The sequence below is a fragment of the Microbacterium sp. NPDC089698 genome, assembly GCF_044749045.1.
Classification (GTDB): Bacteria; Actinomycetota; Actinomycetes; order Actinomycetales; family Microbacteriaceae; genus Microbacterium.
Genome location: NZ_JBIVHE010000001.1, coordinates 517,529 through 745,304 on the forward strand (window position 1 = coordinate 517,529; position 227,776 = coordinate 745,304).

General features: G+C 70.6%; 207 protein-coding genes, 1 tRNA gene and 2 pseudogenes. 71 read left to right on the forward strand and 139 right to left on the reverse strand.

The features are described from left to right. Nucleotides 1–185: 185 nt before the first annotated feature. From ACIPY5_RS02510 to ACIPY5_RS02540, 7 genes are all read right to left on the reverse strand, one after another. On the reverse strand, nt 186–1,664 hold the full coding sequence (locus ACIPY5_RS02510) for an aldehyde dehydrogenase family protein (RefSeq protein WP_309357417.1): 1,479 nt from the start codon (nt 1,662–1,664) through the stop codon (nt 186–188). Nucleotides 1,665–1,673: 9 nt separating this feature from the next. After that, on the reverse strand, nt 1,674–2,675 hold the full coding sequence (locus ACIPY5_RS02515) for a proline racemase family protein (RefSeq protein ID WP_400966276.1): 1,002 nt from the start codon (nt 2,673–2,675) through the stop codon (nt 1,674–1,676). A 55-nt stretch (nt 2,676–2,730) separates the two neighbouring features. Next, nucleotides 2,731–3,663 carry a dihydrodipicolinate synthase family protein gene (locus ACIPY5_RS02520; RefSeq protein ID WP_400966279.1) on the reverse strand — a complete coding sequence of 311 codons (933 nt, stop codon included), beginning with the start codon at nt 3,661–3,663 and terminating at the stop codon, nt 2,731–2,733. Between the two features lie 164 nt (nt 3,664–3,827). After that, the gene (locus ACIPY5_RS02525; protein ID WP_400966281.1) at nt 3,828–5,186 is read right to left on the reverse strand and encodes an FAD-dependent oxidoreductase; all 1,359 of its coding nucleotides are present in this window, start codon (nt 5,184–5,186) and stop codon (nt 3,828–3,830) included. Beyond that, nucleotides 5,183–5,428, reverse strand: a complete 246-nt coding sequence (locus tag ACIPY5_RS02530; RefSeq protein WP_400966284.1) for a (2Fe-2S)-binding protein — start codon at nt 5,426–5,428, stop codon at nt 5,183–5,185. Before ACIPY5_RS02530 ends, ACIPY5_RS02525 begins: the two co-directional genes overlap by 4 nt. Continuing rightward, nucleotides 5,425–6,627, reverse strand: a complete 1,203-nt coding sequence (locus ACIPY5_RS02535; RefSeq protein WP_400966287.1) for an NAD(P)/FAD-dependent oxidoreductase — start codon at nt 6,625–6,627, stop codon at nt 5,425–5,427. Before ACIPY5_RS02535 ends, ACIPY5_RS02530 begins: the two co-directional genes overlap by 4 nt. Before the next feature lie 117 nt (nt 6,628–6,744). Next, nucleotides 6,745–7,407 carry a GntR family transcriptional regulator gene (locus tag ACIPY5_RS02540; RefSeq protein WP_400966290.1) on the reverse strand — a complete coding sequence of 221 codons (663 nt, stop codon included), beginning with the start codon at nt 7,405–7,407 and terminating at the stop codon, nt 6,745–6,747. A 92-nt stretch (nt 7,408–7,499) separates the two neighbouring features. On the opposite strand from ACIPY5_RS02540, the gene ACIPY5_RS02545 reads away from it, so the two are divergent. Then, nucleotides 7,500–8,639 carry a glutamate--cysteine ligase gene (locus ACIPY5_RS02545; protein WP_309357410.1) on the forward strand — a complete coding sequence of 380 codons (1,140 nt, stop codon included), beginning with the start codon at nt 7,500–7,502 and terminating at the stop codon, nt 8,637–8,639. Nucleotides 8,640–8,693: 54 nt separating this feature from the next. Here the strand turns inward: ACIPY5_RS02545 and ACIPY5_RS02550 are convergent, their stop codons facing one another. Then, nucleotides 8,694–9,656 carry a sugar-binding transcriptional regulator gene (locus tag ACIPY5_RS02550; RefSeq protein WP_400966294.1) on the reverse strand — a complete coding sequence of 321 codons (963 nt, stop codon included), beginning with the start codon at nt 9,654–9,656 and terminating at the stop codon, nt 8,694–8,696. A gap of 108 nt (nt 9,657–9,764) precedes the next feature. On the opposite strand from ACIPY5_RS02550, the gene ACIPY5_RS02555 reads away from it, so the two are divergent. The 3 genes from ACIPY5_RS02555 (at nt 9,765) to glpK (ending at nt 13,879) form a co-directional block, all read left to right on the forward strand. Then, on the forward strand, nt 9,765–11,474 hold the full coding sequence (locus tag ACIPY5_RS02555) for an FAD-dependent oxidoreductase (RefSeq protein ID WP_400966297.1): 1,710 nt from the start codon (nt 9,765–9,767) through the stop codon (nt 11,472–11,474). A gap of 86 nt (nt 11,475–11,560) precedes the next feature. Beyond that, on the forward strand, nt 11,561–12,334 hold the full coding sequence (locus tag ACIPY5_RS02560) for an MIP/aquaporin family protein (RefSeq protein ID WP_400966300.1): 774 nt from the start codon (nt 11,561–11,563) through the stop codon (nt 12,332–12,334). A gap of 30 nt (nt 12,335–12,364) precedes the next feature. After that, nucleotides 12,365–13,879 carry a glycerol kinase GlpK gene (glpK, locus tag ACIPY5_RS02565; RefSeq protein WP_400966303.1) on the forward strand — a complete coding sequence of 505 codons (1,515 nt, stop codon included), beginning with the start codon at nt 12,365–12,367 and terminating at the stop codon, nt 13,877–13,879. Nucleotides 13,880–14,029: 150 nt separating this feature from the next. Here the strand turns inward: glpK and ffh are convergent, their stop codons facing one another. Then, complete coding sequence (ffh, locus tag ACIPY5_RS02570; protein ID WP_400966306.1) at nt 14,030–15,580, reverse strand: signal recognition particle protein; 1,551 nt, start codon at nt 15,578–15,580, stop codon at nt 14,030–14,032. Nucleotides 15,581–15,623: 43 nt separating this feature from the next. Next, entirely contained in the window at nt 15,624–16,211 is a 588-nt protein-coding gene (locus ACIPY5_RS02575) for a TetR/AcrR family transcriptional regulator (protein WP_400966309.1), read from the reverse strand. Between the two features lie 84 nt (nt 16,212–16,295). On the opposite strand from ACIPY5_RS02575, the gene lipB reads away from it, so the two are divergent. Both lipB and lipA read left to right on the forward strand, forming a co-directional pair. Then, nucleotides 16,296–16,937 carry a lipoyl(octanoyl) transferase LipB gene (gene lipB / locus ACIPY5_RS02580; protein WP_400966312.1) on the forward strand — a complete coding sequence of 214 codons (642 nt, stop codon included), beginning with the start codon at nt 16,296–16,298 and terminating at the stop codon, nt 16,935–16,937. Beyond that, complete coding sequence (gene lipA / locus ACIPY5_RS02585) at nt 16,934–17,923, forward strand: lipoyl synthase (RefSeq protein WP_400966315.1); 990 nt, start codon at nt 16,934–16,936, stop codon at nt 17,921–17,923. Before lipB ends, lipA begins: the two co-directional genes overlap by 4 nt. A gap of 96 nt (nt 17,924–18,019) precedes the next feature. Here lipA and ACIPY5_RS02590 read toward each other — a convergent pair whose 3' ends face one another. The 3 genes from ACIPY5_RS02590 to smc form a co-directional block, all read right to left on the reverse strand. Beyond that, nucleotides 18,020–18,520, reverse strand: a complete 501-nt coding sequence (locus tag ACIPY5_RS02590) for a DUF2004 domain-containing protein (RefSeq protein WP_045273252.1) — start codon at nt 18,518–18,520, stop codon at nt 18,020–18,022. Between the two features lie 80 nt (nt 18,521–18,600). Continuing rightward, nucleotides 18,601–19,476, reverse strand: coding sequence for a signal recognition particle-docking protein FtsY (gene ftsY / locus ACIPY5_RS02595; RefSeq protein WP_309340348.1), 876 nt, complete (start codon nt 19,474–19,476; stop codon nt 18,601–18,603). Nucleotides 19,477–19,554: 78 nt separating this feature from the next. After that, entirely contained in the window at nt 19,555–23,133 is a 3,579-nt protein-coding gene (gene smc, locus ACIPY5_RS02600; RefSeq protein WP_400966320.1) for a chromosome segregation protein SMC, read from the reverse strand. A 542-nt stretch (nt 23,134–23,675) separates the two neighbouring features. Here smc and ACIPY5_RS02605 point away from each other — a divergent pair. From ACIPY5_RS02605 to ACIPY5_RS02620, 4 genes are all read left to right on the forward strand, one after another. After that, the gene (locus ACIPY5_RS02605) at nt 23,676–23,942 is read left to right on the forward strand and encodes a hypothetical protein (protein WP_309340345.1); all 267 of its coding nucleotides are present in this window, start codon (nt 23,676–23,678) and stop codon (nt 23,940–23,942) included. Continuing rightward, nucleotides 23,942–25,048 carry a GNAT family N-acetyltransferase gene (locus tag ACIPY5_RS02610; RefSeq protein WP_400966324.1) on the forward strand — a complete coding sequence of 369 codons (1,107 nt, stop codon included), beginning with the start codon at nt 23,942–23,944 and terminating at the stop codon, nt 25,046–25,048. The genes ACIPY5_RS02605 and ACIPY5_RS02610 overlap by 1 nt, the downstream gene beginning before the upstream one ends. Before the next feature lie 96 nt (nt 25,049–25,144). Then, entirely contained in the window at nt 25,145–25,840 is a 696-nt protein-coding gene (locus ACIPY5_RS02615) for an ABC transporter ATP-binding protein (protein WP_400966327.1), read from the forward strand. Next, the gene (locus ACIPY5_RS02620; protein WP_400966330.1) at nt 25,837–27,153 is read left to right on the forward strand and encodes a permease; all 1,317 of its coding nucleotides are present in this window, start codon (nt 25,837–25,839) and stop codon (nt 27,151–27,153) included. Before ACIPY5_RS02615 ends, ACIPY5_RS02620 begins: the two co-directional genes overlap by 4 nt. Nucleotides 27,154–27,170: 17 nt before the next feature. On the opposite strand, the gene ACIPY5_RS02625 is transcribed toward ACIPY5_RS02620, so the two are convergent. Then, nucleotides 27,171–27,809 (reverse strand): HAD-IA family hydrolase, encoded by a 639-nt coding sequence (locus ACIPY5_RS02625; protein ID WP_400966333.1) that lies wholly within the window; start codon nt 27,807–27,809, stop codon nt 27,171–27,173. Between the two features lie 130 nt (nt 27,810–27,939). Here ACIPY5_RS02625 and ACIPY5_RS02630 point away from each other — a divergent pair, with 130 nt between their 5' ends. Beyond that, nucleotides 27,940–28,401, forward strand: coding sequence for a phage tail protein (locus ACIPY5_RS02630; protein ID WP_309337019.1), 462 nt, complete (start codon nt 27,940–27,942; stop codon nt 28,399–28,401). A 21-nt stretch (nt 28,402–28,422) separates the two neighbouring features. On the opposite strand, the gene ACIPY5_RS02635 is transcribed toward ACIPY5_RS02630, so the two are convergent. From ACIPY5_RS02635 to ACIPY5_RS02675, 9 genes are all read right to left on the reverse strand, one after another. Continuing rightward, the gene (locus ACIPY5_RS02635; RefSeq protein WP_400966338.1) at nt 28,423–29,073 is read right to left on the reverse strand and encodes an HD domain-containing protein; all 651 of its coding nucleotides are present in this window, start codon (nt 29,071–29,073) and stop codon (nt 28,423–28,425) included. Continuing rightward, nucleotides 29,070–29,459: a hypothetical protein gene (locus ACIPY5_RS02640; RefSeq protein WP_400966341.1), complete on the reverse strand. Its 390-nt coding sequence runs from the start codon at nt 29,457–29,459 to the stop codon at nt 29,070–29,072. Before ACIPY5_RS02640 ends, ACIPY5_RS02635 begins: the two co-directional genes overlap by 4 nt. Then, nucleotides 29,460–30,374, reverse strand: a complete 915-nt coding sequence (gene mutM, locus ACIPY5_RS02645) for a bifunctional DNA-formamidopyrimidine glycosylase/DNA-(apurinic or apyrimidinic site) lyase (protein ID WP_400966344.1) — start codon at nt 30,372–30,374, stop codon at nt 29,460–29,462. It abuts the gene before it with no gap. Further along, nucleotides 30,367–31,059, reverse strand: coding sequence for a ribonuclease III (gene rnc, locus ACIPY5_RS02650; RefSeq protein WP_400966347.1), 693 nt, complete (start codon nt 31,057–31,059; stop codon nt 30,367–30,369). Before rnc ends, mutM begins: the two co-directional genes overlap by 8 nt. 14 nt (nt 31,060–31,073) lie before the next feature. After that, on the reverse strand, nt 31,074–31,283 hold the full coding sequence (gene rpmF / locus ACIPY5_RS02655; protein WP_013586329.1) for a 50S ribosomal protein L32: 210 nt from the start codon (nt 31,281–31,283) through the stop codon (nt 31,074–31,076). Between the two features lie 32 nt (nt 31,284–31,315). Beyond that, on the reverse strand, nt 31,316–31,783 hold the full coding sequence (locus ACIPY5_RS02660) for a DUF177 domain-containing protein (RefSeq protein WP_309337980.1): 468 nt from the start codon (nt 31,781–31,783) through the stop codon (nt 31,316–31,318). Between the two features lie 106 nt (nt 31,784–31,889). Next, nucleotides 31,890–32,387 (reverse strand): pantetheine-phosphate adenylyltransferase, encoded by a 498-nt coding sequence (gene coaD, locus ACIPY5_RS02665; protein ID WP_309337969.1) that lies wholly within the window; start codon nt 32,385–32,387, stop codon nt 31,890–31,892. Nucleotides 32,388–32,477: 90 nt separating this feature from the next. Next, nucleotides 32,478–34,655, reverse strand: coding sequence for an ATP-dependent DNA helicase RecG (locus ACIPY5_RS02670; protein ID WP_400966351.1), 2,178 nt, complete (start codon nt 34,653–34,655; stop codon nt 32,478–32,480). A gap of 76 nt (nt 34,656–34,731) precedes the next feature. Then, nucleotides 34,732–35,532 (reverse strand): alpha/beta fold hydrolase, encoded by an 801-nt coding sequence (locus ACIPY5_RS02675; protein WP_400966354.1) that lies wholly within the window; start codon nt 35,530–35,532, stop codon nt 34,732–34,734. 115 nt (nt 35,533–35,647) lie between these two features. Here ACIPY5_RS02675 and rsmD point away from each other — a divergent pair, with 115 nt between their 5' ends. Further along, nucleotides 35,648–36,223 carry a 16S rRNA (guanine(966)-N(2))-methyltransferase RsmD gene (rsmD, locus tag ACIPY5_RS02680; protein ID WP_400966357.1) on the forward strand — a complete coding sequence of 192 codons (576 nt, stop codon included), beginning with the start codon at nt 35,648–35,650 and terminating at the stop codon, nt 36,221–36,223. Nucleotides 36,224–36,226: 3 nt separating this feature from the next. Here rsmD and thiL read toward each other — a convergent pair whose 3' ends face one another. Then, nucleotides 36,227–37,261 carry a thiamine-phosphate kinase gene (gene thiL / locus ACIPY5_RS02685; protein WP_400966360.1) on the reverse strand — a complete coding sequence of 345 codons (1,035 nt, stop codon included), beginning with the start codon at nt 37,259–37,261 and terminating at the stop codon, nt 36,227–36,229. Between the two features lie 23 nt (nt 37,262–37,284). On the opposite strand from thiL, the gene ACIPY5_RS02690 reads away from it, so the two are divergent. Continuing rightward, complete coding sequence (locus ACIPY5_RS02690; RefSeq protein ID WP_400966363.1) at nt 37,285–37,800, forward strand: DUF3515 domain-containing protein; 516 nt, start codon at nt 37,285–37,287, stop codon at nt 37,798–37,800. On the opposite strand, the gene ACIPY5_RS02695 is transcribed toward ACIPY5_RS02690, so the two are convergent. From ACIPY5_RS02695 to ACIPY5_RS02725, 7 genes are all read right to left on the reverse strand, one after another. Next, complete coding sequence (locus ACIPY5_RS02695; protein ID WP_400966365.1) at nt 37,797–38,879, reverse strand: D-alanine--D-alanine ligase family protein; 1,083 nt, start codon at nt 38,877–38,879, stop codon at nt 37,797–37,799. The two genes, ACIPY5_RS02690 and ACIPY5_RS02695, sit on opposite strands and share 4 nt — an antisense overlap. Continuing rightward, nucleotides 38,785–39,933, reverse strand: a complete 1,149-nt coding sequence (locus ACIPY5_RS02700) for an NAD(P)H-dependent glycerol-3-phosphate dehydrogenase (RefSeq protein ID WP_400966367.1) — start codon at nt 39,931–39,933, stop codon at nt 38,785–38,787. The genes ACIPY5_RS02695 and ACIPY5_RS02700 overlap by 95 nt, the downstream gene beginning before the upstream one ends. After that, entirely contained in the window at nt 39,923–40,675 is a 753-nt protein-coding gene (locus ACIPY5_RS02705) for a lysophospholipid acyltransferase family protein (RefSeq protein ID WP_309339831.1), read from the reverse strand. The genes ACIPY5_RS02700 and ACIPY5_RS02705 overlap by 11 nt, the downstream gene beginning before the upstream one ends. 1 nt (nt 40,676) lies before the next feature. Next, entirely contained in the window at nt 40,677–42,035 is a 1,359-nt protein-coding gene (gene murA / locus ACIPY5_RS02710) for a UDP-N-acetylglucosamine 1-carboxyvinyltransferase (RefSeq protein WP_309339829.1), read from the reverse strand. A gap of 76 nt (nt 42,036–42,111) precedes the next feature. Next, on the reverse strand, nt 42,112–42,744 hold the full coding sequence (gene leuD, locus ACIPY5_RS02715) for a 3-isopropylmalate dehydratase small subunit (RefSeq protein WP_400966372.1): 633 nt from the start codon (nt 42,742–42,744) through the stop codon (nt 42,112–42,114). A 2-nt stretch (nt 42,745–42,746) separates the two neighbouring features. Continuing rightward, nucleotides 42,747–44,186 carry a 3-isopropylmalate dehydratase large subunit gene (gene leuC / locus ACIPY5_RS02720; protein WP_400966375.1) on the reverse strand — a complete coding sequence of 480 codons (1,440 nt, stop codon included), beginning with the start codon at nt 44,184–44,186 and terminating at the stop codon, nt 42,747–42,749. Nucleotides 44,187–44,367: 181 nt separating this feature from the next. Next, the gene (locus ACIPY5_RS02725; RefSeq protein WP_400966378.1) at nt 44,368–45,369 is read right to left on the reverse strand and encodes a TerC/Alx family metal homeostasis membrane protein; all 1,002 of its coding nucleotides are present in this window, start codon (nt 45,367–45,369) and stop codon (nt 44,368–44,370) included. A gap of 311 nt (nt 45,370–45,680) precedes the next feature. Here ACIPY5_RS02725 and ACIPY5_RS02730 point away from each other — a divergent pair, with 311 nt between their 5' ends. Then, nucleotides 45,681–47,156, forward strand: coding sequence for a DUF222 domain-containing protein (locus tag ACIPY5_RS02730; protein WP_400966381.1), 1,476 nt, complete (start codon nt 45,681–45,683; stop codon nt 47,154–47,156). A 141-nt stretch (nt 47,157–47,297) separates the two neighbouring features. On the opposite strand, the gene ACIPY5_RS02735 is transcribed toward ACIPY5_RS02730, so the two are convergent. Both ACIPY5_RS02735 and recO read right to left on the reverse strand, forming a co-directional pair. Then, a complete protein-coding gene (locus ACIPY5_RS02735; protein WP_400966384.1) occupies nt 47,298–48,107 on the reverse strand; it encodes an isoprenyl transferase in 810 nt (269 codons plus the stop codon). Further along, nucleotides 48,104–48,832, reverse strand: coding sequence for a DNA repair protein RecO (gene recO, locus ACIPY5_RS02740; protein WP_400966387.1), 729 nt, complete (start codon nt 48,830–48,832; stop codon nt 48,104–48,106). Before recO ends, ACIPY5_RS02735 begins: the two co-directional genes overlap by 4 nt. A gap of 35 nt (nt 48,833–48,867) precedes the next feature. Here recO and ACIPY5_RS02745 point away from each other — a divergent pair, with 35 nt between their 5' ends. After that, nucleotides 48,868–49,554, forward strand: a complete 687-nt coding sequence (locus tag ACIPY5_RS02745; protein WP_309340241.1) for a TRIC cation channel family protein — start codon at nt 48,868–48,870, stop codon at nt 49,552–49,554. A 127-nt stretch (nt 49,555–49,681) separates the two neighbouring features. On the opposite strand, the gene leuA is transcribed toward ACIPY5_RS02745, so the two are convergent. Next, on the reverse strand, nt 49,682–51,445 hold the full coding sequence (gene leuA / locus ACIPY5_RS02750; RefSeq protein WP_400966391.1) for a 2-isopropylmalate synthase: 1,764 nt from the start codon (nt 51,443–51,445) through the stop codon (nt 49,682–49,684). A 245-nt stretch (nt 51,446–51,690) separates the two neighbouring features. On the opposite strand from leuA, the gene thrC reads away from it, so the two are divergent. Beyond that, the gene (gene thrC / locus ACIPY5_RS02755) at nt 51,691–53,112 is read left to right on the forward strand and encodes a threonine synthase (RefSeq protein WP_400966394.1); all 1,422 of its coding nucleotides are present in this window, start codon (nt 51,691–51,693) and stop codon (nt 53,110–53,112) included. Between the two features lie 88 nt (nt 53,113–53,200). Then, a complete protein-coding gene (locus tag ACIPY5_RS02760) occupies nt 53,201–54,991 on the forward strand; it encodes a DUF2207 family protein (RefSeq protein WP_400966396.1) in 1,791 nt (596 codons plus the stop codon). Nucleotides 54,992–55,019: 28 nt separating this feature from the next. On the opposite strand, the gene ACIPY5_RS02765 is transcribed toward ACIPY5_RS02760, so the two are convergent. Genes ACIPY5_RS02765 through hrcA form a run of 9 tightly spaced genes read right to left on the reverse strand, consistent with a single transcriptional unit; the run spans nt 55,020 to nt 63,018 of the window. Continuing rightward, the gene (locus ACIPY5_RS02765) at nt 55,020–55,961 is read right to left on the reverse strand and encodes an NADP-dependent oxidoreductase (RefSeq protein ID WP_400966398.1); all 942 of its coding nucleotides are present in this window, start codon (nt 55,959–55,961) and stop codon (nt 55,020–55,022) included. A gap of 1 nt (nt 55,962) precedes the next feature. Further along, nucleotides 55,963–56,883, reverse strand: coding sequence for a GTPase Era (gene era, locus ACIPY5_RS02770; RefSeq protein ID WP_309338968.1), 921 nt, complete (start codon nt 56,881–56,883; stop codon nt 55,963–55,965). Then, a complete protein-coding gene (locus ACIPY5_RS02775) occupies nt 56,873–58,171 on the reverse strand; it encodes a hemolysin family protein (RefSeq protein ID WP_400966400.1) in 1,299 nt (432 codons plus the stop codon). The genes era and ACIPY5_RS02775 overlap by 11 nt, the downstream gene beginning before the upstream one ends. Next, a complete protein-coding gene (gene ybeY, locus ACIPY5_RS02780; RefSeq protein WP_309338974.1) occupies nt 58,168–58,632 on the reverse strand; it encodes an rRNA maturation RNase YbeY in 465 nt (154 codons plus the stop codon). Before ybeY ends, ACIPY5_RS02775 begins: the two co-directional genes overlap by 4 nt. Further along, nucleotides 58,629–59,690 carry a PhoH family protein gene (locus ACIPY5_RS02785; RefSeq protein ID WP_309338977.1) on the reverse strand — a complete coding sequence of 354 codons (1,062 nt, stop codon included), beginning with the start codon at nt 59,688–59,690 and terminating at the stop codon, nt 58,629–58,631. Before ACIPY5_RS02785 ends, ybeY begins: the two co-directional genes overlap by 4 nt. A 16-nt stretch (nt 59,691–59,706) precedes the next feature. Then, nucleotides 59,707–60,054 carry an HIT domain-containing protein gene (locus ACIPY5_RS02790; RefSeq protein ID WP_309338979.1) on the reverse strand — a complete coding sequence of 116 codons (348 nt, stop codon included), beginning with the start codon at nt 60,052–60,054 and terminating at the stop codon, nt 59,707–59,709. A 38-nt stretch (nt 60,055–60,092) separates the two neighbouring features. Further along, nucleotides 60,093–60,821: a 16S rRNA (uracil(1498)-N(3))-methyltransferase gene (locus tag ACIPY5_RS02795; protein WP_400966405.1), complete on the reverse strand. Its 729-nt coding sequence runs from the start codon at nt 60,819–60,821 to the stop codon at nt 60,093–60,095. A gap of 6 nt (nt 60,822–60,827) precedes the next feature. Then, entirely contained in the window at nt 60,828–61,934 is a 1,107-nt protein-coding gene (gene dnaJ, locus ACIPY5_RS02800) for a molecular chaperone DnaJ (RefSeq protein ID WP_400968451.1), read from the reverse strand. A gap of 49 nt (nt 61,935–61,983) precedes the next feature. Continuing rightward, nucleotides 61,984–63,018: a heat-inducible transcriptional repressor HrcA gene (gene hrcA, locus ACIPY5_RS02805; RefSeq protein WP_400966407.1), complete on the reverse strand. Its 1,035-nt coding sequence runs from the start codon at nt 63,016–63,018 to the stop codon at nt 61,984–61,986. Nucleotides 63,019–63,167: 149 nt separating this feature from the next. Between hrcA and ACIPY5_RS02810 the strand changes: the two genes are divergently transcribed. Further along, nucleotides 63,168–64,607, forward strand: a complete 1,440-nt coding sequence (locus ACIPY5_RS02810; RefSeq protein WP_400966410.1) for a carboxylesterase/lipase family protein — start codon at nt 63,168–63,170, stop codon at nt 64,605–64,607. 16 nt (nt 64,608–64,623) lie between these two features. Here the strand turns inward: ACIPY5_RS02810 and hemW are convergent, their stop codons facing one another. Genes hemW through ACIPY5_RS02825 form a run of 3 tightly spaced genes read right to left on the reverse strand, consistent with a single transcriptional unit; the run spans nt 64,624 to nt 67,505 of the window. After that, nucleotides 64,624–65,859 (reverse strand): radical SAM family heme chaperone HemW, encoded by a 1,236-nt coding sequence (hemW, locus tag ACIPY5_RS02815; RefSeq protein ID WP_400966414.1) that lies wholly within the window; start codon nt 65,857–65,859, stop codon nt 64,624–64,626. Between the two features lie 13 nt (nt 65,860–65,872). Beyond that, complete coding sequence (locus tag ACIPY5_RS02820) at nt 65,873–66,523, reverse strand: DUF1990 family protein (RefSeq protein WP_309338992.1); 651 nt, start codon at nt 66,521–66,523, stop codon at nt 65,873–65,875. A gap of 46 nt (nt 66,524–66,569) precedes the next feature. Next, nucleotides 66,570–67,505, reverse strand: a complete 936-nt coding sequence (locus ACIPY5_RS02825) for a DMT family transporter (RefSeq protein ID WP_400966418.1) — start codon at nt 67,503–67,505, stop codon at nt 66,570–66,572. Between the two features lie 97 nt (nt 67,506–67,602). On the opposite strand from ACIPY5_RS02825, the gene ACIPY5_RS02830 reads away from it, so the two are divergent. After that, nucleotides 67,603–68,424: a LysR family transcriptional regulator gene (locus tag ACIPY5_RS02830; protein WP_400966421.1), complete on the forward strand. Its 822-nt coding sequence runs from the start codon at nt 67,603–67,605 to the stop codon at nt 68,422–68,424. Nucleotides 68,425–68,434: 10 nt separating this feature from the next. Here the strand turns inward: ACIPY5_RS02830 and lepA are convergent, their stop codons facing one another. Beyond that, nucleotides 68,435–70,288, reverse strand: coding sequence for a translation elongation factor 4 (gene lepA / locus ACIPY5_RS02835; RefSeq protein WP_309338999.1), 1,854 nt, complete (start codon nt 70,286–70,288; stop codon nt 68,435–68,437). Nucleotides 70,289–70,633: 345 nt separating this feature from the next. Between lepA and ACIPY5_RS02840 the strand changes: the two genes are divergently transcribed. The 5 genes from ACIPY5_RS02840 to ACIPY5_RS02860 all read left to right on the forward strand — a co-directional run bounded on the left by ACIPY5_RS02840 (nt 70,634) and on the right by ACIPY5_RS02860 (nt 77,224). After that, nucleotides 70,634–71,617, forward strand: coding sequence for an ABC transporter permease (locus ACIPY5_RS02840; protein WP_309339001.1), 984 nt, complete (start codon nt 70,634–70,636; stop codon nt 71,615–71,617). Between the two features lies 1 nt (nt 71,618). Continuing rightward, nucleotides 71,619–72,539, forward strand: a complete 921-nt coding sequence (locus ACIPY5_RS02845) for an ABC transporter permease (RefSeq protein WP_400966426.1) — start codon at nt 71,619–71,621, stop codon at nt 72,537–72,539. Next, nucleotides 72,536–74,590, forward strand: a complete 2,055-nt coding sequence (locus tag ACIPY5_RS02850) for a dipeptide ABC transporter ATP-binding protein (RefSeq protein WP_400966429.1) — start codon at nt 72,536–72,538, stop codon at nt 74,588–74,590. Before ACIPY5_RS02845 ends, ACIPY5_RS02850 begins: the two co-directional genes overlap by 4 nt. A 101-nt stretch (nt 74,591–74,691) precedes the next feature. Continuing rightward, complete coding sequence (locus tag ACIPY5_RS02855; RefSeq protein ID WP_309339007.1) at nt 74,692–76,398, forward strand: ABC transporter family substrate-binding protein; 1,707 nt, start codon at nt 74,692–74,694, stop codon at nt 76,396–76,398. Nucleotides 76,399–76,486: 88 nt separating this feature from the next. After that, a complete protein-coding gene (locus tag ACIPY5_RS02860) occupies nt 76,487–77,224 on the forward strand; it encodes an alpha/beta fold hydrolase (protein ID WP_400966432.1) in 738 nt (245 codons plus the stop codon). Here ACIPY5_RS02860 and ACIPY5_RS02865 read toward each other — a convergent pair. Both ACIPY5_RS02865 and ACIPY5_RS02870 read right to left on the reverse strand, forming a co-directional pair. Next, on the reverse strand, nt 77,175–78,467 hold the full coding sequence (locus ACIPY5_RS02865; RefSeq protein ID WP_400966435.1) for an MFS transporter: 1,293 nt from the start codon (nt 78,465–78,467) through the stop codon (nt 77,175–77,177). The two genes, ACIPY5_RS02860 and ACIPY5_RS02865, sit on opposite strands and share 50 nt — an antisense overlap. Next, nucleotides 78,464–79,819, reverse strand: a complete 1,356-nt coding sequence (locus ACIPY5_RS02870) for a GH1 family beta-glucosidase (protein WP_400966437.1) — start codon at nt 79,817–79,819, stop codon at nt 78,464–78,466. Before ACIPY5_RS02870 ends, ACIPY5_RS02865 begins: the two co-directional genes overlap by 4 nt. A gap of 268 nt (nt 79,820–80,087) precedes the next feature. Between ACIPY5_RS02870 and rpsT the strand changes: the two genes are divergently transcribed. Next, a complete protein-coding gene (gene rpsT, locus ACIPY5_RS02875; RefSeq protein ID WP_309339018.1) occupies nt 80,088–80,348 on the forward strand; it encodes a 30S ribosomal protein S20 in 261 nt (86 codons plus the stop codon). A gap of 376 nt (nt 80,349–80,724) precedes the next feature. Here rpsT and holA read toward each other — a convergent pair whose 3' ends face one another. Beyond that, a complete protein-coding gene (gene holA, locus ACIPY5_RS02880; protein ID WP_400966441.1) occupies nt 80,725–81,777 on the reverse strand; it encodes a DNA polymerase III subunit delta in 1,053 nt (350 codons plus the stop codon). Between the two features lie 182 nt (nt 81,778–81,959). Between holA and ACIPY5_RS02885 the strand changes: the two genes are divergently transcribed. From ACIPY5_RS02885 to ACIPY5_RS02925, 9 genes are read left to right on the forward strand one after another with little or no spacing between them, the layout of a single operon-like run. After that, a complete protein-coding gene (locus tag ACIPY5_RS02885) occupies nt 81,960–82,421 on the forward strand; it encodes a MaoC family dehydratase (protein WP_309339023.1) in 462 nt (153 codons plus the stop codon). Continuing rightward, nucleotides 82,418–83,323, forward strand: coding sequence for an SDR family NAD(P)-dependent oxidoreductase (locus ACIPY5_RS02890; RefSeq protein ID WP_400966444.1), 906 nt, complete (start codon nt 82,418–82,420; stop codon nt 83,321–83,323). Before ACIPY5_RS02885 ends, ACIPY5_RS02890 begins: the two co-directional genes overlap by 4 nt. A gap of 3 nt (nt 83,324–83,326) precedes the next feature. Further along, nucleotides 83,327–84,925: an AMP-binding protein gene (locus ACIPY5_RS02895; RefSeq protein WP_400966447.1), complete on the forward strand. Its 1,599-nt coding sequence runs from the start codon at nt 83,327–83,329 to the stop codon at nt 84,923–84,925. Further along, the gene (locus tag ACIPY5_RS02900; protein ID WP_400966450.1) at nt 84,922–85,800 is read left to right on the forward strand and encodes an amidohydrolase family protein; all 879 of its coding nucleotides are present in this window, start codon (nt 84,922–84,924) and stop codon (nt 85,798–85,800) included. The genes ACIPY5_RS02895 and ACIPY5_RS02900 overlap by 4 nt, the downstream gene beginning before the upstream one ends. Beyond that, nucleotides 85,800–86,567, forward strand: coding sequence for an ABC transporter ATP-binding protein (locus tag ACIPY5_RS02905; RefSeq protein WP_400966453.1), 768 nt, complete (start codon nt 85,800–85,802; stop codon nt 86,565–86,567). Before ACIPY5_RS02900 ends, ACIPY5_RS02905 begins: the two co-directional genes overlap by 1 nt. Next, on the forward strand, nt 86,564–87,424 hold the full coding sequence (locus tag ACIPY5_RS02910; protein WP_400966455.1) for an ABC transporter ATP-binding protein: 861 nt from the start codon (nt 86,564–86,566) through the stop codon (nt 87,422–87,424). Before ACIPY5_RS02905 ends, ACIPY5_RS02910 begins: the two co-directional genes overlap by 4 nt. Beyond that, a complete protein-coding gene (locus tag ACIPY5_RS02915; protein ID WP_400966458.1) occupies nt 87,421–88,305 on the forward strand; it encodes a branched-chain amino acid ABC transporter permease in 885 nt (294 codons plus the stop codon). Before ACIPY5_RS02910 ends, ACIPY5_RS02915 begins: the two co-directional genes overlap by 4 nt. Continuing rightward, nucleotides 88,302–89,477 (forward strand): branched-chain amino acid ABC transporter permease, encoded by a 1,176-nt coding sequence (locus ACIPY5_RS02920; RefSeq protein ID WP_400966461.1) that lies wholly within the window; start codon nt 88,302–88,304, stop codon nt 89,475–89,477. Before ACIPY5_RS02915 ends, ACIPY5_RS02920 begins: the two co-directional genes overlap by 4 nt. Next, nucleotides 89,474–90,739, forward strand: coding sequence for an ABC transporter substrate-binding protein (locus tag ACIPY5_RS02925; protein WP_400966464.1), 1,266 nt, complete (start codon nt 89,474–89,476; stop codon nt 90,737–90,739). Before ACIPY5_RS02920 ends, ACIPY5_RS02925 begins: the two co-directional genes overlap by 4 nt. Nucleotides 90,740–90,844: 105 nt before the next feature. Here the strand turns inward: ACIPY5_RS02925 and ACIPY5_RS02930 are convergent, their stop codons facing one another. From ACIPY5_RS02930 to pcaH, 10 genes are all read right to left on the reverse strand, one after another. Continuing rightward, nucleotides 90,845–91,492 carry a GntR family transcriptional regulator gene (locus ACIPY5_RS02930; protein ID WP_309339184.1) on the reverse strand — a complete coding sequence of 216 codons (648 nt, stop codon included), beginning with the start codon at nt 91,490–91,492 and terminating at the stop codon, nt 90,845–90,847. A 92-nt stretch (nt 91,493–91,584) separates the two neighbouring features. After that, nucleotides 91,585–93,354, reverse strand: a complete 1,770-nt coding sequence (locus ACIPY5_RS02935; protein ID WP_400966468.1) for a bifunctional metallophosphatase/5'-nucleotidase — start codon at nt 93,352–93,354, stop codon at nt 91,585–91,587. A 120-nt stretch (nt 93,355–93,474) separates the two neighbouring features. Then, complete coding sequence (locus ACIPY5_RS02940; protein ID WP_400966471.1) at nt 93,475–94,644, reverse strand: thiolase family protein; 1,170 nt, start codon at nt 94,642–94,644, stop codon at nt 93,475–93,477. Then, nucleotides 94,641–95,270, reverse strand: a complete 630-nt coding sequence (locus ACIPY5_RS02945) for a 3-oxoacid CoA-transferase subunit B (protein ID WP_400966474.1) — start codon at nt 95,268–95,270, stop codon at nt 94,641–94,643. Before ACIPY5_RS02945 ends, ACIPY5_RS02940 begins: the two co-directional genes overlap by 4 nt. Beyond that, on the reverse strand, nt 95,267–95,995 hold the full coding sequence (locus ACIPY5_RS02950; RefSeq protein ID WP_400966476.1) for a 3-oxoacid CoA-transferase subunit A: 729 nt from the start codon (nt 95,993–95,995) through the stop codon (nt 95,267–95,269). The genes ACIPY5_RS02945 and ACIPY5_RS02950 overlap by 4 nt, the downstream gene beginning before the upstream one ends. Further along, a complete protein-coding gene (pcaC, locus tag ACIPY5_RS02955; protein ID WP_400966479.1) occupies nt 95,992–96,384 on the reverse strand; it encodes a 4-carboxymuconolactone decarboxylase in 393 nt (130 codons plus the stop codon). The genes ACIPY5_RS02950 and pcaC overlap by 4 nt, the downstream gene beginning before the upstream one ends. Further along, nucleotides 96,381–97,163, reverse strand: coding sequence for an alpha/beta fold hydrolase (locus ACIPY5_RS02960; RefSeq protein WP_400966482.1), 783 nt, complete (start codon nt 97,161–97,163; stop codon nt 96,381–96,383). The genes pcaC and ACIPY5_RS02960 overlap by 4 nt, the downstream gene beginning before the upstream one ends. Continuing rightward, on the reverse strand, nt 97,160–98,539 hold the full coding sequence (locus tag ACIPY5_RS02965) for a lyase family protein (protein ID WP_400966485.1): 1,380 nt from the start codon (nt 98,537–98,539) through the stop codon (nt 97,160–97,162). The genes ACIPY5_RS02960 and ACIPY5_RS02965 overlap by 4 nt, the downstream gene beginning before the upstream one ends. Further along, a complete protein-coding gene (gene pcaG / locus ACIPY5_RS02970; RefSeq protein WP_400966488.1) occupies nt 98,529–99,074 on the reverse strand; it encodes a protocatechuate 3,4-dioxygenase subunit alpha in 546 nt (181 codons plus the stop codon). Before pcaG ends, ACIPY5_RS02965 begins: the two co-directional genes overlap by 11 nt. After that, nucleotides 99,071–99,880: a protocatechuate 3,4-dioxygenase subunit beta gene (gene pcaH / locus ACIPY5_RS02975; protein WP_400966491.1), complete on the reverse strand. Its 810-nt coding sequence runs from the start codon at nt 99,878–99,880 to the stop codon at nt 99,071–99,073. The genes pcaG and pcaH overlap by 4 nt, the downstream gene beginning before the upstream one ends. Before the next feature lie 114 nt (nt 99,881–99,994). Here pcaH and ACIPY5_RS02980 point away from each other — a divergent pair, with 114 nt between their 5' ends. The 3 genes from ACIPY5_RS02980 to ACIPY5_RS02990 all read left to right on the forward strand — a co-directional run bounded on the left by ACIPY5_RS02980 (nt 99,995) and on the right by ACIPY5_RS02990 (nt 104,209). Then, complete coding sequence (locus ACIPY5_RS02980) at nt 99,995–100,747, forward strand: IclR family transcriptional regulator (RefSeq protein ID WP_309339211.1); 753 nt, start codon at nt 99,995–99,997, stop codon at nt 100,745–100,747. A 78-nt stretch (nt 100,748–100,825) separates the two neighbouring features. Next, entirely contained in the window at nt 100,826–102,007 is a 1,182-nt protein-coding gene (locus ACIPY5_RS02985; protein WP_400966494.1) for a 4-hydroxybenzoate 3-monooxygenase, read from the forward strand. Nucleotides 102,008–102,322: 315 nt separating this feature from the next. Beyond that, a complete protein-coding gene (locus ACIPY5_RS02990) occupies nt 102,323–104,209 on the forward strand; it encodes a bifunctional metallophosphatase/5'-nucleotidase (protein WP_400966497.1) in 1,887 nt (628 codons plus the stop codon). 53 nt (nt 104,210–104,262) lie between these two features. On the opposite strand, the gene ACIPY5_RS02995 is transcribed toward ACIPY5_RS02990, so the two are convergent. The 3 genes from ACIPY5_RS02995 to ACIPY5_RS03005 form a co-directional block, all read right to left on the reverse strand. After that, nucleotides 104,263–105,087: a glutamate ABC transporter substrate-binding protein gene (locus ACIPY5_RS02995; RefSeq protein WP_309357566.1), complete on the reverse strand. Its 825-nt coding sequence runs from the start codon at nt 105,085–105,087 to the stop codon at nt 104,263–104,265. A 1-nt stretch (nt 105,088) separates the two neighbouring features. Continuing rightward, nucleotides 105,089–106,804 (reverse strand): amino acid permease, encoded by a 1,716-nt coding sequence (locus tag ACIPY5_RS03000; RefSeq protein WP_400966500.1) that lies wholly within the window; start codon nt 106,802–106,804, stop codon nt 105,089–105,091. 143 nt (nt 106,805–106,947) lie between these two features. Then, nucleotides 106,948–107,379, reverse strand: a complete 432-nt coding sequence (locus tag ACIPY5_RS03005; RefSeq protein WP_309357568.1) for an SRPBCC domain-containing protein — start codon at nt 107,377–107,379, stop codon at nt 106,948–106,950. A 169-nt stretch (nt 107,380–107,548) separates the two neighbouring features. Here ACIPY5_RS03005 and ACIPY5_RS03010 point away from each other — a divergent pair, with 169 nt between their 5' ends. Then, complete coding sequence (locus ACIPY5_RS03010; protein WP_400966504.1) at nt 107,549–107,923, forward strand: MmcQ/YjbR family DNA-binding protein; 375 nt, start codon at nt 107,549–107,551, stop codon at nt 107,921–107,923. Between the two features lie 7 nt (nt 107,924–107,930). On the opposite strand, the gene ACIPY5_RS03015 is transcribed toward ACIPY5_RS03010, so the two are convergent. The 3 genes from ACIPY5_RS03015 to ACIPY5_RS03025 are packed head-to-tail and all read right to left on the reverse strand — an operon-like array spanning nt 107,931 to nt 109,562. Continuing rightward, nucleotides 107,931–108,905, reverse strand: a complete 975-nt coding sequence (locus ACIPY5_RS03015) for an NAD(P)-dependent alcohol dehydrogenase (protein WP_400966507.1) — start codon at nt 108,903–108,905, stop codon at nt 107,931–107,933. Nucleotides 108,906–108,915: 10 nt separating this feature from the next. Next, nucleotides 108,916–109,131: a helix-turn-helix transcriptional regulator gene (locus ACIPY5_RS03020; protein ID WP_309356936.1), complete on the reverse strand. Its 216-nt coding sequence runs from the start codon at nt 109,129–109,131 to the stop codon at nt 108,916–108,918. Then, a complete protein-coding gene (locus ACIPY5_RS03025) occupies nt 109,131–109,562 on the reverse strand; it encodes a hypothetical protein (protein WP_309356943.1) in 432 nt (143 codons plus the stop codon). Before ACIPY5_RS03025 ends, ACIPY5_RS03020 begins: the two co-directional genes overlap by 1 nt. Nucleotides 109,563–109,741: 179 nt before the next feature. Between ACIPY5_RS03025 and ACIPY5_RS03030 the strand changes: the two genes are divergently transcribed. From ACIPY5_RS03030 to ACIPY5_RS03040, 3 genes are all read left to right on the forward strand, one after another. Then, entirely contained in the window at nt 109,742–112,060 is a 2,319-nt protein-coding gene (locus tag ACIPY5_RS03030; RefSeq protein WP_400966510.1) for a SpaA isopeptide-forming pilin-related protein, read from the forward strand. An 83-nt stretch (nt 112,061–112,143) separates the two neighbouring features. Continuing rightward, the gene (locus ACIPY5_RS03035) at nt 112,144–113,730 is read left to right on the forward strand and encodes a SpaH/EbpB family LPXTG-anchored major pilin (protein WP_400966512.1); all 1,587 of its coding nucleotides are present in this window, start codon (nt 112,144–112,146) and stop codon (nt 113,728–113,730) included. Nucleotides 113,731–113,912: 182 nt separating this feature from the next. Then, nucleotides 113,913–114,857 (forward strand): class C sortase, encoded by a 945-nt coding sequence (locus tag ACIPY5_RS03040; RefSeq protein WP_400966515.1) that lies wholly within the window; start codon nt 113,913–113,915, stop codon nt 114,855–114,857. A gap of 52 nt (nt 114,858–114,909) precedes the next feature. Here ACIPY5_RS03040 and ACIPY5_RS03045 read toward each other — a convergent pair whose 3' ends face one another. After that, nucleotides 114,910–116,958 (reverse strand): sigma-70 family RNA polymerase sigma factor, encoded by a 2,049-nt coding sequence (locus tag ACIPY5_RS03045; protein ID WP_400966517.1) that lies wholly within the window; start codon nt 116,956–116,958, stop codon nt 114,910–114,912. A gap of 289 nt (nt 116,959–117,247) precedes the next feature. Here ACIPY5_RS03045 and ACIPY5_RS03050 point away from each other — a divergent pair, with 289 nt between their 5' ends. Together ACIPY5_RS03050 and ACIPY5_RS03055 are read left to right on the forward strand one after the other, a co-directional pair. Further along, the gene (locus tag ACIPY5_RS03050) at nt 117,248–118,033 is read left to right on the forward strand and encodes a VOC family protein (RefSeq protein ID WP_400966520.1); all 786 of its coding nucleotides are present in this window, start codon (nt 117,248–117,250) and stop codon (nt 118,031–118,033) included. A gap of 144 nt (nt 118,034–118,177) precedes the next feature. Continuing rightward, entirely contained in the window at nt 118,178–119,227 is a 1,050-nt protein-coding gene (locus tag ACIPY5_RS03055; RefSeq protein WP_400966523.1) for a CobW family GTP-binding protein, read from the forward strand. Between the two features lie 313 nt (nt 119,228–119,540). On the opposite strand, the gene ACIPY5_RS03060 is transcribed toward ACIPY5_RS03055, so the two are convergent. From ACIPY5_RS03060 to ykgO, 4 genes are read right to left on the reverse strand one after another with little or no spacing between them, the layout of a single operon-like run. After that, entirely contained in the window at nt 119,541–120,614 is a 1,074-nt protein-coding gene (locus ACIPY5_RS03060) for an arsenic resistance protein (RefSeq protein ID WP_400966526.1), read from the reverse strand. Continuing rightward, the gene (locus tag ACIPY5_RS03065; RefSeq protein WP_400966529.1) at nt 120,608–121,741 is read right to left on the reverse strand and encodes an NAD(P)/FAD-dependent oxidoreductase; all 1,134 of its coding nucleotides are present in this window, start codon (nt 121,739–121,741) and stop codon (nt 120,608–120,610) included. The genes ACIPY5_RS03060 and ACIPY5_RS03065 overlap by 7 nt, the downstream gene beginning before the upstream one ends. Next, nucleotides 121,738–122,646, reverse strand: coding sequence for a fructose bisphosphate aldolase (locus tag ACIPY5_RS03070; RefSeq protein WP_400966531.1), 909 nt, complete (start codon nt 122,644–122,646; stop codon nt 121,738–121,740). Before ACIPY5_RS03070 ends, ACIPY5_RS03065 begins: the two co-directional genes overlap by 4 nt. Before the next feature lie 46 nt (nt 122,647–122,692). Further along, nucleotides 122,693–122,815 (reverse strand): type B 50S ribosomal protein L36, encoded by a 123-nt coding sequence (ykgO, locus tag ACIPY5_RS03075; protein ID WP_166322676.1) that lies wholly within the window; start codon nt 122,813–122,815, stop codon nt 122,693–122,695. A gap of 67 nt (nt 122,816–122,882) precedes the next feature. On the opposite strand from ykgO, the gene ACIPY5_RS03080 reads away from it, so the two are divergent. After that, on the forward strand, nt 122,883–123,914 hold the full coding sequence (locus tag ACIPY5_RS03080; protein WP_400966535.1) for a GTP-binding protein: 1,032 nt from the start codon (nt 122,883–122,885) through the stop codon (nt 123,912–123,914). A gap of 68 nt (nt 123,915–123,982) precedes the next feature. Here ACIPY5_RS03080 and aztD read toward each other — a convergent pair whose 3' ends face one another. From aztD to aztB, 4 genes are read right to left on the reverse strand one after another with little or no spacing between them, the layout of a single operon-like run. After that, on the reverse strand, nt 123,983–125,173 hold the full coding sequence (gene aztD / locus ACIPY5_RS03085) for a zinc metallochaperone AztD (RefSeq protein WP_400966537.1): 1,191 nt from the start codon (nt 125,171–125,173) through the stop codon (nt 123,983–123,985). 26 nt (nt 125,174–125,199) lie between these two features. Further along, entirely contained in the window at nt 125,200–126,120 is a 921-nt protein-coding gene (gene aztC, locus ACIPY5_RS03090; RefSeq protein WP_400966540.1) for a zinc ABC transporter substrate-binding protein AztC, read from the reverse strand. Further along, complete coding sequence (locus tag ACIPY5_RS03095) at nt 126,117–127,325, reverse strand: ABC transporter (RefSeq protein ID WP_400966543.1); 1,209 nt, start codon at nt 127,323–127,325, stop codon at nt 126,117–126,119. Before ACIPY5_RS03095 ends, aztC begins: the two co-directional genes overlap by 4 nt. A gap of 33 nt (nt 127,326–127,358) precedes the next feature. After that, on the reverse strand, nt 127,359–128,288 hold the full coding sequence (gene aztB, locus ACIPY5_RS03100) for a zinc ABC transporter permease AztB (protein WP_400966546.1): 930 nt from the start codon (nt 128,286–128,288) through the stop codon (nt 127,359–127,361). Nucleotides 128,289–128,343: 55 nt separating this feature from the next. Here aztB and aztA point away from each other — a divergent pair, with 55 nt between their 5' ends. Continuing rightward, nucleotides 128,344–128,985, forward strand: a complete 642-nt coding sequence (aztA, locus tag ACIPY5_RS03105; RefSeq protein ID WP_400966549.1) for a zinc ABC transporter ATP-binding protein AztA — start codon at nt 128,344–128,346, stop codon at nt 128,983–128,985. Nucleotides 128,986–129,012: 27 nt separating this feature from the next. On the opposite strand, the gene ACIPY5_RS03110 is transcribed toward aztA, so the two are convergent. After that, on the reverse strand, nt 129,013–129,651 hold the full coding sequence (locus ACIPY5_RS03110) for a TetR/AcrR family transcriptional regulator (protein WP_400966552.1): 639 nt from the start codon (nt 129,649–129,651) through the stop codon (nt 129,013–129,015). Between the two features lie 105 nt (nt 129,652–129,756). On the opposite strand from ACIPY5_RS03110, the gene ACIPY5_RS03115 reads away from it, so the two are divergent. From ACIPY5_RS03115 to ACIPY5_RS03135, 5 genes are all read left to right on the forward strand, one after another. Beyond that, nucleotides 129,757–132,126, forward strand: a complete 2,370-nt coding sequence (locus ACIPY5_RS03115) for a glycoside hydrolase family 3 C-terminal domain-containing protein (protein ID WP_400966555.1) — start codon at nt 129,757–129,759, stop codon at nt 132,124–132,126. Nucleotides 132,127–132,152: 26 nt separating this feature from the next. After that, nucleotides 132,153–133,427, forward strand: coding sequence for an MFS transporter (locus ACIPY5_RS03120; protein WP_400966558.1), 1,275 nt, complete (start codon nt 132,153–132,155; stop codon nt 133,425–133,427). A 1-nt stretch (nt 133,428) separates the two neighbouring features. Next, on the forward strand, nt 133,429–134,937 hold the full coding sequence (locus tag ACIPY5_RS03125) for a carboxylesterase/lipase family protein (RefSeq protein ID WP_400966561.1): 1,509 nt from the start codon (nt 133,429–133,431) through the stop codon (nt 134,935–134,937). A 262-nt stretch (nt 134,938–135,199) separates the two neighbouring features. Next, nucleotides 135,200–136,093 (forward strand): helix-turn-helix domain-containing protein, encoded by an 894-nt coding sequence (locus tag ACIPY5_RS03130; protein WP_400966564.1) that lies wholly within the window; start codon nt 135,200–135,202, stop codon nt 136,091–136,093. A 406-nt stretch (nt 136,094–136,499) separates the two neighbouring features. Beyond that, a complete protein-coding gene (locus ACIPY5_RS03135) occupies nt 136,500–137,597 on the forward strand; it encodes a hypothetical protein (RefSeq protein ID WP_400966567.1) in 1,098 nt (365 codons plus the stop codon). A 480-nt stretch (nt 137,598–138,077) separates the two neighbouring features. On the opposite strand, the gene ACIPY5_RS03140 is transcribed toward ACIPY5_RS03135, so the two are convergent. The 11 genes from ACIPY5_RS03140 to ACIPY5_RS03190 are packed head-to-tail and all read right to left on the reverse strand — an operon-like array spanning nt 138,078 to nt 147,483. Beyond that, nucleotides 138,078–138,881, reverse strand: coding sequence for a hypothetical protein (locus ACIPY5_RS03140; protein WP_400966570.1), 804 nt, complete (start codon nt 138,879–138,881; stop codon nt 138,078–138,080). Nucleotides 138,882–138,888: 7 nt separating this feature from the next. Continuing rightward, nucleotides 138,889–139,416 (reverse strand): gluconokinase, encoded by a 528-nt coding sequence (locus ACIPY5_RS03145; RefSeq protein WP_400966573.1) that lies wholly within the window; start codon nt 139,414–139,416, stop codon nt 138,889–138,891. After that, nucleotides 139,413–140,459 (reverse strand): L-idonate 5-dehydrogenase, encoded by a 1,047-nt coding sequence (locus ACIPY5_RS03150; protein WP_400966575.1) that lies wholly within the window; start codon nt 140,457–140,459, stop codon nt 139,413–139,415. The genes ACIPY5_RS03145 and ACIPY5_RS03150 overlap by 4 nt, the downstream gene beginning before the upstream one ends. Next, nucleotides 140,459–141,244, reverse strand: a complete 786-nt coding sequence (locus tag ACIPY5_RS03155) for an SDR family oxidoreductase (protein WP_400966578.1) — start codon at nt 141,242–141,244, stop codon at nt 140,459–140,461. The genes ACIPY5_RS03150 and ACIPY5_RS03155 overlap by 1 nt, the downstream gene beginning before the upstream one ends. Nucleotides 141,245–141,265: 21 nt before the next feature. After that, nucleotides 141,266–142,315, reverse strand: a complete 1,050-nt coding sequence (locus ACIPY5_RS03160; protein WP_400966581.1) for a D-2-hydroxyacid dehydrogenase — start codon at nt 142,313–142,315, stop codon at nt 141,266–141,268. Then, the gene (locus tag ACIPY5_RS03165) at nt 142,312–143,535 is read right to left on the reverse strand and encodes an aspartate transaminase (protein WP_400966584.1); all 1,224 of its coding nucleotides are present in this window, start codon (nt 143,533–143,535) and stop codon (nt 142,312–142,314) included. The genes ACIPY5_RS03160 and ACIPY5_RS03165 overlap by 4 nt, the downstream gene beginning before the upstream one ends. Then, on the reverse strand, nt 143,532–144,218 hold the full coding sequence (locus ACIPY5_RS03170) for a 4-carboxy-4-hydroxy-2-oxoadipate aldolase/oxaloacetate decarboxylase (RefSeq protein ID WP_400966585.1): 687 nt from the start codon (nt 144,216–144,218) through the stop codon (nt 143,532–143,534). Before ACIPY5_RS03170 ends, ACIPY5_RS03165 begins: the two co-directional genes overlap by 4 nt. 10 nt (nt 144,219–144,228) lie before the next feature. Further along, a complete protein-coding gene (locus ACIPY5_RS03175) occupies nt 144,229–145,005 on the reverse strand; it encodes an SDR family oxidoreductase (protein ID WP_309339814.1) in 777 nt (258 codons plus the stop codon). Then, nucleotides 145,002–146,000 carry a biotin-dependent carboxyltransferase family protein gene (locus ACIPY5_RS03180; protein ID WP_400966589.1) on the reverse strand — a complete coding sequence of 333 codons (999 nt, stop codon included), beginning with the start codon at nt 145,998–146,000 and terminating at the stop codon, nt 145,002–145,004. Before ACIPY5_RS03180 ends, ACIPY5_RS03175 begins: the two co-directional genes overlap by 4 nt. After that, complete coding sequence (locus ACIPY5_RS03185) at nt 145,997–146,707, reverse strand: allophanate hydrolase subunit 1 (protein WP_400966592.1); 711 nt, start codon at nt 146,705–146,707, stop codon at nt 145,997–145,999. Before ACIPY5_RS03185 ends, ACIPY5_RS03180 begins: the two co-directional genes overlap by 4 nt. Before the next feature lie 5 nt (nt 146,708–146,712). Then, nucleotides 146,713–147,483 carry a LamB/YcsF family protein gene (locus ACIPY5_RS03190; RefSeq protein WP_400966594.1) on the reverse strand — a complete coding sequence of 257 codons (771 nt, stop codon included), beginning with the start codon at nt 147,481–147,483 and terminating at the stop codon, nt 146,713–146,715. Between the two features lie 275 nt (nt 147,484–147,758). Between ACIPY5_RS03190 and ACIPY5_RS03195 the strand changes: the two genes are divergently transcribed. Then, entirely contained in the window at nt 147,759–148,772 is a 1,014-nt protein-coding gene (locus ACIPY5_RS03195; protein ID WP_400966597.1) for a LacI family DNA-binding transcriptional regulator, read from the forward strand. 43 nt (nt 148,773–148,815) lie between these two features. Here the strand turns inward: ACIPY5_RS03195 and ACIPY5_RS03200 are convergent, their stop codons facing one another. Both ACIPY5_RS03200 and ACIPY5_RS03205 read right to left on the reverse strand, forming a co-directional pair. Continuing rightward, nucleotides 148,816–150,177: an MFS transporter gene (locus ACIPY5_RS03200; RefSeq protein WP_400966600.1), complete on the reverse strand. Its 1,362-nt coding sequence runs from the start codon at nt 150,175–150,177 to the stop codon at nt 148,816–148,818. Nucleotides 150,178–150,479: 302 nt separating this feature from the next. Then, nucleotides 150,480–151,364, reverse strand: coding sequence for a helix-turn-helix transcriptional regulator (locus tag ACIPY5_RS03205; protein WP_400966603.1), 885 nt, complete (start codon nt 151,362–151,364; stop codon nt 150,480–150,482). Between the two features lie 118 nt (nt 151,365–151,482). Here ACIPY5_RS03205 and ACIPY5_RS03210 point away from each other — a divergent pair, with 118 nt between their 5' ends. Then, a complete protein-coding gene (locus ACIPY5_RS03210) occupies nt 151,483–152,970 on the forward strand; it encodes an MFS transporter (RefSeq protein ID WP_400966606.1) in 1,488 nt (495 codons plus the stop codon). Here ACIPY5_RS03210 and ACIPY5_RS03215 read toward each other — a convergent pair. Further along, nucleotides 152,924–154,360 carry an amino acid permease gene (locus ACIPY5_RS03215; protein WP_400966609.1) on the reverse strand — a complete coding sequence of 479 codons (1,437 nt, stop codon included), beginning with the start codon at nt 154,358–154,360 and terminating at the stop codon, nt 152,924–152,926. The two genes, ACIPY5_RS03210 and ACIPY5_RS03215, sit on opposite strands and share 47 nt — an antisense overlap. A 67-nt stretch (nt 154,361–154,427) precedes the next feature. After that, on the reverse strand, nt 154,428–155,348 hold the full coding sequence (gene ctlX, locus ACIPY5_RS03220) for a citrulline utilization hydrolase CtlX (RefSeq protein ID WP_400966612.1): 921 nt from the start codon (nt 155,346–155,348) through the stop codon (nt 154,428–154,430). Between the two features lie 216 nt (nt 155,349–155,564). Here ctlX and ACIPY5_RS03225 point away from each other — a divergent pair, with 216 nt between their 5' ends. After that, nucleotides 155,565–155,996: an Lrp/AsnC family transcriptional regulator gene (locus ACIPY5_RS03225; protein WP_309357021.1), complete on the forward strand. Its 432-nt coding sequence runs from the start codon at nt 155,565–155,567 to the stop codon at nt 155,994–155,996. A gap of 38 nt (nt 155,997–156,034) precedes the next feature. Here the strand turns inward: ACIPY5_RS03225 and ACIPY5_RS03230 are convergent, their stop codons facing one another. The 12 genes from ACIPY5_RS03230 to pstC form a co-directional block, all read right to left on the reverse strand. Continuing rightward, nucleotides 156,035–156,793 carry a lytic transglycosylase domain-containing protein gene (locus tag ACIPY5_RS03230; protein WP_400966616.1) on the reverse strand — a complete coding sequence of 253 codons (759 nt, stop codon included), beginning with the start codon at nt 156,791–156,793 and terminating at the stop codon, nt 156,035–156,037. After that, a complete protein-coding gene (locus tag ACIPY5_RS03235) occupies nt 156,790–158,517 on the reverse strand; it encodes a PASTA domain-containing protein (RefSeq protein WP_400966619.1) in 1,728 nt (575 codons plus the stop codon). The genes ACIPY5_RS03230 and ACIPY5_RS03235 overlap by 4 nt, the downstream gene beginning before the upstream one ends. Nucleotides 158,518–158,520: 3 nt before the next feature. Then, the gene (gene pstB, locus ACIPY5_RS03240; RefSeq protein WP_309342025.1) at nt 158,521–159,285 is read right to left on the reverse strand and encodes a phosphate ABC transporter ATP-binding protein PstB; all 765 of its coding nucleotides are present in this window, start codon (nt 159,283–159,285) and stop codon (nt 158,521–158,523) included. A gap of 343 nt (nt 159,286–159,628) precedes the next feature. Next, entirely contained in the window at nt 159,629–160,603 is a 975-nt protein-coding gene (locus ACIPY5_RS03245; protein ID WP_400966622.1) for a sortase domain-bontaining protein, read from the reverse strand. Then, a complete protein-coding gene (locus ACIPY5_RS03250; protein WP_400966625.1) occupies nt 160,600–161,361 on the reverse strand; it encodes a hypothetical protein in 762 nt (253 codons plus the stop codon). The genes ACIPY5_RS03245 and ACIPY5_RS03250 overlap by 4 nt, the downstream gene beginning before the upstream one ends. Beyond that, complete coding sequence (locus tag ACIPY5_RS03255) at nt 161,358–162,581, reverse strand: hypothetical protein (protein ID WP_400966627.1); 1,224 nt, start codon at nt 162,579–162,581, stop codon at nt 161,358–161,360. Before ACIPY5_RS03255 ends, ACIPY5_RS03250 begins: the two co-directional genes overlap by 4 nt. A 67-nt stretch (nt 162,582–162,648) precedes the next feature. Continuing rightward, nucleotides 162,649–164,028, reverse strand: coding sequence for an Ig-like domain-containing protein (locus ACIPY5_RS03260; protein ID WP_400966630.1), 1,380 nt, complete (start codon nt 164,026–164,028; stop codon nt 162,649–162,651). Nucleotides 164,029–164,130: 102 nt separating this feature from the next. Then, on the reverse strand, nt 164,131–165,285 hold the full coding sequence (locus ACIPY5_RS03265) for a hypothetical protein (RefSeq protein WP_309339888.1): 1,155 nt from the start codon (nt 165,283–165,285) through the stop codon (nt 164,131–164,133). 161 nt (nt 165,286–165,446) lie between these two features. Then, nucleotides 165,447–168,185, reverse strand: coding sequence for a hypothetical protein (locus tag ACIPY5_RS03270; protein ID WP_400966634.1), 2,739 nt, complete (start codon nt 168,183–168,185; stop codon nt 165,447–165,449). After that, the gene (locus ACIPY5_RS03275) at nt 168,185–169,849 is read right to left on the reverse strand and encodes a phosphate ABC transporter substrate-binding protein PstS (protein ID WP_400966637.1); all 1,665 of its coding nucleotides are present in this window, start codon (nt 169,847–169,849) and stop codon (nt 168,185–168,187) included. The genes ACIPY5_RS03270 and ACIPY5_RS03275 overlap by 1 nt, the downstream gene beginning before the upstream one ends. After that, nucleotides 169,846–171,141, reverse strand: a complete 1,296-nt coding sequence (pstA, locus tag ACIPY5_RS03280; RefSeq protein ID WP_400966640.1) for a phosphate ABC transporter permease PstA — start codon at nt 171,139–171,141, stop codon at nt 169,846–169,848. Before pstA ends, ACIPY5_RS03275 begins: the two co-directional genes overlap by 4 nt. Before the next feature lie 11 nt (nt 171,142–171,152). Next, the gene (gene pstC / locus ACIPY5_RS03285; protein ID WP_309339564.1) at nt 171,153–172,250 is read right to left on the reverse strand and encodes a phosphate ABC transporter permease subunit PstC; all 1,098 of its coding nucleotides are present in this window, start codon (nt 172,248–172,250) and stop codon (nt 171,153–171,155) included. 263 nt (nt 172,251–172,513) lie between these two features. Here pstC and ACIPY5_RS03290 point away from each other — a divergent pair, with 263 nt between their 5' ends. The 3 genes from ACIPY5_RS03290 to ACIPY5_RS03300 all read left to right on the forward strand — a co-directional run bounded on the left by ACIPY5_RS03290 (nt 172,514) and on the right by ACIPY5_RS03300 (nt 175,226). Then, entirely contained in the window at nt 172,514–173,881 is a 1,368-nt protein-coding gene (locus tag ACIPY5_RS03290) for a sensor histidine kinase (protein WP_400966643.1), read from the forward strand. Further along, nucleotides 173,878–174,558 (forward strand): response regulator transcription factor, encoded by a 681-nt coding sequence (locus tag ACIPY5_RS03295; RefSeq protein WP_309339560.1) that lies wholly within the window; start codon nt 173,878–173,880, stop codon nt 174,556–174,558. Before ACIPY5_RS03290 ends, ACIPY5_RS03295 begins: the two co-directional genes overlap by 4 nt. A gap of 194 nt (nt 174,559–174,752) precedes the next feature. Continuing rightward, entirely contained in the window at nt 174,753–175,226 is a 474-nt protein-coding gene (locus ACIPY5_RS03300; RefSeq protein ID WP_400966647.1) for a hypothetical protein, read from the forward strand. A 93-nt stretch (nt 175,227–175,319) separates the two neighbouring features. Here ACIPY5_RS03300 and ACIPY5_RS03305 read toward each other — a convergent pair. From ACIPY5_RS03305 to ACIPY5_RS03325, 5 genes are all read right to left on the reverse strand, one after another. Next, a tRNA-Gln gene (locus ACIPY5_RS03305) sits at nt 175,320–175,391 on the reverse strand. A gap of 227 nt (nt 175,392–175,618) precedes the next feature. Then, nucleotides 175,619–177,124, reverse strand: coding sequence for a glutamate--tRNA ligase (gene gltX / locus ACIPY5_RS03310; protein WP_400966650.1), 1,506 nt, complete (start codon nt 177,122–177,124; stop codon nt 175,619–175,621). Between the two features lie 89 nt (nt 177,125–177,213). Beyond that, nucleotides 177,214–178,764 carry a S8 family serine peptidase gene (locus tag ACIPY5_RS03315; protein ID WP_400966653.1) on the reverse strand — a complete coding sequence of 517 codons (1,551 nt, stop codon included), beginning with the start codon at nt 178,762–178,764 and terminating at the stop codon, nt 177,214–177,216. 155 nt (nt 178,765–178,919) lie between these two features. Next, complete coding sequence (locus ACIPY5_RS03320) at nt 178,920–180,185, reverse strand: MFS transporter (protein ID WP_400966655.1); 1,266 nt, start codon at nt 180,183–180,185, stop codon at nt 178,920–178,922. Next, complete coding sequence (locus tag ACIPY5_RS03325; RefSeq protein ID WP_400966658.1) at nt 180,182–180,961, reverse strand: fumarylacetoacetate hydrolase family protein; 780 nt, start codon at nt 180,959–180,961, stop codon at nt 180,182–180,184. Before ACIPY5_RS03325 ends, ACIPY5_RS03320 begins: the two co-directional genes overlap by 4 nt. Before the next feature lie 727 nt (nt 180,962–181,688). On the opposite strand from ACIPY5_RS03325, the pseudogene ACIPY5_RS03330 reads away from it, so the two are divergent. Next, nucleotides 181,689–181,838: pseudogene (locus ACIPY5_RS03330) on the forward strand (IS110 family transposase); the annotation flags it as partial. A gap of 93 nt (nt 181,839–181,931) precedes the next feature. On the opposite strand, the gene ACIPY5_RS03335 reads toward ACIPY5_RS03330, so the two are convergent. The 5 genes from ACIPY5_RS03335 to ACIPY5_RS03355 all read right to left on the reverse strand — a co-directional run bounded on the left by ACIPY5_RS03335 (nt 181,932) and on the right by ACIPY5_RS03355 (nt 187,783). Further along, entirely contained in the window at nt 181,932–182,363 is a 432-nt protein-coding gene (locus ACIPY5_RS03335) for a MepB family protein (protein ID WP_309339552.1), read from the reverse strand. A 383-nt stretch (nt 182,364–182,746) separates the two neighbouring features. Next, a complete protein-coding gene (gene gnd, locus ACIPY5_RS03340; protein WP_400966662.1) occupies nt 182,747–183,802 on the reverse strand; it encodes a phosphogluconate dehydrogenase (NAD(+)-dependent, decarboxylating) in 1,056 nt (351 codons plus the stop codon). A gap of 75 nt (nt 183,803–183,877) precedes the next feature. Continuing rightward, a complete protein-coding gene (locus ACIPY5_RS03345; RefSeq protein WP_309339550.1) occupies nt 183,878–184,990 on the reverse strand; it encodes a branched-chain amino acid aminotransferase in 1,113 nt (370 codons plus the stop codon). Between the two features lie 50 nt (nt 184,991–185,040). Further along, nucleotides 185,041–186,102: a 3-isopropylmalate dehydrogenase gene (locus tag ACIPY5_RS03350; RefSeq protein WP_400966665.1), complete on the reverse strand. Its 1,062-nt coding sequence runs from the start codon at nt 186,100–186,102 to the stop codon at nt 185,041–185,043. 142 nt (nt 186,103–186,244) lie between these two features. Next, nucleotides 186,245–187,783: an MFS transporter gene (locus ACIPY5_RS03355; RefSeq protein ID WP_400966668.1), complete on the reverse strand. Its 1,539-nt coding sequence runs from the start codon at nt 187,781–187,783 to the stop codon at nt 186,245–186,247. Between the two features lie 68 nt (nt 187,784–187,851). On the opposite strand from ACIPY5_RS03355, the gene ACIPY5_RS03360 reads away from it, so the two are divergent. Further along, a complete protein-coding gene (locus ACIPY5_RS03360) occupies nt 187,852–188,409 on the forward strand; it encodes a helix-turn-helix domain-containing protein (RefSeq protein ID WP_309339546.1) in 558 nt (185 codons plus the stop codon). Between the two features lie 135 nt (nt 188,410–188,544). On the opposite strand, the gene serA is transcribed toward ACIPY5_RS03360, so the two are convergent. The 3 genes from serA to ACIPY5_RS03375 form a co-directional block, all read right to left on the reverse strand. Beyond that, nucleotides 188,545–190,176: a phosphoglycerate dehydrogenase gene (gene serA / locus ACIPY5_RS03365; protein ID WP_400966672.1), complete on the reverse strand. Its 1,632-nt coding sequence runs from the start codon at nt 190,174–190,176 to the stop codon at nt 188,545–188,547. A gap of 124 nt (nt 190,177–190,300) precedes the next feature. After that, nucleotides 190,301–190,639 (reverse strand): hypothetical protein, encoded by a 339-nt coding sequence (locus tag ACIPY5_RS03370; protein ID WP_309339544.1) that lies wholly within the window; start codon nt 190,637–190,639, stop codon nt 190,301–190,303. Further along, a complete protein-coding gene (locus ACIPY5_RS03375; protein ID WP_400966675.1) occupies nt 190,636–191,151 on the reverse strand; it encodes a hypothetical protein in 516 nt (171 codons plus the stop codon). The genes ACIPY5_RS03370 and ACIPY5_RS03375 overlap by 4 nt, the downstream gene beginning before the upstream one ends. 84 nt (nt 191,152–191,235) lie before the next feature. Here ACIPY5_RS03375 and ACIPY5_RS03380 point away from each other — a divergent pair, with 84 nt between their 5' ends. Further along, entirely contained in the window at nt 191,236–192,237 is a 1,002-nt protein-coding gene (locus ACIPY5_RS03380) for a hypothetical protein (RefSeq protein WP_400966678.1), read from the forward strand. A 79-nt stretch (nt 192,238–192,316) separates the two neighbouring features. Here ACIPY5_RS03380 and ACIPY5_RS03385 read toward each other — a convergent pair whose 3' ends face one another. The 7 genes from ACIPY5_RS03385 to ACIPY5_RS03415 all read right to left on the reverse strand — a co-directional run bounded on the left by ACIPY5_RS03385 (nt 192,317) and on the right by ACIPY5_RS03415 (nt 200,170). Beyond that, nucleotides 192,317–193,048, reverse strand: a complete 732-nt coding sequence (locus ACIPY5_RS03385; RefSeq protein WP_400966681.1) for a copper homeostasis protein CutC — start codon at nt 193,046–193,048, stop codon at nt 192,317–192,319. After that, complete coding sequence (locus ACIPY5_RS03390; RefSeq protein WP_400966684.1) at nt 193,045–194,394, reverse strand: alpha-L-fucosidase; 1,350 nt, start codon at nt 194,392–194,394, stop codon at nt 193,045–193,047. The genes ACIPY5_RS03385 and ACIPY5_RS03390 overlap by 4 nt, the downstream gene beginning before the upstream one ends. After that, entirely contained in the window at nt 194,391–195,941 is a 1,551-nt protein-coding gene (locus ACIPY5_RS03395; protein ID WP_400968455.1) for a M81 family metallopeptidase, read from the reverse strand. The genes ACIPY5_RS03390 and ACIPY5_RS03395 overlap by 4 nt, the downstream gene beginning before the upstream one ends. An 85-nt stretch (nt 195,942–196,026) precedes the next feature. Then, a complete protein-coding gene (locus ACIPY5_RS03400; RefSeq protein ID WP_400966687.1) occupies nt 196,027–197,001 on the reverse strand; it encodes an ROK family protein in 975 nt (324 codons plus the stop codon). Beyond that, nucleotides 196,998–197,915: a carbohydrate ABC transporter permease gene (locus tag ACIPY5_RS03405; RefSeq protein ID WP_400966690.1), complete on the reverse strand. Its 918-nt coding sequence runs from the start codon at nt 197,913–197,915 to the stop codon at nt 196,998–197,000. The genes ACIPY5_RS03400 and ACIPY5_RS03405 overlap by 4 nt, the downstream gene beginning before the upstream one ends. Continuing rightward, nucleotides 197,905–198,846 (reverse strand): sugar ABC transporter permease, encoded by a 942-nt coding sequence (locus ACIPY5_RS03410; protein WP_309339534.1) that lies wholly within the window; start codon nt 198,844–198,846, stop codon nt 197,905–197,907. The genes ACIPY5_RS03405 and ACIPY5_RS03410 overlap by 11 nt, the downstream gene beginning before the upstream one ends. A gap of 64 nt (nt 198,847–198,910) precedes the next feature. After that, nucleotides 198,911–200,170 carry an ABC transporter substrate-binding protein gene (locus ACIPY5_RS03415; RefSeq protein ID WP_400966694.1) on the reverse strand — a complete coding sequence of 420 codons (1,260 nt, stop codon included), beginning with the start codon at nt 200,168–200,170 and terminating at the stop codon, nt 198,911–198,913. 211 nt (nt 200,171–200,381) lie between these two features. Between ACIPY5_RS03415 and ACIPY5_RS03420 the strand changes: the two genes are divergently transcribed. Beyond that, nucleotides 200,382–201,545: an ROK family protein gene (locus tag ACIPY5_RS03420; protein WP_400966697.1), complete on the forward strand. Its 1,164-nt coding sequence runs from the start codon at nt 200,382–200,384 to the stop codon at nt 201,543–201,545. A 22-nt stretch (nt 201,546–201,567) separates the two neighbouring features. Here the strand turns inward: ACIPY5_RS03420 and ACIPY5_RS03425 are convergent. The 4 genes and pseudogenes from ACIPY5_RS03425 to ACIPY5_RS03440 all read right to left on the reverse strand — a co-directional run. Then, nucleotides 201,568–202,863, reverse strand: a pseudogene (locus tag ACIPY5_RS03425) (alpha-L-fucosidase); the annotation flags it as partial. Between the two features lie 7 nt (nt 202,864–202,870). After that, a complete protein-coding gene (locus ACIPY5_RS03430) occupies nt 202,871–203,290 on the reverse strand; it encodes an RbsD/FucU family protein (RefSeq protein WP_400966700.1) in 420 nt (139 codons plus the stop codon). A 75-nt stretch (nt 203,291–203,365) separates the two neighbouring features. Beyond that, nucleotides 203,366–204,346, reverse strand: a complete 981-nt coding sequence (locus tag ACIPY5_RS03435; RefSeq protein ID WP_400966703.1) for an aldo/keto reductase — start codon at nt 204,344–204,346, stop codon at nt 203,366–203,368. Then, nucleotides 204,339–205,646, reverse strand: a complete 1,308-nt coding sequence (locus ACIPY5_RS03440) for an L-fuconate dehydratase (RefSeq protein ID WP_400966706.1) — start codon at nt 205,644–205,646, stop codon at nt 204,339–204,341. Before ACIPY5_RS03440 ends, ACIPY5_RS03435 begins: the two co-directional genes overlap by 8 nt. Nucleotides 205,647–205,813: 167 nt before the next feature. Between ACIPY5_RS03440 and ACIPY5_RS03445 the strand changes: the two genes are divergently transcribed. Together ACIPY5_RS03445 and ACIPY5_RS03450 are read left to right on the forward strand one after the other, a co-directional pair. After that, the gene (locus ACIPY5_RS03445) at nt 205,814–206,674 is read left to right on the forward strand and encodes a fumarylacetoacetate hydrolase family protein (RefSeq protein ID WP_400966709.1); all 861 of its coding nucleotides are present in this window, start codon (nt 205,814–205,816) and stop codon (nt 206,672–206,674) included. Then, nucleotides 206,671–207,423, forward strand: coding sequence for an SDR family NAD(P)-dependent oxidoreductase (locus ACIPY5_RS03450; protein ID WP_400966712.1), 753 nt, complete (start codon nt 206,671–206,673; stop codon nt 207,421–207,423). The genes ACIPY5_RS03445 and ACIPY5_RS03450 overlap by 4 nt, the downstream gene beginning before the upstream one ends. A 145-nt stretch (nt 207,424–207,568) precedes the next feature. Here ACIPY5_RS03450 and ACIPY5_RS03455 read toward each other — a convergent pair whose 3' ends face one another. Beyond that, nucleotides 207,569–208,246, reverse strand: a complete 678-nt coding sequence (locus ACIPY5_RS03455; protein WP_400966715.1) for a FadR/GntR family transcriptional regulator — start codon at nt 208,244–208,246, stop codon at nt 207,569–207,571. Between the two features lie 75 nt (nt 208,247–208,321). Here ACIPY5_RS03455 and ACIPY5_RS03460 point away from each other — a divergent pair, with 75 nt between their 5' ends. From ACIPY5_RS03460 to ACIPY5_RS03475, 4 genes are all read left to right on the forward strand, one after another. Continuing rightward, nucleotides 208,322–209,200, forward strand: a complete 879-nt coding sequence (locus ACIPY5_RS03460) for an amidohydrolase family protein (protein ID WP_400966718.1) — start codon at nt 208,322–208,324, stop codon at nt 209,198–209,200. Nucleotides 209,201–209,330: 130 nt separating this feature from the next. After that, nucleotides 209,331–210,377 carry an iron ABC transporter substrate-binding protein gene (locus tag ACIPY5_RS03465; protein ID WP_400966721.1) on the forward strand — a complete coding sequence of 349 codons (1,047 nt, stop codon included), beginning with the start codon at nt 209,331–209,333 and terminating at the stop codon, nt 210,375–210,377. Between the two features lie 96 nt (nt 210,378–210,473). Beyond that, nucleotides 210,474–212,033, forward strand: a complete 1,560-nt coding sequence (locus tag ACIPY5_RS03470; protein ID WP_400966724.1) for an ABC transporter permease — start codon at nt 210,474–210,476, stop codon at nt 212,031–212,033. After that, nucleotides 212,030–213,154: an ABC transporter ATP-binding protein gene (locus tag ACIPY5_RS03475; RefSeq protein WP_400966727.1), complete on the forward strand. Its 1,125-nt coding sequence runs from the start codon at nt 212,030–212,032 to the stop codon at nt 213,152–213,154. Before ACIPY5_RS03470 ends, ACIPY5_RS03475 begins: the two co-directional genes overlap by 4 nt. A 68-nt stretch (nt 213,155–213,222) precedes the next feature. Here ACIPY5_RS03475 and ilvC read toward each other — a convergent pair whose 3' ends face one another. The 6 genes from ilvC to ACIPY5_RS03505 form a co-directional block, all read right to left on the reverse strand. Continuing rightward, a complete protein-coding gene (gene ilvC / locus ACIPY5_RS03480) occupies nt 213,223–214,344 on the reverse strand; it encodes a ketol-acid reductoisomerase (RefSeq protein WP_309338747.1) in 1,122 nt (373 codons plus the stop codon). Beyond that, nucleotides 214,341–214,850, reverse strand: a complete 510-nt coding sequence (ilvN, locus tag ACIPY5_RS03485; RefSeq protein WP_292722118.1) for an acetolactate synthase small subunit — start codon at nt 214,848–214,850, stop codon at nt 214,341–214,343. Before ilvN ends, ilvC begins: the two co-directional genes overlap by 4 nt. 3 nt (nt 214,851–214,853) lie before the next feature. Continuing rightward, nucleotides 214,854–216,656 carry an acetolactate synthase large subunit gene (locus ACIPY5_RS03490; protein WP_400966730.1) on the reverse strand — a complete coding sequence of 601 codons (1,803 nt, stop codon included), beginning with the start codon at nt 216,654–216,656 and terminating at the stop codon, nt 214,854–214,856. A 424-nt stretch (nt 216,657–217,080) separates the two neighbouring features. Continuing rightward, nucleotides 217,081–217,872, reverse strand: a complete 792-nt coding sequence (gene otsB, locus ACIPY5_RS03495) for a trehalose-phosphatase (protein WP_400966733.1) — start codon at nt 217,870–217,872, stop codon at nt 217,081–217,083. Further along, nucleotides 217,869–219,287, reverse strand: coding sequence for a trehalose-6-phosphate synthase (locus ACIPY5_RS03500; protein WP_400966736.1), 1,419 nt, complete (start codon nt 219,285–219,287; stop codon nt 217,869–217,871). The genes otsB and ACIPY5_RS03500 overlap by 4 nt, the downstream gene beginning before the upstream one ends. A gap of 73 nt (nt 219,288–219,360) precedes the next feature. Continuing rightward, entirely contained in the window at nt 219,361–220,605 is a 1,245-nt protein-coding gene (locus tag ACIPY5_RS03505) for an MFS transporter (protein WP_400966739.1), read from the reverse strand. A gap of 176 nt (nt 220,606–220,781) precedes the next feature. On the opposite strand from ACIPY5_RS03505, the gene ACIPY5_RS03510 reads away from it, so the two are divergent. Beyond that, a complete protein-coding gene (locus tag ACIPY5_RS03510) occupies nt 220,782–221,066 on the forward strand; it encodes a hypothetical protein (RefSeq protein ID WP_400966741.1) in 285 nt (94 codons plus the stop codon). Between the two features lie 91 nt (nt 221,067–221,157). On the opposite strand, the gene ACIPY5_RS03515 is transcribed toward ACIPY5_RS03510, so the two are convergent. Genes ACIPY5_RS03515 through ACIPY5_RS03530 form a run of 4 tightly spaced genes read right to left on the reverse strand, consistent with a single transcriptional unit; the run spans nt 221,158 to nt 224,300 of the window. Next, nucleotides 221,158–221,604, reverse strand: a complete 447-nt coding sequence (locus ACIPY5_RS03515) for a GNAT family N-acetyltransferase (RefSeq protein WP_400966744.1) — start codon at nt 221,602–221,604, stop codon at nt 221,158–221,160. 53 nt (nt 221,605–221,657) lie between these two features. After that, on the reverse strand, nt 221,658–222,842 hold the full coding sequence (locus ACIPY5_RS03520; protein WP_400966747.1) for an acetyl-CoA C-acetyltransferase: 1,185 nt from the start codon (nt 222,840–222,842) through the stop codon (nt 221,658–221,660). Between the two features lie 2 nt (nt 222,843–222,844). Further along, entirely contained in the window at nt 222,845–223,489 is a 645-nt protein-coding gene (locus tag ACIPY5_RS03525; protein ID WP_400966749.1) for a 3-oxoacid CoA-transferase subunit B, read from the reverse strand. Between the two features lies 1 nt (nt 223,490). Beyond that, nucleotides 223,491–224,300, reverse strand: coding sequence for a CoA transferase subunit A (locus ACIPY5_RS03530; protein ID WP_309338725.1), 810 nt, complete (start codon nt 224,298–224,300; stop codon nt 223,491–223,493). A 104-nt stretch (nt 224,301–224,404) separates the two neighbouring features. On the opposite strand from ACIPY5_RS03530, the gene ACIPY5_RS03535 reads away from it, so the two are divergent. The 4 genes from ACIPY5_RS03535 to ACIPY5_RS03550 all read left to right on the forward strand — a co-directional run bounded on the left by ACIPY5_RS03535 (nt 224,405) and on the right by ACIPY5_RS03550 (nt 227,281). After that, entirely contained in the window at nt 224,405–225,202 is a 798-nt protein-coding gene (locus tag ACIPY5_RS03535; protein ID WP_400966753.1) for an IclR family transcriptional regulator, read from the forward strand. 44 nt (nt 225,203–225,246) lie between these two features. Further along, on the forward strand, nt 225,247–225,678 hold the full coding sequence (locus tag ACIPY5_RS03540; RefSeq protein WP_045273748.1) for a MarR family winged helix-turn-helix transcriptional regulator: 432 nt from the start codon (nt 225,247–225,249) through the stop codon (nt 225,676–225,678). After that, nucleotides 225,675–226,904 (forward strand): MFS transporter, encoded by a 1,230-nt coding sequence (locus tag ACIPY5_RS03545; protein ID WP_400966756.1) that lies wholly within the window; start codon nt 225,675–225,677, stop codon nt 226,902–226,904. Before ACIPY5_RS03540 ends, ACIPY5_RS03545 begins: the two co-directional genes overlap by 4 nt. A gap of 101 nt (nt 226,905–227,005) precedes the next feature. Next, entirely contained in the window at nt 227,006–227,281 is a 276-nt protein-coding gene (locus tag ACIPY5_RS03550; RefSeq protein WP_309338739.1) for a hypothetical protein, read from the forward strand. A gap of 16 nt (nt 227,282–227,297) precedes the next feature. Here the strand turns inward: ACIPY5_RS03550 and ACIPY5_RS03555 are convergent, their stop codons facing one another. Next, nucleotides 227,298–227,693, reverse strand: coding sequence for a DUF6855 family protein (locus ACIPY5_RS03555; protein ID WP_400966760.1), 396 nt, complete (start codon nt 227,691–227,693; stop codon nt 227,298–227,300). Between the last annotated feature and the right edge of the window lie 83 nt (nt 227,694–227,776).

Here is a 227,776-nt window from a genome sequence, read left to right on the forward strand (position 1 = left end):
CGCCCCCCCCCCCGCCCCACCCCCCCCCCCCCCCCACCCCCCCCCCCCCACCCCCCCCCCCCCCCCCCCCCCCCCACCCCCCCCCCCCCACCCCCCCCCACCCCCCCCCCCCCCCCCCCCCCCCCCCCCCCCCCCCGCCCGCCCCCCCCCCCCCCCCCCCCCCCCGCCTCTCTCATGCCGGCGGGTCAACGGGCGAAGGCGCCCCACTCGGTCGAGCGTCCGGCCTCGCTGCGCTTCTGCGGGACGCCCCAGGGGTTGTCATCGCGCAGGGGCGCAGGCAGAAGCTCCTGCGGCGCGTTCTGATACGCCACGCCGCGCAGGAACCGGGTGATGCCCGCGGTGCCCACGCTCGTCGCATCGGTCGTGGTCGCCGGGTACGGGCCGCCGTGCTGCATCGCCGGCGTGACCGCGACGCCGGTCGGCCAGCCGCCGAACAGCACGCGACCGCTCGTCGCGGCCAGGGTGTCGACCAGTGCGTCCAGGGAGCCGTCGGCGAGCTCCGCCGGGCGAGCGTGCACGGTCGAGGTGAGGTTGCCGGGGAACAGCTCCTCATGAGCTGCGGGAAGCTCCTCCGGAACCGCGTATCGCACGATGACGGACAACGGCCCGAACGACTCCTCGAGCAGCTCCTCCCGGTGCGCGCGGAGCGTCTCGAGCCCCACCGCGACGACCGTCGGCGTGGCATGTCGCTGACCGCCCTCGTCTTCGCGGATCTCCCCTTCGGCGAGAACGGTCACGCCCTCGGCGCCGAGCACCGCGGACCTGCGCTCCTCGAACGCCCGCCCGATCCCCGGGTTCAGCAGGCGGTGCTCCGCGACACCCGCGGCCGCCGAGCCGACCGCGGACAGATCGGCGTCCGCAGGGACGAACAGGAAGCCCGGCTTCGTGCACAACTGGCCCGCCGAGCCGGATACGGAGGAAACGAAGCCCTGGAGCAGCTCGGCATCGGCGTAGGTCGCGTACACGGGATTGACGCTGCCGAGCTCGCCGTAGAACGGGATCGGGCGCGGCCGGGACGCCGCGATGTCCGCGAGCAGGCGTCCGACATGCGTCGACCCTGTGAAGGCGCCGGCACGGATCCGCTCGTCCTGCAGCAGCGCGACGCCGTTCTGCTGACCTTCGATGAGCTGGAACACGTCGGCCGGCATTCCGGCGCCCACGAGCGCCTCCGCGACGATCGCGGCCGTGCGTCGGGACAGCTCGGGATGCCCGGAATGCGCCTTGACCACGACCGGGCAGCCCGCTGCCAGGGCCGCGGCGGAATCGCCGCCGGCGACCGAGAACGCGAACGGGAAGTTCGATGCCGCGAAGTTCAGCACCGGACCGACCGGTTCCAGCACGCGCCGCACGTCCGGGCGCGGACCGATCACGTACTCGGGATCCGCCGCGTCGATCCGGGCGTCGAGGTAGGCGCCGTCGACGATCGTGTCCGCGAACAGCCGCAGCTGCCAGGACGTGCGCTTCACCTCGCCCGTGAGCCGCGCCTCGGTGAGACCCGTCTCCCGCATCGCGATCGCGATGAGCTCCGCCGCATGGGCGTCGAGGGCGTCCGCGACTGCGACCAGGGCGGCGCCGCGGTCGGCCGGCGAAGTGGCGGCGAAGGGGCGGGCGGCCGCCGCGGCCCGCGCGGCGACATCGGACACGACGGTGGTGCTGTCAGTCATGCATCTCTCCTAGAAGACGAAGCCCTCGGGGAACGGGTCGTCCCCGTCGAGGATGTACTGGCCGAGCCCGGTCACCCAGGCGCGGCCGGTGATCGTGGGGATCACCGCGGGCCGGTCGCCCACGGTGGTCTCGCCGACGAGCCGCCCGGTGAACTCGGTTCCGATGAACGACTCGTTCACGAAGGGCGTCTCCAGCGCCAGCTCGCCGCGGGCGTGCAGCTCGGCCATGCGGGCGCTCGTCCCGGTTCCGCAGGGCGATCGGTCGAACCAGCCGGGATGGATGGCCATGGCATGCCGTGAGCGGACGGCGTCGGATCCGGGGGCGATGAACTCCACATGGTGCACGTGGTTCGCGCCCTCCAGAACGGGGTGCACGGGCGGCGCCTGCGTGTTGATCGCGTCCATGATCAGAAGGCCGGCGCGGACGATGTCGTCCTGGCGCGCGCGGTCGAACGGGAGTCCGACCTCGTCGAGGTCGACGAGCGCGTAGTAGTTGCCGCCGAACGCGACCGAGTACGTGATCTCGCCGATCCCGGGCACCTCGATCCGCTCGTCGAGGCGATCCACGAAACTGGGGACGTTCTCGATCGTGACGCCGACCGCACGCCCGTCCTGGACGGCGACCCTGGCGATCACGAGTCCCGCCGGGACATCCAGCCGGATCTCGGTCACCGGCTCCGTCAGCTCGACCATGCCGGTCTCGACCAGGACGGTGGCGACTCCGATCGTGCCGTGCCCGCACATCGGCAGGAACCCGGACGCCTCGATGAACACGACGCCCCAGTCCGCGTCGTCGCGCGCGGGCGGCTGCAGCAGCGCGCCCGACATCGACGCGTGCCCGCGCGGCTCGTTCATGAGGAATCCGCGCAGCCCGTCGAGATGCTCCATCGCGTACAGCCGCCGGTCGTTCATGGTCGCGCCGGGGATCCGGCCCACACCGCCCGTGACGACGCGGGTCGGCATCCCCTCGGTGTGCGAGTCGACCGCCTGGATCACCCGGCGCGCGCGCATCAGCGTGCTCCTGCCGGGCCGCCGCGCCAGTGTCCGACCTCGCACGCGCCTCGCATCAGGCGACCACCGCGGAGCGTGCGGCGAGGGCGGCGAGGGCGCGCTCGGTGTCGGCGGCGACCTGGGCGCGCTGCTCCGCGCTCAGCGGGCCGCGCGGCGGACGGGTGGGGCCGCCGTAGGAGTTGCCGCAGATGTCCATGGAGAGCTTGATCGCCTGCACGAACTCGGTCCGCGAGTCCCACCGGAACACCGCGACGAGCTGCTCGTACAGGGCCTTCGCCTCGTGCCACTTGCCCTCGGCGCAGAGGGTGTAGAGCTCGACGGCCTCGCGCGGGAAGGCGTTCGGGTAGCCGGCGAACCAGCCGACCGCGCCGTTCACCATGAGCTCGAAGAGCACATCGTCGGCACCGGCGATGATGTCGATGTCGCAGAGCTCCTTGATCTCGTAGACGCGGCGCACATCGCCGGAGAACTCCTTGATCGCCACGACCTCGGGGATCTGGGCGAGCTTCGCGACGAGCGACGGCACCAGGTCGACCTTGGTGTCGAAGGGGTTGTTGTAGGCCATGATCGGCAGGCCCGCCTTCGCGACCTCCTCGTAGTGCGCGACGACCTCGCCCTCGTTGGCGCGGTAGATCGTCGGCGGCAGCAGCAGCACGCCGTCCGCCCCGTCCTCGCGGGCGAGCTCCGCCCACTTCCGCGCCTGGTGGCTGCCCACGCCGTGCACGCCGGCGATCACGATGCCGCGACCGTCGACGGCGTCGACGGCGACCTGGATGACCTTGCGGCGCTCGTCGTCCGTGAGCGAGGAGTACTCCCCGAGCGAGCCGTTCGGACCGACGCCGCGGCAGCCGTTGGACATGAGGAAGTCCACGTGCTCGCCGAACTTGTCGTAGTCGACGGCGAGCCCGGCCGGCGCCGCGGAGTCCTCGGTGAACGCCAGCGTGGTCGCGACGACGACGCCGCCGAGGTCTATGGTCTGCTCAGTCATTGCGATGTCCATTCTCTCCGTTCCCGCGCCGCCATGGCCGGGTTCTCGTCTACGAGCCGCGTCCTGTCGCGACCCGCTCCGGGAAGTGATGCGCGACCTTCTCGTCGCCAGTAATACGTAACATATCACCCACTACTCTGGCCGGACAAGGTCTCGTTCGTGACTCAGCCCGCGGGATCGCGGCAGGTCGCCGCGAGCTCGCCGATCCGCACCGACGACAGCACGGGCCGGCGGTCGTAACCCACCGGGGAGCCGAGGATGTCCTCGACGCTGCGCCCGCACGAGCGCGCCTGGCACGCCCCCAGGCCCGCTCGCGTGGCGAGGCGCATCCCACGGGAGGATGCCGCGGCGTACTCGTCGAGCGCATCGCGCCGCACCGACTCGCAGCGGCAGACGATCGTCCGAGCGTCGAGCCATCCGGTCCAGCCGGATCCAATCCGGTGCGTCTCGAGTCGCGTGGCGAAAGCGCGCATGCGCCGGCGCGCGGCCAGCGGAGCGCGATAACGGATGTCGGCGGGAGCGACGCCCGCCGCGGCGAGACCGGCCACGGCACCCTCCGCGAGGGCCGCGTCGGCACCGCCGATCCCGGTGATCTCCCCCGCCGCATACACGTCCGGCACGCTCGTGTCCTGCGATGAGCCGACCCGCACGAACCGGTCGGGCCCGATCTCGCAGCCGGCCTGGATCGCAGCCTCGAGCCGGGGGGTGAAGCCGTGGCCGAGCGCGACCGCGTCGCATTCGACCGTGCGCTCGGAGCCGGGGATCGGGCGCCAATCGGCGTCGACGCGCTGCACGGTCACGGCCTCGACGGCCGAGTCGCCGTGGATGCGGGTGACCGCGGAGCCGAAGCGGTACGGCGTGCGGTCCGCGACGAGCGATCCGAGGTAGGAGGCGAGCTCTCCCGCCTTGCTCGTCGCGGCCGCGAGCTCCCATGGGCGCCGCCCCCAGCCGCGCGCGATGGACGCGACGCTCGCCGCCTCCGCGATCTCGGCGACCTCCCCGCCGACGCGGCCGATGCTCTGTGCGACGGGGAGGAGGAAGGGCCCTGCCCCGCCGACCACCGTGCGCGCTCCGAGCCGCACGCCGTCGCGCTTCGCGAGGGCTTGCGCCGCTCCGGCCGAGGTCACGCCGGGCAGCGTCCATCCCGGAACGGGGAGCACCCGGTCGTGCGCCCCCGTGGCGATCACGAGGGCGTCTGCCAGGACGGTCTCGCCCCGGCGTTGCGCAGCATCCGCCGGCCCGATCAGGGCGTGCACGCGCACGGGCGATCCCGGCTCGATCCGCCACACGGAGGCCGAGGACAGGACGCGCGCGTCCGCCAGAGCCTCCTGCAGTCGCCGGAAGCGCGCGGTCTGGTGCTGCAGGCGGGGATCGGTGAGCTCGGGATGGTGCCGCCAGAACTGCCCGCCGACGCGTTCGCCCTCGTCCAGGACCGTGACGTCCGCCCCCGCCTCGACCGCCGCCGCCGCGGCGGCGAGTCCCGCGGGACCCGCGCCGATCACCACGACGCGTCGTGCGCTCATGCCCGAACCTCCCGTTCCACGACGTCGCCGTCGCACGCCTCGCGCTGACAGGCGCGCACGCCCTCGACGCCGTTGACCGTGAGCACGCAGTCCTGGCAGATGCCCATCCCGCAGAAGATGCCGCGCTCGAAACCTGCCGCGGTGCGCCACGTGCGCCGGCCCGAGGACAGCAGGACGCCGGCGATCGTCTGCCCATCGCGTCCGGAGACGGCGACGCCGTCGACGGTGATCTGCACACTCATGCCGCACTCTCCCGTCCCGCCGTCGCGGCGTCCGCTCCTCGTCCGCCCGCTCCCTGCAGGCTCGCTCGCGAGGGCAGGAACGGCGTCGGATCCAGGGGAGCCGGCGTGCCCAGCACCGCATGCGCGATGAGCGCGCCCGTGGTCGGCGCGAGTCCGATGCCCGCGCCCTCGTGGCCGGCCGCATGGAAGAGTCCGGCGACGGTGGCATCCGCGCCGATCGCGGGGAGATGGTCGGGCGCGTAGGGACGGAAGCCGAAGTAGGTGCGCAGCAGCATCGTGTCGCGCAGGAAGGGGAACAGTCGCGACGCCTTCGCGGCGATCTCCGAGAGGGGCGCGAGCAGTCCCTCGCCCGAGAAGCCGACGCGCTCGCGGCTGGAGCCGATCAGGACCGTGCCGGACGGCGTGGACTCGACCACGGTCGAAGTCTGCAGCGCGGCATCGGCCGACCCCACCGCGCCCACGTAGTCGGCGTCGTACACCTTGTGGAACACGCGCTGCGGCATCGCCGCCGTCACGAGGATCGTGCCGCGGCGCGGCCGGATGTCCAGCGCGCTGCCGAACAGGGCCGCCGCCTCCCCCGCCCAGGGCCCCGCGCAGTTGACCACGGCATCGGCCTCCACGAGACCCCGCACGGTGCGCACCGCCGTCACCCGGCCCTGGGCGACGACGCCGGCCACGACCTCGTCGACGACCAGACGCGCGCCCTCGTGCACGGCGCGGGCCAGCATGGCCTGCGTCGCGAGGCTCGGCTGCACCTGCGCATCGTCCGGGTAGTGCACACCGAGCGCGATCTCCGGGCTCAGATGCGGTTCGGCGGCACGCAGCGCCCGTTCGCCGAGCGGTTCGGACCGGATGCCGATGCCGCCCTGCAAGGTGGCGAAGGTCCGCAGTGCATCCGCACCGCCGGGGAAGGCGACGACGATGCCGCCCTTCGCCTCGAACTCGGTCGCGGGCTGGCCGGGCACGCGCTCTGCGTCGAGCCTCTCCGCGAGCGCCCGCCACGCGCGGTTCGCCTCGATGGCGAGTTCCGCCTCGGCTCCCGGTTCCTTATCGGACACGAGGATGTTCCCCTCGCAACGGCTCGAGGTCTCCCCCGCGACCCCCGCACGGTCGATCACGATCACCTCGGCTCCCGCCTCGGCGAGTGCGAGCGCACAGGCCGCACCGACCGCTCCCGCGCCGATCACGACGACCCTCATCCACGCCTCCTGACGCGCGCATCCGCTCTTCGACGCACCGGTATCGGGCCCGCGGTCACGCTAATAACATGTGACATATTACTGAATCACGACGTCCACCGGAAGGGCGCCTTCGGCTCAGTGCTCCTCGCGCCCGCTCCACACGCCGCCGACGTGGCCCAGGTGCCGGCGCATCAGCGCCTCCGCGCCTTCGCCGTCACCGGCGGCCAGCAGATCGACGAGCTCCGCGTGCTCCAGTGCCGTGGGCACCAGCGCGTCGGCGTCCGCAAGGCGCACGAGCCCGACCAGGCGGGTCTGCTGCCGCAGCTCGCGCACCGTGTCGACCAGCTTCTGGTTCCCGGTCACGGCGAGCACGCGCAGGTGGAAGGCCGTGTCGGCTTCGAGGTACTCCTCGAAGCGACGGCTCCTCGCCGCCGCCACGATCCGGTCGGCGAGCTCGCGCAGCTCAGTCTCGAGCGCCGCCTCGATCGCCCCGGCGACCCGGCGCATGGGCGGGGCCTCGAGCAGCAGGCGAACCTCCGTGAGCTGCTGCAGCTCATCGGCCGAGACCTCGGTGACCTGGAATCCCCGATTGCGGATCGGGCGCAGGAACCCGCGGCGGGCGAGGTTGAGCATCGCCTCGCGCACGGGCGTGGCGCTCACGCCGAAGTCGCCGGCCAGAGTCGGTACCGTGAGCACATCCCCCGGAGGAGTCTCACCCGACACGATCCGCGCCGCGATCATGCGCTCGACCTGTTCCCTGAGACTCTCCGCAGGCACGAGGATGGATCCGGTGCTCATGCGCGGCACCCGTCGCAAAACGTCATACGGCACATGCTAGCGCCGCGCGTGCGATCATTGGCCGACGACCTCCCGCACCGAATCGAGGCCCTATGCCGATCGAGTTCGCCTCCTCGCCGCGTTCCACGGTCGGGCTGGAGTGGGAGCTCATGCTCGCCGATCCGGCCACCGGTGATCTCGTCGGCCGCGCCCCCGAGCTCCTGCATGACCTCGAAGGCGCCAGCGCCGAGGAAAGGCACACCGTCACGGGCGAGCTGCTGACGAACACGATCGAGGTCACGAGCGGCATCGGCTCCACGGTCTCCGCGGCGGTCGAGGACATCGCGGCCGCGATCGCGGCCGTCCGCGCCGCGACGGATCCGGCCGGCATCGAGCTGCTCTCCGCCGGCAGCCACCCGTTCGCGCAGTGGTTCGACCAGCAGGTCACCGACAAGACGCGCTATCACTCGCTCATCGAGAAGACCCAGTGGTGGGGTCGCAACATGATGATCTGGGGCATCCACGTGCACATCGGGGTCGAGGACCGCGACAAGGTGCTGCCGATCGTCGGTGCACTCACCTCGTACCTCCCGCACCTGCAGGCTCTCGCTGCGTCCAGCCCGTTCTGGGCCGGGGAGCGCACCGGCTACGCCTCCAACCGGGCGCTCGTGTTCCAGCAGCTGCCGACCGCGGGCCTGCCCTGGCCGCTGCCGGACTGGGCCTCCTACGAGGGCTACCTCGAGGACATGGTGCGCACGGGCGTGATGGCCGATGCCACCGAGGTGCGCTGGGACATCCGGCCCGCTCCACGCTGGGGGACGATCGAGGTGCGTGCCTGCGACGGCATGTCGACCCTGCGCGAGCTCGCCGCCGTGGCGGCCCTCACCCAGGTGCTGGTGGAGTCCTTCTCGCGCGACCTCGACGAGGGACGACCGCTCGCCGTGCTCGCGCCGTGGTTCCACCGCGAGAACAAGTGGCGCGCGGCGCGGTACGGACTCGACGCCGAGGTCATCGTCTCGGCCGACGGCACCCAGCGCTCGGTGCGGGAGCACCTCGCCGAGGAGCTCGAGCGGCTCTCCCCCATCGCCGCCGACCTGCAGTGCTCCGCGCAGTTCGGCGGAGTCGCCGACATCCTGCGGGACGGTGCCAGCTACGAGCGCCAGGTCGCGGTGGCCGATGCGACGGGGGGCGACCTGCACGAAGTGGTCGATCACCTGATCCGCGAATTCCGCTCCGGCCCCGAGACGCTCTGACACCTCCGCGGCCCGCCCCGCGCCTCGGAGGACGACCCAGGTCCGCCCGGAGGCTCAGCCTTCGACGAGCTGACGCGCGAGCCCCTCGTCCAGCACGACATCGGTGACGAGCTTCGCCCCGATCGCCGCCCGGAGCGAAGGCAGTTTCTGTGCGCCCGCGACCACGCAGAACCGCCGTGCGACGCGACGCAGCCGGTCCAGCCCCGGACCGGTCGCGCGCGCATTCAGAGCGATGTCCTTCCAGGTGCCGTCGGCGCGGAAGAACACGGTCGCCACGTCGCCGATCGCCCGGTCCTCGCGGAGGCTCCGGTAGTCGTCGCGGCCGAGGTAGCCGCCCACGTACACCCGGCTGGGGACCTCCGCGCTCGGGGAGCCGACGCTGAACACGGCGAGGTCCATCTTGGCCTGCAGGTCCAGCACGCGCAGGGTGCTGCGCTCGCGCCACATGGCCTCCCTCGTGCGGGGGTCGTCGAAGAACGCGGGCACCGGGAACTGCTGCACCTGCGCGCCGAAGGCGGATCCGAACCGCTGCAGGATCTCGCTCGAGTACTCCACGCCGCTGGTCAGGGTGTTGCCGGCGCCGTTCAACTGAACGATCGTGGTGCCGCGGGTCTCCTTCTGTCCGAGATCCCGGCTGACCGCGCTGATCGTCGATCCCCAGGCGAGGCCGACCACCATGTTCGAGTCGATGATCTGGGTGAGCAGGCGTCCGGCGGTGAGCGCGACGCGCTCCAGACGCTCGACCTCCGTGACGCTCTCCGGCATCGGCACGACGTGCGCGGTCACGTGCAGGCGGTCGTGCAGCTGCTGCTCGAGCTCCCCCGCGTGCTCGAGGGGCGAGTTGATCCTGATGTCGACCAGACCGACCTCGCGCGCATAGCTCAGCAGACGCGACACCGAGGAGCGGGACGTCTCCAGCTCTTCCGCGATGACGTCCATCGTCTTGTCCTGCAGGTAGTACAGCCGCGCCGCCGTGAGCGCGGCGACGGCCTTCGACTGGCGCTTCCGTTCATCCATTCCAGGCCCTCCGAGGATCGATCCGACCGATTCTTGCACATTCGTGCAGCCTGCTTGACCATACGGGCGGCTGGGGGAATGCTGTGAGAAATCCGGAAGGAGACGAAGATGACCGACCACGTCCACAACGCCGCAGAACGCCCCGAGGTGACCGAAGTCCGCGAGGCGGGCCGTACCACCGTGCTGGTGATCGGCGGCGGGATCAACGGGATCTCCACCTTCCGCGACCTCGCCCTGCAGGGAGTCGACGTGGTCCTCGTCGAGCGCGGCGACTTCGCCTCCGGCGCATCCTCCGCCTCGAGCCACATGATCCACGGCGGGATCCGCTACCTCGAGAACGGCGAGTTCCGCCTCGTCAAGGAGTCGGTCACCGAGCGCAACGGGCTGCTCAAGATTGCTCCGCACTACGTCAAGCCGCTCGAGACGACCATCCCGATCTACTCGACGTTCTCGGGCATCCTTTCGGCGCCGCTGCGCTTCCTCACGCACAAGTCGGGCAAGCCCCAGGAGCGCGGCGCGTTCCTCATCAAGATGGGCCTGACCATCTACGACACGTTCTCCCGCGATGGCGGGATGGTGCCGCGGCACAAGTTCCTCGGCCGCAAGAAGTCCCTCGCGGAGCTTCCCGCCATGGATCCACGGATCAAGTACACGGCGACCTACTACGACGCCTCCATGCACGACCCGGAGCGCCTGGCTCTCGACGTGCTGCAGGACGGTCGCGCCGCGCACCCCGGCGCCCGCGCGCTGAACTACGTCGAGGCGATCGGCCACGACGGCGACGCCGTGCTCGTGCGCGACCGCGAGAGCGGCACCGAGTTCGCGATCGCCGCCGACGTCGTCGTGAACACGTCCGGTCCCTGGACCGACCTCACGAACGAGGCCATGGGCGAGCTGACCCGCTTCATGGGCGGCACCAAGGGCTCGCACATCGTGCTGGACAACCCCGAGCTGCTCGCCGCCACCCGCGGGCGCGAGATCTTCTTCGAGCACTCCGACGGCCGCATCGTGCTGATCTACCCGCTCAAGGGCAAGGTCATGGTGGGCACCACCGACATCGACGCCGACCCGCGCGAGGTGCCGCTGTGCACCGAGGAGGAGATCGACTACTTCTTCGATCTCGTGCACCACGTCTTCCCCGACATCGCGGTGAACCGCGACCAGATCGTGTACCGCTTCAGCGGGATCCGCCCTCTCCCCCGACATGAGGACACGGCGCCGGGGTTCGTGTCGCGCGACTACCGCGTCGAGGTCGACAACAGCCGGGCCGTCCCGCACCTCAGCCTCGTCGGCGGCAAGTGGACCACGTTCCGCGCGCTCGGGGAGACGCTGTCCGACCGGATCCTGGAGCTGCTGGGCCGCACCCGCGTCGTCTCGACCCTCGGCCGCGCGATCGGCGGCGGCAAGGACTACCCGCAGAGCGACGCCGCGCGCGCCGCCTGGATCTCCGAGAACCTGCCCGGCGCCGGGGAGCGGGCCGAGCCTCTACTCAAGCGCTACGGCACCCGCGCCGCCGAGGTGTGGCAGTACGTCGAGCAGGGCCCCGATGCGCCTCTCGCCGGCGGCCAGCTCTCGACGCGCGAGCTCGAGTGGATGGTGCGGAACGAGCTCATCGTGCGCCTCGAAGACGTGATCCTGCGCCGCACGAGCCTCGCCTTCGCCGGCGATGTCACCGAGGAGATCCTCGAAGAGGTCGCCGAGGCGCTCGCGCCGCTCAAGGGCTGGGACCGCGCGCGCACCGCGCGTGAGATCGAGCTCACCCGCGAGCTGCTGAACACCCGGCACGGACTTTCCCTCGTCGCCCGCACCCGCGGGTAGCGAGATCCCACCGCCGCCCTTCTCGGCGTCTACTCGAACACCGCACCGGCAGAGGGGCCGGTGCTCTGCGAAAGGTCAATGGCGACATGCCTGATGTGAATATGGGCCTCTACTTCCTGTCCGAGCTGGTCGGCACGGCGATGCTGCTCCTGCTCGGCTGCGGCGTCGTGGCGAACGTCGCCCTCGTGAAGAACAAGGGCTTCAACGGCGGCTTCCTGATGGTCAACTGGGGATGGGGCCTGGCGGTCTTCGCCGGTGTTCTCGTCTCCGCCTACTCCGGCGCGATCCTGAACCCCGCGGTCGGCATCGGGCTGTTCGTGCAGCACCTGCTCGACCCGGCCAAGGGAATCGACTTCTCCCACTACGCGGTCGCCACGGCCGCCGAGCTGCTGGGTGCGATCCTCGGCGCCGTGCTCTGCTGGCTCGCCTACAAGCAGCACTTCGACGAGGAGCCGGAGCCCGCCAACAAGCTCGGCGTCTTCTCGACCGGTCCGGCGATCCGCTCCTACGGCTGGAACCTGGTCACCGAGATCATCGGCACCTTCGTCCTGGTGTTCGTGATCTTCGCGTTCGCGGACTACGGCGACGTCAAGATCGGCACCCCCGGCGGCCTCGGGGCGCTGTCGGCCCTTCCCGTCGCGCTGCTCGTGGTCGCGATCGGCGCCTCCCTCGGCGGACCGACCGGCTACGCGATCAACCCTGCCCGTGACCTCGGCCCGCGCATCGCGCACGCGATCCTCCCGATCAAGGGCAAGGGCTCGAGCGACTGGGCGTACTCCTGGGTGCCGGTCGTGGGTCCGCTCCTCGGCGGCACCATCGCCGCGCTGCTCTCGCCGGTGCTGCTGCACCTGGCCAAGTAACCCGAACCGCTATTCAAAGGAGAACTGCACATGGCTGAATACGTCATCGCCATCGACCAGGGCACGACCTCGAGCCGCGCCATCATCTTCGACCGCAAGGGCAGCATCATCGCCACCGGTCAGAAGGAGCACGAGCAGATCCTGCCGCAGGCCGGCTGGGTCGAGCACGACGCCTCCGAGATCTGGGCGAACGTCCAGGAGGTCATCGGCATCGCCCTGGCGCGTGCCAACGTGACGCGCCACGACATCGCCGCGGTCGGCATCACCAACCAGCGCGAGACCGCGGTGGTCTGGGACAAGACCACCGGCAAGCCGATCTACAACGCGATCGTCTGGCAGGACACCCGCACCCAGCCGATCGTCGACCGGCTCGCGGCCGACGGCGGCGTCGAGCGGTTCAAGCCGATCGTCGGCCTGCCGCTCGCGACCTACTTCTCCGGCACCAAGATCGCCTGGATCCTGGAGAACGTCGAGGGCGCGCGCGAGAAGGCCGAGGCCGGAGACCTGCTCTTCGGCACCACGGACTGCTGGGTGCTGTGGAACCTCACCGGCGGAGTGAACGGCGGCGTGCACGCGACCGACGTCACCAACGCCTCGCGGACCATGTTCATGGACCTCGAGACGCTGCAGTGGCGCGACGACATCCTCGAGGCGTTCGGCGTGCCGAAGTCGATGATGCCGTCGATCCGCTCCTCCTCCGAGGTGTACGGCGCGGCGGAGAGCTCCTCGCTGCTGCGGGAGACTCCGATCGCCGGCATCCTGGGCGACCAGCAGGCGGCGACCTTCGGCCAGGCCGCGTTCAACAGCGGCGAGAGCAAGAACACCTACGGCACGGGCTGCTTCCTGATCTTCAACACGGGCGAGGAGATCGTCCACTCGAAGAACGGTCTGCTCACCACCGTCGGCTACAAGCTCGGCGACGGACCGACGCACTACGCGCTCGAGGGCTCGATCGCGGTCACCGGATCCCTCATCCAGTGGCTGCGCGACCAGCTCGGCATCATCTCCTCGGCCCCCGAGGTGGAGGAGCTGGCCCGCAAGGTCGACGACAACGGCGGCGTGTACATCGTGCCCGCGTTCTCCGGCCTGTTCGCCCCGTACTGGCGTCCGGACGCCCGCGGCGCGATCGTGGGTCTGACCCGCTACGCGAACAAGAACCACATCGCGCGCGCCGCGCTCGAGGCGGTCGCGTTCCAGACCCGCGACGTGCTCGACGCGGTCAACGCCGACGCGGGCGTTGACCTCACCGAGCTCAAGGTCGACGGCGGCATGGTCGCGAACGACGCGCTCATGCAGTTCCAGGCCGACGTGCTCGGCGTGCCGGTGGTCCGTCCCGTCGTCGCCGAGACGACCGCACTGGGCGCGGCCTACGCGGCCGGTCTCGCGGTCGGGTTCTGGAGCGGATTGGACGACCTCGCCGCCAACTGGCAGGAGGACCGCCGCTGGGAGCCGACCATGGACGCCGCAGAGCGCGACCGCCAGCTGCGGCTGTGGCGCAAGGCCATCACGAAGTCGATGGACTGGGTCGACGACGACGTGAAGTGACCTGACACGAGAGAAGGCGGGCCCGGAGGTGATCCTCCGGGCCCGCCTTCTCGTGTGTCACGCGCGAGACATCGCGATCCGCACGATACTCACGTGCAGGCGGGGCGTCTCACGCGGATCGTGGTTTCTCGTGGCTGGGCGCCGACCACGTCAGTTCTTGCCGAAGAGCTTCTGGATCTCGGCCATGTCGGCCTCGCTCGGCGCCGGCTGTGCGCCCAGGCCGAAGCCGGATCCGTTCGCCGCCTGGCTGGTGGCGAGACCCGCGTTCTCGGCGGCGCGCTTGGCCGGGTTGCCCGAGCGGGAGCCGGAGCCCTTGGCCTTCTTGCCGCGCTTCGAGGAGGCGCCGGGACGCCCCATGCCGGGCATCGCGCCCATGCCGGGGATGTTCGGGGTGCCGCCGCGGGCGACGGTCTTCATCATCTTCGCGGCCTGCTCGAACCGCTGCACGAGCTGGTTCACATCGGTCACGGTCATGCCGGAGCCGCGCGCGATGCGCAGCCGCCGCGAGCCGTTGAGGACCTTGGGGTTGCGGCGCTCACCCGGGGTCATCGAACGGATGATCGCCTCAGTGCGGTCGATCTCGCGCTCGTCGAAGTCCTCGAGCTGCTGCTTCATCTGCCCCATGCCCGGGAGCATCCCGAGCATCTTCTTCATCGAGCCCATCTTCTTGAGCTGCTGCATCTGCTCGAGGAAGTCCTCCAGCGTGAAGGTCTCGGTCGCGAGCTTCTCGGCGACCTTGAGCGCTTCGGCCTCGTCGAACGCGCTCTGCGCCTGCTCGATGAGGGTGAGGATGTCACCGAGGTCGAGGATCCGGCTCGCCATGCGGTCGGGGTGGAACGGTTCGAGGTCCTCGAGGCCCTCGCCCGTGGACGCGAACATGATCGGGCGGCCCGTGACCGAGGCGACGGAGAGCGCGGCACCACCGCGGGCATCGCCGTCGAGCTTGGAGAGCACCACGCCGGTGAAGTCCACGCCGTCCTGGAACGCCTTGGCCGTGTTGACCGCGTCCTGACCGATCATCGCGTCGATCACGAACAGGACCTCGTCCGGATCCACCGCGGCGCGGATGTCGGCGGCCTGCTTCATGAGCTCGGCGTCGACGCCGAGTCGTCCTGCGGTGTCGATGATGACGATGTCGTGCTGCTGGCGACGGGCGTGCTCGACGCCGTCGCGAGACACCCGCACGGGGTCGCCGACGCCGTTGCCCGGCTCCGGCGCGTAGATGGTCGCGCCCGCCTGCTCGGCGACGACGGTGAGCTGGGTCACCGCGTTCGGACGCTGCAGGTCGGCGGCGACGAGCAGGGGCGTGTGCCCTTCGCCCTGCAGCTGCTTGGCGAGCTTGCCCGCGAAGGTCGTCTTTCCGGATCCCTGGAGGCCGGCGAGCATGATGACCGTCGGCGGGTTCTTGGCGAACTCGAGGCGGCGCTGCTCGCCGCCGAGGATCGCGATGAGCTCCTCGTTGACGATCTGCACGACCTGCTGCGCGGGGTTCAGCGCCTTGTTGACCTCGTCGCCGAGGGCGCGCTCGCGCACCTTCGCGGTGAAGTCCTTGACGACGGGCAGCGCGACGTCGGCGTCGAGCAGAGCGCGTCGGATCTCGCGGACGGTGCCGTCGACGTCGGCGGCCGACAGCTTGCCCTTCGTGCGCAGATTGCGGAAGGTCTCGGTGAGCCGATCGGAAAGCGTGCCAAATGTAGCCATGGTGGTGCAATTCTACGCGAGCGGATCCCCGATCCGCGGCGCGTCAGCCCCAGTGCAGATCTGCGATGCGCGGCAGCGCATGCTGCAGCTGCGCGAGCGGCGACCCGTGGCCCGCGCCGCCCTCCGCCCAGACGCGCAGCGACGACAGCACCACGACCGCGTAGGCGGCACCGAGCACGTCGGCCCTGATGCGCTCCACGCCCGCGCCGCGCGCGGCGTCCGACAGCGCGGTGGCGAGCCTGCCCTGGCGCAGCGCGGACTCGCGCTGCAGCTCCTCCTCCAGGCCCATCGCCTGCGCGTTGCCGAAGGCGAGGGCCAGCGGATCCGGCTCCATGCCCTCCAGGATCGCGGCGAGCACCTCCTCGACCCCGGTCGCGTCGATCCCTGCGCCCGGTTCCGCGAGCGCCGCGACGGCACGGTCGAGGCGCTCATCGAACCCCGACCAGAGCACGTCGCTCTTGGACGAGAAGTAGTTGAAGAAGCTCGACCTGCTCACCCCCGCGCGCTGCGCGATGCCGGCGATCGACGTGCCCTCGTACCCGGATTCCAGGAACAGCTCGCAGGCCGCCTCGGCGATCGTTTCGCGCGAGGAGACGCGGGGGCGGCCGACGCCGCGGGCAGGGGTGGTCACCACGCCACCGTATCGCGACGCGCGAGCCCTCCGATTCACCCCTATTATTGAACCGCATACAACAACTCGACCAGAAGGATCGGCATGCTCGACATCCAGACGGTGGGCCTCGCCCCCGAGTTCGTCCCCTACCTCGACGGGTGGGATCTGCAGCGGCGGGTCCACGCCGAGATCGTGGCGGGCACCCGTCCCGACACGCTGCTGCTCCTCGAGCACGAAGCGGTGTACACGGCCGGCAAACGCACCGAACCTCAGGAGCGCCCCCAGGACGGAACGCCCGTGGTCGACGTCGACCGCGGCGGCAAGATCACCTGGCACGGACCGGGACAGCTCGTGGGCTATCCGATCGTGCGCCTGCCCGAACCCATGGACGTGGTCGCCCATGTCCGCCGGCTGGAGCGGCTGCTGATCGACGTGCTGCGCCCCCTGGGGGTGGACGGATACCAGGTCGAGGGCCGCAGCGGCGTGTGGGTGCGCCGGCCGCTCAGCGAGGACAAGGTCGCGGCGATCGGCGTGCGCGTGCAGCAGGGCGTGACCATGCACGGCTTCGCGATCAACTGCGACAACACCCTGGCCGGATTCCGCGGCATCATCCCCTGCGGCATCACCGATGCCGGGGTCACGACCGTGAGCGAGGTGATCGGCCGCGAGGTCTCCCCCACCGACATCGTCGACGCGGTCGCTGCGGCGTTCACCGCCGAGTACGCGGCCGAGGTGGCCGCATGAGCGCCGCTCCTGAGGGACGCAAGCTCCTGCGCCTGGAGGTCCGCAACGCCGAGACGCCGATCGAGCGCAAGCCCGAGTGGATCAAGACCAAGGCGAGGATGGGGCCGGAGTACAAGGCCCTGCACTCGCTCGTGAAGGATGAGGGCCTGCACACGGTCTGTCAGGAGGCCGGCTGCCCCAACATCTTCGAGTGCTGGGAGGACAAGGAGGCGACGTTCCTCATCGGCGGGTCCCAGTGCACGCGCCGCTGCGACTTCTGCCAGATCGACACCGGCAAGCCCGCCGACTACGACACCGATGAGCCGCGCCGCGTGGCCGAGAGCGTGCAGCAGATGGGTCTGCGCTACGCCACGGTCACGAGCGTCGCCCGCGACGACCTCCCCGACACCGGAGCCTGGCTGAACGCCGAGACCGTGCGCAAGATCCACGAGCTCAACCCGAACACCGGGGTCGAGCTGCTCGCGAACGAGCACAACGCGGATCCGGCGTTCCTGGGGCAGATCTTCGACGCGCGCCCCGAGGTCTTCGCGCACAACGTGGAGACGGTGCCGCGCATCTTCAAGCGGATCCGGCCGGCATTCAAATACGAGCGTTCTCTGAACGTGATCACACAGGGCCACGAGGCGGGGCTCATCACGAAGTCGAACCTGATCCTCGGCATGGGCGAGGAGCCGGAGGAGGTCGTGCAGGCGCTCCAGGACCTGCACGACGCGGGCTGCGACATCATCACGATCACCCAGTACCTCCGCCCCACGCCCCGTCACCTGCCGGTCTCGCGCTGGGTGAAGCCCGACGAGTTCGTCGCTTTCAAGGAGGAGGCGGAGCGGATCGGATTCCTCGGCGTGCTCGCCGGTCCGCTTGTGCGCTCCTCGTACCGTGCCGGCCGGCTGTGGGCGCAGTCCATGGTGTCCAAGGGCCGCGACATCCCGCCGCACCTCGCGCACATCGCCGCCAGCGCAGACCTCGGCTTCGCCCAAGCCGTCTGAGACGCGGATCGCCGGACGGGGAGCAGGGGGGCATCCTCGTCCGGCGGTTCGTTCATCCGGAGATGGCGGGTCGTCGTCCGTGCGGGACGGCGGTGTTCAGTCGGCGCTCATGACCGACAGCACAGAGCCGTCGGATCCGAAGTTCACCAGCAGCACGTCGTCCGCACCGTCGGCATCGAGCGCGTACTCGAGCACCGCGAACGGTTCGCTGCCGCCGTGCTCGTCGACCAGCAGCGTCATGCTCATCAGCTGCAGCGAACGGATGATGTCCACGGCGGCGTCGCCGCTCACGTCGACGAGGTAGTCGTTGAGCTCATCGCCGTACTCCTCCTGCTGCTGCAGGATGTACTCGGTCACCTCGCTCGTGCGATCATCGACCTCGGAGAGCATGCCCCGGCGCGCCTTGTCGTCGATGGCTTCCAGGCCGGAGACGAACGCGGCGGCGATGTCGAGCGACTCCCGGGACACGTCCTCCTGGTCGGGCGCGGTCAGATCCACGGTGAGCGCATGGTCGCCGAACTCCACCGTCTCGGACCAGAAGATCGATCCGTCCGGTCCCGAGGACAGCAGTCCGAAGAAGTCGTGTTCGATCGCCATACGGCTATAAAACCAGCCTTGCGCGCGAGGCGGTAGTCCGTGCCGCGCGTGCCGCGGAGCGGTGCGTCATCGTCACGGAATCAGGAGCCGACGAGCGCCTGCACGAACACGTGCGGCGTGAAGCCGGTGAGGTCGTCGATGCCCTCGCCCTGTCCGAGGAGCTTCACCGGGATGCCCGTGCGCTCCTGCACGGCGAGCACGAAACCGCCCTTGGCGGAGCCGTCGAGCTTGGTGAGCACGAGACCGGTGACGCCCGCGTGCTCGAGGAACGCCTCGGCCTGCATGACGCCGTTCTGCCCGGTGGTCGCATCGAGCACGAGCAGCACCTCGCTGATCGGAGCCTGCTTCTCCACGACGCGGCGGATCTTGGACAGCTCGTCCATCAGCCCGCCCTTGGTGTGCAGGCGGCCCGCGGTGTCGATGATCACGATCTCCGTGCCCTCGCGCTTGGCGTAGTCCACGGTCTGGAACGCGACGGACGCCGGATCCTGCCCGTGCTGCTGCGGGCGCACGATCGCGGCTCCCGCACGCTGCGCCCAGGTGGCGAGCTGCTCGACGGCGGCAGCGCGGAATGTATCCGCGGCGCCCACGACGACCGAGCGCTGATAGCCGCGCAGGAACTTCGTGAACTTGCCGATCGTGGTGGTCTTGCCGACGCCGTTCACGCCGACGACGAGCACCACGGCGGGACGCTCCGTGAGCTTCAGCGTGGTGTCGAACTTCGCGAAGTGCTCCTCGAGCGTCTCCCGGAGCATCCGCTGCAGATCCTTCGGATCCGTCGTGCGGTACTTCTCGACCTTCGCGCGCAGCTCGTCGACCAGCCGCTCGGTGATGTCCGGGCCGAAGTCCGCCGTGAGCAGCGCCGTCTCGAGGTCGTCCCAGGTGTCCTCATCGATCGTGGGCTTGACGAACATGCCGCGCAGCGCGCGACCGAGGGACCAGGACTTCTCCGCCATGCCTCCAGCCTACGGGGAGCGGCCCGGCGGATCCGGCGTGTTCGCCGACGGCGCGCGGCCGGCCTTCGACGCGCAGGCTCAGACCGCGGCGGCCGCGCGATCCCCGACGCGCTGACCGACGACCGCGGACACGCCGTCCTGCCGCATCGAGACGCCATAGAGCGCATCGGCGATCTCCATGGTGCGCTTCTGGTGCGTGATGACGAGCAGCTGCGAGCTGGCACGGAGCTGCTCGAACACGGTCAGCAGGCGGCCGAGGTTGGCGTCGTCGAGCGCCGCCTCGACCTCGTCCAGGATGTAGAACGGGCTGGGGCGGGCCTTGAAGATGGCGACCAGCAGGGCGACGGCCGCGAGCGAGCGCTCCCCGCCGGACAGCAGCGAGAGCCGCTCGATCTTCTTGCCGACCGGGCGCACCGCGACCTCGATGCCGGTGTTCAGCAGGTCGTCGGGCTTGGTGAGCGAGATGCTGCCGGCACCACCGGGGAAGAGCAGCGGGAACACCTCGCCGAACGCCTGGCGCGTGTCCTCGAACGCGGCGGCGAAGATCGTCTGCATCCGCTCGTCGAGCTCGGTGATGATCGTGAGCAGATCCTGCCGGGTCTTGGTGAGGTCCGCGAGCTGTTCGGTGAGGAACGCGTGCCGCTGCTCGAGCGCCGCGAACTCCTCGAGGGCGAGTGGGTTCACGCGTCCCAGCTGGGCGAGCTTGCGCTCGGCCTCCTGCAGGCGGCGCTGCTGGATGCGGCGGTCGAACGGGATGCCGGAGGGCTCCCGATCCGCCGGCGCGTCCTCGTCGTCCTGATCCTCGACGACCTCGTCCCGATCCGCGTCGACGACCACGACGTCGCGGGGAACCAGCTGATCCGGACCGTACTCCGCGACCAGGATGTCCTCGTCGAGGGCGAGCTCCGACTGCACGCGCTCCAGCAGGCTGGACAGATGCAGCTTCTTCTCATGGATCTGCAGCTCGAGCCCGTGCACGCTCTCGGTGAGGCCTGCGAGGCGCTCGCGGATCGACGAGTCCTGCCGCCGCAGCTCCCCGAGCTCCTCGTTCTGCGCCGAGCGCGCCGCCTCTGCGGCGGCCAGGGCCAGACGCGCCTCGGCCACGGAGCGGTCGATCGAGTCCAGAATCCGCGGGAGCTCCGCAGCGACTCCGGAGGCGGTCTCCCGCTGGGCGCGCCGGATCACCGCACGACGGGCGGCCTCCGCCGCAGCTTCGCGCTCCCGCTCGCGCTGACGTTCGAGCGTGGCGACCCGCGTCTGGGCCGCGCGCACGCGCTCGCGCATGGTCTCGACGCCGAGGCGCGCCTTGATCTCTGCCTCGCGTGCGGCTTCGAGCGCCTCCAGCAGTCCGTCCCTCGCGGAGACGTCCAGGACGGGGCGCGGCGCGGATTCGGCCTCGGCCAGCGCGCCCTTCGCGGTATCCGCATGCGCCTCCGCATCCGCGACGGCGGACTGGGCCTGGGCGAGACCCGCCTCGAGGCGCTCGCATTCGGCGATCGCCGACTCGTGCTGGACGGTCACGCGGTTGACCTGCTCGGTGTGCGTGGCCAGCGCGGCGTCGTGCTCGCGCAGCGTGCGCAGCGCGTCGCGGGACACGCGCCGCGCGGTCTCGAGCGCCTCGGTCGCGTCCTCCCGCGCCTCGCGCAGCGAGTCGACGACGACGCGCACCTCGTCGAGCCGGTCGACCGCCGCATCCCGCTCCGCGACCAGCTCGAGCCGGGAGCGCTCCCCGCCGGATCCGGTGTGCAGGGTGTGCGCGGTGAGCACCTCGCCCGAGCGGGTGACGATCGTGAGCGGCACCCCGGCGGCGGCGACGGCCGCCGCGTGCGCGGACCGCGCCGCGCCCAGGTCGTCCACGATCGCGACGTGCGAGAGGATTCCGAGCACCCCGGCCGGCGCGGTCACGACCTGCGTCGCGGGAGTCGCGCCGGGGATCCCCGCATCGGAGACCACGGCCGACGCGCCCTGGGCGATGACGATGTCGTAGGAGCCCGCGGTCTCGTCATCGCCGGCGAGGGCGAAAGCCGCAGCCGCGTCGTCCACGAGCACGCCCTCGGCGAGCGGGCCGAGCACGGCGGCGATCGCCGCCTCGTACCCCGGCTTGACCTGGACCGCGTCGCCGACGAGCCCGCGCACACCGGCATGACCGGCCGCGACGATCTCCGCCGCGCCGCCCGTGACGGCGATCGCGCTGCCGAGGGCCGCCGCCTTCGCGGTGAGCGCCTCGGACTCGCGCTCTGCGGCGTGCAGCCGCTCACGCAGCTCGCCGAGTGCGGTCTCGGCGGAGACGGCCCTGGCCTGCGCCCGCTCGTACGCCTCGGCGTGCTCTGCGGCGGTGCCCTCCGGCGCCTCGCCCTCCTCGATCCGCTCGCGTGCTTCGGCGGCCTCGCGACGACGTCCGTGCGCCGCCTCGAGCGCGTTCTCCTGACGCAGCACGGCGCCGCGGACCGCGGCCAGAGCGGATGCGGCGGCCTCCGCCTGTCCGCGCAGGGTCGTCAGACGCATGTCGTGCGCGGAGACCAGGGCGCTCTGCTCGGCGATGTCGACATCGAGCGCGTCGAGCTCCGCGCGTGCACTCGCGACCTCACGGGTCGACTCGTGCGCCGCGTCCTGCGCGCGACCGATCCCCGACGAGATCTCCTCGACCTCGTCCTTCGCCTCGTCGATCGTGGCCTGCGTCACGGTCACGGCCGTGACGGCGGCATCGTCCTCGTCGGACCCGAGCAGCGCGAGCCGCTGATTGGCGAGCGTGAAGAGCCCCCGCACGCGCTCCTGCACCTGCTCCAGCCCGAAAGCGACCCGGCGCGCCTCGTCGACGGCCGCGGAGTTCTGCAGCGCCTCCAGCCGGATGATCTCGGCGCGCACCGCGTCGGCCTGCTCGCTCAGCACCACGCGCTCGGCGTGCCGCTCGTGCTCGTTCCGGGTGTGGTCGGCGAGCGCCGTGCGCAGCATCACCACGTCGTCGGCGAAGATCCGCGCCTTGGCGTCGCGGACGACGGCCGCGATCGTCTGCGCCTCGCGCGCGATCTCCGCCTGTCGCCCGAGCGGCTTCAGCTGGCGGCGGATCTCCCCGGCCAGGTCGCTGAGCCGCGTCAGGTTCGTCTCCATCGCGTCGAGCTTTCGGAGCGTCTTCTCCTTGCGGCGGCGGTGCTTGAGGATCCCCGCAGCCTCCTCGATGAACCCGCGGCGGTCCTCCGGGGAGGCCTGCAGCACGGTGTCGAGACGCCCCTGGCCGACGATGACGTGCATCTCCCGGCCCAGACCGGAGTCGCTGAGGAGCTCCTGCACATCGAGCAGCCGGCAGCCCTCGCCGTTGATCGCGTACTCGCTGGAACCGTTGCGGAACAGTGTGCGGCTGATCGTCACCTCGGCGTACTCGATCGGCAGCGCTCCGTCGCTGTTGTCGATCGTGAGCTGCACCTCCGCGCGCCCGAGCGGACCGCGCGTCGACGTGCCGGCGAAGATGACGTCCTCCATCTTGCCGCCGCGCAGGGTCTTCGCCCCCTGCTCCCCCATCACCCAGGCGAGCGCGTCGACGACGTTCGACTTGCCGGATCCGTTCGGTCCGACGATGCAGGTCACACCCGGCTCGAAGGCGAACGTCGTCGGCTGCGCGAAGGACTTGAACCCTTTGAGGGTCAGGCTCTTCAGGTGCATGGGCACGCTCGGCGATCGGCGGAGTTCACGGCGTCTACGCTATCGCGGCGACCCCTGCGGCCGTGCGGGAAACGCCCGAGGTCCAGGGATTTCTGAGTGTCGGCTTGACGTCTTCTATGAAGCTCCGCTAGCGTGACAACCCGAGCCGAGAAAGGAGGTTGCCGGACATGATGAACAACCGCATCGCATTCACCCCATCCCGTGGGATCGACGCGTCTTCGGCGACTTCCGCCGGCGTCTGCGCGCGCTTCGACGCGTAGAACAGACGCGCTCCCTCGTCCCGGCCTGAGGCCGGCCTGACGCCTTCGGGCGTCCGCGATCCGATCCGCGGTCCTCCGTGTCGATCACAGGATCGTCCCGATCACCGGATCATCCCGATCATCAGATCGTGCGGATCCATCGATCGCCCGCACGATCCGACCCGTGCGTCGGATCCGCCCCTCACCCGTGACACGTCGCGGCGTCCCACCGGACGACCCTGCCGTGGAGCGAAACCGCCTTTCCGGCACGACCAACGAAAGCGAATCACCGTGAATACCGCATTGCACGCTTCGCCTCCCACCGAGTCGAAGCAGAGCGCTCACTCCGAGCGCGACCTGTCCATCCAGCTCCCCCGCGAGGAGGAGCTCCGCAACCTGTCGCTCGCACAGCGTGTGGCCCTGCGCATCGCCCTGCACCTCATCGTGCGGTCGCGGCCTGCGACGCAGGACCAGGCGCGCTCGGCGCTCGCCGAGGCCCGTCGCCTCCGCCTGCTCCAGCAGTACGAGGCGAGCCGTCTGGCTCAGAGCCCGACACGGCAGGTGCTCTGATGACCGACGCTCGAAACGACGACCCGTTCATCGCCCTCCCGGCCGATGCGTCCCTGCATCCGCTCGCGCTCCCCGCACGGGCGGATGCGGGGGCGCCCGGCCCCTTCCGCGACTACGCGGACGTGCGCAATCGAACCCTCGAGGCGGCGTCCGGCCGCGATGACGACAGCTTCACCCCGGACGAGCTGCTCCCGCTGCTCACCCCGGACGCCTATACCTGGCGACGCCAGTGGCGGATCGTCATCGGGGAGCGCACCATCGGCATCGCGCTCCTGAACATCTCCCGCGACGGCAGCGGCGACACCGCCACGATGGCGATCAACGTGCTCCCCGAGGAGCAGGGCCGAGGCATCGCCACCGCCGTCGCCGCCCATCTGGAGCGGCTCGCCCGCGCCGACGGCGTGCGCACCCTGCACGTGTGGACGGAGCACCTTCCGTCGGCGGACCCTGTGCTGGACCCGCCGACCGGTTTCGGCAGCGTCCCGCGCGACCACACCGCACGCTTCCTGCTCGCGCAGGGCTGGACCCTGGAGCAGGTCGATCGCGTCAGCGAGTACCGCTGGGGCGAGGACGAGCACCTTCCCGCGCTGCGGACCGCCGCCGAGGAGGCCGCATCCGGATACCGCGTCGTGCAATGGCTGTTGCCGACCCCGGACGAACGGCTCGACGGCTACGCGCGGATGAAGTCCCGCATGTCGACGGATGCCCCGGATGCCGACATGGACTCGCCGGAGGAGATCTGGGACGCGGACCGCGTCCGCGAGCAGGACGCGCGCTGGCTGAACATGGGCCACACCGTGCAGGTGACCGCCGCGGAGCACATCGCGACCGGCGAGCTCTGCGCGTACAACGAGCTCTCGCTCAAGGGCGCCGACGACAGCGTCACCCAGCAGAACGACACCCTCGTGCTGGCCGCACACCGCGGCCATCGGCTGGGCCTGCTCGTGAAGACCGCGGGACTGCTGGCCTGGCACGACCGCTTCCCTCGCTCGGCCCGCATCGTCACCTACAACGCGGAGGAGAATCGCCCGATGCTCTCCATCAACGAGCAGCTCGGCTTCGTCCCGATCGCCTACGGCGGGGCCTGGAAGAAGGTGCTCGACTGATCCCTCCCCCAGGATCATCCCGGAGGATGACGTCCGGTCCGGATCCTCACTCCGGCGGCCGATGATCCGCCCGGCGGTGGCGACGAGGCTGGAGGCATGAGCACAGCAGTCATCGAAGCCCACGGTCTGATCAAGTCGTTCGGCCCCACCCGCGCCCTCGCCGGCGTCGACCTCGGCATCTCCGCCGGGGAGTCCGTCGCGATCATGGGAGCTTCCGGAACCGGCAAGACGACCCTGCTCCATGTGCTCGCCGGCATCACCAGGCCCGATGCGGGTCGCGTGCAGTTCACGCCCCCGGCCGGCGGGCCGATCGAGGTGAGCGCGCTGGGCGAATCGGCGCGATCGCGACTGCGCCGCGAGTCGTTCGGGTTCGTGTTCCAGCAGGGGCTCCTGATGCCGGAGCTCACCGCGGTGGAGAACGTCGCGCTCGCCGCGATGATCACCGGGATCCCGCGTGCGGAGGCGACGCAGCGCGCGGCGGGCTGGCTCGCGGCGCTGGGCCTGCAGGGTATGGAGGATCGCCGGATCGGCGAGCTCTCCGGCGGTCAGGCGCAGCGCGTCGCGATCGCCCGCGCGCAGGTCACCGGCGCGAGCATCGTGTTCGCGGACGAGCCGACCGGCGCGCTGGATTCCGCGACCTCCTCCGAGGTCATGGATGCGCTGCTCTGGTCGACCACGGGTCAGGGCCGCACGCTCGTCGTCGTGACGCACGACCCGCAGGTCGCCGCGCGCTGCTCGCGGACGATCGCCGTCCGCGACGGTCGCGTGCTCGGCGCGGCGGTCGCCGCGTGAACGCCGCGACGCTGCGGCTGCTGCTGCGTCCCGCACCGGGATCCGCCGGAATCGTGGTGATCCCCATGGTCGCCTTCGCGGTGGTCTCGGCCCTCGTGCTGACGGTGGTCGGCGGAGCCCAGGCGTTCTGGCAGTGGACCGACGAGTACGCCCTGATGTACCAGATCCTGGCGGCGGTCGCCCTCGTGCTGCTGGTGCTTCCGCTCGCCGCGCTGGGCGGCGCTGCAGCGCGGCTGTCCGCCCGGCGCCGGGACGAGCGGCTGTCGACGCTGCGCCTGCTCGGCGTCACCGGGTTCGGCGTCGGCGTGATCGCCGTGGTCGAGTCGACACTGATCGCGGCCGCCGGGGTCGTCGGCGGAGTGGTGCTGGCGCTGGGTCTCGCCCCGCTCGTGGGACTCATCCCGTTCCGGGGCGCGCCCCTGGGCGCCGCCGTGCTGCTGCCGCCCTGGCTCATGGCCGCCATCGCGGTCGGAACCGTGCTGCTCGCGACCCTGAGCGCGGTGATCGGACTGCGCCGCGTCGTGATCTCGCCGCTCGGCGTGCGCACGCGGACCACACCGCCGACGCCGCACTGGGTGCGCGCGATCATCGCCGTCGTCCTGGTCGCCGCCGGATTCACCGCCGGATTCGTGGTGCCGGGCATCGGCGGCGCGATCGCGATGATCACCGCCCTGGTCGCGATCTTCGGGGTCGGCCTGCTGGTCCTGAACCTCATCGGTCCCTGGGTGCTGAAGATCGGCGCGCGGATGCAGCTGCGCCGGGCGAAGACCCCGCAGCGGCTGCTCGCCGCGCGCATCGTGCTCGACGATGCGAAGGGCGCCTGGCGCCAGGTGAGCGGCGTGGCGATGGCGAGCTTCATGGCCGTGTTCGCGGGGACGGGTGTCGCCCTCATGGACGTGCTGAGCGCGGGCGATCCCACGGCACAGGATCTGGCGCTGCTCACCGACATGCGGACCGGACTCATCATCACGCTGGTCGCGTCGTTCCTCATGGTCGGCTGCTCCGTCGCCGTGACGCAGGCCTCCGACATCCTCGATCAGCGCGACCTGCACCGCAGCCTGCACTATCTCGGAGTCCCTGCGGCCACCGTCGATTCCGCGCGGCGGCGCGCCGTGATGTCTCCGTTGCTGATCACCGCGCTGGGATCCGCCCTCTGCGCGGCCGTGCTCATCTTCCCGCTGCTCGGGATCGCGCTCATCACGGCGCCGCTCTCCGTCGCGACGATCGCAGCCGTCCTGGCCGCCGGCATCGCGCTCGTGTGGATCGCGACCCGGCTCACCCGGCCGCTCCTGATGCGCGCCTTCGCGGGCTGAACCTCCCGGCCCGAGCCTCAGGATCCGATCGCGGCCGTCAGGAAGTCCTCGACGGCCGCGATCGTCGTCCGGTTGTCCCGGTGCACGATGCCGCGGATGCCCAGGCGTGCGGCGCCGTCGATCTGCTGCCGGCGGTCATCGACGAAGAACACGTCCGCAGGCTCCGCACGCATCGCCGCCAGGGCAGCGGTGTAGGCCTCCGGGTCCGGCTTGTTCGCGCCGATCTCGTGGCTGTAGCAGATCGGGTCGAAGACGGCGGAGAAGCCGTAGCGGCGTTCCTCCTCCTCACGGGCCCCGTCGGCGGAGTTCGAGAGGATCGCGACGCCGGCGCGCGCACGCAGCGTGCGGGCGTAGTCGATCAGCTCGCTGTTCTCGGCTCCGCAGTACGCGTCCCACATCTCGGCCAGCGCCTCGTCCCGTTGGGCGGGGGCGAACCCGAGCGCCTGGGCGAACCCGTCCCAGTACTCCTGGGCGCGCCCCTGGACAAGATCGATGCGGGGAAGGTCCGCCCGCTCGATCGCCGTGTCGTACTCCGCACGGCTCATCCCGGCGCGATCCGCCCAGCGCTCTTTGAGGTCTTCCTGCCAGACCCCGTCCTCGACGAGCTCGAGCACTCCGCCGATGTCGAACAGGATCCAGGGCTTGTTCCGCGTCATGTCTCGACGCTAGACGACGCGCTGCCGGGCGCCGATGGGCAGCGCTCCCCTGCCGCACTCCGCCAAATGACGGCGACGCCGACGTGGCACAGAATGGATCCGTCCTGTCATCGTCACCGGGGAGCATCGCATGAGCAGCATCGTCGACTTCGTCACCGTCTCGACCGCGGGGCTTGAGTCCTCGCCCATCGCCGAGGCGCTGGCCGGTCTGCGCGCGAACGAGGCGCGCTACATCACCAACAAGTACGGATCCCCGTTCACCGTGAGCACGCCCGAAGAGGACCCGGAGACCCTGGACTGGGTGACGGAGATCCTGCGCGAGGAGCGCGGCATCGTGATCGCGAGCCCTGCGCTCGAGGTGAGCGGCTTCGAGGCGGACGGGATCCGATTCGGCTATGTCTTCTACGCCTCCGGGCTCGCGATCAACGCGATGTACACGCTCGCCGATGAGGGCAAGCGCGCGGTCGGCTTCAAGCTGTCGCTCGGCATGGAGATCCCCGAGGAGCTGTCGGCCTTCAAATTCGCGCGCCAGCGGTCGAAGCTCGCGGGTGAGATCCGCGGCTCCTACTTCGTGATCAAGGGCGAGCACTGAGCGGAGCGCCGTTCGCGTCGGCTACCGCATGTCGGAGGCGACGCGCAGCCAGGGTTCGGCGCGGGACACCACCGAGCCCGATCCGCGGGCCGCGCCGTCTGCGGAGACGACAAGAGACCACTCATCGAGCGACGTGCCGGCCTCGGTGAGTCGTCGGCCGAGCCGACCGACGGCCCGTCGGGTGGGATCGCCCTGGACGGAGACATGTGCCATGTGGTGACGCACCAGCGCGACGACGGCCCCGACCTCTCGGGCCGGCCACCCCAGACGACCACCCACCTCGAAGACGATCTCTCCCCCGACCTCCGCATGGCCGTGCGACGTCACAGAGGCGGCGTCCGACCGAGTGGTCGCCGGCTTCCCGATGTCGTGGAACAGCGCGGCCAGGACGACGATCTCCCGACGGTCGTTCGGCCCGGGGCGGGCATCCCACAGACGCGCGGCGGCGTCGACCGCGAGAAGCGAGTGCGTCAGCACATCGCCCTCGGGGTGCCATCGAGGATCCTGCGGAACGGAGCCCAGCGCCGCCAGTTCGGGGATCCGAGCGATGAGCCCTTCCCTGAGCAGCTCGATCGACGGCTCTGCCGCAGTCCTGGCGATGCGCCGCAGCGCGTCCCCCGTCTGGACGTCTGCGTGGCGCCGCGTCGGCCAGGAGGATGCGTCCCTCGTCATGCCTCGACGCTGGAGGACGCGGCGCCCGTCCGCTTGAGCGCCCTCACGACCGGGAGCGCCAGGTATCCGCACGCCGTCAGGGCCGCACCGGCCAGAAGGACGTTCGCGACGCCGGCCACGGCGTCGTAGTTCGTCGCGATCGGGTCGTACCAGGCGCGCTGCCAGTGGAAGCTCATCGTCACGGGAAAGGAGGTCGGCTCGTAGCGGGAGAGATCCTGCTGGACCCAGGCCAAGGGCAGACCGAACCGGGCATCGGCCAGATCACGGACCGAGGAGGCGGTGAAGCTGTCGGCCAGAAGAAGGTAGAACGTGGCCATCGCGGCGAGCGGCAGGACGCAGAGGTAGACGCGCAGCACGCGCAACGGCCGGGACCTGATCTTGCGCACTCAGGGCCTCCGGGAGATCCGCTGGCACCGCGGGCAGAAGTGGCTGGAGCGGTTCATGAACGCGTCACGGCGGATCGGACCACCGCAGCGCGGACACGGCTGCCCCGTGCGTCCATAGGCGTTCAGGGAGTGCGCGAAGTAGCCGGCCTCGCCGTTGACGTTCACATACTGGGCGTCGAAGCTCGTGCCGCCCTCGGCCAGCGCCTTCTCCAGCACGGCCCGCACCTCGGCCAGCAGGCGGTTCACGGCCACGGTCGGCAGCGCGGACGCGGGGGTCTCGGGGTGGATCCGGGCCGCCCAGAGCGACTCGTCGGCGTAGATGTTGCCGACACCGCTGATCAGTCCCTGGTCCAACAGCACGCGCTTGATGGCGCTCGACCGCGTGCGCAGCGCCCCGCGGAACACTCCGTCCTGGAACGCCTCGTCCATCGGATCCCGCGCGATGTGCGAGACCTGCGAGGGGATGAACGGCTCGGCGCTCCCCCATCCGGCGGCACGCGCGTCGGCGGTGGGCACGAGGGCGTCCACCGCGAGGGATCCGAAGGTGCGCTGATCGGCGAAGACGACGGCGAGCTCGCCGTGCTGCGGGTGCTCGATGAACAGTCGGATCCGCTCGTGCCGTTCGGCCTCGGCATCGGGACGGCGCAGCAGCAGCTGCCCCGACATGCCGAGGTGACCGACGATCGCGGACCGGCCGTCGGATCCGGCTGTGGCGAGGGGCATCCAGAGGAATTTGCCGCGGCGCGCCACGGTCGCGACCTCGGATCCCTCGAGCCGCGCGACGAAGTCCGCGGCACCTGCGGCGTGCCGGGTGAGGGCGCGCTCGTCCTGCACGGCCACCGAGACGATGCGCGCCCCGGTCATCGCCGGAGCGAGGCCGGCACGGACGACTTCGACCTCGGGGAGCTCAGGCACGGTCGCTGAGCACGTGCCAGGCGGCCAGTGCCGCAGCCATCTCCGCCGTCTTCTTGCTCGTCCCGGTGCCGGTGGTCGCGAGTTCGCCCGCGGTCACCGTCGCGGTGAAGCGCCGGTCGTGATCTGGTCCCGTCGAGACCACGGCGTAGACGGGCGCGCTGAGCCCGCGACGCGCGGACAGCTCCTGCAGCGCGGTCTTCGGATCCATCGCCGCGCCGTAGCGCTCCGGGTCGCCGAGGAGCGGTTCGATGAGCCGCAGCACGAGCGCGGTCGCCGCCTCGGGGCCCGCAGACAGGTAGGTGGCGCCGAACACGGCCTCCATGGTGTCGGCCAGGATCGAGTCCTTGTCGCGGCCGCCGGTGCGCTCCTCGCCGTTTCCGAGCAGGATGTGCGCGCCGAGGCCGATCCCGCGGGCGACCTCCGCCAGGGCGACCGTCGACACCACGCTCGCACGCCGCTTCGCCAGCGACCCCTCATCGAGGTCGGGAAGGGTCGTGTAGAGCATGACCGTCACGGCCTGGCCGAGCACGGAGTCGCCGAGGAACTCGAGGCGCTCGTTGTGCGGGATGGCGCCGTTCTCGTACGCGTACGAACGATGCGTGAGCGCAAGCTGAAGCAGCTCGGGGTCGATATCGACTCCGAGCTGCTCAGAAAGAGGGCGCGTCCCTGCGGGGACTTCTGCCATGATCGACGGATCGATCAGACGTCGGCGACCTTGCGGCCCTTGTACTCGAGGAACAGCTCGGTGCCCTGCGAGTCGGTGACGACCTTCGCCTGGTGGGGACGGCTGTAGACGACCTTGCCGTTCTCGATGGTCTTGACGAGGGCAGGAGCCTCCGCCTTCCACTGCGCGCGACGCGAGCGGGTGTTCGAACGGGAGACCTTGCGCTTCGGGGGGTTACCGGCCATGGTTGCTTACCTTCTGTGTTCTGGGCGCGCAGCTATTCCGCTGCGTTTCCGTGGTCTGTGATCTGCTGGAGCGCGGCCCATCGAGGATCGACGGGAGCGTCATGCTCTTTCCCGGCGCTTCCGGTCAGCCGCTCACCGGTCTCGGGGTCGAGTCCAGGGCAATCCGGCTGACACACCGGCTGAAACGGGAGCGCCAAAACCACCGCGTCCCTGACAAGAGTTTCAAGATCCACGTGGTCGTCTTGAACCTCGAAGTCGTTCGCTTCCTCTCCAGGGTACGCGAAAAGCTCTTGAAACTCGACTTCGACAGGCTCTTCGATCGGATTCAGGCATCGTCCGCACTCTCCGCGGTACGTCGAATCGACCTCTCCGGTGACGAGGATGCCCTCGTGCACCGACTCCAGCCGGATGTCGAGGTCGAGTTCCTCGCCCTTCTCGACGGAGACGAGGCCTTCGCCCCACTGCTCCGCGAGAGGGATCGTGATGCGGTGCTCGCGCATCTCTCCCGGTCGGCGAACGATGTCGCGCACGGGCAGCACGAACGGTCCATTGCGTCGCGTCTTCACCGGAACAGTCTACCGGGCCGACCTGGACGCAGGCCGGTCCTCAGATGCCGCGCGAGCCGGTGTCGAGGAAGCGGGCGACCGCGGGCGGCACGAACGGCGACACATCGCCGCCGAGCGCGGCGACCTGGCGCACCAGCGAGCTGGAGACGAGGGCGTGCGCGGGATCCGGCAGCAGGAACACGGTCTCGATGTCGGCGAGGTGGCGGTTGACGATCGCCATCGGCGACTCGTACGCCACATCGACCTGCGAGCGGATCCCCTTGACGAGCACCCCGGCGTTCACATCCCTGGCGTAGTCGACCAGGAGGCCCATGCTCCAGGATCCGATGATGACGGTCCCCGTCACGCCGGCCTCGGCGATCGACTCCTCCAGCAGCGTGAGGCGCTGGGCGACGGGCAGCATCGCCTGCTTGTCCGGATTGTGCACCACCAGCACGTGCAGCTCGTCGTAGAGGGCTGCGGCACGCCGGATAACATCCAGATGGCCGAGGGTCGGCGGGTCGAAGGAACCGGGGACGACGGCGATCCGAGCGCTCACTTCGTCTCCTCCGATCGCTCAGTGCATCGCATGCATCCACCCTAGCGGCGCGGATCTCTGCGTCAACCGAGCGGCGGCCTCTCGGCGTGCTCAGTTCTTGGCGAGCGCCGCACGATCGTCGATGCTGAGCCGCTGCGCCATCGCCTCGCGCAGCCCCTCGTGCTGCTGCAGCGCCGGATCCGCCTCGATGATCTCCTCGGCGATCGCACGTGCCTGGGCGATCAGATCCGAGTCCTTGATGACCCGCAGCAGCTTGAGCGACGACTTCGCCCCGGACTGACGCGCGCCGAGCACATCGCCCTCGCCGCGCAGATCGAGGTCGACCTCGGCGAGCACGAACCCGTCGAGCGTGGCCGCCACGGCGTCGACGCGGTCACGGGCGGGCGTCCCCTGCTCGGCCTCGGTGACGAGCAGGCACAGACCAGGCACGCCACCGCGGCCGATGCGCCCGCGCAGCTGGTGCAGCTGGGAGACGCCGAACCGGTCGGCCTCCAGGACGATCATGGTCGAGGCGTTCGGAACGTCGACGCCGACCTCGATCACGGTGGTCGCGACGAGGAGGTCGGTCTCGCCGCGGGCGAAGGACTGCATGATCGTGTCCTTCTCGTCCGCACTCATGCGCCCGTGCAGACCCGCGATCCGCACGGCGCCCAGTTTCGGATGCGTGGCGAGGGCGGCCAGCAGCTGCACCACACCCCAGCGCGGTCCACGGCTCTCCTCCTCCTCGTCCGCGAAGTGCTCTTGATCCGCCTCCTCGGCGCCATCGTCGGTGTCGATCGCGGCGCACACGGCGAACACCTGACGGCCCTTCTCGATCTCCTCCGCGGCGCGCTCCCACACCCGCGCGAACCAGCCGGGGTGGTCGGCGAGCGGGGCGACGAAGGTCTCGATGCCCGCGCGCCCGCGGGGCATCGTGCGGATCACCGAGGTGTCGAGGTCGCCGAACACGGTCATCGCGACGGTGCGCGGAATCGGGGTCGCGGTGAGCACGAGAGCGTGCGGGCTCGTGCCCTTGGCACGCAGCGCCTCGCGCTGCTCGACGCCGAACCGGTGCTGCTCGTCGACGACCACGAGGCCGAGGTCGGCGAAGGTCGTCTTCTCCCCCAGCAGCGCGTGCGTTCCCACCACGATGAGGGCCTGACCGGCCGCGACCCTCAGGGCGGCCTTGCGGCGCTCGGGGGCGGACATCTGCCCCGTGAGCAGCGTGGGCATCACGAGCGGGGCGAGCTTCGGCCCGAGCATCTTCGTGATCGAGCGCAGGTGCTGCCCGGCGAGCACCTCGGTCGGCGCGATGAGCGCGGCCTGGCCGCCCGATTCGGCGACCTGCAGCATGGCACGCAGGGCGACCAGCGTCTTGCCGGATCCGACCTCTCCCTGGACCAGCCGGTTCATCGGCGCCCCGCCGACGAGGTCCGCGGCGATCGTCTCGCCGACCGCCTCCTGATCGGGGGTGAGCTCGAAGGGCAGCGCGGCGTCGAAGCGCTCCAGCAGCCCGCCGGGCTTCGCCGGCCGAGCCGTGGCGTCGAGCATGCGCACGAGATAGCGCTGCTGCATGAGGGCGCTCTGCAGCGTGAGCGCCTCGTGCATGCGCAGCGTGCGGATCGCCGGCGCGATCTCGTCCTTGGTGTGGGGGCGGTGGATCCGCTCGAGCGCGACGCGCGCATCGAGCAGCCCTTCCTCGCGACGCACCTCTTCGGGAAGGGGCTCCGGGACGAGGCCGAGATCGTCCAGGACCGTGCCGACCATCTTTTCGATCTGCCACGTGGTGAGCGCCGCCGTGGCCGGGTAGATCGGCAGCGGCGTGGTCACCAGCACGTCGGCCTGGGTGCGCGCACGCAGCTCGTCGTCGAACATCTCGTACTGCGGGTGCGCGAACTGGGTGACGCCCCGGTAGTCGCCGACCTTGCCGGTGAACACGCCCCGTCGACCGACCCGCAGCTCCTTCTCGCGCCATTCGAGCTGGCCGCGGTACTTGGCGAAGAACGTCAGCACCATGCGCCCGACGCCGTCGCCGATGTCGACCGTCATCATCGCGCCGCGGCGGTTCTTCATGTCGCGCACGCTCACCGACATCACCTCGGCGACGATCGTGACGGTCTCGCCCTTCGGGAGGTCGAGGATCGGGGTGAGCTCGCCGCGGTTCGCGTAGCGGCGCGGGTAGTGCGAGAGCAGATCCCAGACCGTGCTCATGCCGAAGGCCTTCTGCAGCGCCTTCGCGTTCCCGTCGCCGACCGCGACGGCGAGCGGCGAATCGAGGCGGAGCGGCATGCTCAGAAGTCTAGAGCGGGCTCCGGACAGCGCGCGCCGCCCTCACGCGAGGGCGGCGCCGCGGCGCGGATCGTGCTCAACCGCCGAGGAACTCCAGTGCCGCGTCCCGGAACGCCTTCGACCCCGGCGCGTTGAAGTGATGCCGGCCGGGGATCTCGAAGAAGGATCCATGCGGCGAGGCATCGGCGAGGCGACGCGACCCGTCGATGATGGGGTCCTCGGATCCGGTCGCGAAGAGGATCGGCTGCGCCGGTGCGGTGACCGGATCCGGATCGATCGTGCGCGCCTCCCCGCGCATGCCGAGCGCGAGCGCGAGCATCACGTCGAGGTCGTTGCCCGGCACGCGTTCGGTGAGGGCGATGTAGTCCCGCGTGGCGGGGTCTGCGACCGGGGTCCCGTCGGCCAGGTACGCCCGCACCTCGGCAACGTCGAGCCGCTCCAGCGGGCGACCGTCGGGGATGCCGCCCAGCACGGCGCGCGGGACGCGGTCCCCGAGGTCGCGCAGCACCTCCCAGCCCACGCGGGCGCCCAGCGAGTAGCCGAGGTAGAGGGCCTCGTCGACGAGGTAGGTGTCGAGCACCTGTTCGATGTCGCCGGCGAGCGTGCGCATCGTGTAGTCCTCGGGCCGGCGCGGCTTCTCGCTCGCACCATGGCCGCGCTGGTCGATGCCGAGCACCCGGTAGCCGGCGCGCTCCAGCGCGCGTGCCCAGCCCGTGAGCACCCAGTTGTCCCTCGTGCTGGAGGCGAAGCCGTGCACGAGCAGCACAACAGGCGCGTCCGGATCGCCCCAGGTGTAGGTCGCGAGTCCGACGCCCTCACCCGCCTCGATGATCTGCGGGCGGGGCATGCTGATCAGTGCTGCAAGGGGTTCGGCCACTCCTCCATCTTGGCCCTGCTCCGCTCACCGAGGGCCGTTGTGCCGCCGTATGACGCGGCGGGTCGCGGGACGGCCCGCGCTGGGGCATCCTCCTCGGGGCGAATAGGGTGAACGGGTGACGAGAATCATCGCCGGAGCGGCCGGCGGCACCCGCCTGGATGTGCCGGGGCAGGGAACCAGGCCCACGAGCGATCGGGTGCGCGAGTCGCTGTTCGGCGCGCTGTCCTCGATGGATGCGATCGCGGACGCACGCGTGCTCGACCTCTACGCCGGATCCGGAGCCCTCGGCCTGGAGGCGCTCAGCCGCGGCGCGCGCAGCACCGTGCTCGTCGAAAGAGGGCGGCCGGCCGCTGCGGTCGTCCGCCGCAATGCCGCCGCGGTCGCGAAGGCGCTGGGCGGCGATGCGGCCGGGAGGACGAGCGTGCAGGAGTCGTCCGTGCACGGCTACCTCGCCCGTGCCGCAGGTCCGTTCGACCTCGTCTTCACCGACCCGCCCTACGATCTGTCCGACGCCGACATGACGGCCGACCTGGTCGCTCTCGCACCGCTGCTCTCCCCCGACGCCGTCGTCGTGATCGAGCGGGCGAAACGCTCCACGCCGCCGGATCTCGCCGCCGCCGGTCTCAGCCTCCTCCGGGAGAAGGCCTACGGCGACACCGCCCTGTGGTGGGCGGAGCCGACGGCCCCCTGACCGTCAGTGCGAGACGTCGGCTCCGGCATCCCGGTAGGGATCCCAGCCGAGAGGGCCGACCGGTTCGCCGTCGCACAGCACCGGGGCGTCCGGCACCGCTGCGATCACGGATCCGATCCGGCGGAAGCCCGGCGGCAGCACGCCGGCGGGGAAAGCAGCCAGCAGCGCATGATCCTCGCCGCCGGCCAGCGCGCGACGCGGGTGCGCGCCGAGCGCGGTCTGCTCCAGGGCGATCGTGACGCCCGAGGCCTCCGCCATGCGGCCGGCATCCAGGGCGAGCCCGTCGGAGACGTCCATCATCGCGCTGGCGCCGGCGATCGCGGCCATCGGACCCAGCCCGATCGGCGGCGCCGGGCGCAGCTGCGCGGCGATCGCCTCGGCCTCCCCCTCACCCAGAGCCGCGGCGTCGACGGGGATCGCCGCACCGTCGCGGTGGAAGCGCTGGAACAGCACGGAGAGTCCGTGGCCCGCGACCCCCATCTCCCCCGCGATCGCGATGTCGTCGCCCACTCGGGCACCGGAGCGGGTGACGGCCTGGCGGCCTTCGAGGTCCCCGAGCGCGGTGACCGCGATCATCAGCGTCGCCGACACGGTCAGGTCGCCGCCCACCACCGCGCAGCCCGGAGCGAGGGCGGCGCAGGCGTCGCGAAAGCCATCGGCCAGGGCGGCGACGAACGACAGCCGGCGGTCCTTGGGCACCGCGAGCGCCACGAGCAGCGCCGTCGGACGCGCGCCCATCGCCGCGATGTCCGCGAGGTTCACCGCCGCCGACTTCCAGCCCAGGTCGTAGCCGTTCGACCAGGCCGCGCGGAAGTCCGGCCCCTCCACGAGCGTGTCGGTGGTCGCCACGACGGATCCTGACGGAGCCGCGATCACGGCGGCGTCGTCGCCGGGCCCGAGCAGCGCGTCGCGCCCCGCGGGCGTCCGGCTCAGGATCGTGCGCAGCACGCGCCCCTCGCTCACGTCGCCGATCATCGGATCGTCGGATCCGAAGCCCTCCGCGGTCGCATCGGATCCGGGAGCTGAAAGGTCCACCATGCTCTCAACGGTAGCCTGGGGGGATGCCCCGCCGTCTCGCCGTCGTCACCGTCCTCCTGCTCGCAGCGGGACTGCTGGCCGGGTGCAGCTCGACCGTGCACCTGAACGCCGCGGACGATGCCAACGACCCTCGTTGCGCCGACGTGACCGTGCGGCTCACGAACGTCCCCGCGATCGACGGACACGACCGGCGGTGGACCGACGCACAGGCGACGGCCGCCTGGGGCGATCCGTCCGTCGTGCTGCTCACCTGCGGCCTGCCCGAGGCGGAGCCCACGAGCACTCTGCAGTGCGTGACGCGTCAGGGCATCGACTGGCTCGTCGACACCTCGAAGACGCCGCTGCTCACGCTCACGACCTACGGCCGCAAGCCCGCCGTGCAGCTGTTCATCGACAGCACCCCGAACAAGGGCGTCAGCGCGAACGACGTGATCGACAACAAGAGCCTCGCCGCGGCGATCGCGACGATCCCCGCCACCCACGCCTGCGTCGAGCGGCCCGGGGCGGACGCGACGCCCGCCCCGAGCCCGTCGAACTAGCGGCGCAGCCCCGCCTCGATCAGCTCGGTGATGAGGTCGCGGTAGCTGAGCCCCGACGCGATCCAGCACTTGGGGAACATCGAGATCGGCGTGAACCCGGGCATCGTGTTCAGCTCGTTCACGACGAGCGTGCCGTCCGCAGTGAGGAACATGTCGACCCGCGCGAGCCCTCGTCCGTCCACGGCCTCGAACGCGCGGACGCCGGCCTGCTGGATCGCGGCGATCTCGACGTCGGAGAGCTCCGCCGGGCAGACCACGTCCACGCCGTCGCCGCCGAGGTACTTGCCCTCGAAGTCGTAGAAGCCGCGTGAAGTCAGCACGATCTCTCCCGGCACCGACGCACGCGGTCCTTCTGCACCCTCGAGGATCGCGACCTCGATCTCGCGACCGACGACGCCGGTCTCCACGAGCACCTTGTCGTCCTCGGCGAGGGCGATGCGCATCGCCTCGTCGAACTCGGCCGGATCCGTCACCTTGGACACCCCGACACTGGAGCCGGCGCGGGCGGGCTTCACGAAGAGCGGCGAGCCCAGCTCCTCCGCGGCGGCGCGGACGCCCTGCGGGTCCTCCGTCCACTGCCGGGCGCGCACGGTGATCCAGGGCGCGACGGAGATGCCGGCGGCCTGCAGCGCGACCTTCATGAAGTGCTTGTCCATGCACAGCGCCGAATCCAGCACCCCGCCGCCGGCGTAGGGCACCTCGAGCGTGTCGAAGTAGCCCTGCAGCGTGCCGTCCTCGCCGTGCGGTCCGTGCAGCAGCGGCAGCACCACGTCGATCGCGCCCAGGTCGTCCACGGAGCCGTCGGCGCGGGTCACGCGCAGCGAGCGGATCCCTCCGGGCTCGGGCCACTGGATACGCGTGCCGTTGTCCGCCACCTCGGGCAGGTGAGCGGCGTCGAGCGGGAACTTGTCCGGCTCGTCGTCCTCGAGGACGAATGCGCCCTCGCGGGTGATCCCGACGGGGATGACGTCGTAGCGCTCCCGGTCAAGGGCGCGGAGCACCCCTCCCGCCGTTGCGGAGCTGATCGAGTGCTCGCTGGAGCGCCCTCCGAAGAGCACCACCACCGTCTGCTTGTCCATTGCCCGTCCCTTCCCCCTGCGGGGTGTCGTCGTCGGTGGTCAGATGGGGGGCGATGTCGCGCGGATCCATGGCGCCGTCCAGCACCATCTTCACCTGCTCGACGATCGGCATCTCCACGCCGGCGGCGCGGGCCAGCTGCAGGATCGGCGCGACGGACGCGAGTCCCTCGGCCGTCTGCTGCATCTGCTTGACCACGTCCTGGAAGCTGTATCCCTGGCCGAGCAGACGCCCGGCCGTGTTGTTGCGACTGAGCGGCGACTGGCATGTCGCGATCAGGTCGCCGAGCCCGGCGAGCCCCTGCAGGGTGCCGGGCTGCGCGCCGTTCGCCACCGCGAAGTCGGTCATCTCGACCAGCCCCCGGGTGATGATCGACGCCTTGGTGTTCTCGCCGTAGCCGACGCCGTCGACGATGCCGATCGCGACGGCGATGAGGTTCTTCAGCACACCGCCGAACTCGGTGCCGATGACGTCGGTGTTCACGAAGCTGCGGAAGTAGCGGTTGCGCGCGGTGCGCGCCACGATGTCGGCCGTCTCCTGGCTGGTCGAGGCGATGACCGCGGCGGTCGGCTGCTCGCGGGCGATCTCGAGGGCCAGATTCGGTCCGCTCGCCACGGCGATCCGATCGGGATCGCAGCGCAGCTCCTGCTCGATCACCTGGCTCATCCGCAGTCCGGTGCGCTTCTCGACGCCCTTCATGAGGCTCACCACAGGGACGTCCGAGTCCCGCAGCAGCGGGCGCAGCGCCTTGAGGTTCTCCCGCAGCGTCTGACTCGGCACCGACAGGTACACCTGCTCCGCGCCCTGGATCGCCTCGGCCAGGTGGTGCGTCGCGGTCATCGTGCGCGGCAGGTTGATCCCGGAGAGGTACTGCGAGTTGCGCTTCGCCTCGGCGATCTCGTGGGCCAGCTCCTGCCGGCGCGCCCACATCGTGACCTGGGCGCCGCCGTCGGCGAGGATCTTGCCGAAGGTGGTCCCCCAGCTGCCGGCCCCGATCACCGTGACGCGCGGCCCGAGCGGGATCGACGCGGTGCGCGGTGCGTTCCTAGGAGTCAAGACGACCCGTCTCCCTCTGTCCGTGCTCGGCCGGGTTCCAGCGCTGGGCGGGAGCCTTCTCGCCGCGGACGTCCTCCAGGAGTGCCGTGATCGCCGCCATGAGCCGGTCCGTCGCCTCGACCAGCGCGGCGTTCTCGCCGGCGCGGTCGTACAGGTCGGAGATGTCGACCGGATCCCCGATCACGACATCGATCTTCTTGCGCGGCGGCCAGAGGCTGAGGCCCTTCTGGTAGCGGCCCATGATGTTCTGCGTGCCCCACTGCGCCATCGGGATCAACGGGATCCGTCCGGCCAGGGCGAGACGGACGGCGCCCGACTTGCCGCGCATCGGCCACAGCTCGGGGTCGCGGGTGAGCGTGCCCTCGGGGTACACGATCACGCCCCTGCCGTGCTCGACGAGCTCCTTCGACTGTGCAATGGTCTGCTTCGCGGCCGCGACCGAGGTCGCGCGCGCCACCGGGATCATGCCGGTGCCGCGCAGTGCCCAGCCCAGCACGGGCACGCGGAACAGGCTCTCCTTCGCCATGAAGCGAGGCGCGCGTCCGAGCCGCCAGACGGCGACCGCGACGATGAGCGGGTCGAACTCCGAGTAGTGGTTCGGCGCCATCACGAAGGCGCCGGAGCGGGGCAGCTTCTCCTCGCCCCGGATGCGGATCTTCGCGAGGAACGAGACGAACGGCACCACGAAGACCGCCAGGAACCAGAACAGGCTCGGGCGGGTCTTCTCGGCGGTCGCGCGCATCTCAGCCGATCACATCGAAGTCGGCACCCAGCGCGGTGAGCTTGTCGAGGAACTTCTCGTAGCCGCGGCTGAGGATGTCGACGCCGGAGACCTTCGACTCGCCGGTCGCCGTGAGCGCGGCGATGACGTGGCTGTATCCGCCGCGCAGGTCGGGCACCACGATGTCGGCGCCGTGCAGCGGGGTCGGGCCGGTGATGACAGCGGCCTGCTCGAGATCGCGGCGTGCGACCCGGCGGGGCCCGTCCTGCAGGCCGTGCGGGTGCACGACGATGTCGGCGCCCATCTTCACGAGCGCGGCGGTGAAGCCCATCCGGTTCTCGTACACGGTCTCGTGCACGACCGAGCGGCCGCGGGCCTGCGTCAGAGCGACCACGAGCGGCTGCTGCCAGTCCGTCATGAAGCCGGGGTGCACGTCGGTCTCGACGATGACCGGCTTCAGCTCGCCGTCACGGCGGAACAGGATCCCGTCCTCGCGCACGTCGAACCAGCCGCCCGCCTTGCGGAAGACGTTGAGGAAGGTCAGCATCTCCTGCTGCTTCGCACCGCCGACGAAGATCTCGCCGTCGGTCGCGAGGGCCGCGCACGCCCAGGAGGCCGCCTCGTTGCGGTCGAAGATCGACCGGTGGTCGTAACCGCGCAGGGTGTCGACGCCCTCGATGAGGATGACCCTGTTCGGCTCGTAGGAGATGATCGCGCCCATCTTCTGCAGCACCGCGATGAGATCCATGATCTCGGGCTCGATCGCCGCGTTGCGCAGCTCGGTCTGCCCCTGTGCGCGCACCGCGGTGAGCAGCACCTGCTCGGTCGCGCCCACGCTCGGGTACGGCAGGTGGATGCTGGCGCCCTTCAGGCCGTTCGGCGCCGAGAGGCGGATCCCGCTGGGCAGCTTCTCGACGACCGCGCCGAACTTGCGCAGCGCGTCGAGGTGGAAGTCGATCGGACGGTCGCCGATGCGGCAGCCTCCGAGATCGGGGATGAAGGCCTGGCCGAGGCGGTGCAGCAGCGGGCCGCAGAACAGGATCGGGATGCGCGAGGCGCCCGCGTGGGCGTCGATCTCTTCGAAGTGCGCCGACTCGACGTCGCTCGGGTCGAAGACCAGAGCACCGGGCTCGTCGCCCTCGGTGACGCGCACGCCGTGCACCTCCAGCAGGGACCGCACCACGGCGACATCGCTCAGGTCGGGGACATCGCGCAGAGTGCTCGCGGTCTCGCCGAGGAGGGTGGCGACCATGGCCTTGGTCGCCAGGTTCTTCGCACCCTTCACGTCCACCCGGCCGTGAAGTGGCCGTCCGCCGCGGATAGCCAGGACATCGCCCGAAGGCTTCGAAGCGAGCGTGGTCTCGTGCAGCGGTGTCGTCATTCAGGGCCTCTTCTTGTGGAACGGGCGCGGCCGGAGCCGTCGGGGCGGATGCCCCAGGCTCACGGCCGCGTCCGATTCAACGAATAGGAAGCGTACGTGGCCGCCACGACTCGCGGCGGGCCTCGAACTGCGCGATCTTGTCTTCGTTGCGCAGCGTGAGCCCGATGTCATCGAGCCCTTCGAGGAGCCGCCATCTAGTGTAATCGTCGATCCCGATGCTGGTCTGGAAGACGGGCTCGCCTGTCGTCTCTCCCGCCCCTGCCGGAGCGCCGATCGTGGCCGTGCGGGCCTCGAGGTCGACCGTGATCTCCCGACCGGGATCCTCGTCGATCAGCGCCCAGATCCGCTCGATATCGGCCTCGTCGACGGTCGCGGCGAGCAGGCCCTGCTTGCCGGAGTTGCCCCGGAAGATGTCGGCGAAACGCGGGCTCAGCACGACCTTGAACCCGTAGTCGCGCAGCGCCCAGACGGCGTGCTCCCGACTGGATCCGGTGCCGAAGTCGGGACCGGCGACGAGCACCGACGCGTTCCGGAACGGCTCCTGGTTGAGCACGAACTCCGGATCCTGGCGCCAGGCGTGGAAGAGCGCGTCCTCGAAGCCGGTCTTGGTGACCCGTTTCAGGAAGACCGCGGGGATGATCTGGTCGGTGTCGACGTTGGAGCGCTTCAGCGGGGCTGCGACGCCGGTGTGGGTGGTGAACTTCTCCATGCTCAGGCCTCCTGCCCGTTCTCGACGAGGTCGCTCGGGCTGGACAGCGTGCCGCGCACGGCCGTCGCGGCGGCGACGAGGGGCGACACGAGGTGCGTGCGTCCCCCCTTGCCCTGCCGGCCCTCGAAGTTGCGGTTGCTGGTCGACGCGCACCGTTCGCCCGGAGCGAGCTGGTCGGGATTCATGCCCAGGCACATCGAGCACCCGGCGAACCGCCACTCGGCGCCGAAGTCGGTGAAGACCTTGTCCAGGCCCTCGGCCTCGGCCTCCAGGCGGACGCGCGCGGATCCGGGGACCACCATGACGCGCACGCCGTCGGCCTTCTTCTTGCCCTGGATCACGGACGCGAAGGCGCGCAGATCCTCGATCCGGCTGTTCGTGCAGGAGCCCATGAAGACGGCGTCGACCTTCACCTCCTTGAGCGGGGTGCCCGGGGTCAGGTCCATGTACTCGAGCGCCCGTTCGGCGGCGCTGCGCTCGTTCGCGTCGGCGATCTCGGCGGGGTTCGGCACGGTGGCGGACAGCGAGACGCCCTGACCGGGGTTCGTCCCCCAGGTCACGAACGGCTCCAGGGCGTCGGCGTCGATGAACACCTCTGCGTCGTAGGTCGCGCCCTCATCGGTCGGCAGCGTGCGCCAGTACGCGACGGCGTCGTCCCAGTCCTGGCCCTGCGGCGCGTGGGGCTTGCCCTGCACGTACGCGAAGGTGGTCTCGTCGGGTGCGACCATGCCGGCACGCGCGCCGGCTTCGATCGACATGTTGCAGATCGTCATGCGACCCTCCATGGAGAGGGCGCGGATCGCGCTGCCGCGGTATTCGAGCACGTAGCCCTGGCCGCCGCCGGTGCCGATCTTGGCGATCACGGCGAGGATGATGTCCTTCGCCGTGACGCCGGGGCGCAGCGCGCCATCGACGTTGATCGCCATGGTCTTGAAGGGCTTCAGCGGCAGCGTCTGCGTGGCCATGACGTGCTCGACCTCGCTCGTGCCGATGCCGAACGCCATGGCGCCGAACGCGCCGTGGGTGGAGGTGTGCGAGTCGCCGCAGACCACCGTGATGCCGGGCATGGTGAGCCCCAGCTGCGGTCCGACGACGTGCACGATGCCCTGCTCCGCGTCGCCCAGCGAGTGCAGGCGCACGCCGAACTCCTCGGCGTTGCGGCGCAGCGTCTCGATCTGCGTACGGCTGGTGAGGTCGGCGATCGGCTTGTCGATCGCCAGCGTCGGAGTGTTGTGGTCCTCGGTCGCGATCGTCAGATCGAGACGGCGCAGCGGGCGGCCCTCGGCGCGCAGGCCGTCGAAGGCCTGGGGGCTCGTCACCTCGTGCACGAGGTGCAGATCGATGTAGATGAGGTCGGGCTCGCCGTTCTCACCCTTCACCACGAGGTGGTCGTCCCAGACCTTCTCAGCCAGCGTCCGGGGTCGGGGGGATGCGTCGTTCATGCGTTGCTTCTCCTGGGTAGTGGTGCGGCCGGTCCCCTGAAGAGCAGGGTGCGACTCCGCGGCGAGAGAGGCCTAGATCGAGGTCTCGCCGCGGCTGCTAAGGAGAAGCTGCACCGCCTGCATGCGCATGAGTTTACCCCGGCCCAGGGTGGGTGTTTCCCACCCACCCTGGCCTTCACGGTCACTTCGCGAGCGAGCGTTCCTGACGCTTCTCGCGCCCGGAGGCGATCAGGCTCGCGCCGGTGGCGCCGAGCATCGCGACGACGATCACCGTGAGCGACAGCCAGATCGGCACGTCCGGCGCCCACTCGATGGGCTTGCCGCCGTTGATGAACGGAACGCTGTTCTCGTGCATCGCGTGCAGCACGAGCTTGACGCCGATGAAGGCCAGGATCACCGCGATGCCGTAGTGCAGGTAACGCAGGCGGTCGAGCAGGTCTCCGAGCAGGAAGTAGAGCTGACGCAGCCCCATGAGCGCGAAGATGTTCGCTGTGAACACGAGGAAGCTGTTCTGCGTGATGCTGAAGATCGCGGGGATCGAGTCGATCGCGAACATCAGGTCCGTGACGCCGATCGTGACGAACACGATGATCATGGGCGTCCAGATCCGCTTGCCGTCCACGACGGTGCGCAGCTTGGGGCCGTCGAACTCGTCGCTGACCGGGACCAGGCGGCGCACCAGGCGCACGGCGAAGCCCTCCTTCGCGGCGGTCTCGTCCTCCTGCTCCTTCTCCGGCATCGCCTGACGGATCGCGGTCCAGATGAGGAAGGCTCCGAACAGGTAGAACACCGGGGCGAAGTTCTCGATGATCGTGACGCCGAGCAGGATGAACACGCCGCGCAGCACGAGCGCGATGATGATGCCCACCATCAGCACTTCCTGCTGCAGCTTCCTCGGGACCGAGAACTGGGCCATGATCAGCACGAACACGAAGAGGTTGTCGATCGAGAGGCTGTATTCGAGCGCCCATCCGGTGAGGAACTCCCCCGCATGCTGTCCGCCCGCGACCGCGAGCAGCAGTCCGGCGAAGCCGAGCGCCAGGGCGACGTAGAACACGACCCAGAGGGTGGATTCCTTGGTGGAGGGGATGTGGGGGCGCCAGCGCACGATGAGCAGGTCGCCGATCAGGATCAGCAGCAGAACGGCGAGCGAGACGATTTCGAACCAGACGGGAACGTCCACAGGGGCCTTTCGAAGAGGTCGGTCAACGGCCGAAAGTCTCTTCCCCGTCGAACGGCGGTCACGCGCCCGGAGGCCCGGCAACGGGCCTCGTGATGACGATCGCGTGAAGTCGGAATACTCCCCTTCGCAGCGACCATTCTACGGCACCGGCGAGGACGGGGGTGCCACAGGACATGAAGGGCGCGCGGCGGGGACTCGGATCCCGCGTCGTTCGTCCTCCACAATCTGGTGTTCTGTGGGGTTGTTCCCGGTTTGGGAATTCTGGGTTGATCTGGGGTTCGAATGTCGGTGACCCCGAGGAGGATGGGGGCATGAAGACGTTGGATGCGATCGCGGCGCTGATCCCGACCCTGGCCGGGCGGATCGATGCGGGCGCGGGCGCGTCCGACGTGCAGGCCGTGATCGAGGGGCTGGACGATGCCGGGGCGGTGGCCGTGCTCCGCGAGGCGGGTGAGGTCGCCCGGCTGGTGGAGCAGGTGCAGGTGATCTGCGCCGGGGTGATCGCCCGCCGCTCGGCCCGGGAGGCGGGGCATGCGGGGTTGGCGCAGGCGCGCGGACACCGGTCCGCGGCGTCCCTGATGCAGGACCTCGGCGGGATGAGCAAGACCGAAGCCGCCCGGCAGGTACGGGTCGGGGAGGCACTCCTCGAAGACACCGGTGGCGAGACGATCACGGACGACACCCGTGCAGGGAACGACGCTGATCCCGGGAGCCCTGATGGCGTGGCGCCGGATGAGCCTGTCGTGCGGGAGTGGCGCCAGGTGCTGAGGGACGGGTTGCGGTCCGGGGCGGTGACATCGGCGCAGTTCGACGCGATCCGCCGCGGCCTGGGCGACCCACCCGACGACGCCGGCGACGCCTGGGTGCACGCCGCCGCACAACTCCTCGACGAAGCAGGGCGGCGGACCGTGGAAGAACTCGCCGCATCGGCACGCACGATCCGGGATCTCCTCGACCCCGAGGGCGCAGAGAGCCGGTTCCTGGCGCGGTATGAGAAGCGGGCGTTCCGGACCTGGTTCGACCAGGACGGGATGCGTCGGGCGTCGATCGCGTTCGATGACGAAGGCGGCGCGCTCGTGGACACGATCTTCGCGGCCGCGCTACGACCCCGCCGCGGCGGCCCCAGGTTCGTCGACCCCGAAGAGAAGGCATCCGCCGCGGACCTCGCCGCGGACCCGCGCACCAACGACCAGCTCTCCTACGACCTGCTCCTCGACCTCCTCCGCACCGGGGCTCTCGCCGACCCGACCGCGGTGTTCGGCACCCGGCAGGCCGGAGTCCGGCTCGTGCAGCAGGTCGCCCCCGAAGGTACTGCGGGGGCGGCTTTCACTGAAGACGGCCTCACCGCCCTCCCCGCCACGGTCGCCGAACGGCACATCTGCGAAACCGGGGCAGTGACGGTCACGGTCGACGCCTGCGGGAACCCGCTCGACGTGGGCCGCGAATCACGGCTCTTCACGCCGACGCAGCGCATCGCCCTCGCCATCCGGGACGGTGGATGCCGGTGGACCGGCTGCGACCGACCCGCGTCCTACTGCGAAGCACACCACATCGACGAATGGGCCCGAGACGAGGGCCGCACCGACATCGACCGGGGCATACTCCTCTGCCGGTTCCATCACATGCAACTCCACCACGGACGATGGCAGATCACCCGCGACGGGAAACACGACTTCGTCCTCCACCACCCCGACGGACAGCGATCCGTGCTGCACCCAAGACTCCCGCTCCGCTACGCCTGGGGCGACATCGACCCACCACCCCCACAAACCCACACCACCACCTGAACCCCGGCTCAGCTCGGGGATGGCGTCGGTCACGCCGGCGCGCCGGAGCAGCCGTGCCATCTCTCCAGCGGTGCCGTTGCCGTCGAGACCGGACTCCCGGGCAGAACCTCAGATGGTCATGCCCTGGGACTCCGACCCGGCTCAGGCCCCCGCAACGGCGTCGGGCGTATCGATCGCCCCGCCGAAACGACGATCGCGGGAGAGGTAGATCCCGATCGCCCGCCACAGCTCCTCGCGAGAGAAGTCGGGCCACAGGGTGTCCAGGAACACCATCTCCGCATACGCCGACTGCCAGAGCAGGAAGTTCGACGTGCGCTGCTCGCCCGAGCTTCGCAGGAACAGATCCACATCGGGCATGTCCGGGATGTACAGATGCCGGCGGATCGCCTTCTCGGTGATCGCGCTCGGACGCATCCGACCGGCCTTCACGTCCTCCGCGATCGCACGCATGGCGTCGACGAGCTCGATGCGCCCGCCGTAGTTGATGCACATCGTGAGCGTGAGCGTGTCATTGCCGCGCGTCAGCTCCGACGCATACTCCAGCTCCTTGATGACGGAACCCCACAGACGCGGCTTGCGCCCCGCCCAGCGGATCCGCACCCCCCACTCGTTGAGCTGGTCACGACGGCGGTGCAGCACGTCGCGGTTGTACCCCATCAGGAAGCGCACCTCCTCGGGAGAGCGCGCCCAGTTCTCCGTCGAGAACGCATAGACGCTGAGGTGCTTGACACCGGCCTGGATTGCACCGGCCACGACGTCGAGCAGCACCTCCTCCCCCGCCTTGTGCCCCTCGATGCGGTTGAGCCCGCGGCGATTCGCCCAGCGGCCGTTGCCGTCCATGACGATCGCGACATGGTTCGGCACGGCGGGGAACGCGGGCGGCTGCGCGCCGGTCCAATCCAGCGGACGGTACGGGACGGCGTCCTTGTGGGTGTACGGCTTGGGGCTCAACGGGTTCCTTCCACGAGCGAGAGCGAGCGGATCCCCCGCTCGAGATGCCACTGGGCATAGGCGGCGATCACACCGGAAGCCGCCGCGGTGTCACGATCCGACGCAGAATCCACGCGCTCCCAGTCGCCTGCGATCAGGGCGCGGAGCACCTCGATCGCCGTCGCGGGAATGCGCGGACTGCCCACGGGCGCGCACTCGTCGCAGACGATGCCGCCCATCTGCGCGACGAACACCGAGTGCGGGCCGGGCTTCGCGCAGCGCGCGCAATCGTCAAAGGACGGCGCCCAGCCCGAGAGCGCCATGACCCGCAGCAGATACGAGTCCAGGATGCTGCGCGCGGCATGCTCACCGCGAGCGAGAGCGCGCAACCCGCCCACGAGCAGCAGATACTGCTCGGGCGTCGCCTCCGAATCGTTCAGCCGATCGGCCGTCTCCACCATCGCGTTGGCCGCCGTGTAGCGGTCGTAGTGCAGCGCGATGTCGGCGCCGTAGGAGCCGAGCGACTCGGCCTGCTGCACGATGTCGAGCGAACGCCCCTGGTACAGCTGCACATCCGCCACCATGAACGGCTCGAGCCGCGAGCCGAACTTCGACGACGTCCGGCGCACCCCCTTCGCGACAGCCCTGACCTTGCCGTGCGCACGCGAGAGCATCGTGACGATCCGGTCAGCCTCGCCGAGCTTGTGGGTGCGCAGGACCACCGCTTCGTCTCGGTAGGTGGGCATTCCTCGATCATCCCACTCCCGGGGACAATAGAGCTGTGACCGAACCGACCTTCACCATCCCGCTGTGGGCCGATCTGCTGGGCGTGGGCCTGGGCGGCGTGCAGGGCGCCATGTTCGCGAGCGGCTTCCGGGGCGAACGCCGCCTCGACCTGCTCGGCGTCGCCATCATCGGGATCATGATCGGCATGGGCGGAGGCCTCATCCGCGACATCCTGCTCGGACAGCCGCCCGCCTCGCTGCACAGCAACTGGTACCTCCTCACCGCCGGAGGCGCCGCGCTCGTGGGCATGCTGCTCGCGGGCCTCTTCCAGCGCCTGAACGCCGTGGTCGTCGGCCTCGACGCCGTGGTGATCGGCATGTTCGGCGCCTTCGGCACGAGCAAGGCGATCGCGTTCGGCCTTCCGGAAGTGCCCGCGGTGTTCATCGGCGTCTGCGCGGCCGCCGGCGGAGGCGTTCTCCGTGACATGCTCATGGGGCTGCCGGTTTCGATCATGCACGTCGGATCCCTGTACGCGGTCGCCGCCGGCGCGGGCTGCGCCTTCATCGTGATCGCGCACGCGCTCGGAATGGGCATCGTGCCGGCCGCGATCATCGGCATCGTCGTGACCGCGATCATCCGCGTGCTGGCCGTGGTGTTCGACCTTTCGCTGCCGGAGCAGCGCGCGCTCTACCGCCGGCGCGTCGCCGCCGAGACCGGGATGATCCCGATCATCCGCCCCTGAAACACGTCTGCGCCCCTCGTCCGGCAGGTTCTGCCGGACTCGGGGCGCAGGCGCAGTCACGCGGACGGTTGCGCCGCGGACGAATCCTCCGCACACGGGGTGACGGTGCGGAGAAGCGGGAGAGGGCTCAGGCCGTGACGAGGTCCACGTCGGCGGCGGCCCTGGCACGGATCGACCGGTTCACGCAGGAGACGATCGCCTTGAGCGACGCCGTCGAGATGTCGCCGTCGATCCCGACGCCCCACAGCCGCTGGTCGCCGACCTGCAGCTCGACGTAGGCCGCGGCCTGAGCGTCGCCGCCGGTCGAGAGCGTGTGCTCGACGTAGTCGTAGAGCGAGATCTCGAAGCCGCGCTCACGCAGCACCTCGATGAACGCCGCGACCGGACCGTTCCCGCGCCCCTCGGCCTCGACGCGCTCCTCGTCGTCGCGCAGCACGACGTCGAGCGTGACGTCACCGGACATGTCGCTGTTCGTGCGCGTGCCGAGCAGCTCGAACCGACCCCACTTGGCATCGTCGGCCGAGGCCGGCAGGTACTCGTCGTTGAAGATCGCCCAGATCTGCTCGCTCGTGACCTCGCCGCCCTCGGCGTCGGTCTTGCTCTGCACGACCCCGGAGAACTCGATCTGGAGCTTGCGCGGCAGGTCGAGGGCATGGTCCGTCTTCAGCAGGTACGCGACGCCGCCCTTGCCGGACTGCGAGTTGACCCGGATGACGGCCTCATAGGAGCGGCCCAGGTCCTTGGGGTCGACCGGCAGGTAGGGCACGCCCCACTCGATCTCGTCGACCGTGACGCCCTGCTCCTCGGCCTTCGCGGCCATCGCCTCGAAGCCCTTCTTGATCGCGTCCTGATGCGACCCGCTGAACGCGGTGAAGACCAGATCGCCGGCCCAGGGGCTCCGCTCCGGCACGGGTAGCTGGTTGCAGTACTCGGCCGTGCGCTTGACCTGGTCGATGTCGCTGAAGTCGATCTCGGGGTCGATCCCCTGCGTGAACAGGTTGATGCCGAGCGCGACGAGGTCGACGTTGCCGGTGCGCTCGCCGTTGCCGAACAGGCATCCCTCGATGCGATCCGCTCCGGCCATGTAGCCCAGCTCCGCCGCCGCGATCGCGGTGCCGCGGTCGTTGTGCGGGTGCAGCGAGAGGATCACGTTCTCGCGGTGGTTCAGGTGACGGCTCATCCACTCGATCGAGTCGGCGTAGACGTTGGGGGTCGCCATCTCGACGGTGGCAGGCAGGTTGATGATGACCTTGCGGCCGGGACTCGGCTGCAGGATCTCCAGCACCTCGTTGCAGACCTCGACCGCGTACTCGAGTTCGGTGCCGGTGTAGCTCTCCGGCGAGTACTCGTAGTAGACCTCGGTGTCGGGGATCCGCTTCTCGAACTCGCGGCACAGCCGCGCACCCTCCAGCGCGATCTGCTTGACGCCCTCCCGATCGGAGCGGAAGACGACCTCGCGCTGCAGCACGCTCGTGGAGTTGTAGAAGTGCACGATGGCCTGCTTGGCACCGGCGATGGCCTCGTAGGTGCGCTCGATGAGGTGCTCGCGGCACTGCGTCAGGACCTGGATCGTGACGTCATCCGGGATCAGGTCCTCTTCGATGAGCTGACGCACGAAGTCGAAGTCGGTCTGGCTCGCGGACGGGAAGCCGACCTCGATCTCCTTGTAGCCCATGCCGACGAGCAGCTCGAACATGACGCGCTTGCGCTCGGGCGACATCGGGTCGATGAGGGCCTGGTTGCCGTCGCGCAGGTCGACCGCGCACCAGCGCGGCGCCTTCGTGATGCGGGCGGAGGGCCAGGTGCGATCGGGCAGATCGACACGGATCTGCTCGTGGAACGGCCGGTACTTGTGGACCGGCATCGCGGAGGGGCGCTGGTTGTTCATCATGAGGGGTAGCTCTTCTCGTCGCTTCAAGTGTGGAGCGGGCCAACACGAACACCGCGACGAGTGGGGCCCTCAGATACGGGACTCGTCGCGGCAGCTAAGAAGAAGCAGACCGCCTGCGCGCATGCCGCCATGCTAGCACGGCGTCATCCGGGCCTCGGGGCTGTGACGGACCTGCGAGAATCGATGAACGCGGATCCGCACGTCCACGACCGGATCCGAGACGGCCGACTTTCGAGGAGCAGCTCGTGCAGTACATCTCCACCCGCGGCGGCGGGGAGCCGAAGACCTACAGCGAAGCACTCCTGGAGGGGCTCGCCGTCGACGGCGGCCTCCTCGTCCCGGAGCAGCTGCCGCAGGTCGACGCGGCGACCCTCGAGTCCTGGCGCGCCCTCGACTACGCGCAGCTGGCGACCGAGGTGCTCGGCCTGTTCGCCACCGACATCCCGCGCGAGGACCTCGCAGCGCTCTGCACGGCCGCCTACTCCCCGTCCGTCTTCGCGACACCCGTCCCGCTCACGCCGATCGGCGGCGGGATCACGCTCGTCGGCCTCTCCGAGGGCCCGACCCTGGCGTTCAAGGACATGGCGATGCAGTTCCTCGGCCAGGCGCTCGAGTACGCGCTCGAGCGCACCGGCGGAGTGCTGAACATCGTGGGCGCGACCTCGGGCGACACCGGGTCCGCCGCTGAGCACGCGCTCCGCGGCAAGGACCGCATCAGCGTCTTCATGCTCTCGCCGCAGGGGCGGATGAGCCCGTTCCAGCGCGCGCAGATGTACTCGCTGCAGGACGCGAACGTGCACAACATCGCTGTCGACGGCGTCTTCGACGACTGCCAGAACCTGGTCAAGGACCTCGCCGGCGACCTCGACTTCAAGAACGCCCAGCACCTCGGCGCGGTCAACTCGATCAACCTCGCCCGGATCACGGCGCAGGTCGTCTACTACTTCTGGGCATGGCTGCGCGCGACCGACGGCCTCGACGCTGCCGAGCGCGAGGGTTCCGCGGTGTCCTTCGCGGTGCCGTCCGGGAACTTCGGCAACATCCTCTCCGGCTTCTTCGCCCGGGGCATGGGGCTGCCGATCCGCCGGCTCGTGCTCGCCGCGAACGAGAACAACGTGCTGGACGAGTTCTTCCGCACCGGGGTCTACCGCCCCCGCAGCGCCGCGCAGACGCTCGCGACGTCGAGCCCGTCGATGGACATCTCCAAGGCCTCGAACCTGGAGCGCTTCATCTACGACCTCGTCGGCCGCGACCCGCAGCGCGTCGCGCGGGCATGGGACGACCTCGCCCGCACCGGCGCCTTCGACTTCACCGCGGAGCTGCCGCGCTTCGCCGACGAGTTCGGCATCGTGAGCGGCACCAGCACGCACGAGGACCGGCTCGCCACGATCCGCGCCGTGCACGAGCAGAGCGGCACGATCATCGACCCGCACACGGCCGACGGCGTGAAGGTCGCGCACTCGTTCGTGGAGGACGGGGTGCCGATGCTCGTGCTCGAGACCGCCAAGCCGGAGAAGTTCGGCGAGACGATCACCGAGGCGCTCGGAATCGAGCTGCCGCTCTCGGAGGAGCTGCAGGCCCTGCTCGCCGCCCCGCAGCGCGTGACCGAGATCCCGAACGACGAGGCCACGCTGCGGACGATCATCGAGACGAGCGCGCTGCACTGATCCCCTTCGGGACTGGACGGCGACTCGGGCCGCCACGCAGGACGCCCAGGAACCCGCGGCGACGGACGTGCCGGATAGTCTGGCTGGCATGACGGCTCGACTGCGCGCCCGGCTGCTCGCCCTGCTCGGCGCCCTCGCCCTCGTGCTGGCCCCGCTGCTCGCAGCCCCCGCCGCGCACGCCGACACGAACGACTTCTCCTACGCGTCCTGGGATGCGCAGTACCAGCTCGGCCGCGACGCCGACGGGCGCGCGACGCTGGCGGTGACCGAGACTCTCGTCGCCGAGTTCCCCGAGTTCGACCAGAACCACGGCATCGTGCGCGGCCTGCCTACCTGGTACGAGGGGGCGCCGCTCGGCCTGCACGTCGTGTCGATCACGGACGGCGCGGGCAAGGCGCTGCCGTACGACGACGGCGAGACCGACGACGGCGAGCGTCAGCTGAAAATCGGCGACCCCGATTCCTTCGCGCACGGACGCACCACCTACGTGATCCGCTACACGATGCGCGACGTCGTGCACCGACCCACCGACCGGGCGATCGACGAGTGGTACTGGAACCTGCTCCCGCTGAACTCCGCACAGCCGATCGCGCACTTCTCCGCCGAGCTCTCCTTCGCCCCGGACATCGACGCCGCCATGATCGGCGCCCCCTCCTGCTACTACGGTCCCGCCGGCGCCACCACCTCCTGCACGCTCTCCCCCGCTCCCGGCGGCGGCGGATTCACCGTGACGCAGGTGGACATCGCCGCCGGATCCGGCGTCACGGTCGCCTTCCCGATGAAGGAGGGCACCTTCGCGCAGGCGCCGGCGCGCCAGCCGGATCCGATGACGGACGTGGTGCCGTACCCGGTCGCGGGTCTCGCCGCGCTGCTCGCGATCGGAGGACCGATCCTCGGCATCGGACTGCTGCGCCGGAACGGGCGCCGCAGCGGCCGCGGCATCGTGGTCGCCCAGTACGACGTGCCGGACGCGCTCCCGCCCGTCCTCGCCGCCGAGATCGAGGGGCGCAAGCCCGTCGCGGACTCCGCGGAGATGGTGCACCTCGCCGTCCACAAGGTCATCCGCATCTCGGACGGCGAGAGCAAGCCCGTGCTCGAGCTTCTCGACCCCTCCTTCGCACCCGACCCGCTGGACGCGGAGGCGTTGAACGCGCTGTTCCCCGGATCCCCCGTCGGCACGACACTGCATCTCGAGGTCCCGAACGACGCCCTGGTCGCCCGGCTCAAGGCGCTCTCCGGATCCGCCCATGTCGCCGCGTTCGAGCGCGGACTGCTCACCCGGCGGCGTTCGATGCTCGCGGTCGCCTTGAGCGCGATCGGACTCGCCGCCGGCCTCGGCGCGATCGCGCTGGCGGTTCCCGGCATGGCGGTGGGCCGCCCCGCCGCGATCGCGACCTTCGTGGTCGGGATCATCGCATCGGCGATCGCGCTCGTCGCACTCCTCGCCTCCCTGCCGCGCCGCGCCGTGCTCACGCCGCAGGGCGCGGAGACGCGCGAGTACCTGCTCGGAGTGCGCGAGTACATCCGGCTCGCCGAGGCCGACCGCATCCGCATGCTGCAGTCCTACCGCGGCGCGGAACGCCGCGCGGACGGCACGGCGGACGTCATCGTGCTCTACGAGCGGCTGCTGCCGTACGCGATGCTGTTCGGCCTGGAGCGCGAATGGGGACAGGTCCTCGCCGTGCAGTACGAGCGCGACGACGTCACGCCCGGCTGGTACTACGGCTACGCGGGCGCGAGCTTCGCGGGGTCGCTCAGCGGGATGAACAGCTCACTCAGCCCGACGCCCACGCCGAGCACGTCGTCCAGTTCCAGCGGTTCCTTCGGCGGCGGGTTCTCCGGCGGCGGAGGCGGCGGCGGATCCTCCGGCGGCTGGTGAGACCGGCGCCGCGCGACACGCGCGCTCGTCAGGGGATCAGCGCGACCTTGCCGCCGGGATGCCCCTCGGCGAGGAAGCGGGTGGCCTCGACCGCCTCGGCGAGCGGATAGGTGCGCGCCAGCGGCACGACAAGACGTCCCTCGTCGGCGAGCCGCACGAGCTCGCCGCGGATGCCGTCGCGGAAGGCCGCGCTCGCGGGCTGCGTGCCCGCGATGACGCCGAAGCCGTTCGCCGCGGCGCGACCGGGCGCCGCGATCGTCACGATCCGGGAGCGATCGGCGACGAGGGCGAGGGACGTGTCGACGGCCTCATCCGTGCCGATCGCGTCGAGCGCCGCATCCACGCCGCGCCCCTCCGCACGCACCCGTTCCAGGAGCCCGTCGCCATAGGCCACGGGGATCCCTCCGAACCGGCGCACGCGCTCCGCACCGGCCGCGCTCGCCGTCCCGATCACGCGGATGCCGCGCAGGGCGGCCAGCTGCAGCACCATGACGCCGACCGCGCCCGAAGCGCCGTGCAGCAGGATCGTCTCCCCGGTGGCGGCGTGCACGCGATCCAGCATCTCCGCCGCCGTGGTCCCGGCGAGCAGCAGGTTCGCCGCCTCGGCGTGCGAGAGCGGCCCTGGTTTGCGGAACGCCTTCTCGGCGGGGATCGTGAGCGCGGTGGCATAGCCGCCCCGCACGCGGAAGGCGACGACCTCGTCGCCGACCCGCGCCTCACCGGAGCCGATGCTGGTGCCGGGTCCGATCGCGAGGATCTCGCCGGACACCTCGTAGCCGATCGGCACCGGCAGCGCGACGCCCGCCCTGGGCGCGGCGACGTGCTTGCGGTCGGCCGGGTTCATCCCGGCGGCGCGCACGCGGATCGTGACCTCGCCGCGCTCCGGATCCGGCGCCGTCGTGTCGGCCAGTCGCCAGCGCTCCGGACCGCCCCATTCCGGGGCGATCCACTGCTGCGCGGCGACGCCCATGTCAGAACCCCAGCCGGCCGAGCTGCTTCGGGTCGCGCTGCCATTCCTTGGCGACCTTGACGTGCAGGCCCAGGAACACCCGTGTTCCGAGCAGCTCCTCGATGCCCGCGCGGGCGGTCGCACCGACCTCGCGGAGCCTGGCGCCTTTGCGTCCGATGATGATGGCCTTCTGGCTGTCCCGCTCCACGACGATCGAGGCGTGCACGTCGGTCAGGTCCGAGTCCTCGCGCGGCGCGATGTCGTCGACGACGACCGCGATCGAGTGCGGCAGCTCGTCGCGGACGCCCTCGAGCGCCGCTTCGCGGATCATCTCGGCGATGCGGTCCTCGGTGGACTCGTCCGTGACGATGTCGTCCTCGTACAGCGACGGGCCCTCCGGCATGAGGGAGAGCACCTCGTCCGCGAGCACGTCCAGCTGCACCCGCGTGAGCGCGGAGAGCGGGATCACGGCTGCCCAGTCCTCGCGCAGGGAGTCGACCTCCATCAGCCGTTCGGTGATCTCGTCGCGCTCGGCGATGTCGACCTTGGTCACGATCGCGATCTTCTTCGCGCGCGGGTAGCCGTCCAGCGAAGCCGCGATGCGCTTGTCCCCCGGGCCGACCTTCTCGGTGGCCGGCACGCAGAAGCCGATCACGTCGACGTCGCCGAGCACCTGCCCGACGAGGTCGTTCAGGCGCTCGCCCAGCAGGGTGCGCGGGCGGTGGATCCCCGGGGTGTCGACGATCACGAGCTGTCCGTCCGGACGGTTCACGATGCCGCGGATCGCACGCCGCGTGGTCTGCGGCTTCTCGCTGGTGATGGCGATCTTCTCGCCGACCAGCGCGTTGGTGAGGGTGGACTTGCCGACGTTCGGCCGGCCCACGAAGGTCACGAACCCGCTGCGGTGCGGGGTCGGGTTCTCGGTGTCGCGCTCATCGCTCATCGTGGTTCTCCTTGCTCTGATCCCCCGCGAGCGGCTCCTCGGCCCGCTCGACGAAGACGTATTCGATGCCGCGCCCGCGGCCCCGCGAGGCGCCGCCGGTGAGGAGCAGCCCGCGCACGACGGCCGTCGCGCCGGGAGTGGGGATGCGGCCGAGCTCCTTGCCCAGGAGCCCGCCGATCGAGTCGACGTCGTCGTCCTCGAGCTCGACGCCGAACAGCTCGCCCACGTCCTCGAGGCTCATCCGCCCGCTCACGCGGTAGTGGCCGGGCTCGAGCTCGACGACCTCGGATCCGGGCCGGTCGTACTCGTCGGAGATCTCGCCGACGAGCTCCTCAATGAGATCCTCCATCGTGACGAGTCCCGCGATGCCGCCGTGCTCGTCGATCACGATGCACACGTGCACGGCCTCGCGCTTCATCTGCTGCAGGAGGGTCTCCGCACGCATGGACTCCGGCACGAACACCGCAGGGCGGGCGAGCCGGCGCACCGAGGCGGCCCGCCAGCTGCGGTCGTCCCGGTAGGCGAACTGCACGAGATCCTTGAGGTAGAGCACGCCGACGACGTCATCGGCCTCGTCGTCGACGACGGGGATGCGCGAGACGCCCCTGGCGAGGAACAGGTCCATCGCCTCGGAGGTCGTCGCGGTGGCGTCCACCGTGACCATGTCGGTGCGCGGCACCATGACCGCGCGCACGAACTGGTCCGTGAAGTCGAACACGGAGTGGATCAGCTCGCGGTCGTCGGCCTCGATGAGATCATGCGAGGCCGCCTCGTCCACCATGCTGAGCAGCTGCGTCTCGGTCGCGAACGTGCTGCGTCCCGCTCCCGGCGTGACCCGGCTGCCGAAGACGGCGAGGCCCTGCGCGATCGGCCCGAGGATGACCCGTACCGCGCGGATCGTGGGGGCGCAGGCCCGCAGCATCGCGTCGGCGTGCTGGCGGCCGAAGGAGCGGGGGCTCGCCCCGACGAGGACGAAGGTGATGCCGGTCATGATCACCGCGGCGGCGAGCATCGCCCACCAGATCTGATCGTCGAAGAGCAGCACGAGGGCGACCGTCACGAGCACCGCCGCCGCGGTCTCCACGAACACGCGCATGAAGGCGACCGCGTTCGCATGCGGTTCCGGATCCGCGGCGATCCTGGCGAGGGCGGGCGCATTGCGCCCCTCGGCGGCCATCTCCTCGAGATCCGCGCGGGAGGTCACGGAGAGGGCCGCGTCGATCGCGGCCATGAGCCCGCCGAAGGCGACCAGCAGGATCGCGCCCGCGAGCAGCAGGAATGGAGTCATCGACCCTGGGAGCGCTCGTCCGAGGCGAAGCCGGCGATGAGCTCGCGCTGCAGGCCGAACATCTCCTTCTCGTCCTCGGGCTCGGCGTGGTCGAAGCCGAGCAGGTGCAGCAGCCCATGCGTGGTGAGCAGGATCAGCTCGTCCATGAGCGTGTGCTTCGCCGCGGCCGCCTGGGTCTCGGCGACCTGGGGGCACAGCACGATGTCGCCGAGCAGCCCCGGCGGGGTCGGACGGTCGATCGTGCCCGGACGGAGCTCGTCCATGGGGAAGCTCAGCACGTCGGTGGGGCCGGGCTCGTCCATCCACTGCACGTGCAGCGCCTCCATGGCGCCCTCGTCGACGAGCACGATGGCGACGTCCGCATCCGCGCTGACGTTCAGCTGTCCGAGGTTGCGCTCCGTGAGGCGCAGCAGCACCGTCTCGTCGATCGCGATGGCCGACTCGTTGTTGATCTCGATCACTTCAGGCCTCGTTTCGGCATGCGGTCTCTGGGGCCGGGGCGCTGCTGCCCCGCGCGGCGCTCGGCGCGGTTGGCGAACTCGGCGGCGTGCTCGCGCTCCGTGCGCGCCGCGACGCGCTGCTCGTCGTACTCGGTGTACGCGTCCACGATGCGGCCGACCAGCGAGTGGCGCACGACGTCGTCGCTCGTGAGCCGCGAGAAGTGGATGTCGTCGATGTCCTTCAGCACCCGGGTCACCACGCGCAGGCCGGAGGCGCCCTGCGGCAGATCGACCTGCGTGATGTCGCCCGTGACGACCATGCGCGTGCCGAACCCGAGCCGGGTGAGGAACATCTTCATCTGCTCCGGCGTGGTGTTCTGCGCCTCGTCGAGCACGACGAAGGAGTCGTTCAGCGTGCGGCCGCGCATGTACGCGAGAGGGGCGACCTCGATCGTGCCGCTCGCCATCAGGCGGGGCACGATCTCCGGATCCATCATCTCGTTCAGCGCGTCGTAGAGCGGGCGCAGATAGGGATCGATCTTGTCGGTGAGGGTTCCGGGCAGGAACCCGAGCCGCTCCCCCGCCTCGACGGCCGGCCGCGTCAGGATGATCCGCTCGACCTCCTTGCGCTGCAGCGCCTGCACGGCCTTCGCCATCGCGAGATAGGTCTTGCCGGTGCCGGCGGGGCCGATGCCGAAGACGATCGTGTTCTCGTCGATCGCGTCGACGTATTCCTTCTGGCCGAGCGTCTTCGGCCGGATCACCCGTCCGCGCGTGGACAGGATCGCCTCGCCGAGCACCTCGCTCGGGCGCACCCCCTCGCGCTCCAGCATGCGCGCGGACTGCGCGACATCGCTGGGTGCGAGCGCATGCCCGGAGCGCGTCAGCTCGATGAGCTCGTCCACGAGCTTCTGCGCCGAGCGCACGGCCGCGGGCTCACCAGTCAGGGTGACCTCGTTGCCGCGCACCATCACATCGACCGCGGGATGCTCCTTCTCGAGCATGCGCAGCAGCCGGTCCTGGGGGCCGAGCAGCTGCACCATCGCGACCCCGTCCACCTCGATGCGGGCCGAGGTCATCGACTCCGCCCTGTCGTCAGAAGCCAACGAGCTTGTTCTCCTCGAGATTGCCGAGCACGTGAGCGTGCACGTGGAAGACGGACTGCGCGACGCTCGCGCCGTTGTTGAAGATCAGACGGTACTCGCCGTTCGCGTGCTCGACGGCGATCTCCTTGGCCGCGGCGACCATCTTCGCCATGAGCCCCGGATCGCCCGCGGCGAGTTCGGTGACGTCGCGGAACCGCTCGGACTTGGGGATCACGAGCACGTGCAGCGGCGCCTGCGGGTTGATGTCGCGGATCGCGAAGACCTCGTCGGTCTCCAGCAGGATCTCGCCGGGGATCTCCCCGTTCAGGATACGCGTGAAGATCGAGGGTTCGCTCATGAGCCCAGTCTATCGGCGCGGTGCGGCGCGGTGGCGGACTACCAGCGCCCGCGCGCCACGTTCAGCACGGCGATCGCAGCGGGGCCCGCGGTCGAGGTGCGCAGCACGGTGTCGCCCAGCAGGACGCGCTCCGCGCCGGCGGCGACCAGCCGTTCGATCTCCTCGGGCGCGATACCGCCCTCGGGTCCGACGACCAGCACGAGGTCGCGCTCGTCCGGGATCAGGGCGGACAGCGCCCCGGGTGCCGTCGGATCCAGGATCAGCACGCGCTGCGTCACCGCACGGCGCGCCAGGTCTCCTGTCGTCTCGACCGCGGCGACCTCGGGGATCCACGAGCGGTGCGCCTGCTTGGCGGCCTCCCGCACGATGGTCGCCCAGCGTTCGCGGCCCTTCGCCGCCTTGGCGCCGTCCCATCGGGAGACGCTGCGCGCGGCCTGCCACGGCACGATCTCATCGACGCCGAGCTCGCACGCCGCCTGCACCGCGAGCTCGTCGCGGTCGCCCTTCGCGAGCGCCTGGACGAGCAGGATCCGAGGATCGGGACGGGGGTCCTCCCGGCGGGAGAGGATGCGCACCTCGACGAGGGCGGGAGCCGCCGAGGCGACCTCGCCCTCGAGCCAGGTGCCGGCGCCGTCGCCGAGCGTGATCGGCTCGCCGATCCGGACCCGCCGCACGACGGCCGCGTGCTTGGCCTCGGCGCCGGTGAGGGCGACGAGGGATCCGGCCGCCGCCGCCGTCGCATCGGGCGTCACGAAGTGCAGGGCCATCGCGGATCAGCCCCGGAAGCGGTCGCGCAGCTTGGAGAACAGCCCCTGGTGGAACTCGGCGAGCTTCGGCGCCGGCGCCTTGGTGCGCTTGGCGAAGTCCTCGATGAGCTGGCGCTCCTTGTGATCGAGCTTGGTCGGGGTGAGCACCTGCACGCCCACGCGCAGGTCACCGCGCTGGCTTCCGCGCAGCGGCGTGATGCCGCGGCCCTTGATCGTCAGCACGTCGCCCGACTGCAGGCCCTGGCGGATCTCCAGGTCCACGGATCCGTCCAGGGACTCGATCGTCGTCGTGGCGCCGAGGATGGCATCGCTCATCGCGACCTCGAGGGTCGCGAGCAGGTCGTCGCCGTCGCGACTGAACCGGGCGTGCGGGGCGACGGTCACCTCGACGTACAGGTCGCCGTTCGGACCGCCGGCGCGGCCGACCTCGCCGGATCCGGGCAGCTGCAGGCGCAGGCCGGTCTCGACGCCGGCCGGGATGTCGAGCCCGACCGTGCGGCGCGAACGCACCCGCCCCTGGCCGTTGCAGGTCTGGCACGGGAACGGGATCGTCGTGCCGAACCCCTCGCAGGATCCGCAGGGAGCGGTCGTGATGACGTTGCCGAGCAGGCTGCGCACCTGCTGCTGGACGTGGCCGGAGCCGCCGCAGATGTCGCAGGTGACGGGCGAGGTGCCCTCCTGGCAGCAGGATCCCTGGCACGTCTCGCAGAGCACGGCCGTGTCCACCTCGATGTCGCGGTGCACGCCGAACACGACGTCGCCGAGTTCGAGCGTCACGCGCACGAGGGCGTCCTGTCCGCGCTCCCGGCGCGAGCGCGGACGGGCGGAGCGCGCCCCTCCTCCGCCGAAGAAGGTCTCGAAGATGTCGCCGAAGCCGCCGAACCCTCCGAAGCCGCCGTTGCCGTTCTGGTCGCCGCCCATGTCGTAGCGGCGCCGCGAGTCGGCATCGCTCAGCACGTCGTAGGCGTGCGTGACGAGCTTGAATCGCTCCGCCGCATCCTCACTGGGGTTCACATCGGGGTGCAGCTGACGTGCGAGCCGCCGATACGCCTTCTTGATCTCATCCTCGCTCGCATCGCGCGAGACGCCGAGGACCTCGTAGTGATCCGTCACCATCGCCTTTCCGGGCCGCCGGGCGGCGGCGCGTGTGTTCTGCGGCCGCTCAGCGGCCGGACTCGTCCTCTTCGAGCAGCCTCGACAGGTAGCGGGCCACGGCCCGCGCCGCCGCGAGATTGCTCGGGTAGTCCATCCGGGTCGGCCCCATCACGCCCACGCGTGCGGTGCCGCCGTGCGTCAGGTAGTCGCTCGCCACGATCGATGCCTCGCCGAGGCCGAAGGCGGCGTTCTCCGTGCCGATGCTCGCGGCGAGCCCGTGCTCGTCGACGCGCATCTCGCTCATCAGCCGCAGCAGCGTCACCTGCTCCTCGATCGCCTCGAGGAGGGGATGGATGCTGCCGCGGAAGTCGTGCTCGCGGCGGGCGAGGGTCGCCGCCCCCGCCATCACCAGGCGCTCCTGGCGGAACTCCGCGAGCTCCTCCGCCACGGCGCGCAGCACGGCGGCGCGGGCGGCGTCGATCCGAGGGCCGTACGACGTGTCCGCCGCCGCCTCCACGCGCTCCGCGCCGCGGCGCACCGAGCGGCCGGTCAGCAGCTCGGTGATGACCGCGCGGAGCAGCCCCAGCTCGGCGTCGTCCAGCTCGACCGGCAGCGGCACGATCCGCTGCGAGACGCCGCCCGCATCGGTGACGAGCACGATCAGCAGCCGGTTCGGGGCGAGGGCGACGAGCTCGACGTGCGTGATGTGCGCCCGGGCGAAAGACGGGTACTGCGCGAGAGCGACCTGTCCCGTGAGCCGCGTGAGCACGCGCACGGTGCGCACCATGAGGTCGTCGAGGTCGGCGGGATCCGCGAGGAAGGCCGTGATCGCGCTGCGCTGGGCCGCCGAGAGCGGCCGCACCTGCGCGAGATGGTCGACGAACACGCGATAGCCCTTGTCGGTCGGCACCCGCCCGGAGGAGGTGTGCGGCGCCGCGATGAGGTCCTCGTCCTCGAGCTGGGCCATGTCGTTGCGGATCGTCGCGGCGGACACGCCGAACGCGTGCCGCTCCACGATCGACTTGCTGCCGACCGGCTCATTCGTCTCGACGTAGTCCTCGACGATGGCGCGGAGCACCTGGAGTCCGCGTTCTGAGACCATCGCTCCTCCTCGCCGTTGGCACTCGTGCATCCTGAGTGCCAATCCTATCCTGCCGGGCCCTTCGACAGGCTCATGGGCCGGACATGTCGGGGATCCGCAGCACCGGGGACCGGACATGCCGAGGATGCGGCTGTCCCTAGGATGTGGCCATGGACCAGGACCTCGTGCGCACCAGGATCTCCTTCGGCGAGCTGATCGGCCGGCGCAGCGACGGCATCGACCGGTATCTCGGCGTGCCGTACGCGGCGCCGCCCTTCGGAGAAGACCGCTTCCGTTCGCCTCGGCCCGCCGATGCCTGGTCCGCACCGCGCGATGCCGCGACGTTCGGCCCGACCGCGCCGCAGCTGCCGTATGCCGGTGCGACCGCGGAGATACTCGGCAGCCTCCGCATCGCGGGAGAGGACATCCTCACGGCCAACGTCTGGTCTCCGTCGGGCGCGGACGGCGCCCCGGTGGTGCTGTGGATCCACGGCGGCGCCCTGGAGCGCGGCACGGCGGCGCTGTCGATGTACGACGGCACCGAGTTCGCGCGGGACGGCGTGGTGTTCGTCAGCGTCAACTACCGTCTGGGTTCCGAGGGCTTCTCCGTGCTGGCGGACGCGCCGCGCAACCTGGGCCTCCAGGACGTCGCGGCGGCCCTGCGCTGGGTGCGCGACGAGATCGCGGCGTTCGGCGGCGATCCGGGTCGGATCACCCTCATGGGCGAGTCCGCCGGCGGAGCGCTCGTCGCCGCACTGCTGTCGCGACCGGACACGAGGGCGCTGGTGCGCGGCGGCATCGTGCAGTCCGGGCCGCTCGAGGCGCAGTCCCCCGAGCGCGGCGGACGCGTGACCCGCCAGCTCGCGAAGCGGCTCGGAGTCGCGGCCACGCGGGAGGCGTTCGCGGCGCTCGCACCGGACGCCCTGCTCGAGGCGCGACGCGCCCAGTCCGCCGGCTCCTCCCCGCTCGGCGGAGCCCCCGGCTTCCAGCTCGTGCGGGATCCCGCGTCGCTGCCGCAATCACCGCACGAGGCGCTCGCCGACGCCGACATGCCGCTCCTGATCGGCACCAACACCGACGAGTACCGGCTCTGGTTCCCCCCGGAGGCGGTGCGGGGCATCCGGCCGTCGAAGCTCCTGCTCGCGCGACTCGCGCTGCGGATCCCCGCGGCGGCCGCCAGAGCCGTGCGCGCCGAGCATCCCGGCGCGAGCACCGGAGAGGTGTTCGGTCAACTCGCCACGGATCTCCTGCTGCGCGCCCCGGCCACGAGGGCCGCCCGCACCCGCCCCGCCCCGACCTTCCTGTACGAGTTCTCCTGGCCCAGCCCCGTGCGCGATCTGCGCGCGGCGCATGCCCTCGAGATCCCGTTCGTGTTCGACCGCCTCCACGATCCGGAGAGCGCGAAGATCGCGGGGGCCGCTCCGCCGCAGGCGCTCGCCGCCGCGATGCACGACGCCTGGGTGCGCTTCATCCGCGACGGGGATCCCGGCTGGCCGGCGTTCGATGCGCAGCGCACGGCCGCCCTGTTCGACGGCGCCGCCGCGGGCCCCGTCGTCGGACCGCAGCGGCGCACGGCCGTGGTGGATCTGCTCCCGGCCGAGAAGGGCTGACGGCGGCGCGCCGCACTCAGTCGGTCAGGGCACGCACCACGGCATCGGCGAGCAGCCGTCCGCGCAGCGTGAGCACGAGCATGCCGCGCAGGGCGGCGCCGGGGTCGACCAGGCCGTCCGCGATGAGGCCCGCGACCCTGGTGCGCGCGTCGGCCGCGATCGCGTCGAGTGGCATCCCCTCCGCCATCCGGGAGCGCAGCAGGATCCGCTCGAGCTGCGCGGCCTCGGCGTCGGGGCGCTCCGTGGCCGCGGCCGGCGACTCCCCCGCCGCGAGCCGCTGCGCGTACGCGGCGGGATGCTTCACGTTCCACCAGCGCAGACCTCCGACATGGCTGTGGGCTCCGGGCCCGAAGCCCCACCAGTCCGTGCCCCGCCAGTAGGCCATGTTGTGCCGGGAGCGCTGGTCGGCGCCGCCGTGCGCCGCGGGCCGGCGCGCCCAGTTGCTCACCTCGTACCAGTCGAAGCCCGCCTCGCCCAGCAGGCCGTCGGCGAGCTCGTACATGTCCGCCTGCAGGTCGTCATCGGGAGCGGGCACTTCGCCGCGGCGGATCTGGCGGGCGAGCTTGGTGCCGTCCTCGATGATCAGCGCATAGGCCGAGATGTGGTCCGGATCCAGCCCGATCGCGGTCGTCAGCGAGGAGCGCCAGTCCTCGAGCGACTCCCCCGGCGCGCCGTAGATGAGGTCGACGCTGACCGCGAGTCCGGCGGCACGGGCCGCCTCGACGGCGGTGCGCACGTTCTCCGGCCGGTGCGTGCGGTCGAGCGCGGCGAGCACGTGCGGCACCGCGGACTGCATGCCGATCGACATCCGGGTCACGCCGGCCGCCGCGAGCTCCTCGGCGACCTCGGGCGTCACCGTGTCGGGGTTGGCCTCGACGGTCACCTCGGCGCCATCGGCGATGCCGAACGCGTCGATCGCGGCGCCGAGCATACGGCCGAGGTCGCCCGCCGGCAGCAGCGTGGGCGTGCCGCCGCCGAAGAACACCGTGCTCAGTGGGCGCAGCGGACCGCGCTCGGCGAGCACCTCGCGAGCGAGCGCGATCTCCTGGATCAGCGTGTCGGCGTACGCGTCCTGGCGCGCCCCGCGCAGCTCGGACGCGGTGTAGGTGTTGAAGTCGCAGTATCCGCAGCGCACCCGGCAGAACGGCACGTGCAGGTATGCGGAGAACGCGGCATCCGGGTCGATCCGCAGATCGGCGGGCAGCCGGCCGTCCGCGGGAGCCGGATCCCCGAGCGGCAGGGGGCCGGCCATCAGGACGAGACCATCAGACGGGCGTCGCGTACAGCGGGGAGATCGCGCGCAGATACCGGGCGAAGAGCTCCCGACGGCGGCGCTTCACCAGATACGGGAGGGTCCGGTACAGGAAGCTGTTGGGGCGGTCGAAGGCGCGCACGGTGAACCACACCTCGTCGGCGTCGTTCCACTCGATGTCGAACGATTCCTCGCCGCTCACCACGGATCCGGCCACGGTGCCCAGCACGAAGCCGATCCGGTGCGTCTGCTCGGTGACCGAGATCACCCGCAGCTCGGCGTCCGCGCGCATGCCGGAGACCCTGCCGTGCAGTTTCAGCGTCATCCCCGGTCCCGCCCAGGGCGTCCCGTCCTCGTCGTAGCGAGGCTCGACCTCGGTGTGACTCGGGGCGATCGGAGCGCCCTCCGCGTCGAAGCTGACCCCGGCGTAGCCGGGACTCGAGGCCGGACGCACGTCCGTGAGCTGGAGACCCGCCGCACGCTGCGCCGTCCAGGAGAGCAGGGCGTCGCCGGCGGTGCGGAACCGCTCCTCGCCGCTGCCGAGCCGCCACGACTCCTCCGCGGGCACGCTGCGCTCCGGCGGATACTGCATCAGGTCGGGCGCGTGGGTCGCCCCCACGGCGGCATAGTCCACCGTTCCTTCTCGGAATGTCCCGCGACGCATGACAACCAGACTACTGGCCGAGCCCGAAGGACTCATCCAGGTTCCCCTAAGGCTGGGATGCTGCTCGCGCGGGCGCGCGCGAGCCTTCCTCCGCCTCGAGGGCGCTCGGATCGGCCGAGGGCGGGCGGTCGTCACCGAGTCGCAGCACCGACGCCGAGGCCCCGAGCGCCAGCCCGATCACGCCCGCCACGGAGAGCGGCTCCCCCAGCACGATCAACGCCGCGACGGCCGTGGCCGCGGGGATGACGCTGAACAGGATCGACGCGGCATCGGCGCCGACCGCGCGCACGAGAGCCGAATAGAGCACGGTGCCGCCCAGGCCGATCGCGACGATCCCGCCGAGCAGCATCCAGGACGCGAGGCCCGCCGGCGGACGCGCGGGTTCCGTCAGCGCCAGAGCGCCCGCGACCGGCGCGGAGACGACGACGCCGATCAGGGTGAACATCGCGGGATGGACCTGGCCCAGCGACCGTCCCTGCCAGAGGGCTCCGAGCGAGACCGCCAGGAGCGATCCGCCCACGGCGAGGATGACGGGACCGATCCGCGGATCCTCGAGCACGGTCGGCAGGCAGGCGATGATCACCGCCGCCGCGCCGAGCGCGGTCGACGCCAGAGCCCTGCGCGAGGCGCGCCGGCGCAGGATCAGCCGCGACAGCAACGCCGTGACGACCAGGTTCATCGCGATGACGAGCGCCGTGAAACCCGCGCCCACGCCGTGCCCGAGCGCCCAGTAGGTGCCGACGAACTGTCCGCCCTGCGACAGCAGACCGGCGCCCGCAGCGATCGCCAGGAGACGTCCGCGCGGAATCGGCGTGCGGAGCACGGCGCACACTACGAGCAGCACGAGCACGGAGAGGGCGAATCGCAGCAGGAGCAGCAGGAACGGGCTCATCGTGCGCAGGGCGAGGGAAGTCAGCGCATAGTTCGTCGCGTAGAGCGCGACCATGGTGCACGCGGAGACGGCGACGGTCGTTCTGGTCATGCCGCCAGATTCGTCGCTCGCCGCCGAGGCCCGTGCATCTCATCACGAATCCTGATGGATAGACGCAGGCGTGGTCGCGGTGACGCAGGATGGATCCATGAGCAGCATGGAGATCGCCGAGCTGCGCAGTCTCATCGCCGTCGCCGCCTTCGCGGGCGTCGGCCGGGCCGCGGCAGCGCTGCACCTCTCCCAGCCCACGGTCTCGGCCCACCTGCGCCGTCTCGAAGCCGCTCTCGGCCTGCCGCTCGTCGAGCGCCGCGGGCGCAGCATCGCGTTCACCGTCGCCGGGGAGTCGCTCGTGCGTGACGCGCACCGCATCGTCGCGCTGCACGACGAGGCCCTCGACCGGATCGTCGGGACGTCAGGAGAGGACATCGTGGTCGCGTCGACCGACATGGCCAACGCCTCGATCCTGCAGACGGTCACGCGGGTCCTCACCGAACGCCACCCCGAGCGGAGGGTCCGGTTCCGGTTCCACCGCACCGACAGCCTGCGCCGCTTCGTCCGCGCGCACACGGCCGACGTCGTGCTCGGCTACGGCGACCTCGGGCCCGGCCGCATCGACATCGGTCCGGTGCGGCTCGCCTGGTTCGGGGCCGCGGGAGCCGCCGCCGACGCCGGACTCGTCGTCTTCTCGCCGCCGTGCACTCTGCGCGACGCGATCCTCGCCGCTCCGGCGGGCGCGCGACGCACGGTCGTGCGCGAGTGCCTCGACCTGTCCAGCGTGCTCGCGGCCGTGCGCTCCGGCGCGGGGATCACGGCGCTGCCGGCCTTCCATCGGACCGAGTCGCAGCTCCGCGAGCTCGACCTGCCGGCTCCCGCGCCGCTCCCGCTGACGATGGTCGCGTCCGAGCGCATCCCCGCGGACACGAGGAACGCCCTGGTCGGGGAGCTCCGCCGTGCCGTCGCCGGCGGTTGAGGCCTGCGGCCTACTTCTTGTCCTTGCCCTCGACGTCTCCCGAGAGCGCGGCGATGAACGCCTCCTGGGGGACCTCGACGCGACCGACCATCTTCATGCGCTTCTTGCCCTCCTTCTGCTTCTCGAGGAGCTTGCGCTTGCGGGTGATGTCGCCGCCGTAGCACTTGGCGAGCACGTCCTTGCGGATGGCGCGGATCGTCTCGCGGGCGATGATGCGCGCGCCGATCGCGGCCTGGATCGGCACCTCGAACTGCTGGCGAGGGATGAGCTTGCGCAGCCGCTCGGCCATCATCGTGCCGTAGGCGTACGCCTTGTCGCGGTGCACGATCGAGCTGAACGCGTCGACCTTCTCGCCCTGCAGCAGGATGTCGACCTTCACGAGATCGGCTTCCTGCGAGCCCGCCGGCTCGTAGTCGAGCGAGGCGTAGCCCTGCGTCTTGGACTTCAGCTGATCGAAGAAGTCGAACACGATCTCGCCGAGCGGGATGTTGTAGCGCAGCTCGACGCGCTCCTCGGAGAAGTACTCCATGCCGAGCAGCGATCCGCGGCGGGACTGGCAGAGCTCCATGACGGTGCCGACGTAGTCCTTGGGCAGCAGGATGGCCGCCTTCACCATGGGCTCGGAGACGGATCCGATCCGACCGTCCGGGTACTCGCTGGGGTTCGTGACGGTGACCGTCTCCCCCGTGTCGGAGGTGAGGACCTCGTAGATCACGCTCGGCGCGGTCGTGATGAGGTCGAGCCCGAACTCGCGGGAGAGGCGCTCCGTGATGATCTCCAGGTGCAGCAGGCCCAGGAATCCGCAGCGGAAGCCGAAGCCGAGCGCGACCGAGGTCTCCGGCTCGTACTGCAGCGACGCATCGGAGAGCTTGAGCTTGTCGAGCGCCTCGCGCAGCTCGGCGTAATCGCTGCCGTCGATCGGGTAGATGCCGCTGAACACCATGGGCTTCGGGTCGGTGTAGCCGGCCAGGGCGTCGGTCGCCGGCTTGCGCGCGGTCGTGATCGTGTCGCCGACCTTTGACTGGCGCACGTCCTTCACGCCCGTGATGAGGTAGCCCACTTCGCCGACGCCGAGGCCCTTGCCGGGCACGGGCTCCGGGCTGGAGACGCCGATCTCGAGCAGCTCGTGGTTGGCGCCCGTCGACATCATCTGGATCCGCTCGCGCGGCGTGAGCTTGCCGTCCACCATGCGCACGTAGGTGACGACGCCGCGATAGGCGTCGTACACGGAGTCGAAGATCATGGCGCGGGCCGGGGCTTCCGCGTCGCCGACGGGAGCCGGGATCTCCTGCACGAGGCGGTCCAGCAGGTCCTCGACGCCCGCACCCGTCTTCCCCGAGACGCGCAGCACGTCATCGGGGCTGCCGCCGATGAGATCGGCCAGCTCCTTCGCGTACTTCTCCGGCTCGGCGGCGGGGAGGTCGATCTTGTTGAGCACCGGGATGATCGTGAGGTCGTTCTCGAGCGCGAGGTACAGGTTGGCGAGCGTCTGCGCCTCGATGCCCTGCGCCGCGTCGACCAGGAGGATGGCGCCCTCGCACGCCGCGAGCGAGCGGGACACCTCGTACGTGAAGTCGACGTGCCCCGGCGTGTCGATCATGTTCAGCGCGAACGTCTCGCCGTCGATCTGCCACGGCATGCGGACGGCCTGGCTCTTGATCGTGATGCCGCGCTCGCGCTCGATGTCCATGCGGTCCAGGTACTGGGCGCGCATGTCGCGGTCCGACACCACGCCGGTGATCTGGAGCATCCGGTCGGCCAGGGTCGACTTGCCGTGATCGATGTGGGCGATGATGCAGAAGTTGCGGATCTGCTGCGGGGGCGTGACGGACGGCTGCAGCGGAGTGAGGGCGCGAGGTGACATGGGGTCCTGAACGATGCGGGGTCCGGCGAGCGGATCGGGCTGGCCCGGACGGAACCGGGTATCCCGACGATTCTACGGGAGCGCCCGGCGCGGCCGCCCCGTGCGCCATTTCGGCCGGGTCGACGCCCCGGGTGAGGCGTGCCTCATCCCCCATCGCCTCCGGCCGGTGATAGTCTCGCGAAGTTGCCGCGCCCCGGAACCGGGTCTCAGCGGTGACTGCACTCCGTCCCGCGCTGCGCAGGTCGGAGCACCGTGTCACCGGTTCGGGTCGTGTTGATATGGCATCGACCCAGCGCTGCGTCGGAGATCCCGCGCCGCGTCTGTGACAAGAGAGAGAACACCATCTTGATCAAGTACCTGCTGCGCCGAGCTCTCGGCTGGCTCCTCATGATCGTGGTGGCGACAAATGTCACGTACTTCCTCGCGTGGGCCTTCCTCGATCCCCGCAGCAACTACGTCGGACGTCGCCCTCCGCTGAGCGAGGACCAGATCAATCGCCTCCTCGAACCCCGCCACCTCAGCGACACCACGCCGCTGCTACAGCGCTGGTGGGGCTGGTTCTCGGACATCGTCCTGCACTGGAACTGGGGCGTGAGCCCCACCGGCCAGTCGGTGAACAGCCAGATCGCCTACCGCATGTGGGTGTCCGGCGAGCTCGTGCTCGGCGCGACGATCATCGCGGCCGTCCTCGGTATCGCGATCGGCGTCTACACCGCCTCGCGCCAGTACAAGGTCGCGGACCGGGTCTGGCAGGGCATCTCGATCGTCACGATGAACATCCCGATCATCGTCGCGGCCCTCGGCATCGTCCTGGGCGCGATCGCGATCAACGACGCGCTCGGCTTCCGCCTCTTCTACGTCACCGGCGCCTCCAGCGATGGGGTGACGGGCTTCTTCCCCGTCCTGATCGATTCTCTGCAGCATCTCGTGCTGCCGACGATCGCACTGGTGTTCATCGGCTACTCGAGCTATCACTTCCTGCAGCGCTCGCTCCTGCTGGACAACATCAAGGCCGACTACGTGCGCACCGCACGGGCCAAGGGCCTCACCAAGCAGCAGGCGATCCGCAAGCACGCGCTGCGCACGTCCCTGATCCCGGTCGCGACGCAGCTCGCGTTCAGCATCCCGACCGTCTTCACCGGCGCCGTGCTGACCGAGACGATCTTCGCGTGGAACGGCATGGGCCGGTACTTCGTGCAGACCATCGGCACGAACGACGTGCACGGAGTGGTGGCCATCGCCGCCTTCACCGCCGTGCTCACGGCGATCGGCGCGATCCTCGCCGATGTCGCCGTGGTGGTCCTCGATCCGCGAGTGAGGGTGAGCTGACATGACTTCCGCAACCATCCAGCCCCCCGTCGGGCCCGACACCACCGCCGCGCGCATCCCGCGCAAGCGGATCGGCACGTTCCGGCTGTACTACCGCCGCTTCGTGCGCAACCGCCCCGCGGTCGGCGGAGTGTTCGTCTTCGCCTTCCTGGTGCTGTTCGCCGCCGTGGGGCCGCTCATCGCGCACTTCAGCTTCAGCGAGCTGGACTTCCTGGCGCTCGGCACCCCGCCCGACGGCACCCACTGGTTCGGCACCGCTGCCGACGGCGGCGATCTGTTCGCGCAGACCGCGGTGGGCCTGCAGCGCTCGCTGATGATCGCGCTCACGGTCTCGATCGGCACCACGGTGATCTCCGCGATCGTCGGCACCGCGGCCGCCTACTTCGGCGGCACGACCGAGCGCATCATCCTCCTGATCATCCACTTCCTCATGGTCGTGCCGACGTTCCTGATCCTCGCCCTGGTGTCCTCCAACGCGGGCGGCGACTGGCGCGTGATCTCGGCGGCGATGATCTTCATCAGCTGGTTCTTCCCCGCGCGGGTCATCTGGACGATGGCGCTCTCGCTGCGCGAGCGCGAGTACGTGCACGCGGCGCGCTACATGGGCGTCCCCGGCATGAAGATCGTGCTCCGCCACCTGCTGCCGAACATCGGCTCGCTGCTCGTGATCAACTTCACGCTCGGCGTCGTCGGCGCCGTCATCACCGAGACGGGCCTGTCCTTCATCGGCTTCGGCGTGAAGATCCCCGATGTCTCGCTCGGATCCCTCATCGGCATCGGCGCGAACTCGCTCTCCAGCGCCCCGTGGACCTTCTACTTCCCCGCGCTCGCGCTCACGCTGCTCACCGTCTCGATGGCGCTCATCGCCGACGGCCTGCGAGACGCGCTCGATCCCACCTCGGCGGCGGGAGGCCGCGCATGACCGCTCCTCTTCTCTCCGTCCGCGACCTGCACGTCAGCTTCGCCTCCGAGGCCGGCCGCGTCGACGCCGTCCGCGGCGTCTCCTTCGACCTCGAACCCGGCCGCACGCTCAGCATCGTGGGCGAGTCCGGATCCGGCAAGTCCGTCACGTCGCTCGCCGTCATGGGGCTCCTCGACGACAACGCCAAGGTCACCGGCTCGATCATGTTCGACGGCATCGAGCTCGTCGGCAAGAGCGACAAGGAGCTGTCCGCACTGCGCGGCAACGGGATCGCGATGATCTTCCAGGATCCGCTGACCTCGCTCACGCCCGTCTACACGGTCGGCGATCAGCTCGTCGAGGCGCTCACGGCGCACCGCAGCATGTCGAACGCGGATGCGAACGCGCGCGCCGTCGAGCTGCTGCGCATGGTCGGCATCCCGACCCCGGAGCGACGGATGAAGTCGTTCCCGCACGAGTTCTCGGGCGGCATGCGCCAGCGCGTCGTCATCGCGATCGCGATGGCGAACAATCCGAAGCTGATCATCGCGGACGAGCCCACCACGGCCCTCGACGTCACGATCCAGGCCCAGATCCTCGATCTCATCGCGACCGCGCAGCGGGAGACCGGCGCCGCGGTCATCATGATCACGCACGACATGGGCGTGGTCGCGAAGACCGCCGACGACGTGCTGGTGATGTACGCCGGCAAGCCCGTCGAGCAGGCGCCCGTGCGCGAACTGTTCCACGAGACCCGGATGCCGTACTCGATCGGCCTCCTCGGGGCGATCCCGCGCGTGGACAAGGCGGAGAAGACGCCGCTGGTGCCGATCAAGGGCAACCCGCCCCTGCTCGTGAACCTCCCCGACGAGTGCCCCTTCGTGGCACGGTGCCCGATCGCGACGGAGGCCTGCCGCGTCCGCGAGCCCGAGCTCCGCCCGATCGCGACGGCCGGGGGCGGCGCCCACCTGGTGGCGTGCGTCCGCGCCGACGAGATCGAGGACGGGATGATCGGCGCCGCGCCGGTGTATCCCGTGCCGGAGCTTCCGACGAGCGCACTGGACCGCGTGCCCCGCGAGGACCGGCCCGTCACGCTCGACGTCCGGAACATGCAGAAGACGTTCCCGCTCACCCGGGGCGCCTTCCTCAAGCGCAAGGTCGGCGAAGTGCACGCGGTCAAGGGGCTCACCTTCGACATCCGCGAGGGCGAGACCATGGCGATCGTCGGCGAGTCGGGCTGCGGCAAGACCACGACGCTGCTGCAGATCATGGATCTCGTGAAGCAGACGGACGGCGAGATCACGATCGCGGGCACGCCCGTGTCCTCGCTGCGCGGCGGCAAGGCGGAGCGCACCGTCCGTCGCGATCTGCAGATCGTGTTCCAGGACCCGATGGGCGCCCTCGACCCGCGGCTCACCGTGGCGGACGTGATCGCGGAGCCGCTGCGCGCGATCGGCGTTCCGCGGGCGGAGGCCGACGCGCGGGTCGACGAGCTCATGGACCTCGTGGGCCTGGACCCGGCGCACGCGAGCCGGTTCCCCGGCGCCTTCTCCGGCGGCCAGCGTCAGCGCATCGGCATCGCCCGCGCGCTCGCGACCAACCCGAAGATCGTGGTCCTGGACGAGCCGGTGTCGGCGCTCGACGTGTCGATCCAGGCCGGCGTGATCAACCTGCTCGACGAGCTCAAGGTCAAGCTCGGCCTGTCCTACCTGTTCGTCGCGCACGACCTGTCCGTGGTCCGGCACATCGCCGACCGCGTCGGCGTCATGTACCTCGGCGAGTTCGTCGAGCACGGCGACGTGGACGCGATCTTCGACAACCCCCAGCACCCGTACACGCAGGCGCTGCTCTCGGCCATCCCGGTGCCGGATCCCGACATCGAGCGCACGCGCGAGCGGATCGTGCTGCAGGGAGACCTGCCGAGCCCCACGGACCGCCGTGACGGCTGCTCGTTCACCTCGCGCTGCCCGCTGTACAAGATGCTCCCGCCGGAGCAGCAGGCGCGCTGCGAGACCGAGGCGCCCGCGCTCCGGGGATCCGATGCGCACGCCAACGCGTGCCACTTCCGTTGACATCGAATCAATAACGGTATCGGGTCGCCTCCGGCGAATCTGGTTCATGCCGGTTAACTGTGTCTGTCCCCAAAGAGCCGAAAGGCAATAGAAGGAGAACCATGAAGAAGCAGCACAAGCTGTGGGGCGTCGTCGCCCTCGGCAGCGCGCTGGCGATCGCCATCAGCGGTTGCTCGGCGGGCAACGCGGGTACCGGGAGCACCGACAAGCCCTCCACGACCAAGACCGCGGACTACAACCCGCAGCCGCGCGAGAACCTCAAGCAGGGTGGCGAGGCGCACTTCTGGACCGCCGAGGTCCCGCCGCAGATGAACTCGTTCAGCGGTGACGCGTCCGCAGACACCGCACGCCTCGCGGCGTGGTACATGCCGCAGGTCTTCCTCATGGATCCGGACGGCACCGTCAAGGCGAACCCCGCCTACCTCGACAAGTGGGACACCACGGTCAAGGACGGCAAGACCGTCGTCACCATGAAGGTGAACGACAAGGCCGTCTGGAACGACGGCACGCCGATCGACTGGACCGCGTTCGAGACCACCTGGAAGGACAACAACGGGTCGAACCCGGACTTCAAGGCGAACGCCACCGACGGCTACAAGGACATCGAGTCCGTCACCAAGGGCGCGACCGACAAGGACGTCATCGTGACGTTCAACCGCGAGTTCGCCTGGCCGGCCATGCCGTTCCTCACGGGTCTCCTGCACCCGAAGGTGAACACGCCCGAGCTCTACAACGACGCGTTCAACGGCAACGCGCACCCCGAGTGGGGCGCCGGCCCGTACAAGCTCACCAACTACGACGTGAACGGCCAGAAGGTCACCTTCGAGCCGAACGAGAAGTGGTGGGGCGACAAGCCCATGCTCGACAAGGTCACGTTCACCGGAATGGATCGTGCGGCCTCGCTGAACGCCTACAAGAACGGTGAGCTCGACCAGGTCGAGACCGGCTCGGCCGACGCCGTCAAGCAGGTCCAGGGCGTCAAGGACACCGTGATCCGTCGCGCGCAGCAGACCGCGAAGACGATCATCATGCTGGACGGCGACAAGCCGCAGCTGAAGGACCCGAAGGTGCGTCAGGCCTTCTTCTCGGCGATCGACATCGACCAGCAGAAGAAGATCGCGTGGAACGGCCTGAACTACAGCGAGCCGGCCGCCGGCTCGCTGATCCTCTACTCCTTCCAGAAGGGCTATGAGGACTCCTTCAAGACCGCCGGCCTGAAGTTCGACGTCGACGGCGCGAAGAAGATCCTCGACGACGCCGGCTGGAAGGCCGGTTCGGACGGCATCCGCGAGAAGGACGGCGTCAAGCTGTCCGTCACGTACCCCGTGTTCAGCGACAGCCCGGTCCAGGCCGCACTCGCCAAGGCGCTGCAGCAGCAGGAGAAGGCCGTCGGCATCGACCTGAAGATCGAGACCCGCCCGTCGGCGAACTTCTCGACCGACCTGACCACGAAGAACTGGGACGCCGTGAGCCTGCGCTTCACGGACTCCGACCCGTTCGGTCCGGCCTGGTTCTGCCAGATGTACTGCTCGGACAGCCAGCTGAACCTGTCGGGCACCAGCACCAAGGCGATCGACGACAAGATCAAGAGCGACGTCGAGTCGCAGACCACGGCTGACGCCTGGACCGCTGCGGCGATGAAGCTCGAGCCGGAGATCATCAAGGAGACCTGGGGCGTCATCCCGCTCTACAACGGTCCCGAGATCATGGCCGTCAAGAAGGGCCTCGCCAACCTCACCCCGGAGACCTACGTCGGTCTCGACCTCTACGGCGTGCTGCCGGTGGAGAACGTGGGCTGGGAGAAGTAAGCACCCGCGATACCGGAGCGGGGTCGGTGGTTCGCCACCGGCCCCGCTTCGTCGTCCGCGCGGACAGTCCGCGCCTAGACTGACGCGCATGCGCCGCTCCCCCGACACGGTTCCGGTCTCGGTCGTGCTCGTGCACGGGATCCGCACCTCCGCCACGATGTGGCGCGCGCAGGAGGAGTTCCTCGCCGACCGGGGGAACCCCGCGGTCGCCGTCGACCTCCCGGGTCACGGGACGCGCAGGGACGAGCCGTTCTCGCTCGACGAGGCGATGCGCACGATCGACGCCGCGGTGCGGGACGCCGAAGGGCCCGTGCTGCTCGTGGGCCACTCGATGGGCGGGCTGCTGTCGACCGCGTACGCCGGTGCGGAGCCCGCGCCGCCGGTCGCCGGCTTCATCGGCGCCTCGTGCACCGCGCTCCCCCGCGGTGCGGGGCTCGCCGCCTATCGCATGCTCGCGGGCGCGTTGAACGCGATGCCGGATCGCGGTCTGTGGCTGAGCCGACAGGTGCTGGACGCCACGCTCCCCGCCTCGACCCGCGAGGACTTCGGCGCGGGAGGCTACGCCATGGCGGCGCAGGACGACGCGCTGCGCTCCCTCGCCGAGCTGGACCTCGTCTCCGCCGTCCCCCGGATCGCGGTGCCCACGTGGTTCGTGAACGGGCAGTTCGACCAGCTCCGCACGCACGAGACGCTGTACCGCCGGCTCGCACCGGAGGCGGAGTTCATCATCGTGCCCCGCACGACGCACCTCGTGACCGCGATGCGCCCCCGGGTGTTCAACGCGGTCCTGCAGGTGGCTCTGGCGACGCTGGAGACGCGGCCCTGACCGCGTAGGTCATCGCCGCCCCCACGACCGAGAGCACGGCCGCGGCGGCGAACAGCAGCCAGAATCCGCCGACCAGGGCGACGAGGCCGGCACCGAGCAGCGGGCCCAGCAGCTGCCCGAGCTGCGCGGAGACGTTGACGAGTCCGAGGTCGCGGGCATGATCGTCCGGATCCTTGAGCAGATCCGTCGCGAACGCCAGGCTCACCGCCATGTATGCGCCGTAGCCCGCGCCCATGATGCCGGCGGCGACCGCGGTCATCTCGAACGAGGGGCTGATCAGGATCACCACCCCGGAGACCGCCTGCACGACCGCGGAGATCGCGGTGATGGTGCGGCGGCGGCGCAGCGGACTCGCCGAGGCCCGGTCGGAGAGGATGCCGGCGACGATCGAGGCGATCACGACGAACACCGTGTAGATGACGATCAGGACGAGGAGGTCGTCCTGGGCCGCGGCCGACGGGACCCGGACGCCGTAGAGCAGGAAGAACAGCAGCAGAGAGGTGCCGAAGGCGTTGCCGATGTTCACCGTGAAGCGGCTGATGAGCAGCCACAGGAAGTCACGATCCCGCCACGACGCCGTCCGGGCGGCCATGCGCGGGGCGGGAAGGGCGAGCTCGTGCGCGGGGGCGTCCGGCAGGAGCAGCGCGGTGCCCGTCCCGATCACCGCGATGATCGCCGCGAGCAGGTAGTACGACTGCTCCACGTTCAGTCCGATCAGCACGACGGCTCCCACGCCGACCACGATGCCGACCGCCTGCGCCGAGCTCGCCGCGGCGGAGGCCGCGCCGCGCTGGGTGGTGAGCTGGTCGGCGATCATCGCCGTGAGCGCCGCCGAGGCGACCGAGACCCCGACCGAGACGACGATCCAGGCGCCCCCGACCGCGACGGGTCCGGACACCGCGCCCGTGAGTACGAGTCCGACCGCCGCGAGCAGGGATCCGCCGATAGCCCACGGCCTCCTGCGACCCCATCGTGAGCGGGTGCGGTCGGACCAGCGGCCGGACACGGGCGCGGCGATGATGCCGACGAGCCCGCCCACCGACAGCACGACGCCCGCCCACACGACGCCGGCGATCCAGTTCTCACCCGGGGCGCCCGTGTCCAGCTGCAGCGGGAGCAGGAGCTGGATGGGTGTGAGCTGGACGGTCCAGATCGCGAGCCAGGCGAGGGTGAACAGCGTCATCCAGAGCGGGCCGACCCGCTTCGCCGCGCTCGCGACGAATGCGCCGGAAGGTTCGGTCACGAGCGGGCCTCCTCGATGAGCGCGCGGTACCAGGCGTAGGAGGCCTTCGGGGTGCGCCGCCCCGTCGCCATGTCGACGTGCACGAGGCCGAAGCGCTGGGTGTACCCGTCTGCCCATTCGAAGTTGTCCAGCAGCGACCACACGGTGTACGCGTCCACCCGCACTCCGGCGCGCATCGCCGCGAGCACCGCGGCGATGTGAGCGTGCAGATAGGAGATCCGCGCGGCATCGTCGATCGGTGCGTCCACGTGCTCGGGCTCCGGGAACGATGCGCCGTTCTCTGCGATCACCACCGGCGGCAGTGCCGCGCCGTAGCGCTCCTTCGCGTCGACGAGGAACGCCGTCAGCGCCTCCGGCACGATCGGCCACAGCGGCCCGAAGCCGGTCACGGGCGCGCCGGGCGTCGGCACGACCTCGAACGGCACCGGCCCCGCGGATGCGGCCACGGTCGTCGGGTTGTAGTAGTTCACGCCGTACAGCTCGCAGGGGGCGCCGATCAGTGCGAGGTCTCCGTCCTGGACCGGCAGCGTGACGCCGAGCGGCTCGAGGTCGGGATAGTGGCCGAGCAGCACCGGATCCGCGTACATCCGGTTGTGGATGAGGTCGTAGACGTAGGCGGCCTGCTGGTCGGCCTCGGACTCGGACGCGGGCAGCACCTGGGTGTGATTGTTCACGATGCCCACGCTGGTCGCGCCGCGGGCGTGCAGGATCCGCCCCGCGTACCCGTGCGCGAGCAGCTGGTGATGCACGGTCGGCAGCGCGTCGAAGAGCAGCGTGCGGCCGGGGGCGAGCTCGCCGATCGCGTAGCCCTGCAGCGTCGTGGAGACCGGCTCGTTGATCGTGTACCACTGCCGCACCCGATCGCCGAGCGCATCGGCGACCACCTCGGTGTACTGGGCGAAACGCTCCGCGGTCGAACGGTTCAACCAGCCGCCGGCCTCCTCCAGCCGGGACGGCAGATCCCAGTGGTAGAGCGTCGGCGTCGGAGTGATCCCGGCGTCGAGGAGGCGATCGACGAGGCGGTCGTAGTAGGCGAGCCCCTGCGGGCTCGGACGGCCGTCGGGGAGCACGCGCACCCACGACATCGAGAACCGGTACTCGTCGACGCCCAACCGCGCCAGGAGTGCGACGTCCTCGTCGGCGCGGTGGTAGCTGTCGGGGCCCGGATCCGCCGTGCTGCCGTCGCGCACGCGGCCCGGCGTCTCGACGAAGTCGTCCCAGATGGATCTGCCGCGTCCGTCCTCGTCTCTCGCCCCCTCGATCTGGAAGGCCGCCGTCGCGGCGGAGAATCGCAGCCGGCGCAGCAGCGCGCGATCCAGGGGAGGTACGTCGGCGGTGACGGATTCGGGCATGGACGACTCCTTCGGGTCCTTCGCCAGCGTGCACACGCTACACCGACACCTCGCCCCGGACGCGACGCCGTGTCATGAGAAACGAGACCGCGTCCCACGGTGATGCCGAACCCGCCGGGCCCGGATCCGCCGGTTCGGCATCAGGTCGGATCCCTGATAAGATCGGTGATTGGCTTGCGTGCCAGGTCCCACCCCTGCACGCTGCCGGAGGCGCCCCTCTACCGCCAGGCCGGCATGACCATCCATCACTCGAACGAAGGTTCCATCCGTGGCGAACATCAAGTCGCAGATCAAGCGCAACAAGACCAACGAGAAGGCGCGCGAGCGTAACAAGGCCGTCAAGAGCGAGCTGAAGACCGCCGTCCGCAACACCCGCAAGGCCATCGCCGGTGGCGACAAGGCCGCCGCCGAGGCCGCCCTGAAGGCCGCGTCGAAGAAGCTCGACAAGGCCGTCAGCAAGGGTGTCATCCACTCGAACCAGGCCGCGAACCGCAAGTCGTCGATCGCGAAGCAGGTCTCCGCTCTCTGAGCCGGATCCGACTCTGACGAAGGCCCGTTCCCTCTGGGAGCGGGCCTTCGTCGTCCCCGGGATCCCCTCTCCGGGCCCGTCGTCCGGATCGAGCAGATTCGGGGCGCACTACCCCGTTTTGGGGCGCACCCCGCCGCCGAATCGTGGCCTGACACGCCCCAAAACACGAGGGCACGCCCCAAACCGCGCAGGGGACGACCCGACACAGCCCTCGGGGTCTCCCCCGGGATTGGGACGCAAGCCCGGGGTTTGGGGCGCACTTCCCCGGTTCGGGGCGCGTGCCGCCGGCGAATCGTGGCTCGGCGCGCCCCAAAACAAGAGAACGCGCCCCAAAACGTGAGGATGCGCCCCATACGGAGACGGTTCCCGCGCGGCGTCAGCGGACGGCTTCGCCGTAGGGCGCGCGGGTCGCGATCACGGTGATCATGCGCTCGAGCGCGAAGATCGGGTCGCGGGCCGCACCCTTGACGTCGGCATCCGCACGCGCGGTGGCCTGGATCGCGAGGCCCAGGCTGCGCTCGTTCCAGCCGCTCAGGTCGCGGCGGGCGCGGTCCACCTGCCAGTCCTTCATCCCGAGCCGGGACGCGAGAGCCGCATTGGACTCCCTGGATCCGGCCACCCGCGCCATCGACCGCAGCTTCATCGCGAACGCGGCGACCATCGGCACGGGATCCGCGCCGGACGCCAACGCGTGCCGGAGGGCGATGAGCGCATCGCCCAGGCGTCCGGCGATGGCGGTGTCGGCGACGACGAAGGCGGAGACCTCGACGCGTCCCCCGTAGTAGCGCTCGACGACGTCGGGCGTGACGTCGCCCTGGACGTCGTTGATGAGCTGCTGGCAGGCGGCGGCGAGCTCGGTGATGTCGTCGGAGAACGCGGAGACCAGCGCTCGCAGCGCCTGCGGCTGGATCCGGCGTCCGACGGCGCGGAACTCGCCCGCGGCGAAGTCGGCCTTCTCGTCGTCGCGCTTGATCGCGGGACAGGCGATCTCGATCCCGCCGCCCGTGCCGGCGCGGATCGCGTCGAGCAGCTTCTTGCCGCGCACGGTCGCTCCGGAGTGCCGGAGCACGACCGTCGCCCCCTCCTGCGGGTGCTCGAGATACGCGACGGCCTCGGCGAGGAACGCGTCGGTGCAGCGCTCGACGCCGGAGATGCGCAGAAGGCGCGGTTCGCCGAACAGCGACGGCGAGGCGAGCGCGAGCAGACTGCCGCCCTCGTAGTCGTCGGCCCGCAGGTCGCTGACCTCGAGCGCCGGATCCTCCGCGCGCAGGTAGGCGCGCACCCCCGCGATCGCCCGCTCCGCGCAGATCTCCTCCGGCCCCGACACGAGGACGATCGGCGCCGGTCGCGGCTCGCGCCACGACACCTGCGGGATGTTCGTCGCCTTGCCTCCCCGGCGTGCGGCGGAGGACGAGCGCGGTGCGGGCATGGATCCAGCGTACCGGCGGGCACGGACGTTCGCCGCGCCTCAGGGCCGGATCCGCGCGTTTCCGGGCGGCGTCCGAAATTCCCCTTCCCTTCGCCCCGTTGTTTCAGGTAACCTGAAAACGAGGCGATGTGGCCTCCGTGCTCCGCACGAAGCGACGAAGCGATGAAGCGAGAAGGAGTGCCATGACTGCTGCGGATGTCTCCGTGACCGTCGAGGATCTGCCCGGCCTCGAGGGGGCCGAGTTCGGACCGTCCTCATGGCGCGAGGTCACCCAGGAGGAGGTGGATCTCTACGCCGTGGTGTCCGGCGACGATAACCCGATCCACGTCGACGAGGACTTCGCCGCGACCACGCCGTTCGGCACGCGCATCGCGCACGGCCTGCTCACGCTGAGCCTCGTGGTCCCGCTCATGCGCCAGGTGTTCGAGGTCTCCGGCGCGAGCATGGGGATCAACTACGGCATGAACAGGGTCCGTTTCCCGGCTCCCGTTCCCGTCGGATCCCGTATCCGTCTGCGCGGGCGGGTCGCCGCCGTGACGGACGTCGGCGGCGGGTGGCAGCTGGAGGTGCCCGTGACGTTCGAGATCGAGGGCGTCGAGAAACCCGCCTGCGTGGCGGAGCTGGTGCTGAGGTACTACCGATGAGCGGCGCGATCCGCCTGGACGGCAAGGTCGCGATCGTCACCGGCGCCGGTCGCAGTCTCGGTCGGGCCTACGCGCTCGCCCTGGCGGAGGCCGGGGCCGCCGTCGTCGTCAATGATGTCGATGCCGGAACGGCGGCTCAGACCGCTGCCGACATCGAGGGCGCTGGGGGACGCGCCGCGGTGGTGGTGGGGCCGGTCGGTCCCACCACCACCGCCGAAGAGCTCGTCGCCACCGCGATCGCCGTCTTCGGGCGGATCGACGTCCTCGTGGCGAACGCAGGGGTGCTGCGCGACCGGGTGCTGTGGAAGATGGACGACGACGACTTCGACGCGGTGATCGGAACCCACCTGCGCGGATCCTTCACATGCGGACGCGCCGCCGCAGTCGCCATGCGCGCGCAGGGTTCGGGCGGGCGCATCGTGCTGATCGGCTCCCCCGCCGGGCAGTTCGGCAGCTTCGGGCAGACCAACTACGCGGCGGCGAAAGCCGGGCTGGTCGCGATGGCACGCACCTGGTCCCTCGAACTCGCCCGTGCCGGGATCACCGTGAACGCCGTGATCCCGACGGCCCTCTCCCCCATGACCGCGACCATCCCGGCCTACACGCAGGTCTACGAGGACTACGTCGCGGGTGGGGACATCCCGGTCGAGTACCGCCGCGACCACGCGCTCGGCACCCCGGAGGACGTCGCCTCGCTGATCGTCTGGCTGGCCTCCGACGCTTCCGCGGAGGTCACCGGCCAGGCGGTCGGGATCGGCGGCGACCGGCTGACGCTGTACGCCCACCCCGCGGCGCTGCGGACGCTCGACCACGACGGAGGCTGGACCGCCGCGCAGCTCGACGACGCCTGGCGCGAGGAGCTCTCCGCCGACGCCCAGCACTCCGGGCCGCCGCAGGGCTGACGGATGCGCGCCCATTACGCAGATCTCTGGCAGGCCGTCGCGCGCTCCCTCCCCGAGCGCATCGCGATCCGCACCCCGGATGACAGTTGGACCTACGAGCGCCTCTCCCGCGAGGCGGGGGCGCTCGCGGGCACGTTCGCGCGACAGGGCCTGCGCTCCGGCGACGTGGTCGCGATCCTCCTGCACAACCGGCCGGAGTTCCTCATCACGCTCTTCGCGTGCCTCGCGACCGGGCTCATCCCGGTGCCGCTGAACTTCCGCTTCCGCGCCGGGGAGATCGCGGCGCTCCTGGACGATTCGAGCGCCGCCGCGATGGTGCATCCGACCTCGCTCGGCGCGACCGCGCGCGATGCCGCCGCACAGGCGGCTGCTGATGTCCTGCTCGTGAGCGTGCCGGACGACGACGGGGACGCCTCCGGGCTCACCTGGGCCGAGGCGATCGCGGACGACGTCCCCCTGCCGGCCGAAGCGCCCGAGGGCACTGAGCTCTGGATCTACACCGGGGGCACGACCGGGCGTCCGAAGGCCGTGCGCTGGGCCGAGCTGGATCTCTTCGAGGGTCAGATGTTCCCGACGTACTCGATGTGCGCGTTGCCCTGGCCGCGCACGGCCGATGAGGCGCTGGAGATCGCGATCGACCCGACGGCTCCGCGCCCCGTCACGCTCCCCCTTGCGCCGCTCATGCACGGCACCGCGCTCACGATGTCGATGAACACCTTCACGCTCGGCGGAACGGTCCTGCTCACCTCGGCTGCGCACCTGGACGCGGAGCGCGCCCTGCGCTTCGCACAGGCGCACGGAGCAACCCGGATCGTCGTCGCGGGCGACGCGGTCGCCCTCCCTCTCGCGGAGGCCGCGGAACGCGCCGTCGGATCCCTCGGCGCCGTGACCTCGATCATGAGCTCCGGCATGCGCTTCAGCCCCGAGACCAAGCACCGGCTGCATGCCCTCGGCGAGCTCACGATCTTCGATCTCCTCGCCTCCTCGGAGGGCGGAGGCCTTGCGGTCACCGTCACCGCAGGCATGGACGACCTGCCGGGCCGCCCGCGGCTGCTTCCCACGACGGTCGTGCTCGACCAGGACCGGACCGAGGTCCAGGATCTCCCCGGCTCCCTCGGCGTGCTCGCCCAGCGCGGGGCGCTTCCGCTCGGGTACCACGGCGACGAGGAGAAGACCGCGGCGGCATTCCCCGTGATCCGCGGAGTGCGCCATGTGATCCCCGGCGACTGGGTGCGCGTCGAGGACGACCGTCACGTCGAGTTCCTGGGGCGCGGCAGCGCGGTCGTGAACACGGGCGGGGAGAAGGTCTACCCCCTCGAGGTCGAGGAGGCGCTCCTGACCCATCCCGCCGTCGCCGACGCCGTGGTGCTCGGGGCCCCCGACCCGAGGTTCGGGGAGATCGTCACCGCCGTGGTCGAGCGCTCCGGCGATGTCACAGCGGAGGAGCTCCTCGCGCACGTGGACGGCCTCCTGGCCGGCTACAAGCGCCCCCGCCACATCCTCTTCCGCGCGTCGATGGATCGCACCCCGACCGGGAAGGTCGATCTGGTCCGCCTCCGCGAAGAGATGATCCGCGACCGCAGAGAGGAGACGCCCTCATGACGGCTCTCCCGACCATCCGGGCGATCGACACGCACGTGCACGTCCAGATCGACGACGCCGGCCGATACGGCGCCTCCGCCGAACAGCGCGAGGCGATGGACCGCTACTTCGGCACCACGGACCCGGCCAAGACGGTCGACGAGACCGCGGCCTACTTCCGCGAGCGCGACATGATGGCGGTCGTGTTCACCGTCGACGCGACGACGAACACCGGGCACGCGCCGAACAGCATCGACGACATCGCCGCGGGTGCCGCCCGCAACCCGGACGCGCTGATCGCGTTCGGATCTGTGGATCCGTTGCAGGGACCGGCGGCGCTGCGCGAACTCGAGCGGCAGGTCTCGCAGCTGGGCGTGCGCGGCGTCAAGTTCCACCCGACCCTTCAGGGCTTCGACCCCTCGGCGGAGGAGTTCGATCCGCTCTTCGGCGCGATCGAGGATCTCGGGATCCCGATCGTCGTGCACACCGGGCAGACCGGCGTGGGCGCGGGCGTGCCCGGCGGACTCGGGCTGCGGCTGGGCCTGTCGAACCCGATCCTGCTGGACGACGTCGCGGCGCGGCATCCGCGCCTGCAGATCGTGATGGCCCATCCCAGCGTGCCCTGGCAGGACGAGGCCCTCTCCATCGCGACGCACAAGGCCAACGTCTGGATCGACCTCTCCGGGTGGTCCCCGAAGTACTTCAGCCCGGGCCTCGTGCGCGCGACCCGCACCTATCTGCGGCACAAGATGCTGTTCGGCTCCGACTTCCCCGCCCTGACGCCGGACCGCTGGCTGCGCGACTTCGCGGCGCTGGAGCTGCCGGAGGAGGTCGAGCGCCTCGTGCTGCGGGAGAACGCGATCCGACTGCTCGGCCTCGACGGCGGAGCGGCCTGATGCGCGTCTCCGCCGGCGACAGCGCTCCCGCCCTGCGCGTCGAGGGCCTCAGCGTCCGATACGGACGGTCCGTCACGGCGTTGCGGGATGTCTCGCTCACCGTCGCGGACGGCGAGGTGGTGACCCTGATGGGGCTGAACGGCGCGGGCAAGTCCACCCTCGCCCGGGCGATCACCGGACTCCTGCCCGTGCAGGGCGGGTCGATCCCGGCAGGCACGATCACGAGCTTCGGCGCGCCGCTGCTGCGGCGTTCCCCCCGCGCGATCGTCCGTCACGGCGTCGCGCAGGCGCTCGAGGGCCGGCGGATCTTCGGCGCGATGACCGTCAGCGAGAATCTCGACATGGGCGGCGCGACCATCAGCGCGAACGCACTCAAGGCCAATCGCGGCCGAATGATGGAGCTGTTCCCCCGCCTCGCCGAGCGGCACGATCAGTCGGCGGGCCTGCTCTCCGGGGGCGAGCAGCAGATGCTCGCGGTGGCCCGCGCGCTCATGTCGTCGCCGCGGCTCCTCATCCTCGACGAGCCGACGCTCGGGCTCTCCCCCAAGCTCGTGACTCAGGTGAGGGACACCATCCGCGCGATCCGGGCCGCAGGCACCAGCGTGCTGCTCATCGAGCAGAACGCGACGATGGCCCTCGCCGTCGCCGACCGCGGCTACGTGATCGAGCACGGCCGCATCGTCCACGCGGCCTCGGCCGCGGAGCTGCGCGCCGACGAAGGTCTCCAGCGGCTGCTGCTGGGACTCGGAGCGGAGGACGCCGCATGAGCGCGCCCGCCGCACCGCTGCTCGAGGTGCGCGACGTGGAGCTCCGGATCGGAGGACTGCATATCCTCCGCGGAGTCACCTTCGACGTGCGCGAGCACGAATTCTTCACCGTCATCGGCCCCAACGGCGCGGGAAAGACCTCGCTGCTGAACGTCCTCAGCCGCATCTACCGCCCGACCACCGGATCGGTCGCCTTCGACGGGCGATCACTGCTCGACGTGAGCCGCACCGGGCTGGCCGACCTGGGCATCGCCCGCACCTTCCAGAATCTCGCGCTGTTCGAGCACATGGACGTGATGGACAACGTCGTGCTCGGCCGCCAGCGCCTGATGCGTTCCGGCGTGCTGACCGGTGCGGTGTGGTGGGGCCGTGCGCACCGCGAAGAGACGGAGGCCCGGCGGGCCTGCGAGCCGCTCATCGACCTGCTCGGACTCGGCGCCTTCCTGAACCGTCCGATCCGCGATCTCCCCTACGGCATCAAGAAGCGCATCGAGCTCGCCCGCGCCCTCGCGGTGGAACCGCGCCTGCTGCTGCTCGACGAGCCCGCCGCGGGGATGAACGACGAGGAGACGGACGAACTCGCCAGCTGGATCCTCACCGCCACGCAGGAACTGGGGCTCACGGTCGTCATGATCGAGCACGACATGGGCATGGTCACCCGTCTCGGCGACCGTGCCCTCGTGCTGGACTTCGGAACCGTCGTCACGATCGAGGCCCCCCGCGCCGCGATCGCGGACCCGCGCGTCATCCGCGCCTACCTCGGAGACGAGACGGAGGCGGCGGCGGATCCGACGGCGACGGGGAACGTCGCGCTCGACATCCCCGGCGACCGCGTAAGGAGGGCGAAGCGCGCATGACCGACGTCCTCCAGACGCTGACCTCCGGCATCGCGCTCGGATCCCTGTACGCCGTGCTCGCGCTCGGCTTCGTGATCGTGGCGCGGGCGTCCGGCATCCTGAACCTCGCTCAGGGCAGCTTCGTCGTCCTCGGCGCCTACCTCGCCTACGCGCTCATCCATCAGGCCGGCCTGCCCTTCTGGGCGGGCGTGGTCGTCGCGATGGCGGCCGTCGCGCTGTTCGCCGTGCTCCTGGAGGCGCTCGTCCTGCATCGCGTCGCCGACCACTTCGCCGCGCTTCTGATCACGTTCGGCGTGACGATCGCGGTCGCACCCGTCATCACGGGCATCTGGCCGGGCGATTCCCTGAACCTCGGCGATCCCTGGGCGCTGAGCGTGCTGCGCATCGGCGGCATCGGCATCACGGCGCGCGACGCCACCCTCATCCCGATCACCGCCGTGCTCCTGCTCTGCTTCTTCCTGTTCTTCCGCTACACCCGCATCGGTCTCAGTCTGCGTGCGACGGCGATCGACAGCGAAGCCGCGCTGGCACAGGGTGTCAGCACGCGGCTCGTCTACGGCATCTCCTGGGGCATCGCCGGAGCCCTCGGCGCCTTCGGGGGCGTCATACTCTCGACCACCGTCGGCGGCGGCGTGCGGCCGGGGCTCGAGGTGTACGCCTTCCTCGCCCTCCCGGTCATCATCCTCGGCGGACTCGAGTCTCCGCTCGGCGCGGTCGTGGGAGGCCTCATCATCGGCGTCGTCCAGCAGTTCGCCGTCTCCCTCGTCCCGGAGAGCTGGGGATCGGGGTTCTCCGAGGTCGTGCCCTATCTCGTGATGCTCGTGATCCTGCTCATCCGACCCGCCGGACTGTTCGGCCGACGAGAGGTGCGTCGCGCATGACCCTGACCGCTTCCGGATCCGCCCTCGCACCGCGCGCACGGGCAACGGCGCCACGGCTGTTCGACACCCTGAGGAAGAAGATCCTCGCGATCGCGTTCCTCGTGGCGATCGTCGCGCTCCCGCTCAACGTCGCCGACAGCTACCTCCTGACCGTCCTGACGACCGCCGCCATCGCCGCGATCGCCGCGACCGGCCTGAACCTGCTGACCGGATACGCGGGGCAGATCTCCCTCGGGCATGCGTTCTTCGTCGGCGCCGGGGCGTTCTGCGGTCAGGTCCTCGGTGGTCAGCTCGGCCTGCCCCTCGTGCTCTGGCTCCCCTTGTCCGCGCTGTTCGCGGGCGCTCTGGGAGCGATCGTCGCCCCCTTCGCCCTCCGGCTCAAGGGTCCCTATCTGGCGATCGTGTCGCTCGGCCTCGTCTTCATCGGCATCTACGCCGCACGCAACCTGCCCGCCCTCACCGGAGGTCTCAACGGAACGGTGGTGACCGCGCCGGTCTCGATCGGGCCGCTGGACTTCGCCGCGCTCCGAGTGGGACCGTTCCTGCTCACCCGAGAGCAGGGCATGTTCATCCTCTGCTGGCTGGTGCTCGCCGCGATCCTCCTCGCGACCGCCAACATCGTGCGCTCCCGGTCCGGAAGGGCCATGCAGGCGTTCCGGGACCACGACCTCGCGGCCGAGGTGCTCGGGGCGCGGCGGCTGCCCACGATGATGAACGCGTTCATCGTGTCCTCCGCGCTGGGCGGCCTGTCCGGAGGGCTGCTCGGCGTCGAGCTGCAGTACATCCGGCCCGAGAACTTCGGGCTCGACCTGTCGATCCAGTACGTCGCGATCGTGGTCATCGGCGGGCTCGCGAGCATCTGGGGGCCGGTGCTGGGTGCCCTCTTCATCGGCCTGGTCCCCGTGATCGCGATCCGGCTCGCCGACGTGCTGCCCTTCATCTCGAAGCCCGGCGAGCAGGGCGGCGTGAGCGTGTCCGGCTTCGGACTCATCGTCTACGGCGTCCTCATCGTCGTGTTCCTCCTCTTCCGGCGCGGCGGGCTGATCTCGTTCTTCCGTCGCCCCGGTCGCCGGCCTCCTGCAGCGCCGGCCAAGACGCAGGCCGCACCCGCGGCCTCGCCACCCGACCCCGCACCGGGGATCACGACACACCAGGAAGGACACAGCCTGTGAGACACCGCACTCCTGGCGCCATCGGCATCGTCGCCGCTGCCGCGCTGCTCCTCACGTCCTGCGCCGTTCAGACCGCTCCGAGCGCTCCGAGCGGCGGCTCCACCACCGCCTCGGCGACGCTCGCGTCGGTGCCGGGCTTCGACCTGTCCGACGGCGTCATCCACGTCGGCGAGATGACCGCGCTGAGCGGTCCGATCGCGCCCTCGGCGAACGAGCAGGTCGCCGGACAGCAGGCGTACTACGACATCGTCAACGCGAAAGGCGGCATCGCCGGGAAGTATCCGGTGAAGGTCATCACCGCGGACAACCAGTACAACCCGCAGCTCGCCGTGCAGGAGTACCAGCGGATCAAGGATCAGGTGGTGATGCTGTCCGGCATCCTCGGCGACGCCTCGACCGAGGCGCTGCTGCCCATCCTCACGCAGAACAGGGCCGTGGCCCTGCCGTCGACGCAGAGCTCGCGCTTCACCGCGCAGGAGAACCTCGGGATGACCTTCACGTCCTACCAGTCGAACGTCTGGAACGCGCTGTCCTACCTGTTCGAGAAGGGCAGGATCAGCAAGAGCTCCACCGTCTGCTCCATGGTCCAGGCGGATCAGTCGGGACAGGCCCGGCAGGACGCGCTCGAGCATGCGGGCAAGGAGCTGGGCTTCACCGTGGGCCCGAAGACGGAGTTCGCGCCGACCGACACGGCGTTCACCGCGCAGATCCAGACCCTCAAGACCGCGAAGTGCGACCTGGTGGTGTTCGGCGGCGCCAACGGCAACGTGCCCAATGTCGTCGCGGCCTCCACCCAGCTCGACTTCACGCCGATCTGGGAGACCGAGTTCTTCTCGATCGCCCAGTCGTTCAAGGACACGGACATCGCGACCTACCTCAAGGACAACTTCGTGATCACCGGACTTGCCGGAGACCTCGACGACACCTCGATCGAGGGCATCAAGCTGCTGACCGACAAGCTCGGGAAGACGCCGACGATGCAGAACGTCTACGGCTTCATGCAGGCGATCACGGCGACGACGATCCTGGAGAAGGCCGTCGAGCTCGGCGATCTCTCCGGGTCCGGGCTCATGAAGGCGATGGACGGCCTCGGGAAGATCGAATACCTCGGCCTGAACGGCGACATGACCTACGGGCCGGTCGCGAAGCGCCTGCAGCCCGATACGTCGTCGATCTTCTCGTACGATCCGGCCGCGCCCGGCAGCCTCAAGGCGCTCACGGCGCAGTATGTGGCTCCGAAGGGCCGCGGGCCCGGGTTCTGAGTCCCGCGAGGATCTCACATGAGGGAGCCCGCTCGCGTTCACCGCGGGCGGGCTCCTTCTCGCAGTGCGGGTGCTCGCGGTGCGGGTGCTCGCGCTGCGCGGATGTCAGTCCCGCGTGCGCAGCAGGGCGATGACACCGGCGAGGTGCGTGCGGGTGGCCGTCTCGGCGGCGTCCGGATCCCGCGCGAGGACGGCATCGATGATCGCGGTGTGCTCCGCCGCCGAGGCGGCCGCGCGGCCGGGCAGGAAGCCGAGGCGGAACTGGTGCCGCGCCGACTGCGCCAGCAGTCGCTCGAGCAGCAGCGTCGCCGTCTCGTGGCCGCTCAGCGCACGCAGGAGCCGATCCAGGTCCTGGTTCAGCCGCGAGTATCCGAGGAGGTCGCCCGTCGACACCGCGGTCTCGAGCGCGGTGCGCAGCGCGCGCAGCTCCTCCGCGCCATCCTCGGTGAGGTTCTCCGCGGCCTTGCGCGCGCACAACGACTCCAGGCCGACCCGCACCTCGACGATCTCGATGGCTTCGCCGACGCTGATCGCGCGCACCCGTGCGCCGCGGTTCGGGAGCCGCTCGATCAGTCCTTCGCCCGCGAGAGTGAGCAGCGTCGTGCGCACCGAAGCACGGGTCGCGCCGTACTGCGCGCTGAGGTCCGCCTCGACGAGGCGCTGATGAGGCGCGAACTCCGCGTTCAGGATCGCGTCCCGCAGTTGGGCGGTCAGGTCGGGGCGCGCTCGCGCGCCCCGCTCGGCTACCGTCATCACTCCACGCTCCCGCCCGCGCCGCCTCGGCACAGGGCGACCCGCTTCGCCCCGAAGACTATCGCCCGGGGCGAAGCGGGCAGGGGCGGAGGTCAGCGTGTTCCGAGGTCCTTGCGCCGCCGCCGGGCGACCACCAGCAGGAGCAGGCCGGCGACGATTCCGCCCCCGGCGAGGAGCGAGGCGAGCAGCGGCCCCTCGGACCCCGTCGCCGCGAGCCGGCCGGACGCGTCCGTGTCGCCGCCGGTGGTCGCGGTTCCGGGGCCGGTCATGCTGCCCGAGGGGGGCGCGGGAGTCGGGGAGCCGCCCGGGACGGCGGTCGGTGACGGGCTCGGACCGGGGCCTCCGGTGCCGCCGGGCTCGGTCGGCTCGCCGGGCGCCCTGCGTGTGATCCGTCCCTCGATCATCGGCGCCACGGGGCTGTGCGCCACGATGTAGTCACTGAGCATCTCGGTCACCCCGGGATACTCCGCGAGGACCGTCCCCGTGAAGCCGCTCGCGACGCCCGTCGTCGTCACGACCGTGTAGGCGGCATTCGGGTCGAGCGCCCTTCCGGCCGCCTGCACCCGGTGCACCTTCGAGGTCGTCCCGTTCGGGTCCAGCACGATCGACAGACCGCTCACCTGCGGGAAGGATCCGGAGGGCGCAGGATAGCTCGCGGTCAGCGATTCCAGGAGCCGGAGGAGTTCCGCCCCCGTGAAGGTCTTCTTCGTCATCGCGGTCGGGGCACGGGACAGGGTGAGGATGTCGCCGCGGGTGATCGGCCCCGGCTCCTTGCGGCCTCCCACGTATCCCGCGGGGAGCACGGCGATCTCAGCCTCGGCGTACTCGGCGACCGCGTCGGCGAACAGGTTCCCGAGGGCGGTCTCCTGGGTGCGGACGATGTCGCGCGTGCCTTCGAGCAGGACGGTCGTGCTGCCGATCGGCGTGGCGAAGTACGCATCGGACACGGTCCGGAAGGCCTCGACCGCCGCCGTGGTCTCCGGCTTCTCCGGCGCGTTCGCCATCTCGCTGCGCGACACGAGCCGCGCGGCCGCGGTCGTCACCTTCCCGTCCACGACGCCGAGGTCCACCACTCCGAGATTGTGCCCGAACTCGCCGGTCTGCACGATCAGGGTGCCGTTCTGCCGTCGTCCCTGCGGCAGCACGCTGTGGCTGTGGCCGTCGATGATCAGGTCCATGCCCGTGACGGCATCCGCCACCTTCAGGCTCGTCATGTCCGACCCCTGGTCACCCAGGTGCAGGAGCCCGATCACGAGATCCACGCCCTGTCCGGTGACCTCGTCGACGAGGGACTGGGTCGCGGCGATGGCGTCCCGGTACTCGACGTCCTGCGAACCCATCGCGGCGGAGACGGGCGTCGTGACTCCGATCACGCCCGCCTTCATGCCGTTCGGCAGCGGGATGATCGCGTACCCCGGCAGGACCGGCTGCCCCGTCGCGGAGTAGACCATGTTCCCGGCCAGCATCGGGTGATCGAGGCGCGACGCGAGCTCCTGGAGATACGCGGAACCGTAGGAGAACTCGTGGTTGCCCGCGGTCATCGCGTCGAAGCCCAGCGTGTTCACGATCGGCACGATGCTCGCGCCGCGGTCGATCGCGGTGTACTTCGATCCGGAGAACGTGTCGCCCGCGTCCAGGAACAGGGTGTTCGGGTTGTCCGACCGCAGCTGATCGACATAGCCGCCGATCCTGGCGTAGCCGATCTCGGTCGCGGTCTCGAAGACGTTGCCGTGCACATCGTTCAGATGCGCGATCGACACGGTGCCGGTGAATCCGGAGGACGCCTGCGCCGGCGGCGCGAGCGCGCCGCCGGCCCCCAGACCGAGCAGGACGGTGAGCCCGAGGATCAGGACTCCGGGCATTCTTCTTCTACGCTTCATCGCGTTCTCATTCCCCAAGGAACGGATCCTCGTCGCTGAGGATCCGGGATGGTACGGACCGGGACGCGGGATGCGGCCGATCGCGGGTTCGCTCGGACGCGGTCAGCGTTCGAGCACGACGGCGAGTCCCTGCCCGACGCCGATGCAGATCGCCGCGACGGCCACGCCGCCCCCGCGGCGGACGAGTTCGTGCGCGGCGTGACCGATGATGCGCCCGCCCGAGGCGCCCAGCGGGTGCCCGATCGCGAGCGCACCGCCGTGCCGGTTGACCTTCTCCGGATCGAGGTCCGGCCACCCGCGGACGCAGGCGAGCGTCTGCGCGGCGAAGGCCTCGTTGAGCTCGACCACGTCGACGTCGCCCCAGGTGCGGCCCGCCCTCGCGAGAGCCTTGTTCGCGGCTTCGATCGGCGCGATCGGGAAGTCGTCGGGGTCGACGCCGTGCGCGGCGCGTGCGGCGATCCGGGCCAGGGGTTCGGCGTCCAGGACGCCCTCTGCGCCGATGAGCACGGCGGAGGCGCCGTCGTTGATGGGCGAGGAGTTCCCCGCCGTGACCGACCCGTCCGCGGCGAAGAGCGCCTTCAGCGCTGCGAGGCGCTGCAGCGAGGTGTCGTCGCGGATCCCCTCGTCCCGGCCCAGCTCCGCGCCGGGGACCTGCACGATCTCGTCCGCATAGACGCCCTCCGCCCATGCGCGCGCTGCGAGCCGGTGCGAGCGCACGGCGAAGACGTCCTGCTCCTCGCGGGAGATGCCGCGCTCGCGGGCGATCTTCTCGGCCGAGGCTCCGTTGGAGATCGTCCAGTGCGCGGGCAGTCCCCGGTTGACCATCCGCCAGCCGATCGCGGTGTTCCACAGCGTCTGGTTGCCGACGGCCGGCCATGCCTTCGCCGACTTCTCCATGACGAACGGCGCGCGGCTCATCGACTCGACGCCGCCCGCGAGCACGAGATCGGCATCGCCCGCCTCGATGGCCCTCGATCCCTGCACGACGGCCTCGACCGACGATGCGCAGAGGCGGTTGACCGTCGCCCCGGTGACGCTCGTCGGGAACCCCGCGAGCAGTGCGGACATGCGCGCCACGTTGCGGTTGTCCTCACCCGCCTGGTTCGCGTCGCCGAGGATCACGTCGTCGATGCGGGCGGGATCGAGCCCGGTGCGCTCCACGATCGCGCGCAGCACCACAGCGGCCAGATCGTCCGGACGCACCCCGGACAGCGCCCCGCCGGCGCGGCCGAACGGCGTGCGGACGGCGTCGTAGACGAAGGAGGCGGTCATCGCAGCACCAGCCCGGTGATCTCCTCGAGCTCCGCGATCGTGGCGCCGAACGTCTCGCGGACGACGAGGCCCTCCGCGCTCACATCGAACACCGCATGATCCGTGTAGATCCGGGTCACGCAGCGGACGCCCGTCAGCGGGTACGTGCACCGCGACACGAGCTTCGAGGTTCCGGAACGGGTCAGCAGATCCGTCATCACGTAGACCTGCTTGGCGCCGATCGCGAGATCCATCGCGCCGCCGACCGCCGGGATCGCGTCTTCCGCACCGGTCGACCAGTTCGCCAGGTCGCCGGTCTCGGAGACCTGGAAGGCGCCGAGCACGCAGACGTCGAGGTGACCGCCGCGCATCATTCCGAAGGAGTCCGCGTGATGGAAGTACGCGGCCCCGGGCAGCGCCGTGACCGGCTGCTTTCCGGCGTTGATGAGGTCGGGGTCGATGCGCTCCCCTGCCGGAGCCGGCCCCATGCCCAGCATCCCGTTCTCGGTGTGCAGCACGACCTCCCGCCCTTCGGGGAGGAAGTCCGCCACCAGCGTCGGTGCGCCGATCCCGAGGTTCACATACGACCCCTCGGGGATGTCGGCCGCGATCCGCGCGGCCAGCTGCTCCCGGCTGATCCTGGTCATGAGGCGACCCGTCCTTCCCGGTCGACTCCGCCGACGAAGACGCCGTCGTCGAGCCACGCCCGCTCCCCCACAGCGACCACCCGGTCGACGAAGATCCCCGGCGTAACGACGGCCTCGGGATCGAGGGCGCCGAGCGGCACGATCTCGTCCACCTGCGCGATGGTCCTCGTCGCGGCTGCGGCCATCACCGGACCGAAGTTGCGTGCGGTCCCGCGGTAGACGAGGTTCCCCCAGCGATCGGCCCTGCGCGCCGACACGAGCGCGTAGTCCGCCCGGATCGGGTGCTCGAGCACGTACTCTCGACCGTCGATCACCCGGTGCTCCCGTCCCTCTGCGAGCTGCGTCCCGACGCCCGTGGGCGAGTAGAACGCTCCGATCCCGGCGCCCGCGGCGCGGATCCGCTCCGCCAGGTTGCCCTGCGGCACGAGTTCGAGCTCGATGCGCCCCGACCGGTACAGGTCGTCGAACACCCACGAGTCGGTCTGCCGCGGGAACGAGCACACGATCCGGCGCACTCGTCCGGCGGCGAGCAGCGCCGCGAGACCGGTGTCGCCGTTGCCCGCGTTGTTGTTCACGATCGTGAGGTCGCCCGCGCCCTGCGCGATCAGCGCATCGATCAGCTCGACCGGCTGTCCCGCGCGCCCGAAGCCGCCGATCATGACGGTCGCGCCGTCCGGGATCCCGGCGACGGCGGCCGCGGCGTCCGGCGCCGTCTTGTCGATCACGGCGCCTCCTCCTCGGCGAGCACCCCGGCAGCGAGGCGGAACGCGGTGTTGGCGGCCGGCACGCCCGCGTACACGGCCGACTGCAGGATGACCTCCCGGATCTCTGCGACCGTGAGCCCGTTGCGCCGCGCCGCGCGCACGTGCATCGCGAACTCCTCGTGGTGCCCCAGGGCGATGAGGCTCGACAGCACGGCGATCGAGCGCGACCGGCGATCCAGGCCCGGCCGGGACCACACATCGCCCCATGCGACACGCGTGATGAAGTCCTGGAAGTCTGCGGTGAGCGCGGTCGTGCTCGCGATCGCACGGTCCACGTGCGCATCCGAGAGCACCTCGCGGCGCACGGTCATGCCCTGCGCGCGGCGCTCCTCGTCGGTCGCTCCGGTCATGTCGACGTCCTCTCGGGGGTCAGGAATCCGCTCAGCAGGCGGGTCACCGCGGTGGGGTCGTCGACCGGTGCGAGATGCGAGGCGCCGGGGATCCCCGCCGCGCTCCCGGTGCGCACGCCGTCCACGATCTCGCGTGCCGAGGCCTCGGGCGTGACGGCGTCGTGCGCGCCCCAGATCGCCAGCACCGGAGCCCCGATCTCGCCGAGTCGGGCTCGCACGTCATGAGCGGCGAGGGCCTCGCAGGCCAGGGCGTAGCTCTCGTCGTCGGCGTCCTGCAGCGTGTGCAGGAGCCGGCCGGCGAGGTCGGGATGCCGTGCGATCGAGCCGGGCGCGAACCAGCGCTGGGCGGATCCGACGACGAGCGACGACGTCGACTGGGCGCGCACCTGCGCGGCTCGCTCATGCCATCCCTGCGGCGTACCGATCACGGCGCCGGAGCAGAGGATCGCGGCACGGCCGACGTGCTGGGGGTGACGCAGCAGGAGTTCGAGCCCCACGGCGCCGCCGAGCGAGACGCCCGCATAGTCGAACCGCTCCTCGCCGAGGCTTCCCGTGAGGGCGCGGACGAGGGCGTCGGCGAGATCCGCGACCGCGAACGGCTCCCGCACCGGCGCAGAGCCTCCGTGGCCCGGAAGCTCCCAGGTGATCACCCGATGGTCCGGGGCGAGCGCGGGCAGCACCGACTCCCAGAGGATGCTCGATGTCCCGAGAGACGGACCGAGGACGAGCAGCGGCGCACCCTCCGGTCCGACCGTGGCGGAGACCGCGACGTCGATCATCGGATGCCCTCGTCCCGAGCGGTGCGCACGGCGTCGTCGACGAGGGCGCCGGAGCGCCCCAGGTACCGGGCCGGATCGAGCAGGTCGGCGAGGTCCTGCTCCGCGACCTCGGGCAGCGCGCGCACCAAGTCGGCGAGCGACTCTCCGGCGGCGGCGCGGTCGATCACCTCGGCGAACCGTGCGGCGCCGATGCGGGGCTTCAGCACGAGGGCGAGGCGCTCCGACAGGATCAGCCCGCCGGTCAGCGCGAGATTCCCCCTGGCGCGCTCCGCGTCGAAGCTCAGCCCCGCGCACAGCTCCCGCGTGCGGGCGGCCGCGCCCACCAGCAGCCGCAGCAGCTCCTGCAGGGCCGGCCATTCGGCGTGCCAGGCGCCGTCCGGCCGCTCGTCGCCGACGAGCCCCGCAGCGGTGTGGAGCTGCCCGATCAGCGCCGGGGCGCGCATCGCGGCGGACCGCAGGAGCACGGCGTCGACGGGATTGCGCTTCTGCGGCATGGTGCTGGATCCGCCGCCGCGCTGGACGGAGGCCTCCGCGATCTCGGGTCGGGTGAGGGTCACGACGTCCGCCGCGAGGGCGCCCATCGCCGCGAGCGCCGCACCGGCGGCGTGGGCGAGGTCGAGGATCGGGTACCGGTCGGTGTGCCAGGGCGCGGCCGGTGCGGCAAGGCCGGTGGCGGCCGCGAAGGCGGACGGCAGCCGCGACGCGATCTCGGACCCGAACAGCTCGACGAAGGACGCCTGGGTCCCCGCTGCCCCGCCGAGCTGCGCGGGCAGCGCTGCCGCGGCGTCGAGGAGCGTGCGACGTGCCCGCACCAGGGCGCGCAGCCGGCCGGCGATCCGCGCCCCGACCGTGATCGGGACCGCGTGCTGCCCCAGGGTCCGCGCGGCGGCGGGGTCATCGCGATGCGCGACCGCCTGAGCGACCAGACCCGATGCGGCGGCGGCGAGATCCTCGACGGCCACGCCGATGCCATCCTTCGCGACGAGCATGAGGGCGGTGTCGAGGATGTCCTGACTGGTCGCACCGCGATGGATCCAGAGCGCGGCGTCGGCGTCCCCGGTCCGGCGCCGCAGCGCGTCGACGAGGGGGACGACCGGGTTGCCGCTCTCGAGGCCCGCCGCCGCGAGCGCCCTCACCTCAGGGCGGAACCCCGGCGCGACCCGCTCCGCACGCGCAGGGGGCATGACGCCCAGGTCACCATAGGCCGTGAGCAGAGCGCGTTCGGCCCGCACGAGCGCCACGGCGACGTGCGCGTCGCTCGCGATCGCCGTCTCGCCGTCCGCGCGCGCTCCGGCGGCGGAACCCGCGAGCAGCGGATCCAGCAGCCCGAACACGGCCGAGCCGAGGGCGCTGTCTGTCTCGTCGTCAGTAGGCAAGGAACACCGTCTCCCGGTCGCCCTGCAGCCGGATGTCGTGGCGCAGGCTGCCATCCGCCTCGCGGATCGCCACGAGCGTCGCACGTTCCTCCTCGGACAGCGACGCGAGGAACGGATCCCCCTCGGCGCCCGGCAGATAGATGCGCGTGTGCAGCTTGTCGGGCAGACCGCGGGCGTAGACGATCACGGCGAAGAAGGGCGCGCCGGATCCCGAGGGTCCCGGCTCTCGGGTCCAGAACTCGTAGTGGCCGTCATCGGTCGTGAACGAGCGGCCGAAGCCCGTGAAGGTGTGATCGTCGCGGCGGAACGCGCCGCGGGCGCGCGAGACCGTTCCGTCGGCGTCCGCACCCCAGATCTCCACCATCGCGTCCGGGATGGGGGCGCCGGCGCCGTCGTAGACCGTGCCGGACAGCACGACCGATCCGGGGCTGTACGGGAAGACGACCTCGTGCATCCGGTCGTAATCGGTGCCGTAGGCGAAGAACGGGCCCACGGTCTGTCCTGCCGTGGGTGCGAGGGCGGGTTCGGCGCTCACTGGTCCGCCTCCTGCTCGGACCACGTCGCATCGGGTCCGTCCACGACGATGTCCCAGCGGTAGCCCATCGAGAACTCCGGCACCGTGGCATCGTGGTCGTACGCCGCGATCATCCGCTCGCGATCGGACGCGCGCCGGATCGAGTTGTAGATCGGGTCGAGGGCGAACAGCGGATCCCCTGGGAAGTACATCTGGGTGACGATGCGCTGGGTGAACGCACGGCCGAACACCGAGAAGTGGATGTGCGCGGGGCGCCAGGCGTTGACGTGGTTCTTCCACGGATACGGTCCCGGCTTGATCGTCGTGAAGAGGTATTCGCCGGCGTCGTTCGTGATCGCTCGGCCCGCACCCGTGAAGTTCGGGTCGAGGGGCGCGGGATGCTGGTCGCGCTGGTGGATGTAGCGCCCGGCGGAGTTCGCCTGCCAGACCTCGATCAGCTGGTTCGCCAGCGGCCGGCCCCACGAATCCAGGAGCCGCCCGCGCACGGTGATGCGCTCGCCGAGCGGTTCGCCGACGTGCTGCAGGGTCAGATCCGACTCGATCGCGGCGACGTCGCGCTGGCCGAAGGCGGGCGAGAGCAGTTCGATAGTCTCGGGATCGACGAGCTTCGGGTTCTTGGTCGGGTGCCTGAGGAGGCTCGATCGGTAGGGCGGGAAGTCGTGCATCGTGCGCGGCAGGGTCTCCCCCTCCGTCTCGCGCCGCGCAGAGTCGGCGTGCGCGGCCTCGATCTCGGCGGTGATCTCCCGCTGCGTGACCTGGTCGGGCGCGGCGAGCAGCGACTCGGGCGCCGCAGCGGTGTCGTACATCGTCGTCTCCTTCGACCGTTCGGGGAACAGCAGAATCGTGCGTCGTGGCCGCGGCGCGTGGCGAAGGATTCCCACTCAATGGGAATCATCTCGGGACCATGGCATCCTGAGTCCATGGCGAACTCCCCCTCCGGCGACTCGGTGACCGACCGCCTGCTCCGCGTGCTCGAGACCTTCACCCCGACGCGCACGGTGCAGACGGCGGCCGAGATCGGTCGCAGGGCGGGCCTGCCCGCCTCCACCGCGCACCGCGTGGTGGGCGAACTCGTCGAGGCGGGACTTCTGGAGCGCGATGAGGATCGCCGGATCCGCATCGGCATGCGGCTGTGGGAGCTCGCGACGCGCTCCTCGCACGCACTGCGCCTGCGCCAGGCGGCGATGCCGTCGATGGAGCGCGTGCAGAGCCGCCTGCGCGAGCACACCCAGCTCGCGATCCTGGAGCAGGATGAGGCGCTCTTCCTGGAGCGCCTGTCCGGCCCGGAATCCGGCTCGAACGTCACACGGATCGCCGGACGCCTGCCGCTGCACGCCTCCTCCTCCGGCCTCGTGCTCCTGGCGTTCGGCACGCGCGACCTGCAGGAGCGGATCCTCGCGGGGCCCCTCGCCCCCGTCACGAGGGAGACCATCACGGAGGCGGGGGCGCTGCGCCGCGCTCTGGCCGATATCCGCCGCCTCGGGCACGTGGTCGCGCCCGGGTACATCGAGGACGTCTCGACCGGCGTGGCGGTGCCGATCCGGGACGAGACCGGCGCAGTGATCGCCGCTCTCTCCGCCGTGCTCCCGCGCGATGCGCAGACCGACATCGCGCTCTACGAGCTGCACGCCGCGGCGCGGGACATCGAGCGAACCCTCGGCTTCCGCCGCTGAAGACGGATCCCGTTCAACGGGAATGGTCGGGCGCGCGGCTCGGCGCATCAGGGAGGCTTTCGCCGTCGAAGGAGACCCATGACCCCCACAATGCGCACCCGAGTCGCCATCGTCGGCGCCGGCCCGGCCGGCCTGCTGCTCTCACATCTGCTCGCCGCCGCCGGGATCGGATCCATCGTGATCGACCGTCGCCCGCGCGAGGAGATCGAGCGCACCGTCCGCGCCGGCATCCTCGAGCAGGGCACGGTGGATCTCCTGGTCTCCTCCGGCGCGTCGACCAGGGTGTTGACCGACGGCCACCGCCACGACGGCATCGACCTGCGTTTCGACGGGGCGGGTCACCGTTTCGACTTCCCCGCCCTGACCGGTCGCAGCGTCTGGCTGTACCCGCAGCACGAGGTGCTGAAGGATCTCATCGCGGCCCGCCTCGCGGATGGGCAGGATCTTCGCTTCGGTGTCACCGCCACGGCGGTGCGCGACGCCGCATCGTCGCGCCCGACGGTCGTCGCGGAGGACGCGGACGGCGCGGAGTTCGAGATCGAGGCGGAGGTCGTGGTCGGCGCCGATGGTTCGCACGGCGTCGTCCGCAAGGCGGTGAGCCCGACCGGCGGATACTTCCGGGAGTACCCGTTCGCCTGGTTCGGAATACTGTGCGAGGCCCCTCCGAGCAACGACGTCCTCGTCTACAGCAGCTCGAACGCCGGCTTCGCGCTGATCAGCCAGCGCAGCGAGACCGTGCAGCGGATGTACTTCCAGTGCGACCCCGGCACGGATCCGGCCGCGCTGAGCGACCGGCAGATCTGGGACGAGCTGCACACGCGCACGCCGGGCACGGCACTGGCCGAGGGGCCGATCATCCGGCGCGACGTGCTACGGTTCCGCAGCTTCGTCGCGCACGAGTTGCGCCGCGGGCGGACGGTCCTCGTGGGCGACGCCGCGCACACGGTGCCGCCGACCGGCGCGAAGGGCATGAACCTCGCCGTCGCCGACGTCGTGCTGCTGGACCGCGCGATCCGGGCGCTCCTGCTCGAGGGCGACGAAGGCCCGCTCAGCCGGTTCCCCGAGGTCGCGGCCCGGCGGATCTGGAAGGCCCAGCACTTCTCCTCGTGGATGACGAACCTGCTGCACACCGCGCCCGACGCGACCGACTTCGATCACCGGCGCCGCCTCGGCGAGCTGCACATGCTGACGGAGTCCGAGGCCGGCCGCCGGTCCCTCGCCGAGGCCTACACCGGCTGGCCCTTCGAAGCCGCCCTCTGACCCCGCGCCCCCTCCCCCTCCCCCACCACTTCCGAGTCGTCCCCGCCAGCGCACGCCAGGGGCTCCGCTCATGGGGACGACCCGAAGAGAGCGACCCCACCATTCCGGGTCGTCCCCGCCAGCGCACGCCAGGGGCTCCGCTCACGGGGACGACCCGGAAGTGGGTGGGAGCGGAGGCGGGACGAGCGGGGCGGAGTGAGCGGGCGACGCTCGGGCGCGCGGGCGGGGGAAGCAGGGGTGCTCATACGAGCGGCGGGAGAATGTTCACGCGCGCTTTGTTGTCGCCGACACCCCCGCGTGGTTGCATCGGTCCTCATGACAGATGAAACACATCTCCACCGCCACGCCGACGCCCCGCAGCCCCGCTGGTGCTCGTGCGCCGTCCCCGAGGACGTCGAGCAGGAGCGCCGCTCAGGGCTGAGCCGGCGCGGGTTCCTGACCGGCGTCTCCGCCGCGAGCGCCCTCGCCGCCGCGGGCTGGGTCGCCACGAGCTCCGACTCGGCGTCCGCGGCCGCCGGCGGTGTCGGCAAGTCCGTGACCATCACGATCATGGGCTCCTCCGACATCCACTCCCACGCCGTGAACTGGGACTACTACACCGACGCGGAGTACAAGGACAAGGCCGGCAACGTCGTCGGCCTGTCGCGCGTCTCGAGCGTCGTGAACCAGATCCGCGCCGACCGCGGGCGGGACCGCACGCTCCTCTTCGACGCCGGCGACACGATCCAGGGCACGCCGCTCGGCTTCTACTATGCGACGGTGGATCCGATCACGAAGAGCGGCGCGATCCACCCCATGGCCGCGCAGATGAACGCGATCGGCTACGACGCCGTGGCCCTGGGCAACCACGAGTTCAACTACGGCCTCGACTTCCTCGACACCTGGATCTCGCAGATGAAGGCGCCCGTGCTCGGCGCGAACGCGGTGCGCGCAGGCACGACGGTGCCCGCCTACACGCCGTACACGATCAAGACCCTGCACCCGAAGGGCGCCAAGCCGATCCGGGTCGGCGTGCTCGGCCTCACCAACCCGGGCATCGTCATCTGGGACAAGGCCAACGTGAGCGGCAAGCTCGAGGTGCTGGACATCGTCGAGACCGCGAAGCGCTGGGTGCCCGTGATCCGCGCCCAGGGCGTCGACGTGCTCGTCGTGAGCGTGCACTCCGGCGACAGCGGCACCTCGTCCTACGGCGACGCGCTGCCCAACGAGAACGCGGCGGCGGTGCTCGCCGAGCAGGTCCCGGGCATCGACGCGATCCTGTTCGGCCACGCGCACAAGGACATCCCGCAGCGCTTCGTCACCAACGCGGCCACCGGTCAGCAGGTCGTGCTGAGCGAGCCCATGTGCTGGGGGCAGCGGCTCAGTGTGTTCGACATCGAGCTGCAGCAGGTCAAGGGCCAGTGGACCGTCGTGTCGAAGAAGGCCACGAACGTCAACACCAACACGGTCCAGGACGATCCGGCCCTCGTCTCTCTCATCCAGGCGCAGCACGACGCGGTGGTGGCGTACGTCAACAAGCCGGTGGCGAACTCCACCGAAGAGCTGTCCGCCGCCGAGTCCTGCTGGAAGGACACCGCGATCCTCGACTATGTCAACAAGGTGCAGGTCGACACCGTGTCTCAGGCGATCGCCGGCACCGCGGAGGCGGCGCTGCCGATCGTGTCGATCGCAGCTCCCTTCAACCGGCAGGCCACCTTCCCGGCGGGAGAGGTCACGATCCGCGACGTCGCCGGCCTGTACATCTACGACAACACGCTCATGGCCTCGGTGCTCACCGGTGCGCAGATCAAGGACTACCTGGAGTACTCGGCGAAGTACTTCCAGCAGGTCGCGCCCAGCGCTCCGGTGGATCCGGCGAGCTGGACGAACGCGCTGAACACCCCGGACTACAACTACGACCAGTTCTCGGGCGTGACCTATGACGTGGACATCGCGCAGCCGCAGGGATCGCGGATCCAGAACCTGTCCTGGAACGGCGCTCCCGTCGACCCGGCGCAGAAGTTCGTGGTCGCGGTGAACAACTACCGCCAGTCCGGCGGCGGCGGCTTCCCGCACATCGCGACGGCGCCGGTCGTCTACAACGCGCAGGTCGCGATCCGCGAGGCCATCGTGGCGTACGCCTCGGCGGCCGGCACGATCGACCCGAAGGACTTCCACGTCGTGAACTGGCGGCTCACGCGCGCCGGGACCCCCGTCTTCTGATCGCCACGATGCCCCTCCGTCCGACCGGGCGGAGGGGCGTCGTCGTCTCTGCGCTACTTCACGGTCGGCGGCGCGGGGATCGCGTAGCCGGAGGGGGCGATGTTCGCGTCGAGGGACTTCTTCCACGCCCCCGAGGAGATGTACTCCTTGAGCGCGGCGCGCACCGTGTCGATCCGGTCGTCCCCCTGCTTGAGCCCGACGCCGTAGTCCTCGTCGGTGAAGCCCTTGCCGATCACGCGCAGCACGCCCTTGTACTCGGGCTGCGTCGCGAAGCCGGCGAGGATGAGGTCGTCCGTCGACACCGCGTCGACCGTTCCGGCCGCGAGATCTCGGACGCACTCGGACCAGGACGGCACCTTCACGACGGTGATCTTCCCCTGGTAGTGCGAGGTGAGGTAGTCGATCGAGGTCGTCCCGGCGGCCGCGCACACCTTCTTCCCGTCCAGGGTCTCGGGTCCCGTGATCGTGTCGTCGTTGCGGCGGATCAGCAGATCCTGGTGGGCGACGAAGTACGGGCCCGCGAACGCGATCTCCTTCTCCCGCTCGGCGGTGATCGAGAACGTCGAGACGACGAGGTCGACCTTGCCCGAGGTGAGCGCGCTCACCCGCTCGTCCTGGTCGATGCGCTGCCACGTGATGTTCTTCGTGGGCACGCCGAGCTTGCCGGCGACGTAGTTCGCGGTGTCGATGTCGAAACCCGCGTATCCGGAGTCCGTCTTGAGGCTCACCCCGGGCAGGTCGTCGGCGATCCCGATCGTGAGCGTGCCGGATCCGGTCGCGCTGTTGTCGCCGGTGTTCTGCGGAGTCGCCGAGGAGCAGCCGGAGACGAGCACGGAGGCGGCGACGAGGCTCAGCGCCGCGGCGGCGAGGCGGCGCATGTCACCGTCCCCCTTCGTGCGGGCCGGCGGCATCGCCGGGCTGGTTCTTGTCGGGCTCGTCGAGGTTGTCCCACTCGTGCATCTCGATCTCGACGGGGCCGATCGGGATCCCCTCGTCCTCGTCGTCCTCGTCGCGGTCGTGCACGTCGAACTGCACCGTGCCGATGGCCGCGATGGACTCGGTGCGCGGCCCCGCGGGCCGAGGCGGGTAGCGCAGGCCGCTGTCGGTCCACTTGCTGAGCATCCTGCCCTCGGTCTGCGCGGCCACCCGGCCCTTCACGATCAGCCAGCCGAGCTCGAAGATCACCAGGAGCACCGGTATTCCGATCACGACCACGACGAAACCGGTCTTGTGCCAGAAGTACGGCGACGCCTGCCATCCGGAGATCGCCATCCCGACGATCACGAACACGAGGAAGGCGAGACCCAGGTAGCTCGTCCAAGGCGTCCCCGGCGCCCGGAATGCGCTGGGCGGCAGCACTCCCCTGTCGGTGAGTCTTCGCAGCCGCAGCTGGCAGACGAAGATCGTGCCCCAGGTGAACACGACCGCGATCGAGGCCGCCTCCAGGGCGATCTCGAAGGCATCCGGGCTCACCGCGTTCAGGATGGATCCGAACACATAGACCACGGCGGTCATCACGATGCCCGCCCACGGCACGCCGGACCTGCTCATCTTGAGCGTGAAGCCCGGCGCCTGCTTGGCCATGCCGAGACTGCGCAGCACGCGGCCCGTCGTGTACAGGCCGGAATTCAGCGAGGACATCGCGGCGACGATGAGGATCGCCTGGATCACGTTGGCCATCCACGGCATGCCCATCCGCCCGAACACGGTGACGAACGGGCTGATGCCGGGTGTGAATTCGCTCGTCGGCAGGATGCAGACCAGCAGCAGCAGCGCGCCGCAGTAGAAGACGGCGATCCGGACGATGACCGCGTTGACGGCCTTGGGCACCTCGCGCTTCGGGTCCTCCATCTCACCGGCCGCGATTCCGACCATCTCGATCGCGGCGTAGGCGAAGACCACGCCCGACATGACGATGATCGGCCCGTACCAGGCGAAGCCGTCACCGGTCGGCCAGAATCCGCCGGGATTCGACCAGAGGTTCTGCACCCCGGCTCTGTGCCCGCCGACGTCGAAGCTGAAGGCGACGACGACGATCCCCACCACGAGGAAGACGATGATCGCCGTGACCTTGAGCACCGAGGCCCAGAACTCGAACTCGCCGAACGCCTTCGCGGAGAGCAGGTTGACGACGAGCACCACGGCCAGTGCGATGAGCACCGTGGCCCAGGTGGGCATCTGCGGCCACCAGTACTGGATGTACAGGCCCACGGCGCTGAGCTCGGCGATGCCGGTGAGGGCCCAGTTCGTCCAGTACATCCACCCCGTGTAGTACGCCGCCTTCTCGCCGAAGAACTCGCGCATCCAGGACACGAAGGCGCCGGACGTGGTGCGGTAGAGCACGAGCTCGCCGAGCGCCCGCATGAGGAAGTAGGCGATCACGCCGACGAAGGCGTAGCTGAGCACGAGCGCGGGACCGTTGCTGTGCAGCCGGGAGGCGGATCCGAGGAACAGGCCCGTTCCGATCGCACCCCCGATCGCGATCATCTGCACCTGACGACGATTCAGGCTCTTCTTGTAGCCGGCCTGTTCGGCATCGTGCTCTGCACCGTGGTCCTCCGCGTGCGTGAGATTCCCGGCATCCGTCTGCGACATGCGATCCCCCTGTCGTTCACCCGTGTTCGCCGGTGGGGCGGGTCGCAGGACGGCTCGGAGCATCGGCGCTGGCGTGGTACTGAGAATGGCACGGTTTCTGGACCGAGGGCAATCGGCCGCGCGGCGCGTTCCCGTTCCGGAGATCAGCCCTTCCGCTCGGCGATGTCCTTCACGCTGCGGACGAGGCTGTCCCACATCGTCGTCGAATGCAGCGCCGCGGCTTCGTCCGGGTTGTTGTCCTGGCTCAGCGTCAGCTCGACCGGCCCCTCTCCCGTGATCGTCCACGTCAGCGTGTGGTAGTTCTCCGGGACGTCCGGCTTCCCCGTGAGCGGGCTGAAGTGCGTGCAGACGAGACGCCGCCCCGGCTCGGCCTCGAGGATCACGCCCCTGTCCTCGTAGGGGCGTCCCTCCCACTCCCCCTGCCAGCGGATGGGGCCGCCGACCGTCCAGTCCGTGACGACGGTCGTGCCGAACATGAACTCGCGGACCGCCTCCGGATCGGTCAGCACCTCCCAGACGCGATCGGGAGACGCCTCGATCGCGATGCTCGAGGTGGCGATGTGGTCTTCCGGCATGTGCTGCTCCCGTTCGCTCGCTCCCCGCCCCATGATCCGCCGGATCGGCCGGCACGTACAGAGGCTGCCGGCACGACGGCGATACGGACGGCGCGCGATGTCGCCCGCGCACGGCATGATGAGTGCGGGGATCCGGTCGCGGATCCCGACGCGACGGGAGGCACCACGCATGGGCGAGACGATGCAGGACTGGGTGCGGGCGCGCGTCGAGGAGCTCCCCGGCGTCACGGTCGATCAGCCGTTCGGTCCCGAGGTCGACGTGTTCCGCGTCCGTGGATTGATGTTCATGGCGCTCTCCCCGTCGAGCTCCACGCGCGTGACGCTCAAGTCGGCGCCGGCCGACGCGGAGGCCCTGCGCGCCACGTACCCCGCGATCATCCCGGGCTATCACATGAACAAGAAGCACTGGATCACGCTGCTGCCCGACGAGAGCCTCGAGCAGGGCCTCGTCGAGGAGCTCGTGACCGAGGCGTATCGCCTCGTCGTCGCGAAGCTCCCCCGGGCGCAGCGCCCCGTGGATCCGGAGCTCTTCGGGCGGGTGTGATCCGGCGTCACCCCACCGTCACGACGACCTTTCCCACGGTGCGCCCCGCCGCCAGATGGGCGAGGGCCGCCCCGGCCTCCGCGAGAGGCCAGGTGCGCTCGATGACGGGAGCGATCCGGCCATCCGCGGCGAGCGCGAGCAGTTCGCGGAGCGCCTCCGGTTTGGCCGTCGCGGCGAGAGGGCGCAGCGGGCGCCGCGAGAACAGGGAGAGGGCGGCCGCGCGAGCGACCCGCGGAATCGGGCCGAGCACCCGTCCGCCTTCGCCGGCGATGAGGATCGCGGATCCGCCATCGCGCACGAGCCTCCGCACCGCGCGCAGGGGGCTGTCGCCGGCGATGTCCACCACGACGTCGAAGCCGCTCTCGGGCAGATCCGCGAGCGACACGGCCCTCCGGTCATAGGTGACCGACGCGCCCAGAGACGCGACGAGCGGGCGGTTCCGCTCGGAGCACGACGCATGGACCTCCGCGCCGCGCAGCGCGGCGAGCTGGACCGCGAACGTGCCGACGCCTCCGGATGCGCCGAGCACGAGCACTCGGTCCCCGGCCGACACGGCGGCCCGGTCGAGAGCCTGCCACGCCGTGCCCCCGGCGATCGGCAGCGCGGCGGCGGTCACGGGATCGACCGGGGCCGGTCGCGGCACGAGGCGGTCCGCGGGCGCGATCGCGTACTCGGCGAGTCCGCCGCCGGCGGGGATCTCCCCCACCACCTCATCGCCCACGGCGAATCCCGAGACTTCGGAGCCTAGAGCGACGACGGTGCCCGCGACGTCGATGCCACGGACCGGCTGCTTCGGGCGCGACCAGCCGAACGCGCTGCGCAGCAGCAGCGGCTCTCCGGTCATGATGTGCCGATCGGCAGCGTTGAGCCCGGTCGCCCGCACGCGCAGCAGCACCTCGCCGCGCGCCGGCGCCGGGATCTCCGTCCGCGTCCGGGCGACCTCCGCCACGCCGCCGTAGCGGGACTGGGTCCATGCGTCCATGTCGTTCATCTCAGGCCTCCGGGTACTGGAATAGGTCGTCGAGGCCGACCTCGAAGACGCGGGCGAGCTGGAACGCGAGCTCGAGGGTCGGCGAGTACCGGCCCGCCTCGATCGCGATGAGGGTCTGGCGCGTCACCCCGACGCGAGAGGCGAGCTCCGCCTGGGTGAGCCCACGGGCGTCGCGGAGGGCGCGGATCGAGTTCGTGACCCTGGTCGGCTTCACCATCACAGGCCCCGTCGGTACGCGATGAGCCGGGCGATGCTGCCCACGATCGCGGCGACCGCGAAGCCGAAGAACATGGTGTGCGCGATCCAGAACCAGTCGGCGCGCACGGCGCAGAGGATGAGCACGCCGACGCCCGCGATCGCGAGGAAGGCCTGTTCGACACGCGTTCCCATCCGGGCGATGTCGCGATCGCGGACGTCGCTCTTCCCGACGCCCTCCGGTTCGCGCATGCCCGCGACGATGCCCCAGAGGATGCTGAGCACGATCGTCGCCACGATGCTGGCGCCGATCGTCCACAGCATGATCGGCACCCAGTCGACGTCGGTGAGCGGGCCGCCGCCCGCGGCGCGGAGGACGACCACGACGTACACCGCCATGGCGATGATCGTGACGACCAGGCCCGTCCAGACGTTGCGCTCCTCGTAGACCATGAGCGTCTCCTCCTGTCAAAGATTCTTTACACGGTGATCGTACGGATCCTTCATCCGTGATGTCAAGAATCTTTTACAAGGATCCGGCGCAAGAAAGTTCTCGAAGATCCGTCGTCATGATCCCGAGGGGTCGAGGTCTCTCTGTGCATCGGCAGACGAAACCCGAGAAGCGAGTGCACGTGAACCCTGAGAACCCGAGCGGTCGACCGCAGACGCGGAGCGAGCTCCGGCGCGCCCGCGCACGCCGGCGGCGGCAGACGGCGGCCGCCGTGTTCGGAGTCCTGCTCCTCGTCGGAGGCCTGTTCGCGATCCTCGGCAGCCCGAGGGCGTCGGCCGTCACCCCCGACCCGACCGCGCAGCCGTCCGCGGCGCCCGCACCCGACTCGAGCACGCCGCAGCCCAGCCCCACGCCGACCCCGGCGCCGGGCACGCCCGCCCCGACGGCCGGCCCATCGCCGTCCCCCTCGGTCACCGCCACGGCTCCGGTCGCCAGCCCCCTCGCCCCCGCCGCACCGCTCGCTCTGGCCGCGGCCGCCGCGCCCGCGTTCGGCTGCGGGTCGACCTACGTCTACTCCGTGACGACCACGGGTGGCATCTATCAGACGACCGCCAGCACGGGTGCGTCGACGGCGAACGGCGCCTTCACGGTTCCTTCGGGGGACATCGTCAACGCCCTCGCCCTCGGCCAGGCGGGCAACTACATCTGGGCGCTGGATCGGACCGCGGGCACCATCCTCCGGTACGACGCATCGACGGGGCTCACCACGACCTACCCCACGAACGTCACCGGGTCGCTCCTCAACGTCATCGCGGGCGCCATCGATCCGCTGACCGGGATCTACTACTACGCCTGGGTGCCCGACACCCCCACGGGCATCTGGTACATCTACGGCTTCAACACGATCACCAACACCACGATCGGGGCCATGGGCTCGATCAGCGGGATGGGATCCTCCGCGAACGGCGACATCGCCTTCGACGCGGCCGGAAACCTCTACATCGTCTCGAACGCGAGCGACACCGCATCGGGGATCGTCTCCCGCGTGAACGGCCCACTGCCGACGACGCAGGGCAACGCGGCGCTGACCGCCACCACGATCACGAACTCCCTCCCGGCGAACGCGGGCCAGTACAACTCCGTCGCGTTCGGACCGAACGGCAATCTCGTGATCGGCTCCGCTCTCTCCTCCGGCGCGTCGTCGACCATCAAGCAGGTCGATCCGGCCACGGGAGCCCAGCTCTCCTCCGCGGCAGGCCCGATCGCGTGGGTCGACATGGCCAGCTGCATCTATCCGAACACGATGGTCCTGCAGAAGAACCTGCCTCAGGGGCGCTATGCGGCCGGCGACCAGTTCACCCTCACGATCGGCAACGTCACCAGCTCGGCGAACACGGCGACGACGACGGGATCCGCGACGGGCATCCAGAGCAGCATCGTCGGCCCGCTGCTCGGGCGGAGCGGCCAGACCTACGCGATCTCCGAGACCGCGGCCTCCGGCAGCCTGAGCAACTACACGAGCACATGGTCCTGCGTCGATCAGGCCAACGCCAACGTCGTCGTCGCCTCGGGCACCGGCACCAGCGGCAGCTTCGCGATGCCGAACAACACCGCCGGCGGAGCGAAGATCGTGTGCACGATCACGAACACGGCGATGCCCTCGACCGCGACCGTGACGCTCAGCAAGCAGATCACCGACGTCAACGGCAACAACCCGACGGCCGCCCCGGGCTGGACGCTCGGCGCGGCCACGACCGCGACGACGGGCACCGTGACGACATCCCCGACCGGGACCACCGCGGTCACCGGCGCCGGCGGATCGACGGCCCCCTGGACGATCACGTTCGGATCCGCCGCGTCGCGCGCGACCGTCGCCGTCTCCGAGACGCAGCAGACCGGCTACACGTTCAAGTCGGGGACCTGCACGGTCACGCCCGCGACCGGCAGCCCCACGACCTACACGCTCACCAGCGCCGCATCCTTCCCGCTCACCGGCATCGCCGGCGGTGCGAGCGTGGCCTGCACCTATGTCAACCAGCCGACGGCCGGGACGATCTCCTGGCAGAAGGTCGACGCGGCCTCGACGGCGCATTACCTCGCCGGCTCGGAATGGACGCTGCGCGGACCGGGCGCGTCTGGGCCGACGATCACCGTGAAGGACTGCACGGCGACGCCGTGCACCGGCACGAACGACACCGACGCGCGAGCCGGATATCTCACCGTGGGCGGACTCGCCTGGGGCGTCTACACGCTCACCGAGACGAAGGCTCCCGCCGGATACCTGCTGGACACCACGGCGCGCACCGTGACGATCGGCGCCGGCGCGCTGACCGCGAGCCTCGGCGCGATCAAGAACACCCAGCAGACCGTGCCCGCGATCCCGCTCACCGGCGGGCTCGGCGCGGACGCGTACCTGATCGCGGGCGTCCTGCTCGCGGCGCTCGCCCTGGCGCTCGCATCGCTGCAGTTCTGGCGACGACACCGAGGACAGACCCTCTGAGCCCGTCCGGGACTTTCCCGAGCCCCGGACCACACGTCACGCCGCGCCGCGTCGTGATCCACCAGAAAGAAAGAGACAGATCGATGTCTAACTCACCAATGTCAGCGGTGCGGATGCGCCGGGTGGCGGTCGCGGCGACTGCGCTGTCGCTCGGCCTGCTCACCGCGGCGGTCTCGGCCACGGCGGCCAACGCGGCTCCGGTCCCCGGCCCCGTAACGAACCAGACCGGGTCCCTGACCATCCACAAGTACGCCTACCCGGCCAACGGCTCCCAGAACCCGTCCGGCACCGGGACGAACCCGACCACGTCGCCGATCGACGGCGTGACGTTCCAGGTGTGCGCGATCAACAACGTCACCTCGCTCACCGACACCTCGAACCTCGGCTGGACGCAGGTGAAGAACCTGCAGAACGTCGCCGGCGCTCAGACCGCGACCGCCCTCACGGGAACGACGGCCGGTGTCGACAGCACGACGAACTTCCCGCTCGGCACCTGCACCAACGTGACCACCGCCGGTGGCGGAATCGCGACCGCCGCGAACCTCGCGGTCGGCGCCTACCTCGTCCGCGAGATCAGCGCACCGGCGAGCGTCATCACGATGTCGTCGCCGTTCGTCGTGACCGTGCCGACCCCCGCCGACTCGACCGCGGGCGCCGCGAACACGGGCATGTGGGAGTACAACGTCAACGTCTACCCGAAGAACGCCACGGGCACGTCCCCGCAGAAGACGGTCGGCGACCAGAGCGCCAACGGGTACACCCTCGGTTCCCAGGTCGACTTCTCGGTGTCCCAGCTCATCCCGTCGCTGCCGACCGGACAGGCCTACACCAAGCTCATCGTCTCGGACGTCCTGGACGCGAAGCTCACCCCCAACACCACCTACGTCCCCGTCGTGAAGATCGGGGCGACGACGCTGGCCAACCCCGGCGACTACACCTATAGCTGGTCGGGCCAGACCCTCACCGTCACGCTCACCGCGTCGGGCCTCTCCAAGCTCACGGCCGGCCAGACCCTCTCCGTGGGCTTCCGCGCCACCGTCAACGCCGTCGGCGCGATCGACAATACCGCGACGGTCAACCTGAACGACCTGAAGCTGGACGGCACCACGAGCCCGACCCCGACCAACACCGTCACCACCCGCTGGGGCAACCTGCTCGGCACGAAGACCGACGCCGGCAACCCGACGCACACGCTCGCCGGCGCCACGTTCACCGTCTTCGAGACGACGACCACCACCGGCACCTGCGCGGTTCCGGCCGGAGGCACCACGGGCCTGACCCAGGTCACCCAGCCGAACTCGACCAGCCCGCTGGTCGTCACCTCCGACGCGAGCGGATCCATCGCCATCGCCGGCCTGTGGGTCGGCGACACGACCACGGCCGCCAATGACGTGACCAACCGCTGCTACATCCTGCAGGAGACCGCGGCTCCCGCGGGCTACGTGCTCCCGGCAGGCAACGCCGCGCTGACCGCGGTCAACGTGCAGTCCGGATCGACGGTGACCACGCCCACGTTCACCGTCACCAACAACCAGCAGCTGGTCCCCGGCCTGCCGCTGACCGGTGCCGACGGACAGATCATCCTCACCACCGCGGGCATCGCACTGCTGCTCGTCGCCGCCGGCGGCGTGCTCCTGGTGATGCGCCGCCGCGCACGCGCGGAGAGCTGAGCTCCCGCGCCCCGGCCGAGTGGGGGCCTGCCGTTCCAGATCGGCGGGCTCCCGCTCCCCACGCGGGTCTACGGCTTTCCCACTCTCGCCGTCGGCCCGCCTCTCCCGCGGGCGGGTGGTCGCCGTCCCCCAGATACGCGACCACCCGCCCCCTTCCATGAACCTCGATCAGGAGCGATCCCGTGATATCAGCACCCACGGTCCCCGCACGGCGCCCTCGGATGCGCCGGCTGCGCCGCTGGAAGCCGAACGGCCTGCTGATCGTCACCGCGCTCGTCGCCCTCATCGGCGCCACGACCCTCACCTACTCGAGCGCCGCGAGCTGGGTGTCCTCCGTCAACCAGGCGCAGGTGGTCACGGGCTACCAGGAATCGGTCAACCACACGGAGCCCACCGCCGCCGAGCAGCTCGCCGCAGCCGATCGCTACAACGCGACCCTCTCCTCCGGCGTCGAGGTCGAGGCGAACACGCGCAAGCCCGTCGGCTCGGGAACTCCTTCCGGAACCATCGGGGACTACGACAACCTGCTCACGGCGCCGACCGGGATCATGTCCCGCATCCAGATCCCGAAGATCGGCGTCGATCTGCCCGTCTACCACGGCACGAGCGACGCGACCCTGCTCCGCGGCGCCGGGCACCTCGAGGGGACCTCGCTCCCCGTCGGCGGCAAGGGGACGCTGTCCGTCATCACCGGCCACAGGGGCCTGGCCGAGGCGACGATGTTCACCGATCTCGACCGGATCCAGCCCGGCGACACCTTCACGATCACCACGTTCGGCCGTGTGCTCACCTACCGGGTCTTCGACACCCGGGTCGTCGAACCGTCCGACACCGCGTCACTGCACCCGCAGCAGGACCGCGATCTCGTCACCCTGATCACGTGCACGCCCCTGGGCATCAACTCCCACCGGATCCTCGTCACCGGCGAGCGCATCCTTCCCACGCCCGCTGCGGCCGCCAAGGCGGCCGAGAGCGCTCCGGTCGCGGTCCCCTTCCCGTGGTGGCTCGTGTTCTACCTCACCGGCCTCGCCCTCATCGGGCTCTACCTGTGGTGGGGCGGCTGCGTCCGCAGCGTGCGCCGCCGACAGCCGGAACAGTCCCGACCCCTCGCCGCGGCGGCCCGCTGACCGAGATCAGGGCAGCCGGGTCGAACGCGCTCCGAGGGGTGCCGCCCTCGGATCAGGGGACGATGATCGTGCTGGTGACTCCGTACCGGCCGGCCAGCGCGTAGCGGACGTCCACCGTCGCGGCGGCTCCCGCGTCGACCGGCACGGTGAGCCGGCCCGTCGCGTCGAGGACGGCCGGCGTCCACGCTCCGCCATCGGTGCGCGCCTCGACGCCCGCACCCGCGTCGCCCGTGACGACCACCCCGCGGGCGGCGTCCGCAAGGGCGAGGCCGGGAGCGTGCAGCGGCGCGTCGACGAGGAGCGCGGACGACGTCTCCCCCGCCAGGACCTGGGTCAGGCTGATGCTGTCGTCCCCGGCGGTCAGCCCGTCGGCCACGGTCATCGTCCAGGAGCCCTGCCGGTCGACCGGCGCCGTCGTGTCCGCGGATCCCACGGCGGCATGGACCGTCGCGCCGGGAGTGCCCGTTCCGGTGAGGACCGGGAAGAGCCGTCCGCCGCCGTCGATCGCGGTCAGCACGACGGCGGGCAGTGCGCGGCCGACCGTGATCGGCACCGAGGCCGGCCGGCTGGCCAGGAGCCCCTGGGACGCGATCACGGACAGCGTGTACTGGCCGTCGGGGACGCCGGTGATCTTCAGGGGCGTGGTCCACATCCCCGAGGGGTTCGCGGAATCGGCGGCCCGGGCGACGACCTGGCCGGCGGCGGCGACGAACTGCACCGCGATCGCGACGTTCGGATCCGCGGTTCCGTGCACGAGGATCAGATCCGATGGCGCCATCCCCTTGCGCGGCGAGACGATCACCGGCGCCGCAAGGGACGGAGCCGGCGCTGCGGCCGCCGCGACCGGCAGGGAGAGGGGATCCGCGGCGACCGGCGCCGCCGCAGACGGAGCAGGCACCGCGGGGGCGGTGGTCGACGGTGACGGCGCCACCGGGCCGGTCGATCGCGCCGCAGTCACGGGGGCGGTGGGCAAGGCCGGGAGGCGGAGATCGGTCTGCGGCGCCGCGGGCGAAGGCACCGCAGGCAGGGGCGCACCGGCGATGGGGCCGGCCGGGACCGGCGCGACGACGCCCGTCCGCGGTGACGGCGGAACCGCCGTCGGCAGGCTCATGGCGATCGTAGGCGGCTCGGCGTCGGGGGTGAGAGCCCCGACCATCGTCACCGCCATCGACGCTGCGACGGCACCGGCGAGGACCAGCGCCGAGACCTTGAGCGCCACGCCCGTGGATGCGGACGCGGACAGGATCGGCGCGGACGGCGACAGCGCCGCCGCCCCGGCGAGCACCCCTTCCGCCGCGGAGGCGGATGCTCCTCCGGAGGTCGCCATCCACGCGGTGTACGCGGCCGCGCCGCCGACACCGGCGGCGAGCGGCAGCAGGACGAAGCCGATGTGCCGGTTCGCCTCGTCGGCCTCCTCCGCGACGAGGGGGCACGTGGGGCACGTCTCGAGGTGGTCGTCGACGCGACGCTGGTTCGGCGTCGTCAGCCTCTTCCGGAAGCTCGCGCCGAGGTGCTCGATCGTCCACCGGCAGTCGGACTCCGCGGGCAGCGAGGCGAGATGCACCTGGATCCAGGAGGCGCGCAGACCTTCCCGCGCCCGGTAGGCCAGAGCCGCCACGGCATTCGGTCTCATGCCCATCAGGGGTGCCACATCGCGCGGCGGCATGCCCTCGACCTCGGTGTACCACAGCACTTCCTGCCACTGCGAGGGCAGCGTGCGGAACGCCTGTGCCGCCAGCGATCCGTTGAGCGCGGTGAGCTGGGTCTCCTCGGTGAAGCGGACATCGGGGACCGTCTCGGCGTACTCCATCGGGATCTCGCGGGATCCGCGCCCCCAGCTGGAGGCGGTGTTGCGGATCGCGGTGAAGAGATAGGGACGGAAGCCGGCGGTCGGCCCGCCGCCGCGGGAGATCGTCCGGTAGATCTTCGTGAAGGCCTCCGACACCAGATCGTCGGGGTCGAAGGTGCCGGTGAACGAGCGCGCGACGGCGAGGCCGGCACGGTAGTGCCGATGCCAGAGCTCCGCGTACGCGGCAGCATCTCCTCCTCGCGTGCGGTCGACGAGTTCGGTATCGGATGAGGTGTCGACGGACTTCGTCAAGTCCTGCAGGCGTGACACGTGTAGCGCTCCAGATGTGTTCCCCAGGGTGAGGAGCTCTCCCATAGAACTCCTGCTGGTAGAGAGACGCAGGATCGACGGTTCCATGACGCGAAATCCATCTCGGATCGTCATGCGTCGGGCGCTGCGGATCGGAGTCCGGTTTCCGGACGATCCGCGCGGACCGGCACGTCATGATCGCGGGGCTGCGGCGTCTCTCCGGTCGTGACCCGCTTCCCGCGGCGCCCGCCGCGATCCGCAGCATCCCACCGGGTCCAGAAAGGACAGTCCCATGGTTGAACGGACCTCGTACGCACCCGGCACCCCGAACTGGGTCGACCTGCAGTCTCCCGACGTCGACGCGTCGCGCGCGTTCTACGGCGCCCTCTTCGAGTGGGCCTTCGAGAACGCCATGGGCGACGACGGCGAGTACTGGATGGCGAGCCTTCGAGGACTCCCCGTCGCGGCGATCGGCGGTCACAACCCGGAGAGCACTCCCGCCGACGCCCCGGCCCGCTGGAACACCTACCTCGCGACCGATCGGGTCGACGACGTCGTCGCAGCGACCGCGGATGCCGGCGGCATGGTCGTGCTCCCCGCCTTCGACATCCCCGGCGCGGGGCGGATGGCGTGGATCGCCGACCCCTCGGGTCCCGATGCGGGACTCTGGCAGGCGGAGGGGCACATCGGTTCCCGGCGCGTCAACGAGCCAGGAGCCCCCGTCTGGAACGAGCTCATCACGACGGGCCTCGACGCCGCGCTGCCCTTCTACAAGAACGTGCTGGGCATCGACGCCGTCACGACGCAGATGGGCGACGGCGAGTACACGATCCTCCGCGTGGACGGGAACGATGTCGGCGGCGCCACCCGTCCTCCCATGCCGGGGACCGCGAACCACTGGCACGTCTACTTCGCCGTCGAAAGCGCCGAGGGCGCGGCGGCGAAGGCGGAGTCCCTGGGCGCGTCCGTGATCGTCGCACCGTTCGACATCCCCACGGTCGGCCGGGTCGCCGTGCTGCACGACCCGCAGGGCGGGTTCTTCTCGGTGCTGGAGCCGGCCAACCCGGCCGGCGAGTAGGCCGCAGGGCGGGTGCGTCGCCGACCGGAACACCCGGTGACGCACCCGTCTCGCGACATCCTGCCCAGAGGGCCACTATTGATAGAGGTTCTCAATAGACTGGATCCCACGATCGCAACAGGGAACGGGCGGGCGAGGATCCTCATGACGGCACAGCACGATCCCGCAGGCTCCGCGCCTTCCCGCCGTATCCCCGTCATCGCGATCACCGGATTCCTCGGCGCGGGGAAGACCACCCTGCTGAACCACCTCCTGCGCGCGCCGGGCGCACGTCTCGGCGTGGTCGTGAACGACTTCGGCAGCATCAATGTGGATGCGACGCTGGTGAGCGGTCAGATCGACGAGGCGGCCGGGATCTCCGGCGGCTGCCTGTGCTGTCTCCCTGACACCGGCGGGCTCGACGACGCGCTGGAACGGCTCTCGCATCCGCGGCTGCGCCTCGACGCCATCCTCATCGAGGCCAGCGGCGTCGCCGAGCCGGGGGCGCTCGCCCGGGTGATCCGCTTCAGCGGCGCCGAGCGCGTGCGCCCGGGCGGCATCGTCGAGGTCGTCGACGCCTACGAGCACTTCCGCACGGTCGACACGCATCCCGCACCTCCCGCCCGCTACGGCGCAGCGACGCTCGTGGTCCTCGGCAAGGCCGACCTGCTCCCCGACGACGAGCGCGCGGACACGGTCGCGAGGATCCGGGAGCGCGTGCGCCTGCGCAACCCCGCGGTGCATCTCGTCGAGGCGGAGAACGGGCGGATCGACCCCGCTCTCGTCTTCGACACCGCGAGCGCGGAGGATCCGGTGGATGAGCTGCCGCTGGCGCGGCTGCTCAGGGAGGACGCGGGCGAGCACGATCACGCGCATGCGGAGGCGGTGTCGGTCGCGCTCGCGGGTCCCGTCCCGCCGGGAGCGCTCGTCGACCTGCTGGAGGATCCGCCTCCCGGCGCGTACCGCATCAAGGGGAGGGTGCGCGTGCGCGGCGCGAAGGGCGAGCACGGCTACCTGGTGAACGTCGTCGGCGCCTCGGTGCACGTGCAGCCTCTGTCGGATCCGCCCGAGATCGGCGAGCTCGTCGCGATCGGCATGCACCTGGATCCGTCCGAGGCTCACGCCCGCCTGCACGCGATCGCCGAGGCTTCCGGCGAGCGCCCGGATCCGGCCGGCCTGCGAAGGCTCCGCCGGCACCGCCGCCTCAGCGAGTAGCCGCGCGCTCAGGCCCGCTTCCCGAGTGTGGGCGCACTCCCCGGTTTTTGGGGCGCGCCCTCTCGTTTTGGGGCGCGCCACGCCTGCGGAACCCGGCGGGACGCGCCCCAAAACGACGAGATGCGCCCCAAACGACGCGGCTACTCCCCCGGTGCGAGCACCCCGAGCTTCCCGCGACCCGACCGTCCCCGACTTTGGGGCACCCTGACCTTCCCTGACGTTGGGGCGCGCCCACTCGTTTTGGGGCGCGCCACGCCTGCGGACCCCGGCGAGACGCGCCCCAAAACGACGAGATGCGCCCCGAACGACGCGGCTACTCCCCCGGTGCGAGCACCCCGAGCCGCTCCCCGACCCGACGGCGCCCGCTCCGACGGCGCCCGCCCCGGCGGCGCCTATCCCGACCGCGCGCACCCAGACCGCGCCCACGCAGACCGCGCGCACCCCGGTGCGCAGGGCCCAGCAGAGCGGCGAGCGCGGCGAGGTGCGGGAACTCGACCAGCATCCCCAACACGATCGCGGCATGCACGAGCGGCGCGTCCGGCAGCGCGATCGTCGTCAGCGCGAGCATGAGCGGCGCGTTCCGGGCTGAGGTCGTCATGGTCAGCAGCACCCGCTCGGGCCTGGTCACCCCGAAGGCGCGCGCGACACCGTGATCCAGGGCGAAGACGATACAGAAGAACAGGAAGACCACGCCCAGCACCCCGAAGAGCGAAGTCGGCGCCCCCAGGACGACGCGGACGTTGCCGGCGAAGATCACGAAGATCACCCCGGCGATGATCCAGGGCACCGCCCGATCCACGACCGCCTCGCAGGCCGCCGCTCGCGGCGCGGACAGAGCCCTGAGGAGCAGAAAGCGCGCCCCGAGGCCGATCCCGCAGGGAAGCACGAATCCGCTCCACAGCGCGGGGATCGCCGCCACGGACGCGACGCTCTCGCCGGCGAACCAGCCCAGCCACAGCGGGTAGAGCGCGAGCTGGAGCGTCAGCTGCACCGGGATGAGCGCAGCGCCCGTCGCGGTGTCACCGTCCGCGAGGCGCGTGAACCCGAGGAACCAGTCGGTGCACGGTGCGAGGCAGTAGAGCAGCACGCCGAGCCGCACCCCAGCATCGGGCAGCAGGGACGCCAGGGCGACGGCGAGGAGCGGGACCAGCAGGAAGTTGATCCCGACGGCGACGAGAGCGGTCTTCGGCGCCGCGCGCCGCGCCCCCGGCGCCCGCCCCGGCAACCCGAAGAAGAGAGCCGCGACGAGCAGGGCGATCAGCGGATCCGCGACGGATCCGAGCCCCGCGGCAGTGCCGGGAAGGAGAACCCCCAGTGAACTCCCGCCCAGGATCGCGACGAGGAACAGACCCGCCGCCGCCCCCGGACGCGTCAGGGCGTTCAGCACGCGCACTCCACGCCGCAGCAGGACAGGTCGTCGGTGAGCATGCCCGCCGCCCGCCAGGCCTCGAGCGCGCCGACATCCTTCCCCGCACGTTCGCCGATGATCCTCGCGATGTGGGCGAAGCGCTGACGGAACTTGTAGACGAAGCAGAACTTCAATCCGCCGTGCCGGATCGCCGGTCCGGACAGGAACAGACCGGGGGCGATGGTCGACTGGTCGTCCTCGTCGAGCTCCGGCCACCCGTCCGGACGCTCGGCGAACAGCTGCGCGACCGGCCCGAGGCCCGGACCGTACCCCGCCGCCGCAATCGGGCGGGAGGAGCAGCGCAGGCGGGACCCGTCGTCGATCCGCACCGCCCAGTCCTCGCCGTCCCGCACGATGCCGGTGGCCCTGCTGCCGACAAGCGAGAGCCGTCCCGTGGCCCGCGCCGCCGCCAGTCTCACCCGGGAGCGCGGCGCGAGGCGGAAGGACGGATCCGATCCGCTGCCCGCATCCCACGGCGTCGCCCCATCGACGACCGTGACCCGAGCCCCCTGCTCGATGTGATGACAGGCGATGTCGATACCCGACTCGTAACCGCCGATCACGACGACGTCCCCGCTGCGCCGCATCCACGCCTGCGGCGCGCGGGCGAGGTCCGCAAGACCGCTCCCGGGGATGCGCGGGTTCCGCGGCGCGTGGAACTCCCCTCCGGCCCACACGAGCGAACGCGTCCGGGCCGGCCCCCTCGCACTTCGCACCTCGAAGCCGCCGTCCACCCGCTCCACAGCGGTGACCTCGGCGTCGGTCAGCACCGGGATCCGGAAGTGCTTCGCGACGCCCCGCAGATAGGCCGCGTATTGAACCCCGGTCGGGTAGTCGACGCCCAGGCTGAACGCCGGCGACGTCTCCGGGTGGACCGCATTGAGGTCCGTCGCACCGAACCCGTTGCCGGTGAACGACGGCGTGAGGAACGTCTGCGCCTCGGGCCACTCCAGGAACGTCTGCCCCACTCCGCCGCGCTCGAGCACCCCGAACGTCAGACCCTCCACCGCGGAAAGCGCGAGCGCGGTGCCGATGCCCGCCGGGCCGGCGCCGATCACGAGCGCGTCGAGGACGACAGGATCCTGCTCCCTGGTGCTCGCCGTCATGCGATCGATGCCCGGTGGATCGATGCGATCGACGCGTCGAGGGTCGCATCGAATTCCTCGTCGGTCTGCTTGGCGCCGAGACCGTCGAGCAGGGCGCGGCTGAAACTGGCGATCATCCCGGGGTTGCGGGAGAGGCGCGCGTTCGCGTCGTCCCGGCGGTAGCCTCCGGACAGCGCGGCGACACGGGCGACTCGGGGATGCGCCATCAGGTCGGCGTAGAAGCCGTCGATCGTCGGGAGGGTGACCTTGACCGCGACGCGGCCGGGCACGGAGAGCCTGTCGAGCCCGCGCAGCAGGGCTTCCTTCAGCTGCTCCTCCGCCTCGGTCTTGTCGGGAGCACTGATGTCGATCTCGGGCTCGAGGATCGGCACGAGCCCGGCCGCGAGCACATGCTCGGCGATCCGGATCTGCTGCGTCACCGCCGTCTCGATGCCCACCGGGTCCGCCGCGAGGATGAAGGAGCGCTCCTTCGTGCCGAACACTCCGCGCGCTGCGGCGTCGGCGAGGGTCGCGTCCAGCCCCGGGATCTCCCGCATCGGCCGCACGCCGTCCCGCACCTCGTCCAGTCCGACGTCGATCTTGAGGAACGTCAGGACGCCCTTCGCGTTCCACAGGTGATCGACCACGTCGAGCCCCTCGACACGGCGATCGAGCGTGCCGCCGAACAGGATCGCCCCGAGGATCCGGTCGCCGGTGAACGCACGGCTGGCGATGACCCGCGACCGTGCGGCGTGGATCAGCTCGAACATCTCCGCCTCATCGGCGTAGTCGTCCGGGCCGATCCCGTAGGCGCTCAGCGCCTGGGGTGTGCTTCCGCCGCTCTGATCGAGTGCGGCGAGGAACCCCGCCCCCGTCTCGAAGCGATGGAGCCGCTCAGCGCGGGCCTGTGTGCTGTTGTCGAACATCGTGTCTCCGGGGGCTCGTCGTGCCGGTCTCGGGGCGGGTGCGGGGTCAGCCTTGACGTCCTTTGAACCGGGGGTTGAGCTTGTTGATCACGTAGACGCGGCCTCGGCGGCGCACCACCTGCGCGCCGGGCTGCTTCTTCAACGACTTGATCGATGCGCGAACCTTCATGAGCACTCCTTATCGATAATGATTATCATTACGGATGATACGGGCTTTCGCGAAGAAGGAGCAACACGTGGACATAGAGGGTGTCATCGCCGTCGTCGAATCCTGCGGGCCGGAGCGGATCGGCTTCGCCCGCCGGTTGGCCGCCCAGACGGACAGGGCGTTCATCTCGGCATCTTCCGCGGCTGGGTCGCCGAGCCCCGCGGACGAGGCGATGGTCCTGACGACCTGGACGCGCCGGACGCGCGGCACCGTGGTGGACGTGCCCGAGGGGATCCCGGTGACCGAGCTGATCGGAGCCTTCGCCGAGGATCCCCGGCACACCGGACTTCTCGGCCTGGTGTGCGTCGTGGACGCCGCCCACCTGCTCGAGGATCTGCACCGGGACGATTACGTCCCGCTGCGCGGCGACACGGTCGGCGACCCCGCTACGCCCTTGACCGCGCGCGCGGAGCTCACCGTGACCCAGCTCGAGTACGCCTCGACGATCGTCCTGGTCAACTGGATGCCGCTGCCGACCGCGGATCTCGCCGTGACGATGGCGCTCGTCAGCCACCTGAGCCCGCGCGCGCAGCTGCGGCTGCAGCACGAGGCCGCGGAGCACGTCGAGCTCCGCGAGCCTTACCGCGCCGGGCAGGACCGCGCCGGATGGATGTGCGTGCTCAACGAGGAGTTCGACCCGCACATGACCGATCTGCGGGTGAGCACGCTGCGCTACGAGCAGCCTCGGCCCCTGCACCCAGACAGGCTCCGACACCTGCTCGACCGGATCGAGGCGGGCGATTTCGGGCGGGTGATCCGCTCCGCCGGCTTCTGCCGCTTCGCCACCCGCCCCGGCATCGTCGCCCAGTGGCTGCACGTCGGGCGGGTGATCTCCCTGGATCCCGTCGCCGAGGACGCCGAGCTGCACGACGACGAGGAGCTTCTCGCTCTCGGGCAGGACCTGGCCTTCATCGGCATCGACCTCGACCGCCCCTCGCTCACCGCGGCGCTCGACGCGGCGGCCCTCGACGACACGGAGATCGCGGCCGGCCCCACCGCGTGGACCGGTTTTGCAGATCCGTTCCCCGCCTGGAGGACCGCGGACGACCGGAGCGCCTGAGTCGCACCCTCCGAACACGATGCCGTGCCCGCCCGGAGAAGGGCGGGCACGGCATCGTATTCAGGACCTCAGTCGGACGCGACCGCGATCTCGTTGGGCGTGTGCTTCAGCCGAGCGGTGGTGAGGATCTTGCCGGAAGCGAGATCGACCACGTGCACGCTGTTCGCCGCGGGCTCCGTCACGTAGGCGATGTCGCCGCGGATCTTGATCGCCGGGTGCGGATCCTGCCACTCGACCGGACCCTTCCACGGCTCGACGACCGGGAACGAGCGCGTGATCTCGCCGGACGACGGATCCAGCACGTGGATCGACCCGTCGGTCGCGAGGATGTACGCGAAGTCACCGGGCCCTCGCGCCACGTCGCGGAAGGTGTACTGCACGGCGGCCGGAAGGTCGACGACGCGGTAGGTGCTCGCCGCGGTGTCGATCAGGGTCACGGCGTTGAGCAGGTATCCCTCGGCGTCGCGATCCTTCTTATAGTCGCCGACGACGATCGGGCTCGTGGGCGAGACGAAGGCGTTGCCCATCCGTCCGTACGCTGCGGGGGCGGCGAACTTCGTGAAAGCACCGTCCTTGTAGAGCAGCGCGCCGTCCTCGCAGCCGAAGACGGCCGCATCCCCCTGGGCCGTCCCCTCGCCGTGGATCCCGGGGCACTGCGCATTCACGGCGGTCTGCTCCCAGCCCCCATCCTTCGCCCGCAGCGCCTCGGCGCCGGTCCGCGCGGTCTTGTCTCCGACGGTCGTCAGCAGCGTGCCGTCCTTGAGCGCGATCGAGACGCCGTGGTGGGCGCTCGCGGCCTTGTGCCGGTCGCCGGTCGGCGCCGAGGCGTAGCCGCCGGCGAACGCGCCCGTGTCCAGGATCGTCGTTCCGCCCGTCCCGTCGTCGTAGAGCAGGGTCTTGCCGCCATGCGCCACGACGTGGCCCGCCGTGGTGGCCGGGATGGTGAGGTCTGTCAGCGCGGGCTTCGCCGTGTCCAGCATCTGGAAGCCCTGCGAGGTGGTCACGGCGATCGTGCGTCCGTCGCCGAAGGGATTGACCCGCGTGAACTTCTCCGTCTCGAACTCCTTCACGGTCTCGAGCGTGGTGCCGTCGAGCACCGCGATCCCGTTCGGGTAGGTTACGGCGATCCTCTCCGTCGTCGTCACCGCCTCCGTCGAGGGCGCTGCGCCCCCTGCCGCGGTGCTCGCGCACCCGGTCGCGAGGACCGCGATCCCCGCGAAGACGGCCGCCGCCGTGAAGCGTCGCGTGTGTCGTTGCATCGTTCTTCCTTTTCTTCGAAGTGGCCTCATGCGCCGAGACCCTGCGCGATGCGCGCCGTGTTGGCCCGCATCATCGTGAGATAGCTGTCGGCTCCCCCGCCCGGAGCCGTGAGGGATTCGGTGTAGAGCTCGACGACGTCGACACGGAGCGCGGCCTCCTCGGCGAGCACACGGACCAGACGATCGGGCTGGGACGATTCGGCGAAGAGCGTGTGCACCCCTGCGGCCTCGATCGCGGCGACCAGGTCGCGAAGGTCCGCGGCGCTCGGGGCGGCGAGCGTCGTGCCGCCCGGGATCACCGCGCCGATCACGCGGAATCCGAACCGGTCGGCGAGATAGCCGAACACGTGGTGATTCGTCACGAGGGCGCGCTTCTCCGGCGGTATCGCGGCGAAGGCCGTCGTCATCTCGGCATCCAGCGCGGCGAGCTCCTCGCGGTACGCGTCGGCGTTCGCCCTGATGGCCGCCCGGTCGACACCGTCGATCCCGGAGAGCGCGGGTTCGAGCGCGTCCACGACATCGCGCATCCTCGCCGGGTCCGTCCAGAAGTGCGGATCCGGTGTGCCCCGAGCGTCCCCTTCCGCATAGGGCAGCGTGTCGATGCGGTCGCCGGCGACGAACATCCGCGCGCCGGCCTCCGCGGCGCGATCGAGGTGCTGCTGCAGCCCTTCCTCGAGGCCGAGTCCGTTGGAGACGAGCAGGTCGGCCGCGGCGAGCCGCGCCGCCTGCTGAGCCGAGATCTCGAAGGAGTGCGGATCGGCGTTCGGCTTCATGAGCGTTGTCACGTCCGCCTCCTCCCCCGCGAGGCGGGAGACCACATCGCCGAGGATGTTGGTCGTCACGACGACCTGAGGCCGGCCCGACCCGGCGTCGGCGACGGCGCACCCGGCGAGCACGGTGCCGAACGCGACGAGAACCGTCAGAGCGGCGAGGATCCGGCGGATCATCGCCCCACCTCCGCGAAGAAGACGGGCCGGGTCGGGGTCTCGATCGCGCGGGCGACGCGCGCGCCGTCGGCGTACGCGATCTCCCGGACGACGCCCTCGGACGGCGAACCGACGTAGACGCGCTGGGCGTCGACCCAGAGCGACGCGGCGCGCGGGTCCTCGAGCACCACGGGCGCGGTCGCGGCGATCTCGGCACCGTCGGCGTAGACCCGGATCCGCCCCTCCTCGTCCAACCCCACGACGTGACCGGCTTCGTCATCGACGGCGACCGCCCGGACCAGCACCCGGCCCGTCGCGAACCTCGTCCACGCGCGCTCCCTGGTGTCGAGCAGCATGAGATCGTCGCCTCCGGTCACGCCGGCGACGGTCGGGCGCCCCTTGCGTCCGTCGAAACCGAGCGGGCGGGATCCGCCGTCGACGACGGGGATCCGCTCGAAGACGGGCTCGCCGTCGCCGGTGACGAGCACGGCGCCGTCCGCACAGCCGAACGCGAGCCCCGCGCGGGTGGTGATGCTCCCCGCCGGATCGACGCACGCGGCCTCGGCGCCGGACGGGTCCCCGGACCTGTCGTGATACCGGAGCACGCCGTCGACGGCGACGACAGCACCCTCCCCCCAGGGCGCCACGATCCCGCGCGCGGCGCCGGTCCGCAGCCGGAACGACTCCTCGATCCTCCCCTTCGAGAGCGCCTCGTTGTCGAGCAGCACGGCCTCTCCGGACGCCTCGAAGAAGATGCCTGTGGATCCGGCGGTCGAGAGCGGACCGGTGGCGACGACCGCCGCCCCTTCACCCCGGACCGCGCCGAGGATCGCGGGCGCCGTGCGGTAGTAGTGGAAGTGGTCGACGTGATCCCAGGTCCAGGCGCCGCTGTCCACGACCTCGACCCCGGCGTCGGTCGTGACGAACGCGTAGCGCCCGTCGCTCGCGAATCCGCGCGGCGCGCCGATGCGCCCGACCGTGGACGAGGTGCCGTCGAGCAGGTCGACGAGCCCGACCTCGCCGCGCTCGTCCACGGAGAGCAGCATCAGCGGCGGCTCAGCGACCTCCTCCGCCCCGGCGATGGCGCCGTGCCCCGCCGAAGAGGACGGTGGAGCGGTGGCCGCGGGCGACGGCCCGGAGCAGGCCGAAGCACTGAGGAGGAGGATCACCGTGCCGAGCACGGTGGCGACACGGTGGCGGGTCGGGATGCGGCGAGGAGCGGGCATCGGGGCCTTTCCAAGGACAGGTCGGTCGGAGGTTCAGACGCGCGAGGCGGCGGAGCGAGGCGGGAGCACGTCGGCGCCCTCGCCTTCGACTGGAGCGAAGGCGATCGGGGCGAGCTCCGCGCCGGACGGGTCCGCGGACGGGGCCCGACGCGGCCGGATCACGGCATGCAGGATCCCCGACGACGCCGCGATCAGCACCGCGGCCCCGGCGATCGAGGCGCCGGCGGCCGCGCCCGCGTGCCACGACAGGAGCAGGCCGGAAGCGACGGCGAGAGCGCCCAGGAGCGCCGCGAGCACCATCGTCGCCGGGATCCGCGGAGCCCAGGCTCGCGCCGCGACCGCGGGCGCGAGCAGGAGTCCGACCACGAGGAGCGTGCCCACCGCCTGGTAGGCCGACACGACGGCGAGCGTCACGAGGCCGACGAGCACCACGTGCGAGAGCCCGGGATGCAGGCCGAGAGTCGCCGCGATCCTCCGGTCGAAGGCGGCGGCGACGAAAGCGCGGTGGAACGCCGCGGCCACGATGAGCGTCACGGTCAGCGCGACGGCGAGCACGACGAGGTCGGCGCTCTCGACCGCGAGGATGTCGCCGAAGAGGATGGCTGTCGCGTCCGTCGCGAAGGCTCGCGAGTGGGAGACGATGATGACCCCGGCCGAGAGCATGCTGACGAAGAGCAGACCGATGCTCGTGTCGAAGGACAGCCGACCGCGCCGCTGCAGGATCCCGATCGCCCCCGCCATCGCCGTCGCGGACACCGCCGCACCAGCCATCGGCGGCATCCCGAGGACGGTGGCGAGCGCGACGCCGGGGAGCATCCCGTGCCCGAGAGCCTCCCCCAGGAACGCCATTCCGCGGATCACGACCCAGGTGCCCACGACCGCGCAGATGACGGCGACGAGCACGCCGCCGGCGAGCGCGCGCAGGAAGAAGGCCGCGCTGAAGGGATCGGTGAGCCAGGACATGGGTCCCGATCCTAGCCACAATTGAGAATGATTATCAATTGCTAGAGTGTCGGCTATGAATGACCCGGGATCCGCCCTCGTCGCGACCTCGCTCCGCTTCGGATACGGCGGCAGGACGGTCCTCGACGGCCTCTCGCTGCGACTGCGGGCAGGAGAGGTGACCGCGATCGCCGGACCGAACGGCGCCGGGAAGTCCACGCTGGTGGAACTGCTCGCAGGCGTGCTCCGCCCCCATGCCGGGACGGTCTGGCGCACCGATCGCGCCACCCTCGTCGTGCAGCGCCCCGACGCGCCGCCCGCACTCCCGCTGACCGTCGCCGACGCCGTGTCGATGGGACTCTGGAGGCGGGGCCCGCGGGTGCGGCCATACTCGCGCGACGATGCCCGCCGGAACGTCGCGGCGGCGATCGAGCAGGTCGGCCTGACAGGCCGGGAGCGCTCCCTGCTGTCCGAGCTCTCCGGGGGTCAGCGCCAGCGCGCGCTTCTCGCACAGGGCATCGTCCGCCGCCCCCGGATCCTCCTGCTCGACGAGCCTGCGGCGGGACTCGACGCCGAGAGCCGCGCGCGCACGCGCTCGATCCTCGCCGAGGAGGCTGCCCGGGGCGCCGCCGTCGCCTGCGTGACGCACGACGAGGAGGCGATCACCGCGGCGGATCGCGTGATCCGGCTCGAGCACGGCCGGATCACGACCGTCTGAGACGGCGCACGCCGCCCCGCGGCACGGTCAGGACGCGTCGACGCGAAGGCTGTGGATGAGTCCGGCGACGTACGCCTCGAAGTCGGCGACGAGGTCGATGCGCTCGGGATCCAGGAGCCACTGGGTCTGCAGGCCGTCCATGACCGCGATGATCTGCCGCGCGATCTGGTCGGCGTCGATGTCGGCGCGATACTCGCCCGATTCGATCCCGCCGCGCACGCTGTACGCCATGGTCGCGCCGAGGGTGCGATAGCGCTCGCGCGCCCATTCCGCGGCCGGATGCTCGACGGTCACGGACTCGCCGACGACCACGGCGAAGAGGCGAGCGAGGTCCGGCACCGTGACGTTGAGCTCGAGCAGGCGACGGTTGTACTCGAGATCCGCCTTCCCGACGGGACGGCCGGCGGCTTCCCAGTTGCGGTCCGAGGCACGGTCGCGATCGCGCAGGATCTCGACGAGGAGCTCGTCCTTCGACCGGAAGTGATGACGAAGGCCCGCTTCGGAGATCCCCACCCGTTCGGCGATGCGCGTCATGGTCGAGCCGCGGTACCCGTACTCGGCGAACTCGCGCAGCGCCGCGCCCTGGATCCTGGCGCGCGTGCGCTGGCCGACGGCGTAGCCGTTCGCCCGCGGCTCCGTGGGGGCCTGGGCTTCTTCTGCGGGCATGACTGCGAGTCTAGGGGACCACATAATCTCGTTTCGGTAACAAACCGCGATGCGTCACGGTTTTTGCCTCTACGCTCGTGGCCAACCCGACCGAAGGGGGCACTTTTGCCCGAATCTCCCGCGACCACGACCGCGCGTCCGCGACCGACGGCCCCTGCCGATCTGCAGGATCGCGTCGCCTCGCTGAGCGGCCAGGACGGCTGGCGCACCCGCGCGCTCCCCGCCATCGGGCTGCGCTCGCTGAGCCTCTCCGACGGCCCGGCCGGAGTGCGCGGAGGCGCCTTCGGGATCGAGAGCGAGGGCGTGCTGCTCCCGAATCCGACCTCCGTCGCGGCGGGATGGGACGAACACGCCGCCGAGCGCGCGGGACGGGTGCTCGGCACCGAGGCCCGCCGCGCCGGCGTCGACTGGCTGCTCGCCCCGGTCCTGAATCTGCAGCGCACGCCGATCGGAGGCCGCCACTTCGAGTGCCTCTCGGAGGACCCGCAGCTGACCGCGCGGATCGGCGTCGGGCTCGTCCGGGGCATCCAGTCCGCGGGGGTCGCCGCGACCGCCAAGCACTTCGTCGGCAACGAGTCCGAGACCGAGCGGTTGAGCTATGACGCGCGGATCGACGAGAAGACGCTGCGCGAGGTCTACCTCGTCCCCTTCGAGGCGGCCGTGCGCCGCGGCGACGTCGACGCGGTGATGGCCGCCTATAACAGCCTCAACGGCGTCACCGCGACCGAGAACGACGAACTGCTGCAGCGCATCCTCCGCACGGAATGGGGCTTCCGCGGCGCGGTGGTCTCCGACTGGGGCGCCGCGCGATCGACCGCACCCACGGCGTCGGCCGGCCTCGACCTGTCGATGCCCGGCCCCGACGGCCCCTGGGGGCCTGCGCTGGTCGACGCCGTCCTCCGCGGCGACGTGTCGGAGGAAACGATCGACGAGAAGCTCGCCGCCCTCGCCCGCGTCGCCGCCCGCCGCGACCGCACGACGGCGCAGTCCGATGCGGACGATGCCAATGACCTCGACGAGACCCTCGCCGCCCTGGCCGCGTCGGGCATGGTGCTGCTCGAGAACGACGGGACACTGCCTCTCGGCGCGCCCGCGCGGATCGCCCTGATCGGACCGCTCGCGGAGCGGCTGACGCTGCAGGGCGGGGGCAGCGCCAAGGTGCGCCCGAAGCCGAGGCCCGGACTCCTCGCGCAGCTGCAGACGGCGTTCGGTCCTGACACCACGATCGCCGTCGAGCCCGGTGTCTCGATCCACCGCAACCTGCCCCCGCTGGCGGACGAGCGCATCCCTGAGGGGATCACGGTGCGTTTCGAGGATGCCTCGGGGGCGACGCTTCTCGTGGAGCAGCGCCGGCACGCCGACCTCGTCCTGGACGAGGCGGTCCCCGCCGGCACCGCCCGCATCGTGGTCTCCGCCACGGTCCGCCTCGTCGAGGAGGGCACCCACGGGCTGGCCGTGCGCGGCAACGGCGCCTACACGGTCCGCGTCGACGACGGGATCGCGCAGGCCTTCACCCTGGCGGTCCCCGATCGCGATCCGCTCTCGCCGCTCGTCGAGCCGTACGAGCACCGCATCGAGGTCCGCGGCGGCCGCGAGGTCCTGCTCACGGTCGTGCACGAGTGGGATCCCCAGGCCGAATGGCATCTCGCCGATCTGGGACATCTGCCGCCCACACCCGACGACGACGTCCTCATCGCGCGCGCCGTCGAGGCCGCACGGCGTGCCGAAGTCGCGATCCTCGTGATCGGGACGACCGCCGAGCACGAGACCGAAGGCATCGACCGGGAGAGCCTCGCGCTGCCCGGCCGCCAGGACGAACTCGTCCGCGCGGTGTGCGCCGCGAATCCGCGCACCGTGGTCGTGGTGAACGCCGGATCTCCGGCCCTGCTCCCCTGGGCCGAGCTTCCCGCGGCGGTGCTCTGGGCGTGGTTCCCCGGCCAGGAGGGCGCTCGCGCGCTCGCGGACTGCCTGCTCGGACGGCGTGAGCCCGGCGGACGCCTTCCGGTCGCGATCCCGGCCACCGAGAGCGGGCTGCCCTCGGTCATCCCCGTCGACGGCGTCCTCGCCTACGAGGAGCGCGATCGTTTCGGGTCGCGCGCGCCGGTCGCACCGCTCTACCCGCTCGGATACGGCCTGGGCTACACCCGCTGGGAGTACGACGCCGCCGAGATCCTGACACGCGGCGACGAGCTCGCGGTCACGGTCGCCGTCCGCAACACCGGCACGCGCCCCGGCCGAGACATCGTGCAGGTGTACCTCGACGACGACGGCGCCCCGCCCCGGCTGCTCGGATTCGCTCCGGTGACCGCCGAGGCCGGAGCCTCCGCCGTCGTCGACGTCCGGATCTGGCCCGAAGCGCTCCGCCGCTGGACGGACACCGGATGGAGGGTGCTTGAAGGCCCCCTCCGCCTCACGGTGAACCGCTCCTTCGCCGACCCCGTCCTCTCCTTGGACGCCGTCCTCCCCCGTACCTGATCTCCACCCACCCGAAAGGCGAAACCATGGCTCTCAACGACGAAGCCTCCGCTCCGATCATCACCCCCGCGGCGACTGCCGCACCCTCCCGGCCACGACTCGGAACGCTCGCGATCACCCTTCCGACGACCATGATCGTGCTGTTCATGGTGTGGACGGCCGTGCCGAGCATCCTCCTCCCGGTGCAGGTGCAGGCCCTCACGGGATCCACCGACGCCGGCGCGCTCGCGATCGCGAGCGTGCTGGGCACGGTGGCCGCCGCGATCGCGAACCCCGTCTTCGGCCACCTCTCCGATCGCACCCGCTCTCGATTCGGTCGTCGGACGCCCTGGATCGTCGTCGGCGCGGTCAGCGGAGCGGCCGTGCTGCTGCTGCAGATCGCGGCGCCGTCGATCGCCGTGCTCGGACTCTGCTGGGCCGCGACCTGCCTGACGCTCAACGCGTTCCAGGCCGCGTTCATGGCCGTCGTGCCCGACCGGGTGCCGACCGCCCGGATCGGACTCGCGTCATCGCTCATCGGCACCGGACTCAACGCGGGCGTGCTGGTCGGATCGCTCATGTTCGTCGTGTTCCCCGGGCTCGCCGGCTCCGGCGGCTACGTCCTCCTCGCGATCCTCATCGTCGCGGTCGCCGTGCTGTTCGTCGTGGTCAGCCCCGACACCGACTCCCGGGCGCTGCCCCGCGAGCCCTTCCGTCTCGGTGAGTTCTTCGCGACGTTCTGGGTCAGCCCGCGCCGCTACCCGGACTTCGCCTGGGTCTTCATCGCACGCGTACTGCTCATGCTCGGCTACTTCCTCCTGTTCGCGTTCCTCATGTTCGCGCTTCAGGACTACGTCGGCCTCGCGCAGGACCAGGCCGTGCCGCAGGCCGCCCTCCTCTTCGCGATCAACGGCGCCGCATCCGTGGTCGGATCGATCCTGGCCGCACCGATCGCGGACCGCAGCGGGCGCCTCAAGGTCTTCGTCCTGATCGCCGGCGCCGGGCTCGCCGTCTCCCTCGTGATCCCGCTCGTGCAGGCCAGCATGGTCGCGATGTACGTCTTCGCGGTCGTGAACGGCATCGCCTTCGGCATCTACATGTCCGTCGACACCGCCCTCGTGAACCGCGTCCTCCCCCGCCCGGAGGACGCGGCGAAGGACCTCGGGATCATGAACCTCGGCATGGTGATCCCGCAGGTGCTCTCCGCCTCGATCGGCGCGATCGTGGTCTCCCTCGTCGGCTACGCGGGCCTGTTCGCGATCGCCGCCGTGATCGCGGTGGTCGGCGCTCTCGCGATCCTCCCGGTGCGCAAGGTGGTGTGAGATGGCGGCCTCCGCCTCTCCGGTCGCCACGACCCACCTGGGTCGTGTGCGCGGCGTCGCTCTCGACGACGGACTCGTGTTCCGCGGCATCCCGTACGCCGAGGATCCGGTCGGCGGACTCCGGTTCGCGCCGCCCGCCGAGCCCGAGCCGTGGTCGGGGGTGCGCTCGACCGTGGAGTTCGGCCCCGCGGTGCCGCAGACCGTCGATCTCGGCCGCCGCGAGATGTTCGGTCTGCCCGACTATACGACGTCCGAGGCCGGATCCCTGTCCCTCAACGTCTGGACACCCTCGGTCGACGACGCTCGCCGCCCGGTGCTCGTCTGGATCCACGGGGGCGCGTTCTCCTGGGGATCCGGATCCGACCCGGTCTACGACGGCCACCGGCTGAGCGCTCGGCGCGACGTCGTCGTCGTGACGCTGAACTACCGGCTGGGTGCGCTCGGGTTCCTCGCCCTCCCTGGAGCGCCGGGATCCGGCAACGCCGGGCTCCTCGACCAGGTCGCCGCTCTCCGCTGGGTGCACCGGAACATCGCGGCCTTCGGCGGAGATCCCGGGAACGTCACGGTCTTCGGGCAGTCGGCGGGGGCAGTGAGCATCGCCGCGCACCTCGTCGCCCGACCCTCCCGCGGCCTCTTCCACCAGGCCGTCATGCAGAGCGGTAGCGGCGAGATGGTCCTGTCCGCCCAGGAGGCCGCGACCCGCGCCGCGGAGTTCACCGCGTTGCTCGGCACCGTCCCGGAGGATCTCGAGCGCCTGCGCAACGCCCCTGTCGAGGATCTGCTCGCCGCTCAGGAGCGGTTCGACGCGATCATGGAGGAGCGCGGAGAACTCGCCGCGTTCCTGCCGGTCGTCGACGGGCTGCTGCTGGACGAGAGTTCGCTCGCCTCCGTCTCCGCCGGACGCGGCGCGCCCGTCCCGCTCCTCCTGGGCAGCACCAGGGACGAGGCCCGCCTCTTCACCGAGCTGCTGCCGGGGCCGGAGGTCGGCGACGAGGATGTCCTCGCCCTGCTGTCCGACCGCCCCGATCCCATGGCCGCCCGTTCCGGCTTCGCCGCGCTCGAGGGGCGCTCCGCACCGCGCGACCTGTTCGCCGCAGTCCTCGGCGACCGCCTCTTCGCGGCGCCGACCGAGCGGCTCGCGATCGCCCATGCTCGTGCCGGCCATCCCACCTGGCGCTACGAATTCCGCTACCGATCGCCGATCCGAGACGGGGTGCTGGGGGCCTGCCACTCGCTCGACATCCCCTTCGTCTTCGACCAGCTCGACACGGATGCCGCGCGCCGCTTCGCCGGCCCTGAGGCTCCTGCCGGCCTGGCCGACCGGATCGGCGCGGGTTGGGCCGCGTTCGCCCGGTCCGGTGCCGCCGACTGGCCGGCCTTCGTTCCGGAGACCCGCCTCACCCTGCTGCTCGACGAGCGGTCCTCGCTCGCCGCCGATCCCTACGCCGCGCGACGGGACCTATGGCCGCAGCAGGAAGAGTCGGCGCAGCGCCGGTCCTCGACGACCTGACCCTGGCAACCGCCCGGAACACGGTCTCGAAGCGCGTTCGTACCGCAAGACAATCGTCTACGCAATCGCAATTCGTCTCGCCCGCGGCGACTTTCGTACGCCCTCCGTCGCGATCACCGAGGATCAGTGGCGAATCTGAATGGGGGCCTGATTCGGCACAAGAGATCAATTCGCATAAATGACGAGAGAAAATCGCATTCTGGATCAAGTTTCTTCGATCCCATGCTATTCCTGATCGATGCGTGTCACGGATCGGGGGGTCATGAACAAGAAGACCGGCACGGATATCTTCGTCGACGAGCAGCGACTGCGTTCCCTGGGGTGGAAGTCGCTGGACCGCCGTTTTCCGCGCATCGTCGCGCACTCCGCTGTTTCGCAGAAGTGGGTCGCGAGCCGCATCTGGTCGTCGGCGTCGCACCTGACGAGCACCACGCCACCGCGTCGAAGAGCGGCACGGGTCGTCATCGGCATCGAGGGGACCGGTCGGGTAGCGGTCCGGGACCGCTCCTACGATCTGCCGGCGAAGCACATCCTCGTGGTGCGCTCCGACTCCCCGGTCGTCATCTCATGTGAGAAGAGCTGGGCGCGCTTCTACTGGGAGTTCGAAGACCTCGAGCGCGGAGACAGCCTGCTCCTGCATGCGCTGCAGGGGCCGCGCCTGCTCCCCGACCTGTACTGGAACCTCATCGCGGCGACCACGAACACCGTGGTGACGAGGGCCGAGCAGAACGACATCCGGTTCGACGATCCGTTCCTCAACGAGTCCATCCTGACGCTGTTCTCGGCCGCGGTCGTGAACTCCCTCGCCGTGGAGAAACTGCGCACCGACGAGCTCTCCCGCCGCTTCCTGGAGGCGATCCAGCTGATCGAGGCCCGGCACTCCGACCGCGCACTCAACGTCGCGCAGCTCGCCCGCGCGCTCGGCGTCTCCATCCCTCACCTGCATCGGATCTTCGCCGCACAGGACACGACGCCCGGACGGGAGATCGAACGCCATCGTGTTCTCTCGGCGCAGGCGTTGATCACTTCGCGTCAGCGCAGCGGGCGGCACTCGGCCGAGGCCGTCGCGAGGCTCTCCGGCTTCACGTCCACCCGCCGCATGCGCGACGCCATCCAGCGGCACGAGGAGGACAGCACGGCATCCCTCGGCGCGTAGCGCGGATCCAGCGTCCGCCGAATTCGGGGAAGAACCCGGGTGGAGCGGCCGGCTCGGGCCTTTAGCCGCCGCCCCACCCGGACCCGCCGGGAGACCCGGCGGAGCACCGGACTCCCATAGTCGGTGCCACGGGCGCCCGAGGGCCGCTGGCCCCCGAACGCCTTTCCCCGTGCCGGTGATCCGTGCCCGAACCCGTACCCGAATCACCGGCACCACAAAGGAATAGCACGCCCCTGCCCACCTTCATCGAACACTCGGCGACTTTCTCTCGGACTTCCAGCGAATTGATCTCTGATTTCGGTTTCAGCGCGTATTCGCTTCATTCCACGCGCTGAGATGAGACAAATGCACTCTCGCCCGGCGGTCATTCCCGCGGGCCGATACGACATTGTGCGAAGGGGAATCTATGGACGAGTGGAACACCAGCGAGCTGCAGAAGAGCTCGGCATCCGATCCGGGGGGATCGTCGAGCCGGATCATCCGGCGCCGGACGATTGTGAAGGGCGCAGCCTGGTCCCTCCCCGTCCTCGCCGCCGCGGCAGCGGTGCCGTTGGCCGCGGCGTCGACCACGCCCGTGTGCGCGACGCAGAAGACATCGTTCGCGCTTCCGGATTCCACGAGCGCCGGGGGGATCAGCACGGCGTTCGTGGTGCCGGCCAAGGTGACGTTGCTCACCGTTGTCGTGTCCGGTGGTGCTGGCGGTACGACGAGTGGATCCGCAGGGATAATCCGAGGCGGGAACGGCGGCCTCGTCACTGCGACGATTCCTGTCGTCCCAGGCGAGACGCTGGACCTCGTCGTTGGCCAGGGCGGCGCTCCACGCACAAGCCTCACCGCGAACGCCTCGGTCATCTCCGGCGGACAAGGGTTCGGAGACGGAGGAGACTCGGATCCTGCAGCCGGCAACCCTGACAGTGGCCCTGGAACGTGGTGGGGTGGTGCGGCTGGCGGAGCGGGCTCGGCGATCTCGCGCGGCGGCCAGCCTCTTGTCGTCGCGGGCGGAGGCGGAGGCGCCGGCGGCATCTACGGCGTCAACTGGTACTACGTCTCAGGCGGACGCGGCGGCAGCGCCGACTCCGCCGGTGAGGCCAACTGGTCAGAAGCCGGCGGGCGGATGGATATCCCCGGCGGACTTCTCGGTGGCGGTGCGGCCGGCCCCGGAACGGCGACGCCGAATGGCGCCTTCTTCCTCCTTCCCGGCATCGCCACCGCATCATCGCGGGACGGCGCGGTCGGCGGCGGGGCCTCCTTCGTCTATGCGGGCACCCGTTGGGGCTCGGGCGCTGGAGCGGGTGGCGGTGGCTATGCGGGCGGCGGCAGTGGAGCACGAGGCGGCACCGCGTTCACGGGAAGCTCCTACACCGTGCTGGGCGCGGGAGGCGCCGGAGGAACGAGCTACCTCGACACTTCATCCGGCGTTGCCGGATCCACCTCGACTTGGGCGCAATCGACCTCGACGATCGCACGCCAGGGCGGCACCATCACGATCGAATGGTGCGCGTAATAGCAGACTCCGGCACCCGAAGCCGATGAACCGACTCCTTGCGTCCCAACCCCAGAGGGCGCAAGGAGTCTTCGGCGTTACGTCGACTGTCGGACGGATCAGCTGGCTGACGAGCGCGGCTATGGAGATGAAGCTGCACGGCTTCGAGTGTCGAAGAGCACCCAAATCATGAGCGCACGCGAAAGCATCAACGGCGTGCAGGTCACGGAAGAGCAGATCGCCACGTGGGCTGCGGAGGCCGAAGCCGGGTACGACATCCACGCGCTCAAGAAGCGCGGACGAGGTCATCCCGGCCGTGGCGCCGAGCCACCTCACGCCGCGACAACCGCTGGCGAGTCACGACCTCTGGCGCGCGGCGCGAGCGCACAAGTGGCGATCCGAACTGATCCGCGACGCCCTGACCGCCCGCAGGGCGCGTTGGGGTCCGGGCAGGCTGTGTCACTCAGCCATGGGTTTGCAGCCTGCCCGGGGTTTGGGCGCTCAGGACGCGAGGGCTTGGGTTCGCTCGGGCTCGTGTGCGTCCGTCAGCGTGTCTGGTGTGGTGAGGGCGGCCGTGTCGATGGCGAGGATGCGGTCGAGGGTGGTGGGCGTGATACGGGTCCGTGTGGTTCTACCTTCGCCGGTGAGTTGGGCGATGGTGGTGCGGCCGGTTCCGGTGAGGGTGGAGATGTGGCGGAGGGAGAGGCCGAGGGCCCGGAGTTCGCGGATTCTGGTGGCGGCCGCTCGGGCGTCGATGCTTTCGGTGCGTGGGGCGATTCCGGCGGCTCTGGCGAGTTGTTGCCGGTAGCGCGACCTCGCGTCGGTGCAGGTGTGTCCGGTGGGGTTGCGGGGGCAGGTTGCGGGGTTGCGGCATCCGAGGAGGTATCCGTTGGAGGTGCCGTGTTCGATGGGGGTGCCGGTTCCTGCGGCGCGGCGGGCGGTGTAGGTCTGCATGTAGCGGCGGCGTGCTTCGGGGCAGGTGATGCCGCCGCGGGCCCAGTTCGGGCAGGTGCGGGTGTCGCGGCAGCCGCGGGCGTATCCCCAGGGGGTGCCGTGCACTTCGCGCACGGCGGTCTCCGATGGCGTCGCGGGTTCGGCGAGGACGTGTCGGGGCAGGGGTTGCGTGTCGGGGAGGTGGGCGAGGTGGTAGTCGGCTCGGCGGCGGATGGCGGCTTCGGTGCAGGAGAGGAAGACGGAGTCTTCCCCGTGGGGGCACATCGCACGGGTGCGGCAGCCCTGGGTGTGTCCGGCGGGGCTGCCGTGCGGGGCGGGGTCGTTGTGCGGGGCGCGGTTGTGGGGGTTCATGGGGTGTTCAGCGGGTGTGGAGGGCGTGTGCGGCGAGGGTGGTGATGCGTTCCACGGGCTGGTCGGCGTTGAGGGTGAGGCCGGTCTCGTGCGGGGTGAGGGGTTCGAGGGTCGCGAGCTGGGATTCGAGGAGGGTGAGCGGCATGAAGTGCTCGGAGCGCAGCAGCATGCGGTTCGCGAGGATCTGCGCGGTCACGTCGAGGTGGACGAAGAACACGCGGGGTGCGTGGGCGCGGAGCAGGTCCCGGTAGGCGGTCTTGAGGGCGGAGCAGGCGATGACGATGCCGGTGAGGTCGTTGCGGGCGAGTTCTTCGCCGACCGCGGTGAGCCAGGGGCCGCGGTCCTCGTCCGTGAGCGGGGTGCCCTGTGACATCTTGTGGATGTTGGCGGGCGGGTGGAAGTCGTCGGCGTCGGCGAACGCGACCCCGAGCCGGTCGGCGAGGGCGTGCCCGATCGTGCTCTTCCCGCACCCGGACGCCCCCATGACCACCACCACCGGGGCGGTCGTGCGGACAGGGCTGATGGGGGTGGTCATCTCCTGCCTCGTTCCGGACCGAATTTGAGGAGCACTTTGCTGGATGCGGTCGGGTCCGCGGCGGTCTGGAACGCGGACAGGGTCTGCCGCCAGGGGGTGATGTGGCTGATCACGGGCGTGACGCGCAGGGTCCGGTCGGCGAGGGCACGGATGACGTCGTCGATCTCGTCGTTGAACCGGAACGAGCCGAGCAGGTCGAGTTCGCGGGCGATCGCGAGCGCGATCTGCACGGGCTGCGGGCCTGCGGGCAGCAGCCCGACCATGCCGACGACCCCGCCGCGGGTCGCGCCGCGGATCGCGGTGTCCAGGCCCCGGTGGCTGCCGGAGGACTCGATGACGACGTCCGCGTCGATCGCGGCGATGTCGGCGTCGTCGGGTTGTTTCAAGACCGTGTCCGCGCCGAGCTCGGCCGCGATCTGCAGGGGCCGGTCGTGCAGATCGATCGCGGTGACGTGGCCCACGCCACGGGCTTTGAGCACCGCGATCGTGAGCAGCCCGATCGGCCCGCATCCCACGACCAGCGCGGACAGCCCGGTGACGTCCCCGATCCGGGACACGGCATGCCAGGCGACGCTAGCGGGTTCGATCAGTGCCGCGTCTTTCAGCGCGATCCCGGCCGGCAGGGCCCGCAGCATCCGAGTGGGCAGGGCGATGCGGTGCGCGAACGCGCCGTCTCGGTGCGGGAACCGGGCCGCGGATCCGAGATACCCGCCCCCGGACAGGTTCGGCCGGTCCGCGGGATGGCGGACGTATTCCCGTGCCGGGGTCGCCGGGTGCACCGCGACCCGGGTGCCTTCCGCGGGCCCGGTGCCATCCGGCGCCGCCCGGCGCACGATGCCGACGACCTCGTGGCCGAGGACCATCGGGGCTTTCAGGATCGATTCCCCGGCCGCGCCGTGCTGCCAGTAGTGCAGGTCGGAACCGCAGATGCCCCCGTAGACGACGTCGATGACCGCCTCGTCCGGCGCGGGGACGGGTTCCGGGATCTCATCGATGCGCAGATCCCCGGCCTCGTGGATCACGACCGCGTGCAACGTGCCCATCAGACGACCGCCGTCATTCCACCGTCGACGAACACGACCTGCCCGGTCACGAACCGGGACGCATCCGACGCCAACCAGACCACGGCCCCGCCGATGTCTTCCGGCTCCCCCCACCGGCCGGCAGGGGTGCGCCCCAGCACCCACGCGTTGAACACCGGGTCGTCCACGAGCGGCTGAGTCAGCTCCGTGCGGATATACCCGGGGGCGACCCCGTTCACCCGCACCCCGGACCCCGCCCACTCCGCCGTCATCGCCCGGGTCAAACCCCGAAGACCATGCTTCGCGGCCGTATAGGCGCCGATCGTGGGCCGGGCAAGGTCCGTCTGCACCGAGCAGATGTTCACGATCGCGCCCGCCCCGCGCCCGATCATCCCCCGGGCGACGGTCCGCCCGACCACGAACGCGCTGGTCAGATCCGTGCGGATCACCCGCTCCCAGTCCTCCACACTCACCTGCAGCATCGGCTCCCGATGCTGCAAGCCCGCATTGTTCACCAGGATGTCGATCGGACCGGATGCCTCGACCCCCGCGACGCCCTCGACCACCGACTGCTCATCCGTCACATCGAACACGGCCGTGGACACCGCGTCCGCTCCGAACTGCGACGCCAGCGCGACCGCCGTCGCCTGCACGGTCTCGGCGCTGCGGCCGTGGATCACGACCTGCGCGCCCGCACCCAACAGCGATCGGGCGATCGCCAGCCCGATACCCCGACTGGAACCCGACACCAGGGCACGACGCCCCGTCAGATCGAAAGGACTGGTGGGCTCGAAAGGACTGCTCATCGTCTGTTCCCTCTCCCGTTCTCAGTAGAACTCGACCGTGTCGACCACGTTGCGCAGCGGCGCCCCGTCCAGGAACCGGGTCGCGTTCTCGACGAACAGCTCCGCGATCCGCCGCTCCTCCCGCACCTCCAACGCCGCCGTATGCGGACTCACCAGCACCCGCGGATTCCCCCACAGAGGACTGTCCGCCGGCAGCGGCTCCACCTCGAACACGTCCAGCGCCGCGAAACCCACCACCCCCGTATCCAACGCCTCGAGCAGCGCCTGCTCATCGATCACCGTGCCCCGCCCCACGTTCACGACCGTCGCCCCCGGCTTCAACCCGGACAGGAACTCCCGCCCGATCAGATGACGCGTGGCATCCGTGCCCGGCAGCGTCGCCACCACCGCATCCACCCGTGCGAGCACCTCGCCCACCTCATCCGGATGCACCGTGCGGGACACCCCCGGCACCGATGCGCCACTGCGGGACGTCCCGATCACCGTCGCCCCCAACTCGGACAGCTTCGCCGCGACCACCGCACCGATCCCGCCCAACCCCAGCACCAGCACCGTCAGATCCGACACCTGCCCCATCACCCAGCGCCCGCTCCACACCCGCTCCGCCTGCTGCCCCAGCAACCGCGGAAGATGCTTCGCCCCCGCGAACACCCCGAACACCGCGAACTCCGCAAGAGCACCCCCATGCACCCCCGCCGACGTCGTGAACACCACCCGCTCGAGCTCCTCGCCCGTCAACCCCGCAGCGCGCACCTGACCGCCCCCACCCGCGGCCATCGTGTGCACCCACCGCAACAACGGATTCGCGCGCACCGTCCGCGCCAAAGCCACCGGATCCACATCCGGGATCCCGTACAGCACATCCGCCGAGTCCAACAACCCCTCGAACACCGCCTGCTGCTCCGGCGTGCGCCGGAACAACGGATCCCCGGAGAAATCCGCCGGATGACGCATCGGCGCCACCAACGACGAATCCACCACCAGATCCACCCGCGGCTCCAACCCCACGATCAACTCGCACAACTCCGACGCCAACGGCGCCGCCACCACCACCCGCAGACGCCCGGTCATCGGAGGTCCTCCACTGCGGCGCCGATCGCGTCGACCGCGGCGGTGATCGTCTCGAGGTCCGTCGCGAACGAGATCCGGAAGAAGGGCGACTGCCCGTATGCGGATCCCTGGATCACGGCGACGCCGGCGTGGTCGAGGAGATACAGCGTCACGTCCTGATCGTTCTCGAGGAGGCGACCGTCGGCCGTGGTCCTCCCGATGAGTCCCGCGCAGTCCACGTAGACGTAGAAGGCGCCGTCGGGGATGATCGGCGTCAGCCCGTCGATGGCGCTGAGACCCGCCACGGCGACGTCGCGTCGCTCCCGATACACGGGCACCGACTCGGCGATGAAGTCCTGGGGGCCTTCCAGCGCCGCGGCAGCGGCGGCCTGGCTGATCGAGGACGGGCACGAGGACGTCTGCGACTGCAGGGTGTTGATCGCGCGGACAAGGGCCGGATCCCCTGCCGCATAGCCGAGCCGCCACCCGGTCATCGCGAAGGACTTGGAGACGCCGGAGACGACGAGCACCCGGTTCCGGAGGTCGGGCGCGACGGATGCCAGGCTGGGAGCCGGCGCGCCGGTGAAGGAGATCTCGCTGTAGATCTCGTCGGACAGCACCGACACCGCAGGGTGCCGGCGCAGCACCTCCGCGAGGGCGGAGAGATCCTCCGTCGTGTAGACCGCACCGCTGGGATTGCCGGGACTGTTCAGGATCAGCCAGGTCGTGCGATCGGTGATGGCGGCCTCCAGGTCGTCGGCCGTCAGCGTGTACCCGGCTTCGGCCGACGTCGGAACGATGACCGGCCGGCCGTCGTTCGCGCGAACCATGTCCGGGTACGACACCCAGTACGGCGCCGGGATCAGCACCTCGTCGCCGGCGTCCACCGTCGCCATCAGCGCGAGAAAGATGACCTGCTTGCCCCCGCCGCCGACGGTGATCTCGGAATCCGCGTAGTCGATCCCGTGCGTGCGCCGCAGCGAACTCTTGATCGCCTGACGCAGACGTGGCGTGCCGTTCACCGGGGTGTACTTCGTCTCCCCCGCCCGGATCGCGGCGATCGCCGCATCCTTGATGTGGTCGGGGGTGTCGAAGTCCGGTTCGCCGACGGTGAGGTCGAAGATGCGGCGTCCGGCGGCCTTCAGCTCGCGCACGCGCGCGGCCGCGGCGGTGCTCGGAGACGGCGCGATCCTCGCGAGTCGCTCCGCTCCCCGGAAGGAGGACGTCATGGTCTCGCTCACGACTCGTCCTCGAGGTCGGTGGTGAGCCCCTTCGCCTTCAGCACCTCGGTCAGGTTGCAGAGATCGATCGTCGTGCGCCCGGCCCAGTACTGCTCGATCAGCGTGGCCTCATGGGCGTCTCTCGCGGCGGACAGTTCCGCCGCCTCGCGCACCTCCTCACGCCGGACGACCACCACGCCGTCCGCATCGCCCTTGACGACGTCTCCCGGACGGATGCTCTCGCCGGCGAACACCACCGGCTGGTTGAGCGCACCGAGAGTCTCCTTGACCGTGCCCTTGATCGAGACGCTCCCGGAGAACACGGGGAGCCCGAGCGAGCGCAGCTCCTGAGTGTCGCGGACACCGGAGTCGGTGACGAGGGCCGCGATGCCCTTCGCCTTGCAGGCGTTGCCGAGCACGTCCCCGAACATCCCCGCCTCGGGGAACCCGCCGGCGGCGACGATCAGCACGTCTCCCGGCTGCGCATAGTGGATCGCCACCTGCAGCATGAGGTTGTCGCGCGGCGCGCAGACCACCGTGAACGCGGAGCCCACGAAGGACGTGTCGCGATCGATGGGCTTGATGCGCGAGTCGAGAGCTCCTCGACGCCCCTGCGCCTCGTGGATGGTGGCGGAGGTGAACTCGCCGAGGCGTGCGATGTCGGCGGCATCGGCCCGCTCGATCTTCGTGGTGACGTGAACCATGGTGTCGTCCTTACTGTGCGTCGTGCGCGAGTGCGTCCTGCGGGCGGCGGTCGAAGGTGAGGCCGCCGGGAACCTGGAAGGTCGGCATGAGCTCGATGAGCCCGATGTTGACGTGGGCCGGCGCATCCACCGCGAACTCGATCGCCGAGACGAGGTCGTCGACGGTGAGCGACTCGAAGCCCTCGTAGAACTCGGCCCACGCCGCCGCGTCGGTCTCCGGAGTGCCCCCGAGATTGCGGGAGAAGATCTCGGTCTCGATGCGCCCGGGGCTGAGCTCCGTCACCCGGACCCTCTTGCCGAGCGCGTCGTTGCGCAGCTGGCGGGAGAGCTGATGGATCGCGGCCTTCGTCGCGTGATAGGCGGTGTGCCCGAAGAAGTTGTAGTGCCCGGCGATCGAGGAGATGTTGAGGACGTGTCCGCGATCGCGCTCCACCATGCCCGGATAGACGAGGCGGAGGATCTGCATCACCGCCGTGAGATTCACCTCGACGAGGTCATCGAGGTCCTCGGCCGACGAGCTCAGCAGATTGCCCGGGCGACTCACCCCCGCGCTGTTGAGCACGATGTCGGCCTCCACGCCCTCCAGTTCGCGGGTGAGGGCGACCGTGTCGCGCACGTCGACCGCATGGGTGATCACGCCCTTCTCCGCCAGCGCGGCGAGACGCGACTCGTCCCGCGCGATCGCGTGGACGGTGAGCCCCTTCGCGAGGAAGAGGTCGATCGCACCGCGGCCGACGCCACTGGTCGCGCCCGTGACGACGGCGACACGGTAGTCGGAGAAAGTCATGAGAAGGTCCTTCCGGTGAGTGAGGTGGAGAGGGCGTCCAGAGCCGAGAACACGGATCGGACGCGAAGACGAAGAGCCTCCAGCTCGACGCGATCGGCGCGTGCACGCGCCGCCGCATCCGAGGACGAGACCTTGCGGAAGCGGACGCGCTCACCCGGTCGCACCTGGGCGAGAGTGTCGAGCGAACCCGAGGTCACGACCGCGAGCACGGGATATCCCGCCGTGACGCCGCGTCCTCGATGGAGCACCAGGAGCTCCTCCCCCGGCGGGACCTCCACGGCGCCGACGGGAACGCCGCGGGACAGCACCTCGCCGTGCGCGCGGCGCTCCGGGAGCGGGCCGACCATGCGCAGGCCGATGTGGTTGCTCGTGGGGGTGATGAGATACGGCTGCGCGAAGAGGCGGTCGGCCGTGCCGGCGAAGTCGCCGATGTCGGGTCCGTCCGTCACGTCGACGACGAAACTCCTCGAAGGTCGCGGGACGTCGAGGCTGTAGAGCTCGGCGGCGAAGTGATCGTTGAAGATCGCATCGGTCGAGCGTCGCACCGGGATGGTGGCACCGCCGGCGATGCGGCCGCCGAAACCCAGAACGGAATCGGGTGCGCAGCTGCCGAGCAGCTGCGGCACATCGAACGAGCCGCGGACCGCGAGGTACGCGCGCAGCCCGCCCTGGAGATGCCGCAGGGCGACGGTCTCCCCCGCCCGGACGGAGACCGGTTGGTTCGAGGGACGCCCCACGCCGTCCACGGTGAGGTGGCCGTCCGATCCGGCGACGGCCAGGAGGATGTCGGCCCCGGTGACGAACTCGACATCGAGAGCCGTGATCTCCAGCAGCGGATCCTCGTCGGCGTTTCCCACGAGGATGTTCGCGATCCTGGCGGAGCGCTGATCGAGGGCGCCGTTCACCGGAACGCCGTAGCGGGGTCCACGGCGGCGTCCGAGGTCGGTCACCTGGGTGGCGCCCGCCTCGGTGAAGGTCAGCGTGCCGGCGCTCATCGCGCCACCATCCTGGTTCCGCGCAGCGCCTCGAACTCGTCCCGGCCGATCGGGCGGAAGCGGATGAGATCCCCCGGCTCGTACGGCACGAACGGCTCGGCCTGCAGATCCAGCACGGTCAGCGGCGTCCTGCCGATCAGTCGCCACCCCCCGGGTGCCGCCGCGGGCGTGATGGTGGCCTGGCGCCCGGCGACCGAGACCACGCCCTGCGGGACATGCGGGCGGGGCTTCGCCAGACGCGGCACAGGGCGCGGGAACGCGGGGCCGTCGAGCATCGGGGATCCGCCCGGCGCGCCGAGGCAGCGCACCACATAGGTCGGCTCGCTGTGCAGGAGGACGATCTCCTCAGTGCTCAATCCCTGCGCATCGGCGACGTCCTGAAGGTCGAGCTCGCCGTCGAGGTCGTAGAGGACGGGGACGTCGAAGGTGCGAGGGGTCTCCGTGAGCGGCCGATCGGCGTCCAGCCCGTCGACCAGGTGCTCGAGATAGTCGCGCAGTCGATCGAGGGAGACGTCGATGGGGTCGATCTCGATCAGCGCCGCGTCGTACGTCGGGATGACGCACTCGACGCCGGGCACGTGCGAGGAGTCGACGAGCCGGGCCAGGTGATGGACGAGTCGCCAGCCGGCCTCCCTGTCGGCCAGGGTGCTCGAGACCCGGAGAGCCGAGTTGCCGCTGGGCGAGATCACGACGGATCCGTTCGTCATGGTGCTCACTCCAGCCAGTCCGCGAGCGGCGCGATCACGACGCCGGCGGCTTCCAGGCCGTCCCGGATCCGCTGCGCGAGGGCGACGGCACCGGCGGTGTCCCCGTGCACGAGCACGGTGTCGCAGGCGACGGGGATCGGAACGCCGTTGCGGCTCTCGATCACGCCGTCGACCACCATCCGCACGGTCCGGCGCTGGATCTCCTCCGGATCGCGGATCACCGCACCGGGCTCGGTGCGCCGCACGAGCGTGCCGTCGTCCTCATAGGCCCTGTCGGCGATTCCGACGATCCCGACCCGCAGGCCGGCTGCGCGAGCCGCCTCGGCGAGCCTGCCGTCCTGCGCGAGGACGATGAGCTCCGGGTCGAGTCTCCGCGCCGCCGTCGCGACGGCATCCGCGTAGTCCTCGCGGACCGCGACCAGGTTGCCCAGCCGTCCGTGGGGAGCCAGGTGCGTGACCTTCGCGCCGTGGAAGGCGGCGATCGCCTGCAGGGCGCCGAACTGGTACAGCACGTCGGTGCGGACCTCTTCCGCGGTCAGGCCCATGTCACGGCGACCGAACCCCTGCAGATCGGGGAAGGACGGGTGCGCGCCGATGCCGACGCGGCGCTGTGCGCACCCGCGGACCGTCTGGTCCATGATCCGCGGATCCCCGGCGTGGAAGCCGCAGGCGACGTTCGCCGACGTGAGGATGTCCAGAAGCGCCGCGTCGTCGCCCATGCGCCACGGGCCGAAGCCCTCACCGAGATCTGCGACCAGATCGATCGTCCGGGTCATCGTCAGCTCCTCTCCTCATCGTGATTCCGCTGTCCTGGATCAGGCTAGGACGGGCGGCATCACGTCGTGCATGTGCGTGCCTTTCTCGTGCCACTCTCGTCCACAGCTCTCGGTGGAATAGGGGGACGTAGCGAAGCGCTTGGCAACTTTTGTGCCAATCCGTCCTTCACAGAGGTCGCTGATGAGGAGTCAGGTTCGGTAGCATCGACGAATCCGGTCAGGTCCACGACATCGATGAGGGGCCAGCCGCAATCCCGTTGCCCGAGGAGTCCGCCATGGTCATTCCTGGTCGTCGTGTCCAGCGTCGTGTCACCCTCACGGAGATCGCCGAGGCCTGCGGGGTCGCGCCCTCCACCGTGTCCCGCGCGCTGTCGAACCCGAACCGCGTGAGCACCGTGATGTACGAGCGGATCACCAGCAAGGCGCAGGAGATGGGCTACACCTCGGCGCTGCTGCCCTCGGCCGACAACCGGCTCGCCCGCGGCACGATCGCCCTCGTCCTCCCCAACCTCACCAACCCCTTCAACCTCGACGTGATCCGCGGGGCGCAGGCGCAGATCCGAGCCGCGAGCTACCTGCACCTCCTCGTCAGCACGGAGGAATCGCTGCCGATGGAGGCGCAGTGGATGCGGGAGATGGCGCGGACGGTCGACGGCATCGTCGTCTCCTCCCCCCGGATCGACGACGAGGCGCTGCGAGCGGTGTCCCAGGTCGCACCGACCGTGGTCGTCAATCGTGCGGCGCCCGGTCTGTCCGGCGTCGTGATCGACACCCCCGCCGGGCTCGGGCAGGCCGTCCACTACCTGAACTCGCTGGGCCATACGCGCATCGCGTACGTCCGCGGTCCCCACGCGTCCTGGACCGACCGGACGCGCTTCGAGGCGATCACCGCGGCCGCGCACGAGAGCGACGTGGAGATCGTCGCCGTCGGGCGGTATCAGCCGACCCTGTCCAACGGTGCCGCGGCCGCGGATGCCGTCGTCCTCACCCGCGCCACGGCGTGCATCTTCTTCAACGATGTCCTCGCGATCGGCGCCCTGGACCGGTTCCATCAGCTCGGGGTCGCGATTCCGGACGACCTCAGCGTGGTCGGCTGCGACGACATCTTCGGGGCGTCGTTCTCGCATCCGCCACTCACCACGGTCACGTCCCCCGGCGAGAGCGCCGGCCGAGCGGCCGTTGACATGCTCATCGGCCGGTTCGCGACGCGGGATCGCTCGGATCGCATCGATCACATCTCGGCCCACCTCACGGTCCGCGCGTCGACGGGTCCCCGCAATAACGACTGACCCCTGGGCCGCGACGGCGGGCCCAGGGGTCAGGAAGGCGGAGCTAGGCCTCGGCGGGCAGCACGGTGGCTGCGGTGACCGCTTCCTTCTCGCGCTCGGTCTGCTGCAGGTCATCGATCTCGTCGAGCGTGTAGCCGCGGGTCTCCTTCGCGGTGAGCGCCGAGATCGTCGCCACGGCCATCAACCCGATCGCGAGAGCGGCGGGACCCACCCAGCCTTTGAGGTCCGCGCCGGCGAGCGCCGTCGACGCGACGGGACCGATGGCCCCCGCGATCGCGAAGCCGATCTGGGTGCCCGTGGCGAGGCCGGAGACGCGCACGCGGCTCGGGAACATCTCGGCGAAGAACGCAGGCCAAGCCGCGTTCGCGGTCGAGTAGAACAGGCCGTTGCAGAGGATCCCGAGGATGAAGATCAGCGGCCAGTTCGCCTGCGTGATCGCCCACAGGTAGGGCGCCGTCGTGAGTCCCGCACCGACCGCGCCGATGATGAACACGGTCCGGCGACCGATCCTGTCCGCGAGGATGCCGGCGACCGGCGTGTACAGGATCGCGAGGAAGCTCGCGCCGACGGGAACCCACAGCATCGTCGGCTTGTCCAGTCCGTAGCCCACGGTCGCGAAGGAGACCGAGAAGGCGGCGAACAGATAGCTGACTCCGGCGATCATCGCGCAGGCCGCGACGCGGATGATCTTGGCCCAGTGGAAACGGGTCGCCTGCTTGATCGGCGACAGCTGAACCTTGATGGCCTGGGTCTCCAGGAAGGCCGGCGGCTCCTCGAGGGTGCGTCGGATGACGTAGGCGACGATCACGACGACCGCGGAGAGCCAGAACGGGATGCGCCACGCCCAGCCGAGCAGCTGCTCCTGAGGGAGCGCGGCGAACGGGATGAACACGGCCGTCGCGAGCAGACCGCCCGAGGCGGAACCGCTCGTCACGAAGCTCGTCGCGAACGCCCTGCGCTGCTCCGGGGCGTGCTCCAGGGTCATCGTGATCGCACTCGCCTGCTCCCCCGAGACCGAGAGCCCCTGGATGATGCGGATGACGATCAGCAGGATCGGTGCAAGGATGCCGACCTGACCATAGGTGGGCAGGCATCCGATCAGGAAGGTGCACGCGCCGATCCCGAACAGGGTGATCATCATCACGAACTTCCGACCGAACCGATCGCCGAGGGGGCCGAGGATGAAGGCGCCGAGCGGGCGGACCACGAAGCCGATCGCGAAGGTCGCCATGCTCAGCAGCACCTTGATCCCGTCGGGCAGCTCCGGCGGGAAGAAGAGGACGTTGAGTACCAGCGCCGCCGCCGTGCCGTACACGGCGAAGTCGTAGTACTCGAGTGTCGTGCCGACCCAGGAGGCTATCGCGGCTTTCGCCGGAGTCTTCTGATGAGCCACAGATTTCGTCATGTCGCCTCCATTGGCGGTATCTCAGGGAGGCCCGGCGGTCGGGAGCCGTTCGCTGCGAACGGATGCGGGGCCTGCTGATCTGCTCTCCGGAGCATTGGTGCCCCAGGTACGGAAAACTGTAGGAATCGGCGCTCATCGCGACAAGTGATGTGCCAAGTCATTGCCGGGCGTGGCCCGGGATCCTTGAGAACACCGGGGAAGCGGGGATCCTCGCTGAGATTCTTATGCCAAGAAGTTTGCCAGTTCGGCCTTCGGTCGGCGTCGCTGAAGGAAGGACGACGACGCGACGATCGAGGCGGTTCCTAGAACCCGTCGGTCAGCAGGCGCAGGGCTGCGGCCGATGCGCTGCCCGGCTCCGCGGCGTGAGTGAGGATGCGCTGTCCGTTGCCTTCGGGGAGGTGCAGGACTTCGAAGCCGAGCTCGAGCTCCCCGACCTCGGGGTGGCGGAACCGCTTGCTGCCGCTCGTGCACAGGCGGACGTCGTGGCCCGCCCACAGCGTCGCGAACTCGGTGCTCTTCACGCTCAGTTCGCCCACCAGTTCTGCGAGCCCTCGGTCGTCCGCGAACTGCGCGGCCACGTATCGCAGGGACGCCACGGCGCGCGCAGTCTCGTCGCGCCGATCGATGTAGAGATCGCGGGTGTGCTCGTCCAGGAACAGCAGCCTGATCTGGTTGGGCCGCTCATCCGCGCTCGCCGGAGCATCGACGTCGAGGTGACCGGCGAGAAGGCGATGACCGGCGTCGTTCCAGGCGAGGATGTCGTTGAAACGCCCGAGGAGCACGGCCGGCACGTCGCTCATCGCACGCAGCAGCTGCACGGCTCCAGGCTTGGCGATCTCGGGCGCCCCTGCCCGGGGGCGCTTGACCGGGGCGGGACGCGCGAGCGTCTGCAGGTGAGCCCGTTCGTCCGGGTCGAGCTGCAACGCGCGTGCGAGTGCGTCGACGATGGCGTCGGAGGCGTTCTGCGACTGCCCCTGCTCCAGTCTCGTCAGATAGGTGACCGAGACCCCGGCGAGAAGGGCCAGCTCCTCGCGGCGCAGACCGGGAACGCGTCTTCTGCCGTAGCTGGCGACTCCGGCCCGGTCCGGACTGATCCGATCGCGGCGGGAGCGCAGGAACTCGCCCAGCTCCGTCACCGGCCGCTCGAGCTCACCCGGATCCGGTGCGTCGAAAAGGTGTCCGTCCACGCGTCCAGTCTCGCGCACTCCCCGCAGGCGAGCCTGTCCCTGCCGGTGCTAGGCAGCGGCGGAGGGGTCTGCACAGGGATCTGGCTGCTCCCCTGCGCGAGAACGGAGCCTGGATCCCATGAGCGACACCGATGCTTCACCGGCCCTGCACTCCCCCGAGGCCCGAGCGCGCGCCGAGCGCTTCACGCCCTCTCAGCGCACCGCGATGACCGTGCTCCTGGCTGCGAACTTCACCCTCGCGGTCGACTTCTCGATCCTCAACGTCGCCCTGCCGGTCATCGGCAGAGATCTCGGGTTCGTCACGGACGCGCTCCAGTGGATCGTCACCGCGTTCGCGCTCTGCGCCGCCGGGTTCACGCTGCTCTTCGGCCGGGTCGCCGACCTGTTCGGCCGCAAGAGGCTGTTCCTGACCGGCATCGTGATCCTCGGACTCGCGTCTGCCGCCGGTGGCCTTGCGCAGGAGCCCGCCCTGCTGCTGACGGCACGGGTGGGTCAGGGCCTCGCCACCGCGATGGTCACGCCCGCCGCACTGTCGCTGATGACCACCATGTTCCCGGACGGCCCGGCCCGATCGCGCGCGCTCGGGCTCAACGGCGCCCTCATGGCGGCGGGCTTCACCATCGGAGCCGTGCTGGGAGGCGTCCTCACCGGTGCCGTCTCGTGGAGGTGGGCGTTCTTCATCAACGTCTTCATCGCCCTCGCGGTGGTCGCGATCGGGCCGTTCGTGCTCCGCGAGCCCGCCCGCCTCGGCAGGGCGCGCCTCGACGTGCCGGGAGCGATCCTCGTCACCGCCGCGCTCATCGCGCTCGTCTTCGGAATCGACAATGCCGGCCGGATGGGATGGACGACCCCCGGGACCTGGGCGCCGATGGCGGGCGCTCTCGTCCTCTTCGTCGTGTTCCTCGGCGTCGAAAGCCGCGCGGCGCAGCCGCTGATCGCGCCGAGTCTGCTCTCGCGCCGCAGCATCGCCTGGGGCAACGCAGCCGGACTCCTCGCGTTCGCGACGTTCACCTCGCTCGTCTTCCTGCTCACCCTCTACCTCCAGGAGGTGCTGGGCTACACCGCCGTCGCCGCCGGTCTCTTCCTCGGCGTCCTCGGTGTCGGCACCGTCCTCGGAGGACTCATCGCTCCGAAGATCATCGGAAGGAGGGGCCCGAAGACGGCGATCGTCGGCGGCCTCCTGGTGCAGGCGGCCGCCGTCGCACCCCTCGCCTTCGCCGGCACCCCGCGCACCTGGCTGGCCCCGGTGCTCATCCTGACCTTCGTCGGCGGGATCGCGAACCTCGTCGCGATCGTCGGCTACGCGGTCGCTTCGACCGCGGGCGTGCCCGCCGACCAGCAGGGACTCGCGACCGGCCTGGTCACGATGAGTCAGCAGGTGGGCATCACCCTGGGCACACCTGTGATGTCCGCCATCGCGACCGGCGTCGCAGCTTCGACGCTTCTCCCGGGCCTCCACCTCGCGATCGGCATCAACGCCGGCATCGCGCTTCTCGCAGCCGTCCTCGTCGCGGTCTTCCTGGGGCGGACGGGCGCAACGGCCCGCCCACCGGGAGGACTCACTCCTCGTCGAGAGGGTGCCGCACGGTCGGGATCGACCCGGTGAGCGGGCGGCCGGCCCTGATCAGCTGTCTCTTGCGGATCTGCCAGAACACCGTGAGCAGGAGGAACCACACCGGTGTCGCGAGCGTCGCGTACCGGGTGCCCTCGCTGTACAGCAGAGCGACCACGATGAACACGAAGAACGCGAGGATCGCCCATGGGGTGACGGCGGCGAAAGGCAGACGGAACTTCGATGCGGCATGGCGATCGGGATGGCGACGACGGTAGACGATGTAGCTGACCACGATGGAACCCCAGGTGAAGATCACGAGGGACGCGCACATCGTCGAGACGAAGTCGAAGGCGGCGACGACGCCGTCTCCCGCGTACAGCAGCGGGATGGCCGTGAACAGCAGTACGGCGGTGGTGAAGACCGCGCGCGTGGGAACGCCGCGACTGTCGGTGAGCGCCAGTCCCCTGGGGGCATGCCCGTCCTTCGAGAGCCCGAACAGCATGCGCGTACCGGAATAGACGCCCGAGTTGGCGCTGGAGGCCGCCGACGTCAGCACGACGAGGTTCATCACCAGCGCCGCAGGCACGAAGCCGGCGAGCAGGAACGTCTGCACGAAAGGGCTCTCGCCGGCCTTGAGCTCCGACCAGGGCGTGATGCTCATGATCACGGTGAGGGATCCGACGTAGAAGATCAGGATCCGCACGACGATCGAGTTGATCGCCTTGGGCAGGGTCCTGCGCGGGTTCTCCGTCTCGGCCGCCGTGGTGCCCACCAGCTCGACCCCGATGAAGGAGAAGACGCCCATCTGGAATCCGAGCACGAATCCGCTGAACCCCATCGGGAACATGCCGCCCAGATCCCACACATGGGTGATCGATGCCTGCACCCCGTTGTGGGTGAACCCGGTGAGCAGCAGCAGGATGCCCGTCGTGATGAGAGCCAGGATGGCGACGATCTTGATGATCGCGAACCAGAACTCCATCTCGCCGAACCACTTCACCGGCTGGAGGTTGAGGAGCAGCAGGATCAGGGCCGCGACACCGGCGGGGACCCACAACGAGACGTCGGGCCAGAAGAACCTGGTGTAGCCGACGATCGCGGTGATGTCCGCGACGCACGCGATGACCCAGCTGAACCAGTAGTTCCAGGAGACGAAGAACCCGGCCCACGGACCGAGCATGTCCTTCGCGATGTCGCCGAACGTCTTGTAGTGCAGGTTCGAGAGGAGAAGCTCCCCGAGCGCGCGCATGATGAAGAAGACGAAGAACCCGATGATCGCGTAGACGAACAGGATCGACGGGCCGGAGACGGACACGAGGCGCCCGGAACCCATGAACAGACCGGTTCCGATCGCGCCGCCGATGGCGATGAGCTGGAGATGACGGTTCTTGAGCCCGCGCTTCATCTCCTCGGGCGGCGCGGCCTTTTCGGTGAGGGACATGACACTCCTTCGTATCGGTCGGGGATGAGAGCAGGAACGGGTGAGCGCGAGTGAGCCGCGGCGGCGCTCACGCGACCAGCGGTCGAGGATCCAGGTGGATGCCGGCGATCATGCACCGCACCGACCCGCCCGCGAGCTCGATGGTGGGTACGGGGACGGCGACGATCCGGGCGCTGCGCTCGATCTTCGCGACCTGATCCGCGCGAAGTGCTGCACAGGCGCGCGCCGACATGACGAGGATCCGGCCGGACGCTCCCTGCAGCTCGATCGCATTGCCGGCGAACTCCGCGATCTGCGCGCGGGTCAGCGCGATCACCTCGTGCCTCGCCGAGAGCCGCGCGGAGACCTCGGCGCGACGCCGGGCGTCGGTGATCATGTCGAGCGCGATGAGCGCGAGCTCGGTGCCGACGGCCATCATCACGTTCGTGTGATAGACCGGCGCCCCGGTGTCGTCGACGGCGTCGAAGGCCATCGGCTCGAACCCGAAGTTCGTGCAGAACCGCTCCAGTGCCACGGGATCGGCCCGGTGGGAGCGGGCCACGTAGGCGATCCGCGCCTGGTGATCGAGCACCATGGCTCCCGTGCCCTCGAGGAACACGTCGTCCGGCTCGAGCCCGGAGTAGTCGATCACGTCCTGCACCCGGTACTGCGACTTCAGCATCTCGACGATGTCGGCGCGGCGCTCCCCCCTCCGATTCGATGCATACATCGGGAAGAGCGCGACGTGTCCGCCGGCGTGCGTGGAGATCCAGTTGTTGGGGAACACGCTGTCGGGGCGGTCCGCGCCCTGATCGTCGAAGAGGTGCACGGTCACGCCCTCCGCCCTGAGGGCCTCGGCGAGCGCGGCCACCTCGTCGAAGGCGCGGCGCGCGATCTCCTCCGCCGAGGCGTCGGACGTCGACTGGAAGGCGTTGTCGGCCGCGGTCTGCGCATTGGGCGAGAAACCCGAAGGACGCACGAGGATGACGGCTGAGGGTGCTTGCGACATCTCAGGCGACCGCCCCGTCCGACGACGGCGTCTCGACCCGCGGGTCGACGATCCTCTGGGCCAACGGCGCATCATCCAGGAACGGAGGCCGTTCCGTCTCGCTCTGCTTCATGCAGTAAACCGTAGGATCCAGCACTATTCATGCGCGATACACAGAGGAAGCGACAATCTGTCTAATTCTCGTCATATTGCTACCCCTGGAGATACAGTTTGCTCATGGGCACTCTGACCGAGCTCGATCGACAACTCATCGCCGCACTCCGGGAGGATGGTCGGATGCCGATCGCCACGCTGGCGCGACGTCTGGGCGCCGCTCGTGCGACGGTCACCTCCCGGCTGGATCGGCTCGTCGCAGAGGGCGTCATCATCGGCTTCAGCGTGCGCGTGCGCGATGAAGCCGCCGTCGACAGGATCCGCGCGGTCTCCCTGATCGCGGTCGAAGGGCGCGCGACCAGTGCGGTGCTCAGCAGGCTTCGGGGCTTCCCCGAGATCACCGCTCTGCATACGACGAACGGGGGCTGGGATCTCGTGGCGGAGCTCTCGGTGGACAGCCTCGCGGAGTTCGATCAGCTCCTCGGTCGCATCCGCGGGATCTCGGGCATCGTCAACAGCGAGACGAGCCTGCTGCTCAGCTCCGTGCTGCGCTGACGCGAAGACGGAGTCGTCTCCGGCTGAAGGCGTCGCCGTCAGCGCGCCGCCGCGGCATAGCCGTTGGCGGCGCGCGCGACATCGGCGACGTACTGGTCCAGATCGTTGTAGCGGAGGATCGCCCGCCGCCACCCCTCGGGCGTCGCGACGGATCCGGAGGCGCACAGGTATCGCGCTGCGGCGAGGGCCGCGTCGTCGATCTGGTTCGGATCCGCCACGCCATCGCCATCGCCGTCCGCACCCCAGGTGCGCCACGTCTCGGGAATGAACTGCATGGGTCCGACGGCCCGATCCCAGACGGTGTCGCCGTCCCAGGCGCCGCCGTCGGTGTCGGGGATCGCCATGACCCCGTTCCCGTCGAGCGCGGCGCCCCGGATCGGCGGGTCCGGGCGCCCGTCCGCACCCAGGACGGCGCCGCCGTGCCGGCCGTGATCGGTCTCGATCAGGCCGATCCCCGCGAGCGTGTTCCATCCGATCCCGCAGGAGGGATCCTCGGCGGAGACGATGAGATCTGCGGAGGCATAGGCCGCCAGCGCCCGCTCCGGGATGCCGGTCGACGCCGCGGTGCGCGTCAGCCAGCCGGCGTCGACGGCGCGCCGGGTGGTGCTCTCCGCGTCCGTCGTCGCCCCCGAGCGCGGCGCCTGCCCGACCCCTGGTGCCGGCGCACGCGTGGCCGTGGTCGCCTCGGCCGGGGTCTCCGCGCCGGCGAGCTGCAGCAGGATCACGGCGGCTGCCGCGATCACCAGGACGCCGAGCACCACCGCGAGCCTCGTGACCACCTGTGCCGCGCGGGTCACGAGCCGACCCCGTCGGGCGAGGTGGGCTGCGGCGTGACCGGCGCGGAGCGCTCGAGCCGGAGGATGACCGCGGATCCGACCGGCAGCGTCACACCGGGGCCGGGATCGCTGCCGAGCACCCGCGCCGCATCCGCCGCATCGCGAGGATCCGCACTGGGGCGGAAGCCCGCGGCCTCGATCGCAGCTCTGGCCTCGGCGAGGGTCAGTCCCGCGGTGTCCGGCATGCTGCTGCGTCCGCTGGCGATCACGAGATCCACGGTATCCCCCGGCTTCGCCTCGGCACCGGGCCGCGGGGACTGTGCCAGCACGCGGTCGGCGAGTTCGCTGGAGTCCATCCGGGTCACGGTGCCCCGGGCCAGTCCCATCCGGGCCAGCACGGCCTCCGCCGCCGCCAGATCGCCCTTCAGCTCGGGGACGGTCACGATCTGGGCCGGCGATGCCTCCGGTGGCGCTACCGGAGCATCGGCCCCGGGCGTCGCAGCAAGGACGGGCGGAGAGGCGAGATCGGGGTCGGGGAGCACCTCGACCGACGACGGCGCCGGTGTGTCCTCTCTCCCGTTCGCCGAGGCGAAGGCCGCCACGAACACGCCCGCGATCACCGCCATCGCGAGCACGACCGCGCCGAGCCCGACTGCCACCGCGGCGCCGTGCGAACCGGGAGCGGGATCGGCCCCCGGCCGTTCTCCTGAGGATCCCGGGGAAAGATAGTCGAGGTCGTCGGCCGTCGCGCCGCGGGGCAGGAGCGTGGTCGGCCCGGTCTCTCGGGTCTCCTCGCCCTCGTCACGCGCGGCGACCTGGACGGCGAACGGATCCGGGAGGTCTGTCACGGCCTCCGCGAGCGCCGCACGGAACTCGCCGGCGTCTCGGAAGCGACGCGCCGGCGTCTTCGTGAGCGCACGCACGACGACGCCGTCGAGGGGCCGCGCGGCCGGGACGACGGCCGAGGGGACGGGAGGCGGTGCGACCAGATGCGCACGGAGCACCTCCTCGTTCGTGGACCGCGGGAAGGGCGGCGCCCCGGTGAGCAGGAAGAACAGCACCGCGCCGACCTGGTACAGATCGCTGCCGGCGCGCAGCGGCCGCCCCGAGGCCTGCTCGGGCGACATGAAATGCACATTGCCGACGATCGCCGCGCCCTCGCCGGCCGTCGGGCGTCCGGCCAGCAGCACGTCGGCGCCCACGGTCGAGCGCCCCGAGGCGTCAGCGAGACCGAAGTCGAGGATCCGCACATCGTGCGCGCGCGCATGCGTTCCCGCGGTCTCGAGGACGACGTTCTGCGGTGAGATGTCGCGGTGCACGATGCCCGCCGCGTGCGCGGCCTCGAGTCCCGCGAGCATCCCCGTCACGACCGCCGCCGCCTCGGCAGGCGGGAGGGGTCCGTGCGTGCGCACCCAGTCGCGCAAGGTCTTCCCGCGCAGCAGATCGAGCGCGATCCAGGGCATCGTCACCCCGCCCGCCTCGTGCAGACCGGCGTCGTGGATGAGCACGACGTTGCCGTGGGTCACGGACGCGGCATGCCGGGCTTCGCGGAGGAACGCCCGCCGGGCCGCCGCATCCGCGCAGAGGTGCGGGTGCAGGATCTTGATCGCCACCGGCGGGCCGCCGAGGACGTCGTCCGCGCGGTGCACCGCGGCGGATCCGCCCACCCCGAGCAGCGCCCCGAGCCGGTAGCGACCGCCCAGGAGCTCCCCCTCGGCCTCGGATCCACCGTGCGTCCCGGTCATGGCCTAGCCGAACCGCCCGTTGACGTAGTCGTAGGTGCGCTGGTCCTGAGGCTCCGCGAACATCGCATCCGTGTCGCCGTGCTCGACGATATGGCCCGGCTGACCGCCCGAGGCGAGGAAGAACGCGCACTGCTGCGAGACGCGCTGCGCCTGCTGCATGTTGTGCGTCACGATGACGATCGTGACCTCCTTCTTCAGTTCGGTCATGGTCTCTTCGATGACCCTGGTGGAGGTGGGATCCAGAGCGGAGCAGGGCTCGTCCATGAGCAGCACGCGGGGCTTGACCGCGAGCGATCGCGCGATGCAGAGCCGCTGCTGCTGACCGCCGGAGAGACCTCCGCCGGGCTGGCGCAGCCGGTCCTTCACCTCGGTCCAGAGGCCGGCGCTCGTGAGCGACCGCTCCACCAGCTCGTCCTTGGCGCTTCGTCCCGCGCGCACGCCGGTGAGCTTCAGGCCGGCGACCACGTTGTCGTAGATGGACATCGCGGGGAACGGATTCGGCTTCTGGAAGACCATGCCGATGTGGCGGCGCGCGTCCTGCAGCTTCCGGTCGCGGTCGTAGACATCGTCCCCGTCCAGCAGGACCTCCCCGGCGAGCGACGCGGAGGGCACGAGCTCGTGCATCCGGTTGAGGATCCGCAGGAACGTCGACTTGCCGCATCCCGACGGGCCGATGAGCGCGGTCACCTGCCCCGCGGGCATGGTCAACGACACACGATCGAGCACCTTGTGCTGCCCGAACCACGCCGAGACGTCGCGCGCCACCAGCTCCGAGAGCGGCGCCGCCGGACTCGCGACGGGCTCCTCGTGGAACGTCACGATGCCGTCCGTCCGGTCGGGATCGCCGGCCGGATCCGGAGCGGCGAACGGCCGCGGGTGCGGGCCGACCGGGATCACGGCCGTCACGTCCTCCGGCGGGGCGGCGGCCGGGGGCGCCCAGCGCTGTTCCGGAGCCGGCACCACGCTGGTGACGTCCTCGGGGTGCGCCGCGCCGATGTGGGCGTCGATGGCGCTGCGCTGTGCGGCGAGTGCCGCGGCCTGGTCGGTGTAGGGGTTCATGTCTTCCTCGTGGTCGGGCGCCGGGGCGCGGTCGGTGAGCCGTGCTCCGGGGTCACAGCAGGTTCGGGAGGGCGTTCATCACGGCGTCGGCCGTCGCGACCCCGAAGGCGACGAGGACCGGCACGCCGATCACCCAGGCCTGCCAGCGCCCCCAGGATCGCCACAGCCACCACACGGCGATGCCTGCGACCGCGAGGAACACGAGCGCGAAGAAGGCGAGGAACCATCCCGGTGAGTCCTGTCCCATCCCCCGTTCCCCGATCGGCAGCGCCGGGTAGGCCATCACCCGGGACGGCGTCTGCCGCGCGGTCGAGGTCAGCTGGGCGTCGACGTGCAGCACGCCCGACGGGAACAGGGCGAGTCCGTCGGCGGTCTGCAGCTCGAGCCGCCCCTGGGTTCCGGAGAGCGGCGCGGGCATCGGATCCCCGGCACGGCGCAGACCGAAGACCGTGAACTCGTTCGTGCCCTGCCCCGTCGTGACGCGGATCTCATCGCCCGGCTTGAGCCGGTTCAGCTGCGAGAACGGCCCGCCGTACGTGCTCTGCCTGCCGAGCACCACCGCGGTCCCCGACTGCCCCGGCATCACGGAGTCGCGGCGATGTCCCGGCCCGTCCCGGAGCACCTCCGCGCCGGTGCCTTCGACGACGACCTCCTTCAGGCCGATCGCGGGGATCTCCAGGTAGGCGACCGGCGTGCCGATCTCGGCCATCCGGTCCGCGTCGACGAGCTGTCCGACCGGCGTCTCGGCCTTGGCCAGCGAGACGCGCAGCGCGTTGTAGGAGAGCGTCTGCGCCCGATAGTGCTGCAGGGCCGAGAACACCGTCGCGTGCACGACGAGGGAGAGGAGCAGCACGGAGACGGTGAGGATCGCCGCACCGGCCCACCAGCGCCCGTCCCTCGGCGGGGGCGCCGGTCGCATCACGGGAACGGAGAGGCGGTGCCCGAAGACGCGCCGGCGCCGCCGCGCCGACGTCCGCGCCGTCGACTCGGTCGCGGGCGTCATGATCGTGCTCCCCGAGCGCTTCATGCCGTCCTCGCCTCGGGCACGCGCAGGGCGCGCATCAGCCACCAGGCGACCCCCAGGAGCAGGAGGAGTCCGATCCCTCCCCCGGCCCACCAGGCCCAGGGCGGGACGCCCTGGATCCCCGGGGCGGCGGTCGCGGGGACCAGCTCGACCAGGAAGCGCGAGGCGGCGACCCGATGGGACTGCCAGCCGGTGAGCTGCACCGTGTGCTGGCCGGCGTTCAGCTCTTTGGGCAGCGCGAACGCGTGCTGCACCCTGCCCTCGGCGTCGGCCGCGACGTTGGCGACGAGAGTCCCTTCGCCGAAGAGCACGATCTGCACCTGCTCGCCGGGGGCGAACCCCTCGCTGCTCACCGTGACGGTGTCGCCCGGGCGATAGGTCGCACGATCGACCGCGGCGTGCTCCGCAGTGCCGGCCGGCGCCTTCGGGATCGACGGTTCCTTGGCCTCTGTCGCGGATGCGATGCCGGCCGAGCCGATCACCGTCGTCCCGGTCCCCGCGGAGCCGCCGGCCCCGCCCCCGCTCCCGGCTCCGGAGCCGGTCCCGGCCTTCCCCGGCGTCACGGGCTGCGTCGGAGACGTCGGCGACGCGGTCGCCTCCGGCACGGTCACCGTCACGGCGACCGGTGCGCCATCGGGGGGCGTGCTGTCGTCGGCCGAGGCGGGGAGCGAGGATCCGAACGGAGCGACGAGCCCCAGGACCAGGGCCAGCGCCAAGAGCGGGACGGGGACTCCGCGGCGGAGGCGGGGACGGCGGATCATCGCGCGTTCTCCTTGTCGAAGACGGTCGCGGCGCGCTCGGCGCCGACGAGGTCGGGGGCGTCGGAATCAGGAGCGGATCCCGCCAGGAGTGCCGTCTGGCGGGCGCGCTCCTCGGCGCGGATCGCGTCGGCGTAGTCGGCGAAGTCCTGGGCGAGCAGGTCCCGTCGCCGACGGCGAATCCGCAGCACGACCCATCCGCCGCCGACCAGGAGCGCGATCAGGGCCAAGAGCGACCAGGGAACGGCCCAGGTCTCGGCGGACGCGCGCGCGGGGGCCGGGAGCGGATCCTCGGCGGCGACGCCGTCGGCCGGCGCCGGGGCGAGCACGACGTCCGCGAAGAGCAGGAGGAGCGGCGGGATGCCAGGCACCGAGGCCGTGACGTGGCCCGTGCCGCCGGGCATGAGGTTGCGCACCTCGGGGAGCGTGACCGTCCCGAGGTCGATCCCGAACGGGCCCGTGAAGCGCACCGAGGGCTGCACGGAGAGGCGGGTGTTGCCGGTGTTGGCGACGTCGACGCCGAAGAACCCGCCGCCTGCGGCGAAGGGGTTCAGGTTCGCGTCATAGCCGGCCACGGCGCCCGAAGCCCCGACTCCGGCGCGAAGCGCGCCATCGACGCGCAGGTAGATGCGGGTGCCGACCCGGTTTTCACGACGCACACTCGCCGCCCCGTCGCCGGCGCCCGTGCTGAACGAGGCGACGATGCCCGCCGCGTGGTCGCCGGGCGACGCGTCGTGCGGGACCGTGATCGTGATCGGGATGTCGGCGCGGGCACCGGGATCGAGCACGAGCACGATGCCGAGCCCGGCGGCGCAGGCGGCGTCAGCCGGGTTCGCGCAGGCGGCGGGACCGTCGTGCACCGCGGTCCACGCGCCGAGGTCGGTCGAGGCGCGGTCCGCGCCGATCAGGGTGAACGCCGCGGTGTCGTAGTCGGTCTTCGCATCGGCCGCGTAGACGCGGAAGGTCGCGGGCTCCGCCGACCGGTTGGTGACGGCGACCCAGTCGGTGATGACCGAGCCGGGGGCGACCTGGTACGAGAACTCGGTGCGCCCGTCGGGGCCCGCGGGCGTGGAGGGCTGGATGCTCCAGGTGACCTCGCCGTCGGCGTGCGCGGGCTGCGGCGACGCGACGGCGAGCTCCGCTCCGACGGCCACGACGAGCAGGGCGGCGAGCAGGGCGGGCGGGCGGATCCGTCGGGCGGTCGGGCGGAGCGACGTGCGCATGGGGTCTCTCATTCGGAGGGGCGGGATCCGGGGCCCGGCCGTCGCGACGGCGACCGGGCTCCGGTTCTCAGATGAGCGTCAGGGTGAGGACGCCGCTGTACTTGCCACTGGGTGCGTCGGCGGGCACCGACAGCTTCAGGTCGGCCTTGACGCTGGTCTTGACGTTGGCCTGACTGTCGCCGGCGCCGGTCACGAGGGTCTTCTCAGAGCCGAGTCCTCCGTTCGATCCGGGCGCGACGGCCTCGCCGGCGGAGCCGGCGCCGTCGACCCGCGCCGGGGTCCAGCCGAGGTTCGACGCGGCGATCTTGCTCGTGCCGCTCGTCAGATCGGAGATCTTGCCGTTGAGCGTCCACCCCTTGGCGGCGCTGCGCCGGTCGTCGTTCACGGTGACCGTGCCCAGCGCACCGGTGGCGATCCAGACGGATCCCTTCACGCGCTTGTCGGTGCTGCTCAGCGCGAGCGGCTGCGGCTTGACCGAGATGCTGAGGCCCGTCGGAGCGGTGTCGGTCGCCTCCGGCACGCCCACGCTGATCTCGGTGCTCGAGGAATCGCCCGGGGTGGGGGTTCCGCCGTCCGGTGGTGTCGTGGCGTCGGCGGATCCTTCCGACGCGTTGTAGGCGGAGTCCCCGGAATAGCTCGCGCGGAAGGAGTAGGCGGTGCCGGGGGCGAGCCCGGAGACGGCGAGCGATGCCACGCCGTTCGCGACCTCGACCGCGGACCCGACATTGACGCCGCCCTGTGCGAACTGCACCGTCCCGGTGGCCCCGGCCGGTGCGACCGTGGCGGTGAGGGTCAGCGAGGTGGCCTTGACAGACGCCACGGCCAGGACGGTCGTGGTGTCGCTCTTCGGAGCGGTCCGCGGGACGAAGTCCCACCTGTTCTGCTCCCAGCTGCCCTTGATGAAGCCGAAGAAGTACTTCGCATTCCCGATCGGGGACGTCGCCGTCGGGGCTCCTGCCGCCCCTGCCGGCGGGTCGCAGGTGATGACGAGGGCGTTCGTGCCGCTCGGGTTGGACTCCGGCGTCAGGTTCTGCCAGGTACCGAGCGGGAACTCCGGCAGGTAGATGGGATTCCCCTCGAGCCCCCACGCCGGGGCGTCCGGGTTGGGCTCACGCATCTTCAGTCCGGTCGTCGCACCGGACGCCGTCACGATGAAGGTCCGGGACGAGGAGCGGTAGCCCTCCGGGCAGCCGCGGTCGATGCTGACGTCGGGAGCCGACTGCATCGCCGTGCTCTCCCATTGGCCGGTGTTCGCCAGCGGATCCGTGGTGAAGGCGTAGCGTCCCCCGTCGATGTCGTTGGCCGGGTCGAGCCGGTAGGGGAACGCGCTGTTGTCGACGCCGGGGTCGTAGGAGGGCGCGCCGGCGGCCTGTGCGGGGGCGGCGAGCCCGAGCACCAGCAGGGGCACGACGCCGAAGGCGGCGAGGGTGAGACGTGCGATCTTCATGGAGGTTCTGTTCCCTGGGATAGAGGTTCGGGGAGGGAGGCGGTCGGGAGGAGCGGTGGGGTCCGGGCGTGGACGGCCGGAGTCGTCCACGCCCGGGTTCATTCAGTTGGCGCGGAACGAGGTGACGTCGCCCGCGGTGTAGGTGACGCCGTTCACGACAGCGCCGCCCGTGATGTCACCGAAGCCGAAGTCCGTGATGGTCTTCTTGCCGGTGGTGGGGTTCTTCGCGGTGTACGCGAGACCGGTCGCGCCCTGGAACACGGTCGCCAGCGGCGAGCCCGCGGTCAGGTCGGCCGCCTTGACGACGGTGAAGACCGGACGCGAGATCGGGAACGCCGTGTTCAGCACGTTCGAGACGGTCGGTGCGGTGCCGTTCACGCTGCCGAGGACGGCACCGTGACGACGGTCGACGACCGTCACGCCGTACTGCGACGCGAGGGATCCGCTGTTGTTCTGACCGATCCACTGCGCGATCGAGAACGGCGAGATCGCGTTGGGGACGTCCGCGAGGACGCTGCCGTCGTGCTCCTGCACGCTGACCGACGCGCCGGCCTTCGTGTAGTTGTCCGCGACCGCGCTGCCGACCGTCGTGATGCCGAGCTCGCTCAGCCAGAACTTGCGGGTCCCGGAGTTCGCCTGCGGCAGGAACGGCACGATCTGGGCGCCCGCGGTGGTCTGCTTGCCCACCTTGAAGGTGCCGACGCTCAGGGTGACGTTCGTGTTGTCGTTGGCGGAGTAGATCGCGGTCAGGTCGGCCTTCGTGAGGTTCGCCGGAACCGAGGTCGTCGGCGCCTTCGCGAAGGACACGGCGTCGAGCGCGAGCGGGACGTAGGCGTAGGTGCCGCCCGTCACCCAGGTCGCCGCACTCGAGGAGCGCGCGAACTGGAGGTCGTTGTTGCCGAGGACCACGCCGTTGTACGCCGTGCCGGCCTTGGCCGCCTTGAGAGCGTTCACACCGGCGCCCGAGCCATCGGGACGCGAGAAGGTCGCGCCACCGGTGCGCGGGTTGATCGTCGCGGTGCCCGTCGCGTCGTAGGACGCGAGGACCTTGGCGCCACCGATCTTGACGACCTCCGAGAGACCGTTGTTGACGTCCTGCGTGGTGTCCGAACCGACGCCCGCGAGCGGACGCGTGGTCGGGCCGCCGGCAGGGGTGCCGCTCGGGTCGGCGAGCGCCGGAGCGGCCGCGCCGAACGCCACCGCGCCGGCGACGAGAGCCGCGAGCGCGCCGAGACGCCAGGTGTTCTTGGTTGACATGTGCTTAACCTTTCGGTTACTGTTTCCCCTCGTTACCCTTGCCCCTTGTGGGCACCGGCCCTCTTCCGCTCCACGGAGGAGGGCCGTTCCCATCCCGGCGGGGAACACGTTCCGGGTGGAAAGCCTGTGCGCCGCGCTGAGCGCGACGGTGCGCGCGCGGTTCATCCGATCCCCCGCCGACGGAGCAGGAAGGGGCTGGCCACGAGGCCGGCGATGCCGGCCACGAGCGTCCCGCCGAGCGCGGTCTGGCTCGCCGCCGACACCGCGTCGGTGTTCGTGGCTGGCGTGACGCCGGTCGCGGTGACGCCGGTGCGGGTGGCGGGCGTGTTCGCCGCGGGAGCCGCTGCCGCCGGCGCCGCGCCCGCCGGGCGGGCTGCCGCCGGCGCCACGGCAGCAGGGCCGGCGCCGTCCTTCGTCGGCGGGTGCCGTAGCTGCTCGGCCACCGCGGATGCCTGCTGGCGCTGGCTGTCGCTCAGCGGGACGTAGCTGTCCGGGAGCTGCCCGGGCGCCGTCCCGGGGACCTGCCCTGCACCGGCCGCATAGTCGAGGAACCCCGCGTAGGACGACCGCGCCGCCTCGTCCAGCTTGGCCTGGGTGACGTCGACCGCCGCATAGAGGGTGGTCGTGAGCGGGTAGCCGTCCTCGGGGAACGCCCCGAAGTCGGCCGTCGCCGTTCCGGTCGCCGGATCGGTGTGCTGGGCGGCGAGAGCCGCCGCCATCGACGCCGCCGTCGGAGCGACGAAGCTGCGTGCGCTCACGACCGTCGACTCGTCCGTCCGCTCCGCCCGCGGGGCACCCAGACTCGCGAGGGCGAGTCCGTACCGATGGGCGGCGCCGAGATCGGCGGGACCGAACGCGCGATACCCGAAACGCCCGCTCCCCGGATCCACGGTGACCCACCCGGGGACGACCTGCCCTCCCGTGACCCTGTTGGTGCTCCAGGAGTCGATCCGCTTGGTGTCGCCGCGGAAGATCCGGCTGGTGTTCCCGGCGAAGCTCTCGGAGAACGGGATCTGGCTGACGGCGTCGTACGTCTCGCCATGGGTCTGCTCGACGAGCTCGCCGCGCAGTGTGTAGTCCGGAGCCACCGTCCGATCGGCGCGGAGGAAGCGATCCATCGGCTGGGTCGCCAGGTCGATGTCGCGCAGTCCGCCGTCCCGTGCCTGAGGGTTGCTCGCCGGGAGATAGTACGGATTGATCGTGTTCCCCCACGGATCGGGCTCACCGCGCAGGAAGGCGGCCGCGTCGGCATCGGATCGCAGATACTGCCAGAGCAGCGCCGTCACGTCGTCGGATTGCGGCCCGACGACGAGGAACAGTCCCCGGCATTCGCCCGGGCTCCCCGGCGCAGGATTGCCGAGGGCGACCCATTCCGGGTCATCGCACATCGAGAGCGGACGGTTCGGCCAGTACTGGTCGACGTTGTCCGGGAAGCTGTACTGATATGCGGGGACTTCGAACTTGTACGACATCGTCATGACCTTCGCGAGCAGACGCGGGGTCAGCTTCATCTCCCGGCTGGTCGCCGGCTTGTCGGCGGCCGACTGCCATCGGAACGCGATGGCGAGGGCCGTGTTCGCCACCGGGGCGTAGCGCAGGGTCGCGCTGTTCAGCAGCGCGGGATCGGCGAGGCCGATCGTGCCGGGTGTCAGCGGTCGACCGACGACGACCATCGAGGACTGCCCGGTGAGCAGCTGCGCGCGATTGAGATCGCCCGAATTCGTGTTGAAGCTCAGGGTGCCGGTCCCGGAGCCGCAGAGCGCCCCCTGCCAGGAGCTGAATGCGGTGGCGAGCAGCTCGGTGCCGGAGACGCGCCGTTCCATGGCGCCGGGCGGGCACGACGGCGCGGTGCTGGCCAAGTCCAGCGGGACGACGATCCGGTCCTGCCAGGCCGCGCACGCCGGGTCGACCGGCGAGCCGCTCTGAACGCCGTTCCAGCCCTGCTTCCCCCATGGCACGGGGTAGAAGGCCCCGCCGGTGGTGCAGGGCTTGTCCGCCGCCAGGGCGTTGGAATGCGTCCCTCGCGGGACGACGACGAGCCAGCACCGCTCGCCCGCGCCCTGGAGCTCCGCCGCCTTCCCGCAGCCGAGATAGGGCTGGCTCAGCGCCGACTGGACCTCGAAACCCGTGCGCGCGGTGCCGTCGGATCCGATCGCGACGAAGGGCTGCTCGTTGCTGGTGCTCGGTCCGAAGAAGCGCGCCGTCCCGTCGGTCGTGATCGTGACCGGCGTCGAGCCGGAGCCCGTCACCGTCGTCTGCACGCTGGCGTCCCCGGTGACCGCGAGGAACCTGCTCGGATCGGAGAAGAGGTTCTCCCCCGCCCTGCTGACCACGGACGTCCCGAGCGCTGATCCGAGGACCGTCCCCGAGGACGACGCCGCGCCGCTGTAGGCCCCGTACTGGCAGGTCTGGTTGAAGTCCGCGGCGCTCGGATCCGGACCCCAGCACTGCATGAGCTGGAGGAAGTTCGAGGCGACGCCGTTCGTCGGCAGGTTCGAGGTCCCCATGCCCTTGGCGCTCACGACGACGGCCTCCTCCCGGAGGTCGGCGGTCTTCGACACGGTGACCTCGAGGTCCTTGAAGTCGTCCCAGTGCCCCGAGCCGTTGTCGGTGCCGTTGCCGTCGCTGGTGAGCGCGGCGTGATCCGGCTGGAACCGCTGCACGGCGGTGTCGTTGCCGCCCGCCCACTTCACCGTCACCGCGGATGCGGTCGCCCCGGCACCGTCCTCTGCGGCGGCCGGCGCGACGCCGAATCCGGCGACCCCGCCGAGACCGAGCATCGCGCCCACCACCGCTGCCAGCGATGCCAGGGCGATCCCCCGGCCGGCGAGACGGCGGATCCTGCTGCGGCGTGCCCCCCGGCGCGCATCCGTCTCGCGGTTCCCCGCTCCTGCCGACATCATCGTCCTCCTCCGAGGCCGTGCGCCTCGGCACGGACGTGAGCCGGCGCGCCCGGACGCCGGCGCCGGCGGGTCAGCAGCGGCGGGAGCACGGCGGCGAGCGCGAGCCCTCCCCCTCCGCCGAGAGCGGCGATCGCGGGCACCGGACCGGCGCCGGTCGCCGCGAGCACCTGCGGCGTGGCGGTGAGCACGGTCGGCGCCTTCCCGGTATCGACCGCACCCGGATCCTGCCCCGAGGGCCCGGCGGATCCGGCACTCCCGGCCGGTCCGGTCCCGGTCGCCGCGGGCCCTGCGCCGTTGGTCTCCGCGGCGGCTGCCGGATCGTTCGCCGAAGGCGCGGTGTCGGTGCCCTTGGCTCCTCCGGTCCCGGTTAGGCACTGGCTCGGCCCCTGGCGATCGCAGTCCGGAGGCAGCGGCGCCTCGTTCGCGAGCCGGTTCGATCCATCCGGCGTGAAGGTCGGGTTGTTGCAGTCGTTGATGCCCTTGATCTGCGGATTCCCGCCGGGGATCTTCTTGATCTGCGACTGCCCGGCCTGCACCAGGTTGATCGGAAGCGGCGAGTAGCCGAGAACGTCGGCCTGCTGCTGCCCCTCGCAGAGGAAGTACGCGCCGAAGTCGGCGAGGGTCATGCCCTTGTCCTCGGTGAAGTTGTTGCTCAGATCCGTCGGCAGGATGATGTAGCTGTAGCTGGAGAGCGGGTACGTGCGGGGGTCGCCGTCGCCGTAGACGTCGCGCAGATCCTGCGTCAGGTAGTCCGGCGAGCCCGCGTCCTCGTTGATGTGCGCACGCAGCAGCGCGACCGCCACGTTCGGCGCGGTCGGCTCGGAGTAGTAGCCGGAATTGTTCAGCATCTTCACCACCGGGAAGCCGCTGTTGAGCGCGTACGAGTACTCCACGAAGGTGATCGCCCCGGCCGACTGCGGCTGGGCCACGTAGCCGGCGACGCCGTTCGACCCCGCGCGGGCCACGAAGCCGCTGCCCGCCTGCACCGGGTAGTTGCTCGTGACACCGCAGTGGTCGCCGATGACCGGGCGCCCCACCTTCGCGCAGTAGGCGTCCCACAGCGCGGACTGCTCCTGGCGCATCCAGATCGTGAACTGCGCGGTGGCGCCCGAGCCGTCGGAGCGCACCACGGGCACGATCGGGATCGCCGGAAGCGCCAGCGCCGGGTTGTCGGCGGCGATCGCCGGATCGTTCCAGGTGCTGATGACGCCCGTGAAGATCTTCGCGAGCACCTCGCCGGACAGGCGGAGGTTGGTCACCCGGCGTCCCGCGATCTGAAGGTTGTACATGAACGACGTGCCTCCGGCCACGATCGGCATGTAGGCGAAGCCGCGGTTGGGTCTGGTGTCGCCCTCGTTGCTGTTCCCGATCGCGTAGGGGATCTCGCTGACGCCGAAGTCCGAGGTGCCGTTCGCGAAGTCGTTGCGCCCCTGGGTGGATCCCGACTCGGAGTAGGTGATCTTCCACTGGTAGTTCGCGAAGACGTTGCGGATCCACTGCTGCAGGGCGTTGGCCGACCAGGTCGAGCCGGAGCCGTTGATCGGCGCATGCACCGACCCCGCGGCGTTCGCGGGGGCGGCGAGCTGCAGTCCCCCGCCGACCGCGATGAGGACGCCGAGCAGGGCGACGAGCAGGCGCACCCGGCCGAACCGGCGGCTCATCGGTCCGCCCCCTGCGCGACCACGCCGGCGGAGGGAGGCACCGGGGCCGGCAGCGGCATCCGCTCGCGCTCCCGGGCGGCGAATCGTGCCGCGTCCCGCGCCGAGGCGGACCGCGCCCTGGCCTGCCCGCGCGGCGAGAGCACTCCGGCTCCCTTCCCTCCGATCGCCCTGGCCAGCAGGAACAGCAGGAAGACGAGCGTCATCAGCACCGCCGCCGCACCGAAGCCGCGCGCGATCTGGGTCGGCTCCGGGCTCTTCACGAGGGTGAAGGTCGCGAACGGCAGCGACACCATCGGGCCGGAGAACGGATTGAGGTTGAAGAACGTCGTGTACCCGGCCGTGAGCAGCACAGGGCTGGTCTCGCCGATCCCCCGGGCCGTGCCGAGGACGATCGCCGTCATCAGTCCGGATCGGCTGGTCGGCAGCACGACGTTCCACACCGTGCTCCACTGCGAGGCGCCCATCGCGAGCGACGCCTCCTTGAGCGTCGAGGGCACGAGCCGGAGGACGACGTCCGCCGAGCGGATGATGATCGGCAGGATCATGATCGTGATGGCGAGCGCGGCGGCGAACCCCGACTTGTCGAGTCCGAACATCAGCACGTAGGTCGCGTAGATGAACAGCCCGCACACGATCGAGGGAAGCGCCGTCATCGCCTCGGTCACCGTGCGCACGATGTTGGCGAACGGCGAGGGGAACTCCGACAGGAAGACCGCGCACAGCAGTCCCAGCGGGATCGCGATGATCAGCGCGATCCCGATCATGATCAGGGTGCCGACCGCGGCGTGCGCCATGCCGCCGACCGTGAGCGGATCCAGCGGACCGGCGAGCGAGAGGTCCTGCACCCAGAAGTTCGCGCGCAGGAACGCCGATGAACCCCGCACCAGCGTGAAGACGACCACGACGGCCAGCGCGAGCAGCAGGACGACCGCCGCCGAGTGGATCACGACCGCCCAGACACGGTCGACGATCGTGATCCGGTTGTCGTCGAAGCTGATGAGCACGACGAAGAAGCCCAGGAACAGCACGTACGAGATGAGCACGAAGGGCAGTGCGCCCTCGAACGCGGCTGCCTGCGTCGCCAGCCACCACGTGGCGCAGAGCGCCGCGACCGCCGCACCGACGACCCGCAGCACGTCCCCGCGGCGCACCGACGAGAGGTCGCGCCGGGACTCAGGAGTGCTCTCGTGCAGGAACCCGTCGCGTCCGGGCACCCTGGTACGGGTCATCCGCCCGGCCAGCTGGGCCCGGCGCACCCGCGGCGTGCGCTCTCGTGTGGTCTCGATCGTCACGGTGTCTTTCCTCAGCTAGCGGCGCCGGAACGCGAACGGGAGATGATGAAGCCGGCGATGAAGTTGACGGCCATCGTGATCAGGAACAGCACCAGGCCTGCGGCCATCAGGGCGGAGAGCTCGAATCGGGAGGCCTCGCCGTAGCGCAGCGCGATGAGCGAGGAGATGCTGTTGGTGCCGGTGGACAGCACGTGCCCGTTGATGACGAAGATCGGCGAGATCACGAGGTACACCGCGATCGTCTCCCCGAGGGCGCGGCCGAGACCGAGCATGGTCCCGCCGATCATCCCGCCGAGCCCGAACGGGAACACCACGGAACGGATCATCCCCCACTTCGACGCGCCGAGAGCGAGCGCCCCCTCGCGCTCCCCGATCGGCGCCTGCGAGAACACCTCGCGCATGATCGACGCGGCGATCGGCGCCACCATCATCGACACGACGAGTCCCGCGAGGAACGCCGATGCCGTGAAGACGGTCGGGGTCGCCAGCGGGTCGGCCGGGTCGAACTTCGGCACGGAGAGGAACGGGATCCAGCCGAAATAGGTGCTGATCCACTGCGCGACCGGCAGGATCTGACCCTCCAGCCAGAACATCCCCCAGAGGCCGTAGACGACGCTGGGGATCGCGGCCATCAGATCGACGATCCCGATCAGGAGCCGCTTGACGCCCTGCGGCGCGTACTCCGAGATGTAGGTGGCCGTGCCGATCGCCAGCGGGAGTGCGACGCCGATCGCGATGAGCGCGATGACCACGGTTCCGAACAGCACCGCGGCGATGCCGAAGTGCCCGGAATTCGGCTCCCAGGCCTGGGTGCCGAGGAACCCCCATCCCGCCTTCTCGATCGCGCCGAAGCCGCGGATGAGGAGGAAGAGCCCGACGAGCGTCATGATCGCGAGCACCACGACACCGCCGCCGTGCGACCCGATCCGGAACAGGTTGTCCTGCCAGCCGCGCCGGGTGGAGAGCGGCCGGCGGGGATCGACCCTGGCATCGGCCGGCGCCGGGGAGTCGTCGAGTCCGAGATCGCGCAGCATGCGGCGCTCGTTCTCGATCTCGTCCGCGAGGGCGGCGCGCTCATCGGTGCTGCTGCGGCGATCGGGCTGGCTCATCGGGTCTCCGTGACGGGCGGGCGGCGGGCCGGTCGGCGCGCTGCCGCAGTCATCCTTGCTCAAAGGAGGCCCGGACGAAAAGCCGGATGAGCGCTGAAAAGCGGCAACCAGGCGATGACCTGGAAGTGAACTTCCGGTGACCACGGCGGGTCCTGGCCGCGAGAATCCGCGGAATGGCGTCCGAGCCGTCCAGGCCCGCCGCGTTCGACGGCGCGTGCAGTGGGAGCATCGAGGGGCAGGAGAACCATCCAAAGGGAGGGGCCATGCCCGAGGGCGTCACCGCTCGCCACGGCTCGACCGTGCGCGTCGCCCGCGCATTGAGCCGGACGATCGTGCCCGCCGCGGTCTGCGCCAACGTCGGCTGCTACCTGCTCGGGGTGATCGTGCTGCGTGAGCTCGGCCTGGATTCCGCGGTCCCCGCCGACGCCTGGCGCATGGTGAGCGTCATCGCCCTCATGGGCGTGCAGGGCATGTGGCTGCTCTGGCGCCGGTCCGCCAGCTGCGCCATCGCCTCGCTCGTGCTCTGGACGGCGGCGATCCTGGTCGGCGGTTCGGTCGCGGTGGCGGTTCAGCCGGGGATGCTACTCGCCCTCTTCACGCTGGCCGCAGAGGCCCATCGCCTCACGGTGGTCCTCATCGCAGGGACCGGACTCCTCTCGACGATGCTGACGTTCGGCATCACGCACGTCCTCCTCGACATCGGTCACCCCGGAGCATGGGCGCGCCCCGCGGTGTGGATCGCGGCCGGCGCCGGCGCGCTCGCGACCGTCGGGACCCCTACGGTGCTGGGCGGCTGGTACGCGCAGCTGCGCGCCAGGGCCGAGCGCATCGCCGACCTCGCGCAGCGCGCCGCTGCGGGAGAGGCCGTCCGCACCGCGGAGGCCGTGGCGGCGGAGCGGCGCACCCTCGCGCAGGAGCTGCACGACACGTCCTCGGCGCACCTCGCGGCCATGCTCGCCCTCGCCGCCGCCGCGCAGAGCGGGCCGATCCGCACCGAGTCCCGCCACCGCGTGCTGATCGAGCAGATCCGCGACGAAGGCGAGCAGCTCTACCTCGGCTTCGAGCGGATGCTCGGCGCGATGCGCCAGGGCGACCGCACCCAGCCCGACACCCACCAGCCGGGGCATCAGCCGGGACAGCGGAGCGCGACAGAGATCGGCCCGCTCGTGGCGGAGCATCGCCGCATCGGCGGCGCGACCGTGGTGCTGGTGTGCGAACCGTCCCTGGAGGAGATCGATCTGCGCCTCGGACCCGTCCGCAGCCACATCGCCTACCGCGTGACGCAGGAGGCGCTCAACAACGTCCGCAAGCACGCGCCGGGCGCCGCGGTCTCGGTGACCCTCGAGGAGGATGGTGCAAGTCTGCTGCTGACCATCGCGAACGAGGCCCCGCCGGCGAGCGCCTCGGGGATCCCCGAGCCCGCACGGCTCTCGCTCGGCTACGGCCTCGACGGCATGCGGGATCGGCTGCTCGCGGCCGGCGGGAGCCTGCGCACCGGACCGCGGCATGGCGGCGGCTGGTCGGTGAACGCGCTCCTGCCGCACCCCAGCCGGGGCGGCGCCGTCCTCCGCGCCGGCGAGAGCGCCGGCACGGCGTACGCGGCATCGCTCCCGCCCGAGGCCGTCGCATGATCCGCACCCTGATCGTCGACGACGTCGGCTCCGTCCGGCGCAGCCTGCGTGCACTCCTCGAGACGACCGACGACATCAGCGTCATCGGCGAGGCATCGGGCGGGATCCAGGCGATCGGGCTGGCCAGGGCGCTGCGTCCCGATGTCGTCCTCATGGATCTGCGGATGCCCGACGGCGATGGCCTTGATGCGGTGGAGGCCCTCAGCGGCATCGGTGTGACGGATCCGATCCCCGTGATCGTGTTCACGACCTTCCATCTCGACGAGTATCTCTACGGCGCCTATGAGCGCGGGGCTGTCGGCTTCCTGCTCAAGAAGAATCCGGGCGACATCCCGGCGGCGATCCGCGCGGCCGTCAACGCGAACGCACTCCAGTCCCCTGCGGTCCGCGAACGGCTGCTCGCGGACTACGCCAGAGGATCGCACCGCGCGCGGCGGACGACCCGAGGCAGCGCCGAGCCCGCAGCCGAGCCGCGCCTCGTCGACATGCTCACCGAGCGCGAGCTCGAGGTCGTCGCGGCGCTCGCCGGCGGGCTCAGCAACAAGCAGATCGCCGCCAGGCTGAACCTGGGCGAGAACACCGTCAAGTGGCACATCCGCAACATGCTGGACAAGTCGGGCGCGACCGATCGCACCCAGCTCGCGCTCTGGGCCGTGCGCCACGGGCTCAACCCGTAGCCTGCGACGTCATGTTACGTCGCCCCGCCCCCTCCGATCGGAGGGTCCTGCCGGCCGGAATCCTGCGGAATCCTCCGCTCGGCCCCCTCCGACGGACGGGGGTGCCCGGAAGGACCGACCGGATCGGTGGTTGGCTGTGCACGAACGCGACGCCCACGAGGCGGATCGCGCCAGCGGACGACGGAGGCCGGTCCATGTCAGAGCCCCTCAGGCGGGTTTCGCGACTCGTGCTGTTCTCGACGGCCGATCCCTGGTATCCGATGCGCACGGCCCGACGTGCCCAGCTGCTCGCGATGCTCCCGGTCGACCCGACCGAGGCGGTGTCGGCACCCGATCCGGACTCGAGGCCTCACCGGTCCGGCGCCTACTGGGAGTACCTCCAGGCCGACGATCGCCCGTTGTTCCTGCGGGCTCACGATCTCGAGGACGAGAACGACGCCCGACGCGATGCCAGAGCGACCTTCGAGTCGGCGGGGATGCTCAGACCCGTCTTCGTCCGCGATCCCCGGTCCGACGCCCTCGCGTGGTGGCTCGTGCGCGACCGGCGGGTCGTGCTGGTCCCGTCCCGCGTGTGGCTCCCCACGCAGCGCCTCGCCCTGGCCCGCCATCTGCGCGGTGCACGCCGCGCGCTCCGGGCGCAGCCCCCGTGGGGCGGCTACATCCCGTGACCCTGTCCGCTGGCATCGCCGGAGGCGTTCTCCGCCGGGAACGACAGAGGCCCGGAGCACTGATTCCTCAGTGCTCCGGGCCTTCTCTGTCTGCTGGGGTACCTGGACTCGAACCAAGAACAACTGAACCAGAATCAGCCGTGTTGCCAATTACACCATACCCCAAGGGCGAAACCTGGGCCTCGCACCGAGAGTCAAGCCTACCCGAGCCAGCACCGGAAGCGCAAAACGACCGCGCCGCCGTCACGCCCGGGCGCGTCGCTTCCCTGCCGCGTTCGGGGCGGGATCCAACGTTTTGGGGCGCGCTACACCGGGAAACCCGGGCGTGGCGCGCCCCAAAACGATCGAATGCGCCCCGAACCGAGGCCGAGGCAGCGACCCGGGGACCCGTGTCAGCCGAGGAACTCCGCCAGCGCGCGCAGGCGGCGCAGCGATTCGTCCTTGCCAAGCAGCTCCATCGACTCGAACAGCGGCGGAGACACCCGGCGGCCGGTCAGCGCGACGCGCGGCGGGCCGTAGGCGACCCGGGGCTTGAGGCCGAGGCCGTCGACGAGAGAGGCCGCGAGGGCATCCTGGATCGCCTCGGTCGTGAAGGTCTCGAGCGGTTCGAGCGCGGCGGCGGATGCGGTCAGCACCTCCGCGGCGTTCGCCGGAAGGCCCTTGAGCGCGTCCTCGTCGTACGACACCTGGTCCGAGAAGAGGAAGCCGAGCAGACCAGGCACCTCACCGAGCAGCTGCACGCGCTCCTGCACGAGCGGCGCCGCACGGAACGCGAGCACGATCTGCTCATGCGTCGGCTCGCCCTCGAACACGTCGGCGGCGGCGAGGTACGGCAGGATCCGCTCGGCGAAGTCCTTCGCCTCGAGCTTGCGGATGTGGTCGCCGTTGATGGACTCGGCCTTCTTCTGATCGAAGCGGGCCGGGTTCGGGTTCACGTTCACGATGTCGAACGCCGCGGTGAACTCCTCGAGCGAGAAGACGTCGCGGTCGGGTCCGATCGACCAGCCGAGCAGCGCGAGGTAGTTCAGCAGGCCCTCGTGGATGAAGCCGCGCTCGCGGTGCAGGAACAGGTCGGCCTGCGGGTCGCGCTTGCTCAGCTTCTTGTTGCCGGTCTCCCCCAGCACGAGCGGCATGTGCGCGAAGCGCGGGACGAACGTCGTCACGCCCGCGTCGATGAGCGCGCCGTAGAGTGCGAGCTGACGTGCGGTGGAGGGCATGAGGTCCTCGCCGCGCAGCACGTGCGTGATGCCCATGAGCGCGTCGTCGACCGGGTTCACGAGCGTGTACAGCGGGGCGCCGTTGGGGCGCACGACGACGAAGTCGGGGAAGGATCCTGCCGGGAACGTCACCTCGCCGCGGATGAGGTCGACGTAGGTGAGGTCCTCGTCCGGGACGCGCAGACGCAGCGCGGGCTGACGCCCCTCGGCGCGGAACGCGGCGCGCTGGTCGTCGGTCAGATCGCGGTCGAAGTTGTCGTAGCCGAGCTGCTTCGCGCGGCCGTTCGCCTCGTTGCGGGCGTCGATCTCCTCCGCCGTCGAATAGCTCTCGTAGACGGCGCCGGACGCCTTGAGCTTCTCGATCACGCCCTGGTAGATGTCACCGCGCTGCGACTGGCGGTACGGCTCGTGCGGGCCGCCGACCTCGACGCCCTCGTCCCAGTCGATCTTGAGCCAGGTCAGCGCGTCGACGAGCTGGCGGAAGCTCTCCTCGCTGTCGCGCGCGGCGTCGGTGTCCTCGATGCGGAAGACGAGCTTGCCGCCGGTGTGCCGGGCGTAGGCCCAGTTGTACAGCGCAGTGCGGACCATGCCGACGTGCGGCAGGCCGGTCGGCGAGGGGCAGAACCGGACGCGGACGTCGGATCCGGAGGCGGTCGTGGTGCGGGGATCGGGAGTAGCCATAGCCCTTCGATTCTAGATGCGCACGGCTCGTCCCCCGAGCAGGGTCCGGGGCCGGACGGAGGATCCCCGCCCGGCCCCGGATCCCGGATTCACTGCGCGACGAGCTGCGCGACGTATCCGGGCACCGTGGGCGAGCCCCATCCGGTGGTCAGGTCGTAGCCCGTCGTGGTCGGGTATCCCGGGACGGCGTTCGGCGTGAGCGAGCCGTCGGCGGCGAGCGCCCACATCCGGTTGCTGTCGAGCACGCCGCTCGGCGTCGTCCCGTAGGTCTGCGGCACGATGTCGTTGAACGCCGCGGAGTGGTCGAACGTCGGGCTGTAGAGCGCCTTGTTCAGATCGCCGATCGGCCCCTTGCCCACGGCCGCCCTGGCCTGGTTCGCGATCGCGGTCGCTGCGGCCGCCTGCGGCGAGGCCGCCGAGGTGCCGCCGTACACGCCCCAGGCCGCGGGACCCTCGGTGCTCGGGAAGTAGGTGTGGTAGACGAGCACACCTCCGTTCACCGCCGCATTCCACGCGATGTCCGGGACGCCGCGCGCACTGCCGACCACGCCGGAGACGCCGTCCTGGAAGGCCGGGCGCGGGTAGATCGTGGACAGGCCGCCGCCCGTGCCGATCTGCAGTCCGCCCTCGTTCCAGACGGCCTCGGTGTCACCGCCGGAGTTCCACGCCCAGTACGCCGGGTTGCGGGCGCCGCTCGCGAGATACGGCACGTCCTGCGTGGGGTTCCACGTCCAGCCGTCCTGCACCTGGGTGCCGCCGACCGAGGTCACGTACGGCGAGACGTTCGGGTAGCTGACCTCGGGGGTCGTGCCGACGGTCGACTTGCGCTTGACGTTGGTGAATCCGGTGGATCCGTTGTCGCCAGAGGACGAGAAGAACGTGTCGCCCTTCGCGAGGCCCCGCTGGAACGTCTGGTCGAACTTCGTGAACTGCGACTTCGCCGCGCTGGCGGATCCGAAGGTCTGCTCGTCGGTGCCGAAGGACATCGAGAACACGGTGCCGGAGGGGTACTTCGCGATCGCCCAGTCGATGGCCTTCATCAGGTTCGGCACGCCCTGCACGCCCTGCGTCTCCGAGGGCGGGGTGCCCAGCAGCACGATGTGGGCCTTGGGGGCCATCGCGTAGGCCCACTGCACGTCGAGGTTCGCCTCGCCCGCCCAGCTGGCTGCGGCGTTCGGACCGGACTGCCCGACGCCCTTGCCCGTCGGGTTCTTGTAGTCGGGCATGCCGAGCGGCGCCACCGACTCGAAGTCGGGGGTCGGACCGCCGAAGGTCTGGGCGAAGAAGTTCAGGTCATCGGCGGCGGTGGGGCTGCCGTAGGCGTCGACGAGCACGATCGTCTGGCCCGCGCCGTCGTTGCTGGACGCGAGAGGACCGAGGCCGTAGTGCGCGCGCAGCTGATCCGGCGTGTAGCAGTGGATCGTCGTCGACACGCGATTGTCCGGCGCGGGGCGCTGGCACGCGATCGCCGCGCCGCCGGCATCGGCCTGGGAGGTGAACGCACTGTCCGGAGCCTGCGCCGCGAAGGGGACGACGCTCGCGGCCGGCGGTGGCGACGAGACCGGGGAGAGAGCGAGAGCGGTCGCCCCCGCCAGCGCCGAAACGCCGAGTGCGGCGAAGAGGGTCCTGGTACGTGACATGCCAACCTCCTTGTTGACGGATCACCCGAGCCACCGGGTCAGCGGCGCGGGACCGCCCATGACGCTACACCCGCGTCAGCGCTCTGCTACCGGATGTTCAGCGGTCTCATAAGGACGGATCCCGGCGCATCATCGCGACCGCGGCGACGTGCTCCTCATCGCTTCCCGAAGGGCGAGAGCACCACGATCGCGGCGACCACGACGAGGGCGGCGATGGCGAGCCCCGCGTAGGAGAAGGACTGCAGGATCACGCCGGCCAGCACCGCACCGCCCGCCGCGCTCAGGCTCATGAGAGAGTCGCTGCGGCCTTGGCGGCGTGTGCGCAGTTCGGGCGCGGAGGCTTCGGTCAGCAGCGCGGCACCGGCGACCGTCGCCGCGCTCCAGCCGAGCCCGAGCAGGATGAGCGCGACCATCACGCCCCACGTGGTCTCCCCCGCGAACATCGCGAAGCACAGGGACGCCACGAGCAGCGCCTGCCCGAGCAGCACGGTGCGCAACCGGCCCCAGCGGTCGGCGAGGATACCGAACACCGGCGACAGGCCGTACATCCCGGCCACGTGCATCGCGATCGTCACGCCGACGAGCACGGTGACGTCGAGCTCCATCGACATGCCGTCCATGCCGCCCATCGTCCCGCCGGCCACGGCCATGTGGGACAGGTGCACCGGCGTCATCGCCATGACCGAGGCCATCGTGACGTGCGAGCCCGCGATGGCGAAGATCGCGTAGCGGGCCGCGACCGGACGGTCGACGCGCTCGACGCCTGCGGCCACGGATCCGGTCTCGGGCAGCGTGCGAGAGGTGAGGAGCGGATCCGGCCGGAGCGCGATGAGGTACAGCGCGAACGCCGCGATCTGCGCGACGAGCGAGAACAGGTACGAGCCGGTGTGCGGCGGCATGCCGATCGCCCGGCCGAGCTGTTCGCCGGGGCCCAGCAGGAGCGGTCCCGCGACGCCGCCGATCGTGGTGGCCCACACGACGATGGACAGATCCCGGCCTCGATGCCGCGGCTGGGCGAGGTCCGTCGCCGCGAACCGGGACTGCAGATTCCCGGCGTTGCCCATGCCGATCATGATGATTCCGACCAGCAGCAGCGGGAACACGCGGATCGCGGCCGCGCCGATCACCACCACGATGCCGACCAGCGCGAGCAGGTTTCCGACCGTGAGCGCGAGGCGGCGTCCGCGGAGCCCCGCGAGGCGTGCCAGCGGGATCGCCGCGAGGGCGGCGCCGAGCGTCACCGAGGCCGTGGCGAGACCCGAGAGCGCGTCGCTGCCGGAGATGTCCGCGGCGAGCAGCGCCCCCAGCGAGACCGTCGCACCGAACGCGATCCCGCCGAGCACCTGGCCGAGCGAGAGGATGCCGACCGTACGGCGCTGGATCCTGGTGCGATCCAGCTCGGTCAGGGTCGCCGCGGTCACGAGGCGGGCAGGGCGTCGCGTACGGCGTTGCGCAGCGTGCCGATTCCGGAGATCTCGACCTCGACCGCGTCGCCCGCCCCGAAAGCGCCCACGCCGGCGGGGGTGCCGGTCATGATCACGTCGCCCGGGAGCAGGGTGAAGACGGCCGACGCGTACGCGATGATGTCGGCGACCGAGTGGATCATGTCGGTGAGCGGAGCGTGCTGGCGCACCTCGCCGTTCACACGGGTCGTCAGCTCCGCGGCGTCGAGATCGAACTCGGTCTCGATCCACGGGCCGAGCGGGCAGAACGTGTCGAAGCCCTTGGCGCGCGACCACTGGCCGTCCTTGCGCTGCAGGTCGCGGGCGGTCACGTCGTTGCCGACCGTGTATCCGAAGACATACTGGTGCGCATTCGCCGCGGCGACGTTCTTGGCGATGCGCCCGATCACCACGACCAGCTCGCCCTCGTGCTCGGTGCGCTCCGAGAGCGCGACGGGCCGCACGATGGTGTCGCCCGGGCCGATCACCGCGGTGTTCGGCTTGAGGAACAGCAGCGGCTCGGCCGGCGCTTCGCCGCCCATCTCGGCGGCGTGGTCGTGGTAGTTCTTGCCGACGCAGACCACTTTCGAGCGCGGGATCACCGGGGCGAGCAGCGCGGCGTCCGCGAGCGGCACCCGCTCCCCCGTCGTCTCGTAGCCTGCGAACATCGGGTCGCCGGCCAGCACGACCAGCTCGCCCTCGTCGAGGATCCCGTACTTGATGCCGTCGTTGTGGCTGAACCGAGCGATCTTCACGGATTCAGCCTATCCAGCGCCGCCCCTCGCCGGGCGACAACGGCGGCGGATCCGCGGTCTTGCTCCTGCCTGTCACTGCAGACCGTGTCCCACTTTCGGCGGTGAAACCGGGCTCAGGCGCACCGGATTCGGGACACGGCGACACCAGAAGTGGGACGCGGTGTGCCCTCGCCAAGTGTGCCCCGGACCATGTCCCACATTCGGCGGCGAAACCGGGCTCAGGCGCGCCGGATTCGGGACATGGTGACACCAGAAGCGGGACACGGCCTGCCCCGGCCGAGTGCGCTGCGGACCGTGTCCCACTTTCGGCGGTGAAACCGGGCTCAGGCGCACCGGATTCGGGACATGGTGAAACCGGGCTCAGGCGCACCGAATTCGGGACATGGTGACACCAGAAGCGGGACACGGCCTGCCCCGGCCGTGTGCGCTGCGGACCGTGTCCCACTTTCGGCGGTGAAACCGGGCTCAGGCGCGCCGGATTCGGGACATGGTGACACCAGAAGCGGGACACGGCCCGCCCCGGCAGACCACACCCCGGACCATGTCCCACATTCGGCGGCGAAACCAGCCCCAAACCTGTGAGACTCGGACCGGCCGATCTGGGATTGGTTGGCAGGGTTGGCGTTGGCCGTTCCTACCGAGTTCGTGACTCACCCCAAACCTGGCCCTTCGGGTGCCTTCTGCTGGACATGTCCGTTCTCGATAGGACCGGCCGACGTCGACCCGGCTCCACGACCCCGAGACCCGCGCCTACGTCACCCGGCGGCTCGCAGATGGCCACAGCAAACGCGAGATCCTCCGCATCGCCAAGCGCTACCTCGCCCGCAGGCTCTTCCGAATGCTAAAGACCCTCCATGCCCTCCCTGCGACGACGTAACCAAAATTGGTCGATGACTCGATGCAGCACCGGCCGCCGGGTCCTGTGTCTCACCGCAGCTCTCCACTGGCTCACTTCACGGACCTGATGAGCTCAGAACTCCTGGAACGCGGGCGCTTGAGCGCGTTGCGTAGTCGCGGCCTGGGCATTCAAACCCGCACACCAACTCGGATACACCCGGAATCCACGCTTACCTGGCCGTTTGCCTGACGTGATGCCGAGCTCAGTGAGATGCGCGCGGGTGAACCGAAACACCCCTCGCCGATCATGCTGCGCCACGAAGACAAGCAGCCCTGCCGTGGGGTCGTCGTCGCTGAACGGCGTCGTGTTCCCCACCGCGTTCCGCTGCCAGAACGCGACGAAGGCACCGGGTTTGGTTGGGGTGTTACGCGCAGTCCGGATATGCCAGGCCTCTTCGCAGATCTGGACAATCCCGGACTCGTAGTCGCTGTTCTGCACCTCGGGAATGACTTCAGCGGCCAGGCCCACCGTGGCCGAGTAGGCCGTAAAGGCGTTGAACTGCACATGGCCACGCTATCTTGCCGAGCCGTCAGCCGTCGAAACAGGACGAGGAACCCAACTTGACATTGATAGAAGCGTCCACCAGATCCGGGACACGGTGACACCAGAACTGGGACACGGCCTGCCCCGGCAGACCACACCCCGGACCATGTCCCACATTCGGCGGTGAAACCGGGCTCAGGCGCACCGGATCCGGGACACGGTGACACCAGAAGTGGGACACGGCCCGCCCCGGCAGACCACACCCCGGACCATGTCCCACATTCGGCGGTGAAACCAGGCTCAGGCGCACCAGATTCGGGACATGGTGGCACCAGAAGTGGGACACGGTCCGCACAACGGGCGGGCCATGTCCCACTTCAGAGTTGCTGCGGGATCCGGAAGGATCAGGCGTGGTCGGCCTTGTTGCCGCCGGCCTCGAGGACGTCGCCGGCCGGGAGCTCCTTGTGCCCACCGAACTGCAGGCGCATCGCGGAGAGCACCTGGTTGGCGAACAGATCCTCGTCGCGGGAGGCGAAGCGCTCGAACAGGGATGCGGCGAGCACCGGCACCGGCACCCCCACGTCGACAGCGGCCTTGACCGTCCAGCGACCCTCGCCCGAATCCGAGACGCGACCCGCGAGGCCCTGCAGTGTGGGGTTGCCCTGCAGCGCCGCCGCGGTCAGATCCAGCAGCCAGGACGAGATGACGGATCCGCGGCGCCACAGCTCGGCGACCTTCGGGGTGTCGATGTCGAACTGGTAGTACTCGGGCTCCTCGAGCGGGGCCACCTCGGCCGAGTGCTCGGCCTCGCGGATCCCCGCATCGGCGTTCTCGAGAAGGTTGAGCCCCTCGGCGAGGGCGGCCATGACGCCGTACTCGATGCCGTTGTGCACCATCTTCACGAAGTGCCCGGCTCCCGAAGGACCGCAGTGCAGGAAGCCCAGCTCCTCGGGAGCGAGTGCCCCGGTGCGACCGGGCGTGCGCTCCACGTCCCCGGCGCCCGGAGCGATCGTCTGCAGGATCGGCGTGATCGTGGCGAATGCCTCATCCGGGCCGCCCACCATGAGGCAGTAGCCGCGCTCCAGGCCGAAGACGCCGCCGCTCGTGCCGACGTCGACGTAGTTCAGGCCCTTCTCACGCAGCGCCTTGGCGCGGCGCACGTCGTCGCGATAGTTCGAGTTGCCGCCGTCGATGATGATGTCGCCCGGCTGCAGCACCTCGCTGAGCTCGTCGACGACGCGCCCCGTGAGACCCGCCGGGATCATCAGCCAGACGACCCGCGGCCCGTCCAGCTTCGCCGCGAGATCGGCGTAGTCGGTCGCGCCGATCGCCCCCTCGGCGACGAGCGCCGCGACGGCATCCGGGTTGACGTCGTAGACGACGCACTCGTGCCCTCCGCGCATCAGGCGGCGCACGATGTTCGCGCCCATCCGTCCGAGTCCGACCATGGCCAGCTTCATAGCAGGGTCCTCTCCTGTCAGAGATCGCGCTTCATGCGCCGCCTCCGCGTCAGAGGCGACGGGTTTCGTGGAGGGTCAGCCGTCCAGGCGGACGAGCCAGCCGCGGGTGTCCTCACGACGGCCGTACTGGATGTCGGTGAGCTCCTCGCGCAGCGACATCGCGAGCTCGGTCGACGCCGGGCCGGAGTGCACGATCTCGAAGTCGTCGGCCTTGAGGGATCCGATCGGCACGACGACGGCGGCCGTGCCGCACGCGAACGCGCCCACGATCTCACCCGACGCGGCGCCGTCGCGCCACTCCTGGATCGAGAGCTTGCGCTGCTCGACCTCGAGCCCGCGGTCCTTCGCAAGCTGCAGGATCGAGGCGAGCGTGATGCCCTCGAGGATCGAGTCGCTGGCCGGGGTGATCAGCTTGTTGTCGCGCGTGACCAGCACGAGGTTCATGCCGCCGAGCTCCTCGATGTACTCCCCGTCGAGGAACAAGACCTGCTGGCAGCCCTTCTTGTACGCCTCCTCCTGCGGGAGCAGGCTCGAGGCGTAGTTGCCGCCGGTCTTCGCCGCGCCCGTGCCGCCGTGGCCGGCGCGGGCGTAGTCCCGGGACAGCCAGATGTTCACCGGCTGCACGCCGCCGGGGAAGTACGCCCCGGCCGGGCTCGCGATGAGGTAGTAGGCGACCTTCTTGGCCGCGCGCACGCCGAGGAACGCCTCCTTCGCGAACATGAACGGGCGGAAGTACAGGCTCTCCTCGGGGTTGCTGGGCACCCACGACGAGTCGACGGCGACGAGCTGCTTGAGCGACTCGATGAACAGCTCGGTCGGCAGCTCGGGCAGCGCCAGGCGTCGCGCGGAGCGCTGCAGCCGGGCGGCGTTGCGGTCGGGGCGGAAGGTCCAGACGGATCCGTCCGCGTGGCGGTAGGCCTTGAGGCCCTCGAAGATCTCCTGCGAGTAGTGCAGCACGGCGGCCGCGGGGTCGAGCTCGATGGGCCCGTACGGCGAGACGCGGGGGCGGTGCCAGCCGCCCTTGTCCGACCAGCACAGGTCGACCATGTGGTCGGTGAAGTGCTGCCCGAAGCCGGGCGCGGCGAGGATCTCCTCGCGGTCGGCGTCCGAGCGCGCGTCCTCGTTGCGGGTGACGCGCCAGATGAGTCCGGCGGGTGACGGGGCCTGAAGAGGGAGTTCGATGGTCATGAGTGCGTCCTGACAGGTCGAGGGGTGCGGCGTCGTGCGCTGACTTCAGATTACGCCTGGAGTCGGGCGATGATCGCCGCGCCGGTCTGTTCGGTGGTGCGGGCGCCGTCCCGCGCTGCGATGTCCTCCTCGACCGCGCGGTGCACGCGCGCGGCCTCGTCGCTCAGCCCCAGGTGGTCCAGGAGCAGCGCGACCGAGAGGATCGCCGCGGTGGGGTCGGCCTTCTGCTGACCCGCGATGTCGGGTGCCGAGCCGTGCACCGGCTCGAACATCGACGGGAACGCGCCATCGGGGTTGATGTTGCCCGAGGCGGCGAGGCCGATGCCACCGGTGACGGCGCCGGCCAGATCCGTGAGGATGTCCCCGAAGAGGTTGTCGGTGACGATCACGTCGAAGCGCGAAGGGTGGGTGACCAGGAAGATCGTGGCCGCGTCGACGTGCAGGTAGTCTACGGCCACGTCGGGGTGCTCGAGCGCCACCTCGTCGACGACGCGCTTCCAGATCGCACCGGCGTGCACCAGCACGTTGGTCTTGTGCACGAGCGTGAGCTTCTTGCGGCGCTTCTCGGCGAGCGCGAAGGCGTAGCGGACGACGCGCTCGACGCCGAAAGCCGTGTTGACGCTGGTCTCGTTCGCGACCTCGTGCGGCGTGCCCTTGCGGATGGCGCCGCCGTTGCCGACATAAGGGCCCTCCGTGCCCTCGCGGACGACGACGAAGTCGATCTCGCCCGGGTCCGCCAGCGGGCCGGAGGCGCCGGGGTAGAGCCGGGAGGGGCGCAGGTTCACGTAGTGGTCCAGCTCGAAGCGGAGCTTGAGCAGCAGGCCGCGCTCGATGTTGGCGTCCTTGAGACGCAGATCCCCCGGCTGACCGCCGACCGCGCCCAACAGGATCGCGTCGTGCGCGCGGATCGCGTCGAGATCCTCGTCGGTCAGGGTGTCGCCCGTCTCGAGGAATCGTGCGGCGCCGAGCGAGAAGCGCGTCTTCTCGAACGTCACGGGGCTCGAGGCGGTGACGGCGTCGAGCACCTTCTCCGCTTCGGCGACGACCTCGGGACCGATGCCGTCACCCGGGATGACAGCCAGCTTCACGACACGGGACGACGATTCCGACACGGGCGCTCCTTGCGATTCGTTGCGGGTGGAGGATCCCAGGCTATCGGGCGCCGACGCCCCTCCCCGCGCGCATGTCACAACCGAGTCGTCCCCCTCAGCGGCGCCCAGGGGGTGCGCTGAGGGGGACGACTCGGAACTGGGATCAGCGGCCGAGGCGACGGCCGAGAGTCAGCGCGGCGATCGTGGCCGCGCAGACCACGAGGAAGCCGCCGATGAGCGAGGTCACCATGACGCCGGTGCCGAACGCATCGGCCGCGGCCTGCTGCAGCGCCTGTCCGAGCGCGGCCGGGAGCTGCTCCGCCACGGAGAAGGCTCCGGCGAGCGTCTCCTTGGCGCGTTCGGCCAGCGCCTCCGGCACGCCCTCCGGGACCACGAGCGAGGTGCGGTAGAACGCCGTGATGATGCCGCCCAGGATCGTGGTGCCGAGCACCGCGCCGAGCTCGTATGCCGTCTCGGACACGGCGCTGGCGGCGCCGGCCTTCTCCGGCGGAGCCGCCGCGAGGATCAGCTCGTTCGAGACCGTCTCCGCGGCGCCGATCCCGATGCCGAGGAGCACGAACGCGACGATCAGCGGCGCGACCCCGTGCGCGTGCGTCGTGAAGGCCACGACGAGATAGCCGGCGAGCGAGAACACCAGCGCCGAGGGCACCAGGATCTCGGGGCGCACGCGACGCGCGATCGGGACGACGACGAGACCGGAGACGATCATCACGGCCATGCCGGGGATGAGCGCGAGACCCGCCTCGACGGGCTTGAGCCCGAGCACGAGCTGCAGATGCTGCGACACATAGTACAGGAAGCCGACGAGGGCGACGACGCTCAGCAGGTTGACCAGGATCGCTCCGCTGAACATCCCGCGGCGGAAGAGCGCCATGTCGAGCATCGGGATCTCCGCGCGCAGCTGCCGGCGCACGAACAGCACGCCCATGCCCACGCCGACGACGAACAGGATCACGACGAGCGGGGTGATGCCGTCGACCGCGAACTCCTTGATCGCGTAGACCACGGGGACCATGGTCGCCATCGACAGGAGGATGCTGATCGGATCGATCCGGCCCGGGTTCGGGTCGCGGCTCTCCGGCACCAGGATCGGCGCGAGGATCAGCAGCGGGATGAGCACCGGCACGGCGACGAGGAACACGGATCCCCACGCGAAGTGCTCGAGCAGCACTCCGCCGACGATCGGCCCGAGGGCGGATCCGGCGGAGAAGGCCGCGGCCCACACGGCGATCGCGAGCCGTCGCTGTTCGCGGTTCTGGAACACCGAGCGCAGCAGCGAGAGCGTGGAAGGCATGAGCATCGCGCCGAAGAAGCCGAGCAGGGCGCGGGCCGCGATCAGCAGCGCCGCGGTCGGGGCGAAAGCGGCGAGCGCGGAGACGAGCGCGAAGCCGGTGGCGCCGATCAGCAGCATCTTTCGCCGGCCGAACCGGTCGCCGAGCGTGCCCATCGTCACCAGCAGGCCGGCGAGCACGAGCGGGTAGACGTCGATGATCCACAGCTGCTCGACGCCGCTGGGGCTCAAGGCCGTGGAGATCTCGGGCAGGGCGAAGGACAGCACGGTGTTGTCGACGGAGACGAGCAGCACCGGCAGCATGAGCACGACCAGCGCCGCCCAGCCGCGCGCACCGACGCGGGGGCCATCTTCGGTCCCCGGCAGGGAGATCGACGCTGTTGCGGACATGTTGCACCTCTCGGTTCCATCGTGGGAGGACGGGGTTACTAAACCGTCCGGATGGTATAGTAACAGACATGGCCAGACCTCCGCATGCCCGTGAGCGCGTTCTCGACGCCTACGAGGCGCTGCTCATCTCCGGCGGCGAGCGCACCGCGACCCTCGATGCCGTCGCACGGGCCGCCGGCGTCTCCAAGGGCGGGCTGCTCTACCACTTCGCGTCGAAGGACGAGCTCGCGGCGGCGATGATCGCACGGCTCGACGCGCTCGCGACCGAGGACATCGCGCGGATCCGGTCCGCCTCCGAGGGACCGGTCGAGTACTACCTGCGCACCTCGGTCATGATGGATGACGCCCTCGACCGCGCGATCGTCGCCGCGTCCTGCCTCGCGCAGAGCGGCAGCAGAGCCGCGACCGAGGCGCTGCACCGCATGCGCGAGGAATCGGCGGAAGCGATCCGCCCGCATGTGCGCGACCAGGCGGCGCTCGACCTCGTGATGCTGCTGAGCGACGGCCTGTTCTTCAACAACGCGCTGGACTCGCACGGCCCCCTGGACGAGGAGGACGCCGTGGTCCCCGCCGGGGCCGACCTCGACGCGCTGGTCGCCCTGGTGCTCCGCTCCGTCGCGCCCTGACCTCTCCCCCATTGACCTTCCAGGTCGTTGAGCGAGGACGCCGGAGGCGACCGAGACGAAACGCGGCACCCTCGCAAGGGCACCGCGTTTCGTCTCGCGTCGTTCGACGACTCCGAGGGGTCTCGAGCCGGCCGATCAGGCCTCGACGAGCTCGATCTGACGGAACAGGTCGGCGTCGATCGCCTCGCGCACCTCGTCGAGGAGGGTGTCGGGGATCGGCGAGTCGAGCGTCAGCACCGAGAGGGCCTGGCCGCCCGCGGTCTCACGGGCGATCTGCATGCCGGCGATGTTGATGCCCGCGTCGCCGAAGCGCTGGCCGTAGACCGCGACGATGCCGGGGCGGTCGGTGTAGAGCATGACGACGTGGTGCTTCTCGATCGGCAGCTCGACCGCGTGGCCGTTGATCGCGACGAGCTTCTCGATCTGCTTCGGGCCGGTCAGGGTGCCGGACACGGAGACCTGGCTGCCGTCGGCGAGCGCTCCGCGCAGCGTGATGACGTTGCGGTACTCCTCGCTGACGTCGTCCTGCACGAGCCGCACGGCGACGCCGCGCTGCTCGGCGAGCAGCGGCGCGTTCACATACGACACGGTCTCGCTCACGATCGGGGTGAACACGCCCTTGAGCGCGGCGAGGCGCAGCACGCCGACGTCGTAGCCGTTGAGCTCGCCGTGCACCTCGACATCGAGGCTCGTGAGCGGCGAGTGCGCGAGGCCGGAGAGGATCTGGCCGAGCTTCTCGGTGAGGGGGATGCCGGGGCGCACGTACGGGTCGATGACGCCGCCGGCGACGTTGACGGCGTCCGGGACCAGGTCGCCGCCGAGCGCGAGGCGCACCGAGCGCGCGACGGAGACGCCGGCCTTCTCCTGCGCCTCGTCGGTCGACGCACCGAGGTGCGGGGTGACCACGACGTTCGGCTGCGCGGTGAGCGCATGCGCGGCGCTGCCCTCGACGGGCGGCTCGGACGTGAAGACGTCCAGCCCGGCGCCCGCGATCTCGCCGTTCTGCAGGGCGACGAGCAGCGCCTCCTCGTCGATGAGGCCGCCGCGGGCCACGTTGACGACGTAGGCCGTCTTCTTCATCGCACGGAACTGCTCCGCGCCGATCATGCCCGTGGTCTCGGGCGTCTTCGGCATGTGGATCGTGAGGAAGTCGCTCTCCGCGACCAGATCCTCGAGACTCAGCAGCTGCACGCCGAGCTGCTGGGCACGGGCGCTGGTGACGTAGGGGTCGTAGGCGACCACGCGCATGTCGAAGGCCGCGAGGCGGGCGGCGACGAGTGCGCCGATCCGGCCGAGGCCGACGATGCCGACGGTCTTCTCGAAGAGTTCCGCGCCGGTGTAGGAGCTGCGCTTCCACGCCCCCGCCGACAGCGACGCGTGTGCGGCCGGGATGCGGCGGGCGAGGCTGAGGATGTGGCCGACCGTGAGCTCGGCGGCCGAGACGATGTTCGACGTCGGCGCGTTCACGACCATGACGCCGGCGGCCGTCGCGGCCTTGATGTCGACGTTGTCCAGGCCGACGCCCGCGCGGGCGACGACCTTCAGCACGGGGGCGTGCGAGAGTGCCTCGGCGTCGATCTTCGTGGCCGAGCGGATCAGCACGGCGTCGGCGTCGGCGAGAGCCGCGAACAGCGCGTCCCGGTCGGTGCCGTCCACCGAGCGGACGTCGAAGTCGGGGCCGAGCGCGTCGACCGTGGCCGGAGACAGCGTCTCGGCGAGCAGGACGACGGGCTTGCGGGCGGACGTGTTCACGGCGTTCTCAGGCACAGAGATCCTTCGGGACAGGAGGGAGGGGGCCGATGCGCCGCACCGTCGGGGCGCGATTGTGCCCACACTCTACCCGAGACGGCAGGGCCTCCCGAACCGTGTGACGGTGCGCGACCCGACGCCGTCAGTGCGCGCCGGAGAGCGTGTAGCCGACCACGTCGAGCCAGAACACTGCCACGAGCCCCAGGCCCGCGAGGAGGACCAGCGCGACCGTGCCGAGCCGGCGCCGACGCGTCACGGCGATCGCGACCACGTAGATGACGGCGGGGAGGATGATCGCCAGGATCAGCGCCACCCACGTCGTCGCCCCGATCGCAAGCCCCGCGAGCGGGATCGTGTAGGCGATCGCGTTCCAGATCGCGAAGGCATAGAGCAGGCCGAACACGCCCAGCAGCGTGTAGAAGAGCCAGCGGGGACGCCGCGGATCCGCCTGCGGTGCGGTCGTCATCGACTCGGCGCTCATGCTCCCACCGTCCCGAACATCACGAAGGGCCACGGCACCAGCAGCGCGGCGCCGGCGATCAGCGCCACGACGCGGATCCAGGTCGCACGGCCGCGGGTGAGCACCCAGGCCGCGACGAACCACAGGATCGGGGCGAGGGCGGCGAGCCACATCCAGGGGAAATACGTCCAGTCGCCGAGGAGGAGGGACGCGCGCGGGCGCAGCCGGAAACCGCCCACGATCCAGCCCACGGCGAAGAGCAGGTACACGCCGCCGATGATCCCGTAGAACACCAGCGCGGCATTGCCGATCGCGGGCGCCTCGTCCTCGTCCTGGGCGTCGACGGAAGCCGTTCCGGCCTTCGCCGCCTCCCCCGTCGCGGATGCGCTCTCCGCGGTCCGCTCCGTCTCGGAAGGAGCTGGGGCGGGCGCCGGAGCCTGCGGCGCGGCGGGAGGCGCGTTCTTCGCGGCGGCGTCGGGCGCATCGGGCTCGTCGCCCTCCCAGCGCAGCGCGTCGTCCGGATCGGTCGTCATGCGTCCAGCGTAGCGACCGATATCCCCGGATCCGCGGGCCCTCGCCGCTAGGCTCGGGTCCAGCACCAGGCGGAAAGGACCACCGTGCCCGAGAACAGCAGCAAGAAGCCCGCCCGCGCGGCGAGCAAGCCCGCACCCGCGTCGGCGAACGCCGCCGCCTCCACCGACGCGCCGGCGGATCCTCCCGCCGGCTGGACCCCCACTCCCGAGGCCAAGGCGAAGGCGACCCGGTTCCGCTGGATCGCCGTGGTGCTCTGGGTCGTCGCGATCGCGGCCGAGGCCGTCGGCATCTTCTGGCTGCTGCGGCAGCGCCAGGTCACCGGCGGCGACGGCCGGTTCGTCCGCAACCCCGACACGGGACTCCTCGAGCAGCAGGGCGCGACAGCGACCTTCCCGCAGTGGGCGTTCATCACCCTCATCGTCCTCTTCGTCGTGATCGCGGCGCTGTCGATCACCGGATCCTTCCTCTGGAAGAAGGCGAACCGCCTGGATCCGGCCCGCCGTTCCGACACGGTGCGGTTCTTCGTGCAGAACCAGCTGGGCGCGATCATCGCGATCATCGCCTTCGTGCCGCTCATCATCATGGTGTTCCTGAACAAGGACATGGACAAGGGCCAGAAGACGATCGCCGGCATCGTGGGCATCGCGCTCGCGGCCCTCGCGGTCGTGCTCGGGATCGACTTCACGCCGCCGTCCGTCGAGCAGTACACGGCCGACCAGTCCACCGTGATCCAGCTGCTCGGCAAGGACCAGGTCGTCTGGGTCGACGGCGGGACCGTCTACCACGTGTGCGAGCAGGTGTCGGCGATCCAGACCGGCAGCGACAAGCGCACCGGCACGACCGCTCAGGCGGTCGAGGCCGGCAAGACCCGCCTGACGCTCGAGTTCGCGTCGGAGCTCCGCAAGTGCGGTCTGGCCGTGCCGGAGAACTCCGCCGCCATCGCCGACGCCCTGCGTGCCATCCGCGACGGCAAGACCGACACGGCCCTGCCCGCGCCGGTGTGGGCGAACGCGTCGGACGCGCCGATCACGGTGCCGGACGCCTCGTCGTCGGGCTCGACGCCCGCGCCGACCAGCACCCCCTGAGCCTGATTTCGCGGGGAACCGCGAACAGACGAGCGCGACGTCCCCCTCAGGACGTCGCGCTCGTTCGTTCTGCCTCGGGTCAGCTCCGGCCGCGCACCGCGGCGTCCGCACGGCGCACGATGTCGCCGTCGGTCACGTCGAAGCCGCTGCTCCCGCCGCCCGGGCCGCTGGGCGCGGCATCGCCCGAGGGGCGCCGCGCCGAGAGGTGGATCGCGTCGACACCGCACGCGGTCAGCGCGGGGATGTCCTCGACGCGCACCCCTCCTCCGGCCATGATCTGCAGTCGTCCCGCCGCGGCAGCGACGAGAGCGCTCAGAGCCGCGGCACCGTCGATGCTGCGCGCGGCGCCTCCGCTCGTCAGCACGCGCCGCACCCCGCTGTCCACGAGGTCGTCGACGAGGGCGGCCGGATCCGGCACGGTGTCGATCGCCCGGTGGAAGACGAGATCCGCGCCGGCCGCGGCATCCCTCCAGCGCTCGAGGGCGCGGAGGTCGACGGCGCCGTCCGCGGTCAGCGCACCGACCACGACCGCGCCCGCACCGCGCCGCACGAGGTCGGCGACGTCGGCGGCCACGAGGTCGATCTCCTCGGCACTGTAGACGAATCCGCCCACGCGCGGTCGGACGAGCACGGCGACGCGCTCCGGATCGCCGGCGACGGCGAGCACGGCGTCGACCGTCGCGCCGGAGGGCGTGAGACCGCCGGTCGCCGCGAGCGCCTGGCAGAGCTCGACGCGATCCGCGCCGCCCTCGAACGCGGTCCGCGCTCCGGCCGGCCCGTCGACGGCGATCTCGAGTGCGATGCGGGTCACAGTGCGACGGTGAGGGTCGCGACGGGTTCGGTGCGCAGCCCTGCGGGGATGCGCACGATCCGCGTGCCGTCGGAGGACGTCTCCGACTCCGCGGCGGAACCGTCCGCCCAGCGCGCCGCGCCGACGGTCAGCTCGGCCGGAAGACGGACCTCCCCCGCGCTCGGGTCGAGCGCGTGCACGTGCACGCCGGCGGCCGACCGCGTGTAGCGGCGCGGCTCGCCGACCTCTTCGCCGAAGCGCACCCAGGGGCGCGTGCCGTGGATCGCGTCCCCGTTCAGGCGCATCCAGGCGCCGAGATCGCGCATGGTCCGTCGCTGCAGCTCGGGGATCCGTCCCGCCGCGTCGGGGCCGACGTTGATCAGCAGGTTCCCGTTCTTGGAGACGACGTCGACGAGCATCCGGATCAGGTCAGGCCCGGACAGCGTCTGGCGCTCGTCCTCCGCCTGGTTGTATCCGAACGAGTAGCCGAGGCCGCGCGTGGACTCCCACGGAGCATCCAGGATCCCCGGGATGTGCGTGTACTCGCGCGTCAGGAAGCCGTGGTACGGCACGCCCCAGCGGTCGTTCACGACGCCGTTCGGCACCCGATCGAAGTAGCGGCGCAGGAGCGCGGCGACCGCGAACTCGTCGTCGCCCTTGCCACCGTCGGGCCATTCGATGTCGTTCCAGAGCACGTCGGGCGAGAACCGCTCGACGAGTTCGTCGAGCTGCGCGGCGGCGTAGCGCGAGAAGTGCTCGTCGTTGCGGCGGTAGCGGAACAGGTCGGTGTCCGACTCGATCGCCGGGAAATCGCTCGCGTGCCAGTCCAGCGCGCCGGAGAAGTACACGCCGAACCGGGCGCCGGCACGGCGCGTGGCGTCGTGGAGCTCCGCGATCAGGTCGCGCCGGGGTCCGCGGGCCACCGCGTTGAAGCCGGTCGTGCCCGTGCCCCACAGGCAGAAGCCCTCGTGGTGCTTGGTCGTCGGGATGACGTAGCGCGCGCCGGCGTCGACGAGCTCCCCGACGAAGGCATCGGCGTCGAAGGACGACGCGTCCCAGAGGTCGGCGAGGTCCTCGTAGGACGTGCCGGGGCCGAAGAGCTCCTGGTGCCGCTGCCAGGTCGGGCTGCCCGTGATCCGCACGGTGTTGCCGTACCACTCCGCGTACTGGTGCCAGGCGTAGGCGTCCTCGGTCGGGATGTTCACGCCCTCGCCGTGCTGCACGGCCCAGGCGGGCACCGAGTAGAGACCCCAGTGCACGAAGAAGCCGAGCTTGGCGTCGCGGTACCAGTCCGGCACTCCGGCGGCCGGGTATGCGGGGGCGGCGGATCCGAAGTCGGGTCCGGTGCGCTTCTCGAAGTTCATCATGCGGACAGCTCCTCTCCACGGCGGCTCACGTGCGCGGTGAGCGCCGGCACGCCGTCGGTGTCGAACGGGAAGACTCCGGGGGCGAGCCGGTGGTGCCCCAGGCGCAGGAGGTCCTGGTCCACGCCGCCCGGGGTGAGCGCGAGCGTCCAGTCGGCGGCGAGGTCGTAGAGCTCGGGCTCGAGGTAGCCGATCTTGACGATCACGACGTCCGCGGCTTCGGGATCCAGTCCCAGCATGCGGAAGTCGTCGAGGTGGTGGAAGGGCTTGCGGCGCTCGGTGACGATCGCGTGCACGCTGCCGGAGCGGATCACGACCTGGGTTCCGGCGTCGGGGTCGCCCTCGGTGATCGAGAACACCTCCCCGGAGAGCGCCACGGGTCCGCGCGGTCCGGGATCCACCCGCCCGCCGACCTCGAGGTCCACGGTCGCGCCGACGCCGGCGGCCACGGCCTGGGCCACTGCCGCCGCGTCGAACACGGAGGCGTGCACGACGACGCGTCCGGGTTCCGCGAGCTCGGGCCGCGCGAGCAGCTCGCCGAGCGTCCAGGAGACGTCTCCGGCCCCGCCCGCGGTGGGGTTGTCGCCGGAGTCGGAGATCACGTACGGACGCGCGGCCTCCGGAGCGAGTGCCCGGTCGAGCGCCTCGCCGAGGGCGGCGGTCGGTCCGACGAACACGAAGTCGGCGCGCGCGTCCCAGTACTGCCGGGCCAGGCGCTCCGCCTCCTGCGCGATGACGGCGCGGTCGTCGCCGGTCACCATCACGATCGCCATGTTGCGCGGCTCGTCGGCCCAGGCGTAGCCGACCCAGATCGCCGCATCCACGACCCCGTCGAGCTCCTCGACGTCCGGCACCTGCGCGTAGATGCCGCGCGCCGGCTCCAGCCGGGTGCTCGTCTTCTCACCCGGCAGCAGCACGGGCACGGGAACCCACGCCTTGTACGGGCGGCGGCGCAGCGGATCGGATCCGTGCGGGCCGCGCAGGCGCGCCAGCAGGTTCCACACCGCGCGCTCCTTGGTGTTCATCCAGTCCTCGTGCGGCGCCATCCGGTAGCACGTGAGAAGATCCAGCGCGTCGCGCAGCACCTCCGACACGTTGCCGTGCAGGTCCATCGAGGTCGAGACGAGCACGTCCTCGCCGAGTTCGGCGCGCACGGCCTCCGCGAGGTCGCCCTCCGCGTCCTGCATGCCGACGACGCTCATCGCACCGTGGATGTCGAAGAAGAACCCGTCGAACGGGCCCCCGTCCGCGATCTCGGCGCGGATGCCGCGCACGATCGCCTCCTTCATCCGCTGATAGGTGGCGGGGGCGACAGCGCCGCCGGGCAGCGAGCGGCCGTGGTGGATCGGGACCCACTCCGCGGCCTCGCGCAGCTCGCGGCCCTCGTCGAGGAACGGGTAGTAGCCGAGGAGGTCGGCGCCCTCGCGGATCGTGAAGGCCTCGTCGCCGGAGATGTGCGGCGAGAACGTGCTGGACTCGATCGAGATCCCGGCGATGCCGATCCGGGGGCGGGCGAGCCCGCCTTCCTCGACGGCGGCGAGCGGCCCCATCCAGACCGTGTCGGCCTCGGGGCGGAAGTCAGGGGTGGGCGCTGTCATGACGGCTTTCGTTTCCTTCTCAGGCAGAGCGGGCGGTTCAGACGGTGGCGGGCACGGAGTCGGCGAGTCGCGCGGACGCGAGCGCCGCGGCTCCCCGGGCGACCGCGTCAGCCGAGATCTCGGCGGGCACGATGCGCAGCGGGAACCCGGAGACCGGGGCGTCGGTGCGCAGCGTCTCCAGGATGCCGGGCTCGAGCAGATCCCAGGCCTCGCGCACCCCTCCGCCGATCACGACCATGCCGAGGTCGAGCAGGGAGGACGCGACGGAGGCGGCGAGAGCGGTCGCACGCGCGGCGTCCGTGAAGACGTCGATCGCCGCCGTCTCCCCCGCCCTCGCACGATCCGCGATCTCCGGAGCGGTGGCGTCGGATCCGGTGGCTGCGCGGTAGCGGCGGGCGATCGAGGTGCCGGAGGCGAGCGTCTCCAGATGTCCGGTCTGCCCGCACGTGCACACCAGGTCGCTGAAGCCGGGCGTGTGCCCGATCTCCCCCGCCGCGCCGTGCACGCCGTGGTGCAGCGCGCCGTCGAGCGCGATCGCGCCGCCGACGCCGGTGCCGAGCATGATGCCGAGCACGTCGCTCTCGCCGCGGGCGGCGCCCCAGCGGAGCTCGCCGAGCAGGAAGGCGTTCACGTCGTTCTCGACCCACACGGGTGCGCCGAGGCGTCCCTCGAGCTCGTCGGCGAGCGGGAACCCGCTCCAGTCCGTGAACGTGGCGGAGGCCGCGACGACGACGCCGCGCTCCTGGTCGATCACGCCGGCCGCGCCGACGCCCGCGCCGGCGAGCGACGCGTCGAGCGCACCGCACAGCCGGAGGACGAGGTCCGCGGCGGCATCGGCCATCGCGAGGCCGCCCTCCGCGGCCGGGGCGGGCACGACGCCCTTCGCCAGGACCGCTCCGCCCTCGTCGGCCAGCACGGCGGAGATCTTCGTCCCGCCGATGTCGATGCCCGCGATCACGGGCGCACTCGTCTGCCGGTGCGTCGCAGCACCGGATCCTTCGTCCTGCGTCATCGTCCGCCGAGCCCCGCCATCGCGATGCCCTTGACCAGGTGCTTCTGCAGCACGATCACGAGGACCGTGGTCGGCACCATCGAGATGATCGCCGCCGCCATCTGCAGGTCCCAGCGGGTGCCCGTGAGACCGGAGAACGTCGCGAGACCCACCGGGAGCGTGCCGTGCGCGTTGTAGTCGACGGTCACGATCAGCGGCCACAGGTAGCTGTTCCAGAACGAGAGGAAGGTGAACACCGAGAGCACCGCCACCGCGGACTTCGCGAGCGGCAGGATGATCTGCAGGAACGAGCGCAGCGGGCCTGCGCCGTCGACGCGGGCCGCCTCCTCGAGCTCGTAGGGGATCCCGCGGAAGAACTGCCGCATGAGGAAGGTGCCGAACGCGGTGAACGCGAACGGGAAGATCAGCGCCTGGTAGGTGTCCACCCAGTTCAGCCACTGCATGACCTGGAACATCGGGATGACGAGCACCTCGGCGGGGACCATCAGGGTCGCGAGGAACAGCACGAACACGGCGTCCCTGCCCCGCCAGCGCAGCCGGCCGAAGGCGTAGCCCGCGGTCGTCGAGACGATCAGCACGACCAGGGTTCCGGCGATCGCCACGAAGAACGAGTTGCCGATGTAGGTGAGGAACGGGCCGTACGCGAACACGTCGGCGAAGTTCGACCAGCGCACCTCGGATCCGACCAGCTTCGGCGGCATCGAGAACATCTCGTTGTTCGGCTTGAGGGCCGAGAAGAACGAGTAGACCAGCGGCGAGACGAACACGAGCGCCGCGAGGTAGACGAAGACGTGGGCGATGATGAGGCGCGTCCGCTCTGCGGCGGACAGCGGAGCCTTGGAGCGCTTGCCGCGGTCCTCGGCCGCCACCTCGACCGACTCGGCGATGGCTGCCTGCTGCAGATCAGTGCTCATAGTGCACCCACTTCTTCTGCGCCCCGAACTGCAGCGCGGTGATGATGATGATGAGCGCGAACAGGATCCACGCGCCGGCGGCGGCGATGCCGAGGTCCTGGAACTTGAAGCCCTGGTTGTAGATGAACTGCACCAGGGGCTGCGTCGCATTGCCGGGGCCGCCTCCGGTGAGCAGCTGCGGCTGCGCGAACACCTGCAAGGACGTGATCATGGTCATGATCGTCGCGAAGAAGATCGACGGAGAGATCATCGGGACGACGACGCTCCACTGCATCCGGAATCCGGAGGCCCCGTCGATCCGCGCCGCCTCGATGACCGACTCCGGCAGCTGCTCGAGCGCGGCGGAGAAGATCAGCATGTTGTAGCCGAGGCCCTGCCAGACGCTCATGATGATGACCATCGCCATGGCCCAGAACGGGTCGGCGAGGAAGTTCGGCAGCTTGAGACCGAACCAGCCCTGAGCGATCCCATTGAAGAGGCCCTGCGGCTGCAGCATCATCTTCCAGACCAGGACGCTCGCGACCATCGGGGTGACGACGGGGATGAAGAACAGCACGCGCAGCGCGCCGCGGCCGCGGATCCGCGGGCCGAGGGACATCGCGAGGATCAGGGAGCAGACGATGCTCAGCGGCACGTACACGATCGTGAAGACGGCGGTGTTGCGCATCGCCGGCCAGAAGTCCGGGCTCGACGTGAAGAGCTTGATGTAGTTGTCCACGCCGTTGAACGTCTTGTCGCCGAACGTGGGCCAGTTGTAGAAGCTCATCACGATGGAGAGCACGACCGGCACGACGGTGAACACGGCGAGGCCGATCAGGGCGGGGCTCGCGAAGCCGAGCGCCTGACGGCCCTCCGCACGCATGAGGGATCCGCGGCGGGGCGGAGCACCGCGTCGACTCTGCGACGCGCGGCGGGATGCGGCGATGGTCACCGTTCCTCCTTCTTCCAGAATGGTGTCCCGGCCCGGCGGACGGATCCGCCGGGCCGGGAGAGGATCACTTGCCGAACTGCTGCTGGGCGCTCTTGAGCACGTCGGCCATGGGGGTCTGGCCGTTGTAGACGCTCACCAGCTGCGGCTGGATGAAGGTGCCGACCTTGGACCAGTTGTCGGTCACGTACTGACCCTGCACGTTCGCGAACGCGGCCTTGAAGACCTCCTCGACCTGCGCGCGGTACTTGGCGTCGATCGACTCGAAGTACAGCGGCTGGCTCTCGGTGCGCGCCGGGTAGCTGCGGCCGGAGGAGGCGATGTAGTCCTGCGAGTCCTTGCTGAGCAGGGATCCGAGCACCTTGAGCGCGGCGTCCTTGTTCTTGCAGGTCTTGGAGATGCCGTAGCCCGAGCCGAGGATGAGACTCAGGGAGTCCTTGCCCTCGCCCGGCAGCGGCGCCATGCCCGCGGTGAAGCCGGCCTGGTTCTTCAGGTAGCTGACCGCGTTCCAGGTGCCGTCGACCGCCATCGCGGCGTTGCCGTTGGAGTACTGGTCCTCGCCCCAGCCGCCGTCGGAGGCGCTGGCGACGGGAAGGGCGACCTTCTGGTCGGTGACGAGACCGGCGTACCAGGTCGCGGCGTCCTGGAACTTCTTGTCCGTGAGCTGCAGCTTGCCGTCCTGCGTGGCAGGCTGCACGCCCGCCTTCGCGATCGGCAGCGCCTGCCACTGGAAGTCGCCCATGCCGACGGCGAAGCCCTGCTTGCCGTCACGGGTGGCCGCCTTGGCGGTCTTCTCGAAGTCGTCGAAGGTCCAGCCCGGCTTCGGGTCGGCGACGCCGGCGGCCTTGAGCTGGTCGGCGTTGTAGTAGACGAGCATCGTGGCGGTGTCGAAGGGCAGGCCGTAGAGGTCGCCCTTGTTCTTCAGGATCTCGGTGGTGCCGGAGGCGAAGTCGCCCTCCTTGAGGCCCGCGGTCTTCAGATCGTCCGCGGTGAGCTTCTGGAAGCCGGAGGTGTAGCCGGACAGCATGCCGCTGTTCATGCCGGTGACGCACGCCATGTTGCCCGAGGCCATGTTCGTGGTCAGCTTGGTGAAGAAGTCGTTCCACGGCGCGGTGCGCAGCTCGATCTTCAGGTCGGGGTTCTGCTTCTTGGCGACGTCGATCTGGGCCTGGAGGGCCTTGGTGTCATCGGCGGATCCCGCCCACATGTCCACCACGACGGTCTTGTCGTCGGCGCCGGCGCTGCTGCTCGAGCCGCCGCAACCGGTCAGCACGAGCGCGGCGCCCACCGTGAACGCCGCCACGGGGACGAGGTGAGTCTTCTTCATTGAAATGCCTCCTCAGGCACGAACAGATCCATGCTTCATTCGAGATCGAACGAAGTAATTCGGGGTTATGCCCTCATCCTGTCAGAGGCGCGCGGGAAACTCCAGCCGAACATCGGATGTCTGGCGTGGATCGTGAGAATTCCGTGATGAATCCCGACGCGGAACAACGTGACCACTAGAGTGATCTTCATTCGACCTCGAAGGAAGTGTCATGGAACGTTCGGCAGACCGCTCCTCCGATCGCCGGGAGCCTCCGGCATCGGGTGACCACGCCCGGCAGATCGTCGAGCTGGTGACGCGCGGTGAAGCGCTGTCCCGCTCGGATCTCGCGCGCCTGCTCGGCATCGCCCCGTCCACCGTCTCCCTGCGCGTGCAGGAGCTCGTCGACGCCGGAATCCTGCGGGAGAACGGCCAGGCGCAGTCCTCCGGCGGGAGGCGCGCCCGTCGCCTCTCGCTCGGCGGCACGCCGCACCGCGTGCTGGCCGCGGAGCTCGGCGGCGAGCACGCCCGGCTCGGGCTGCTGGATCTGGGCGGCCACCTCGACCGGACGGCGACGATCCCGATCACGATCGCGGACGGGCCGGAGGCGACGCTCACGCTCGTCGAGGCCGGTCTGCGCGAGCTCGCCGACCGCGCAGACATCCGAGCGGTGGGCATCGCACTCCCCGGACCCGTCAACTTCGAGACCGGCAGCGTCGACCAGCCCTCCCGGATGCCGGGCTGGCCCGGATTCCGCGTCGGAGAGGCGCTGACGGAGCGCTTCGGCGTGCCGACCGTGGTCGACAACGACGCGAACCTCATGGCCCTCGGCGAGCACCACCGCAGCCTCACGCGTGACCAGCACAGCATCACGGTCAAGGCGGGGACCGCGATCGGCAGCGGCATCATCGTGGCGGGCTCGGTGCATCGCGGAGCCACCGCCGCGGCCGGGGACATCACGCACACGCGCGTCGCGGAGGCCGCGGACATCCCCTGCTCCTGCGGCAACCACGGCTGCCTGGAGACGATCGCGAGCGGCGCGGGACTCGTCCGCCAGATGCGCGAGCGCGGCGTCGCTGTCACCGGCGCCGCGGAGGTGCTGGAACTGGCGCGCAACGGCGATCCGATCGCGACCACGCTGGTGCGCACGGCCGGCACGCACCTCGGTCAGGTGCTCTCCGGCGTCGTCAACTTCTTCAACCCGCACGCCGTGTTCCTGACGGGGAGCATGAGCGCGAGCGAGCCCTTCCTCGCCGCCGTGCGCAGCCGCGTGTACGAGGCATGCCATCCGCTCGCGACGCAGACGCTGCGGATCGAGTCCGCGCGGACCGGTCCGGATGCGGCGCTCTACGGCGCCGCCCGCCTGGCGATGGAGCTCGTCGACCCCGTCGCCTGAGGCGCGACGTCGGAAGAGCGGGTCAGGCGCCGGGAGCGAGCGTCAACTCGATGACCGGGATCAGCACGTCGGGGCGCCGCACGGGCAGGTGCACGGTGAGCGTGCCCTCGGACTCCCCCGCCGGGGTCATGAGCGTGGCCTCCTGGTCCGGATCCGTCACCGAGGTCTTGAGCCAGGATCCGTCGTTCAGCAGCCGCGCGTAGGTGACCCGGTCCGCGAGCCCCTCGAGGTGCACGTAACCGAGCGGCCAGGAGAACAGGTGCAGGTAGAGGCGGTCGCCTCGTCGGGTGTAGACGCCTTCGCGGGGAGCAGCGAAGGGGGCGTGCCCTGCGCCGATGATCGCGTCGCGGTGCAGCCGCATCCATTCGCCCAGCTCGGCGAGCACGGCCTCGTCCCGGGGAGCGACGCTCCCCCGGCCGTCGGGTCCGATGTTGAGCAGCATGTTGCCGTCCATCGACACGGAGTCCGCGAGCATCTGCGCGAGCAGCACGGCCGACTTCTGGTCGTGGTTGTCGCGGTGGTAGCCCCAGGATCCGTTGATCGTCTGGCACGCCTCCCACACCTGAGGGACGCCGTCCACGACGATGGGCGCGGTCGGCTGGTACTGCTCCGGCGTCACGAAGTCGGCGGGGATCCCGAGCCGGTCGTTCACGAGCATCTGCGGCTGCAGCTCGCGGCAGAGGGCGAGGAGCGCGTCGGCGTCCCAGTCCTCCGGACCCTTGCCGGCCCAGCCGCCCTGGGCCTCGGGGTAGGTGAAGTCGAAGAACAGGTAGTCGATGTCGCCGTACTGCGTGAGCAGCTCGCGCACCTGGCCGTGCAGGTACGCGCGGTAGCGGTCCATGTCCCGCTCGCTGTTGCGCTCCTGCTCGATCGCGTCATCGCGGCGCGGGTGGTTGGCGTCGACCGTGAAGTCCGGGTGGTGCCAGTCGATGAGCGAGTGGTAGAGACCCACGCGCAGTCCCTCGGCGCGGAGCGCGTCGACGTACTCGCGGACGAGATCCCGCCCGCACGCCGTGACGGAGGTGTAGTCGGTGAGGGCCGAGCCCCAGAGGCAGAACCCGTCGTGGTGCTTCGTGGTGAGTACGACGTAGCCCATCCCCGTCGCCTTCGCACGGCGCGCGAGCGCGGCCGCGTCGAAGAGGTCGGGGTCGAAGTGGTCGAAGTAGGCCCGGTACTCCTCGGCCGTCAGGCGCTCGTAGTTCTGCACCCACTCGTGCCGGGCGGCCCCGCTGTACAGGCCGAAGTGCACGAACATCCCGAATCGGGCCTCGTCGAACCACTGCTGTCGCATCTCTGCCTCTTCTCGATCCTCGGGTGGGTGCCGCTCAGGCGGATGGGTGCCCGACGACGCCCTTGCGCAGCAGCGCGTTGCCGTATTTGCGGGTCTCTCCGGTGCGCACCATCAGGTAGGCGCCCTTCGCGACGTCGTAGTACGCGAAGCGCTCCACGAAGCGCGTGGTCTCCTCGTCGGTGCCGGCGGCGGCCATGAGTTCGCGCTGCACATCCAGCACGGTCGCGTCGGCCGACTCCATGAGGTCCATGCCGGGGGCGTCGTCGAGGGGCAGCACCGAGCGGATGGCCGCGACCACGGCGGGTGTCGTCGTGCCGGGCAGATCGACGATGCGCGCGCCGAGCGCCCACGCCGGGAAGTGCGCATCGGCCACGACGACCGCGTCCGAGTGCCCCATCCGGTCGAGGTGCAGCAGCAGCTCACCCGTCAGCAGCGGGTCGATTCCTTCGAGCATGTCGTTCCCTTTCGTCCGTGTCCGGTCGCTCTCGCTCCCGTGCGATGACTGCGGCTTTCCCTGGTCTCCCCCGGGTCAGCCGGGGATCAGGGCCTCAGCCGCGAGTTCGCGCCAGAGGTCCGCCGGGATGTCGAGCGCGGCCAGCTCCGCGTTCTGCCGGAGCTGTTCCGGACGGCTCCCGCCGACCACGACCGAGGTCACGACCGGGGACTGCAGCGGGTACTGTATCGCGGCCGCGGGCAGCGGCACATCGTGCGCGCGGCAGACCTCGGCGATCCTGGTGAGCCGCTGCCAGAGCTCCTCCGGCAGCGCACCGTACTCGTAGCGCCCGTCGCGGCGCGGCTCGCTCTGCGCGAGCAGGCCGGAGTTGAAGACCGAGGCGGCGACGATGTCCGTGCCGCGCTCGGCGCAGGCCGGGATCACGTCGGCGGCCGCGGGCTGCTCGAGCAGCGTGTAGCGGCCCGCGACCATGATCGTGTCGAGACCGGCGGAGCGCACCGCGGCGGTCAGCGCGTCGGCGGTCATGGATCCGATGCCGATCCGACCCACCTGCCCTTCCGCACGCAGCGACTCGAGCGCGGGGAACGCCTCGGCGAGCGCGAGGTCCAGGTCGTGCCGCTCCGGGTCGTGCAGGTAGAGGAGGTCGATGCGCTCGATGCCGAGGCGCTCGCGCGACTCGTCGAGGCTGGCGCGGATCCCCGCCTCCGAGAAGTCCCACACGCGCTGCAGGTCGTCGGGGACGAAGAAGTCGTTGGCGGTGTCGAGGCCGCCGGCGATGTGGTCCGGGTTCGGGCGCAGGAGACGTCCCGCCTTGGTGGAGAGCACGTACTCGTCCCGCGGCTTGGTCTGCAGGAACGCGCCGAGCCTGCGCTCCGAGAGTCCGAGCCCGTAATGCGGGGCCGTGTCGTAGAGGCGGATCCCGCTCTCCCAGGCGGCGTCCAGCACGGCCCAGGCCTCGTCATCGCTGAGTGCGCGGAACAGGTTCCCGACGTTCGCGGCACCGTAGCCGAGGGCCGGGATCGCGGGCCGGGCGGCCGTGCGGACCGGCTCAGACATGCGCACCCGCCTCGCGGTGCTCGCCGGTCCAGGTGAACTCGGCACGGCTGGCCGCCTTCATCTCCATGCCGTTTCCCGGTGCGGTCGGCGCCGTGTAGGAGCCGCCGCGGATTTCGGTCGGCACCACGAAGTGCTCGTGCAGGTGATCCACGTATTCGATCATGCGCCCCTCACGGCTGCCGGAGACGGCGACGAAGTCGAACATGGACAGGTGCTGCACGGCCTCGCACAGGCCCACGCCGCCGGCGTGCGGGCACACCGGCACACCGAACTTCGCGGCGAGCAGCAGGTTCGCGATGTTCTCGTTCACACCGGCCACGCGCACCGCGTCGATCTGCATCACCTGGATCGCCTCGGCCTGCAGCAGCTGCTTGAAGATCATCCGGTTCTGCGCGTGCTCGCCGGTCGCGACGCGGATCGGCGCGACGCCGCGGGCGATCTCGGCGTGCCCGAGCACGTCGTCGGGGCTCGTCGGCTCCTCGATCCATGCGGGACGGAACTCGGCGAGCGCGTTCACCCAGGCGATCGCCTCGGACACCTCCCAGCGCTGGTTCGCGTCGATCGCGATCGGGAAGTCCGGCCCGCACACCTCGCGGGCCTTGCGGAACCGGCGGATGTCGTCATCGAGGTCGGCGCCGACCTTGAGCTTGATCTGCGTGAAGCCGTCGGCCATCGCCTCCCGGGCGAGGCGCTCAAGCTTCTCGTCCGAGTAGCCCAGCCAGCCGGGGCTCGTGGTGTAACCCGGGTAGCCGGTCGCGAGCAGCTGCTGCTCGCGCTCGGCACGGCCGGCCTCGGCGTCGCGCAGGATCGCCAGCGCGTCCTCGCGGGTGAGCGCATTGGTGAGGTAGCGGAAGTCGACGAGGTCGACGATCTCCTCCGGCGTCATCCGGGCGAGCAGCTGCCAGAGCGGAAGCCCGGCGCGCTTGGCCTTGATGTCCCACAGGGCGTTGATCACGGCGCCGATCGCCATGTGCATGACGCCCTTCTCCGGGCCGAGCCAGCGCAGCTGCGAGTCGCCGATGATCTCCCGGAACGTGCCGCCCATGTCGTCGAGAAGCGGCTCCAGCTCGCGGCCGACGAGGTGCCCGGCGAGCGCGTCGATGCCCGCGACCTGCACATCGTTGCCGCGGCCGATCGTGAACACGAACGCGTGCCCTTCGATGCCGTCGGCCGCGTCGGTGCGCACGATCACGTACGCCGCGGAGTAGTCGGGGTCGGGGTTCATCGCGTCGGAGCCGTCGAGGCTGAGCGAGGTGGGGAATCGGATGTCGCTGGTCTCCAGCGCGACGATGCGGCTCACGGTTCTCCTGTTCTGGGCCGGTCGTCGGGGCTGCGGCACAGAAGGCCGTCATGCTCCCCGACAGTTGGAGTGTAAACATCGGATGTCTATACTGTCAACGCGGGATGCATCCGCTCACGTCGTTCCGGCGGCGGATCCGCCCATCCCCGTGAGAAGGCAGGAGAATCATGAAGTTCGCGCGTCTGGGCGACCCCGGATCCGAGATCCCGGTCGTCATCGCCGAAGACCGTACCTACGATCTTCGGTCCGTGACCTCCGATGTGAACGGCGATTTCCTCGCGGCAGATCCCGTGGGGCGCACGCGTGCCGCCCTCGACGCGGGCACGCTGCCGGAGCTGACCGACGCGGACGCGCGGCGCATCGGAGCGCCGATCGCACGCCCCAGCGCCGTGATCTGCGTCGGGCAGAACTACGCCGCGCACGCCCGTGAGTCGGGGGCGGAGCCGCCCACGGTCCCGATCCTGTTCCTGAAGACCCCGAACACCGTCGTCGGCCCCGACGACGCGGTGACCATCCCGCGCGGCAGCGAGAAGACGGACTGGGAGGTGGAGCTCGGCATCGTGATCGGATCCCGCGCCGCCTACCTCGACTCCCCCGCCGACTCCGCCGCGCACATCGCCGGATACGTCGTCTGCAACGACGTCTCGGAGCGGGCGTTCCAGATGGAGGTCTCCGGCGGACAGTGGTCGAAGGGCAAGGCGGCCTTCGGCTTCAACCCGACCGGACCGTGGCTGGTCACCCCGGACGAGGTCGAGGTGCAGAACCTGCGCCTGCGCAGCTTCGTGAACGGCGAGCCGCGGCAGGACTCGAACACGAACGACATGATCTTCTCGGTTGCCGAGATCGTGCACCACATCTCGCAGTACATCACCCTCGAACCCGGGGACCTGATCCTCACGGGCACCCCGCAGGGCGTCGCGTTCGGGGGGAAGTTCCCGTACCTCCGCGCCGGGGACGTCGTGGAGATCGACATCGAGGGGCTGGGCGGCCAGCGTCAGGAATTCATCGCATGGGAGGCACAGGCATGACCGGTCAGGTCGAGGGGCTCGTCGCGATCGTCACGGGCGGCGCATCCGGGATCGGCGCGGCGATCGCCGCACAGCTGCACGAGCAGGGCGCGCAGATCGCGGTGCTCGACCGCGACGTGGCCGGCGCGGATCCGCGCTTCGCCGCATTCACCGCCGACGTGTCGGATCGTGCGAGCGTGGACGCGGCCATCGCCGCGATCGGCGAGCGGTTCGGCCGCATCGACATCGTCGTGAACAACGCCGGGATCGGCGCACAGGGCGACATCGCGGCGAACGACGACGACGAGTGGGCGCGCGTCCTCTCGATCAACGTGACGGGCATCGCCCGCGTCTCCGCCGCGGCCCTGCCGTGGCTGCGCAACTCGCCGGCCGCCGCGATCTGCAACACGGCCTCGATCGCCTCGACGACGGGCCTGCCCCAGCGCGCTCTGTACTCCGCGTCGAAGGGCGCGGTCTCGGCGCTCACCAGGGCCATGGCCGCGGATCACCTCCGCGAGGGCATCCGGGTGAACGCCGTCAACCCCGGCACCGCCGACACCCCGTGGGTCGGGCGGCTGCTCGACTCCGCCGCGGATCCCGCCGCCGAGCGGGCCGCGCTCAACGCGCGCCAGCCGCACGGTCGCCTGGTGTCGCCGGACGAGGTCGCCGGCGCCGTGTTGTACCTCGTCAGCCCCGCCTCAGGATCCACCACCGGCACCTTCATCGAGGTGGACGGCGGCATGGCGCAGCTGCGCCTCCGCGCGGAGTAGCCCCCACCGTCCCGCAAAACCGTGTCCCACTTTTGGTCGGCCCGTGTCCCACTTCTGGTCGCGAATCACCAGGATTCACAGCCAGAAGTGGGACATGGTCTTGCAGGACCCGGTCCGAGGCGACCGCACCCCGAAGGAGCCGGGCTCAGCCCTGGGCGGCCTGGCGCAGCCAGCGCTCCACGCCCGCGATGTGCGCAGTGGCGAGAGAGGTCGCGAGGGCGGGGTCGTGCTGCGCGATCGCGTCGGCGATGGCGCGGTGCTCCGAGAGCGTGCGCTCCACGGCGCCCTGCTCCGTGAGACCGCGCCACACCCGCGCGCGGATGGTCTGGCTCGACAGGCTGTCGATGAGGCTCGCGAGGTAACCGTTGCCGGTCATCTGCACGATCTCCTGATGGAAGCGGATGTCGTGCGCGACGAGGTCGTCGATCGAGACGCCCGCGTCGATCCCGTCGATCTCGGCCTGGAGCTCGGCGATCGCGTCCTCGTCGCCGTACGTGGCGGCAAGGCCCGTGGCCTGCGATTCCAGCATGCGCCGCACCGCGAACAGTTCGAGCAGCGAGTCGTCGTCGTGCATGTCGATGACGAAGCTGATCGCCTCGAGCAGCAGGTGCGGCTCGAGGCTCGTCACGTAGGTGCCGTCGCCGCGGCGCACGTCGAGGACGCGGATCACCTCGAGCGCCTTGACGGCCTCCCGCATCGAGTTGCGGCTCAGGCCGAGCCGCTCGGCGAGCCCCTTCTCGGGCGGCAGGCGATCGCCCGGGCCGAGTTCGCCCGACACGATCATCGCCTTGATCTTCTCGATCGCCTCGTCGGTGACTGCCATGGCGTCATCCTAGGGGCTTTCGGGAACATCGGATGTCTGCGCCGCACGCGCGCCGATCTGCGAGAGGATGTCACCATGCGCCTCCTCGACTCCCATCTGCACCTGTGGGATCCGTCCCGACTCGACTACGAGTGGCTCTCCGGACCGCTCGCTCAGCGCTTCGCCGCCGAGGAGCTCGCGCACGCGAGCGTCGACGGGGTCGACGGCGCCGACGGCTCGGCGGCGATCTTCGTGCAGGCGGAATGCGTCGAGTCGCAGTTCCTGGACGAGGCGCGCTGGGTCGCCGAGAACGCCGCGCTCACGGGTGTCGTCGGCATCGTCGCGGGCGCGCGGCTCGATCGCGGGGAGCGGACCACCGCGCACCTCTCCGCGCTCGCCGGACTCGACGGCGTCGTGGGCGTGCGGCACAACCTGCAGGACGAGCCCGACGGCACCGCACGCAGCGCCGCGTTCCGTGCGGGCGCCACCGCGCTGGCCGCGCACGGACTGCGCTTCGACGCGTGCGTCCGCGCCCGCCAGCTGTCCGATGTCTCCGACCTCGCCGCCGCGGTGCCCTCCCTGCCGATCGTGCTCGACCACCTCGGGAAGCCCGCGATCGGGACGGCGACGGATCCGCTCCGCCCCGCCGCCGCCTGGCTGCGCGATCTGAACGACCTCGCCGCGCATCCGCAGGTCTCCATCAAGCTCTCCGGGCTGCCCGCGGAGGCCGGTGGATCCTGGAGCCCGGCGCAGGTGACCCCCTTCCTGGATGCGGCCGCCGAGGCGTTCGGATCCGGCCGCCTGCTCTGGGGCGGCGACTGGCCGGTCTCCGCCCTCGGCGGTGATCCGCAGGAGTACGACCCCGCGAGCCGCGGCCGGTGGGCGCAGGCGGTGGCGGACTGGGCCGAGGCGCGCGGTCTCGATGCCGACGCGATCCTCTGGGGCAACGCCGCGCGGTTCTACGGGGTCGCGTGACGCGCACCTGCCCGGCTGCCGGCGCAGGCCTCGTCATTCACAGGAATGTCATCAGGTTGTTGAGTGAGGCTTGCCTTACCTACTATGTGATTCGCGACTTCCGCGCTTCTCCCTCCTCGAAGGACTCTCCGTGAACCGTTCCCTCCGACTGCTCTCCGCCGCCGCGGCGGCCTCCGCCGTCGCCCTCGCGCTCACCGCCTGCAGCGGCTCCGCGACGCCCGCGTCGAGCACCGGCGACAGCCTCGCCGGTCAGACCATCACGATCTACAACGCCCAGCACGAGGAGCTCACGAAGTCGTGGACCGACGCGTTCACGAAGGCGACCGGGATCAAGGTCCAGGTGCGCAACGGCGATGACACCGAGATGTCGCAGCAGCTCATCCAGGAGGGCGACCGCTCTCCCGCCGACGTGTTCCTCACCGAGAACTCGCCCTCGATGTCGGCCGTCGAGAAGGCCGGCCTCTTCGCCTCGCCGGGCGATGAGGCGCTCAAGAACGTTCCGACCGAGTACCGCCCGTCCTCCGGCAAGTGGGTCGGCATCGCCGCCCGCTCGACGGTGTTCGCGTACAACACGTCGAAGCTCACCGAGGCTCAGCTGCCGAAGTCCCTCATGGACCTCGCCGACCCGTCATGGAAGGGCCGCTGGGCCGCCTCCCCGTCCGGCGCCGACTTCCAGGCCATCGTCTCCGCGCTCGTGCAGCTCAAGGGCGCCGACGCCGCCGAGCAGTGGCTCAAGGCCATGAAGACCAACTCGGTCGCCTACAAGGGCAACTCCACCGCGATGAAGGCCGTGAACGCGGGCGAGATCGATGGCGCCGTGATCTACCACTACTACTGGTTCGGCGACCAGGCGCAGACCGGTGAGAACTCCAAGAACGTGCAGCTGCACTACTTCAAGAACCAGGATCCCGGCGCATTCGTGTCCGTGTCCGGCGGCGGCGTCCTGAAGTCGAGCAAGCACCAGGCGGCGGCGCAGAAGTTCCTCGCCTTCGTCACCGGGGCCGAGGGCCAGAAGATCCTGCAGACCGGCACCTCGTTCGAATACCCGGTCGGATCCGGCGTGGCCGCCAACCCGAAGCTCGTCCCGCTCAAGGACCTGCAGGCGCCCACCATCGATCCGGCTACGCTGAACTCCAAGCAGGTCACCGATCTGATGACCCAGGCGGGCCTGCTCTAAGGCGCAGACATCACCACGACGACCACCTCCCGACGGGCGGCCGGAGCGCAACAGCTCCGGCCGCCCCGCGGCGTCTCCCGGGGGGCCGGGTCGTGGGTGGTCATCGCCGCCGGCGTCGTGGTGGCGGCGCTCTCGCTGCTGCCGCTGTTGTTCGTGGTCACGACCGCGGCGCAGATCGGCTGGGCCGAGTCGGCCGCGCTCATCTTCCGCCCCCGCGTCGGCGAGCTGCTCACGAACACCGTGCTGCTCGTCGCGATCACCGTGCCGCTGTGCGCCGTGATCGGGGTCGGCGGCGCCTGGCTCGTCGAGAGGACCTCTCTCGCGGGCGCCGGCGCGTGGGGCGCGGTGCTCGCGATGCCCCTGGCGATCCCCGCTTTCGTGAACTCCTATGCCTGGGTCTCGGCGATCCCCTCGCTCGCCGGGCTCGGATCCGGTGTGCTGCTGGCGACGCTCTCCTACTTCCCGCTCGTCTACCTGCCGGTGCGCGCGGCGCTCGCCCGGCTGGATCCCGCTCTCGAGCAGGCCGCCGCGAGCCTCGGCCGTGGTCCGGTGCGCGTGTTCTTCGGCACGGTGCTGCCGCAGCTGCGTCTCGCGCTGCTCGGCGGCGCGCTGCTCGTGGGACTGCACCTGCTGAGCGAGTACGGCGCGTTCGCGCTGATCCGGTTCGACACCTTCACGACCGCGATCATGGACCAGTACCGGTCCACGTTCAACGGCTCCGCCGGGAGCATGCTCTCCGGCGTGCTGATGCTGCTGTGCTTCGCCCTGCTCCTGCTGGAGAGCCGCGCCCGTGGTCGCGCCCGTTATGCGCGGATCGGATCCGGCAGTGCGGCACCGCCCCGGCGCATCCGCCTGCGCGGCTGGCAGTTCCCCGCACAGGTCGCCCTGCTCGCACTGGGGATCGCCGCTCTCGGCGTTCCCGCGGTCGTGATCGGCGGATGGCTGGCCTACGGCGGCGGCGCCGTGTGGACGGCACCCGATCTCGTACCGACGCTCCTGCAGACCCTCGCCCTCGCGCTCGGCGGCGGGCTCGTCACCGTGATCGCGGCGTTCCCGCTCTCCTGGCTCGCGGTGCGGCATCCCGGGCCGTTCAGCCGCCTCCTGGAGCGGACGAACTACATCACGAGCTCGATGCCGGGCATCGTGCTCGCCCTCGCGCTCGTGACCGTCTCGCTCTTCTTCGTGCCGGTGCTGTACCAGACCACCGCGCTGCTGCTCCTGGCCTATGCGCTGCTCTTCCTCCCGCGCGCCCTGGTGCCGCTGCAGGCAGGGATCGCCCAGGCGCCGCAGAGCCTGGAGGAGGCCGCTCAGGCCCTCGGGCGCCGCCCGCTGCGCGCCTTCTTCGGCGTCACCCTGCGCCTGGTCGCCCCCGCCACCGCCGCGGCCCTCGCGATGGTGTTCCTCGCCGTGGCCGGGGAGCTCACGGCCACCCTGCTGCTCTCGCCGATCGGCGTGCAGACCCTCGCCACGCGGTTCTGGAGCCTGTCCAGCGAGATCGACTTCGCGGGCGCGGCGCCCTATGCGACGCTGCTGATCCTGCTCTCCGCACCGATGACCTACCTGCTGTTCCGGCAGTCGGCGGTGCTCTCCCGCGCTGACTCCTCCGCCGCACCCGCCACGGCGACGTCCTCCCCCACGACCGCGGAGACCGCATGACCGCACACAATCTCGGATCCCTCGGCGCCGTGCCCTCCCCCGGCACCGGCCCGCTGCCGACCGCACACCTGCAGGTCGCCGGCGTCACCGCCTCGTACGGCGGGCACAGGGTGCTGCACGGAGTGGATCTCGCCGTGCAGACCGGCGGCATCACCGCGGTCGTCGGCGCGTCCGGATCCGGCAAGACCACGCTGCTGCGGATCATCGCCGGTTTCGAGCGGCCCGACGAGGGCGAGGTCGTGCTCGGGTCCGCCACGGTCGCGGGACCGGGGGCCTGGGTGCCGGTGCACCGCCGCGACATCGGCTACGTCACCCAGGACGGCGGGCTGTTCCCGCACCTGACCGTCGCGCGCAACATCTCCTTCGGCCTGGACGACCTCGGCCGCGCGGATCGTGCCCGGCGCGTGGCCGAACTGCTCGATCTCGTCTCGCTCCCGCAGGACGTCGCGGAGCGCCGCCCCGATCAGCTCTCCGGAGGGCAGCAGCAGCGCGTCGCGATCGCGCGGGCGCTGGCCCGCAAACCCGAGCTGATGCTGCTGGACGAGCCCTTCTCCGCGCTCGACACGGGCCTGCGCGCGGCGACCCGCGAGGCGGTGGCGCGAATCCTCACCGACGCCGGGACCACGACCATCCTCGTCACGCACGACCAGTCCGAGGCGCTGAGCTTCGCGGATCAGGTCGCCGTGATGCGCGACGGCCGCCTGGTGCAGACGGGGCATCCCTTCGTCGTCTACACGCGTCCGGCGGATCGCGGCGTGGCCGAGTTCCTGGGCGAGGCGATCGTCCTGGACGCCTGGCTGGACGGATCCCTCGCGTCCTGCGCGCTCGGCTACGTGCCGGTGCGCAACCCGCCGGCGCGGGGCCGCGTGCAGCTCATGCTGCGACCCGAGCAGGTGCAGCTCGTCGCCGACTCCCCGATCCGGGCGACGGTCGAGAAGGGCGTGTACTTCGGATCCGAGACCTCGGCGCGGATCCGGCTCGAGCCGCGCGCCGACGCGGATCCGCGCCTCGATCCGGAACCGCCGGTGATCACGATCCGGCACGCGAACGCCGCCCTCACGCGCCCCGGTCAGCGCATCGCCCTGCGCGTCGTCGGCGAGGGCGTGGTCTTCCCGGCGTAGCACCCCGGGGGCCGGAACGAAGAACGGGCGCCCCCCGAGGGGGCGCCCGTTCTCACGTGGACTGCCGGTCAGCGCGCGGCGCTGCCCTCGACGTAGTCCTCGTCCTGCGACTTCCAGGCGAAGAGCGCACGCAGCTCCTTGCCGGTGGCCTCGATCGGGTGCCCCTGCTCCTTCTCGCGAAGCGCGAGGAACTCGGTCGCGCCGTTGTCCTGGTCCTCGATGAACCGGGTGGCGAAGGCGCCGGACTGGATGTCCGCGAGGACCTCCTTCATGCGCTCCTTGACACCGGCGTCGATGATGCGCGGGCCCGAGACGTAGTCGCCGAACTCGGCCGTGTCGGAGATCGACCAGCGCTGCTTGGCGATGCCGCCCTCCCACATCAGGTCGACGATGAGCTTGAGCTCGTGCAGCACCTCGAAGTAGGCGATCTGCGGCTGGTAGCCCGCCTCGGTGAGGGTCTCGAAGCCGGCCTGAACGAGGTGGCTCATGCCACCGCAGAGCACGGCCTGCTCGCCGAACAGGTCGGTCTCGGTCTCCTCGGTGAAGGTCGTCTTGATGACGCCGGCGCGGGTGCCGCCGATCGCCTTCGCGTACGACAGCGCGGTCGCCCAGGCGGTGCCGGAGGCGTCGCGCTCGACCGCGATGATGTCCGGGATGCCGCGGCCGGCGACGAACTCGCGGCGCACGGTGTGGCCGGGGGCCTTCGGCGCGATGAGGATCACGTCGACGCCCTCGGGGGCGTCGATGTAGCCGAAACGGATGTTGAACCCGTGCGCGAAGGCGAGGGTCTTGCCCGCCGTCAGGTTCGGCGCGATCGACTCGCTGTAGATGCCGCGCTGGTGCTGGTCCGGCGCGAGGATCATGATGAGGTCGGCCCACTGGGTGGCCTCGGCGACGGTCTTGACGGCGAAGCCCGCCTCGGACGCCTTGGCGATCGACTTGGAGCCCTCCTTGAGGGCGATCGCGACCTCGACGCCGCTGTCGCGCAGGTTCATCGCGTGCGCGTGGCCCTGCGAGCCGTAGCCGACGATCGCGACCTTCTTGTTCTGGATGATCGACAGGTCGGCGTCTGCGTCGTAGAAGATCTCGGTGCTCACTGTGTGTTCTCCTTGTTGGGGTTTTCGGTGCCGGCCCCGTCCTGCGTCGACGTGCTCCGCAGGTCCGGGATCGGCAGTGGTTCTCTGGGTCAGCCGCGCAGCACGCGCTCGGTGATGCTCTTGCCGCCGCGACCGATCGCGAGCAGGCCCGACTGGGCGAGCTCCTTGATGCCGAACGGCTCGAGCGCGCGCAGCAGGGCGTCGACCTTGCCCTTGTCGCCGGTGACCTCGATCACCAGCGCCTCGGGGGCGTAGTCCACGACGGAGGCGCGGAAGAGGTTCACGACCTCCAGCACGTTCGAACGCGAGTTGTTGTCGGTGCGCACCTTGATGAGCATGTGCTCACGCTGCACGGACGCGTTCTGCTCGAGCTCGACGATCTTGATGACGTTGATCAGCTTGTTCAGCTGCTTGGTCACCTGCTCGAGCGGGAACTCCTCGACGTCGACGACGACCGTGATCCGGGAGATCCCCGGAACCTCGGTCACGCCCACGGCGAGCGACTCGATGTTGAAGCCGCGGCGCGCGAACAGGCCGGCGACGCGGGTCAGCAGACCAGGGGTGTCCTCCACCAGGAGGCTCAGCACATGCGTGGACATGGATCAGTCCTCCTCGTCGAAGGCGGGCGCGTGGTCGCGCGCGTACTGGATGTAGCTGTTGCTCACGCCCTGCGGCACCATCGGCCACACCATGGCGTCGGCGCTCACGACGAAGTCGATCACGACGGGGCGATCGTTCGTCTCGAGCGCGAGCTTGATGGCGGCGTCGATCTCCTCCTCCTTCTCCACGCGGATCGCGAGGCAGCCGTAGGCCTCGGCGAGCTTCACGAAGTCGGGGATCCGGATCGTGCCGTGACCGGTGTTCAGGTCGGTGTTCGAGTGCCGGCCCTCGTAGAACAGGGTCTGCCACTGGCGCACCATGCCGAGGGAGGAGTTGTTGATGATCGCGACCTTGATCGGGATGTCGTTGATCATGCAGGTCGCGAGCTCCTGATTGGTCATCTGGAAGCAGCCGTCGCCGTCGATCGCCCAGACCACCCGCTCGGGCTCGGCGACCTTGGCGCCCATGGCAGCCGGCACGGCGTATCCCATGGTGCCGGCGCCGCCGGAGTTCAGCCAGGAGTTGGGGCGCTCGTACTTGATGAACTGCGCCGCCCACATCTGGTGCTGGCCCACGCCCGCCGCGTAGACGGCCTCCGGGCCGGTGAGCTCGCCGATCCGCTGGATCACGTGCTGCGGGGACATGAGACCGTCCTCGGGCGCCGTGTAGCCGAGCGGGAACTCCGCACGCAGTCCGTCCAGGTACGCCCACCACTCGTCGATGTCGCCCTTGGCGCCGCCCAGGAGGCCGCGGAACGCCGCCTCGAGGTCGGTGATGACCTCGCGCACGCCGCCCACGATCGGCACGTCGGCCGTCCGGATCTTGGAGATCTCGGCGGGGTCGATGTCGACGTGCACGACCTTCGCGTTCGGGGCGAACAGTTCGGCCTTGCCGGTCACGCGGTCATCGAAGCGCGTGCCGAGTGCGACGAGCAGGTCGGCCTCCTGCAGCGCGAGCACGGCCGGGACCGTGCCGTGCATGCCGGGCATGCCGACGTGCTGCGGGTGCGAATCCGGGAATGCGCCCCGCGCCATGAGCGTGGTCACCACGGGGGCGCCGGTGAGCTCTGCCAGGGTGAGCAGCTCGGCCGATGCGCGGCCGCGGATGATGCCGCCGCCGACGTACAGCACGGGCTTCTTGGCCTCGGCGAGCAGCGTGGCCGCGGCCTGGATCTGCTTACCGTGCGCCTTGGTCACCGGACGGTAGCCGGGCAGGTCGTACTTCGGCGGCCAGACGAACGGCGCCGTGGCCTGCTGGGCATCCTTCGTGATGTCCACGAGCACCGGGCCGGGTCGACCCGTGGAGGCGATCTCGAACGCCGCGGCGATCGCGCCGGGGATGTCCTCGGGAGCCTTCACCAGGATCGAGTGCTTGGTGATGGGCATCGTGATGCCGACGATGTCGGCCTCCTGGAACGCGTCCGTGCCCATCAGGCGGGAGAACACCTGGCCGGTGATCGCGACGATCGGGATCGAGTCCATGTAGGCGTCCGCGATCGCGGTGACGAGGTTCGTCGCGCCGGGGCCGGAGGTGGCGATCGTCACGCCGACCTTGCCGGACGCCGTCGCGTAGCCCTCGGCGGCGTGGCCGCCGCCCTGCTCGTGACGGACCAGGATGTGGCGCAGCTCGGTCGACGCCATCAGGGGGTCGTAGACCTCCATGATCGCGCCGCCGGGAATGCCGAAGACGTCGGTGACGCCGAGGAGCTCGAGGGAGCGCACGACGGCCTGGGCGCCGGTGAGGAGGGGCGCCGCCGCCGGACGGGCGGGCGGACGCGGGACGGCTGGAGCGGTATCAGCGGTCATGAAGGTTCCTTGCGATGGTGAACGATCGGCGGAAGCGGCGGGACGATGCCCCGTCGCGGACGACTCTCCGACCCGGTCCGCGAGGGGCGGAGCGCAGGGGTCGGGAGTGCTGGGCTGGAACGCCTCGGGTGCAGCGCGGAGAAGTCGGCTCTGATCCGCGACGGACGCCGTCGCGGCATGAGCCCGGCTCAGGCGTCTCGACGAGTGCATCGAGAGCACGAGCCGCGATATCGACCCGATTCAGATCACCATCGCGCCCGGCGGCCTGCAAGACCACCGGAGCTCTGCGTCCGATCCGGGATCCGGTTGTGCCTTCCTCGGTTCGAACGTGCATCAAGCCTAACCCATGATCGGCGGCGATCCCGCCGCCCGCGCGCGCGACGGACCCACGATCGGATCCGTGCTGCGCGCGCATGGAAGCAGTCTATTGCGCGGCTGCTCTGGCGTCGGCCAGGGCGTCGAGCAGCACGGCGAACGCCGCCGGATCCGCCACCCGCAGGGTCGCCGCGGTCTCGCCCGCGCCGATCCTCACGCCCAGATCCGCGCCGCCGAGCGTGCGCATGCCGTCCTCATCGGTGACGTCGTCGCCCGCGAACAGAACGGCCGTCGCGCCGACATGCTCGCGCAGCCGCGAGAGCGCCGCGTCCTTGCCCTCGTCCCGCCAGGAGTACTCGCGGAGATGATGCCCCGTACGACGCCGCCACGAGGGGATCCGCTCGGGCGCCCACTTCTCGACGCGGACGAAGGCCAGCTCCTCCTGCCCGGGCGCGGCGGTGCGGGTGTGCACGCCGAACCCGAAGGTCTTCGGCTCGTAGACGACGCCGTCGAGATCCGCGATCAGCGCGCGCAGCTCGTCGATGACCTCGGCACGGTCGACCGGCTCGGTGGAGAGATCGGTCTCCTCCCCCGTGTCGGGGAACCAGAACTGTGCGCCGTGGGAGCCGGCGAGCAGGATCCGGGAGCCGTCCTCGTGCTCGGTGATCTCGCGCAGGTCGTGCAGGCTCCGCCCCGAGGCGTACGCCACGAACGTCTCGGGCAGGGCGGCCAGGCGATCCACCGCGGCCGCGGCCGCGGGCAGCGCCCTGGCGGACATCGGATCGCTCACATGCGGCGAGACCGTGCCGTCGAAGTCGAGCGCGACCAGAAGTCGCGGGGTGCCGGCGATCGCGGCGAGGGCGGGGTCGGTCTCTGCGGCGACGGTCCAGTCGCGGGTCATCGTGCGCTCCGTACGTTCTCGAGGGCCGCGAGGAAGTCCCGCGACCAGGCGTTCACATCGTTCTCCAGCACGCGCTTGCGCAGCGCTCGCATGCGCCGGGACTGCTCCCGCGGCGGCATCTCCACGGCCTGCATGATCGCGTCCTTGAGCCCCTCGATGTCATGGGGGTTCACGAGCACCGCCTGACGCAGCTCGTCGGCGGCGCCGGTGAACTCGCTGAGCACGAGGACGCCGCGCTGATCGCCGCGGGTGGCCACATACTCCTTCGCGACGAGGTTCATGCCGTCGCGGAGGGCCGTCACGAGCATCGCGTCGGCGGCCAGGTACAGGGCGACCATCTCCTCGCGCGGGAAGCCCTGGTGCAGGTAGCGGATCGCGGTGTGATCCATGGTGTCGTGATCGCCGTTGATGCGCGCCACCGCGAGCTCGATCTCGTCCCGCAGCTGCACGTACGCGTCCACCCGCTCTCGGCTGGGGCTGGCCACCTGCACGAGTGTGACGTCCTCGACGGAGATCCTGCCTTCGTCCAGCAGTTCGCCGAACGCCTTGATGCGGTGGCGGATCCCCTTGGTGTAGTCGAGACGGTCCACTCCGAGCAGGATCTTCTTCGGGCTGCCGAGGCCCTCGCGGATCTCCGCTGCCCTGGCGCGCACATCCGGGCGGGCCGCGAGCTCGGTGTAGGGCGTGGTGTCGATCGAGATCGGGAAGGCACGGGCGACCACCGTGCGCGGGCCGCCGTCGGGCACGGTGACCGTGGAGCCCTTGACGTCGAGCCGAAGCCGCCGGCGCACCGCCGTGAGGAAGTTCGTCGCGTCCTGCGCACGCTGGAACCCGACGACGTCGGCGCCGAGCAGGCCCTGCAGCACCTGGTTCCGCCAGGGCAGCTGGGCGTAGAGCCCGTGCGCGGGGAACGGGATGTGATGGAAGTAGCCGATCGTGACATCGGGCCGGCGTTCGCGCAGCATGGCCGGCACGAGCTGCAGCTGGTAGTCGTGCACCCACACCGTGCCGCCCTCCGCGACCGCGCTCGCGGCGCGTTCCGCGAAGCGGCGGTTCACCCGCGCATACGCGTCCCACCATTCGCGGTGGTACTGCGGGGACGAGATCACGTCGTGGTAGAGCGGCCAGATCGTGTCGTTCGAGAACCCCTCGTAGTACTCCTCGACCTCCTGCGCCGAGAGCGTCACGGGCAGCAGCCGGATGCCGTCCTCCGTGAAGGGCTTGAGATCGAGATCCGGTTGTCCGGCCCAGCCCACCCAGGCGCCGTCGACGGACTGCATCACGGGTTCGAGGGCGGCCACGAGCCCGCCCGGTGAGCGGCGCCAGATCACCTCGCCGTCGGGGCCGGGAACGCGATCGACCGGCAATCGATTCGCGACGATGACGAACGAGGCGGTGGGGGTGGACGAAGTCATGGGAACGCTCCTCACGGCAGCGGGGATGCCTCCTCCAGGCTAGTCACCCGACGAGAGCCGGCGTCCTCCCGCGTCAGGACGCGGCGCGTCCGCCCCGAGCCAGCAGGGCGTTCACGACGCCGGCGAGCAGCACCAGGGCCGCTGCGCAGACGGGCAGCACGAGCGATGCCTGCGCGCCCGCCGCATCGGCGACCTGCCCCGTCGACACGGCGCCGATCGCCTGCCCGACCACCATCGCGGATCCGAGCATCGTCATGACCGTGGCCGACCTGTCCCCGGGTCCGAATGCGGCGCCCAGGCTGAACTGGGTGACCAGCGTGGGGCCGATCCCGCAGCCCATCACGGCGAGGGCGATGAGCATGCCGAGGGGTTCGCGCACCCAGAGCAGCCCGAGGCTGCCGCCGAAGAGGATGCCCGCGAACAGCAGCCAGCGGGCGGGAAGGGTGAATCGCGCGGGCAGGAACGCGACGCCGAGCGCGAGGATCGCGGATCCGACGCCCAGCGCCCCGTAGAGCAGTCCGGCCTCCTCGGGGCGGCCGTGCTCGGTCATGAACGCGGTGAGCGAGGTGAGCATCGCGCCGAAGAAGACCCCGACGCCGAGCATGCCCACCACCACGATGAGCAGACGGGGCCGGAACAGTTCGGAGACCTGCGAGGTGGCGCGGCCGTCGACGCCGCGCTGCGAGGAGACGTGGGAGGCGGTGGGGTGCAGGGCGAAGGCGCCCACGAAGATCAGGATCAGGGCCGCGGCGATCACGAGCGGCATCCAGGGGGCGATCGCCGTGGCGAGCACCCCGACCAGGAACGGGCCGAACACGAACACGGTCTCGTCGGCCGCGGACTCGTACGACATCGTCGACGACGTGGTGCGCGCACGGCGATCGGCGGGCACGCGCTCCGCGATGATCGTGACGAGCCGGGACCGCGACATCGGAGAGACCTGCGGGGCGGTGGCGCCGATCGCGAACGCGCTCAGCAGCACGAACGGCTCGGAGGCGGAGGAGTAGACGACGAGCGTGAAGCCCACGAGCGCGAGCGCGTTGGCGACCGCGACGATGGCGAGGACGATCCGCTGGCCGCGGCGGTCGGCGGCCGCCCCCAGGAGCGGGCCGAAGCAGGCGGTTCCGATGCCGACAGCGGCGGAGGTGAGTCCGCCCAGAGCCACCGACTCGCGCGCGGCGACCACGACGGTCAGCACGCCGACGACCATCATCGCGAACGGCAGGCGGGCGATGAAGGCGATGACGAAATAGGGCATCCCGACCCTGCGGAACAGGCTGGGAACGGCGGAGACGGACGAGGTGTGCGAAGTGGTCATGGCGGAACAGGTCTCTGGCGTCGCGCACGAGGGGACGCAGTCAGGTGCCGCCGCTTTCCGCCGGAAGAGCCGGCGGCCGGTAATGCACATCGGTGATGGTCCCAGTCTACCGAGGCGGACGATCTTCCGGGAGGCGGATCCCGCAGGTCCTGAGCCGCGCTGGCTAGACTCGATCCATGCGCAACTACCTCTTCGCGAGCGGTCTGTTCGGCGCGATCACGAGCGGGATCGCGCTGCTGCGCGGAACGCGCGACGCACCGATCACCTGGCGCGCCGTGCTGGCGTGGCTGAGCTGGGGCATCACGATCGCCCTCGCCGTCGGCGCGATCGTCGACTTCCGCCGCGATGAGCGCGGCGAGTCCGTCTCCTACGACTCCCCCGTGGCCCCCGTGCAGTACAAGCGCGCCAAGAAGGAGCTCAAGGCCGAGCTCAAGGCGCAGCGCAAGGCCGACAAGGCCTGACCCGGCCGGATCCGAGAGCGCCCTTCGACAGGCTCAGGGACCGTCAGTGGACTCAGGGACCGTCAGCAGGCTCAGGGACCGGGTGAGGCTGTCAGTCGAGGTCGATCTCGTAGTGGATGAACCCGCTGCGCTCGGCGACCCGGTCGTAGAGGGCGCGCGCGGTGGTGTTGCCCTCCGCCGTCAGCCAGTAGACCTTGTCGTTGCCCGCGGCCCGCGCCGCGTCCGTCACGTGCGCGATCAGCGCCCGGCCGATGCCGCCCCCGCGGACGGACGGATCCACGAAGAGGTCCTCGAGGTACGTGTACGCCGTCTTCGACCAGGTGGCGGGGTGGGCGAACCAGTGCACGAACCCGACCGCGCGGCCCTCGTCGTCACGGGCGATCGCGCCGTGGATGTCCCCCGCCGGATCCACGATCCTCGCGAAGGTCGATGCGGTCACGTCCTCGGCGAGGACCGACTCGTAGAACGTCAGGTACGCCTGCCAGAGCGGCAGCCACTCGTCGCGGTCGGTCGCCGTCAGAGCCTGGATCGTCGTCATGCGCCGATCCTACGGGAGCGGCCGAAGCCGCTCCCGGAGAGGCGTCCTCGGGCTCAGCGCGTGAGGATGAGCGCCTCGCCCTGACCGCCGCCGCCGCACAGCGCGACCACGGCCGTTCCGGAGCCGCGGCGCACCAGCTCGTGCGCCATGTGCACGGCCAGCCGGTTGCCGCTCGCGCCGATCGGGTGACCGATCGCGATGCCGCCGCCGTGCACGTTCACGATCTCCGGATCCAGGCCGAGCACGGCCTCGGAGCGCGCGACCACGGCGCCGAAGGCCTCATTGATCTCGACCAGATCCAGGTCGGCCGCCGTGATCCCCTGCTTGTCGAGCGCCCGCTGGATGGCGTTGGCCGGCTGCTCCTGGAGCGAGTTGTCGGGACCCGCGGTCTGTCCGCTGGCGCCGACCGCGACGAGCACGGGCCAGCCCTTGGCCTCGGCGTTGGCGCGTGTGGTGACGACGACCGCCGAGGCGCCGTCGGAGATCTGCGAGGAGTTGCCCGCCGTGATGGAGCCGCCTTCGGCGAACGCCGGTCGCAGTCCCGCGAGCGTCTCGACGGTCGTCTCCGGCCTGATGCCCTCGTCGGAGGTCAGGACCACCGGCTCGCCGCGCCGCTGAGGCACGCTGACCGGCACGATCTCGCCCTCGAACACGCCCGCGTCGCGCGCGGCGGCCGCGCGCTGGTGCGAACGCGCCGCGACCTCGTCCTGCGCCTCGCGGGTGAGGCCGAAGCGCGGGTTGTGCCGTTCGGTCGACGCCCCCATGCTCTCCTTGTCGTAGGCGTCGGTGAGACCGTCGTACGCCATGTGGTCGAGCACCTCGACGGACCCGTAGGCCCAGCCGTCGCGGGAGCCCATCATCAGGTGCGGTGCCCGCGTCATCGACTCCATGCCCGCGGCGACCACCGTGAGCGCATCGCCGGTGCGGATCATCCGCGCGGCATCGATGATGGCCGTGAGGCCCGACAGGCACACCTTGTTGACGGAGTGCGAGGGCACGTCCCATCCGATGCCCGCGCCGATCGCGGCCTGCCGCGCGGCGTTCTGCCCGGAGCCTGCGGCCAGCACCTGCCCGACGATGACGGCGTCGATCTCTGCCGGGTCGACCCCGCCCTGCTCGAGTGCGCCGCGGATCGCGAACGATCCCAGCTGCGGCGCCGTGAAGGAGGCCAACTGCCCCTTCAGACGTCCCTGCGGCGTGCGCGCCGCCGCGACGATGACGATGTCGTCTGCACTCATGATCACTCCAGTCCTTCCGCGACCAGCAGCGTCGGCTGCGTCGCATCCTGCACATCCTGCACGCTCACCCCTGGTGCGAGCTCGACGAGCCGCAGGCCTTCGGGGGTGACGTCGATCACGGCGAGATCCGTGATGATCCGATGCACGACCGCGCGGCCCGTGAGCGGCAGGGAGCACTCGTCGACGATCTTCGCGGAGCCGTCGCGGGCGACATGCTCCATGAGCACGATCACGCGTCCGGCCCCGTGCACGAGGTCCATCGCGCCTCCAGGGCCCTTGACCATCTTCCCCGGGATCATCCAGTTCGCGAGGTCCCCGGTGGCGCTCACCTGCATCGCACCGAGGATCGCCGCGTCGATCTTGCCGCCGCGGATCATGCCGAAGCTGAGCCCGGAGTCGAAGAACGCGGCACCGGGCAGCGTGGTCACGGTCTCCTTGCCGGCGTTGATCAGGTCGGGGTCGACCGCGTCCTCCGCCGGATACGGACCCACGCCGAGTATGCCGTTCTCGGACTGCAGCACGAGGGTCACGCCCTCCGGCACGTAGTTGGGCACGAGCGTGGGCAGCCCGATGCCGAGGTTCACGTAAGAGCCGTCGGACAGCTCGCGGGCGGCGCGCGCCGCCATCTCCTCGCGTGTCAGGGCCATGTCAGGCCTCCCCGTTCCCGGAACCGGATCCGGTCCCTGAGCTCGTCGCAGGGCGCACGGTGCGCCGCTCGATGCGCTTCTCGATGTCGGATCCGACCTCGACCACGCGATGCACGTACACACCGGGCAGGTGCACCTGGTCCGGGTCCAGTTCGCCCGGTTCGACGAGCCGCTCGACCTGCGCGATGCAGATGCGCCCCGCCATCGCGGCGAGCGGGTTGAAGTTGCGCGCGGCCTTGTTGAAGATCAGGTTCCCGTGCCGGTCGCCGAGGGCGGCGTGCACGAGTGCGAAATCGGTGGTGATCGCCTCCTCGAGCACGAATTCACGAGGCTGCCCGTGCAGCGCGAAGGTCCGCACGTCCTTGGCGGGCGAGGCGACCGCGACGGAACCGTCGGCGGCGTAGCGCCGCGGCAGGCCGCCCTCGGCGACCTGGGTGCCGACGCCGGTCTGGGTGTAGAAGGCGGCGATCCCGGATCCGCCGGCCCGCAGCTTCTCGGCGAGCGTGCCCTGCGGCGTCAGTTCGAGCTCCAGCTCACCGGAGAGGAACTGACGCTCGAACTCCTTGTTCTCCCCCACATATGACGAGGTCATCTTGCGGATCCGCTGCGCGCCGAGCAGGAGCCCGAGTCCCCAGTCGTCGACGCCGCAGTTGTTGCTGACCACGCTGAGTCCCGACGTGCCCTGCGCGAGCAGCGCCGCGATCAGCGCGCTCGGGTTGCCGGAGAGCCCGAAGCCGCCGACCGCGAGCGAGGCGCCGTCCGGGATGTCGGCCACCGCGTCCGCCGCGGAAGCCCATTGCTTGTCGATCACTCGCCACTCCTTCGTGTGGGATACGTCTCCACTCTGCGCCCGGCGGACAGGGGGTTCAAGCCCGTGCTTGCGATGTGGGCGGTGCCGTCGGTAGCGTCCACATCATGGAACAGGCGTCCCCGGCGAAGCGCTCCGTGCCCGGAGCCCAGGCGATCGCGCGCGCGGCCGAACTGCTCCGCCTCGTCACCGCCTCCCCCGACGGGGCGGCACTGCAGCGCCTGGCCGCGACCTCGGGGCTCAGTCGTTCGACCGTGCACCGGCTGCTGTCGGCCCTGCGTGCGGAGGGCCTCGTCGACCAGGATCCGCAGACCGCCCTGTGGATGCCCGGTCCGGAGCTCTACCTCATGGGAACAGTGGCCGCGGCGCGCTACGACATCACCGAGCTCGCGCGCGACATCGTGCGGTCGCTGGCGGTGAAGACCGAGGAGAGCGCGTTCCTCTCGGTGCGCAGGGCGGATGAGACCGTCTGCCTGCTGCGCGAGGAGGGCGCCTTCCCGATCCGCTCCTTCGTGCTCAGCGAGGGCGTGCGCTTCCCGCTCGGCGTCGCGAGCGCCGGACTCGCGATCCTGTCGTTCCTGTCTGACCACGATGTGGATGCATACCTCGCTCGCCACCCCGAGCTCGGCGAACGCTGGGGGCGCACGCACGCCCAGACTCCGCTGCGCCGACGCCTGGCGGAGACGAAGGCACGGGGGTACGCCGTGAACCCGGGCCTGATCGTCGAGGGCAGCTGGGGCATGGGCGCGGCGGTGTTCGATCGCGACGGCCGCCCGGAGTGGGCACTGAGCCTCACCGGCGTGGAGTTCCGCTTCGGCCCCGATCGCCTGCCCATGCTCGGGCGCACCCTACTCGCGCACGCCCACCAGCTCTCCGCAAGGATCGCCGGCCGCGCCTCGCGCTGAATCACATCTTGCCGATTACATACCAACAGTTATATACTTCTGGTATGAATCACGGAGAGATCCTGCAGTCGATTGTCTTCTCGACGCACGCGCTCACCCGGATCGCCGCGCAGGAGGCCGGGAACGATGCTCCTGCGGCGCAGTGGCGGGCACTGAGCCTGCTCGACGGCGACAACGGGCAGCGCGTGGGCGAGCTGGCGCGAGCCAGCCGCACGACTCAGCCGGGGATGACCCGGATGCTCGGCCAGCTCGAGCACGAAGGACTCGTGCTGCGCTCCCCCGACCCCGAGGACTCCCGCGCCACGGTCGTCACGATCACGGCCGAGGGGCGCACCGCCCTGCACGCCTGGCGCGACGAGATCCAGCGCATCCTCGCTCCGCGATTCAGCGACCTCGACGATGCGGACTGGGAGCACCTCTCCCGCGCCGCCGAGATCCTGCACACCCATTCGCTTCTGGAAAGGACAGCACGTTGAGCACCACCGGTTCCTCGGTATCGATCTGGAAACAGCCCGCACAGGTCTGGGCGGTCGCCTTCGCCTGTGTCGTGGCGTTCATGGGCATCGGGCTGGTCGACCCGATCCTCCCCGCGATCGCCGAGTCGCTCAAGGCGACGCCGGTGCAGACCGAGCTGCTGTTCACCAGCTACCTGCTCGTCACCGGTGTGGCGATGCTCTTCACGAGCTGGATCTCCAGCCGGATCGGCGCCAAGGCCACCCTCCTGATCGGCCTCGCGCTCATCGTCGTCTTCGCGCTTCTGTGCGCCCTGAGCGGCAGCGTCGACATGATCATCGGCTTCCGCGCCGGCTGGGGGCTCGGCAACGCGCTGTTCATCTCGACCGCGCTCGCGACCATCGTCGGAGCGGCGAGCGGCGGATCCAGTGCCGCCATCATCCTCTACGAGGCCGCGCTCGGCCTCGGCATCGCGATCGGCCCGCTGCTGGGAGGGCTCCTCGGCGAGGTCGCCTGGCAGGGTCCGTTCTTCGGCGTCGTCGTGCTCATGGCGATCGGCTTCATCGCGGTACTGACCCTGCTCCGCGGACCGTTCGAGAAGCGCCAGCCCGTGCCGTTCTCTGCACCGTTCAAGGCGCTCGGACGACCCGCCCTCGGCGTGCTGGCGGTCGCCGCGCTGTTCTACAACATCGGCTTCTTCGTGCTGCTGGCGTTCTCCCCGTTCCCGCTCGGCTTCAGCGCGATCGGCATCGGGCTGACCTTCTTCGGATGGGGCATCGCGCTCGCCGTCACGAGCGTCTGGGTCGCGCCGATCCTGCTGCGCCGGATGCCGATCACGCGGATCATCCTGTTCGTGCTGCCGTTGCTGGCGATCGATCTGATCGTGGCGGGGATCCTGGTGGCCATCCCGATGGCGCTCGTGATCTGCATCATCGTCGGCGGACTGCTTCTCGGCATCATGAACACGGTGCTCACCGAGGCGGTCATGGAGGCCACGGATCTGCCCCGCTCCGTCGCTTCGTCGGCCTACTCCGCGGTGCGCTTCATCGGTGGTGCCGTGGCTCCTCCCCTTGCAGCGCTCCTGTCGCACCTCTGGGGCGACACCGTCCCCTACCTCTTCGCGGGGGTCTCGGTGCTCATCGCCGCGCTCGTGGTGCTCCTCGGTCGCCGCGCGCTCGCGCACATCGACCGCGGCTCGCACGACGCCGCGGAGGATGCGGAGGCGATCCTCATCGGCGACGCCGCCTGAGGGTCTGCACCCGACCCGAACGGGTGCCGCGAAACGGCCCGCCCCGCACAACGGTGCGCGGGGCGGGCTTCGTCGTCGGCGGCGGGCTCTACGCTGGAGACATGCTGATCGGTCTCATGCGCCCCGTCGAGTCCAAGACCCACACCGTGCAGGCCGAGGAGCTGGACGAGATCCAGGATCTGCTCTCCGCCGAGACCCCCGAGGGGTGGCAGCTCGCGTCCGCGCCGGTCGCGATGGCCAAGAAGGACACGATCCTCACCGCGGAGGGCACGATCGTGCGCCGCGACGGCCTGCAGGAGATCGAAGCCGACGACATGGCCGCGCTCGAGGCGAAGGTCCCCGACGGATATCAGCTGCTGTCCGTCCGGGTCGTCTGAGCTCGAAGAGCTCCGCTCAGAGCGCGCGCACGCGGTTGTTCCGCGCGTTGTGCTCCAGTTCCACCAGCCCGAGCCGCTCGAGCAACGGAGGCAGATACATGCCGAAGCGCCCGCGGTAGCCCTTGCGCAGGCCATACCAGCCGCCGACGGGGTTGTCCTCCGCGCGGCCGAACGCCTCCACGGTCCCCTCGGCCGCCGGCTTCTGCTCGTCCGCCGCTCCCAGCGCGGCCCAGTCGCCCTGCGCGACCAGCCAGGCGTGCAGATCCTCGATCGCCCTCGCCTGGTAGCGCAGGGTGGTCGACCCCACCTGGCAGACGAGCTCGTCGCCGTCGCGGTGCATCGTGTACTCGCTCGAACCCGGCGCCGTGCGCAGCAGCCAGGGGCTCTCCGCCGTCCCATCCCCATCGGTCATGGCGCGAGTCTACTGAGCGCCGCTGCCGACGGCGAGACCCCGTCGGACCGCTCCGTGACAGCGATCCTGCCATCGGGAAACGG

Coding starts and splice junctions, on each gene's coding strand:
- ACIPY5_RS02610 (WP_400966324.1), top strand. CDS start 23,942: ATGACCGACGCTCGAAACGACGACCCGTTCATCGCCCTCCCGGCCGAT.
- smc (WP_400966320.1), bottom strand. CDS start 23,133: ATGCACCTGAAGAGCCTGACCCTCAAAGGGTTCAAGTCCTTCGCGCAG.
- gnd (WP_400966662.1), bottom strand. CDS start 183,802: ATGAAGCTGGCCATGGTCGGACTCGGACGGATGGGCGCGAACATCGTG.
- ACIPY5_RS02695 (WP_400966365.1), bottom strand. CDS start 38,879: ATGGACAAGCAGACGGTGGTGGTGCTCTTCGGAGGGCGCTCCAGCGAG.
- ftsY (WP_309340348.1), bottom strand. CDS start 19,476: ATGGCGGAGAAGTCCTGGTCCCTCGGTCGCGCGCTGCGCGGCATGTTC.
- ACIPY5_RS03190 (WP_400966594.1), bottom strand. CDS start 147,483: ATGACCCGGACGATCGATCTGGTCGCAGATCTCGGTGAGGGCTTCGGC.
- ACIPY5_RS02625 (WP_400966333.1), bottom strand. CDS start 27,809: ATGACGCGGAACAAGCCCTGGATCCTGTTCGACATCGGCGGAGTGCTC.
- ACIPY5_RS03355 (WP_400966668.1), bottom strand. CDS start 187,783: ATGTCCGCAACAGCGTCGATCTCCCTGCCGGGGACCGAAGATGGCCCC.
- ACIPY5_RS03525 (WP_400966749.1), bottom strand. CDS start 223,489: ATGGCCCTGACACGCGAGGAGATGGCGGCGCGCGCCGCCCGCGAGCTG.
- ACIPY5_RS03520 (WP_400966747.1), bottom strand. CDS start 222,842: ATGAGTGCAGACGACATCGTCATCGTCGCGGCGGCGCGCACGCCGCAG.
- ffh (WP_400966306.1), bottom strand. CDS start 15,580: ATGGCTACATTTGGCACGCTTTCCGATCGGCTCACCGAGACCTTCCGC.
- ACIPY5_RS02995 (WP_309357566.1), bottom strand. CDS start 105,087: ATGCGCCGCCTCGCCGCCGCGGCGCTGAGCCTCGTCGCCGCCTCCGTG.
- ACIPY5_RS03475 (WP_400966727.1), top strand. CDS start 212,030: ATGACCGCACACAATCTCGGATCCCTCGGCGCCGTGCCCTCCCCCGGC.
- ACIPY5_RS02945 (WP_400966474.1), bottom strand. CDS start 95,270: ATGACCAGGATCAGCCGGGAGCAGCTGGCCGCGCGGATCGCGGCCGAC.
- ACIPY5_RS03500 (WP_400966736.1), bottom strand. CDS start 219,287: ATGACTTCGTCCACCCCCACCGCCTCGTTCGTCATCGTCGCGAATCGA.
- ACIPY5_RS02535 (WP_400966287.1), bottom strand. CDS start 6,627: ATGAGGGTCGTCGTGATCGGCGCGGGAGCGGTCGGTGCGGCCTGTGCG.
- ACIPY5_RS03510 (WP_400966741.1), top strand. CDS start 220,782: ATGCGCAACTACCTCTTCGCGAGCGGTCTGTTCGGCGCGATCACGAGC.
- ilvN (WP_292722118.1), bottom strand. CDS start 214,850: ATGTCCACGCATGTGCTGAGCCTCCTGGTGGAGGACACCCCTGGTCTG.
- pstC (WP_309339564.1), bottom strand. CDS start 172,250: ATGAGCCAGCCCGATCGCCGCAGCAGCACCGATGAGCGCGCCGCCCTC.
- ACIPY5_RS03005 (WP_309357568.1), bottom strand. CDS start 107,379: ATGCCGGAAGACCACATCGCCACCTCGAGCATCGCGATCGAGGCGTCT.
- pcaH (WP_400966491.1), bottom strand. CDS start 99,880: ATGTACGACACCGCTGCGGCGCCCGAGTCGCTGCTCGCCGCGCCCGAC.
- ACIPY5_RS02690 (WP_400966363.1), top strand. CDS start 37,285: ATGCCCCGCCGTCTCGCCGTCGTCACCGTCCTCCTGCTCGCAGCGGGA.
- lipB (WP_400966312.1), top strand. CDS start 16,296: ATGCTCGACATCCAGACGGTGGGCCTCGCCCCCGAGTTCGTCCCCTAC.
- ACIPY5_RS03125 (WP_400966561.1), top strand. CDS start 133,429: ATGGCGGCCTCCGCCTCTCCGGTCGCCACGACCCACCTGGGTCGTGTG.
- ACIPY5_RS02765 (WP_400966398.1), bottom strand. CDS start 55,961: ATGGGCGTCGCCGCGCAGCAGTGGATCGCCCCGGAATGGGGCGGTCCG.
- ACIPY5_RS03130 (WP_400966564.1), top strand. CDS start 135,200: ATGAACAAGAAGACCGGCACGGATATCTTCGTCGACGAGCAGCGACTG.
- ACIPY5_RS02560 (WP_400966300.1), top strand. CDS start 11,561: ATGCCTGATGTGAATATGGGCCTCTACTTCCTGTCCGAGCTGGTCGGC.
- ACIPY5_RS02930 (WP_309339184.1), bottom strand. CDS start 91,492: ATGACGGTAGCCGAGCGGGGCGCGCGAGCGCGCCCCGACCTGACCGCC.
- ACIPY5_RS02635 (WP_400966338.1), bottom strand. CDS start 29,073: ATGACGAGGGACGCATCCTCCTGGCCGACGCGGCGCCACGCAGACGTC.
- ACIPY5_RS03400 (WP_400966687.1), bottom strand. CDS start 197,001: ATGACGCAGGACGAAGGATCCGGTGCTGCGACGCACCGGCAGACGAGT.
- recO (WP_400966387.1), bottom strand. CDS start 48,832: ATGCCCACCTACCGAGACGAAGCGGTGGTCCTGCGCACCCACAAGCTC.
- ACIPY5_RS02785 (WP_309338977.1), bottom strand. CDS start 59,690: ATGACCTCGGCCCGCATCGAGGTGGACGGGGTCGCGATGGTGCAGCTG.
- ACIPY5_RS03245 (WP_400966622.1), bottom strand. CDS start 160,603: ATGAAGCGCTCGGGGAGCACGATCATGACGCCCGCGACCGAGTCGACG.
- ACIPY5_RS02545 (WP_309357410.1), top strand. CDS start 7,500: ATGCCGATCGAGTTCGCCTCCTCGCCGCGTTCCACGGTCGGGCTGGAG.
- era (WP_309338968.1), bottom strand. CDS start 56,883: ATGAGCGATGAGCGCGACACCGAGAACCCGACCCCGCACCGCAGCGGG.
- ACIPY5_RS03195 (WP_400966597.1), top strand. CDS start 147,759: ATGGTCATTCCTGGTCGTCGTGTCCAGCGTCGTGTCACCCTCACGGAG.
- ACIPY5_RS03370 (WP_309339544.1), bottom strand. CDS start 190,639: ATGAGCGCCGAGTCGATGACGACCGCACCGCAGGCGGATCCGCGGCGT.
- ACIPY5_RS02760 (WP_400966396.1), top strand. CDS start 53,201: ATGACGGCTCGACTGCGCGCCCGGCTGCTCGCCCTGCTCGGCGCCCTC.
- ACIPY5_RS02525 (WP_400966281.1), bottom strand. CDS start 5,186: ATGAGCGCACGACGCGTCGTGGTGATCGGCGCGGGTCCCGCGGGACTC.
- ACIPY5_RS02845 (WP_400966426.1), top strand. CDS start 71,619: ATGACTTCCGCAACCATCCAGCCCCCCGTCGGGCCCGACACCACCGCC.
- ACIPY5_RS02630 (WP_309337019.1), top strand. CDS start 27,940: ATGAGCAGCATCGTCGACTTCGTCACCGTCTCGACCGCGGGGCTTGAG.
- ACIPY5_RS03095 (WP_400966543.1), bottom strand. CDS start 127,325: ATGCCCGCTCCTCGCCGCATCCCGACCCGCCACCGTGTCGCCACCGTG.
- ACIPY5_RS02940 (WP_400966471.1), bottom strand. CDS start 94,644: ATGACCGCCTCCTTCGTCTACGACGCCGTCCGCACGCCGTTCGGCCGC.
- aztA (WP_400966549.1), top strand. CDS start 128,344: ATGAATGACCCGGGATCCGCCCTCGTCGCGACCTCGCTCCGCTTCGGA.
- ACIPY5_RS03550 (WP_309338739.1), top strand. CDS start 227,006: ATGCTGATCGGTCTCATGCGCCCCGTCGAGTCCAAGACCCACACCGTG.
- glpK (WP_400966303.1), top strand. CDS start 12,365: ATGGCTGAATACGTCATCGCCATCGACCAGGGCACGACCTCGAGCCGC.
- ACIPY5_RS03515 (WP_400966744.1), bottom strand. CDS start 221,604: ATGACGACGATCCAGGCTCTGACGGCGACCGACCGCGACGAGTGGCTG.
- ACIPY5_RS02730 (WP_400966381.1), top strand. CDS start 45,681: ATGAAGACGTTGGATGCGATCGCGGCGCTGATCCCGACCCTGGCCGGG.
- ACIPY5_RS02540 (WP_400966290.1), bottom strand. CDS start 7,407: ATGAGCACCGGATCCATCCTCGTGCCTGCGGAGAGTCTCAGGGAACAG.
- ACIPY5_RS02985 (WP_400966494.1), top strand. CDS start 100,826: ATGACCCCCACAATGCGCACCCGAGTCGCCATCGTCGGCGCCGGCCCG.
- holA (WP_400966441.1), bottom strand. CDS start 81,777: ATGCCCGCACCGCGCTCGTCCTCCGCCGCACGCCGGGGAGGCAAGGCG.
- ACIPY5_RS03110 (WP_400966552.1), bottom strand. CDS start 129,651: ATGCCCGCAGAAGAAGCCCAGGCCCCCACGGAGCCGCGGGCGAACGGC.
- ACIPY5_RS02670 (WP_400966351.1), bottom strand. CDS start 34,655: ATGCCGCTCCGCCTCGATTCGCCGCTCGCCGTCGCGGTCGGCGACGGG.
- ACIPY5_RS03435 (WP_400966703.1), bottom strand. CDS start 204,346: ATGTCTGAGCCGGTCCGCACGGCCGCCCGGCCCGCGATCCCGGCCCTC.
- pcaC (WP_400966479.1), bottom strand. CDS start 96,384: ATGACCGGAGCGACCGACGAGGAGCGCCGCGCGCAGGGCATGACCGTG.
- ACIPY5_RS03390 (WP_400966684.1), bottom strand. CDS start 194,394: ATGATGAACTTCGAGAAGCGCACCGGACCCGACTTCGGATCCGCCGCC.
- ACIPY5_RS03450 (WP_400966712.1), top strand. CDS start 206,671: ATGACCGGTCAGGTCGAGGGGCTCGTCGCGATCGTCACGGGCGGCGCA.
- ACIPY5_RS03395 (WP_400968455.1), bottom strand. CDS start 195,941: ATGGGGCCGCTCGCCGCCGTCGAGGAAGGCGGGCTCGCCCGCCCCCGG.
- ACIPY5_RS03210 (WP_400966606.1), top strand. CDS start 151,483: ATGAGCGACACCGATGCTTCACCGGCCCTGCACTCCCCCGAGGCCCGA.
- ACIPY5_RS02890 (WP_400966444.1), top strand. CDS start 82,418: ATGAGCGGCGCGATCCGCCTGGACGGCAAGGTCGCGATCGTCACCGGC.
- ACIPY5_RS03270 (WP_400966634.1), bottom strand. CDS start 168,185: ATGTCGGCAGGAGCGGGGAACCGCGAGACGGATGCGCGCCGGGGGGCA.
- ACIPY5_RS03215 (WP_400966609.1), bottom strand. CDS start 154,360: ATGTCCCTCACCGAAAAGGCCGCGCCGCCCGAGGAGATGAAGCGCGGG.
- ACIPY5_RS03120 (WP_400966558.1), top strand. CDS start 132,153: ATGGCTCTCAACGACGAAGCCTCCGCTCCGATCATCACCCCCGCGGCG.
- ACIPY5_RS03145 (WP_400966573.1), bottom strand. CDS start 139,416: ATGACCACCCCCATCAGCCCTGTCCGCACGACCGCCCCGGTGGTGGTG.
- ACIPY5_RS02660 (WP_309337980.1), bottom strand. CDS start 31,783: ATGCGCGAGCACCGCATCACGATCCCTCTCGCGGAGCAGTGGGGCGAA.
- ACIPY5_RS03250 (WP_400966625.1), bottom strand. CDS start 161,361: ATGATCCGCCGTCCCCGCCTCCGCCGCGGAGTCCCCGTCCCGCTCTTG.
- otsB (WP_400966733.1), bottom strand. CDS start 217,872: ATGACCCGCGACTGGACCGTCGCCGCAGAGACCGACCCCGCCCTCGCC.
- ACIPY5_RS03505 (WP_400966739.1), bottom strand. CDS start 220,605: ATGACCACTTCGCACACCTCGTCCGTCTCCGCCGTTCCCAGCCTGTTC.
- ACIPY5_RS03295 (WP_309339560.1), top strand. CDS start 173,878: ATGATCCGCACCCTGATCGTCGACGACGTCGGCTCCGTCCGGCGCAGC.
- ACIPY5_RS03260 (WP_400966630.1), bottom strand. CDS start 164,028: ATGAAGATCGCACGTCTCACCCTCGCCGCCTTCGGCGTCGTGCCCCTG.
- ACIPY5_RS03315 (WP_400966653.1), bottom strand. CDS start 178,764: ATGTCACGTACCAGGACCCTCTTCGCCGCACTCGGCGTTTCGGCGCTG.
- leuC (WP_400966375.1), bottom strand. CDS start 44,186: ATGAACGACGCATCCCCCCGACCCCGGACGCTGGCTGAGAAGGTCTGG.
- ACIPY5_RS02790 (WP_309338979.1), bottom strand. CDS start 60,054: ATGAGCGAACCCTCGATCTTCACGCGTATCCTGAACGGGGAGATCCCC.
- ACIPY5_RS03555 (WP_400966760.1), bottom strand. CDS start 227,693: ATGACCGATGGGGATGGGACGGCGGAGAGCCCCTGGCTGCTGCGCACG.
- rnc (WP_400966347.1), bottom strand. CDS start 31,059: ATGGCAGAAGTCCCCGCAGGGACGCGCCCTCTTTCTGAGCAGCTCGGA.
- ACIPY5_RS02870 (WP_400966437.1), bottom strand. CDS start 79,819: ATGCCCGAATCCGTCACCGCCGACGTACCTCCCCTGGATCGCGCGCTG.
- ACIPY5_RS03275 (WP_400966637.1), bottom strand. CDS start 169,849: ATGAGCCGCCGGTTCGGCCGGGTGCGCCTGCTCGTCGCCCTGCTCGGC.
- leuA (WP_400966391.1), bottom strand. CDS start 51,445: ATGATGAACAACCAGCGCCCCTCCGCGATGCCGGTCCACAAGTACCGG.
- ACIPY5_RS03160 (WP_400966581.1), bottom strand. CDS start 142,315: ATGACCGGGCGTCTGCGGGTGGTGGTGGCGGCGCCGTTGGCGTCGGAG.
- ACIPY5_RS02900 (WP_400966450.1), top strand. CDS start 84,922: ATGACGGCTCTCCCGACCATCCGGGCGATCGACACGCACGTGCACGTC.
- aztD (WP_400966537.1), bottom strand. CDS start 125,173: ATGCAACGACACACGCGACGCTTCACGGCGGCGGCCGTCTTCGCGGGG.
- ACIPY5_RS03455 (WP_400966715.1), bottom strand. CDS start 208,246: ATGGCAGTCACCGACGAGGCGATCGAGAAGATCAAGGCGATGATCGTG.
- ACIPY5_RS03445 (WP_400966709.1), top strand. CDS start 205,814: ATGAAGTTCGCGCGTCTGGGCGACCCCGGATCCGAGATCCCGGTCGTC.
- hemW (WP_400966414.1), bottom strand. CDS start 65,859: ATGGCCGGCCCCCTGCCGCTCGGGGATCCGGCTCCCGCGGACGGCCGG.
- ACIPY5_RS03420 (WP_400966697.1), top strand. CDS start 200,382: ATGGAACGTTCGGCAGACCGCTCCTCCGATCGCCGGGAGCCTCCGGCA.
- ACIPY5_RS03070 (WP_400966531.1), bottom strand. CDS start 122,646: ATGTTCGACAACAGCACACAGGCCCGCGCTGAGCGGCTCCATCGCTTC.
- ACIPY5_RS02990 (WP_400966497.1), top strand. CDS start 102,323: ATGACAGATGAAACACATCTCCACCGCCACGCCGACGCCCCGCAGCCC.
- ACIPY5_RS03345 (WP_309339550.1), bottom strand. CDS start 184,990: ATGACCATCGAACTCCCTCTTCAGGCCCCGTCACCCGCCGGACTCATC.
- ACIPY5_RS03200 (WP_400966600.1), bottom strand. CDS start 150,177: ATGACGAAATCTGTGGCTCATCAGAAGACTCCGGCGAAAGCCGCGATA.
- ACIPY5_RS02855 (WP_309339007.1), top strand. CDS start 74,692: ATGAAGAAGCAGCACAAGCTGTGGGGCGTCGTCGCCCTCGGCAGCGCG.
- ACIPY5_RS02895 (WP_400966447.1), top strand. CDS start 83,327: ATGCGCGCCCATTACGCAGATCTCTGGCAGGCCGTCGCGCGCTCCCTC.
- ctlX (WP_400966612.1), bottom strand. CDS start 155,348: ATGTCGCAAGCACCCTCAGCCGTCATCCTCGTGCGTCCTTCGGGTTTC.
- ACIPY5_RS03000 (WP_400966500.1), bottom strand. CDS start 106,804: ATGTCGCAGACGGATGCCGGGAATCTCACGCACGCGGAGGACCACGGT.
- ACIPY5_RS03535 (WP_400966753.1), top strand. CDS start 224,405: ATGGAACAGGCGTCCCCGGCGAAGCGCTCCGTGCCCGGAGCCCAGGCG.
- ACIPY5_RS03025 (WP_309356943.1), bottom strand. CDS start 109,562: ATGGTCTACGAGGAGCGCAACGTCTGGACGGGCCTGGTCGTCACGATC.
- ACIPY5_RS03020 (WP_309356936.1), bottom strand. CDS start 109,131: ATGGTGAAGCCGACCAGGGTCACGAACTCGATCCGCGCCCTCCGCGAC.
- ACIPY5_RS02810 (WP_400966410.1), top strand. CDS start 63,168: ATGGACCAGGACCTCGTGCGCACCAGGATCTCCTTCGGCGAGCTGATC.
- ACIPY5_RS03135 (WP_400966567.1), top strand. CDS start 136,500: ATGGACGAGTGGAACACCAGCGAGCTGCAGAAGAGCTCGGCATCCGAT.
- thiL (WP_400966360.1), bottom strand. CDS start 37,261: ATGGTGGACCTTTCAGCTCCCGGATCCGATGCGACCGCGGAGGGCTTC.
- ACIPY5_RS02905 (WP_400966453.1), top strand. CDS start 85,800: ATGCGCGTCTCCGCCGGCGACAGCGCTCCCGCCCTGCGCGTCGAGGGC.
- ACIPY5_RS03265 (WP_309339888.1), bottom strand. CDS start 165,285: ATGTCAACCAAGAACACCTGGCGTCTCGGCGCGCTCGCGGCTCTCGTC.
- ACIPY5_RS03035 (WP_400966512.1), top strand. CDS start 112,144: ATGTCTAACTCACCAATGTCAGCGGTGCGGATGCGCCGGGTGGCGGTC.
- ACIPY5_RS03180 (WP_400966589.1), bottom strand. CDS start 146,000: ATGAGCGCCGGCACGCTGACCTTCACCGAGGCGGGCGCCACCCAGGTG.
- ACIPY5_RS02920 (WP_400966461.1), top strand. CDS start 88,302: ATGACCCTGACCGCTTCCGGATCCGCCCTCGCACCGCGCGCACGGGCA.
- ACIPY5_RS02555 (WP_400966297.1), top strand. CDS start 9,765: ATGACCGACCACGTCCACAACGCCGCAGAACGCCCCGAGGTGACCGAA.
- aztC (WP_400966540.1), bottom strand. CDS start 126,120: ATGATCCGCCGGATCCTCGCCGCTCTGACGGTTCTCGTCGCGTTCGGC.
- ACIPY5_RS03300 (WP_400966647.1), top strand. CDS start 174,753: ATGTCAGAGCCCCTCAGGCGGGTTTCGCGACTCGTGCTGTTCTCGACG.
- hrcA (WP_400966407.1), bottom strand. CDS start 63,018: ATGGTCTCAGAACGCGGACTCCAGGTGCTCCGCGCCATCGTCGAGGAC.
- ACIPY5_RS03010 (WP_400966504.1), top strand. CDS start 107,549: ATGGGCGAGACGATGCAGGACTGGGTGCGGGCGCGCGTCGAGGAGCTC.
- ACIPY5_RS02910 (WP_400966455.1), top strand. CDS start 86,564: ATGAGCGCGCCCGCCGCACCGCTGCTCGAGGTGCGCGACGTGGAGCTC.
- rpmF (WP_013586329.1), bottom strand. CDS start 31,283: ATGGCCGGTAACCCCCCGAAGCGCAAGGTCTCCCGTTCGAACACCCGC.
- murA (WP_309339829.1), bottom strand. CDS start 42,035: ATGACGACACCGCTGCACGAGACCACGCTCGCTTCGAAGCCTTCGGGC.
- ACIPY5_RS02530 (WP_400966284.1), bottom strand. CDS start 5,428: ATGAGTGTGCAGATCACCGTCGACGGCGTCGCCGTCTCCGGACGCGAT.
- ACIPY5_RS02850 (WP_400966429.1), top strand. CDS start 72,536: ATGACCGCTCCTCTTCTCTCCGTCCGCGACCTGCACGTCAGCTTCGCC.
- ACIPY5_RS02550 (WP_400966294.1), bottom strand. CDS start 9,656: ATGGATGAACGGAAGCGCCAGTCGAAGGCCGTCGCCGCGCTCACGGCG.
- ACIPY5_RS03065 (WP_400966529.1), bottom strand. CDS start 121,741: ATGACGGCGAGCACCAGGGAGCAGGATCCTGTCGTCCTCGACGCGCTC.
- ACIPY5_RS03015 (WP_400966507.1), bottom strand. CDS start 108,905: ATGGACGCATGGACCCAGTCCCGCTACGGCGGCGTGGCGGAGGTCGCC.
- ACIPY5_RS02615 (WP_400966327.1), top strand. CDS start 25,145: ATGAGCACAGCAGTCATCGAAGCCCACGGTCTGATCAAGTCGTTCGGC.
- ACIPY5_RS02515 (WP_400966276.1), bottom strand. CDS start 2,675: ATGCGCGCGCGCCGGGTGATCCAGGCGGTCGACTCGCACACCGAGGGG.
- ACIPY5_RS03415 (WP_400966694.1), bottom strand. CDS start 200,170: ATGAAGAAGACTCACCTCGTCCCCGTGGCGGCGTTCACGGTGGGCGCC.
- ACIPY5_RS02960 (WP_400966482.1), bottom strand. CDS start 97,163: ATGATCGACGTCGCGGTCTCCGCCACGGTCGGACCGGAGGGTGCGCCG.
- aztB (WP_400966546.1), bottom strand. CDS start 128,288: ATGTCCTGGCTCACCGATCCCTTCAGCGCGGCCTTCTTCCTGCGCGCG.
- gltX (WP_400966650.1), bottom strand. CDS start 177,124: ATGGCTACTCCCGATCCCCGCACCACGACCGCCTCCGGATCCGACGTC.
- ACIPY5_RS03225 (WP_309357021.1), top strand. CDS start 155,565: ATGGGCACTCTGACCGAGCTCGATCGACAACTCATCGCCGCACTCCGG.
- ACIPY5_RS02860 (WP_400966432.1), top strand. CDS start 76,487: ATGCGCCGCTCCCCCGACACGGTTCCGGTCTCGGTCGTGCTCGTGCAC.
- ACIPY5_RS02510 (WP_309357417.1), bottom strand. CDS start 1,664: ATGACTGACAGCACCACCGTCGTGTCCGATGTCGCCGCGCGGGCCGCG.
- ACIPY5_RS03290 (WP_400966643.1), top strand. CDS start 172,514: ATGCCCGAGGGCGTCACCGCTCGCCACGGCTCGACCGTGCGCGTCGCC.
- ACIPY5_RS03360 (WP_309339546.1), top strand. CDS start 187,852: ATGGCCAGACCTCCGCATGCCCGTGAGCGCGTTCTCGACGCCTACGAG.
- ACIPY5_RS03175 (WP_309339814.1), bottom strand. CDS start 145,005: ATGACTTTCTCCGACTACCGTGTCGCCGTCGTCACGGGCGCGACCAGT.
- ACIPY5_RS02935 (WP_400966468.1), bottom strand. CDS start 93,354: ATGCCCGGAGTCCTGATCCTCGGGCTCACCGTCCTGCTCGGTCTGGGG.
- ACIPY5_RS02825 (WP_400966418.1), bottom strand. CDS start 67,505: ATGACCAGAACGACCGTCGCCGTCTCCGCGTGCACCATGGTCGCGCTC.
- ykgO (WP_166322676.1), bottom strand. CDS start 122,815: ATGAAGGTTCGCGCATCGATCAAGTCGTTGAAGAAGCAGCCCGGCGCG.
- ACIPY5_RS03405 (WP_400966690.1), bottom strand. CDS start 197,915: ATGAGCACTGATCTGCAGCAGGCAGCCATCGCCGAGTCGGTCGAGGTG.
- ACIPY5_RS03460 (WP_400966718.1), top strand. CDS start 208,322: ATGCGCCTCCTCGACTCCCATCTGCACCTGTGGGATCCGTCCCGACTC.
- ACIPY5_RS03150 (WP_400966575.1), bottom strand. CDS start 140,459: ATGGGCACGTTGCACGCGGTCGTGATCCACGAGGCCGGGGATCTGCGC.
- ACIPY5_RS03185 (WP_400966592.1), bottom strand. CDS start 146,707: ATGACGAACGGATCCGTCGTGATCTCGCCCAGCGGCAACTCGGCTCTC.
- ACIPY5_RS03375 (WP_400966675.1), bottom strand. CDS start 191,151: ATGACGACCGATCCGGACGACGCGCTGCGCTGGGAGGGCGACGAGCCC.
- ACIPY5_RS02885 (WP_309339023.1), top strand. CDS start 81,960: ATGACTGCTGCGGATGTCTCCGTGACCGTCGAGGATCTGCCCGGCCTC.
- ACIPY5_RS02520 (WP_400966279.1), bottom strand. CDS start 3,663: ATGACTGAGCAGACCATAGACCTCGGCGGCGTCGTCGTCGCGACCACG.
- ACIPY5_RS03155 (WP_400966578.1), bottom strand. CDS start 141,244: ATGAGCAGTCCTTTCGAGCCCACCAGTCCTTTCGATCTGACGGGGCGT.
- leuD (WP_400966372.1), bottom strand. CDS start 42,744: ATGGAGAAGTTCACCACCCACACCGGCGTCGCAGCCCCGCTGAAGCGC.
- ACIPY5_RS03540 (WP_045273748.1), top strand. CDS start 225,247: ATGAATCACGGAGAGATCCTGCAGTCGATTGTCTTCTCGACGCACGCG.
- lipA (WP_400966315.1), top strand. CDS start 16,934: ATGAGCGCCGCTCCTGAGGGACGCAAGCTCCTGCGCCTGGAGGTCCGC.
- ACIPY5_RS03255 (WP_400966627.1), bottom strand. CDS start 162,581: ATGCGCACGTCGCTCCGCCCGACCGCCCGACGGATCCGCCCGCCCGCC.
- ACIPY5_RS03055 (WP_400966523.1), top strand. CDS start 118,178: ATGACGGCACAGCACGATCCCGCAGGCTCCGCGCCTTCCCGCCGTATC.
- ACIPY5_RS02775 (WP_400966400.1), bottom strand. CDS start 58,171: ATGACTCCATTCCTGCTGCTCGCGGGCGCGATCCTGCTGGTCGCCTTC.
- ACIPY5_RS02830 (WP_400966421.1), top strand. CDS start 67,603: ATGAGCAGCATGGAGATCGCCGAGCTGCGCAGTCTCATCGCCGTCGCC.
- ACIPY5_RS03140 (WP_400966570.1), bottom strand. CDS start 138,881: ATGAACCCCCACAACCGCGCCCCGCACAACGACCCCGCCCCGCACGGC.
- ACIPY5_RS02795 (WP_400966405.1), bottom strand. CDS start 60,821: ATGGCCCTGCACTTCGTGACGCCCGATGCGACGGCGGCGGCGGCCGGA.
- ACIPY5_RS03235 (WP_400966619.1), bottom strand. CDS start 158,517: ATGACCGGGACGCACGGTGGATCCGAGGCCGAGGGGGAGCTCCTGGGC.
- ACIPY5_RS03490 (WP_400966730.1), bottom strand. CDS start 216,656: ATGACCGCTGATACCGCTCCAGCCGTCCCGCGTCCGCCCGCCCGTCCG.
- ACIPY5_RS02820 (WP_309338992.1), bottom strand. CDS start 66,523: ATGCGTCGCGGGACATTCCGAGAAGGAACGGTGGACTATGCCGCCGTG.
- ACIPY5_RS03050 (WP_400966520.1), top strand. CDS start 117,248: ATGGTTGAACGGACCTCGTACGCACCCGGCACCCCGAACTGGGTCGAC.
- ACIPY5_RS03170 (WP_400966585.1), bottom strand. CDS start 144,218: ATGGTTCACGTCACCACGAAGATCGAGCGGGCCGATGCCGCCGACATC.
- ACIPY5_RS02590 (WP_045273252.1), bottom strand. CDS start 18,520: ATGGCGATCGAACACGACTTCTTCGGACTGCTGTCCTCGGGACCGGAC.
- lepA (WP_309338999.1), bottom strand. CDS start 70,288: ATGTCACCTCGCGCCCTCACTCCGCTGCAGCCGTCCGTCACGCCCCCG.
- ACIPY5_RS02915 (WP_400966458.1), top strand. CDS start 87,421: ATGACCGACGTCCTCCAGACGCTGACCTCCGGCATCGCGCTCGGATCC.
- ACIPY5_RS03430 (WP_400966700.1), bottom strand. CDS start 203,290: ATGCTCGAAGGAATCGACCCGCTGCTGACGGGTGAGCTGCTGCTGCAC.
- ACIPY5_RS02980 (WP_309339211.1), top strand. CDS start 99,995: ATGGCGAACTCCCCCTCCGGCGACTCGGTGACCGACCGCCTGCTCCGC.
- ACIPY5_RS02705 (WP_309339831.1), bottom strand. CDS start 40,675: ATGCGCGCGACCGCCGAGAAGACCCGCCCGAGCCTGTTCTGGTTCCTG.